Raw genomic sequence first — 230,686 nt, 5'->3', positions numbered from 1 at the left:
GGCTCACCCGGGACCCGGAGTCCCTGCACACCCGGCGCTTCGACCTGATCCCGGCGGCCGAGCGGACGCTGCGCCGCAAGGTCAACGACACTGCCGGGCAGATCCCGTACACCACCCTGCACGAGCTGTTCGCCCGGCAGGCCGAGGCCACGCCCGAGGCCGAGGCCGTGGTGGACGCCTCCGGGCGGCGCCTGAGCTACGCCGAACTGGCCTCGTACGCCTGGCGGATCGGCCACACGCTGCGGGACCACGGGGCGGCTCCGGGCGAGCTGGTCGCCGTCGTGATGGAGAAGGGGTGGGAGCAGTACGCCGCGGTGTACGGGATCCTCGCCTCCGGCGCCGCCTATCTGCCGCTGGACCCGTCCGTGCCGGCGGAGCGGCTGCGCCGGCTGCTCACCGAGGCCAAGGTGGACCGGATCCTCACCCAGTCCCGGCTGGACTCCCGGATCAGCTGGCCCCCCACGGCCCGCCGCTACCGGGTGGACAAGGACTTCGAGTCCGCCGCCGTCACCCGGCCCGACACCGCGCAGACCCCGGCGGACCTCGCGTACACGATCTTCACTTCGGGCTCGACGGGTGAGCCCAAGGGCGTGATGGTCGACCACATCGGTGTGGTCAACCTGATCCGCGATGTCGCCGAGCGCTTCGAGGTCGGCGCCCGGGACCGGCTGCTGGCCATCTCCGGGCTGCACTTCGACGCCTCGATCTACGACGTGTTCGGGGTGCTGACGCAGGGCGGAACCGTGGTACTGCCACCGCCGTTCGAGCACGCCGAGCCCGATGTGTGGGCCGATCTGGTGCAGGCGGAGCAGGTCACGCTGTGGAACTCCGTGCCCGTCCTGATGGAACTGCTCGTCGGCGAGGCCGAGGTGCGCGAGCGCCGCGGCGGCGGCCGGCCGCTGGAGTCCCTGCGGCTGTCCGTGCTCTCCGGCGACTGGATCCCGCTGACGCTGCCGGACCGGCTGCGGGCGCAGAGCCCGCGGATCCAGGTGGTGGGTTCGGGCGGTCCGACCGAGACGATCTGCTGGTCGCTGTTCCAGCCGATCGGCGAGGTCGATCCGTCCTGGACGAGCATCCCGTACGGCAAGCCGATCACCAACCAGCGCTACTACATCGTCGACCCGGCCGGCTACGAGCGCCCGCTCGGGGTGGTCGGCGAGATGGCCGTGGCCAGCGACGTCGGGCTCGCCCTGGGGTACTGGAACGACGCGGAGCGCACCGCGAACCGCTTCGTGCACCTCCCGGAGAGCGGCGAACGCGCCTATCTGACCGGTGACCTGGGGCGGTACCTGCCCGACGGCAGCATCGAGATCCTCGGCCGGGACGACTTCCAGGTGAAGATCCAGGGCCACCGGATCGAGCTGGGCGAGATCGAGGCCGTACTGCGCCAGGACGCCGAGGTCGAGGCGGCCGTGGTGGTGGCCCCGGCCAGCGCCCACGGGGTGCGGCGGCTGCACGCCTTCGTCGTGGCCGCCGCCGACGCGGCCGGGCCGGTCCTGGAGCGGCTCGCCGCGCAGCTCCCCGGTTACATGGTGCCGGCCGCGCTGACCGTGCTGGAGGAGCTGCCGCTGACCCGCAACGGCAAGGTCGACCGGCTGCTGCTGGCCTCCTCCGCGGGACGCCAGCAGTCCGCCGACGAGGAGGCCGTGCGGGACGCCGCGGACGGTCCGGGCAGCGCGCTGGAGCTGGTGCTGTGCGCGGCGGTCGCCGACATCCTCGGTCTGGACGCGGTGGCGCCCGGGGACAACTTCTTCAGCCTGGGCGGCGATTCGCTCAGCGGTACCCGGCTGGCGGGCCTGCTCAAGGAGCTGCTGGGGGTGCCGGTGCCCGTCAAGACCGTGTTCCAGAACCCGCTGCTCTCCGACCTGGCCGAGAAGATCGCCGCGGACGAGCAGCACGGCGCGGAGGCGGTCGCCGCCGCGGAGGCCTTCGGCGAGCTGGAGGCCGACGGGGCGGAAGGGCCTGACGCGGCGGACCCCGAGGACGCGGTCCGCCGCAGCACGGCCGGCACGGCCGGCACGGCCGGCACCGTCATCACGGACGATTCCGAGAGGGGACAGTCATGAGTCTCACCCTGCCCGCGCCCGTCACCGAGCCGGAGCTGCCCGCGGCACCCGGCAGCGGTCCCGCGCCCGATCCCGACCTGGTCGATTTCGCCGGGCACGCCGCGACGCGGCTCAGAGAGCGCGACGGCGCCCTGTACTCCTTGCTGGCCCGGGAGTCGGCGCGCCAGCGCGACACCCTGATGATGGTCGCGGCGTCCAGCGTCGCGGACCCCTCCGTGCTGGCCTGCGAGGGCAGCACGCTCGGCAATCTGACCGCCGAGGGCTTCCCCGGGAACCGCTACCACGCGGGCTGCGGGGTCGCCGACGAGATCGAGCGCCTCGCGATCGACCGGGCGTGCGCGGCGTTCGGGGCCGAGGACGCGATCGTGCAGCCGCACTCCGGCTCCTCGGCGAACCTCGCCGTGATCACGGCGCTGCTGAGCCCGGGCGACAGCCTGCTCGGGCTGGACCTGGACTGCGGCGGGCACCTCACCCACGGCTCCCCCGCCTCGGTGACCGGCCGGTACTACCGGGCCCACGGCTACCGGGTGACTCCGGAGGGGCTGCTCGACTACGACCAGATCCGCGAGCTGGCCCTGGAGCACCGTCCGAAGCTGATCGTCTGCGGGGCGAGCGCCTACCCCCGCAGCATCGACTTCGCCCGCTTCCGGGAGATCGCGGACGAGGCCAACGCCTACCTGCTGGCCGACATCTCGCACATCGCGGGGCTGGTCGCGGCCGGCCTCCACCAGAGCCCCGTCGACCACGCCCATGTGACCACCACCAGCACCTACAAGCAGCTGTACGGCCCGCGCGGCGGGCTGATCCTGCTCGGCCGCGAGGCCCGCAAGGCCGGACCGGAGCGCGGCACGCTGGCCGCGACCCTGCGCCGCGCCGTGTTCCCCTTCACCCAGGGCACCCCCGACCTGGCGTCGGTGGCGGCCAAGGCGCGGGCCCTGGACTTCGTGGCGAGCCCCGACTTCGCCGAGCTCGCCAAACGGCTCGCCGACGGCGCGCAGGCGATCGCCGGGCGCCTTTCGGACCGCGGCTTCCGGCTGGTCACCGGCGGTACGGACACCCACATGGTGCTGCTCGACCTGCGCGGCACCGGGGTCACCGGGGACGTCGCCGAGCAGGCCCTGGAGTCCTGCGGGATCGTCGTCAACCGCAACCGGGTCCCGGGCGACACCACACCGGTCCGGGTGACCGGCGGGCTCCGGCTCGGCACCAACACGCTGGCCGCGCGCGGGATGGACCACGCGGTGGCCGCCGAGTGCGCCGACCTGGTCGCCGACGTCCTCGTGGCGCTGCGCGCGCAGGGCGGCGTACTGCCGGACGCGCTGCGCGACCGGGTGCGCACCCGGGTCTCCGAGCTGTGCGCCGCCCACCCCCTGCCGGGGTATCTGCCGTGACCTTCAGCGGCTTCCCGCCCTCGGCACTGCGCCTGTACGAGGACCTCGCGGCCGACAACAGCAAGGAGGCGTGGCGACTGCGCCACCGCGAGCGGTACGAGCGTGACGTACGCGCGCCGATGGACGAGCTGGCCGCTGAACTGACCGGGCACTTCCGGGAGTCGACCGGATCGGGCGAGGTGCAGGTGCTCGGCCCGGTCCGGGACACCCGGATGTCCCACGACAAGTCGCCCTACAAGACCTACCAGGGCGCCTATCTGGATCTGCTGCCCTGTCTGGGCCTGTGGGTGCACCTGGACCGGCACGGGCTGTACGCCTCCGGCCGCTGGTACCCGTACGCCGGGGCCGAGGTCGCCCGGTACCGCGCGGCCGTCGAGCAGGAGGACGGCGGCGCGGAGCTGGCCGCGATCACGGCGCGGCTGGAGGACCAGGGGTTCGTCCTGGGCGGCGACCGGCTCCGGTCCCGGCCGCGCGGGGTCCCCGCGGACCACCCGCGGCTGGGGCTGCTGCGCCACCGCAAGATCGACGCAGGACGCCGCTACGGGCCGGACGCGGGCCTGCACACGGCGCGGGCCGGGGAACTGGTGCGGGAGACCTGGCAGTCGGTACGTCCCCTGCTGGACTGGATGGCGGCCCGCGAACTCACCCCACAGCCCCGCGAGCGAGGAGTTGACGTACCGTCATGACCATCGGGAGTTTCGAGACCGCCGACCTGCGCAGCGACACGGTGACCCGGCCGGGGCCCGGGATGCGGGCGGCGATGGCCGCCGCGGAGGTCGGCGACGACCTGTTCGGGGAGGATCCGACCGTCCGTGCGCTGGAGGACCGGCTCGCCGGGCTCTTCGGCTTCTCCGCGGCCCTGTTCACCCCGTCCGGGGTGATGGCCAACCAGATCGCCCTCCAGCTCCTCGTCGGTCCCGGCGAGGAGCTGGTGTGCGAGGCCGAGGCGCACGTCCTGGCGCACGAGGAGGCCTCGCCGGCCCGCTACGGCGGGATCCAGACGCGCACGGTGTCGGCCGAGCGGGGGGTGATCACCGCGGAGCTGCTGGCCGGGGTGGTCCGGCGGGGGAACCCGTACACGCTCGGCACCCGCGCCGTGGAGGTGGAACAGACCCATACCAGGGCCGGCGGTACGGTCCACCCCCTGGGGACGCTGCGCGCCGTACGGGAGCTGACGGCCGGCGCGGGCCTGTCGGTGCACATGGACGGGGCCCGGATCTGGAACGCGATGGCCGCGACGGGAACGTCGGCCCGGGAGTACGGGGAGACGGCCGATTCGCTGTCCGTGTGCCTGTCCAAGGGGCTGGGCGCGCCCGTCGGGTCGGTGCTCCTGCTGCCGGTCGAACAGCTGTCGCGGGCACGGAAGTTGCGGCACGGTCTGGGCGGCGGCATGCGGCAGTCGGGCATCCTGGCGGCTGCGGGACTGTACGCGCTGGACCACCACGTGGAGCGGATCGCCGAGGACCACGCCCATGCCGGGCTGCTGGCGGCGGGCCTCACGGACGCGGGTTTCACCGTGCGCCCGCCGGAGACCAACATCCTCATCGTCGAGGTCGCCCGCGCGGACGAGGTCGTCGCACGGGCCGCGCAGGAAGGAGTACTGGTGACCGCGCCGGGTCCGGAGACGGTCCGGCTGGTCACTCATCTGGACGCAGGACACAAGGCGTGCCGGCGCGCCCTCGACGTGCTGGCCGCCGTGATGACCGATGTCGTCACCGGGGTGCGGAACACCGCGCCCGCGGGACACCTGTAAGCAGCGGAAGAGAGCGAAGTAGCAGCATGAGCTTAGAAGTACGGCCCGCCACGGCGGATCTGTGGGACGACATCCAGCAGGTGCTCCAGCCCAGGAAGAGCGCGCACACGTGCTGGTGCATGGCGTGGCGGCTGTCCACGGGCGACTACGGGCGGCTCACCGCCGACGAGCGCGGCGAGCACCTGCGCGGCCTCATGGAGAAGGCCGATCCGCCGCCCGGGGTCCTCGGGTTCCTGGACGGCGAGGTGGCCGGCTGGTGCAACGTGGCGCCGCGCCGCCAGCTCGACCGGCTGACCTCCTCGAAGACGATCACACCGGTGGACGATCTGCCCGTGTGGTCGGTGACCTGCTTCGTCGTGCGCAAGGAGTACCGCGGCAAGGGGGTCGCCTCGGGCCTGCTGGAGGGGGCCGTCGAGCACGCGCGGTCCCATGGCGCGCCCGCCGTCGAGGGGTATCCGGTGGACCCGGAGGGCGGCCGGGTGAACCCGACCCTCGCCTATGTCGGGACGATGGACATGTTCGAGCGGGCCGGCTTCCGCCGGGTCCACCGCACCGAGGCCAAGAGCGACAAGCGCCACCGCTGGGTCATGCGCCGCGACCTGGTCTGACGGTCCCGGCCGAAACGCAGAAGGGGCTCCCGCGGTGCGGGGGCCCCTTCCCTCGTGCGGTGCCGGTCAGGGCGTGTGCGCCGCGGTGTCCCACAGCTGGGCCGGACGCCCGCAGCGCATGGCCTCCCAGGCCGCGCGCCGGTAGCAGCCCGCCACCAGGGCGTCCCGTACCAGACCCGAGGCGCCGTGCAGATGGACCGCGTCACGTGTCACGTCGAGGGTGGTCTCCGCCGTGAGGGCGATCAGTCCGGCGGCCTCCCCCACGGTGAGCCGGCCCTCGTCGAGGTCCCGGGCGGCATCGCCCACGGCCCAGCGCACGGCGTCGAGGCGGGCCAGCAGGCCGGCCACGCGCAGCCGGGGGCCCTGGTGTTTGACCAGGGCCTGGCCGAACTGCTGACGGCCGCGGATCCGGGAGACGACCGCGGTCAGGGCGGCCGCCGTGATCCCGGCCAGCAGCGAGGCCTGGTGGACGGCGGCGCGCAGCCCCACCCGGGCGAGGGCCCGTTCGGCGGCGAGGCCGCGCAGCAGCACCGCCCCGGCCGGCAGCCGCACCTCGTCGAAGACGGCGCCGGCGACGGCGCCGCCGCCGTGGTCGCGCAGCGGGCGTACCTCCACTCCCTCGGTGGGCAGCCCCACGAGTGCCACGCAGGGGCCGTCGGGACCGCCGGCCAGGACCAGCAGGGCGCCCGGCCCGACGCCGGCGGCGAAGGGGCCGCCGGTGCCGGTGAGGACGACCGCGCCGGTGTCCCCGTCCGGTTTCCAGGTGAGGCCGGGCGGTACGGTGCCGCGCGGATCGGGCAGGCGGCCCGGCACGGCGATCTCCAGCTCCCCGGTCCGTACCCGGTCAAGGAGGCCGTCGGTGGCCTCGGCGGCCAGGGGGCCGAGGCCGGATACCAGGTCCAGGGCGAGGAGGGTGTCGGTCAGCGGGACGGGCTGCATCGCGTTGCCCGCCTCCTCGCAGACCATGGCGATGACGGCCTGGCCGAGGTCGAGGCCGTCCTTGCCGATGGGCAGGGCGAACTCCCAGGCGCCCACCTGGGTCAGGGCCTCCCAGGCACCGGCGGGGGTGTCCCCGTCGACCTCCAGGCCCTGGCGGACGGTGAGCCGGAGCTGCCGGAACAGCGAGTCCTCGTCCTCCCGCTCCCGCCACCTTTCGGGCACCGCCGGCGCGCCCCGGCCGCCCGTGCCGTTCCCGCCTACCGCCTGTGATGTCACGGCCGTACCTCCGCACCTGAGTCGAGACGCAGCCGGGCCAGCGTCTCCAGCATCATTTCGGCGGTGCCGCCCGATATCCGCATTCCCGGGGCTTCGCGCAACGCCGCGTCGAGTGGGTGTGCCACCCCGTCGACCTCGGGGTCGTCGAGGGTCATGCTGCGGTCGCCGTCGAGTTCCGCGGCCCACCAGGCCACCTCGGCCGCGAGCTCGGTGGTGTACCACTTCGCGGCGGCGGCCTCGTCCTCGTTGAGTTCGCCCCGGTCGAGGCGGGTGAGGACGCGGCGGACCAGCGTGCCGGCCGCGAGCAGCCGGGCGTTGAGTTTGGCCAGGCCGATCTGGTCGTGCTGGCCGGCCTCCAGCCGGTCGGTGTGGACCTCCAGCCGTTCCACGGCCGCCCGGTACCAGCGCAGCGCCTTGACGTAGTAGTCGAGTCCGGTGCGCTCGAAGGCGAGGGTCTTGACGACGATCGCCCAACCCTGGCCGGTCTCGCCGACCACGTCCTCGGCGGTCACGGCCACGCCGTCGAGGGTGACCTCGTGGAAGGCGTCGTCGCCCATGCCCGGGATCTGCCGGATGGTGACGCCCGGCTGGGCCAGGGGGACGAGGAACAGGCTGAAGGCGTCGTCCTCGCCGCGGGCCAGGCACAGCCCGTAGTCGGCGAGCCGGGCGAAGAGTGAGTGGACCTTGGTGCCGTACAGCTTGTAGCCGCCCCTGCCGTCCGAAACGGCTCGGGTGGAGAGGATGTTGAGGTCCGAGCCGGCCTGGGGTTCGCTGAACAGGACGCAGCCGAAGGCTGTACCGGCCGCGAAGCCCGGCAGGTGCCGGGCCTTCATCGCCGGGCTCGCGACGTTGAGCAGGGTGGATCCGACGATCTGCACGGTGAGGGTGTGCAGCAGGTCGGGCACGTCGTGCATGGCCAGTTCCTCGACCAGGACGGCGGCCGCGACCTGGCTGATGCCGCGCCCTCCGTACTCCTCGGGCCACTGGGGCGCGAGGAGGCCCTGTTCGCCCAGGGCCCGGTGGATGGGGCGGGGGTCGCGGGTGCGCCGGGCCTCGGCCACGGGGGCGGAGACCAGGATGTCGTGGATGTCCTCGCGCAGGGCCCGCATGGGGGTGCGGGGCACGTCGGCTCCGCTCCGTACGAGCCCGCAGTCCGCGGGCGCGCGGTAGAACTCGGTGGTGAGCACGGGCAACTCCCTAGGTGGTGAGCGGGGATGCGGGCGCGGCGGTGGCCCGGTCCAGCACGTCCTCGATTCCGGTGAGCAGTCCTCGCACGTCCTCGGGCGTGGCCGCGTGGCGGTTGTACTCGGCGGTGCCGCCGATCTCGCCGTCCCGTTCCACGAGGCCGATGCAGGCGAGGGCGGCGGCCGGGTCGGGGCTGTAGAGCTCCAGGTGCCGGGCGGGCGGCCCGGGCAGCTGGCCGACCTCGATGCCCGGGAGGTCCAGGGGGACCGCCGGGTAGTTGTGGAGGGCGAACAGGACGTTGTACGGCGGGGGCGTCCCCTCACCGAACAGAACGTCGACGGGAAGGCGTTGGTGGGCCAGGGCGTCGGCCACCGCGGCCCGGGTGCGGTGCAGCAGTTCCCGGAAGGTGGGGCCGCCCGTGAGGTCGAGCCGGATCGGCACCACGGTGGTGAACTGTCCGACGGCGCCCTCGAGGGGCCCGGCGAAGCGGCCGGCCGCCGGGGTGCCGATCACCAGGGAGGGGCGGCCCTCCCTGCGGGCCAGTACGACGGCCAGCGCGGCGAGGAGCGTCATGAACGGGGTGGCCCCCTCGGCAGCGCCGAGTTCGAGGCCTGCGTCGACCGGCCTGCGGGCCAGCCGTACGGGCACGTGGCCGCGTTCGAACCCGCCGGGCGCCCGGGGTGCGGGCGGGTCGGCGGCGAACACGGCCCGCCGGCGGGCGAGTTCGGCGGTGCCGTCGGGTCCGGCGAGCCACCGGTGCTGCCAGTCGGCGTAGTCGGGGAACTGGAGTTCGGGCGGGGCCGACCCGCTGGGGCCCGCCGGGCCCTCGCGGTAGCCGGCGGCCAGGTCCGTGAGGAAGACCCCCGAGGACCAGCCGTCGAAGACCGCGAGGTGGGAGGCGAGGATCAGGACGTGCTCGTCGGGGGCGAGCCGCAGCAGCCGGAACGCGCTGGTGCGGCCGCTCTCCAGGTCGAGGACGGTGGAGGCGCTCTCGGTGCTCTGCAGGGCCACGCGTTCGGCCGCGGCCTGCGGGGTGAAACCCGAGAGGTCGGCCCGGGTGAGCCGCAGAACCGGTTCCTCGTCCACGTGCAGCCGGGGCCGGCCGCCGGTGGAGACGGTGAGCCGGGTGCGCAGGGCCTCGTGGCGGCGCAGCACCCCGGTGAGGGCCGCCACGAGCCGCTGCGGGTCGAGCGGGCCGGTCAGCCGCAGGGCGTGCGAACCGGTGGCGACGGCCGGGTGGGTGCGCTCGCGCCGCCACAGCCGGGACTGGAGCGCGGTGGGCGGGACCGGCCCCGCGCCGGAGCGCGGGGCCGGGTGGGCGGGTACGGGCTGCCGGGCGGCCAGCATCAGCCGGGCGAGTTCGCGCTTCGCCTCGGGGAGCGCGGCGAGCGCTCCTTCGAACCCGGCCGGGTCGGCCATCAGGGGCCGTCCGGGTGCTGGAGGGAGCCGAGGAGGGCGGCGGCCTCGTCGTCGCTCATGTTCTCGATCTGCTCGAAGACCGCGAGCAGCCGGTCCTGTTCGCCGGCGGCCTCGGCCTTGGCGGCGCGCACCAGTTCGGCGAGTCCGGAGACGGTCGGGCGGCCGAAGAAGTCGGCGAGGGCGATGTCGATGCCGAAGAGGGCGCGGACCCGGGAGACCACGATGGTGGCCTGCAGGGAGCTGCCGCCCAGGGCGAAGAAGTCGCCCTCCACGTCCGGGTTCTGCCATTCCAGCAGCGGGGTGAGGATGTCCCGGCAGATCTGCTCCTCGATGGCGTCGCGGGGTGCGGTGCCGCCCTCTGCCGACAGCTCGGTGGGCTGGGGCAGTGCGCCGGTGTCGACCTTGCCGTGCGGGGTGAGGGGCAGCTCGTCCAGGACCACGACGACCGGCACCATGTAGCCGGGCAGCCGGCCGGCCGCGTAGGCGCGCAGGCCCTCGGCGTCGGCGACCTCGGATGCGTACGATCCCACCTGTTCCACGGTGACGTAGGCGGCCAGCATGCGCTCGCCGCCCGCGGCGGGCTGGGCCACCACCACGGCCTGCTGCACCGACGGGTGGCCGGTGAGCACGGACTCGACCTCGCCGGGCTCGATGCGGTGGCCGCGCACCTTGAGCTGGCGGTCGGTGCGGCCGAGGAAGTCCAGGTTGCCGCCGGGCAGCCAGCGGACCAGGTCGCCGGTGCGGTAGAGGCGCTCGGTCTCGGGGCCGTCCGCGAAGGGGTTGTCGGCGAAGCGCTCGGCGGTGAGGTCGGGGCGGCCGAGGTAGCCGCGGGCCACGCCGGGTCCGGCGACGCAGAGTTCACCGGGCACGCCGGGCGGTACCGGGCGCAGCCGCTCGTCGAGGACGAAGGCCTGGTGGCCGGGCATGGGGCGGCCGATCGGCGGGTTGCGGTCGTAGCTGCCGGTGCAGTCCATCAGGGTGACGGCGACGGTCGCCTCGGTGGGGCCGTAGCCGTTGACGAACCTGCGCTCCCCCGAAGTCCATTCGGCGACGAGCCTGCCGGGGAAGGCCTCGCCGCCCACGGAGACCAGCCGCAGGTCGGGCAGGGCTGCCTGGTCGAGCAACGGCAGCAGTGCGGGCGGGAGTTCCGCGACGGTGACCGCGTCCTCGCGCATCCGGGTCTGCAGCAGAGCCGGGTCGCGGCGCTCGTCGTCGGTGGCGATGACGAGCGAGCCGCCGGCGAGCAGCGTGGTGAAGATCTCGAAGACGGAGACGTCGAAGGTGAGCGGGGCGAACTGCAGGACCCGGTCCTCGGCCCGGATCTCGTAGGCCTTGGCGATGGTGCGGGAGAAGTGGGTGACCGAGCGGTGCTCGATCATGACCCCCTTGGGGGTTCCGCTGCTGCCCGAGGTGTAGAGCACGTAGGCCAGGTCGCCGGGGTGGGAGGTCGGCGCGAGGGAGGGAACCTCCCGGACGGGGGCCGCGGTTCCGGTGGTCACCAGCTCCAGCGGGACCGGCAGCTGCGCGGATTCGTCGACGAGGGCGTGCCTGACCTTGGCGTCGGACAGGACCGTACGGGTCCGCTCGGCCGGGGCAGCCGGGTCGACCGGGATGTAGTGGGCGCCCGCCTTGAGCACGCCGAGGACCCCCGCGACCGCGGCCGGGCCGCGGGACACGCACACGGCGACGGGATCGCCGTGCCGCACCCCGCGGTCGCGCAGCCGGTGGGCGATGGCCTCGGACCAGCGGTCGAGCGCGGCGTAGTCGAGGCGGGTGGAGCCGTGGTGGACGGCGACGGCGTCGGGGTGGATGGTGGCCCGCTCGCGGAAGGCGCGGTCCAGGGTGGTGGTCCAGGCGGCCTCGTCGACCGGGCCGCCGCGGGACAGCTCGCGGGCGTGCCGGGAGGCGGCCGGCTCCTCGACCAGGCTGATGTCGCCGACCTGGAGGTCGGGGTTCTCGGCGACCTGCTCCAGCACCCGGCGGAAGGCGGCGAGCAGGGCGCCGGCCGTGCCGTGCCGGTAGAGGGAGGTGTTGTATTCGAGGGAGAGTTCCAGGCCGTCGTTCTCGCCGACGAGGAAGCTCATGTCGAACTTGGCGGCGCCGTCGTGCAGTTGGTCCATGGTGAACTCGACGTCGGCGGCCTGCGCCCGGTGGGTGCCCCAGCGGCCGAGCGAGGTGAACTCGATCTGGAAGAGCGGGTGGCGCAGCGGGTCGCGCACCGGGCGGACGGCCTCGACCACCTGCTCGAAGGGCAGCTCACTGTTGGTGAAGGAGTCCATGACGGAGGCCGCGGTACGGGCGACCAGCTCGCGGAAGGTGAGCCGGTCGGTGACCTCGGTCCGCAGGGTGATCATCTGGACGAAGCAGCCGATGACCTGCTCCAGGTCGGGGTGCGGCCGGGAGGCACTGGCCGTGCCGACGACGACGTCCTCGGTACGGGTCCAGTGCCGCAGCAGCGCGTTGAACGCGGCGAGCAGGGTGGTGAAGACGGTGGTGCTGTTGGCGTCGGCGAGCTCGGTGAGGCGGTCCAGCAGCTTCTGGTCGAGGGTCAGTTTCAGACCGCGGCCGTCCCCGCGGGTCTCCGGGCCGCGCGGGTGGTCGGGCAGCACCTCGGTGGCCACGGCGCCGGCCAGGATCTGGCGCCACTTGCCCGCCAGCGCCCGGCCGTGCTCGTCGTTCTCCAGCTTGGCGCGCTGCCAGGCCGCGAAGTCGGCGTACTCGACGGCGAGCCGGGGGGCCTCGGGGCGCTTGCCCGCGGCGGCCGCCGCGTAGCTGGAGGTCAGCTCCTCGGTGAAGATCCGGGTCGAACCGGGGTCCCAGGCGATGTGGTGGACGACCCAGAGCAGGACGTGCCGGTCCGCGGCGAGCCGTACCAGGTGGGCGCGGACGGGCGGGGCGGCGGCCAGGTCGAACGGGGCGGCGGCGCAGGTGGCCGTGAGCTCGGACAGTTCGCGGTCCGCGTCCTCGCTGCCGGACAGGTCGGTGCTCTGGACGCCGAGCACGAAGGAGGGGACGGGCTCCTGCCAGGGGACTCCGTCGATCTCGACGAGTTTGCTGTGCAGCACCTGGTGGCGGGCGACGACGGCGTTGAGCGCCTCGTGCAGGGCGGCCCGGTCGAGGGGGCCGCCCAGGCCTATGGCCAGGGCTATGTTGTTGCGGGCCTTGCCGGCGCCGAGCTTGTCGACGAACCACATCTGCTCCTGCTGGAAGGAGGAGCGGGAGCGGGGTCCGTGGTCGGCGCGCGTGAGCTCGATGCGGCGGCCCACACCGGCCGTCATCTGGTTGCGCATCCGTCCCAGCAGCCGGGAGCGCTGTCCCTGGGGCAGACGGCCGAGCCGTTCGGCGAGATCAGACATGGGTTCCTCCGTTGCGGTGCAGGTCGGCGAGGAGAGCGGCGAGCCGGTCGGGCAGGTGCTTGGCGAAGTAGTGGCGGCCACCGGGGATCACGGCGAGGCGCACGTCGGCCGCGTACCGGCCCCAGGCGCGGTAGCCGTTCTCGTAGCCCTCGGTCGCGTCGTCGGCGTCGCCGATGATGCAGGTGAGGGGGGTGGTCAGGGGCCGGTCGTAGCCGGCCGGGGTGCGGGCGAAGAAGCGGGCGGCCTCGGTCATGTCGTGGCGGACCATCCGCAGGACCGCGGTGAGGTCGCTGTCGTCGAGGACGCCGTCGAAGCCGTCCATCGTGGTGAGGTACGCGACGAGGTCGTCGTCGCCGGAGACGCGTTCCATCTCCAGGGCGTACTCGGGGTCCTCCTCCGGGAGGGCCGCGGCGAGGTCAAGGGCGATCGGCCGCTGCCCCAGCCGTTCCAGTACGTGGGTGGTCTCCAGCGCGGTGACGACTCCGGCGCAGTGGCCGTAGACCGCGTACGGTCCCTGCACGGTGCGGGCGATCTCCTCGGCCGCGCGTTCCGCGAACTCGGGCACCGGCAGCATCGGGCCGGGGCGCAGCGGGTCGTGTCCGGGCGGGGAGACGGCCAGGAGCTCGATGTGCGGCGGGAGCTGGGCCGCGAGCGGCTGGTAGGCGATGGCGTCGCCGCCGCCGTGCGGGAAGCAGACGAGGGTCAGCGAGGTGGTGCCGGCGGGGCGTTCGGGGGTGAGCCGGTGCAGCAGCCGGTGGTGCTGCGCCCCCGCACCCGCGCCCGTTCCCGCGAGTTCGGCGATCCGGGCGGCCAGCCCGGCCGGGGTCGGGTTGCTGAAGAGGTCGACGACGCGCAGGGCGGCGGCTCCGCCGTCCGCCACGGCGGTGGCGACGGCTCGGACCGCGCGCACGGCGGCGAAGGAGTCCCCGCCGAGGGCGAAGAAGTCGTCGTCGGGCGCGACGTCCGCCGCGCCGAGCACCTCGGCCCAGACGGCGGCGATCCGCAGGGCGACGGGGTCCCCGTCCGCGGGCGCGGCGGTGGTCCGGTCGGGCGCGGGTGCGGGGGCGGTGGGGCGCGGGTCGGGCAGTGCGCCCCGGTCCACCTTGCCGTTGGGGCTCAGCGGCAGCCGCTCCAGCAGGACCAGCTCGGCGGGGACGCAGTGCGGCGGCAGGACGGCGGCGAGGGCGGTGCGCAGGGCCGCGGGGTCGAGGTCCGCGCCCCCCTCGGGCACCACGTAGCCGACGAGCCGGTCGGAGCCTGCGGTGCGGCGGGCCGCGACGACGGCCTCACGGACCCCGGGGCGCTCGCGCAGCGCGCTCTCGACCTCGCCGGGCTCGATGCGGAGGCCGTTGAGCTTGATCCGGAAGTCGGTGCGGCCGAGGAGTTCGATGGTGCCGTCGGCGCCGTAGCGGGCCAGGTCGCCGGTCCGGTAGAGCCGTTCGGTGCGACCGGGCTCCAGTTCGACCCGGACGAACTTCTCCTCGGTCAGTTCGGGCCGGCCCAGGTAGCCGCGGGCCAGGCCGACGCCGCCGAGGTGGAGTTCACCGGGGACGCCGACGGGGACGAGGCGGTCGTGCGGGTCGAGGACGTAGGTGAGCTGGTTGGCCATGGGCCGCCCGTACGGGAGTTTCGTCCACTGCGGATCGACCCGGCCGACGGGGAACTCCACCGAGTGGATGGAGGCCTCGGTCGCCCCGCCGAGCGCGACGAAGGACAGGCCGGGCGCGAAGGCGCGGATCCGGTCGGGCTGGGTGACGGGGATCCAGTCGCCGCCGAGGAACGCGGTGCGCAGCTTCGGCAGGCGGGGCCCGTCGGCGTGTTCGAGCTGGTCGGTGAGGAGGCCGAGGAGGGCCGGGGCCGAGTTCCATACGGTGACGCCGTGCCGGTCGACGAGGTCGGCCCAGTGGGCCGGGTCCTTGGCGGCGGCCGGGTCGGGCAGGACGAGCGTGCCGCCCGCGGCCAGGATGCCGAGGGTTTCGTAGACGCTCATGTCGAAGCTGGGCGAGGACAGGGCGAGGACCGAGTCGCCGGGCCCGATGCCGTAGGAGCGGTTGAGGTCGAGGATGTTGTTGACCACGCCGCGGTGTTCCAGGGCAATGCCCTTGGGGGTGCCGGTGGAGCCCGAGGTGAAGATGACGTAGGCCAGGTCCCGGGAGGTGACGGGTACGGCCGGCCGGGTCGCGGGCAGTTCGGCGAGTGCGGCCCGATCGGCGTCGAGCAGCACCCGGTCGGTGCCGTCGGGGACGGGCAGCCGGCCGATCAGCTCCGCGTCGGAGACGACGATGGGCGGCGCGGAGTCCCGCAGCAGCAGCGCCAGGCGCTCGGCCGGGTAGTCCGGGTCGAGGGGGACGTATGCCCCGCCGGCCTTGAGGACGGCGAGGATCGCGGTGACCAGTGCGGGGCCCCGGCGCAGGCACAGGGCCACGGTCCGGTCGGGGCCGGCGCCGGCCAGGGCGAGCCGGTGCGCGAGCCGGTTGGCGCGCTCCTCCAGCTCCCGGTAGGTGATGTTCCAGCCGCCGAGTCCGCCGAGGATCACGGCGGGCGCGTCGGGCCGCCGGTCGGCGTGCTGCTCGAACAGTTCGTGCAGGCAGGCGTCCTGGGGGAAGGGGGCGCGGGTGGCGTTCCAGTCGTCCAGGGCGGCCCGGCGCTCGCCCTCGGTGAGCAGCGGCAGCGCCGACAGCGGGGCGTCCGGGCGGTCGACGGCCCCTTCCAGGGTGGTGAGGAAGTGGCCGAGGAGCCGGTCCACGGTCGCGGCGTCGAACAGGGCGGTGGGGTACTCCACGAGGGCGCGGACCGCGGTGCCGGTGTCGTGGACGCTGATCATCAGGTCGTACTTGGTGGCGTGCGAGGAGAAGTCGATGGGCTCGGTGGCGACGCCCGCGAGGCCCGGCGCGGTGTCCGGGGTCTCGTCGAGGAGGAACATCACGGAGGTGAGCGGCGGCCGGCTGGGGTCGCGGGGCAGTCCGAGGGCGTCGACGATCAGGTCGAAGGGCAGTTCCTGGTGCGCGTACGCCTGGAGCGTGGTGTGGCGGGTGGCGCGGACCAGTTCGGCGAAGCCGGGGTCGCCGCCGGTTCGGATGCGCAGCGGCAGGGTGTTGACGAAGAAGCCGATGAGCTCGCCGAAGGCCGGGTGGTCACGGCCGGAGACCGAGGTGCCGACGACGATGTCCTCCTGGCCGGTCCAGCGGCGCAGGGTGGCGGCGAAGCCGGCCAGCATCGTCATGTAGAGGGTGGCGCCCTCGGACTTGCCGAACTCCCGCAGCCGGGCGATGAGCCGGGGCGGGAGGTCGATGTAGCGGGAGGCGCCCGCGTGGCCGAAGACGGGTGGTCTGGGCCGGTCGGTGGGCAGGTCCACCGGGGTGGCGCCGCCCAGCTCCTCCCGCCAGAAGGAGGTGAGGCTCTCCAGCCGGTCCCCGCTGACGCGGCGCCGCTGCCAGGTGGCGAAGTCGGCGTACTGGAGGACGAGCGGGGGCGCCGCCTCGTCCGGTGCCCCGGTGCGGGCGGCGTAGGCGCGCTCCAGTTCGGAGTAGAGGACGCGCATGGACCAGCCGTCGGTGACGATGTGGTGCAGGTTGAGGACGAGGACGTGGTCCTCGGCGCCGATCCGGCCGAGCCGGGCCCGCAGCGGGACGGCGCCGGCCAGGTCGAAGGGGGCGCCCGCGTCGGCGTCGTAGAACGGCCGGGCGGCCGCCTCGTCGGGGAGTTCGGTCAGCGGCAGGGGCAGCCGGTAGCCGTCCACCACGCGGGGCACGGCCTCGGTGGCGCCCTCCTGGTAGGTGTAGACGGTCCGCAGCACCTCGTGGCGGTCCACGATGTCCTGGAGGGCCGCGTGCAGGGCGGGGACGTCGAGCGGGCCGCGGATGCGGGTGGCCACCGGCACGTTGTAGGCGGGGCTCCCGGGCTGCAGCTGGTCGATGAACCAGAGCCGGCGCTGTGCGAAGGAGAGCACGGGCGGCTCGGCGGGGTTACGGGGTGCCGGATCGGGGTCCTCCCGTACGGCGGCGCGCCCGCCGCCCCGGCCGGTCAGGGCCTGGAACAGTGCCCGGCGGGACTTCGGCAGTGCGGCTATGCGTTCGGCGAGGGACTCGCTCACCTTGAGCCTCCGTGCGTCTTCGGGAGTCGGGAGAGGGATACGGCGACGTGGCGCCGCGGGGTGCGCGGCGCTGGGTGTGCGGGTGGGTACGGGTGTGCGTCCGGGTGCGGGTGTACGTGCGGGTCCCGGCGCGGACGTACGGGGTGGGGCGCGGTGCGGAGTGGGTGCCGTTCGGCAGGCACCCACTCCCGCTCCCCCTGGTGTGCCGGTCAGGCAGTGATCCTGGCCTCGTCCGCGGCCGGGGCCTCCTCGCCGGCGCTGTCGCCGACGGGCATTTCCTTGATCTTGGACACCGGGCCGCCCAGCAGGGTCAGGCCGCCGACGATGGTGACGGCGCCGGCCACCGCGAGGCCGCCGGTCAGTCCGATGCCCTCGCCGAGCGCCCCGCCTGCGAAGTAGCCGAGGGACAGGGCGCCGTAGACCGCGGAGAGCGCGGTGCCGCTGACGCGCCCCATCTGCTCGTTCGGGGTGACCCCCTGGACGAGGCTGAGGACGTGGATGTCGAACATCGGAGAGACGAAGCCGATGACGGCCTGGACCACGATCAGTCCGAGGAAGCCGCCGACCGCGCCGCCCGTCGGGATCAGGATGTAGCCGGCGCCGAGGACGACTGCGGTGATCACCAGGAGGCGGCCCACGGAGAGGCTCTTGGAGACCACCTCGGAGAGCACCGCGCCGACGATGACGAAGACCGACATGACGGCGAAGGCGATGCCGACCTGGCCGGGGCTGAGGTCCAGCACCTTGTAGGCGTAGACGATCAGGAGGGCGTCACCCATCGCGGCACCGAGGTTGACCACGACGTTGGCGGTGAACAGGCCGCGCAGGACCGGGTTGCCGAAGAGGGTCTTCATGCCCTCCTTCATCTCCGCCTTGGCGGAGGCCTTGCGCTCCTCGGTCCGCTCGCGCACGTCCCGGTGACGGATGACGAGGAGGGCGAGCAGCGAGATGAGGAAGGTGAACGCGTCGGCGGTGATGGCGCGGGCGGCGCCGAGGACCTGGATGAGCGCGCCACCGGCGCCGGCCCCGACCGCTTCCGCGACGCTTCGGCTGATCTGGAGTTTCGTATTGCCTTCGATGAGGTTCTCGGTGCCGATGAGCTGGGGCAGCCAGGACTGGTAGGAGACCTCGAAGAAGGTGGTGAGGATACCGGTGAGGGCGGCCACGATGTAGACGTGGGTCATGCTGACGGAATCGAGGGCGAACGCCAGCGGAATCGTGCCGAGGGCCAGGAAGCGGCCCAGGTCGGCGACGATCATGACGGTGCGCCGCGAGACCCGGTCGGCCACGAGCCCCGCGAACGGGGCGAGCAGCAGGAACGGGAGGAAGCGCAGCGCGCCGAGCACGCCGACCTCCAAGGCTCCACCGTCCAGCACCACGACCGCGAGGGTCGGCAGTGCGAGAAGGGAGATCTTGTCGCCGAAGTTGCTGACGGTCTGCCCGAACCACAGGCGATTGAAATCGGAATGCCGACCGAGTGCCATGTCGACGCCCTTTTCTGATTGGGTACGGAATTGTCGGACGGCACTCAAGCTAGGGACCCGGAGTTAGGGGCCGGTTATGAATTCCGGGACTATAGACCGCTTGTAGACAGGCGATGAGTTCCGCTGGAGAACCGTGCGATGTCGGCGCTCTCGCGGGCGATTCCGGCGGCCACGGCGGGGCTGTGGGGCTCGGCCCCCGGGAAGGGTTCGACCGTCACCGGTGCTCCGCGGCGCCCGCCCGCCCAGGTGCCGACGGCCAGGCCGTCGACCAGCACGGTGGCCCGGATCTGCCCGCCGCCGGGCCACACCCGGCGTTCGTGCTCGGCGGGCACGGACAGGTCCCGGCTGCGGTATCCGACGAGGTAGTTGTCATAGGCCGGCAGCAGGCGTACGTCGGGGTCCGCGGGGGCGGGTACCGGATCGGGCCCGGTGTCCCGTACGGCGGCCCACGCGTTCTTGCCCGTGGTGGCCTTCAGCCCCGACCAGTGGACGAAGTCCAGGGCGTCGGAGGGCCCGTATGCGGCGCGGTAGCGGCGCGCGAGTTCGCGTTCGGCGGCGGCTCCGGTGAAGGGCGCCGGGCCGGTGGCGGGCAGCCAGTCGTCGAGGAGGACGAAGGTGGCCTCGCCGCCCCGCTGCGGTCCGTGGCAGATGCGGCCGGCCAGTGCGGCACGGCGGATCAGGTGGAAGGCGGACTGCCCCTTGGGTTCCACCCCGAGGGTCGTGAGCCGGTCGGTGAGCTGGGCGCGCGTCAACGGCCCCTCACCGTCGATCGCTTCGGTGATGAGCCGCTCGGAGCGCGTGCACAGGGATTCGTCGAGGCCGAGTTCGCGCAGCCGCCGGGCGGCGAGCGCGAGATAGACCGGGCCGAAGAGGGCGAGCAGCCACCGGGCGTCGGCGGCCGGCACCAGCTGGAGGGTGCCGCGCATGAACCAGCCGCGTACGGCGGTGCGTTCGGTGTCGGTGGCCCGGCGCACCGCCTCCTGGGTCAGCCCTCGGGCCCGCGCCCGGAGCCCGAGCTCCGCCGCGGGCAGGTCCTGGGCCTGCACGGCCAGCACCCGGTCGAGGACGGCGGCGACCGAATCCTCCCGGACCTCGCCCCCGATCGCCTGTGCGCGCGCCCTGAGCAGTCGGTCGGTCGTACGTCGTTCCACGTGTCCAGTCTTTCAGCCGAGCAGCCGCAGCCGCATCTCCTCGCGGGCCGCCACGCATCCGACAGCCCGCTCACCGCCCCAGTCCAGCAGCCGCCAGCCGCGCCAGCGCGGCGGCTCCTGCCCGTACACGGGAAGGTCGAGGCCGGCCGCCGTGTCGAGCGTGGCCGCCCCGACCTTGACCAGGGACTCCTTTCGTACCCACTGGCGCAGGAAGGCGCGCTGCGGGTCGTCGTCCGCCCGTACGGCGGCCAGTTCCTTCTCGCTGCAGACGGCCTCGGCCACCCGCTGGTCCAGCGGGTGGCCGTCGAGCGTCTCCACATCCACACCGACGGGGCCGTGGGCCGCGGCGGCCGCGACCCAGCCCCGGGCGTGGGCGAGGCTGACGCCGGTACCGGGTGCCTCGACGAGCCGCGGCCTGCCGTGCGGCCGGTCGCAGCTGCCACAGCTCTGAACGACGGTGAGGCTCTGCGCCGGGCGGCCCAGGAGCCGCCCGGCGCAGAGCCGGACCAGTGCGTGTGCGGCCAGGAAGTCGTCCCGGTCGCCGGCCGACCGGAGGGTACCGGCCCGGTCCAGTTCGGTACGGGTCAGCAGCTCCCGTACGTCCCCGGCCGCGGCCAGCACCGCTCCGGTCGGCCCGGCCAGCGCGAGACCGGCCGGTGCGGCAGCGGCCATCAGTGCCTGCGGCGCAGCACCGCGTAGTAGCCGGGCAGCCGCAGGGCGTCGGAGTCCGACTGGGGGTCGATCGCGTGCAGTTCTATCGCCTCGTCCTCCACGACCTCCCAGGCGTCCGCGCCGAACGCCTCGGCCAGTTCGGGCCGGGTGAAGCGGTGCGAGTGCCGGACACCGGCCGCCTCCAGCGGGCCGACCAGGTCCTCGGCGCGGCCGCGCTTGCCGCCGACGAAGCCGAGGTAGCCGAAGGAGTTGCTGGAGTAGTCGGGCTCGTGGACGATCAGCGTGCCCTCGCTGCCGAGCAGGCGGTCGGCGACGGCGGCGAGGCGGGCCCGGGCGTCGCTGTCCAGGACGTGGAAGACACCACGGACGAAGATGTTGTACGGCCCCTCCCCCAGGACGGCGGCCTGCTCGGCGTCGGTCATGTCGATCGCCAGGTAGTCGACGTTCGGCACGCCCTCGGCCTCGCGCCTGGCGTGCTCGATGGCGCTGGCCGAGACGTCGACACCGATGACCGAGGGGTAGTGCGGGGCGAGTTCGCGGCTGTAGCGGCCGTTGCCGCAGCCCAGGTCGATGACCGGCAGGCCGCTGCGGAAGTGGCGCTGCGCCTGGCCCAGGAGCCAGTGGAACTCCTCGCCGCTGTCGGCGTCCCAGATGACGTCGCCGCCACGGCCCGTGCGCCGGATCCCGGCCCAGTACCGCTCCCAGGCGTCACCGGTGTCGCGCTCCTCCGCCTTTCCGGCGGCGGCGCTCTCGTCGCCGGGCGGCGGGGAGTGGCGCTCCCAGACCTCGTCCTCGCCGAGGGCCTCCAGCAGGCCGGTGAACTCCTCGAACATGGCGTCGATGAGTCCGTCGGGGTAGACGGCGGGCAGGAAGTCCCAGTTGAAGGTGAGGCCGTCGGGCTTCTCGAAGACCTGGAAGTCGAGGGAGACCTGCGGGGTCTGGGAGATGCCGTAGACGGGCGCGCCCAGTTCGGTCTCCTCGTACTGCGGCGGGTGGCCGGCCAGGCTGGTCATCACCACGGGCATGGCCGGGGCGAGGGAGCCGCGCAGCTTGGTCAGCTCGCGCAGCACCTGCACACCGCTGAAGTAGCGGTGCTCCAGGTCGGCCCAGAGCCGGCGCTGGACGGCCTGGGCCCGTCCGGCGAAGGTGCTGTCCGTCTGTTCGACGGCGAGCAGCAGGGTGGTCGTGGTGTCCGCGAGCAGCGCGTTGACCTGCGGGTGCAGCGGAAGGCGGTTGAACAGCGGGAAGTTGATGGTGAACCGGGCCTGTCCGGCGGCCCTGCCGAGTACCTCGGCGTAGGCGGCGGCCAGCACCCCGGACGGGGTGACCTCGCGGGCGTGCGCCCGCTCCTGGATCCGGGTCCACAGCTCCGGGGCGACGACATGGCTGCGGCGCTCGAAGCGGACCGGGAGCTCGGGGGCGTCGGCCGGGCGCTCCGGCAGCTCGGGGGCGGGCGGGAGGGTGGCGAGGCGGTCGCGCCAGTACCACTCGGAGCGTCGGTAGAGCTCGCTGTCGCGCAGCGAGTTCCCGACGGCGAGGACGTAGTCGCGGAAGGTCAGCTCCAGCGGGGCGAGTTCCGCGCCGGGTTCCACGTAGTAGGTGACCAGGTCCGGGATGAGGACCTGGAAGTAGCTCCAGGCGTCGGCGACGAGGAAGTCCAGGCAGAGGTGGATCCGGGCCCGGCCGCCGCCGAGGAGGCTGATCCGTACGTCGAACAGCGGCCAGCTGTCGGCGTCGAGGACCTGGTGGGACAGCCGCTCGCGCAGCGCGGCCAGCTCGGCCCCCCGGGTCTCCTCGTCGAGGCCGCCGAAGTCGGTGACGGGGATCTCGTACGCCGGGACCTCCTCGAACACCTGCTGCGTGCCGTCGGGCAGGACGCGGGTGCGCAGCGCGTCGTGGCGTTCGACGAGCCGGCGCCAGGCGCCCTCGAAGCGGGCCACGTCGAGCTGCTCGCTCTCCCACTCGAAGTAGCCGTGGCAGCCGACGTTGCCGAGTTCGACGAGCCCGCCGCGGCCGATCCACAGCGCCTGCTGGCTCTCGGTGAGCGGGAAGGGCTCGAAGCGGGCGGCGGGGTCGGGGACGATCGCGGGGAGTCCGCCGAAGGAGCCGCGGCCGCCGGTGCGTTCGGTGGTGACGAGGGTGGCGAGCTCGGCGACCGTGGGGCAGGTGGAGAGGTCGGAGAGGCTGAGCTCGACGCTGTAGCGGCGGCGGATCTCGTCGATCAGCTGGAAGGCCAGCAGCGAATGCCCGCCCAGCTCGAAGAAGTTGTCGTGGATACCGACGCCGTCGGTGCGGAAGGCCTCGGCCCACAGCCGGCTCAGGCCGTCCTCGACCTCGTTGCGGGGGGCCTCGTAGCCGGCTCCGACCGCGTCGCGGCCCTCGGGGGGCTCGGGCAGGCTGCGCCGGTCGACCTTGCCGTTGGGCAGCCGCGGGAGTACGGGCAGCACGACGACGGTGGCGGGGACCATGTAGTAGGGCAGGGTGCGGGCCACGTCGGCGCGTACCGCGGCGGAGTCCGGTTCGGCCGCGCCGGCCGGGGACACGTAGGCGATGAGCCGCTTGTCGCCCGGTCCGCGCTCCTGGGTGACGACGACGGCCTCGGCGATGTCGTCGAGCCGTGCGATGTGCGTCTCCACCTCGCCGAGCTCCACGCGGAAGCCGCGGATCTTCACCTGGGAGTCGGAGCGGCCGAGGAGTTCCACGGCGCCGTCCTCGCGGCGGCGGGCGAGGTCGCCGGTGTCGTAGAGCACCGGGTGCGGGTCGTCGGCGACGAAGTTGGGGTGGAACTTCGCGCCGGTGAGCTCGGGGCGGCCGTGGTAGCCGGCGGCGACGCCGGCGCCGGAGACGTGCAGTCGGCCGACCTCGCCCTCGGGCACCGGGCTGCCGTCCTCGTCCAGGAGGTGCACGCGCAGGTTGGCGATGGGCACGCCGACCGGGACCTGGCGGGTGGCGCGGACCTCGTCGGAGGTGGCCTGGCTGGTGAAGTCGATACCGGCGCCGAGGTCCAGGCAGGACAGGACGTTGGTGGTCTCGGTGGTGCCGTAGGTCATCACGACGCGGAACGGGGTGTCGACGGGCGGCCAGCTGTGGACGCGCTCGGCCGTGGTCACCAGGATCCGCAGCGCGGTGTCCGCGGGCCAGTCCAGGCCCCACGCGGGCTCGGCCAGGGCCGCCACCAGCATGGTGTGGGTGATGCCCTCGCCGGCCAGCCAGTCGCGGATCTGCTCGGGGGTCTGCGCCTGTCCGGCCTCGGGGATGTGGATCGCCGCCCCGGCGGGCAGGTAGGCCAGCCACTCCATGATCTGGACGGCGAAGCCGGGGGTGGACATCCAGGAGGCGCGGTCGCCGGGGCGGACCCCGTACGCGCGGGTGGTCCAGTGCACGAGGTTGGTGAGCGCGCCGTGCCGCTCCAGTACGGCCTTGGGGGTGCCGGTGGAGCCGGAGGTGTAGATGAGGTGGCTGACGGTGTCGGGTCCGGTGACGACCGCGGGCGCGGTGTCCGGCTGCCCCTGCCCGGCCGTGGCGACCTCGGCCCGGGGGACGTCCTCGGGTATCCGGCGGCCGAGGTCTGCGGGGGTGAGGACCAGCAGCGGGGCGGCGTCGGAGATCATCGCCGCGAGCCGGTCGTCGGGGTTGACCGGGTCGAGGGCGACGATCGCGGCGCCCGTCTTGAGGATGGCGAGGGAGCCGATGACGTATTCGGCGCTGCGCGGGTAGCAGAGGCCCACGCGGGTGCCGGCGGCGGCTCCGCGGGCGATCAGCGCGTGCGCCAGCCGGTTGGTGGCGGCCTCCAGTTCGGCGTAGGTCCAGTGGCGGTCGCCCTGTGCGAGGGCGGTGGCCCGGGGGGTGCGGGCAGCCTGTTCGGCGAGGAGCTCCGGATACCCGGTGGTGGGGAACGCGGCGTCCGAACGGTTGAAGTCGACGAGTGCGGTGGTCACAGTGCGGGCCCTTTCTTACTTCGCGAAGGCTCGGCTGCGCAGCAGCCGCACGGGGAGACTGTTGATCCCCCAGGTGAAGTTGGAGGAGTTGAAGGTGACGGGTCCGGTCAGTTCGAAGCCGTCGAGCACGCCGAGCATCTCGGTGAGCAGGGCGCCGAGTTCGAACCGGGCCAGACGCGCGCCGAGGCACAGGTGGCGGCCGTGCCCGAAGGCGACGTGCCGGTTGGGGCGGCGGTCGACCCGGAAGGAGTGCGGGTCGGCGAAGACGTCCTCGTCGCGGTTGGCCGAGACGTTCCACAGCGTCACCCGGGCGCCCTCGGCCACCGGGATCCCGTTGATCTCGGTGTCGCGGACGGCGGTGCGCAGGGCGTGCACCCCGGGGGTGGTCCAGCGCAGGATCTCCTCGACCGCCGGGGCGATGCCGCCTGGGCCGAGGCCTCGCAGCAGCCGCCACTGGTCGGGGTGTTCGGCGAACATGTGGACCGCGCCGGCCGCCGAGTAGCGGGTGGTCTCGTTGGCCCCGGAGAGCACCCCGTTGAGGTTGAAGACGATCTCGTGGTCGCTGAGCGGCCGTTCGACGCCGTCGCCCTCGTCCACCAGGGTGTCGTGGGCTATCTGGCTGACCAGGTCGTCGCCGGGGCGTGCCCGGCGCTCGGCGAGCAGTTCGATGAAGTAGAGGAAGATCTCCGAGTGCGCGTTGGTGCGTACCTCGTCGTCCGGGGAGTCGAAGGCGTCGGTGGTCAGGGCGCCGATCCAGGCCCAGTCGGCGCGCGGGATGCCCATCATGGCGCAGACGACCCGGTTGGGGAGCTGCTTGGCGAGGTCGATGAAGTTCAGTTCGTCGTCCTCGGCGGCCTCGGTCACCAGCTCGCCGACCACCTTCTCGACCATCGCCTCCAGGCGCGGCATCTGCTGCGGCCCGAAGGCCTGGTGGAGGGCTCGCTTGAGGCGGGTGTGGTGGGGGACGTCGGAGACGATGAGCATGCGCTGGGCGACGGCGGCGACGGCCGCCGGGTCGCTGCCGAGGCGCATCCCGCGGGCCGAGCTGAAGGTGTCGCTGTCGGCGTAGACCTCTTTGATGTCGCGGTGCCGGCTCAGCACCCAGAAGCCGCCGTCGTCGCTGCCGGGCTCGGGGTGCCAGTGGACGGGCGAGTTGGCGCGCAGCCAGGTGAAGGTGGGCCAGAAGTCGTTGCGGCCGAAGGGGCCCGGGTCGAGCAGGTCGATCTCCATCTCAGGCTCCTCGCAGGCTGAGCGGGCGGGTGTCGGGCCATTGGGCGTCCACGAAGCCGGCGCACTCGTCCTCGGTGCCGTCGAACCCGGCGGGCGTCCAGCCGTCGGGGGTCTCGCGTGTGGCGGGGTACAGCGCGTACTGCCCCTCGTGGTTCACGAGAACCTGGTGGGTGGTGGGCACGGTGTCCTCCGGACTCGGGCGGGTGTGGGCGGTTCGGACGGGCGGCGGGACGGGCGGTCGGGCGGGCGGTCAGGAGTCGGTCGTGGTGGGGGCGGTCGTGGTGGGGGTGGTCGTGGTGGGGGTGGGCGCGGGGGAATCGGCGCCCGCGCCGCGCAGCAGGGCGGTCAGCTGGTCCAGTACGGGCTGCGGGCGGCGCAGTACGGCGTGGTGGCCGCCCGTGGTGGTGTGCCGGGTGAAGGCGGAGGTGGTGACCGCGGCCCAGCCGTCCAGCTCCCGGGAGCTGACGGTCTCGTCGCCGTCGGCCCCCCAGGCGTGGACGGGCATGCCGAGGCGCACGCCCGGCTTGTGGACGTAGCTCAGGGAGAGTTGGGCGTCCTTGCGGAGCATCGCGACCATCAGGGCGCGGGTGTCCTCGTCGAGGAGCCGGGGGTCGAGGTCGGCCGTGTCGAAGAGCTTGTCCAGCTCCTCGCCGTTGTCGACGATGCCGCGGCCGGCGCCGTCCCAGTGACCGGGGGCCCGGCAGCCGCTGACCACCAGGGCCCGCGGGGGGACCCGGCGGGAGACCTCGTAGCCGAGGAGGCCGCCGAAGCTGTGACCGAAGACGATCAGCGGCCGGCCGTCGGCGACGATGTCCCGCAACTGCGCGGCGATGGCTTCGACGGCCTCGTCGAAGGTCTCCGGCATCGGCTCCCGCCAGCGGTTCTCCCGGCCCGGCAGCTGTACGCCGTACACCTGGGCGGTGCCCGCCAGCGCGGGCTGCCAGGAGCGGAACTGCTGGCAGCCGGCCCCGGCGGGCGGCAGGCAGAGCAGGACGGGCAGGGACCCGTCCGCGGGGTCGTTCGTCCAGGTGGAGATCCAGGCGCCCATGGCTCAGGCCCCTTCGGCGGCGTCTTCGGCCGTCTCGGCGGCGGACGCCTCCCGCTCGGCGGCGAGCCGGTCGAGTTCGGCGGCGACGTGCGCGGCCGTCGGCTCGGCCAGCAGCGCGCCGAGGCCGACGCGCAGTCCGGTCACGCGGCGCAGCTCCGACACGGCGCGGGCGGCGGCCAGGGAGTGGCCGCCCAGATCGAAGAAGTCCGCGTCGGGTCCGGGGATCTCGGTGGCGAGCACGTCGGCCCAGACGGCCATCACGATGCGCTCGCTGGTGCTCGCGCCGGCGCCCGGGGCCACCGGCTGCGCGGTGGCGGCCGATTCGGGCGCCGCCAGGGCCTTGGCCAGCGCCTCGCGGTCCGCCTTTCCGGTGCTCAGGGTCGGGATCCGGTCGAGCACCCGGACCGTACCGGGCACGGCGGCGGCGGGCAGCTGCTTGCGGCAGCGTTCCACGACCAGGGCGGCGAGGCCCGCCGGGTCGGCGCCGGGGGCCGCGACCACGGCGAGGCCGAGGGTCTGCCCGGAGGCGAGCGGGCAGCAGGCCGCGGCGACGACCTCGGGAAGTTCGGCGGCGATCCGCTCCACCTCGCCCAGTTCGATGCGGTGGCCGCGGATCTTCACCTGGTCGTCGCGGCGGCCCCGGTACTCCAGTTCGCCGCTCGGGCGGCGGACGACCACGTCCCCGGTGCGGTACATACGTGTGCCGCCGCCCTGGAACGGATCGGGCAGGAAGCGGCTCGCGGTGAGTCCGGGACGGCCCCGGTAGCCGCGGGCGACGGCGGGGCCGCCGAGATAGAGCTCGCCCTCGGCCCCGGCGGGCACCGGGCGGAGCTCCTCGTCCAGCACGTAGGCCCGGTAGCCGGGCAGCGGTCGTCCGATGGTGGTCACGTCGTCCCCTCGTCGGCTGTCGGCCCAGGTCGCGGCGATGGTCACCTCGGTCGGCCCGTAGACGTTGAGCAGCCGGCGGCCACGGGAGAACCGTTCGGCGAGTGCGGCCGGGCATGCCTCCCCTGCAACCACGACCACCTCGGCGGTGTCGATGCCGCCGCCGTGGGCCGCGAGCAGCGACGGGGTGAGGGACACGGTGCGCAGGCCTGCGGGCAGGGGGTCGCGGCCCTCTGCGGCGGCCTGGCGCAGCCCGTCCAGGGAGAGGTCGGCGAGGGCCACGCCCTGGCCGTGCGTCAGGTAGAGCAGGGTGCACCAGAGCCAGCCGTCGAAGGCGGGCGAGACGGCGTTGAGGCCGAGCCCGCCGGGCGGCAGGCCGAGGCCGCCGAGGGCGTCGACGAAGGTGTCCAGGCCCCGGTAGGTGACCTCGACCCCCTTGGGGCGGCCGGTGGTTCCGGAGGTGTAGATGAGGTACGCGCAGCTGTCGGGGGCGGGTACGGACACCGCGAGCGCGCCGGGGGCGCTGCGGCGGATGTCGGCGGGGGCCAGCAGGGTGATCCCGCCGGGCTCCAGCCCGGTGGGCAGTTCGGGGGCGACCAGTACGCCGGCTCCGGCGTCGCGCAGGACGCGGCCGAGGCGCTCGACGGGATGCGCGGGGTCCAGGGGGACGGCGGTCGCGCCGAGGCTCCAGACGGCGAGCAGGGCGGGCACGCTCTCCCGGGACCGGCCGAGCAGCAGCCCGACGGAGGTCTCGGGGCCGACTCCGGCTGCGGCGAGCGCGGTGGCGTACCGGGCGGTGCGGGCGGTGAGCGCCGCGTAGGTGAGGGTGCCGTCGAGGGCCTTGACGGCGGTCTCGTTCGGCTGTTCGCGGGTCCACCGTTCCAGGCGGGCGAACAGCGGCGGGAGTGCGCCGTCGGCCGGTCCGGCGGGGGCGGGTTCCGCCCGGGCCGCGCGGGGCGGTGCGTCGTCGGCCGGTACGCGCGGGGCGGTGGCCCCGGCGGACTCGGCGTGCCGGTCGGTCATCCGTCGTTCCTCTCGGTGTCCGCGGGGCGGGCGGCCGCGGTGGCCCGCAGCCGCGGGCCGACCACCTGGCTCCCCGCGCCCTGCGGGAGCTGCATCGACTTGGTCTCCAGGAAGGCCTCCAGTCCGGCGGCGCCGCACTCGCGCCCGATCCCGGACTGCTTGAACCCGCCGAACGGGGCGGCCGGGTTGAACTGGCCGCCGTTCACGTCCACCAGGCCGGAGCGGAAGCGCCGGGCGACGCGTTCGGCGCGGGCGCCGTCGCCGGACCAGACCGCGCCGTGCAGCCCGTAGCGGGTGCCGTTGACGATCCGGACCGCCTGGTCCTCGTCGTCGTAGGGAATGACGGAGAGCACCGGCCCGAAGATCTCCTCCTGACCGATGGTGCTCAGCGGGTCCACGTCGGCGAAGATCGTCGGCTGCACGTAGTAGCCGGTGTCCAGGCCGGCGGGCCGGTCGGGTCCGCCGCGGACCAGGCGGCCGGCGCCCTCGTCGATGCCGCGCCGGATGTGGCCGGTGACGCGGGCGTGCGCGGCCGCGGACACCAGCGGGCCGAGGTCGGTGGCGGGGTCGCGCGGGTCCCCGGTCACGTACCCGGCCATGGCCTCGCCGGCGAGCCGCACGGCCTCGTCCTGCCGGTCCCGGGGCACCAGCAGACGGCTCCACTGCAGGCAGGTCTGGCCGGTGTTGAAGAGCATCTGGTCGACGGTGGCGGCCACGGCCGCGGCGAGGTCGGCGTCGTCGAGGACCAGGCTGGCGTTCTTCCCGCCGAGTTCGAGGTGGACGCGCTTGACGCCGTCGGCGCCGAGTGCGGAGACCTCGCGGCCGGCCCGGGTGGAACCGGTCAGGGAGACCACGTCGACCAGCGGGTGGGTGACGAGTGCCGTGCCGACGGCGGCGCCGGTGCCGACCACCATGTTGAAGACGCCGGGCGGCAGATCGGCCTCGGCGATCGCCTCGGCGAGCAGCCGGGCGTGCAGCGGGGTGATCTCGCTCGGCTTGTGCACGACGGTGCAGCCGGCGGCGAGCGCGGGAAGGATCTTCTGCACGGTGAGCAGCAGGGGGGTGTTCCACGGGGTGACGCACGCGGCCACTCCGGCGGCCTCGCGCACGACGAGGGAATGGCCGACGCGCTCCTCGAAGGTGTAGGAGGCGGCGGTCTCGACGCAGTGCGCCGCCATGCCGAGGGAGAGCCCGACATGGGTCTGGCGGGCCATCCGGGCGGGCGCCCCCACCTCGGCCGTGATGATCGCGGCGAAGCGGTCGGCCCGGACCTCCATGGCCTCGACGACCCGGCGCAGCAGTGCGGTGCGCTCGCGCAGCGGGGTGCCGGCCCAGCGCGGGAACGCGGCCGCGGCGGCGCGCGCGGCGAGGTCGGCGTCCCGGGCGGTGCCCGCGGGCACGGTGGCCAGGGCGCGCTCGGTGGCGGGGTCGGTGACGACCAGGCGGCCGTCGGCGTCGGAGGCGACCCAGGCGCCGCCGATCCACTGGTCGGTGTAACGGGGCGGCAGGGCCGCCGCATCGGGCTCGACCCCGGTCGGTCTGGAGTCCTGTGGCTCGGTCGGCACGGTCAGCACGGTCACGGTGGGGTCCTCACTCGGTCACGGAATCACGGGCTCGCTGAACAGCTGGGTCGGTGTCACGCGGTCGCCTGGTCGGCCGCGCGGGCCAGGGCGGCCGCGGCCCGGTTGTCGGGCCTGGCCCGCCGTACGGGGCGGGCCAGGACGGTCGTACGGGCGTCCGGGCTCCACGCGGGGGTCCCGGCCCGGCGGGCCGCGGGCCGCAGCGCACGGACGGTGGCGGGCGGGGCTCCGGTCCCGGCGGAGGCGGTGGGAGCGACGGCGCGGGCGGCGGCCGGGAGCAGGGTGGCGAGCAGCCGCTGGGTCTCCGGTTCGGGTGCCACGGCCAGCTCGTCGCGCATCCGGCGGGCGCACAGCTCGTACCAGCGTCGTACGCAGGCCAGTTCACCGCGTCGGCCGTGCGCGGTCATCAGTGCGCGGTAGGTCTCCTCGTGGTGGCGGTCGATCTCCAGCGTGCGCCTGCAGACCTCGATGAGCTCGACGAAGTCCTCGCGGGCCTCGGCGTCGGCGCGCAGTACGCCCAGGGCCCGCAGGGCGAGCGCCCTGAGGTACTCGCGCTGTTCGACGACCCAGTCGGCGCTCTCGCCGCGCAGGAACTCGCCGCCGTAGAGGGCGAGTGCCGCCCGCAGCCGGGTGCGGGCGAGCGGGGCGTCGCCGGCCGCGGCGGCCCGGAGCCCGGTGTGCACCAGTTCCTGGAAGCGGTCGAGGTCGGACCAGAGCCCCGTGATGTGCAGGACGTAGCCGAAGTCGCGGTAGACCAGCCGGATCCCGGAGTCGCCGGGGCGGTCGGGGTGGGCGTCGAGCACCCGGCGCAGTGCGTGGGCGGCGACCTTGAGGGAGCTGCCCGCGGCGGCGTCGGCGCCGGGCCACAGGGAGGCGTAGAGCCGGTCGCGGGTGAGCATCTGGCCGCGGTGGACCACGAGGTACTGGAACAGGCCACGGGCCTTGCCGGCCCGCCAGCGCTGGACGGGAGTGCCGTTGACGGTCAGCTCGAAGTCGCCCAGGAAGCGGACCCGTACCGCCGGCCCCGCTGTCCCGTTCGCTGCGGTGGTCATCGCGTCCTCCCGGTGGTTTTCAGCCTGCCGCTCTGCCTGCGAGGAGTGTGTCCGGGGGGTCTACGACGGCCCTACAACGGCCGGATCGCATCGGTGTAGAGCGGTGATAGGGCGGCTTTCGACACTGATGAGCACGACCACCCGAACCGCCGAATCCGAAATGAGGGCTGTTTCATGACCAGCAGCGACACCCGGCTTCAGAAGGTCGTCATCCTGGGCGGCGGCACGGCCGGCTGGATGACGGCCGCATACCTCGGAAAGGCGCTGCAGGGAACGGTCGACATCACCGTGCTCGAAGCGCCGTCGATCCCGCGCATCGGTGTCGGCGAGGCCACCGTGCCCAATCTGCAGCGCTCCTTCTTCGACTACCTGGGCATCGCCGAGGACGAGTGGATGCGGGAGTGCAACGCGAGCTTCAAGATGGCCGTGCGCTTCGTCAACTGGCGGACCGACGGGCAGGGCGAGTCGACGGCGCGCGAGCTGCCGGGCGGCGGCCCCGACCACTTCTACCACCCCTTCGGGCTGCTGCCCGACTACGACCAGACCCCGCTGTCGCACTACTGGTTCAAGCGCAAGTACGAGGGCCGCACCACCGAGCCGTTCGACTACGCCTGCTTCCGCGAGCCCCCCGTGATGGACGCCATGAAGGCCCCGCGCTGGCTCGACGGCCGTCCGGCCACCCGGTACGCCTGGCACTTCGACGCCCAGCTCGTGGCCGACTTCCTGCGCCGCTTCAGCACCGAGAAGCAGGGCGTGAACCACGTTCAGGACGAGATGGTGCGCGTCGAGCAGGACGACCGCGGCTACGTGACCACGCTGCACACCAAGGGCGGACTGGCGCTGGACGCCGATCTGTTCGTGGACTGCTCGGGCTTCCGCGGCCTGCTGATCAACCAGGCGATGGAGGAGCCCTTCATCGACATGAGCGACCACCTGCTGTGCGACAGCGCGGTGGCGACGGCGGTCCCGCACGACGACGAGGCGAACGGTGTGGAGCCGTACACCTCGGCGATCGCCATGTCGTCCGGCTGGGCCTGGAAGATCCCCATGCTGGGTCGCTTCGGCACCGGCTACGTGTACTCCAGCAAGTTCACCGACCAGGACACCGCCACCCGCGAGTTCGCGGACATGTGGGGCCTGGACGTGGAGGAGACGAAGTTCAACCACATCCGCTTCCGCGTGGGCCGCAACCGCCGGGCGTGGGTGAAGAACGTCGTGAGCATCGGCCTGTCCTCCTGCTTCCTGGAGCCCCTGGAGTCGACCGGCATCTACTTCATCACCGCCGCCATCTACCAGCTGGCCAAGCACTTCCCGGACAAGACCTTCAACGAGGGTCTGGTCAACAGCTTCAACCACGAGATCGAGGTGATGTTCGACGACACCCGCGACTTCATCCAGGCGCACTTCTTCTACGCGCCGCGCAACGACACGCCGTTCTGGCAGGCCAACAAGAAGCTGACCCTCCCCGACAACATCCAGCAGAAGATCTCCGCCTACAAGGCCGGCCTGCCCATCAACTCGCCGATCACCGACGAGTCGACGTACTACGGCAACTTCGAGGCCGAGTTCCGCAACTTCTGGACCAACGGCAGCTACTACTGCATCTTCGCGGGCCTCGGCCTGGAGCCGGACGCCCCGCTGCCCTCCCTGGCGCACCGCCCGGACTCGGTGGCCGGTGCCGAACCACTCTTCGACACGGTCAAGCGCCAGCAGCAGAATCTGCTGGAGACCCTGCCGAGTGCCTACGACTACCTGCGCCAACTGCACGGCGCGTAAGGCCCACCGCTCCAACGGCCCGGCAGCACGGCTCTTTCGCCGGCTGCCGGGCCGCAGTTGCTTCAGCCACCTCAGGAGTCAGACATGCCCCAACGCTCCGTGCCCCACCCCGCCGCACCGGACGAGTCGGCCGGGGGCCTGCCTGCGGACATCCGTCCCTTCATGGCCGCCTTCCCCACCGGGGTGTCCGTCGTCACCACCCTGGATTCCGATTCCGTGCCGCACGGCCTGACCTGCACCTCCCTCGCGAGCGTCGCCCTCGCACCGGCGACCCTCGTGGTGTGCATACGAGCCGCGAGCCCGACCCTCGCTGTGCTGCTCGCCGAGGGCCACTTCGCGCTCAACCTGCTGCACGAGCGGGCCCGCGGCACCTCGGACCTGTTCGCCTCCGGGGCGCCCGACCGCTTCGACCGCATCGAGTGGCGGCTGCCGCTGGGGGCGGGCGGACCGCACCTGACGGCGGACGCCCACGCCGTCGCGGACTGCGCCGTGGTCAGAACCGTCGGCTTCGGGGACCACACGGCCGTCTTCGCCGAGGTCCGGCGGGTGACCGTGCGCGACGACCGGCAGCCGCTGCTCTACGGGCTGCGCCGCTACGCCCCCTGGTCCGCGGCGGCCGCCGCCCCCCAGCCGGCCGCGCAGCCGGCCCCGCACCGCGGCCTGCCCGGCACCCTGCGACCCGCCGCGCCCGAAGGAGGTACCCGTGTCGTCCGCTGACCCGCTGCCCGCCCTGCTGGTCGCCGTTCCGGTGGTGATCCTGGCGAGCCAGGTGGGGGCCGCCGTCTGCCGCCGGTTCGGGCAGCCCCCGGTGGTGGGCGAGATCGCCACCGGCATCCTGCTGGGCCCCTCGCTGCTGGGCTGGCTCTGGCCGCAGGCCCAGCACGCGCTCTTCCCGCCGTCCGTGCTGCCGTACACCTCGGTGCTCGGGCAGCTCGGGCTGCTCGCCTTCATGTTCCTGGTCGGGCTGGAGCTGGACCTGGGGAGCCTGCGCGGTCACACCCGGGTCGCGGTGGCGGTGAGCCAGGCGGGCATGCTGCTGCCGCTGACCCTGGGCGCACTGCTCGCCCTCGCGATGTACGACGGGTTCGCCCCCGAGGGGGTGGGCCGGATGCCGTTCACCCTGTTCATGGCGGTGGCCATGAGCATCACCGCGTTCCCGGTCCTCGCCCGGATCCTCATCGACCGGGGCCTGTACGGGACCCCGCTCGGCGCCCTCGCCATGGCCTGCGCGGCCGTGGACGATGTCGTCGCGTGGTGCCTGCTGGCGCTGGTGGTGGCCCTCTCGACGGCCGGGTCCCCGATGGAGGCGGCCACCACGGCCGGGCTCGCCGTGGCCTTCACCCTGGTGATGCTGTACGCGGTGCGACCGCTCCTGGCCCGCTGGGCGGCCCGTGTGGACCGCGGCGGGGACGCGGCGGTCCTCGTGGCGATCTTCAGCGGGCTGAGCCTGTCCGCGCTGGCCACGGACCTGATCGGCGTGCACGCGCTGTTCGGGGCGTTCCTGTTCGGGGTGATCACCCCGCGCACCGGGCAGCGCATCGAGGCTTCGGCGGCCCGGCTGCGCGCGTTCACGGTGCCCGTGCTGCTGCCCCTGTTCTTCGTGCACACGGGGCTGCGTACGGACATCGGGGGCCTGACGGCCTCGCCGGAACTGTGGCTGTGGACGGCCGCCATCCTCTTCGTCGCCTTCCTCGGAAAGTGGGGCGGCGCGACGGGTGCGGCGCGCGCCTGTGGAAGACCGTGGCGGGAGGCCCTGTCGATCGGCGCCCTCATGAACTGCCGGGGGCTGACCGAGCTGGTCGTGCTCAACGTCGGGCTGGAACTCGGTGTCATCGGGCCGCAGCTGTTCACCATGCTGGTGCTGATGGCCCTGGTGACGACGGCCGTCACCAGCCCGGCCCTGACCCGGCTGCGCGCGGGGAAGGAGGTGGACCCCCGGGCCCCGGTGAAGGCAGAGCCCGAGAACGCCCTCTCCGGTCCCTGACGGCCGGCGACCGGTACCGGGCCGGAGGGGAGTCGTCCGACGCGGCCGCACCACGGCTGTTCGGGCGTTCAGGCGTCCTCCGGCCCGGTCGGTACGCACAGCACCGGGATCGGCGACAGGTGCAGGAGCTTGTGCGGGGTGGAGCCGAGCAGGGCTCCGCGCATCGGGCTGTCGCCCCAGCTGCCGACGATGATGACCCTGGCGTGGTGGCGCTCGGCCGCGTCCAGCAGCGCCTGGGCGGGCTTTTCGTCGGCCACTTCGACCGCGGTCGGCACGCCCGCCGCGTCGGCCTCCTCGACGGCGTGCGCCAGGGCGCTGCGGCCGGCCTGGCGCACGGCCTCGTGATGGGCCCGGTACTCCTCTCCCGTGGGGCCCGGAGCGGCCGCGCCGTACACGAGGACGAGGGGCTCGCCGAAGGCGGTGGCCACCTCCAGTGCCACCTGCAGGGCCCGTTCCGCGCCCGGTGACTCGTCGTACCCGAGGACCACGGACATCAGGACACCCCCTCGCCCTTCCCGGCGTGGACGAGGGCCGGGTCGGCGACCGAGCGCCGCTCCTGCCAGAACCTGCCGTCCCGTACCCGCCAGAAGCACATGACGGCCACGCCCACGAGCGCGATGGCGATGCCGATGACCAGGGGCGGGCCGAGGCCGAACCAGGAGACGCCGCTGGCCGAGTTGTCCGGGTTGGACATGTCGCCGATCGACTCCACCAGCAGCCAGACCAGCAGGCCGGCGCCGAGCACCGGACCGAGTCCGATCAGCAGGAAGTTGTGCAGGTTCTCGAACAGGTGGCGGCGGTAGTAGATGGCGCAGGCCAGGCCGGTGAGCGCGTAGTAGAAGGCGATGAGCAGGGAGAGCGCGGTGAGCGAGTCCAGGAGCGCGTTCTCGCTGATCTGGTTGACGATCAGGTACCAGCCGATGGCGATGCCGGCCACCCACCACGTGCTCACGTCCGGGGTCCGGAACCGCGGGTGGATGTGCGCCAGCTTGTGCGGCAGGGCGTGCCGGCGGGCCATGGACAGGGCGGTGCGGGAGGCGGGGATGATCGTGGTCTGGGTGGAGGCGAGCGCGGACGTGGAGACGGCGAGGAGCACCACCCAGTCCCAGCCGCCCATGACCTCGTGGGCGAGCACCGCGAAGATGGCCTCCTCCTCGCCCGCGTTCTCGGCGAGATAGGCGGTACCGGCGTAGGCGACGACCGCGAAGCCCACGGACAGGTAGGTGACCAGGAGGATGACCGTCGACCAGATGCCTGCCTTGCCGGGCGCGGTGGCGGAGTTCTCGACCTCCTCGGTGAGGTTGACCGCGGACTCCCAGCCCCAGTAGATGAACACGCCGAGCAGCAGCCCTCCGGTGAGGGCGGCGCCGCCGGCGCCGAAGGGGTTGAGCCAGGAGAGGGAGGGCTCGATCTCCTCCAGGGTGCTGGTGCCGGCGTAGACGCGGTAGATGGCGACCACGGCGAAGGCCAGCAGGAAGAAGACCTGGGCGAGGATGAGGATGTCCTGGAGGTGGGCCGAGAGTTCGGTGCCGATGACGCAGATCCCGGTCATGACCAGGATCACCACGACGGTGAGGATCTGCCGGATCCATGCGTTGGCGGCCCAGCTGTCGAGTCCGACGGCGAGCAGGCCGAAGTGCACGGCGACGTCCGCGAGCGAGCCGATGACCAGGACGCCGGTCATGGCGATGGCCCAGCCGCCGAGCCAGCCCGCCCAGGGGCCCATGGCCCGGGTGACCCACGAGAAGGTCGTCCCGCAGTCCTGGTCGACCTTGTTGAGGTAGTAGAAGGCCGCGGCGATGAGCAGCATCGGGACGAAGGAGGCCAGCATCACGCCCGGTGCGTAGATCCCTACCAGCGCCACGATCGGTCCGAGGACGGCGGCCAGGGAGTAGGCGGGCGAGGTCGAGTTCAGGCCGATGACGAGCGCGTCGAGGAATCCGATCGCGTTGGCCTTGAGCCCCGGTTCCTGCCGGCCCTCCGGCTCCGGTCCGCCGCCCGCACCGCCCCGGTCCTTGTACGAGTCGTGACGCATGTACGAATGGTCACGCACACGGCACCGCCGCGCGAGGCGAGGCGGACGGGGTCAGGGGCGGGTGTTCCAGCCCGCGATCACCGGGAGTGCGTGCTCCGTGGAGAGCACGCTGACGGTTCCGGTGCGCAGCAGGAAGAGCCGGCCGTGCTCGGGCTCCAGGCGCAGGTAGCGGGCGGTGAGGACGCGCAGGAAGTGGCCGTGGGCCACCAGGACCACGTCGCCGCCGTCCGCGCGGAGCACGGGGGCGATGCGGGCCAGGGCACGGTCGGCCCGGACCCCCACCTGGGCGGCGCTCTCGCCGGGGTGCTCGGCGTCACCGGGTGGAACGCCGTGGGTCCACAGGGACCAGTCCGGGGTCGTCCGCCGGATCTCCGCGGTGGTGATTCCCTCGTAGCCGCCGTAGTCCCACTCGTACAGGTCGGGGTCGGGCTCGCCGCCGGTGAGCCCCGCGAGCTGTGCGGTGGCGACGGCCCGCCGCAGCGGGCTGGTCAGCACCAGTGCGGGCCGCTGGTCCCCGAAGAAGGGGGCCAGCGAGATGGCCTCCTCGACTCCGCGTGCGGTCAGCGGGATGTCGGTGCGTCCCGTGTGCCGCCCGTTCGCGCTCCATGCGGTCTCGCCGTGCCTCACCAGCAACAGGTCACTCATCCTCCGGACCCTATGCGTTCCGGCATGTCGGCGCGGGGGGACCCGGGTGGGCGTGTCACTGTCGGGCGTCATGGACGAAAGCCGTGGAACCGGGGCCGCAGGGGGTGCGCGCCGGGCCTGGCCGGCGTTGCCGACGCTGCTGCTCGTACTGACGGTGGTGACCGGGCTGGTGGAGGCCGTGAGCCTGCTCGCGCTCGGGCCCGTGTTCACGGCGATGCAGACGGGCAATGTGCTGTTCCTGGCGTTCGGGACCGCCCGGGCGGGCGAGCTGCCGGCCCTGCCGTCCGCGGTCTCGCTGGTCGCTTTCGTCGTGGGGGTGGCGTGCGGGGCCCGGATGGAGCTGACGGAGGAGGTCCGCGGGCGGCGGTGGTTCGTCTACGGCCTCGCCGTGGAAGCCGGACTGATCCTGCTCGCGGCGGGCCTCGGATGGGGTCTCGCCCCGCACTACGGATCCCCGACCCACCGGCACCTGATCGTCACGGCGGTCCTCTCGCTGGCGATGGGGATGCGGACCCTCACGATCATGCGCTCGAAGGTCCCGGGGGTGCCGACCACCCTGATCACCCGGTCGATGACGGCCTTCCTCGGCGGCTCCACCCTGGGGCCGGGCGACGCCGCGTACGGATCGGCCACCTGGGTGCGTCGCGGCCTCTCCATCGTGGCGATGTTCCTCGGCGGCCTGTGCGGGGCCCTGCTGGTGGGGGCCGGCTGGACCGTGGGATGGCTGCTGCTGCCGCCCGCCGTGATCGTGGTGGCGGTGGGCCTGGCGGCGTATCCGGGGCATGTCGCCCTGCACACGCGGCCGCCGTCGGCCCCTGGCCGGGAACGACCGGGGTGAACGGGGCCATTGGTACAGTCGGGGCGTGGCGGTGGACGAGCTCGACACCAGAATCCTGCGCCTGCTGATCGAGCAGCCGCGCACCAGCGTCCGCGAGTACGCCCGCATCCTCGGCGTCGCGCGCGGCACCCTGCAGGCACGGCTGGACCGGCTGGAGCGCACGGGCGTGATCACCGGTACCGGACCGGTGCTCTCCCCCGCCGCGCTGGGCCACCCGGTGCTGGCGTTCGTGCACATCGAGGTCACCCAGGGCCACCTGGACGACGTGGGTGACGCGCTGGCCGCCGTGCCGGAGATCATCGAGGCCTTCTCGATCACCGGCGGCGGGGACCTGCTGACCCGCGTGGCCGCCCGGGACAACGGGCACCTGGAGGATGTGATCCAGCGGCTGATCCAGCTCCCGGGCGTGGTCCGCACCCGCACGGAGGTGGCCCTGCGCGAGCGGGTGGCGCACCGGCTGCTGCCGCTGGTCGAATCCGTGGGCAGGAGCGCCGGCAAAGCCTGACAGGATGAGCAGGGCAGGACACAACGGGCAGGACGGGCGCAACGGATGATTTCCGTCATATTCGATCTCGACGGCACCCTCGTGGACAGCGAGCCGAACTACTACGAGTCCGGACGCCGCACCCTGGAACGGCACGGGGTCCCCGATTTCACGTGGGAGCAGCACTCCCGCTTCATCGGCATCGGCACGAGGGAGACCCTGGAGATCCTGCGGGAGCGGTACGGGATCCAGGCGCCGGTCGACCGGCTGCTCGCCGAGCAGAACGCCGCCTACCTGGAGCTGGCCCGTACCCGGACCGAGGTCTTCCCGCAGATGCGGCGGCTCGTCGAGCGGCTGCACACGGACGGCGCGCAGATGGCCGTGGCCTCCGGCTCCTCGCGCGAGGCGATCGACGCCGTCCTGGCCGGCACCGGGCTGGACGCGCTGCTGATCACGGCGGTCTCCGCCGAGGAGGTCGCGCACGGCAAGCCAGCTCCGGACGTATTCCTGGAAGCGGCCCGCCGGCTGGGCGCCGAGCCCGCCGACTGCGTGGTCGTCGAGGACGCGGCGCCCGGGGTACGCGCCGCCCGGGCCGCGGGCATGGCCTGCGTGGCGGTCCCGTACGCGCCGGACATCGCGGATGACCCCGCATTCGCGTCCGCCGGGCTCCTCTTCCCGGGCGGGCAGCCGCAGTTCACCGCGGACGCGGCGTACGGCTGGCTGACCGCGCCGACCGCGCGCCGCAGCCGATTGGGGTGCACACCCTGACTGTCGAGCCACCAGGTGCAGGCGAGCAGCACGAACTGCACCCGGGTGAGATCGAGCCGGGTCAGGGCCGCGGCGATGTCGCGCTGCCGACGCAGGGTGGCGTGCCACAGCAGGAATCCGGGGCTTTCGCCGGGGCTCAGGGGCATCGGCGAAGCGCCGGCCCGGCCGGCGCAGCCATCGTGCCGGGCCGGTCGGCGGTGATGCCCGAGCCGATCTGCGGGCCGACCTCGTCAAGGGTGCGAGGCCCCACCGAGGAGACCCGGTCCGCTCTCTGGCGCCCTGCGGGGGCGGCTGTCACCATGCCTGCGTGACCGCGACCCTGACCCCGGGCGCCCGCAGCGGCGGACCGCGCCGATGGCCGCTGCTCGGCAACCTGCCCGCATTCGCCCGCGATCCGCTGGCCTTCTTCGAGTCGCTGCGCGACGGCTACGGGGACTGGGTGCCCTGGGCGCTCGGCCCGCAGCGCAACATCCTCGTCTCCCGGCCCGAGCACGCCGGCGAACTGCTCGGAGCCGTCGAGTCCACCTTCCGGCCGACCGAACTGGGCTGGGCGTTCCGCCAGTTGCTGGGGAACGGGGTGGTCGTCGCCACCGGGGACGACTGGCGGCGCAAACGGGCCCTGGTGCAGCCCGCCGTCCGGCCGCGCCAGGTGCGCTCGTACGCCGCCACGATGGTGGAGTGCGCGGACGCCCTGGCGAGCGGATGGCGCGCGGGCGAACGGATCGACGTGCACCGGGAGATGGCCGGACTCACCCAGCGGATCGCGGTGCGCACCCTGTTCGGGAGCGACGCCGCCGGCCGGGAGGCGCCCATCAGCGCGGCCATGGCCACGGCGCAGCGTGAACTGGGCGCGGAGTTCCGGGGGCTGACGCTGTTCCTGCCGCCGTGGGTGCGCACGCCCGGGCGGCGCCGGATGCGGGAGGCCGTGGCGGTGCTCGACCGGGAGATCGAGCACGTCATACGGGAGCACGAGGCGGCATCGCGCGCCGGCGTAGAGCGGGACGACCTGCTGAGCCGGCTGCTCGCGGCCCGCGACGAGCACGGCGGCCCGCTCTCCCGCACGGAGCTGCGGGACGAGTCGATCACCCTCTACATCGGCGGCCACGAGACCACCTCGACCACCCTGACCTGGGCCTGGCAGCTCCTGTCGGGGGCGCCCCGGGCGCGGGCCCGGCTGACGGAGGAGCTGGACCGGGTGCTCGGCGGACGGCTGCCGACCTACGACGACTACGTGCGGCTGCCCTGGACCCAGCAGGTGGTCAAGGAGGCCCTGCGGATCTATCCGCCGATCTGGCTGATCTCGGCGGTGGCCACGGAGGGGGCGACCCTCGGCGGGCGCCCGGTACCGGCCGGGACCTCGGTGTGGACCAGCCCCTGGTCGGTGCACCGGGACGCCCGGTGGTTCCCGGACCCGGAGGCCTTCCTTCCGGAGCGGTGGGACGCGGACGCCCCGCACCCGGTGCCCGAACACGCCTGGTTCCCCTTCGGCGGCGGCCCGCGGGCCTGTCTGGGGGCGCGGTTCGCGCTGGTGGAGGCCGCGCTCGTACTGGCCGTGCTGGCCCAGCGGTTCCACCTGGACAGCGGGAGCGAAAGGGTCGGGGTCTTCCCCGGGCTCACCCTGCAGCCGACCGGTCCGGTCCTGGCGACGCTGCGCCGCAGCGGCACCGGTGACACCCGCACCGGCACCGGCACCGGCACCGGCACCCGATGACGCGAACGCCCGCCGAGGCCCCGGGTGATCCCGGTCTCCGAGACGGCACGTCCAATACACGAGACGCCCATTGACCCCGGCCCGGCCGGGTGGCTAGGTTTCGCCGCATGTTGCGTTCAGCCATGCTCACCACGCGCGGTCACATCGACCTGCTGCGGGTGGCCTCCGCCGCGTGTCGCCGCGGCTGCTGACGCCCTCTTCCTGATCTGTCACGAGCGCTCCGCGCCCTCCCCCGGCGTGCCCGCACACCCCTGAACCCCCCTTCCTCCCGGCCCCGTTCGGCCGTGCCGGTCCGAGGGCGGTCGGTGTGCGCGCTCCCGCCCGCCTCGCCGCCCTCCTTTCGTGGAGCCCCCATGAGCATCAGCATCAGCCATGCCCCGCCCGACATATCCCCCGTAGCCGGATCCGCGCAGCTCGCCGCCCCCGAGCTCGTGGCCGTCGTGGCGACCTCCGCGCGGCGCCGTCCCGTACCCCGCTGGATCCGCCGTACCGCCGGACCGCTCCTGCTGCTCGCGCTGTGGCAACTGGCGAGCAGTCTGGGGTGGTTGCCGGCCGACACGCTCGCGCCGCCGTCGACCATCGCCGCCGCCGGGGCGGACCTGATCGAGGACGGCACGCTGCCGGGAGCGATGGCCGTTTCCCTGCAGCGCGTCGCGATCGGGCTGGTGATCGGCGGGACGGCGGGGACGGTGCTGGCGCTGTTGTCCGGGCTGTCGCGGCTCGGCGAGGACCTGATCGACGCGAGCGTCCAGATGCTCCGCACGGTGCCCTGGGTGGGCCTCATCCCGCTGTTCATCATCTGGATGGGCATCGGCGAGGCACCGAAGGTGGCACTGATCGCCCTCGGGACCGCCTTCCACCTGTACCTGAACGTGTACGCCGGGATCCGCGGGGTGGACGAGCAACTCATCGAGGCGGGCGGGGCGTTGGGGCTCGGACGCTGGGGCCTGGTGCGGCACGTGGTGCTGCCCGGCGCGCTGCCCGGCTTCATGACCGGCCTGCGGTACTCCCTCGCGACCGCCTGGCTGGCCCTGGTCTTCGGGGAGTCCATCAACGCCGACGCCGGAATCGGCTTCCTGATGAACCAGGCGCGCGAGTTCTTCCGTACCGACGTGATCGTCGTCTGCCTCGTCGTCTACGCCTTCCTCGGCCTGACCGCCGATCTCGTCGTCCGCACTCTCGAAAGGCTGCTGCTGCAATGGCGACCGACGTTCACGGGGCAGTAGCCACCGCCGCCGCCGTCGAAGTGACCGGACTGACCCGGTCCTTCGACGGGCGGGCCGTCATCGACGGGCTCGATCTGACCGTGCGCGCCGGGGAGTTCACCGTCCTGCTCGGGCGCAGCGGCTGCGGCAAGTCCACCCTGCTGCGGATCCTGGCGGGCCTGGACCGCGAGATCGAGGGCGAGGTGCTCGTACCGGAGCGCCGGGCGGTGGCCTTCCAGGCGCCGCGGCTGATGCCCTGGAAGCGGGTCTGGCGCAATGTCCTCCTCGGGCTGCCGGGCCGGCCGGATCGTGAGCGCGCCGAGCGGGCACTGGCCGAGGTCGGCCTGGAGCACCGTACGGACGCCTGGCCCAAGACCCTGTCCGGCGGCGAGGCCCAGCGGGCCTCACTGGCCCGGGCGTTGGTGCGCGAACCGGATCTGCTGCTGCTGGACGAGCCGTTCGGCGCGCTCGACGCGCTGACCCGGATCAAGGCCCAGGAACTGGTGGCCCGGCTGTGGCAGCGGCGCGGCTGCGCGGTGCTGCTGGTGACGCACGACGTCGACGAGGCGGTGCTGCTGGCCGACCGGATCCTGGTGATGAGCGAGGGGCGGATCGCCCACGACACCCAGGTGCCGCTGGAGCGGCCGCGCACGGTCGGTGACCCGGGATTCGCGGCTCTCCGCGCCCGGCTGCTCGCCGAACTCGGCGTCTTCTGAAGACCTTTCACCCCGTCAAGAGAACGAAGAGAAGCGACATGAGACGCCATTCCCTGCCCCTGCTCGCCACCCTGATCCCGCTGTCCCTGGCCCTCACCGCCTGCGGCGGCAGCTCCGCCGCGAAGAGCGGCGCGGCGGCGACCGCCGGGAGCGGTGCGAAGGTCACGCTCAGCATCGGGGACCAGAAGGGCGGCAACGAGTCGCTGCTGAAGGCCGCCGGCGAACTGGAGAACCTCGACTACACCATCAAGTGGTCCACCTTCACCTCCGGTCCGCCACTGCTGGAGGCGATCAACGCCAAGGCCGTGGACATCGGCGGCGTCGGCAACACGCCGCCGGTGTTCGCCGCGGCCGCCAAGTCGAAGATCACCGTGGTGGCCGCCACGCACGGCTCCTCGGCGGGCGAGGCCGTCCTCGTACCGAAGGACTCCGCCCTCCGCTCCCCCGCCGACCTGCGCGGCAAGAAGATCGCGGTGGCGCAGGGCAGTTCGGCGCACTTCCAGCTCATCGCGAGCCTGGAACAGGCCGGTCTGAAGCCCACCGACGTGACGATCGGCTTCCTCCAGCCCGCCGACGCACTGGCCGCCTTCAACAGCGGCTCGGTCGACGCGTGGGCGGTCTGGGACCCGTACACCTCCCAGGTGCTGCGCACCGGTGCCCGGGTCCTGACCTCCGGCGAGGGACTCGTCAACGGCCTCGGCTTCCAGGTCGCGGCGCCCGCCGCCCTGGCGGATGCGGGCAGGAGCAAGGCCATCGGCGACTACCTGCAGCGGCTCCAGCGCGCCCAGGACTGGGTGTTCAAGCACCCGGAGGAGTGGGCGAAGGTCTGGGCGAAGGAGACGGGGCTGCCGTACGAGGTCGCCCTCGACGCGGTGAAGCGCAGCAACGGCACCCGGGTCCCGGTCGCCGTCGACGACGCGGCCGTCGTCTCCGAGCAGAAGGTGGCCGACACCTTCGCCGAGCTGAAGCTCATCCCAGGCAAGGTCGTCTTCAAGGACTTCGTCGACACCCGTTTCAACGGGAACCTGCCGCCGTCCACCACCGCCCCGCGCAGCTACGGGAAGGACTCCTGACGACCGTCCGCCTGCACTGGTTCCTGCCCACCGGCGGCGACGGCCGCACCCCGGTCGACCGGCACGCCTACGCGCACGAGCGGCTGTACGCGGTGCCTGGCGCGGGGAGCCGTACGAGTTCCACGGCGAGCACTACCGGACCGACGGCGGGCTGACCGGACCTGGAGGAGGCCTACTGCTTCGGCGAGGGGGTGACCCCGGAGCCGGCGGCCCGGAGGCTGCTCGCGCCGTAGCACGGGAAGATCCGGCGCCCACCGCAAGTTGGTAGAACCGTGAACGAAATGGTGCGGTACGCGGCGGAGCCGGGAGAACCGGCGGAACCGGTCGGGCCCGGGGATGTCGACGTGGTGGTCATAGGCGCCGGACAGGCCGGCCTGTCCGGCGCCTACCACCTGACGCGGGCGGGGATCGACCACGTGGTCCTGGACCACGCTCCCCGGCCGGGCGGCGCCTGGCAGTTCCGCTGGCCCTCGCTGACCTACGGCAAGGTCCACGGCATGCACGCGCTGCCCGGCATGGAGCTGACGGGCGCCGACCCGCTGCGGCCGTCGTCCGAGGTGATCGGGGAGTACTTCGCCGCCTACGAGGACCGCTTCGACCTGCGCGTTCGCCGCCCCGTGGAGGTGTCCGCCGTACGCGAGGGGGACGCGGGGCGGCTGCGGGTGGAGACCTCGGCCGGGGTCTGGTCGCCGCGCGCCCTGATCAACGCCACGGGAACCTGGGACCGCCCGTTCTGGCCCCGCTACCCGGGCCAGGAAACCTTTCGCGGCCGCCAGCTGCACACCGCGAACTATCCGGGGCCGCAGGGGTTCGCCGGGGCCCGGGTGATCGTCGTGGGCGGCGGCACCTCGGCGGTGCAGCACCTGCTGGAGATCTCCCGGGTCGCGGCGGGGACCACGTGGGTGACCCGGCGGCCCCCGGTCTTCCGCGACGGGAGCTTCGGCGAGGCCGAGGGCCGGGCCGCGGTGGCCCGGGTGGACGAACGGGTGCGCCGCGGTCTGCCGCCGCAGAGCGTGGTGAGCGTGACCGGGCTCCCGCTGAACGAAGCCGTCCGGGCCGGCCTGGCCTCGGGCGTGCTCGACCGGCGGCCCGTCTTCGACCGGATCACCCCCACCGGCGTCGCCTGGGCGGACGGGACCCGGGTCGACGCGGACGTCATCCTGTGGGCCACCGGGTTCCGCGCGGCCGTCGACCACCTCGCCCCGCTGCGCCTGCGCGAACCGGGCGGCGGCATCCGGGTCGAGGGGACCCGGGCCGTCCGCGACGAGCGGATCCACCTGGTGGGGTACGGCCCGTCGGCGTCCACCATCGGCGCCAACCGCGCGGGCGGCGCTGCGGTCCGCGAGATCCGCCGGCTCCTGGCCCGCGAAGGGGCGGCGGTGCCGGCAACGCGGTGACCCGCGCCCCTGCGAGCCGGTGACCTGATGGCCCACCTGCACCCATTTGAGGGAAAAAGCCACCGAAACCCTGCTCATCGCGCCTCGGCGCGGGCCATGGTCTCTCCGGAGACAGTGTCCGACGGCCTGACGGCTCGACGAAAAGGAATGAGACCTTGCACCTGAGGCGTACCGGAACGGTCCTGGGCGCAGCCGCGCTGACCCTGCTGACGATCCCGGCCCCCGCGCACGCCGCGGCGGTCGCGTGCGGCGGGGGTACGTCGACCGGCCGGGTGGCCGTCAACGGCTGCATCAGTGCCCAGCGGGGCTCGGCAGGAAGATTCCCCACCCGGGACATCACCGCGCACATCAGGGCGCGCAACACCGCGACGAAGGGACTCAACGTCTCCTACGAGGCGTACTTCCGCGTGGTCGACGGCGGCCACTGGGAGAAGATCGGCAGCGGGCGCACCTACGTCGGAGCCGGCCAGACCGTCGGCCCGCTCGAGGTGGGCAGCACCACCCGGGTCTGCGGCCCCGTGAAGGTGGAGATCCGGGTCCACGCCCGGGCCGACGGCGCCGCCTGGAGCGGCTGGTCCCCCGCGACCACGAAGCAGTGCCAGACCTGAGAGCCGGGATCCGCGGTGCCCGGGCGGGATGCCGCCCCCGTCACGGGGACGGCGGGGGCTGCCAGCCCGGGTCACGCCCGCTCAGCCCGACGGCCCGGTCCAACAGCGGGGCCTCGTCCGGCACCGGCACGACGGGGCCGAAGATGCCCCCGCCGCGGTCGCCCTCCTCGGCGGCTGCCAGCAGGAACGCGTGCGAGGCGGTCAGCGCGGCCGGGTCGGGTGCGTACTCCTGGCCGGTGGCCCGGGCCAGGTCCCAGCCGTGCACCACCAGTTCGTCGGCGGCCACCGCACCGGCGATGTCCCCGGGCAGGTCCACACCGCCGGCGCGGGTCATGCCGGTCCAGGCGGCCGGATCCGTCCAGGCCTCGGCGAGTTCACCGAGGACCGCGGGCAGTTCCTCGCGCCAGCGCGCGGGCAGCACGGGCGCAGCCGAGCCGGGGTCCGTGTCCGTCGTGGAGCCCAGGTTCTTGCGGGCGGCGTCGCGGAAGGCGACGGCGAGTCCCGTCAGGTGAGCCAGCAGGTCACCGACCGTGTACGCGGGACAGGGCGTCCGGTCGGCGAGCGCGGTGTCCGGGACGGCCGCCGCGAGACGGGCCACGATCCGGGCCTGGGGCCCCAGGTCGAACGTTCTCATATCGGTCATCCGCCGCTCCTCCCGGGCAATGGGTCTGCAGGGTAGACCGGCCACGGAGCCCGTACTCATCGCAACACGGCCCGGAGATTCGATTCCGGCGCGCGGCCCGGCGCCCCGCTCGACGGGCGCACGGCCACCACGGAGAATGAGGCACTGTGATGACGGTGCTGGTGGTCGGCGTACCGGAGGGCGCGGAGCTGGAGCTCCTGCGGTCGCGAATTCAGCGCAACCCGCACTTCCGTGTCATCTCCCACGCCCACACGCCCGACATTGCCCTGGCGCACGCCCGGATCCTGCTCCCCGACATCACGGTGCTCACCCTGTCCGGCAGCTTCGGCGACGACCCGGCCGCGCTGGGCGTCTTCCAGGGGGTGCGCGCGCTCGATCCGCCGAGCGGCGTGGTGCTCCGTACGAGGGCCGAACGGGCCCCCGGCGACCTGGACGTCGTCACCGCCGACGGGGCCGTGCACCTCGTCCGCGCGAGCGACGAGGAGGGGCTGATGCGGGCCCTGCGCACGATCGGCCTGCGCCGCGCGACGTGCGACCCGGACGAGATGCCCTGACCGCTCGGGCCGGCCGCCCGGCCCCGGGACGGTCAGGCCGCCCGGCAGAGCTCCGCGGGGCGGACCGCGGTCGTGGGCACGGGCAGGGCGGCGCGGACGCCGGACGGGGCCTGCGCGCGGCCGCGGGCGAAGACGACGAGGCGGAGCACCGCGAACCGTGCGACACCGGCGAGCGCGGAGGCCGACAGGTAGACGACCTGGGTGAGCACCGCGCCGGGCGCTGCCACCAGTTGCTGGAGGAGGAGCATCGCCACGCAGGTCACGCCGTACGCCGCCACCGCGGACCCGGCCGACTGGACGTGCTGGTGCCAGGTCGCGCGCCCGCCCGCACCGAAGGTGAAGCGGGCGTGCAGCTCGGTGGCGAGGAGCGTGGAGAGCGCGGTGATCAGGGCATTGGCCAGGACCCAGGGAACCCAGGAGGCGAGGGCGGCCACGGCGAAGCTGGAGGCGAGCCCCACCCCTCCGCCGCAGAGCGCGAACCGGGCGAAGGCCGTGAACGCGCCGGGCGCCGCCTGCCGCCGACTCTGTGCTGTCTCCATGATCCGACCCCCTCGACGACCCACCCCACGCAACGCGCCCCACGGCCTGCGAGGCCGATGAGCGCGTCACTCATGGCACCATGATGGCGCATCGATGGCGCCATGGCGAGCCATTTGGCGCCATGGGTGGAACAGGGGGTCCAGCTCTATATGAAACCGGCAGGTCAGATGCGGTTCTACGTTGGCACCAGCACGGGCCGGATTCCTGTGCGACCACTGATCGACAGGGGCTCGGCCCGTCACGAGCTCCGCTCGGGGGCCTTCCGGGGCAGGGAGCAGCACCCCGACGCGAGACAGCCGGCCGCCGCCGCTCATTGCGCGGCGGGACCCGCCTGCCCCGTCCGGGCGCCGGTGCTCGCGCGGAGCCGGTTGAACTCGGCCACGTGCCGCTTGTGCTCCTCGTAGGTCGCCGAGAAGCGGGTGTCGCCCGGCTTCACGGTGACGAAGAACAGCCAGTCCCCGGGGGTCGGGGCGACCGCGGCCGCCATCGCCTCCAGCCCCGGGCTGTCGATCGGCGTGGGCGGCAGGCCCTGGCGTTCGTAGGTGTTGAAGGGGCTGTCGATCCGCGTGTCGCTCAGTTTGGTGTCCACGGTGCTGCGGTTCAGCGCGTAGTTGATCGTGGAGTCCATCTGAAGGGGCATCGACTTCGCCAGCCGGTTGTGCACGACCCGGGCGACCCTGCCCATGTCGGCGCGACCCTCCGCCTCCGCCTCGATGATGCTGGCCAGGGTGGCCGTCTGGTACGGGGTCATCCCGTGGGCCTTGCCGCCGTCGGCGACGGCCTTGGTGGCGAGCTTCTCGTTCGCCGTTCGCACCATGTGCGCCAGGAGCAGGGCCGGGGTGGACTTCGAGGTCACCGGGTACGTCGCCGGGAAGAGGTACCCCTCCGGGTTCCCCTTGGCCTCCGCGGGCAGAGCCAGCCCGGCGGTGGCCACCGCCGCCTTCGTGGAGCCCGGCGGGAGCTTCAGCTGGCGGTCGACCGCGGCGTACACCTGCGGGGCCCGCCATCCCTCGGGGATCAGCAGCCGGCGTGGCGTCTCCGGCACTTCGCCACCGCGCAGCATGGGGATCAGGACGGCCGCACCGATCGCCAGCAGCGTGCCGAGGAAGAGCGCCAGCCGACCCCGGCGGGTCAGCCGGGAACGGCGCTGCGGCAGCAGATACTCATGACGCATACGGTAACGCTAACCCGCAATACGTCATATTTCCGGCATCCATCCCGTGCGCCGGTCATACGGTCACACATTCACCGGAGCCAGTTGGAGCCCCTCGGGCGGCTCGGGCGCCAGCGCGGCGTCGCGGTCCCGGCGGACCAGGGCCGCGTACCGGCCGTCCGCCTTCAGCAGCTCCTCGTGGGTGCCGCGCTCGGCGATGCGCCCGGCATCCAGGACCACGATCTGGTCGGCATCGCGGACGGTGGAGAGGCGGTGCGCGATGGTGATGGTGGTGCGGCCCGCCGAGAGGTTGTCGATGGCCTGCTGGACGGCATGCTCGGTGCGGGTGTCCAGGGCGCTGGTGGCCTCGTCCAGGATCAGCACCGGCGGGTCCCGCAGGATGGTGCGGGCGATGGCCAGGCGCTGCTTCTCACCCCCGGAGAACCGGTAGCCGCGCTCGCCGACGAGGGTGTCGTACCCGTCGGGCAGGGACACGATGTGGTCGTGGATCTGGGCCGCCCGGGCCGCGTCGGCGATCTCTTCATCGGTGGCGTCCGGCTTGGCGAAGCGCAGGTTGTCGGCGACCGAGGCGTGGAAGAGGTAGGTCTCCTGGGAGACCACGCCGATCGAGCGGGCCAGCGAGTCGAAGTCGAGGTCGCGCACGTCCACCCCGTCGAGGGCGACCCGGCCGCCGGTGACGTCGTAGAGCCGGGGCACCAGGTAGCTGAGCGTGCTCTTGCCCGAGCCGGTCGGACCGACCACGGCGAGGGAACCGCCGGCCGGAACGGTGATGTCGATCCCGGAGAGGGTCGGACCGTTCTTCGCGTCGTAGGTGAAGTGCACGTCCTCCAGGGTGACCTCGCCCTTGGCCCGGTCCAGCCGCACCGGGTCCGCGCGCTCGGTGATGTCCACCGGCAGGTCGAGGTACTCGAAGATCCGGGCGAACAGGGCGAGCGAGGTCTGTATCTGCACACCGGTCGACAGCAGGCTCACCGCGGGCCGGAACAGGCCCTGCTGGAGGGTGACGAAGGCGACGAGGGTGCCGACGGAGAGCGAGGGGGTGCCCCTCTGGAGGGCTATGCCGGCCGCCCAGTAGATGAGGGCGGGCATCGCGGCCATGACGATGCCGATGGTGGACATCCGCCAGCGCCCGGCCATGCTGGAGCGCACCTCCAGGCCGACGAGCTTCTCCGACTCCGCGGAGAAGGCCGAGGTCAGGGACTCGGAGCGACCCATGGTCCGGCCGAGCAGAATGCCGCTCACCGAGAGCGACTCGGTGACGGTCGCGGCCATGGCGGCCATCTGCTTCTGCCGCTTCGTGGTGATCCTCTTGCGCTCGCGGCCGACCCGCCGGCTGATCCACACGAAGACGGGGAGCAGGAGCAGCGAGACCAGGGTGAGCCGCCAGTCGAGCGCGAGCATGGCGACCACGGAGGCGATGACGGCCGTCAGGTTCGAGACGAGCGAGGTCGCGGTGGAGGTGACGGTGGCCTGCATGCCGCCGATGTCATTGGCGATGCGGGACTGCACCTCTCCGGTGCGGGTCCGGGTGAAGAAGGCCAGCGGCATCCGCTGGAGCTGCGCGTAGACGGCGGTGCGCAGGTCGTGCATGACGCGCTGACCGACAGTGGTGGAGATGAAGGTCTGGAGCACGCCGAACACGCTGGTGACGACGGCGGTCAGGATCATGCCGAGCGCCAGCAGGCTGAGCAGCCCGGTGCGGCCCTGCGGTATCGCGACGTCGAGTATCTCGCGGAGCATGAACGGCGAGGCGACGCCGACCAGCGAGGAGGCGCCGACCAGCAGGCCGACGACGGCGAGCCGGCCGCGGTAGGGCCGGAAGAGCCCCACGATGCGGCGCAGCTCGCGCGGCTGCTCTGCCGGGGCGGGGCGGGTGGGGTCGAGGGGGTCTTTCGATGGGATCCACTTCGGTTCGTCGCGCATGGGCGCCCTCTCGGGGGTCGGGAGTCAGAGGTCAGGAATCAGTCGTCGGAGGTCGGGCATCGGGTCGGTCTGCGTCTGTGTCTGTGTCTGTGTCTGTGTCTGTGTCTGCACGGAGGTCCCCTTCGGCACGGCCGGGCCATTGGAGCATAGGTCATTGTTACCTATGCTCACAATGAACCGCATCCTGATATTGTTCCCGCATGAGCTCCGCCTCCGACAGCGACCGCCTCCTCGCCGAACAGCTTCTACGCCTGACGCGCAGGCTCCACCGGATCCAGAAGCGCCACATGGTGCCGCTCGGAATCACTCCCGCCCAGAGTCGTTTGCTGCGCCTCGTCTCGCACTACGAGGGCGAGCAGGCACCCCGGATGGCGGATCTGGCCACCCGCCTCGAAGTCGTCCCCCGCGCGGTGACCACCCTCGTGGACGGCCTGGAGGCGGCCGGGTGCGTACGGCGCGCGCCCGACCCGGCGAACCGCCGCGTGATCCGGATCGAGCTCACCGACACCGGCCGCGCCACGCTGCGCCGTCTGCGCAACGCGCGGACCGACGCGGCGGAGGAGATCCTGGCTCCGTTGACCCCCGACCAGCGCGAGGTGCTCGGCGGTCTGCTGAACGCCCTGTCGGACGCCCCGGCGGAGCACACCTGCTGAAACGGTCCGCCCGTGGGCCGGGACGATGCGAGGGGTCGCACATGCCGCTGCTGGAACCGAAGCCGGGCGCCCTGCGCCCCCGCAGCATCGGCGGCCCCGCCCCCGACCGGGTCCCCGGGCACCGGGCCGCCGGCACGCCGGAGCCGCTGCGCACCGAGCTGGCCGGGCTGCTCGGCCCGCAGAAGGTGCTGTGGAAGGTCTCCGACCTGGTCCGCTACGCCTCCGACGCCTCCCCCTACCGCTTCGTGCCCCAGGTCGTGGTGATCGCCGAGGACGTCGACGACGTCTCCGCGGTGCTCTCGTACGCCCACGGCCGGCAGCGCGAGGTCGTCTTCCGTGCCGCGGGGACCTCCCTCAACGGCCAGGCCCAGGGAGAGGACATCCTGGTCGACGTACGCCGCCACTGGGCCGGGATCGAGGTGCTGGAGGAGGGCCGGCGGGCCCGGATCAGGCCCGGTACCACCGTGGCCCGGGCCAACGCCGCCCTCGCCCGCCACGGCCGGATCCTCGGCCCCGATCCGGCGAGCGCCATCGCGTGCACCCTCGGCGGGGTCGTCGCCAACAACGCCTCCGGAATGACGGCCGGCACCACCCGGAACTCCTACCGCACGCTCTCCTCCCTCACCTTCGTCCTGCCCGGCGGCACCGTCGTGGACACCGCCGACCCGCTCGCCGACGAGGAGCTGGCGCGCGCCGAACCGGCTCTGTGCCACGGGCTGATGGAGATCAAGCAGGAGATCGAGGCGAACCCGGCGCTGGTCGCGCGGATCCGGGCCAAGTACGAGATCAAGAACACCACCGGCTACCGCCTCGACGCCTATCTGGACGGCAACACGCCCGTCGAGATCCTGCGGGGACTCATGGTCGGCTCGGAAGGCACCCTCGGCTTCATCTCCGAGGTCGTCTTCGACACCCTCCCGCTGGACCGCGAAGTCTGCACCGCCCTGCTGTTCTTCCCCTCACTGCCCGCGGCGGCCGCCGCGGTGCCCCTGTTCAACGCGGCGGGAGCCGTCGCCGTCGAGCTGATGGACGGCAACACCCTGCGCGCCTCGGTCAGCGTCCCGGGGGTGCCCGCAGACTGGGCGGACCTGCCCCGGGCGACCACGGCCCTGCTCGTGGAGTTCCGGGCACCGGACCCGGCCGGCCGGGACGCCTGCGCGGAGCGGGCCGCCCGGGTCCTCGACGGGCTCGACCTGGTCGCCCCGGTGCCCTCGGTCACCAACACCTTCACCGACGACCCGAGGACCGTCGGCGGCTACTGGCAGGCCCGCAGGGCCTTCGTCACCGCCGTCGGCGGCGCCCGCGCCCGGGGCACCACCCTGATCACCGAGGACTTCGCGGTGCCGCCGTCCCGGCTGGCCGAAGCCTGCGAGGCGCTCCTCGCCCTCCAGGCGGAGCACGGCTTCGACGCGGCCGTCGCCGGTCACGCGGCCCACGGCAACCTGCATTTCATGCTCGCCTTCGACGCCGCGGACCCGGCCGACGTCGAGCGGTACGGGGCCTTCATGGAGGCCTTCTGCCGGCTCACCGTGGAGCGGTTCGACGGCTCCCTGAAGGCCGAGCACTCCACGGGCCGGAACATGGCCCCCTTCCTGGAACTCGAATGGGGGCCCGTCGCCACCCGGCTGATGTGGCGGACCAAGCGGCTCGTCGACCCGGAGGGGGTACTCGCCCCGCGCGTGCTCCTCGACCGCGACCCTCGGGCCCATCTACGCGGACTGAAGACGATTCCGCAGGTGGAAGCGGTGGTCGACCCCTGCATCGAGTGCGGCTTCTGCGAACCGACGTGCCCCAGCGAGGACCTGACGACCACTCCGCGCCAGCGGATCGTGCTGCGCCGCGAGATGCTGCGCCAGCAGCCCGGATCCGCCGTACTGGACGGACTGCTCGCGGCCTACGGCTACGACGCGGTGGACACCTGCGCGGCCGACTCCACCTGCCGGCTCGCCTGCCCCGTCGGCATCGACACCGGGGCGCTGATGAAGGACTTCCGCCACCGCCGGCACGGCCCGCGCGAGGAGGCCGTCGCCGCGCTGGCCGCGCGGCGGTTCGGGGCCGCCGCGTCCGCCGCCCGGCTGGCCGTTGCCGCCGCCGACCGGATCCCCTCCCGGGTCGGCGACCGGCTGCTGGAGGCGCTGACCGGGGCCGCGCGCAGGGCCGTACGTCCCGACCTGGTTCCGCAGTGGCCGGCGCGGCTCCCGGGCGCCGCCGCGCGGCGCCTGCCGCCGACCCGGCGGGTGGGCGCCGCCGCCGTGTACTACCCGGCCTGCGTGAACCGGATCTTCGGCGGCCCCGAGGGCCGGTCCGGACCCTCCCTGCCGGAGGCCGTGGTGGCCGTGTCGGAGCGGGCCGGACGGCCCGTCTGGATCCCCGGCGACCTCGGCGGCACCTGCTGCGCGACGATCTGGCACTCCAAGGGCTACGAGGCCGGCGCCCGGGTGATGGCCGACCGGATCGTCGAGGCGGCCTGGGGCTGGACGGCCGGCGGGCGGCTGCCGCTGGTCGTCGACGCCTCCTCCTGCACGCTGGGCATCGCGCGCGAGGTGGTCCCGTACCTGACCCGGGAGAACCGGGCCCTCCACGGGGAGCTGCGGATCCTCGATTCGATCGTGTGGGCCGCCGAGGAGCTGCTGCCGCGCCTGGAGGTCCGGCGCACGGTGGGGTCGGCCGTGCTTCACCCCACCTGTTCGATGCGGCACCTGGGCGACGAGGACCGGCTGCGCACGGTCGCCGAGGCGTGCGCCGAGGAGGTGGTCGTCCCCGAGGAGGCGGGCTGCTGCGCCTTCGCGGGCGACCGGGGCATGCTGCACCCGGAGCTGACGGCCTCGGCGACGGCGCGCGAGGCGGCGGAGGTGACCGCGCGGTCCTTCGACGCGCATCTGTCGGCGAACCGGATGTGCGAGGTGGGCATGGACCGGGCGACAGGGCGCAGTTACTATTCGGCCCTGCTCGAACTGGAGCGCGCCACCCGCCCGTGAGCGCCGGGGCGCGCAACCCCCGTGACCAGGCACCGCGTTGCCGCCCCGCGCCGCAAACCTGCTGGCCCGAACACTCGGTCCCCGGAAAACCGATTGCCCGGCACCGGTCCGGAAGGCGAACCTTGCACGGTTTGGACCACTCGACCAGTCATGGGGCGTCATGCAGATCAGCGATCTTCCGTATCCGGATCCAGGGGTACCCGACGCTCGTTCCGGCCCCCGGTTCCTGCTGTGGCTGGGGCGCGGTCAACTCGGCGGACAGCTCAAGAGCCTGTGCTGGGGGATGCTGCACTTCTCCGGCATCGCCGGACTGCCCTACGCCGTGGGCCTCGGGGTCGACGCGGTCGTCGACCGCGAGCCGAACCGGCTGCTGCTCGTCGGCGCACTGCTCCTGGTCATCGGCGTCGCCATCTCGGTCGGCGACGCCATGCTCCACCGCACGGCCGTCACCAACTGGATCACCGCCGCGGCGCGTGTGCAGCAGCTCCTCGCCCGCAAGACGGCGGAGCTGGGCTCCGCCCTCACCCGGCGGGTCGCGGCGGGCGAAGTGGTCGCGGTGTCCACGGGCGACGTGGAGAAGATCGGATGGTTCGTCGAGGCGGTCTCGCGCTTCCTCGCGGCCGTCTTCTCCGTCGTCCTGGTCTGCGTGGGCCTGCTGTTCTTCGCCCCCGACCTCGGTGTGGTCGTGGCCGTCGGCGTCCCGCTGATCGCCCTTGCCTCGCTGCCGCTGCTGCCGCGTGCGACCAAGCGCGCCGACATCCAGCGGGAGAAGGCGGGCAAAGCCACGGAGCTGGCCTCCGACACCGTCGCGGGCCTGCGCGTGCTGCGCGGCATCGGCGGTGAGGAGCTGTTCCTCGGGCGCTACCGCGAGGCTTCGCAGGAGGTCCGCAAGGCTGCCGTGCGCAGTGCGCGGATGTGGGCGCTGATCTCCGCGATCCAGGTGGTGCTCCCGGGCGCGCTGATGATCACGGTGGTCTGGTACGGCGCCGCGCTCGTCTCCGACGGACGCATCGCGGTGGGTGAACTCGTCGCCGCGTTCAGCGCGGTGGCCACTCTGCTCTATCCCCTCCGGCACTTCGAGGAGATCGCCATGGCGTACTCCTTCTCGCGTCCCTCCGCCAAACGGGCCGCCCGGGTGCTGTCGCTGACCCGGACGGACGCCGCCGAGCGTCCTGCGCGGGCCGAACCGGTGAAGGCACCGGCTCCGGGCGGGGACCTGTACGACCCGCAGACCGGGCTGCTGGCCCCCGCGGGCCGGTTCACCGCCGTCGTGTGCGGGGACCCGGACCTCGCGGGGCGGCTCGCCGAACGCCTCGGCGGCCACCCGATGGACGTGGCTCCGGCGGCGGACGCCGGGGCCGATGGTGCGGCCGGGGCAGGGGCCGAGGCAGGAGCCGAAGCGGAAGCAGCGGTGGGGGCGGGGGCCGGCACGGCTGCGGCGCCGTCCGTACTCCTCGGCGGGGTCGCGCTGGACGAGCTCGAACTGGACACCGCGCGCACCCTGGTGCTCGTACAGGACAAGGATCCGGTCCTGCTGTCCGGGACCCTGCGGGAGCTGTTCGACGTACCGGCCTCCGGAACGGTCGACTCGGCCGCCGCGTTGGGCGCGGCCCAGTGCGCGGATGTTCTGGACGCGCTGCTGCAGTCGGCGCCGGACGGGGTCGAGGACCCGATGGAGGCCCGGATCACCGAGCGCGGCCGGTCCCTGTCGGGCGGCCAGCGCCAGCGTCTGGCGCTGGCCCGGTCCCTGGTCACCGACCCGGAAGTCCTGGTGCTCGACGAGCCGACCTCCGCGGTCGACTCGCACACCGAGGCACGGATCGCGGACGGGATCGCGGCCCTGCGTGCCGGACGGACCACGGTGGTACTGGCGTCCTCGCCGCTGCTGCTGGACCGGGCGGACCGGGTCGTGCTCATCGACGGGGACACGGTGGCGGCGGTCGGTACCCACCGGGAGCTGCTGCACGGCGAACCGCGCTACCGGGCCGTGGTCACCCGCGAGACCGACGAGGAGCAGCGGCTCGGCGGGCTGGAACTGACAGAGCTGGCAGAAGCACTCACAGAGATCGAGGAATCCGCATGATCGGCGTGGCGCCGCCGGAGTACGATCCGGCCGCCCCGGAGTCGGCCGCGACCCTGCCCGTGGGCACGTCGGCGACCGTACAGGGCTATGTGCGCGGCCTGTTCCGGCGCCACCGGCGGGCCTTCGTGGTGCTGGTGAGTGTGAACGCGGCCGCGGTGATCGCCTCCATGGTCGGCCCCTACCTGCTGGGCCGGATCGTGGACGATCTCTCGGCGGGGGCGCGCGAGCTGCATCTGGGGCGCGTGGCACTGCTGTTCGCGGTGGCGCTGGCCGTCCAGACGTTCTTCGTCCGGCTGGTCCGGCTGCGCGGGGCGATGCTGGGCGAGGAGATGCTGGCCGATCTGCGCGAGGACTTCCTGGTGCGGTCGGTCGGCCTGCCGCCGGGCGTGCTGGAACGGGCCGGTACCGGTGATCTGCTGTCGCGGATCACCACCGACATCGACCGGCTGGCGAACGCGATGCGCCAGGCCGTGCCGCAGCTGGCCATCGGCGTGGTGTGGGCGGGACTGCTGTTCGGGGCGCTCGCGGTGACCGCGCCGCCGCTGGCGCTGGCCGCGCTGGTGGCGCTGCCGGTGCTGGTGATCGGCTGCCGCTGGTACTTCCGGCGGGCGCCGTCGGCGTACCGCTCGGAGGCGGCCGGCTACGCGGCGGTCTCGGCCGTGCTCACCGAGACGGTGGACGCGGGCCGCACGGTCGAGGCGCACCGCCTCGGGCCGGAGCGGATCGCGCTGTCGGAGCGGCGGATCTCGCAGTGGGTCGCGTGGGAGCGGTACACGCTCTTCCTGCGGACGGTCCTCTTCCCCGTCATCAACGTCACCTTCGTGACCATCCTCGGGTCGGTGCTGCTCATCGGCGGCTTCTGCGTGCTGCAGGGCTGGATGTCGGTCGGGCAGCTGACCACGGGTGCGCTGCTGGCCCAGATGCTGGTCGACCCGATCGGTCTGATCCTGCGCTGGTACGACGAACTGCAGGTCGCCCAGGTCTCGCTGGGCCGCCTGGTGGGCGTACGGGAGATCGAACCGGACGCGGGGGACGCGAAGGTGGCGCCCGAGGGCCGGGACGTACGGGCGCAGGAGGTCCACTTCGGCTACCGGGAGGGCATGGACGTCCTGCACCAGGTGTCCATGTCCGTGCCGCCGGGCACCCGGATGGCGCTGGTCGGGCCCTCGGGCGCGGGCAAGTCCACTCTGGGCCGGCTGCTCGCGGGGATCTACGCCCCGCGTACCGGCGAGGTCACCCTCGGCGGGGCGCGGCTGTCGCGGATGCCCGCGGAGCGGGTGCGCGAGCACGTGGCCCTGGTCAATCAGGAGCACCACGTGTTCGTGGGCACGCTGCGGGACAACCTCCGCCTCGCGCGGACGGGCGCCGGCGACGCCGAGCTGTGGGCGGCACTGGGCGCGGTGGACGCCGACGGCTGGGCCCGGGCCATGGGGGCCGGGCTGGACACGGAGGTCGGTTCCGGCGGCACGGCGCTGACCCCGGCGCAGGCCCAGCAGATCGCGCTGGCCCGACTGGTGCTGGCGGACCCGCACACGCTGGTACTGGACGAGGCCACCTCGCTGCTGGACCCGCGCGCGGCCCGGCACCTGGAGCGCTCGCTGGCCCGGGTGCTGGACGGCCGAACGGTCATCGCCATCGCCCACCGGCTGCACACCGCGCACGACGCGGATGTGATCGCGGTGGTCGAGGCCGGCCGGATCAGCGAACTCGGCTCGCACGACGAGCTGGTCGCGGCCGACGGGGCGTACGCGGCCCTGTGGCGGTCCTGGCACGGCTGAGCCGGACCACGCGTGTCGGCGAGCGCCGGGTGAAGGGCGGCGGGCGGGACCAGGTCCCGCCCGCCGCCCTTCACCGTCCGGCCCCTGCGTCTTGTCTCTGCATCCGGTATCGGCGTCCGATATCTGCCTCCGGTCAGATCATGGACTCCCGGGGAGGGCCTGAGCAGACGGCCTCGGACGCGGCGGCCCGGCGGTGTTTCAGATGAAGCCGAGGGCCGAGGCGCCCCCGAAGCCTCCCAGCAGGATGAAGACCGGCATCAGGACCTTGAGCTCCACCCAGCTGCCGGCCCGGAAGCGCAGCGCCTTGGGCGGGCCGATCGGGTACCAGCGCTTGCCGGCGATCGGCAGCGGCCACAGGACCGGGCAGCCGGATACCGTGAGCGCGTCGCCGATGTCGTGGACCAGGGCCCCGAGAACGATCGGCAGGCCGAGCCAGAGGTACTCCTGGCCCGGTCCGGTGAACAGCCAGTTCGCTCCGTTGCCGGGCTGGTCCAGCACCCCGGCCAGGATCCACGCGCTGGTCGCGCCGAGCAGCCAGACCAGGACGTCGCTCGACATCCGGGCCGCCCGCCACAGCAGGCCCTCGACCGCCAGCACCAGGTGCACGAAGAGCAGTGCGAGCACGCCCCAGCGCTCGGCGGTGACGGCGAGAGCGGAGGCGCCGCCGCCGATCAGCACGGCCCAGAGCCAGGTGTGCGTCAGGGTGCGGTGACCGCCGGTGCGGCGGGCGTCCTTCTTGGAGCGGGTGCCCTTGTAGACGGCGTAGGAGATCTTGTCGACCACCTCGCACAGCCCCTTGGAGAGGGGGCCGAAGGCGCGGGAGATCGTCGCCGACTTGTGATCCAGGTCGGGGGCGAGGGCCGCCCCTGCGCAGATCAGCGCGCCGACGACGAGGACGGGCCAGGGCATGGGGTGTCCGGCGGCCGCGGTGGCCGCGCCCACCCCCAGCCAGGCCGCTGCCCCGGACAGTGAGTGCGCCGGACCCATCATGGTCGTTTCCCGCCCCGCTGGTGTGTGGTCGGGCCCGGTCGACTGTTTCTTTCGGGCCGCATCGACGGCACAGCGTACCGTCGGTGATCTTCATCCCGTCCGCCGGTTCCCTGATCCGGGGGGAAGCCAGGCAAGATGGGGGGTGTGACCCTCATTGATCAGCTCCCGCCGAACGCCGACCCCGACGCACTCTTCGAGGCTTTCTCCTCGTGGGCGGAGGACCAGGGCATCACCCTGTACCCGGCTCAGGAGGAGGCGCTGATCGAGGTCGTCTCCGGGGCGAACGTGATCCTTTCCACCCCGACCGGCTCCGGCAAGAGCCTGGTCGCGGCCGGTGCGCACTTCACCGCCCTGGCCCAGGACAAGGTCACCTTCTACACCGCCCCGATCAAGGCGCTGGTGTCGGAGAAGTTCTTCGACCTGTGCAAGCTCTTCGGCACCGAGAACGTCGGCATGCTGACCGGCGACGCCTCCGTGAACGCGGACGCCCCGGTGATCTGCTGCACCGCCGAGGTGCTGGCCTCCATCGCCCTGCGTGACGGCAAGCACGCCGACATCGGCCAGGTCGTGATGGACGAGTTCCACTTCTATGCCGAGCCGGACCGCGGCTGGGCCTGGCAGATCCCGCTGCTGGAGCTGCCGCAGGCACAGTTCATCCTGATGTCGGCGACCCTCGGCGACATGAAGCGGTTCGAGGAGGACCTGACCCGGCGCACCGGCCGGCCCACTTCGGTGGTCCGTTCCGCGACCCGGCCCGTCCCGCTCTCGTACGAGTACGTCACGACGCCGATCACCGACACGATCACCGAGCTGCTGGAGACCCGGCAGGCCCCGGTCTACATCGTGCACTTCACCCAGGCCCAGGCGGTCGAGCGGGCGCAGTCGCTGATGAGCATCAACATGTGCACGCGCGAGGAGAAGGACAAGATCGCCGAGCTGATCGGCAACTTCCGCTTCACCACCAAGTTCGGCCAGAACCTCTCCCGCTACGTCCGGCACGGCATCGGTGTGCACCACGCCGGCATGCTGCCCAAGTACCGCCGCCTGGTCGAGAAGCTCGCGCAGGCCGGTCTGCTGAAGGTCATCTGCGGTACGGACACCCTCGGGGTCGGCGTCAACGTCCCGATCCGCACGGTGCTGTTCACCGCCCTCACCAAGTACGACGGCAACCGGGTGCGCACGTTGCGCGCCCGCGAGTTCCACCAGATCGCCGGACGCGCCGGACGGGCCGGCTTCGACACCGCGGGCTACGTGGTCGCGCAGGCACCCGAGCACGTCATCGAGAACGAGAAGGCCCTCGCGAAGGCGGGCGACGACCCGAAGAAGCGCCGCAAGGTGGTGCGCAAGAAGGCTCCCGAGGGCTTCGTCGCCTGGTCGGACACCACCTTCGAGAAGCTCATCGCCGCCGACCCGGAGGCGCTGACCTCGCGCTTCAAGGTCACCAACATCATGCTGCTGTCGGTGATCGCCCGGCCGGGCGACGCCTTCAAGGCGATGCGCCACCTCCTGGAGGACAACCACGAGCCGCGCAAGGCCCAGCTGCGGCACATCCGCCGGGCCATCGCGATCTACCGCTCGCTGCTGGACGGCGGCGTGGTCGAGAAGCTCGACACCCCGGACGCGGAGGGCCGCACCATCCGGCTCACCGTCGACCTCCAGCAGGACTTCGCGCTCAACCAGCCGCTGTCCACCTTCGCCCTGGCCTCCTTCGACCTGCTGGACCCGGAGTCCCCTTCCTACGCGCTGGACATGGTGTCCGTCGTGGAGTCCACCCTGGACGACCCGCGCCAGATCCTGGCCGCCCAGCAGAACAAGGAACGCGGTATCCAGGTCGGCCAGATGAAGGCCGACGGGATCGAGTACGAGGAGCGGATGGAGCGGCTCCAGGACGTCACCTATCCCAAGCCGCTCGAAGAGCTGCTCTTCCACGCCTACGACGTGTACGCCAAGAGCCACCCGTGGGTGCGCGACCACCCGGTCTCCCCGAAGTCGATCATCCGCGACATGTACGAACGCGCGATGACCTTCACCGAGTTCACCTCCTTCTACGAGCTGGCCCGCACCGAGGGCATCGTGCTGCGCTACCTGGCCGGCGCGTTCAAGGCGCTGGACCACACCATCCCCGACGACCTCAAGTCCGAGGACCTCCAGGACCTGATCGCCTGGCTCGGCGAACTGGTCCGCCAGGTCGACTCCAGCCTGCTCGACGAGTGGGAGCAGCTGGCGAACCCGGAGGTGGAGACGGCGGAGCAGGCCCAGGAGAAGGCCGACCAGGTCAAGCCGGTCACCGCGAACGCCCGCGCCTTCCGGGTCCTGGTCCGCAACGCCATGTTCCGCCGGGTGGAGCTGGCCGCCCTGGACCACGTCAACGTGCTGGGCGAGCTGGACTCCGAGTCCGGCTGGGACGCGGACGCCTGGGGCGAGGCAATGGACGGGTACTGGGACGAGTACGACGACCTGGGCACGGGCCCCGACGCGCGCGGCCCCAAGCTGCTGCAGATCGAGGAGGACCCGGCGCACGGCCTGTGGCGCGTCCGGCAGACCTTCGCCGACCCCAACGGGGACCATGGCTGGGGCGTCAGCGCCGAGGTGGACCTGGCCGCCTCCGACGAGGAGGGCCGGGCGGTCATCCGGGTCACCTCGGTCGGCGAGCTCGGGGCACTCTGACCGCCTGCCGCCGCCCGCCGTAACCGCCCGCCCTGCCCGACCCGCCCGACCCGCCGGACCCGACAGTGGAGATCCTCTGATGACGAACCCCGCCGAGAGACTGGTCGATCTGCTCGATCTGGAGCAGATCGAGGTCAACATCTTCCGCGGTGCCAGCCCGCAGGAGTCCCTCCAGCGCGTCTTCGGCGGCCAGGTCGCCGGCCAGGCGCTGGTGGCCGCGGGGCGCACCGTCGAGAGCGACCGCCCGGTCCACTCGCTGCACGCGTACTTCCTGCGCCCCGGCATCCCCGGGGTGCCGATCGTGTACCAGGTGGAGCGGGTGCGCGACGGGCGGTCCTTCACCACGCGCCGGGTCACCGCGGTCCAGCAGGGCAAGACGATCTTCAATCTCACCGCCTCCTTCCATCATCCGGAGGAGGGCGGCATCGAGCACCAGTTGCCTCCTCACCACGTCCCTCACCCGGACACGCTCCCCAAGCTCGCGGACGAGATCCGCGAGCACCTCGGGGCGCTGCCGGAGGCACTGGAGCGGATGGCCCGCCGCCAGCCCTTCGACATCCGGTACGTCAACCGGCTCCGCTGGACTCCCGAGGAGCTCAAGGGGTCCGATCCCCGCAGCGCGGTGTGGATGCGTGCCGTCGGCCCGCTGGGCGACGACCCGCTCATCCACACCTGCGCCCTCACCTACGCCAGTGACATGACCCTCCTCGATGCCGTGCGCATCCCGGTGGAACCCCTGTGGGGCATGCGCGGTTTCGACATGGCCTCGCTGGACCACGCCATGTGGTTCCACCGGCCCTTCCGGGCGGACGAGTGGTTCCTGTACGACCAGGAGTCGCCCATCGCGCACGGCGGCCGGGGGCTGGCCCGGGGCCGCATCTACGACGTGGAGGGCAGGTTGCTGGTGTCCGTGGTCCAGGAGGGGCTCTTCCGTCCCTACGCCGCCAAGCCGTCCCGGTCGGCAAAGCCGGTCCAGCAGTCCGAGCCCACTCCGGAGAACTGAGCACACCCATGTCCACCCCTGCCCTCCCCTGCCCCTGCGGGCTGCCCGCCGCCTACCCGGAGTGCTGCGGCCGCTTCCACTCCGGTGCCGGGTCGGCCCCCACCGCCGAGCTGCTGATGCGCTCCCGGTTCAGCGCGTTCGCCGTGGGCGACACCGCCTACCTGCTGCGTTCCTGGCACCCCACCACCCGTCCGGCCCGCCTCGATCTGGATCCCGAACAGCGCTGGGAGCGGCTGGAGATCCTCGCCACCGAGCGCGGCGGCATGTTCGAGACCGAGGGCTCGGTGGAGTTCCGCGCCCACTACCGCGAGGGCCGGCACACCGGCTCCCTGCACGAGCACAGCAGCTTCTCCCGCGAGGCGGGGGCCTGGGTCTACGTCGGCCCCCTCTCCCCCGTCGACTTCGACTGATCCCGCGCCCCCGTGAGGGCGAAGTCCAGGCTGGTGCGGTACCAGTGGATCTCGTCCGGGGTCCCGGCCTCCAGCAGGCGCAGCGCCACCGCCGCGGCCGCCGGTACCTGCGGATGCCCGTACGGCGGGGGCGGGGCGAGGGCGGCCAGCACGATCCGCTCCGCGGGGTCGGGCACGGCCTCGCGCAGCTCGTCCTCGGGAAGCACGGAGGCCAGTACGGCGGCGCGCTCCCAGGGGTCTGCGGTTCGTCCCAGCAACAGCCCGACGTGCCGCCCGCGCCACTTGCGCGGGCGCAGGTCCGCCCCGGCCGCCATCAACTCGCGGTCCTCCGGGGGCGCGACCCCGCGCAGCATCCCTGGCTCCCGCGCGGCGAAGCCCCGTAGCTCCGCGGTCAGATAGAGCCACACCACCGCCCGGTACCGGTTGATGCGGTAGCCCACCGGGGTCACGTGGCCGCAGCGCGCGAGCCGTGTGAAGCGGCTCGGGCCGACCCCCACCACCTCGGCCGCGGCCTGCGCCCCGGCCACCGTCTCGACCCGCTCGCGCAGCGCCTCCGGCGGGCCTGCCGCCGACCTGACGCGGTCCAGCTCGGCCCGTGCGTAGCGCGCGGCCCCGCCGAGCGTCCGCGGCCCGGCCCGTACGATCCCCAATTGGACGGCCCTGGCGAACTCGCTTCGGCTCAGGCCCAGTTCACCGGCGGCCTGCACGCCGCCCACCAGTACGTCCGCAGCCGCCTCGGCCACGCCGTCCCGCAGCACGGTTCCCGTCTGCATCGTCATCACGGTCTCCCCCACGAGCAGTAATTACTCTGTGTGAAGACCGTAACCGTGAGCGACGACATCGCGCGAGGCCTGTGGACAACCTCCCTCGAACGTCGCCCGGATCAGCCGCCGGTGATACGGCGCTCCGCCACTCCCAGGTGCTCGCCCACCCGGTTGACCAGCAGCGTCATCTCGTACGCGACCTGACCGATGTCCGCCTCGGCGGCGCTCAGCACGCACAGGCTGCTGCCGGCGCCCGCCGCCATGACGAAGAGCACCCCCTCGTCGTACTCGACCATCGTCTGGCGCACCTCACCGGCCCTGAAGTGCCGGCCCGACCCCTTCGCGAGGCTCTGCAGGCCGGCCGCCACGGCCGCCAGGTGTTCCGCGTCCTCCCGCGCCAGCCCCGCGCTCGCCCCCGTGACCAGGCCGTCGTTGGACAGCACCACCGCGTGCCGCACCTGCTGGACCCTGCGCGTCAGGTCGTCCAGCAGCCAGTCCAGTTGCTTGTCCAGTGCCATTCCCAGCCCCTCCCCGTCGACGCCGGCCGGTTGGCCGTCGCGCCCCACCCCGCGTACTCGTGCCGCAAGCCTTCCCCACCAGCGCCTTTCGGGCAAGGAGGATGTCCCCATGGCGAAGAAGATGACTCAAGAGGAATGGCGGGCTTTCGTCTCCCACTCCACCCGCACCGGAAAACTCTCCACCGTGTCCGCGGACGGGAGCCCGCACGTCGCTCCCATCTGGTTCGTACTCGATGGCGATTCCTTCGTTTTCAACACCGGAAAGGACACCGTCAAGGGGCGCAACCTCGCCCGCGACGGCCGGGTCGCGCTCTGCGTGGACGACGACCGGCCGCCCTTCTCCTTCGTCGTCCTCCAGGGCCGCGCCGAGATCAGCGGGTACAGCGACGACACGGACGAAATGCTCACCTGGGCCACCCGGATCGGCGCCCGCTACATGGGCGAGGAGCACGGCGAAGCCTTCGGCCGCCGCAACGCCGTCCCGACCGAGCTCCTCGTCAGGGTCCCGATCGACAAGGTGATCGCGCTCGCCGGCCTCACCGACTGACACCCGCCCCGTCGCACCGGGCCGGTTCACACGGAATCGGCCTGCGGCTCCACCGAGTCCAACAGCCGGGCGGTGTGCACCCGCCCGGCGTACTCGACCAGCCTGATCAGCACTTCCTTCCCCGAGTCCCGGTCCCTCGCATCACACAGCACCACGGGCGTCCCCTGCTCCAGGTCCAGTGCCCGCGACACGTCGTGCGCCCCGTACCGCCGCGCGTCCGCGAAGCAGTTGACGGCCACGACGAACGGGATGCGCCGGTGCTCGAAGTAGTCCACCGCCGGAAAGCAGTCCTCCAGCCGCCGCGTGTCGGCGAGCACGACCGCGCCCAGTGCACCCTGCGACAGCTCGTCCCACAGGAACCAGAACCGGTCCTGCCCCGGCGTGCCGAACAGGTACAGCGACAGACCGGACCGGATGGTGATCCGGCCGAAGTCCATGGCCACGGTCGTGGTCGTCTTCTGGGCCACGCCGCCCGTGTCGTCGACCAGTTCGCCGGCCTCGCTCAGAGCCTCCTCCGTCCGCAGCGGCCGGATCTCGCTGACCGCGCCCACCAGCGTGGTCTTGCCCACCCCGAACCCGCCCGCCACCAGGATCTTCAGCGCGAGCGCGGCCAGTTCGGGGTCCTCCCCGGGACCGGGATCCACATCCGGCGCAGCTCCGGCAGTTCGGTCGTCATGCTGTCCCATCAAAGCGCTCGCAATCCCTCGATGACTTCACGCAAAATCCGCTCGTCCGGCAGTTGTGCGGGCGGTACGGGCCGGCTGACCTTCACATGTCCGCCCTCCAGCAGGTCGCCGAGCAGCACCCGCACCACCCCCACGGGCAGGTCGGCGTCCGCGGCGAGTTCGGCCACCGACTGGGTCTCGGCCCGGCAGAGCCCGAGCAGGGCCCGGTGCTCGGGTCCCATCAGTGACTCGGCCGCCGCGTCCGCGCCCTCCGGGTCGACCGCGACCAGCGCGATCAGGTCGAAGCGGACCCCGTGGGGTCCCGGCTTCGTACGGCCGCCGGTCATCGCGTACGGACGGACGAGCGGGCCCGCGTCGGCGTCGTACCACTGGCCATTCATGTGCCGGACCGCCGCGCTCAGCCGGCGGCCGGCGGGCGCGCCGCGAACCGGGGCGGGGTGTAGAGGTGCTCGCCGACCCGCTTCACCAGCCGGGCCATCTCGTAGGCGATCAGGCCGATGTCGGCGCTGGCGGCGCTGAGCACGGCCAGGCAGGAGCCGTCGCCGGCGGCCGCGACGAAGAGGAGGCCCTCGTCCATCTCGACCATCGTCTGGCGCACGCCCCCGGCGTGGAAGTGCCGGCCCGCGCCCTTGGCCAGGCTGTGAAAGCCCGAGGCCACCGCCGCCAGGTGCTCGGCGTCCTCCCTGCTGAGTGCGCTGGAGGCGCCCACCGCCAGGCCGTCGTTGGAGAGGACCACGGCGTGCCGGACCTCGCGGACCCGGTGCACCAGGTCGTCGAGCAGCCAGTCCAGTTCACCGGACCTGCGGCCGCCGTCGAGGTCGATTCTTTGGTGTTCGATCATCACACTTCTCCTTCGCTGCCTGCATGAGGGGAGTTCTCCTGCTCACCGCGGACCCAGCCGGCCCGGTAGGCCGCCATCCGGTCCCGGGCCTGCTCCGGGCTGCGGCCCGGCGGCTCGGGGAGGCGGGAAGCGGCCGGGTCCTCGGCGGCGGGCGCCTCCCGGAGCTGGGGTACGAGGCTGGCCTGACGCACCCGGCGCGGCAGTTCCGTCACCGAGGCCGGGGGCGCCACGGCGGACTGGGGACGACCGGCCGCGCCACCGGGGGCACGCGGCCGCAGCGAGGCCACCGGAGCCGGGCGCGGTTCCTCGCGTACGGGGTCCGGTGTCCGGGCCGCGGTCGGTACGGGGGCGTGCGCGTTCTCCCGTACGACGGTCATGGCGGGTGGTTGCTCGGCCATGATGACCACCTTCGGAGCCGCCTTGGGGGCCGCCGTCGGGGCTGCCTTCGGTGCTTCCTTCGATGCTGCGGCCGGGGCCTCGACGGGCGTCTGCGGCACGGGCGCCGCCCCGGGTTCGCAAGCCGTCGCGGAGGCTGCGGCCCGGGCGGACCGCGGGGCAGCCTGGGCGGACCGCCCCGGGGCGGCGCCGGCCGTGATCGCGCCCTGGAGCACGGAGTTCGGCAGGAGCACCACCGCAGTGGTGCCTCCGTAGGGCGAGGTGCGCAGGTGCACCTTCACTCCGTGGCGGGCCGAGAGGCGGCTGACCACGAAGAGCCCGAGCCGGTCGCTGTCGAAGAGGTCGAGGGACTCGGACTGCTCGATGCGCCGGTTGGCGTCGCTCAGGGATTCGCGGCCCATGCCGAGTCCGCGGTCCTCGACCTCCAGGACGTAGCCGGTCCCGACGGGTTCGCCGCTGACCCGGACCTTGGTGTGCGGCGGGGAGAACTGCGCCGCGTTCTCGATGAGTTCGGCGAGCAGGTGGGTGAGGTCGGCCACGGCGCCCCCGACCACGGCGGCCTCGGCGAGCTGGCGGACCTCGACCCGCGGGTAGTCCTCGATCTCGGAGACCGCGGCCCGCACGACGTTCGTGAGGGGGACCGGCATCCGCCAGGCCCGGCCGGGAGCGGCGCCCGACAGGATGATCAGACTTTCCGCGTGCCGGCGCATCCGCGTGGTCAGGTGGTCGAGGCGGAAGAGGTCGCCGAGCTCGTTCGGATCGTCGGCGCGTCGTTCCATCGAGTCGAGCAGGGTGAGCTGCTTGTGCACGAGGACCTGGCTGCGGCGGGCGAGGTTGACGAAGACTCCGGAGATCCCGCTGGCGAGTTCCGCGCGCTCCACGGCGGCGCTGAGCGCGGCCCGGTGGACGGTGCCCAGTGCCTCGCCGACCTGGGTGATCTCGTCCTCGGCCGGCGGTCCGGGCGGGGTCTCGGCGGCCACGTCGATCTCCTCGCCGGCGCGCAGCCGTTCCATCGCCTGCGGCAGTTTGCGGTGGGCGATCTCCAGGGCGGTGTTGCGCAGCGAGACGAGTTCGACGACCAGGGCCCGGCCGATCCGCACCGAGATGACGAGGGACGCGGCGACGGCCACCAGCCCCAGCAGTACCGCGGCCCCCGCCGGGGTGAGCGCGCCCTCGGCGAAGGGGTCGGCGCGGTCGGCGGCCTCGGCGTGCGCGGTCTCCTCGATCTCGCGCATCGAGGAGGCGATGGCGTTGTGGGCGCCCTCCCAACCGGCGGGCGCCCCGCGGCTCTCCTTGGAGGTGCCGGCGGCCAGCGCCCGGTCCTCGGCACCGGTGAGGTCGGCGTAGGCGGCGCTCTTGCCGGCGGACTCCCAGGCGGCCTGCTGGGCGGCGGGAAGGTCGCGGGCCGCGGCGTCGGTGAGCGCGCGGCGGGACTCGATGGCGCCGGTCAGCTGCCGAAGCGATTCGGCGGTGCGCGGGCCCGGGGCGGCGAGCAGCGCGTCCTCGCGGGACAGCAGTTCCGCGGCGCGGCCGAATTCGAGCAGGACGCGGGCCTCGGGGCCCAGTTCGGCATCCTCCCCGCCGGTCAGGGCGCCGCCGACGGCGAAGGCGGAGTCGACGACGCGGGTGTAGATCGCGTAGGCCGCCTCGGGGGTGGCGCGGCGGTCGGTGATGTCCTTGCGCGAGGATCCCAGGCCTTCGGCGGCGACGACGAACGCCTCCAGCCGGACCACGATGTCGGAGCGGTAGTCGCCGGAGTCCGCGACGGTGTGGCGGTCGCCGAGCCGCAGCCGCTGGACGGCGGCGTCGGTGCGGCGGGCCTGCTGGTCCAGGGTGCCCGGGTCGGCGGCGGGGTCGGCCAGAAGGCGGACGGCGGCGCGGCGTTCGGCCTGCAACTCGGTGACGGCGGCGGTGACCGGGGTGCGTATCTCGGCGTCGACCTGGTGGATACGGCCGATCCGGGCCATGTCCTGGGCGGCGTTGACGGTCGCGAAGGCCCAGAGGGCCAGGAGCGAGACGACCGGGACCATCAGCAGCGAGACGATCTTGGCGCGGACGGTGGCGGGGCGCAGCCGCAGTCGTACCCGGGGTCCGCCCCCGCGCGGGGCGGGCGGCTGGGGCGGGTCGGGCCGGAGTTCCGCCGGTTCCTCGGCGGGCGGCCCGGCGTGGGCCCGGCGGCCGCGTGCCGGGGGCGCGGGCAGCCGCGGCGCCGCTGCTTCCGGTTTTCTGCGGGGTGTTCGCATGGGCTCCTCGTTCCGGGGCGGTGCCTACGGGTGCGGTACGGCGGTGATGTGGGGGGCGGTCGTGCGGGGGGGGGGAGTGCGGGGGCTGGGCGGGGGTGCGCGGAGGCGGGGGCGCGCCGGTGCGATGCCGCTCGGACCGGGCCGCTCAGTGGGCGGTCACGGTGGGCTCCCGCAGGTGCCGGGCGGAAGCGGAGGCGTCGCGCTCGCCGACCGTCGGGGAGAGCGCGACGAAGGCGGCGGTGATGAAGAGGTAGGAGCCCAGCCCGACGGCGAGCGGGAAGATGAACTGCATGGCCGTGGCTCCGGGCAGGGCCGTGTCCGCGGGACTGACGCTGACGGCGACGGCCGTCATCCCCGTGTAGTGCATGCTGCTGACGGCAGCCCCCATGACGAGCGAGGCCACGGCGACCGCCACCGGCGACTTGATGTTGAGCGCGGCCCACAGGGCGGCCGTCGCCGCGATCACGGCGATCGCCACGGAGAGTCCGACGGCGAGCGGGTCGTAGGAGATCTCACCGTGCAACCGCAGGGCCGCCATCCCCAGGTAGTGCATGCTGGCGACGCCGAGCCCGGTGGTGAGACCGCCCAGTACGAGGGACCGCCTGCGGTCCTTGCCGTAGCCGACCGCGAAGACTCCGGCGCCGACGACCAGCACGGCGACGAGCAGGCTGAGGATCGTGAGCGGCACGTTGTAGTGGATTTCGGTGCCCGTGACCTCGAAGCCGAGCATCGCGACGAAGTGCATGGTCCAGATGCCGGTGCCGATGGCGGAGGCCGCGGCGAGGAGCCAGTTGCGGCGGGAGGCTCCGGTCGCGGCGAGGGCGCGGACGGTGCAGCGCAGCCCGAGGGCGGCGCCGATCGATGCCATCACATATGACAGTGCGGGTGTCAGCCACCCATAGGCGGCGTGGTCCAGATGTCCCAGGTGTCCCATGGCCACGGGACGCTAGTCCGGGTGAGGGCGCGAACAGGGGGCGCATTTCGAAAGCCGCTGGAACTGCTGGAATATGACAGAGCTACGTTCATCTCCGATCACACCACATGCCAGCTTGCGCACGGTCCGCAGGAGCACCGGCGAGCGCCGGTGAGGGATCATGGGCGCATGAGCGAAGACCAGACACACGTGCAGGAGTTCTTCGGGGCGCGCGCTGCCGACTGGGACCGCAAGTTTCCCGGGGACGGGCCCGCCTTCGCGACCGCCGTGACGGAGTTCGGACTCCGGCCCGGGGACCGCGTGCTCGACGCGGGGTGCGGCACCGGGCGGGCCATGACCGCGCTGCGGACCGCCGTCGGACCGACCGGGACGGTGGTCGGCGCGGACCTCACCCCGCAGATGCTGGCCGCCGCCCGGCGGGCCGGGCGGGACGCCGAGGGCGCTCTGCTGCTGGCCGACGTGGCCCGGCTGCCGCTGCGTGACGGGGTGCTCGACGCGGTGTTCGCCGCCGGGCTCATCGCCCACCTGCCCGACCCGGGGGCGAACCTGCGCGAGCTCGCCCGGGTGGTCCGTCCCGGTGGCGGGCTCGCGCTCTTCCACCCGATCGGGCGAGCGGCCCTCGCCGCGCGCCACGGTCGTGAGCTGACCCCGGACGACATGCGGGCCGAGCACAACCTCGGCCCGCTGCTGTCCGGTTCGGGCTGGCACATGACCTCGTACGCCGACGAGGACGACCGTTTCCTGGTACTGGCCGTACGTCCCCGTCACCCGTGACATACGCCTGTACGTCGGCCCCGCGCCCGGGGTCCGCGGAGGTGCCCGGGATCAGGCCGGAGGCTGGGCCTCGGCTCCGGCGGGCCGGCGCGGATGCGGAACGGGGCAGCCGCCCGAGCCGGGCACGGGGAACGTACCGAGCTCACCCACGTCATAGCCGTGGGGGTATCCCTTGATCTCCGGGTTCTGCCGGGCGTAGTGCGGGGCCCGGCGCGGCGGCAGGAGGCGTACCGCGCGACCGCGCAGCCACAGCGCACCCTGCACCAGCCTCCGGACCGGCGCGTGCGGGGGCTCGTACCGGAAGGTGCTCAGCAGCGATTCGTCGAGGAGGGCGAGACTCGCGCGCCGCACGGCGGGGGCGACGGGCGCCGGGTACCAGGAGGCCATGAGGTCGAGGGTGGAGTCGGCGACGCTGCGCGCACCCTCGTCCCAGCCGAAGTGGGCCTCCTCGTAGGCGTTCATGGCGGCTTCGAACTCCTCGTAGGAGCCCGGGATGTCCGTGATGCCCAGGTGGCGGCCGAGGGTGGCGTAGTAGTTCGCACAGGCCCGGCGCTCGTGGTGGGTCAGCGGACGCCAGCCGTAGGCGTCCAGCCAGCGTGCCGGAATCACCACGAACGTGCACAGGACGTAGCGCATGTCCTCGTTCGAGATGTCGTAGCTGCGGTGCATCTGGTTGACGCGGCGGATCGCGGTGCGTGCGGTGTCGTTCTCGAAGCCGTGCTCGACGACCGCGTCCAGGAGCAGCGCCGTGTCGTCGTAGCGCTTCTGGGCCCGGTCGGTGAACTCGGCCGTCTCGGCCAGCAGGCCACCGATGCTCGGGACGGCATAGGTCCGGAACAGGGCGAGTTCCAGGGCCCGGGTGAAGTCCCAGGGGAACTCATAGGTGGCGGTGAGCCGGTAGATGGCGAGGAAATCCTTGTCGGGGTCGAGACGGAGGATCTCCCTCAGCCGGTCGTAACGCTGCACCGGGTGCACCTTTCTGTGGCGGGTTCCCAACTCTACGTGCAGGTAGCAGCCTTGGAAATCGTCGCCCGCAAGCTCTCGACGTGCGGGTTACCCGCTGGTTAAGGTGCGCCGACGAGAGAGCTACCAGGAGGCCAGGTGTCCGACGACGAGGGTGGCGGCTCGCTGTATGTGCTGACCGCTGTGCTGCTGACCCCGGCACAGTTCCCGAGCATCCTGGGTGACGACTTCCCCGAGGCATGTTCCCTGCTGGGAGTGGCGCCGGGCGGGGAGGGGTACGGGCTGGTGCTCGGCCAGGACGAGGAGGGCGCGCGCTGGACGGTCGTCGTGGACGACGTCTCGCTCGTCGCCGCGGCCATCGCCTCCTGGGACTGCGGGATGGAGTACGACCTGTCCCCCGACGAGCGGACCATCGTGGTCTCGCTGGCGGGCTGGCCGCTGGAGCTGTCGGTCGCCGCGTCGGGGATCCCCGAGCCGCACGATCCCGAGCAGGGCGCCGACGGTACGGGGCGCGTCCCGCTCGCGCCGCCCTCGGCGGAGGCGTGGGGCCCGGTGCAGCGGCGGATGGGCGCGGACCAGATCGCACGGGAGTGGGCCGACTGGCGCGAGCGCGAGGCCACGGACGGTGGAGCGGCGGCCGCCGCGCACCCCGGGCTCGCGCGGGCGCTGGAGGACGCCGTGGGGTACACGAAGACCCCGCCGCCGCCGGGCCGGGTACGGTCCTCGTTCGCCGGCGAGGGGGCCCGGACGCTGCGGGTGGACGGTCCGGGCTGGTCGCTGGTGGCCCGTACCGGCGAGGCGGCCTTCGTACTGCTGGACGAGGAACCGGGCGAGGTGCTCACGGTCCCTCATGAAGGGGATCCGGACCTGCCGCACCTGCTGGCGGAACTGGACCGCATCGCGGTCCGTCCGTCGTGAGCGCGGGGACGGCACAACGAAGGGGGATGCAGTGGTGGAGTGCGAACCGGTGGGTGTGGTCGTGGGAGGCCGCAGCGAGGTGGCCGATGACGACTGGGGGCGGGAGACGGCGGTGATCCGGCTCGACGACCGCCTGTTCGGCCCGGAGGCGCTGTACGGGCTGGAGGACTTCTCGCACGTCGAGGTCGTCTACCACTTCGACCGGGTGCCGGTGGAGAAGATCGAGACGGGCGCCCGCCGCCCGCGCGGCAACCCGGACTGGCCGCTGGTCGGCATCTTCGCCCAGCGCGGCAAGAACCGGCCCAACCGGCTGGGCGTCTCGCGCTGCCGGGTGGTGAAGGTGGACGGCCTGGACGTGCACGTGGCGGGCCTCGACGCCGTCGACGGCACTCCGGTGCTCGATCTGAAGCCGTACATGGACGAGTTCGGGCCTCGGGGTGAACGGCGGCAGCCGGAGTGGGCGACGGCCCTGATGCGCGACTACTACTGATCGGTCCGGCGGCGCCCGGCCTCCGGGCGCCGCGCAGTTCCGACCCCCGCGACCGAAAAGAACCGGCCGATCAGGCTGGAAATCGCTCTGGATCCCCTTCCTCCGGAATGATCGAATCGGCCAGTCACGCGGCTCAAAGGGTGCGTACCTCGCCCCGGCGGCCCATTCCACGACGGAGGCCATTCTTGAATTCCATGTCCTACCTGGACCTGCACCGGGAAGTCGCGCAGGACATCGACACGGAGATCGAAACCGCGCTGGAGCGGCTCGGCCCGCTGGCGAGCACGACCCGAAGCTCGGTGGCCAAGCTCTTGGAGCACCGCAAACTGAGACATCCCCTCTCAGTGCTGCCCCTGCTCGCCCACGCCATAGAGACCGGAAATCCAAAGCCGGCCATTCCGCTTTCCGCCGTCCACCTGCTGTGGTGGACCTCGGCCTGCTACCTCGACGACCTGGCGGACGCCAACGGCGCCTCCATCTCCGGCGAGCTCACCGAGAACGAAGCACTGCTCGCGTCCGTCATCACGGGAAATGCACTCCCCATTCAGATCCTCCTGGAGCAGGATCTCCCGGCACCGGCACGCAGCGCGCTCATTACCGAGATCCTGAACGGCTGGATCATCGGCGTCGACGGCCAGATCGACGACATGCGCGGGGACGTCCGCAGCGCTTCGCGGAAATCGGTGATCGAGACCTATCGTGGCAAATCCGGCGCGCCTTTCGGAATGATCACCGCTATGGCCGCGATATTCTCGGGCACGACGGCCGAGAAGGTGGAGCTGTGGCGTGAATTCGGCTTCGTCTTCGGCATCCTGTGGCAGATCTTCAACGACCAGGAAGACATTCTGTCCGGCCGCGACGAGGACCTGCTCAACGGCACCGTCACCTATCTTCTGGCCTCGGTGATCGAGGACGCATCGCCCGGTTCGAGGGAGCACATCCTGGGCCTGTGCGCCGCCGCCGGACGCTCGCATCACGCCAGATCGGAGCTCGCGGGCCTGCTGCGGACGCCCACCGCCCTGGACCGGTACCGGGCGGAGATCGACGCGTTCCGCGCCGAGGGATACCGCATCCTGGACGAACTGGGCGGCGACGAGACCTATTTGCCGGTGCTCCGGCACCTCGTGGACCACGCGTCCCAGATGCTGCTCGAACCGGACCTCGCCCCGGACCTCAGCCCGGACCTCGCCCCTGCCGTCGTGAGCGGCGCCGCCTGACCCGGCCGCCCGGGCGGGCCACGGCCCTGCCGCGCCACCGCCACGCGGCGGCCGTGCCCGGCAGGCCGGCCCCGCAGCCATGCCTGCCGGGCTCCGCATCGGAACCGGAGCCCGGACAGGATCTACGTCTGCGCCGCGATCAGCGGCCGATCTGCTTCCTGGACATACCCCGCAGGCGACGCCGCTGGGAGGAGTCCAGCAGGAGGTAGGCAGCGGCCGGCACGCCGATCAGGACCAGCAGCCCCGCCCAGAACCCCACCGCCCAGAACAACACGATGGCTGCCACGACTCCGGCAACCGCGACCTTTCCGCTCGTGGACATCTGCGGACACCTCCTCCTGCCGTCGACCACTACCCCCTCAACGCGCCGCCGCGACCGCGCGTTCCCCGGCACCCGAACGGTCTTGGAAGTGACCCGGGTCACGGCCGCGCCCCCATCGCCGGGAACCCTCGGTGAGGTACTGTCGGCCGCCCTGTACCCGGTAGTCAAGTTTGAGGAATGCGTGCTCTCCGAGATCTCCGGCCTCATCCACCACTGCGCCGTCTTTCTTCCCGCCGACCCGGCCCGCAGCGGCCGAATCGCCCTCTGGCAGACCGACGGCAAGGCACCCCGCGCCGACACCTATACCCACACGGACACCGGTGCCGGCGCCGGTGCCGGCACCGGCGCTGCGGACCCCAAGGCCCGTACCGGAACCGGCCGTTACGAAGAGCTCGCGGTCATCACCCCCGACCTGCGCCGAGCCACCGTGGCCGCGCTCGTGCTGTCCGTGGACGAGGCCCTGCCCCTGCTCACCCGCGCCCGCTCCGCCGCGGCCGAAGCCGAGGCCGACGCCGGAACCAGCGGCGGAAACGAGGCCACCGGCAGCAGCGCCACGGCGTTCTGGGGCGCCGCCGCGCTGCTCGCCCTGCGCTTCGCCGCGCGCGGGCAGCTCCTGCCCGGGGTGAGCCCCGCAGGCCACGACGCCTGGCGGATCGGCCCGCTGGAGGCCTCCGACCTCGACGAGGTCCGGGAACTGGCCGCAGCGATGCCGCCCACCGCGCACTGTGTACCGCTGACCGCCGACGGTCCGGTCCGGCTGCCCGCGCCGGAGCCGCTGCTGCGGGCTTTCCTCGACGCCGTCGCCGACACGCTCCCGCGCTCCCCCGCCGCTCCCGCGGCCGCCGGTGGGCCGGCCTACGCCGCTCATCCCCCGCGCCTCCACCCCGAGCTGCGCGGCTGGGCCGCGGAGGTGGCCGCCGGCCATGACGCGGGCGTACGGATCTCCGTGCGGATCGTGCTCGACCGGGACCCCGAGGCCGAGCACGAAGCCGAGGCGGGGGCCGAGCCCGGAGCCGGAGCCAGGGCGCCCGGGGACGGCCCCGAGGCCGCTCCCGCCTTCCGGGCCGTCCTCCAGATGCACAGCCTGGCCGACGCCGCCCTCGTCGCCGACGCCGCCGATGTGTGGGCCGGATCCGGAGCCGCCGCGGCCGCCTTTCCGCCCGGCGCCCGGATGGACGCCCTCCGCGCACTGCGCCGTGCCGCCCGGCTGTGGCCCCCGCTCGCCCCGCTGCTGGGCGCGGCCGTCCCGGACGCCGTCGAGCTCGCCGACGAGGAGGTCACGGAGCTGCTCGGCGAAGCCGCTGCCGCCCTGGCCGCCGACGGGGTCCAGGTGCACTGGCCGCGCGGTCTCCTGCGCGACCTGAGCGCCCGCGCCGTCCTCGGCTCCCCCGACGACACCGCCGCGAGCACCCGGCCCTCCGGCCTGCTGTCCCCCGGCGCCCTGCTCTCCTTCAGCTGGCGCCATGCCCTCGGCGACCAAGGCGATCTGACCCGCGCCGAGCTCGACCGCCTCGCCGAGGCCAAGCGCCCCCTGGTCCGGCTGCGCGACCGGTGGGTCCTGGTCGATCCGGCCGAGGCCCGCCGGGCCCGCGCCCGCCAGGACCGTAGGATCGCGGCCGCGGACGCGCTGGCCGCCGTACTCACCGGGTCGGCGGAGATCGACGGCAAGCGGGTCGGCGTAGAGGCCTCCGGTCCGCTGGAAGGACTGCGTGCGCGCCTGGCCGCCGACCCGCAGGAGGAGGCCGACGCCCTCGGCGCGCCGCCGGAACTGCGCGCCACCCTGCGCGACTACCAGCTCCGGGGCCTGCGCTGGCTGGCCCGGATGACCTCGCTCGGCCTCGGCGCCTGCCTTGCCGACGACATGGGGCTCGGCAAGACGGTCACCCTCATCGCACTCCACCTGCACCGCAACCGACCGCAAGACACAGGCACCGACCCCGGCACCGATCCCGACGCCAACGCCAACGCCAACGCTGATCCCGACACCGCCGGGCCCACCCTGGTGGTGTGCCCGGCCTCGCTGCTGGGCAACTGGCAGCGGGAGATCGAGAGGTTCGCGCCGGGCACGCCCGTACGCCGCTTCCACGGGCCGGGCCGCAGCCTCGCCGGCCTCACCGGGGGGTTCGTCCTCACCACCTACGGCACCATGCGCCTGGACGCGCCCGAACTCGCCGCCACCCGCTGGGGCATGGTCGTGGCCGACGAGGCCCAGCACGTCAAGAACCCGCGTTCCTCCACCGCCAAGGCTCTGCGCACCATCCCGGCCCCGGCCCGCGTGGCCCTGACCGGTACACCCGTCGAGAACGACCTCTCCGAGCTGTGGGCCGTCCTCGACTGGACCACACCCGGGATCCTGGGCCGCCTCGGCACCTTCCGCTCCCGCTTCGCGGACCCGATCGAGAGCGGCCGCGACCCGCAGGCCGCCGCCCGGCTGTCCGCGCTCGTGCGGCCGTTCCTCCTGCGCCGCAAGAAGTCCGACCCGGGCATCGCGCCCGAGCTGCCGCCCAAGACCGAGACCGACCACACCGTCGCCCTCAGCCGCGAACAGACCTCCCTCTACGAGGCCGTCGTACGCGAGACCCTCGCCGCGATCTCGGAGGCGGACGGGATGGAGCGGCGCGGTCTGGTGGTCAAGCTGCTGACCTCCCTCAAACAGATCTGCAACCACCCGGCCCACTACCTGCGGGAACACGCCCCGGCGGAACGCGGCGCCAAGGACACCGGAAGCAGCAGCAGCGGCAGCGACGCCGCCGCCGCCCGCTCCGGAAAGCTGGAGCTTCTCGACGAACTCCTCGACACGATCCTGGCGGAGGGTGGTTCCGCCCTGGTCTTCACCCAGTACGTGGCCATGGCCAGGATCCTGGAGAAGCACCTCGCCGGGCGCGGGATCGCTTCGCAGCTGCTGCACGGCGGGACGCCGGTGCCGCGCCGGGAGGAGCTGGTCGACCGCTTCCAGGCGGGCGAGGTCCCCGTGTTCCTGCTGTCCCTGAAGGCGGCGGGCACCGGGCTGAACCTCACCCGGGCCGGGCACGTCATCCACTTCGACCGCTGGTGGAACCCGGCCGTCGAGGAACAGGCCACCGACCGCGCCTACCGCATCGGCCAGACCCAGCCCGTCCAGGTCCACCGGATCATCGCCGAGGGCACCGTCGAGGACCGCATCGCACAGCTCCTGGAGCGCAAGCGAGCCCTCGCCGACGCCGTTCTGGCGGGCGGCGAGAGCGCGTTGACCGAACTGACCGATGCCGAACTGGCCGAGCTCGTGGCATTGCGCCCGACGCGCGCGGGGAGTGAGCGATGAACACCCGGGACCGGGACCGAGACCCGTACGAGAAGACCTTCCCCGCCCTGCCGCCGGCCCCCGGCGGCCGCGGTTTCGCCCGCACCTGGTGGGGTCACGCCTGGCTGCGCGCTCTGGAGGACAGCGCGCTCGACGGGACGCAGGTCAAGCAGGGCCGCCGGTACGCGCGCTCGGGCGCGGTCGGCGCGGTCTCGGTACGCCCCGGCGGGCTCACCGCGGTGGTGCGCGACCCGGACGGGACGGCGCACCGGACGGACGTGCTGGTGCAGGAGTTCACGCAGGCGCACTGGGACCGCCTGCTGGGTCTGGCGGCCGCCGAGGCGGGGTACATCGCGGCGCTCCTGGACCGGGAGGTGCCGCCGAAGCTGGCCGAGGACGCGGCGGCCGCCGGGGTGGAGCTGCTGCCGGGCATCGGGGACCTCGATCCGCGCTGCGACTGCGGCGAGTGGGACCACTGCCCGCACACGGCCGCGCTCTGTTACCAGGTGGCCCGGCTGCTGGACCAGGACCCCTTCGTGCTGCTCCTGCTGCGGGGCCGCGGCGAGCGGGAGCTGGTGGACGAGCTGGAGGAGCGGAGCATTGCGGAAGCGCAGGCTCCGCAGGCACCCGCCGACGAGGGGATCCCGGCGGCGGAGGCCTTCGCGGCGGGGTCCCTCAGGCCCGCGCTGCCGCCGCTTCCGGGGCTGCCGCAGGCGCCGGGCCAGCCGCCGACGCTGGACACGGAGACCGAACCGGAACCGGACCTCGATGTGGACGCGGTGGAGTTCCTGGCGCAGGCGGCCGCGGCCGAAGCCCATCGGCGGCTCGCGGAGGCCCTGGCTCCGGGCCACGCCGATCGCGCCCCGGCGGCCCCGCTCACGCTCTCCGAGGACGCCGTACGACTCACGGCCGAGGCCGGTGACTTCCGGGTCAGGTCCCGCCTGGCGGCGGCTACCGGGCGCAGCCGGGCCGACATGGAACTGGCCGTCCGCGCCTGGGGCTTCGGCGCGGCCCCGGGCCTCGCGGCGCTGGAGGACGACTGGACGCCGGACCGGAGCACACTGGCCCGCGCCCGTGCGGCCCTGGTCGAGGCGTGGGCGGACGGGGAGGCGCCGGTGCTCCGCCGGGTCCGCGCCCGCTGGACCGAGGCGGGCACAGGTCGCCAGCTCCGGCTGGGCCGGGAGGGACGCTGGTGGCCGTACCACCGCGAGGCCGGGCGGTGGATCCCGTCGGGCCCCTGCGCCCCGGACCCGGGCGCCGCGCTGGAGGCCGATCCCGCCGGGTGAGGCGACCCGTGCGGTTTCGGCCCGCGCGGGGCGACATACCGCCGGCGCCCTGGCCGACGTACCGCTTGCCGGGACCGGGTGCCGGGACGACGATGGGGGCGCTCGGGTACCGCGGCACCACGGGAGGGTGACATGGGCGATCCGTCGGTGGCGCTGCCGGGCGGGGCCGATCCGGCCGCGCGCACGCGCGAACTACGGCGGGCCCATGCCGCTTTCACCCGGGACGGGCGGGTCGAGGGACCCGTCCGGGCGGTGATCGCGCGGTCCTGGCGGCGGTGCGCGCGGGCCCGGCTGAGCCCGGAGTGCGCGCCGCGGGTGGACCTCGCGGAGGCGGAGCTGCGCGCGTACCGCGAGGAGCATCCGCTGGCCCGGGTGATGCCGCTGTTCCGGGATCTTGTCGGGGCGTTCGCCGCGCACGGGGCGCATCTGCTGGCGGTGTGCGACGCGCGGGGCAGCCTGCTGTGGGTGGAGGGCGAACCGGGCACCCTGCGGCGGGCCGAGGGCCTCGGCTTCGTCCCGGGTGCGCGCTGGGCGGAGACGGAGATGGGGACCAACGCTCCCGGGACCGCCGTCGCGACGGGCCGACCGGTGCAGGTCTTCGGGGCCGAGCACTTCAGCCGCCGGGTGCACCCGTGGACCTGCGCGGCGGCTCCCGTGCGGGATCCGCGGACGGGCAGGGTGCTGGGTGCGGTGGACATCACCGGCGGCGACGGCCTCGCCCACCCCCAATCCCTTGCCTTCGTGCAGGCGGTGGCGCGGGCGGCGGAGGACCGGTTGACGCTGCTCGCGCCCGACCCGCCGACCGCACGGGACACCCTCGCCGCGCTCGGCCAGGACGAGGCGCTGCTGGTCACCGCCGGTCGCACGGTCCGCCTGGGACGTCGGCACAGCGAGATCATGGCGTTGCTCGCGCACCACCCCGAGGGACTCTCGGGCGAGGAGCTGGCGATCGCCTTGTACGAGGACGAGTCGGTGTCACCGGTGACACTGCGCGCCGAGATCTCCCGGCTGCGCGCCCTGCTGGGGCCGTCGGCGCCGCTCTCGCGCCCGTACCGCACGGCCGCTCCGCTGGACGCGGATTTCACGGCCCTGACGCGGCAGTTGGCCGCCGGGGCCGTGTCCGCCGCCCTCCACCGCTACCCCGGGCCGCTGCTGCCGGCCTCCACGGCGCCCGGCATCGTCCGGTTGCGGCGCCGGATCGAGGACCAGGCGCGGGCGGCCGTGATCGCGCGGGCCGATGCCGGGCTGCTGACCGACTGGGTGTGCGGCCCGTGGGGCGCGGACGACCCGGAGGCGTGGCGGGCGCTGGCGGCGGCGCTGCCGCCGGAGCGCAGGCCGGCCGCACTGGCCCGCGTACGCGCCCTGGACCGTGAACTCGGCGCGCGCCCGGATGCTCGCGGTCGGCGGCGTGCAACGTATCCGCAACCTGCCCGCTCCTAGCCTCCACCCGAGCGCTGTCCGACGGCGGCCGGCGCCCGGCAAGGGGAGGACTCCATGGCCCGTTACGCTGCGCCCGGTACCGAGGGGGCGCTCATGAAGTACGCGCCCCGCTACGACCACTTCATCGGCGGCGCGTACGCCCCGCCCGCCCGCGGCCGGTACTTCGAGAACCCCTCCCCCGTCGACGGCCGGGTCTTCACGGAGGTCGCGCGGGGCACCGCCGAGGACGTGGAGCGGGCGCTGGACGCGGCCCACGCGGCGGCGCCCGCGTGGGGGCGTACCTCGGTCACCGAGCGGTCGTCGGTCCTGCTGCGCATCGCGGACCGGATGGAGCAGCACCTGGAGGCCCTCGCGGTCGCGGAGACCTGGGAGAACGGCAAGCCGGTACGGGAGACCCTGGCGGCCGATCTGCCGCTGGCCATCGACCAGTTCCGGTACTTCGCGGGGGCGCTGCGCGCGCAGGAGGGCGCGCTGAGCCAGCTCGACGACGACACCGTCGCCTACCACTTCCACGAACCGCTGGGGGTGGTCGGGCAGATCATCCCCTGGAACTTCCCGATCCTGATGGCGGTGTGGAAGCTGGCCCCGGCGCTGGCGGCGGGGAACACGGTGGTGCTGAAGCCCGCCGAGCAGACCCCGGTGTCGGTGCACTACTGGCTGAGCCTGGTGGCGGACCTGCTTCCGCCGGGCGTGGTCAACATCGTCAACGGCTTCGGGGAGGAGGCGGGCAAGCCGCTCGCGTCCAGCCCGCGGGTGGCGAAGATCGCCTTCACCGGGGAGACCGCCACCGGTCGGCTGATCATGCAGTACGCGGCCGAGCACCTGAAGCCGGTCACCCTGGAACTCGGCGGCAAGAGCCCGAACCTCTTCTTCGACGACATCTGGTCCACGGACGACGACCTGCGCGACAAGGCTCTGGAGGGCTTCACGATGTTCGCCCTCAACCAGGGCGAGGTGTGCACGAGCCCGTCGCGCGCCCTGATCGAACGGGGCCGGTACGGGGACTTCCTCGACGCGGCCGTGGCCCGCACGGAACTGATCGTCCCGGGTCACCCGTTGGACACGGACACGATGATCGGGGCGCAGGCCTCCGAGGAGCAGCTGAAGAAGGTCCTGGCGTACGTGGAGATCGGCCGGCGGGAGGGCGCGAAGGTCCTCACGGGCGGCGAGCGCCAGGAACTGGAGGGCGACCTCGCGGGCGGCTTCTACGTACAGCCGACCATCTTCGAGGGCGACAACCGGATGCGGATCTTCCAGGAGGAGATCTTCGGCCCGGTGGTGTCCGTGACCTCCTTCCAGGACTTCGAGGACGCCGTCCGGATCGCGAACGACACGGCGTACGGCCTGGGCGCGGGCGTCTGGACCCGGGACATCAACACCGCGTACCGCGCGGGCCGCGCGATCCAGGCGGGCCGCGTCTGGACGAACTGCTACCACGCCTACCCGGCCCACGCCGCCTTCGGCGGCTACAAACAGTCGGGCATCGGCCGCGAGACCCACAAGATGATGCTGGAGCACCACCAGCAGACGAAGAACTTATTAGTAAGCTACTCCCCCAAAAAGCTCGGCTTCTTCTAAGAAGTTGAGCACGGTGCCTGACCTGCACAAACGGCCGGTCAGGCACCGTTGCCCTGGTCTCGAGACGGCTACCGAAGTCGGGTGATTGCAGAGTGCACTTGCCTCCGATATCTCACTTCATAGAGAAGATCCGGGCCATGCACGGTCCAGCGCGATCGCCGGTCCACCGCACATACCAGCAGACGCTGAGCCTTTTCCAAGCTGATGGGTTCAGTTTCCTCTGATGTTCCACCCACAGGTCCGCGTGGCGCACCCGCGCTTCGGCAGCGGCTCGGCATAGTGCTGTCAGGCTGCCCGGTGCTCCGCTCACATCGCCGAGGCGAACCGCGAGCGCTACGGGTCCGACGAACTACCCGTCCTGGATGCGGACTCCGAGATACCCGCCCTCATCCAGGGCACGGTCAACGCTTCGTCCCCGGCATGGGAACGACTCGACTCTCGCTCATCCGCTCCCAACTGGTCGCATGACATGAGCACCCTGGAGCGACCTGCGAGGTGTGCCTCATCTCGGACCGTCGTAATTCCCGCGGCTGCGGCGTGGGGTGGGGTGGGGTGGGCGAGAGCACCATCTTTTTCCAGGTCGACCGCAGGGCACGGCCAGGGGCCTGTTCGCCGTCCAGTACGGCGCCGTGGACGCGATCGACGCAGGCGGGCACCCCAACTGTGGCGGACGACCTTGGACGGCCTCACTCGTCACTGGCTGCCGGTCACGCGTCCCACCTCGACCCGTAAATGTCCGCCGTCTCGCGGCGCAGGACAAGCTCCTCGGCCGGTACGGCCATGCGCAGCCCGGGAACGCGCTTGAGCAGCACGGAGCGCGCGACCCGCATCCCGACACGGCCCGGCTGCACACCCAGGCACCGGTTCTCGCCGTGACCGAAGGCCAGATGCCCGCCGGACTCCCTCCGGAGATCGAGCACGTGGGGAACGGCGCCTCGACGGCAGCGGCGCGGATCGCAGAGCCCGATCCCTGTTCGCCGATCGCTGACATCCTCCACTACTCGGTGATACCGTATAGCTGTACTCGGTACTACGCAGTACCGATAGTGCTGAGGAGGACTCGCGATGGACGACCTGACGGAGATGCTGAAGGGCACGCTCGAAGGGTGCGTGCTCGAAATCATCGGCAGCGAGGAAACCTACGGGTACGCCATCACCCGTCAGCTGAACGAGCTGGGCTTCGCCGACGTCGTCGAGGGGACGGTGTACACCATCTTGCTGCGACTGGAGAAGAACGGACTCGTCCAGGTGACGAAACGACCATCCGGGGTCGGCCCCCCACGCAAGTTCTACGCACTCAACGACGCCGGCCGCGAGGAGCTCGCGAATTTCTGGGCGAAATGGCAGTACGTCTCATCACGCATCGACAAGCTCAAGGAGGGCGGGAGATGAACTTCTGGGAGACCATCACGGGCAGCGATCTCACCAAGGAATGGAAGGCGTTCGAAGCCCGGGCCGCCGCCCTGCCGGGCGACTACCGGGCGGCGTGGGAACAGATCAAGGGCGGCCTCTTCCCCCATGGGGACTTCACCGGCCGCAACCTGATGCCGATCCTCGACGCCGCCCTGGGCCTGCTCGAAGAAACAGCGGCGGACGGGCAGAGCATCCAGGAGGTACTCGGCGACGACATCCGAGGCTTCTGCACGGCACTGGCCGGCGGCGAAGGGGCCCGAACCTATCGCGATCGGTGGCGCGAGCAGTTGAACAGGAACGTCGCAAGGAAATTGAGCCGGCTGGGAGGCTGACGTGGGCATCCAGGACATCATCGAGGGCAAGAAGCAGTGGCGGGCGCACATGGCCCGGGTCAAGGCGCTCCCGCCGGACTACCAGATCGTCTACAAGGAGATGCAGAAGTACCTGTTCAAGGTCGGACCGATCGACCTGCCTGACGGCCCCCTGCTCCCCGGGATCGTCGACTTCTTCGAGGAAGGCGTCGCCTCGGGCAAGGGAGTCTTGGAACTCATCGGCAACGACGTCGCCGCGTTCTGCGACGACCTGATCAAGGACTCACGCACCTACGCGGACGCCTACCAGGAGTCCATCAGCAGGGAACCCGGTACGGCCGAGAAGTAACACCCGTCGCCTCATGCCAGTGGGCGTAGTAGCCCGCACGCACGGTTCGTTCGCCTCGGCGCAGCGCGAACAGGCGCGAGCCGACCGGCCACCGGAAGCCGCCGCAGATCCTGTCCACCGAGGTGGTCGAGCAGACTGGCGATACCTGGCTCAGTCCTGCCCATGCCCCCGGCGAGCAGGTCTCCGGCGGCGGGCCGCTCGACACCATTCCCCAGGACGACACGACTGAAGTGCAGTACGGACGGTCACTCAATCCGGGTTCCGAGAGCCTCCACTCCCCTGCGTCTCCAGCCTCCGAAAGGAAGCCATCATGCCTTCATCTGTCATGCGCACATCCAGGCAAGATGACGGTCATTCGTCGCCGACCGCCGTCTCCGCCGTCGGGCTACGCAAGTCATACGGCGAAAAGCTCGTCCTCGACGGGATCGATCTGCACATCCCGGCCGGGTCCGTGTTCGCGCTGCTCGGCCCGAACGGCGCTGGCAAGACCACCGCCGTCAAGATCCTGTCCACGCTCATCACCGCCGACGCCGGTGACCTGCACGTCGGCGGGCACAACCTGGCCGCAGACCCACAGGCGGTCCGTGCCGCGATCGGTGTCACCGGTCAGTTCTCCGCCGTTGACGGCCTGATCACCGGCGAGGAGAACATGTTCCTCATGGCGAACCTGCACCACCTGTCCAAGAGCGAGGGACGGCGGGTCGCCGCCGAACTCCTGGAGCGCTTCGACCTGGTAGAGGCCGCGAAGAAGCCCGCCTCGACCTACTCCGGCGGTATGAAGCGCCGCCTCGACCTCGCTATGACGCTGGTCGGCAGCCCGCGGATCATCTTCCTCGACGAGCCGACGACAGGGCTCGACCCACGCTCCCGCCACAACATGTGGGGCATCAACCGCGGCCTCGTCTCCGACGGCGCCACCGTCTTCCTCACCACCCAGTACCTGGATGAGGCCGACGAACTGGCCGACCGCATTGCTGTGTTGAACGACGGAAAGATCGTCGCCGAGGGCACCGCCGAGGAGCTCAAGCGGCTCGTCCCGGGCGGGCACGTCCGGCTCCGCTTCACCAACCCGGTCGCGTACCAGTCCGCCACTGACGCCCTGCGCGAGGTCACCCGCGACGACGAGACACTGTCACTGTCCATCCCCAGCGACGGCAGCCAGCGCGAACTGCGCTCCATTCTCGACCGGCTCGACTCCGCCGGCATCGAGGCGGACGAACTGACCGTCCATACCCCCGACCTCGACGACGTGTTCTTCGCCCTGACCGGCCCAGCCAACGTCCCCGACCAGCCCAAGGAGACCGTCCGATGAGCTCCCTCTCCCTCGCTGTACGCGACTCGAACACGATGCTGCGCCGCAACCTCCTGCACGCATGGCGCTACCCGTCAGGGACCCTGAACCTGCTGCTCACGCCGATCATGATGCTGCTGCTCTTCGTCTACATCTTCGGCGACGTGATGAGCGCCGGCATCGGCGGCGGCGGCGCGGATCGCTCCGACTACATCGCCTACATCGTCCCCGGCCTGCTGCTGATGACCGTCGGCAGCACCGTGATCGAGGCCGCGGTGTCCGTCTGCGTGGACATGACCCAGGGCCTCACCGCCCGCTTCCGCACGATGGCGATCTACCGGGGCTCTCTGCTCGTCGGTCATGTCGTCGGCGGCGTGCTGCAGTGCGTGATGAGCGTGGTCCTCGTCGGCGCCGTCGGGGTGGCGATGGGCTTCCGGTCCACGGACGCCACGGCACTGGAGTGGATCGCGGCGTTCGGGCTGATCACGCTGTTCGCCCTGGCACTCACCTGGATCGCGGTCGGCATGGGCGCGGCCAGTCCGAACCCCGAGGCGGCCGGCAATATGGCCATGCCGCTGATCCTCCTGCCGCTCATCTCCAGCGCATTCATCCCGGCCGGTACGATGCCGGGCTGGTTCCGGCCGATCGCTGAGTACCAGCCCTTCACCCCCGCCATCGAGACCCTCCGCGGCCTCCTCCTCGGCACCGAAATCGGCAACAACGGCTGGATCGCGATCGCCTGGTGCGTCGGCCTGATCACGCTCGGCTACAGCTGGTCGACGGCGCAGTTCAACCGCGACCCGAAGTAACCGAGACGACCGCGCTGGCCGCCTCCAGCCCCGTCCGCGCGCAGATCTGCAGCCGTATGCCCGGCCGGTGGCAGGGCTGATCGCCACCAGCCAACGTGGACCGTGCGGCTCTCAACGCATACCCCCGCACCCCTGCTCCAGGACATCACCTTCGAACTCGCCTACGGCCAGGGGCACCGGCAGCACCGGACCAGCATCGCCCGACCCGCGTCCCGCCTGACTACGTCGCTCCACCCCCCTCCGGGTCCTCGGACACCGCGCGCAGGATCTCCCTGAACGTGATGTTGTAGACCAACAGGTGGTAGGTACCGTCGGCTTCCCCGCGCAGGGTGTCACCGCCCGTCTTCACTACGTACTCGCTGCCAAGGCCGGCGAGCACCTCGTGCAGGTCGGGCGCGTAGGCGGCCAGGGCCTTGGCGACGGGAACACGCAGCGCCGGGCCAAGGTCCAGCTTCTTCTATGCCCCGAGGCCGAGCGCGACGAGGACGTCTCTCATCGCGTGCGCCTGTGCTTGGGTGTGACGGCCGGGTTCGCGGCCCGTGGTCGCTTCTACGATGGCCTGTGCCGCTCCCACCGACGTCTGGACTTGCGCGTGTCCTCGGCCAGACCGTTGCAGGGCGGGGACGTCTCCCGCCCGTGGAAGAACGATGCCGCTACGGCGCCCAGCAGTCCCAGGCGTACTCCGGCGGCGGTCCCTTCACCGGCACGGCACGGCTCATGGCTGGTCGACCCCGAGGGGGGCGACGCACCCGTGTCGCGTGGCCGACTCCGCGGCGAATGCGCGGAAGGCCTGACGTACCTGGTCGGAGGCGGGGGTGCGCGGGTCGAGTGCCTCCATCGTGTACAGCGCCTGTCCCGCAGCGCAGCTGGCCGTCGTCCAGGACTTGGACTCGGTGGTGCCCGAGGGGCCGACGTAGTCGTACGGGCCTCGGAGCGGGTCTCGGCGCGGGGCGGTGGGGTACGGTCCGTAGTAGGCGGCGAGACGGAAGGTGCGCTCCCCACCGTCACCGGCGAGGACGCACTGCTCGATGGGAGCGTTGCCGTCCGCCTCCGTTTCATAACTCGGCAGACCCGCTTCCCGGCAGGTGCCGGTCGCTTCGCCGGACTTCTGCAGATCCGCGAAGGCTCCAGTACGTACGTGAGGCTTGTCCCTGTCCGCCGACTCACAGCCCTCTGCCGCGGCGGCCCGCTCAAGTGCACGGGTCACCAACGCAGCCAGAGCCTCGCGTCGCTCCTGAACTCCCCCGCCGCTCCCGGATCGCACTGCGGTCATGCCGAGGACGAGATCGTCCTCGGACGTCTCTTCGCCGCAGGGCAGCAGGGCCGTAGCGTACGATTCCGCGCCGCCGCCGATCGACACCATGGCGGGCCAGCCGCCGCCGACCGGCACGAGGAGCGACTGCTGGTCCCTGGCGAGGATCTGCTGGGCGTGCAGCACGACCGAGTCGGGGCTGGAGCCGCGTTCCACCGTCACCGTCAACGATGCCTTGCCACCGGGATCAAAAGCGCGGCAGCCGAGGCTGCCCATGCTTCTGCCGCTTACCCGGTCGGCGCCCAGAAATCGTTCCATCTGGGACGCGTCCACCATCTCACCGCAGGCGTCGGCCAGTGCCCGGCCGTCCCGCCAGCTGTCGAACGCTCCCGTCGCGTACACGATGCCGCCTCCTGCTGCCAGGACGGCGACGGCCGCGGCAGCCGCGATGGACTTCTTCATCAGGACAGTCCCCTGTGCAGGTCGGCGAGGGCTTGGTTGCGGGAGGCGCTGTAGTGGAGGTCCGACTGGTCACGGAGGTGGTTGACGACGCTGTCCGTCATGGGGTCCCTTCCGCGGCCGTTGGCCCATTGGTTGATCAGGTCGTGGGAGCCCTGCGATTTGGCGCCCATCTCCTTGGCCACGCCGACGTTTGCCACCTGGTCCGCCTCCGCCTTGACGTCCTTCGACCATTCGTAGGTGGTCGCGTCCACCATGCGCTGAGCGGTGTCGCCGATCCCGGGGATGAGGGTCAGGGGTGCGCCCACGCCGTGGTAGGAGTAACGGGCCACGTCATCGATCCATGCTTTCTTGGCGTCCCGGTCGTCAAGGATGACGTCGACGCCGATCGCGTTGAACACGCCCGCGCCCATGCCGACGTCGGCGGTCCGGTTCTCCCAGTCCTTGTTGTTGCTGTAGGCGGGGTCCGCTCCGGCGAGAGAGCGGGCGGCCTGAGCCCGTTCGGCATCGTAGAGGTGCGCGAAGTTCTCCGGATTGTCGGAGACGCCCCGCAGGACCCGGGTGAGCGAGTCCTGGGCGACGTTCAGGTGGCCTCCGTCGCCGTCCTGGAGTACCTGTCCACCCGACACGTGGGCGTACCGGGGGTCGTGGGTGAGGGTGTTGTGGGTGTCGGGGGCGTAGTCGACAAGGGAGCGTGCCAGCGGGTCACGGAGGTTGGCTTCGATGCTGTCGCCCTTCGTGTCCTGGTCGAGCAGTTGCACCGTGCTCTGCATGACGCGGGCCTCGCTCACGCTGTGCTTACCGTCACTGGGCTGCGTCGTGTCTCCGGCCGGATGCCCGGTGGTACCGGCTTCGATGACGGCACCCAGCCCGATCCGGTTGTCTCCGTCCACCTTGTCGGTGCCGTCCAATTCGATGTTGCCGCGCCAGTTGGTCGTGTTCGTGATGTCCCAGTCCCGGTCCTTCAGCAGGTACTGGAGGTTGTCGTTCTTGCCGTCGGCGCCCGGGTCGAGGTAGGAGGTGGAGGTGGCGGGGTCGCGACCCATGATGCCGAGGACTCCGTCGAGCGGGTCGTTGGCGAACCACCCCCTGTCCTTGCCGTTGTAGTCGCCATAGAGGTCCCAGACGTCCGGGTTGCCGCCCTGCTTCTTGTCTTCGGCCTTGCGGATATCGGTCGCGAGGTCCTGGAGGAAGGGAGCGGAGTAGCCGTCGCCCTGCTGCATCAGGGTGACCAGGCTCTGGTAGCCGCGGACCTCCTGACCGTGGCCCTTGGCCACCGTGTTGACCGCCTCGCCGGCGACCTTGAGGTCGTACGTGTCCAGGCCCGCCGTCTTCAGCTCGGCGCGGAAGTCCTTGTAGAACTGCGACTTCGGGTCCTGCATGGCGTTCGACAAGGAGTTGGCGAGGCCCTTCTGCAGGTCCAGGTAGCGCTGCTTGTTGCCCTTGTCGTCGCCGTACGCGTGATCGTTGAGCTTGTTCGTGAACTTCAGCGTGTTCTCGGCGCCCATGCCGTTCAGGAAGGTCTGGGTGAACTCGGGACGCGAGGAGTTGTCACGGAAGGAACGGTTCAGCTCGGCGTAGTCGGCGGCGGAGACCTTCTCGCCGCTGTTGATGCGGGTGGCGATGTCCTCGGCGTTGCGGGCCTCGTAGACCTCGATGTCGCCCTGCGCGCCAGCGTTGAAGCCGTTGAGCTGGTCGTCGGCACCCTTACCGAAGGCGTCCTTGTTGCTGTCGACACCGACGGCTTCGAGGGCCACCTTGACGCCCTGATCGGCGTCGGCGAAGGCCTGAACGAGGTCCTTGATCCGCTGGGCCCAGGCCTCGATCGTCTTGTTCAGCGCGGCCACGGCCTCCGGGTGATCCCGCAGGTACATGCGATCCTGACCGGTGAGCTTGCTCTCGTCCTGCCGCACGCTCCCCCGGGAATCGACGACCAATCCCTCCTTGACGGCATCCGCGCAGACGGAATCGAGCCTCCTCTTGAGGTCGACGAACTGGGTGTGGGCGTCACGCAGCAGAGAGGCCACGGCTTTCGCCTGGGTCTGGGCAGCAGCGTATTCGTAGCGTGTGCCGGCGAAGTTGGTGTGGGCGACGCCAGCGCTGACGCCGGTCCAGTCCGGGCCCATCGTGATCTTCTGAACCGTGTCCTTGTATCGGTCCTCGACCTTCTTGATCTCGCCGGCCATGGATTCCCACTTGTCGGCCGCCGTCGTCAGCAGGCCCAGATCCGTCGTCATCACTTCGTTGTACGTCAGCACCTACTACCCCTATATCCCGTGGAGCTTCGAGTGGCCGATCGGCCGGAACTGGTCACCCAGCCCGATGTCATTGCGCACGAACAGACCCGATGCACCCCGCAGGGCAATCTTTTCCGAACCAAGTCGGCCCATCAGAACCGCGACCTGCTTGTCCCAGGTATCCGCGACCTTCTTCAGGCCCGCCGCGGTGTCCCACCCGTCAAAGCCCTTGACCGTGGTGTTCGTCGCCTCGTCCGCGTGCTCCGTGGACGACTTCGTCTTATCCTCGAGCTCATTCTCGATCGTGTACGCAGCCGCCGTCTTCTCCGCCGGCGTGGACCCGAAGGTCCCCGATCCCCCAGGTGCGAGTGGCCCCGCCGGAGCACCTGTTCCGTTCAACCGCATATCGACCTGCTGACCCGATGCGTCAGCGCGCGACTGGCCCCACTCCCGCTCGAAATCCCCCATGCTGGTCCCTCCCCCATCGATCTCTCGTGACAATAGGCATAGCAACTGCACACATCCCAAGCCCACAGCGCCGGTGGTTGTCGAGGTCATCGGCCCCTCGCGAGAACCTCTGCGGCTCATCGTGGCTCGCCGCCTGCACGGAGATCGATGGCGCCGAAGAGGCACATTCCGCGCGGCGTGCACGGCGATGGACATGGGGGCGGGCAGGCTGGCCGCCTGCGCGGTTGTAGAAGCCGGCGAGCCGCCACCTCATGTCATCGGCGTGCAAGGGTCGAACCGCCGCAACACCAGGACGAAACCTCATGGCAGAGCTCGTCGCCCGCCGGGTGTAGGCGGGTCGGCCAGGCCGCGCAGGAAGCTCGTCAGCCTGGCCGTGGGAATTATCGATAGCAACGACCTGTCGCGAGTACCTGCGGCGCTGGGGCATCCGGCACGCCATCACCACAACCGCCTTGTCCCTCGTCATCCGCCTCCGGGCATGACCGCCCGGACAAGTCTTGGGGATTGGAGCAGCAGCGCCTGGTCGCCCGGTGCCACGCCTCGGCGATCCGCCTGTCAGCGACTTCCTCAAGGTGTGCCACTGCCCGCCCGGCCACCTCCCGCAAGCTGGCCCACCAGCATCACGACGAGGCCGGCGACGAGAAGCGCGCCACCGGTCAGGGTGCCCCAGTGCCGGGTGCCCGCGCCGCTGATCACCAGCCCGAAGACCACCTGCCAGCACAGCGCGAGGGCCGCCACCAGCTGGCCCAGGCCGTAGAGGCGGGGGCTGCGGACGTGGCGCCGGTTCATGGGGAGCGCCCAGCCACGGGTGAGCGCCGCCATCCCGGATGCGGCGATGAGCAAAGCGATGAGAACCAGAGGTGCGGCGAGGTACAGCTTCAAGTTCTCTCTCCTTCGCGGCGGACCCGCGCCGCACGCGAGCGTGATCATGGCACTTGGCACACCTCGCCTCCACGGGCTTCACCGCGGGCCCCGTGATCGGCCGGACAAGTCCTGAACGATCAGGCAGCCGCCGGCCCCGGAATCCCCACCCCGGGAGCCGGACGGCTCATGTGCTGTGCGACGGGTGAGCGGCACGCGGTGCGTCGGCCCGGCCCCCCACGGCCCGGACCTTGCGTCCTTCGGCGGTGTTCAGGTCACACGCCTCCAGCCGCGCGCCACTGACCGTCATCCCGGTCCGTCGCCGCATCAGTCTCTCCCGTCGGCCCAGCCCTGGCAGCACTCCTTGACGCCTTCCTTCCGCGCAGGGATCGATCTTGACGTACTCCTAATGACGCGCATAAAGGGGGCGTCAAAGGCCCGTTCGGAAACTTGTCTCGGCAGGTCGGATGCGCTGGGATGGGTTCATGAACAGCGGTCCGCGCTATGACGACCGGCCACCGAATCAGGTGCCGCCGGCAGCGCCCGCTGCCCGCCCGGCCGTCTGAAATCGGTCGCGCGTCGTCTGCGTACCTGCCACCACCGCCTGAAGGGCGTTGTTCGGGGCGCCGTACGCATCCCCTCCTTCACCGCATGAACTGAACCCGTGCCCCGCGTCCCGCCGGGGCGACAGGCACGTCAGCCATGCCCGTTTCCAGGAATCCGACATGCCTTCATCCCTGTCCGGACGTACCGTCCTCGTCACCGGCGCCACCTCCGGCATCGGCTACGAGACCGCCCGCCAGCTCGCCGAGCGCGGCGCCACCGTCCTCCTGCACGGCCGCACTCCCGATGAGGCGCAGGCCGCCGCCGACCGGCTGATCACCACTGCCGGCATCAACGGCTCGTACCTGCGGCCGTTCGCCGCCGACTTCGCCCACCTCGACGAGGTCGAAAGCCTGGCCTACGCGCTCGTACGCGAGCACCCGCGCCTCGACGTGCTCGTCAACAACGCCGCCATCGCCGCGCCTGAGCGCCACACCGTCACGGCCGACGGCAACGAGATCGCCTTCCAGGTCAACTTCCTCGCCCACTACCTGCTGACAAACCTGCTCGAGTCGGCGCTCACCACCGACCCGGGCGGCCGCGTCGTCAACGTCTCCTCCGCGCTTCACCGCACGGCCACCATCCAGTGGAACGACCCGCAGCGACTGCGCCGTTACTCCCGCCTCGCCGCCTACGCCCAGTCCCAGCTGGCACTCACCGTCTTCGCCGCGGACCCGCGCGTCACCGCCGTCTCCGTCAACCCCGGGATCTGCGACACCGGGCTCCTCCCGCTGTACGGGAACGAGGGCGCGCCCGCCTCCGAGGGGGCACAGCACGTCGTACGCCTCTGCGACCCGGCCACCGAAATCGTCAACGGCGCCTACTACGACCGCTCCGAGCACGTCACACCGGCCGCAGCCGCCACCGACGACCGGACCGTCAAGCGCCTCAACAAGCTCGCCGACCTCCTCGTCGGCCACACCGCCTGAAGGGGTCCACAGACATGTCCAAGCGCGCACGCAAGAAGAGGGCCCGCCGCAAGAAGGGCTCCAACCACGGCAGCAAGCCCTCCTGCTAGCCATCAGCCCACCCCGTGGGGCGGCCCTCCGGCAGGGCCGCCCCACCTCCATGCCCCCGCAAGGAAGCACCGTGATCAACCTGCCCTCCCACCGGCTTCCGGGCCTCGTCCGCTGGTTCCCTGTCGGCGCGCCGGGCTCGGGCGCCCTGACCGAGCACGTCCTGACCACCGATGCCGGCCGCTGGTGGGTGGACCGCGTCATCCAGCCACGCGTCATCGCCGCCGAATGCGGGGACCACGTACTGCTGCTCGGGGAGCCGCAAGCGCTGACACCCCAGGACCTGGCGCACTTCGCCCACCGGTACATCGAGGCACCCGGCCACTTCCGGCCGCTGATCGGGGCCGCGTTCGACCGCGTCGTGCCCTGGCAGCGCACGGTGTACGTCAAGCGCACCACGGCACCTGCCGCACCGCGCCCGAGGGGGATCACGCTACGACGGCTGACCGCTCAGGACGCCCGGGCGCTCAGCGCCCTGCCGCCCGCGATGCACCGGATCCACCGCACCTGGGGCGGACCCGACGCGCTCGCCCGTTCCGGTTACGCCTGGGCTGCGTTCCGTAACGGCCGCATCGTGGCCGTGGCCTGCACGTATTTCCTCGGCACCGCCTACGAGGACATCGCCTGCATCTCCGTGCCCGACCCCCGCCTTCAGCACCTCGCACTCGCCTGTGTCGACGCACTGTGCTCGGACATAGCCACCCGCCGCCGCACCCCCAGCTGGACCTGCTCCGCGGGCAACCGGGCGGGTCGCCTGCTCGCCTCGAGTGCGGGATTCCGCGCCGAACGCGAGTACGGCCACTTCGCGGTCGGTGCTCCTGCCGCCACCGGAAGAGTGGCAGCGGGATGAGGGGCCATACTCGCCCGATGGACTCCATCTACCGCAGTGCGGCGGGCCGGGAGCACATCCGCCGCTGGTGCACCGACCGGCTCGACGCATGGCCGGTGCCGCACGAGCGTACGACGGTGACCGCCAACGGAGTGCTGACCCACCTGGTGACCACCGGCTCCGACCCGACCACGGTCGTCTTCGTACCGGGGACGAACTTCAACGCCGCCGCGTCACTGCCGCTGGCCACTGCCCTGGTAGCGGCCGGACACCGGCTCGTCCTGCCGGACGTCCCCGGGCAGCCCGGCCTCAGCTCCGAGAAGCGCACGGTCTCCGGCGGCCGCCTGTCCTGGTACGGCACCTGGCTGAGTGAGGTGCTCGAGACGGTCACGGCGGGGCCCGCGGTGGTGATCGGCCACTCCTTCGGCGCCGCCATCGCGCTCTCCAGCCCGTCACCGCGCATCGACCGGCTCGTCCTCGTCTCCCCCGGGGGGTTGGGCAAGCTGTGCCTGGCCCCCGGCCTGCCGGCCGCCTCAGCCACCTGGTTCATGCGGCCGACCCCCGCCCGCAGCACCCGGCTCCTGCACGCCATGCTCGCGCCCGGCCACCAGCCCCGCGCGGAACTGGTGGAGTGGATGACGCTGGTCGCGCGCCACTCCCGCTCCAGCGGAGCCCCGGGCAGGGCCGACCTGCCCCGGCACGCCGTTCCCCGACTGGTCGCCAGCGGAGCACACGACGCGTTCCTGCCACCGCGACGACTCGCCCCTGTCGTCCGCGCAACGCTCGGCACCGGCCTGCACGTCATCCCCGACGCCGGCCACCTCGTCGTCGAGGAACACCCAGACCGTCTGGCGGCCCTCGTATGAGCCGAAACGCCGGCCACGACGGCCTGCCCGCCATCGCCATCCTCGGCGGGCGGCATGAGCTCGCCGTCCAGGGACTCGCTCTGCAAGCGGATTCGTTCACCATCAGCTACACCGTCACCCCGGCGCTGCCGCAGTCCGTACTGCTCACCCTCGATGGGGAGGACGACCTCGGCAATACGTACGTGGACTGGGGCGGCGCCTACGGCACGAGCCCGGCCCGCCGCCTCACCCAAGGCACCATCACCGCCCGTCCTGCGCCCCCGCCCACCGCACGCCACCTCCAGGCACAGCTCACCTTCCTCCGGGACGGCGAGGCGTTCCCGTACGACCTGTCCCTGGACCTGTCCTGAACCGGAGCCCTAGCTGAACTCGGCCAGTCGGGGTCGCAGGCCGAGGACGGTCAGCCCGGCCACAAGCAGCAGCGCCGCGCCGGCCGCCGGGGCCAGCGTGGTCAGCGCCTCGCGTCCCTTGTGGACGGCCCGGGCTGCGCCGTCTGGTTCCAGCCGGCGGCCGCTCCAGTCGCCGCGACCACGAGCAGGATCAGCAGCCCGGTGACGAGGAGTACGCACGCAGCGCGGGCGAGGCGCAGCCGGCCGGGCCGGGTGCCCCAGTACCGATCGGCGAGCCGACGGGTCGGCCGGGCGATCCACACAGTGAGGGGAGTCCGTCGCCGCGACCTTCCTCCCTCCGGTTCGTCTCCTTCACCCGATCCAGCGGCCATCCAGCCTGGAACGTCCGGTACGGGGATCTCCGCAGAAGATTCCGGGGCCCCCGCTCCCTGACTGGTCTCGGTACCGGCGGTGATCGTCACACGCCCCTCCAGCCTCACACCCGGGCGCTCGTACGCCCCGCGTACAGGCCAGCATCAGGCTCAACTGTTCGAAACACCCGGCACGTTGACGACACTCATACGCAGAAAGATCGGCATTTTGACGGACCCTTGACGGCACCCCGATTCCGCACTCCGGCGGCGTCGGCACCTCGCCGCCAGGGGCCCGTCAAAAAGCCGCGCCACGGCGTCAGTAGTTCGTCAGGGTTCGGCTTGGACGGCTCCGGCCGTCGTAGCGTCACCCTCATGGGACGACGCTTCACACTGTCTGCGACCGGTGCGCGTGCCGAGCGCGCGAACCCTGCTGGACCGTGCGCATACGACATCCACTGGGCAGGTGAGAGACGTGCGGCGATCCGCGCCGCCTCCCTGCTGTTGGCGACCCTGCTCGTGGTGGACACGGGCGTCGGCTACCTCAGCTTTCCCCGCGCCGCCCTGTGGACCGGCTTGGCCGCCCTCTTCTTCGTGATCCTGCTGCCGCCCAAGGTCTTCGCGCGTCCAGGCCTGCTGACCGTCCGCGGAGTGCTGGTCGAGCACAGTGTCCGTACCGATTTCCTCGCCTCGGTCCACTGGTTCGATGGCGTGGCCCAGCGCATGGTCCTGCGGGACGTGGATGGCAGTGTGGTCGAGATCGACCCCACCGTCCTCGCCCGCAATCCTGCGCTGTGGCGGCGTCTCGACGCGGACACCGTCGCGTCGCTCCAGCGCGGCACGCTGGCGTGTGGCGCGACCGCGCTGCACCAGCTTGCAGAGCGCATCGACCGCGAAACGGCGCGTACGGTCTTCAAGGTCTCCGGCTTGCACTGACCAGCGCTCGCGCACCGGGTCCGCCAGAGCCATTTGCAGGCCTGTTCTCCTTCCATCCGGGATCATTCGGCGGCGTCCTCATGCCGCGCGTGCACAGGCCGGGCTTTCTGCGCCTACGCTCCGGCCGTGTTCAACGTGACGGGTCTGCTGAAGCGTCTTGTGATCGGCCGGGCGATGCGCAGCGAGGAGCTGGGCGAGACCCTCCTGCCCAAACGCATCGCGCTCCCGATCTTCGCCTCCGACCCGCTGTCCTCGGTGGCGTACGCCACGCAGGAGATCCTGCTGGTGCTGACGCTGGGCGGCCTCGCCTATCTGCACTTCACTCCGTGGATCGCGCTGGCGGTCGTGTTGCTGATGACCGTAGTGGTGCTCTCGTACCGGCAGGTCGTGCACGCGTACCCCAGCGGCGGCGGATCGTACGAGGTCGCCTCCACGAACCTGGGGCCCTCCACCGGTCTCGTGGTGGCCGCCTCGCTGCTCGTCGACTACGTGATGACGGTGGCCGTGTCGGTCGCCTCGGGCGTGGACAACATCATCTCGGCGCTGCCGAGCCTGGCCGCGCACCGGGTGGGACTCGCGGTCGGCTTCGTCGCGCTCCTGACCGCGATGAATCTGCGCGGCGTCCGCGAGTCGGGGCGGGCCTTCGCCACGCCGACGTACCTCTTCATCGGCGGCGTGCTGATCATGGTGGGGACGGGACTCTTCCGCTACCTGCTGGGCGACGCCCCGGTCGCGGAGAGCGCCGCGTACGGCATCGAGCCGGACCCCGCCGACGCGGGCCTGGCCGGGTTCGCCCTGCTGATGCTCGTGCTGCGGGCCTTCTCCAGCGGCTGTACGGCCCTGACCGGCGTCGAGGCGATCTCCAACGGCGTGCCGGCCTTCCGCAAGCCCAAGTCCGTCAACGCGGCGAAGACCATGCTGGCCATGGGCGCCATCGCCATCACCATGTTCGTGGGCGTCACCACCCTTGCGATGGTGGCCAAGGTGCACATCGTCGAGGACCCCTGCCGGCTGACCGGGCTGGCGGACTGCGAGACGTACACCCAGCGCACCGTGATCGCCCAGCTGGCGGCCTCCGTCTTCGGCGGCTCGGACAGCTTCGGCTTCTACTTCATGCAGGCGGCAACCGCGCTCATCCTGATCCTGGCGGCCAACACCGCCTACAACGGCTTCCCGCTGCTCGCCTCGATCCTCGCCCAGCACCGCTATCTGCCCCGGCAGCTGCACAACCGCGGCGACCGGCTGGCGTTCTCCAACGGCATCCTGGCGCTCGCGACCGTCGCCGCAGTGCTGCTGTGGGTCTACAAGGCCAACGTCACAGACCTCATCCACCTGTACATCCTGGGCGTGTTCACCTCCTTCACGCTCTCCCAGCTCGGCATGGTCCGTCACTGGAACCGCGAGTTGCGCACCGAGACCGACCCGGCGGTGCGCCGGCGCCATCAGGTCGCCCGGTCCGTCAACGGCCTGGGCGCGTGCGTGACCGGCCTGGTCCTGGTGATCGTGCTGGCCACCAAGTTCACCCAGGGCGCCTGGCTCGCCGTACTCGCGGCGCTCGTGCTGTGGGTGATGATGCGTGGTATCCGGCGCCACTACGACCGTACGGCGGCCGAGCTGACCGTCACCGATCCGCGAAGCGAGCTGGCACCACCGCCTCGCGTCTTCGCGATCGTGCTCGTCTCCACCATCCACAAGCCGACCCTGCGGGCCTTGTCCTACGCGCGGGCCTTCCGCCCGGACCGCCTGGAAGCGCTCACCATCTCCGTGGACCGCGAGGCGGCGGAGTCACTGAAGCGGCAGTGGGAGGAGTACGGGATCGAGATCCCGCTGAAGATCCTCGACTCCCCGTACCGCGAGATCACCCGTCCCGTCGTCGAGTACGTCCGCTCGATCCGGCGGGAGAGCCCGCGTGATGTGGTGGGCATCTTCATCCCCGAGTACGTCGTCGGCCACTGGTGGGAGAACCTCCTCCACAACCAGTCCGCCCTGTGGCTGAAGAGCCGACTGCTCTTCACCCCGGGCGTCATGGTCACCAGCGTCCCGTGGCAGCTGACCTCCTCCTCGCACGCCGACCACCCCGCGGCCCGCGCCCCGGGCTCCGTCCGCCGCGGAGAACCCACCCGGAACTCCGAGACCCCGCGGTGACTGCCTCGTGCCCTCACGTCACCCGGTCTGGACTCCCGTACGAGCTCACGCGGCCTCTCCCCTGGCGAGCGTCAGACGGCGAGCGGGGCCGGCCGCGTAGTGGACGTATTCGCGGGTCAGGCGGAAGCCCGCCGACCAGGCGAGGAGGCGGCTCGGGCGGTTGTCGCGCGAGCACGTCCAGCTCGGCGTACGGCCGCGGGCGGCGATGTCCTGGCACAGGGCCGTGACGCAGGCGAGCGCGAGGTGCTGCCGACGGTGGCCGGGGTCAGCAAGAGCGGCGACGTCCTCATACCCACTGCCGAGGAAGTACGTGCAGGCCACCGAGAGGGCGCGGCCCCGGTGGAAGGCTCCCCAGCCGAGTCCCGAGGCGGCGAGCTGCTCCGGGCCGCCCCAAGTCCTGTGGATCCAGGCCGCCTCGGGGCCGAGAGCGACGAGTGCCGACGCGTCCTGCGGGGTCAGCCGGCGCACCATGATCCCGGGTGCCGGGCGGGCGGCCAGGGCGGGCGCCTGGTGTACGTAGACCATGCGCTCCCACGGATCGACGCGCGCGAACGCGCCCCCGAAGGCGGGGAGGAAGCGAGCCGGGGCCTCGATGTAACTGCCCGCGAAGGGAGCGAGGGCCTCGGGAGACAGCGCGTCCGGGTCCCCTCGCAGCAGGACGTGATCCCCGCTGGAGACCGCCACGACCCGCGGGTCCACGGCGCGGTCCGCCCACCACTGACCGGCTCCGGTCGCGAGGACGTGCTCGGGGAGGGCCGCGACGCCCGGGGCCCCGCCGGGGAACCAGCGGGCGAAGGCGGGGAGACGGGTGGGAAGGAGCTGGATCACGACGGATGCCGCCTAGGCGGAAGGTAAGAGGTGCGGGGGCGGCCCGGGACGGTGGGCCGCCCCCGCGGGGGAACCAGCGCGGGCGGGAAGGCGACGCTGGCCGGCCTTGCGGCCGTGGTTGGCTTTGTTCGCGCGTCGGGCTTGCGCCCTCAGGCAGAGTGGCCGACGAGCACGTCGGCGAGCTTGTTCAGCCGCTTGACCGTGCGCTCCTCGGTCGCGCCGGAGGCAGGCTCCATCCGCTCGCTCCGGTCGTAGTAGGCCCCGTTGACGATCTCGACGGCCGGGTCGCACAGCCGCGCGACGTGGGCGGCCCCCTCGGACGGCGTCGCGCCTTCGTGTCCGTACAGCGGCCTCAGGGCGGTCTCGCACACGCCCGGGTTCACGGAGACGGCGGTCACACGCGGGTCGGCGGCGAAGACCGTGAGTGCGAGCTGCGACTGCGCGTACGCGGCGAGGCGGGAGTAACGGCGGGTCCGGTTGGGGTCGTTCCACATGATGGAACCGGTGCGGTGCATCGAGGAGGAGACGTTGACGACGCGGCCGCCCGGGTCGGTGGTCAGGACCGGTTCCAGCAGGTTCGTCAGCAGGTAGTGGGCGAGGAAGTTGACCTGGAAGGAGAGCTCGTTGCCGTCCGGGGTGACGGTGTGGCGCTCCGGCGCCGCGACGGCGGCGTTGTTGACCAGGACGTCGAGGTGCGGGTACCCGGCGGTGATCCGGTTCGCGAGTCGCTCCACCTCGTCGAGGTGCGCGAAGTCCGCCGCACACGGGCGCAGCATGTCCGCGTCGACGTCGGCGGTGGCGATGAGGCGGTCCACAGCTGCCCGGGCCTCCGCAGGGGTACGGCCGTGGAGGAGCACCGTCGCACCGCACTCGGCGAGCCGGCGGGCGGTCTCGTAGCCGATGCCGGAGGTGGCGCCGGTGACCAGGATGGTACGGCCGGACAGGAAGGAAGACATGAGTAGTTCCTGGGGAAGGGCACGGCCACCCGTTGCGGGAAGCGGCCATACGGTGAAGGTGAATGAGTACCGCGTACGGACGTCAGCACGCCCGGCGGTACGCGGTGATCACGGCCGGGCCACACATGGACGGGCCGGGAATCAACGGGGGCTAGCGCACCGGAAGGTGAGAAGGGCACTTCGCCGGCGGCACCGACGCGATCCCTGCACGGCTCCGCCATGGCGGTGGCCGGTCATCGTGACGCTGACCGATGTTCACGTCATCCATCCAACTGGCGTGCGGCTGTGGGCTCAAGAGCCCTGACGGCCCTCTTACGAGCCCTTGACGGAGTTCAGCCGAGGCCGGGGACGGTGGACACCACCAGGTCGATGAGCTTGATCCCGACGAAGGGCAGGACGAGGCCGCCGAGCCCGTAGACCGCCAGGTTGCGACGCAGCAGGTCGTGGGCTGAGGCGGGCTTGTAGCGGACGCCGCGCAGGGCGAGCGGGATGAGGGCGACGATGATCAGGGCGTTGAAGATGATCGCCGAGGTGATGGCGGACTGCGGGCTGTGCAGGCCCATGATGTTGAGGGCTCCGAGGCCGGGATAAGCCGACGCGAACATGGCGGGGATGATCGCGAAGTACTTCGCGACGTCATTCGTGATGGAGAACGAGGTGAGCGCGCCTCGGGTGATGAGGAGCTGTTTGCCGATCTCGACGATGTCGATGAGCTTGGTGGGGTTGGAGTCCAGGTCGACCATGTTCCCGGCTTCCTTGGCGGCCGAGGTCCCGGTGTTCATCGCCACGCCCACATCGGCCTGCGCGAGCGCCGGGGCGTCGTTCGTACCGTCGCCGGTCATCGCGACGAGCTTCCCGCCCGCCTGCTCCCGCTTGATCAGTTCGAGCTTGTCCTCGGGGGTGGCCTCGGCCAGGTATTCGTCGACGCCTGCCTCGGCGGCGATTGCCCTGGCCGTCAGCTCGTTGTCACCGGTCACCATGACCGTACGGATCCCCATGGCGCGCAGCTCCGCGAAGCGCTCCCGGATGCCGTCCTTGACCACATCCTTGAGGTGGATGATGCCGAGGACGCGCGGCCCGTCCCAGTCGTGCACGGCGACCAGCAGGGGCGTGCCCCCGGACCCGGACACGGTGGCCGACCACGCTACGGCTTCCGCCTGCACGGTCCCACCGCGCATCGCCACCCAGTCGCAGACTGTTCCGGCTCCGCGACCGCGTCGCCTTGGTGGCGGCCCTCGTGGCCCCCTTCTTGGTGGCGCTGGTACTCGTGCCATTCCGTGCGGGTCTTTCGGCGACGAACGAGGCGCTGATCCTGGTCGTCGCGGTGGTCGCGGTCGCCGCCATGGGCAGCCGCGCAGCGGGTGCACTCGCCGCACTCTCGGCGGCCGCGTGGTTCGACTTCTTCCTGACCGAGCCCTACCAGCAGTTCGCCATCTCTGACCGTGCGGACATCGAGACGGCTGTCCTGCTGCTCGTCGTCGGCTTGATCGTCTCGCAGCTGGCCGCGCGTGCACGCCGTCTCCAGGCGGTCGTGGTGACCGACGCCGCGCATCTGTCGAGTCTCCAGGGAACCGCTCGGCTGGTCGAGGACGGCGGCACACCGGAAGCGGTGGTCGAGTACGTGCGCCGGGAGCTCGTCGGCCTGCTGGGTCTGCGCGGCTGCCGCTTCGAGTACGGGACCCTCATGGGGAACCTTCCACGGCTGGAGCACGACGGTGGCTTGTGGCTGCGCAGCGGTAGCCGGATCACCGAGTACGCCGACTGGCCGGACGGAGAGACCGAGCTGCGGGTCGTCGGCGGCGGGCACTACTACGGCCGCTTCCTCCTCGATCCACTCCCGGACCGTCCCCTGCCTCCCGAAGAGGACCGCTCGGTGGCTGTCGCGCTGGCCGCGCAGGCCGGTGCCGCGCTGGACACGGCGGGCCTGTCCCAGCAGGGCTGAGCGGCGGATCGCGGCCTTTCGCGTATGCGTGGCGTTAAGAGTTCCCCTGCGTCCGTATGGACCCCATCAAGGTGTCTTAACGCCGGGATGAAGACACGGTTATCTCGACATCGGCCATCTGGCCGATTCATTTCCTCCCTCTTCATCCAGGAGCTCACGGTGGCCGATCTGGCCTTCGTCGTCACCACGATCGCGGTATTCGCGCTGGTGGCTCTCATCGCCCGGGGGGTGACCAAGCTGTGAACGCCGAAAACATCGTCGGCCTCGTCGTGGCCGTCTCCCTGCTCGGATACCTCGTCCTCGCCCTCGTGTACCCGGAGAGGTTCTAGCCACCGATGAGTCCCGTTCTCGCTGGTGTGCTCCAGCTCCTCGCACTGATCGCCGCGCTCGCGCTGGCCTACCGCCCACTGGGCGACTACATGGCCCGCGTCTACTCCTCCGAAAAGCACTACAAGCCGGAGAAGTGGATCTACAAGGCCATCGGCGCCAACCCCTCGGCCGAGATGCGCTGGCCCGCCTACCTGCGCGCCGTCCTCGCCTTCTCCGCCGTGAGCGTCCTGTTCCTCTACGGCCTCCAGCGCGCCCAGGGCATCCTGCCCGGCTCGCTCGGCTTCGTGGCGATCGACCCGGACCAGGCCTTCAACACCGCCGCGTCCTTCGTGTCGAACACGAACTGGCAGTCGTACTACGGCGAGCAGGCCATGGGCCACGTCGTACAGACCGGCGGCCTCGCCGTGCAGAACTTCGTCTCCGCCGCCGTCGGCATGGCCGTCGCGGTGGCCCTCGTACGGGGCTTCGCGCGCTCCCGCACCGGGGAGCTGGGCAATTTCTGGGCCGACCTGGTCCGCGGTGTCTTCCGTATCCTGCTGCCGATCTCGGTGCTCGGCGCGATCGTCCTGGTCGCGTGCGGTGCGATCCAGAACTTCGCCGGGATCCACGAGGTCGGCCAGTTCATGGGCGGCTCGCAGCAGTGGAACGGCGGGGCGGTGGCCTCGCAGGAGGCCATCAAGGAGCTGGGCACCAACGGCGGCGGCTACTTCAACGCCAACTCCTCGCACCCCTTCGAGAACCCCAACCCGTTCTCGAACCTCTTCGAGATCTTCCTGATCCTGCTCATCCCGTTCGCGCTGACCCGGACCTTCGGCCGGATGGTCGGAAACCTGCGCCAGGGCTACGCGATCCTCGCGACCATGGCCACCATCTGGCTCGGCTTCGTCGCACTGATGATGTGGACCGAGTTCGCCGGTAACGGCCCGGCCTTCGACATCGCCGGCGGGGCGATGGAGGGCAAGGAGACCCGCTTCGGTATCGCCGCGTCCTCGATCTTCTCCGTGTCCACGACCCTGACGTCCACGGGTGCCGTCAACTCCTTCCACTCCTCCTTCACCGGTCTCGGCGGCGGCATCCAGCTGCTGGGCATGCAGCTCGGTGAGATCGCGCCCGGCGGTGTCGGCTCCGGCCTCTACGGCATGCTGATCATGGCGATCATCGCCGTGTTCATCGCCGGCCTGATGGTCGGCCGGACCCCCGAGTACCTGGGCAAGAAGATCGGCACCCGCGAGATCAAGTTCGCGGCCTGCTACATCCTCATCACCCCGGCGCTGGTGCTGGGCTTCACGGCCGCGGCGATGGCGCTGGACACCCCGGCCAACTCGATGACCAACACCGGGGCGCACGGCTTCTCGGAGATCCTCTACGCCTACACCTCGGGCGCCAACAACAACGGCTCCGCCTTCGCCGGCCTGAACGCCGACACGCAGTGGTTCAACAGCACCATCGGCATCGCGATGCTGCTGGGCCGTTTCCTGCCCATGGTGTTCGTCCTGGCCCTGGCCGGCTCGCTGGCCGAGCAGAAGCCCGTTCCCGAGACCGCGGGCACGCTGCGCACCGACAAGCCGCTCTACACGGGCCTGCTCGTCGGCACGATCCTCATCGTCACCGGTCTGACCTACTTCCCGGCCCTGGCGCTGGGTCCGCTCGCCGAAGGGCTCGCGTCATGAGCACCACCACCCCCACTCGCGCACCACACGAAGACATCCCGACAGGTCACAAGCCGGCCGGGCGGGTCGGCGGCGGTCTCTTCGACCCGAAGCAGCTGCTGAGGTCCTTCCCCGACGCGGTGCGCAAGCTCGACCCCCGGATCATGATCAAGTCGCCGGTCATGTTCGTCGTCCTGATCGGCTCGGTGGTCACCACCGTGCTCGCGATCAAGGACCCGACGGACTGGTTCGGCTGGGCGATCACCGTCTGGCTGTGGCTGACGACGATCTTCGCGAACCTGGCCGAGGCCGTCGCCGAGGGCCGCGGCAAGGCCCAGGCCGACACCCTGCGCAAGGCCAAGACCGACTCCGTCGCCCGCCGCCTGACCAAGGACGGCAAGGGCGAGGAGCAGGTGCCGGGCGCGGAGCTGCGCATCGGCGACCTGGTGGTCTGCGAGGCCGGCGACATCATCCCCGGCGACGGTGACGTCGTCGAAGGCGTCGCCTCGGTGGACGAGTCCGCCATCACGGGTGAGTCCGCCCCTGTTATCCGGGAGTCCGGCGGCGACCGCTCGGCCGTCACCGGCGGCACGAAGGTGCTGTCGGACCGGATCGTCATCAAGATCACGACGAAGCCCGGCGAGACCTTCATCGACCGCATGATCGCCCTCGTCGAGGGCGCGGCCCGGCAGAAGACGCCCAACGAGATCGCGCTGAACATCCTTCTCGCGTCCCTCACCATCGTCTTCCTGCTCGCAGTGGTCACTCTGCAACCGTTCGCGATCTACGCAGACGCCAAGCAGTCCATGATCGTGCTCACCGCCCTGCTGGTCTGCCTGATCCCGACCACGATCGGCGCCCTGCTCTCCGCGATCGGCATCGCCGGCATGGACCGACTGGTCCAGCGTAACGTCCTGGCCATGTCCGGCCGGGCCGTCGAGGCCGCGGGCGACGTCTCGACCCTCCTGCTCGACAAGACCGGCACCATCACCCTCGGCAACCGCCAGGCCTCCGAGTTCGTCCCCGTCAAGGGCACCACGGCGGCGGAGCTCGCCGACGCCGCCCAGTTGTCGTCCCTCGCGGACGAGACCCCCGAGGGCCGGTCCATCGTCGTCCTGGCGAAGGAGAAGTACGGCCTGCGCGAACGCCACCAGGGCGAACTCGCCCACGCCGACTGGATCGCCTTCACCGCCCAGACTCGTATGTCGGGCGTGGACGTCGATGGCAAGCAGACCCGCAAGGGCGCGACCGGCTCGGTCATCACCTGGGTCAAGGAGCAGGGCGGCCAGGTCGCCGAGGACGCGCAAGCGCTCACGGACCAGATCTCCCAGGCCGGCGGCACCCCGCTGCTGGTGGCGGTGAAGGACGACAAGGGCGCCCGCGTCCTCGGTGTCATCCACCTCAAGGACGTGGTCAAGGAGGGCATGCGCGAGCGGTTCGACGAACTGCGCCGCATGGGCATCAAGACCGTCATGATCACGGGCGACAACCCGCTCACCGCGAAGGCCATCGCCGAGGAGGCGGGTGTCGACGACTTCCTCGCCGAGGCCACCCCTGAGGACAAGATGGCCCTCATCAAGCGGGAGCAGGCAGGCGGCAAGCTCGTCGCGATGACCGGTGACGGTACGAACGACGCCCCGGCGCTCGCCCAGGCCGATGTCGGTGTCGCGATGAACACGGGCACCTCGGCCGCCAAGGAGGCCGGGAACATGGTGGACCTGGACTCCAACCCCACCAAACTCATCGAGATCGTCGAGATCGGCAAGCAGCTCCTGATCACGCGTGGCGCGCTGACCACCTTCTCCATCGCCAACGACGTCGCAAAGTACTTCGCGATCATCCCGGCCATGTTCGCGGTGGTCTACCCGGGCCTGGACAAGCTCAACATCATGGGCCTGTCCTCCCCGAACTCCGCGATCCTCTCCGCCGTCATCTTCAACGCGCTGATCATCATCGCGCTCGTACCACTCGCCCTCAAGGGCGTCCAGTACAAGCCGACCAGCGCCGACAAGATGCTCCGCCGCAACATCGGGATCTACGGACTCGGCGGCCTGATCGCCCCGTTCATCGGCATCAAGATCATCGACATGCTCATCACCCTCATCCCCGGAATCGGCTGATCACGCGATGAACAACTCCGTATCCAGCACCCTCCGCCTGATCGGCGCCGGCCTGCGCGCCCTGCTCGTCCTCACGGTCATCTGCGGGGTCATCTACCCGCTGGCCGTAACCGGCATCGCCCAGGCCCTCTTCAACGACAAGGCCAACGGCTCCGAGATCAAGGACAAGAGCGGCCAGGTCGTCGGCTCCTCCCTCATCGGCCAGACCTACAACCTGCCCAAGCAGAACCCCGACGACGCCGAAGAAGCCTCCAAGCCGGACCTCAAGTGGTTCCAGCCCCGCCCCTCCAACGGTCTGGGCAGCAACAGCGTCAACATGCAGTACTCGCTGATCCTGTCCGGCGCCACCAACCGGTCCGCCGACAACGGCGCGGTCAACGGCAAGTGCACCAAGGGCGCTGAAGAGGGCACCCTCTGCGCCCAGGTCATCGCCGCCAAAGACGCCGTCGTCACCGACAACTCCACTGCGGACTACAAGGTCGAGCCCGAGGACGTGCCGGCCGACGCCGTCACCTCCTCCGGCTCCGGCCTCGACCCGAACATCTCCCCCGAGTACGCGAAGATCCAGGTCCACCGCGTCGCCGAGCAGAACCACATCGACGTCAAGCAGGTCGAGAAGCTCGTCGCCGACCACACCACGGGCCGGACGCTCGGCTTCATGGGCGAGCCTCGCGTCAACGTCCTCGAGCTCAACACCGCCCTCAAGGCACTGACCAAGAGCTGATGTTTCCCGTAGCAGGGGTCCGGAGTCGGCGGGACGTGGCTCGTTCGCGTCCCGCCGACTCCGCCCCGTATCCATTGAAAGAGGAAGGCCCCACACCGATGATCAAGGTGCTGGTGGTGGAAGACGACGCCCAGCTCGTCCGCGCACTCAAGATCAACCTGCAGGCGCGGAAGTTCGAGGTGCAGACGGCTTCCGACGGAGGCAGTGCCCTCAGACTTGCCGCTTCCCGCAAGCCGGACGTCATCCTCCTGGATCTCGGCCTGCCGGACATGGACGGCATCGATGTGATCAAGCGTGTCAGGGAGTCCAGCAGCCTACCGATCCTCGTCCTCTCCGCCCGCCACACCTCCGAGGAGAAGATCCTCGCCCTGGACGCGGGGGCCGACGACTACGTCACCAAGCCGTTCAGCATGGACGAGCTCCTCGCGCGGCTGCGGGCCGCTGTCCGCCGCCGGGAGATCCCGGCACCCGCCGACGAGGTCTCCGTGGTCACCACCGACGACTTCACCGTCGACCTGATCGCGAAGAAGGTCCGCCGGGGCGATCGCAGCGTGCGGCTCACCCCCACCGAGTGGCACCTCCTGGAGATCCTCATCAGCAACCCCGGCCGGCTGATCAGCCAGCAGCAGCTGCTGCTCGACGTGTGGGGGCCGACGTACTCCGAGCACACCAACTACCTGCGGGTCTACATGGCCCAGCTGCGCCGCAAACTGGAAGCGGACCCCTCGCACCCGAGGTACCTGATCACCGAGCCCGGCATGGGCTACCGCTTCGAGGGATGACGTCATGGGACGCGGCAAGTTTCGGATCTACCTGGGCTCGGCCCCCGGCGTCGGCAAGACGTACGCGATGCTCTCGGAGGGCCACCGACGGGTGGAGCGCGGCACCGATGTAGTCGTCGCCTTCGTCGAGCATCACAACCGTCCGCGCACCGAGGTGATGCTGCACGGCCTGGAACAGATCGCACGGCGCGAGCTGGAGTACCGGGACTCCACGTTCACCGAGATGGACGTCGACGCGATCCTCGCCCGGCGCCCCGCCGTCGCGCTGGTGGACGAGCTCGCCCACACCAACATCCCGGGCTCGCGCAACGCCAAACGCTGGCAGGACGTCGAGGAACTCCTCCAGGCGGGCATCGACGTCGTCTCGACCGTCAACATCCAGCACCTGGAGTCCCTGGGCGACGTCGTCGAGACCATCACCGGCGTCCGGCAGCGCGAGACGGTCCCCGACGAGGTGGTCCGGCGGGCCGACCAGATCGAGCTGGTCGACATGTCCCCGCAGGCGCTGCGCCGCCGCATGGCCCACGGCAACATCTACAAGCCCGACAAGGTCGACGCGGCCCTCTCCAACTACTTCCGCCCCGGCAACCTGACCGCCCTGCGCGAGCTCGCGCTGCTGTGGGTCGCCGACCGCGTGGACGAGTACCTCCAGGAGTACCGGGGCGAGCACAACATCCGCTCCACCTGGCAGGCCCGCGAACGCATCGTCGTCGGCCTCACCGGCGGACCGGAGGGCCGCACCCTCATCCGCCGTGCCGCCCGCCTCGCCGAGAAGGGCGCCGGCGGCGAGGTCCTCGCCGTCTACATCGCCCGAAGCGACGGACTGACGGCCGCCTCGCCGAAGGAGCTCGCGCTCCAGAGGACCCTGGTCGAGGACCTCGGCGGCACGTTCCACCACGTCATAGGCGACAGCATCCCCGACGCGCTGCTCGAGTTCGCCCGCGGGGTCAACGCCACCCAGATCGTGCTCGGCGTCAGCCGCCGCCGCTCCTGGCAGTACGCCTTCAGCCCCGGCGTCAGCGCCACCGTCGCACGCGAATCCGGACCCGACCTCGACGTCCACATCGTCACCCACGACGAGGCCGCCAAGGGCCGCCGCAGCCTGCCCGTCGCCCGCAGCGGACGGCTCGGCCGCTCCCGCCTCATCTGGGGCTGGATCGTCGGCATCGCCGGTCCCGCGCTCCTCGCGCTGCTCCTGAGCCAGGTCGTCCCCGACCTCGGGCTCGCCAACGACATGCTGCTCTTCCTCACCTTCACCGTGGCGGCAGCACTCCTGGGCGGTCTGCTCCCCGCCCTGGCCTCGGCAGCCTTCGGGTCGCTGCTCCTGAACTACTTCTTCACGCCGCCGGTCCACAAACTCACCATCGCCGACCCCAAGAACATCGTCGCCATCGCGATCTTCGTCGGCGTCGCCGTCTCCGTGGCGTCGGTGGTCGACCTGGCCGCCCGCCGGACCCACCAGGCCGCCCGGCTGCGTGCCGAATCCGAGATCCTCTCCTTCCTGGCCGGCAGCATCCTGCGCGGCGAGACCGCTCTCGACGCCCTGCTGGAGCGGGTGCGCGAGACGTTCGCCATGGATTCCGTGGCACTGCTGGAGCGCGGTAGCGAGGTCGACCCGTGGACCTGCGCGGGCAGTAAGGGCACTGGCCCGGTCAGCCGCCCTGAGGATGCCGATGTCGACATGCCGATCGGCGAGAACATGGCGCTGGCCCTGACCGGCCGGGTGCTGCCCGCCGAGGACCGCCGCGTGCTCGGCGCCTTCGCCGCCCAGGCCGCCGTCGTACTCGACCGCCAGCGACTGGTCGGCGAGGCCGAGGAGGCCCGTCGTCTGATCGAGGGCAATCAGATCCGCACCGCGCTCCTGGCCGCTGTCAGCCATGACCTGCGTACTCCGCTGGCCGGGATCAAGGTCTCCGTCACCTCGTTGCGCTCCACCGACGTCGACTGGTCCGAGGAGGACCGGGCCGAGCTCCTGAAGGGCATCGAGGACGGCGCCGACCGCCTCGACCATCTGGTCGGCAACCTCCTCGACATGTCCCGCCTCCAGACCGGCACCGTCACCCCGATCATCCGGGAGACCGACCTCGACGAGGTCGTCCCGATGGCCCTGGCCGGCGTACCCGATGACAGCGTCGACCTCGACATCCCCGAGACGCTCCCGATGGTCGCCGTCGACCGCGGCCTGCTGGAACGCGCCGTCGCCAACATCGTCGAGAACGCCGTCAAGTACAGTCCCGGCGGCCAACCCGTCCTCGTATCCGCGAGCGCCCTCGCCTACCGCCTCGAACTACGCGTCGTCGACCGCGGACCCGGCGTCCCCGACGAGGCCAAGAACCGCATATTCGAGCCTTTCCAGCGTTACGGAGACGCGCCCGCAGGCGCCGGTGTCGGGCTCGGCCTCGCGGTCGCCCGGGGCTTCCTGGAAGCGATGGACGGCACCTTGACCGCAGAGGACACCCCCGGTGGCGGCCTGACGATGGTCATCACCCTGCCCGTCAAGGACGGGGTGCAGCCGGGACTCCCCCATCTCCCGGCCGACGCCACGACCTGACCCGGCCGCCCCGCGCCTTCGGGGACGGACTCACCATCCGGGGTCGGGAGTGGCCGGGTCGGCCCGACGTGCCGGGTGGGGCTGGACGCCGGTCATCAGGACGTCCAGGCCCCGCCGGGTCGTCGCGAGCACCACCCGGTCGCCTGCCCGCAGGACGCGGCCATGCGGCGGGCGCCAGTCGAAGCCGGTCGCTCGCGGCACGTACAGACCGCCCAGCGTGTCCGAAGAGGAAGTCGGACGGTACGCCGCCGAGCCCTCCGACGAACCCACCGCCAGCACGCGCCATTCGTTCCGCTTGAACGCCTCGTGAATCGAGAACCCCTCCAGCTCGGGGTGCCCGCCCACGTCCACCACAGTGAACAGCAGCACCCCGCGCTCGACCGGCATCACGCCCAGGACGTGGCGGCCCATCATCGCCGCGCGAACGAGGGCGCCGCCAGCGCCGACACACTGCGGCTGCGCGTCGGCGCGTGCGGATACGAGGCGCGCAGCGTGTGCGAGACGGTGGCCGCGAAGTCGTCGTCGTAGAGCCGCATCACCACCCGGATGTCCGGATTGGCCTCGCGGGCGGCCATCACGATGTCCAGGTTGGCGCTGTCGTCCTTGCTGAGCACGAGGAGCGACTTCGCCCGCCCGATCCTCGCCAGGTCGAGGACGCGCGGGTCCGTGGCGTCGTCCAGGAGCAGAGGCACGCCGAGTTCACCGGCACGGGCGACGCCGCGTGCCAGCGGGTCGCGTTCGATGACGACCACCTTGTGGTGGGTGGTCCGCAAGCGGCCCAGAACCCGGGTGCCGATCTTGCCGAGGCCGACGAGGACGATGTGGTCGCCGAGGGTCTCGGTGGGCGGGTGGGCGGCGGCAGCGGTCCGGAACGCCTCGCTGGCGTTCATCGTCGCGGCCACGACGAGGGGCAGTACTGCCAGCCCGACGAAGCCGGCGATGAGTTGGAGCACCCGGCGTGTCGGTTCCTCGTCCGTCGCGGGGTCTCCCATGGTGAAGATGTCCAGCATCGGCAGATAGACCGCCTTCCACAGCGGTATCCCGTCGACCAGCGTGAGCGTGGCGAGCGACAGCAGCACCACGACGGCGGCGAGGAGTCCGAAGACGGACATGACCTCGCGCGAGACGAAGACCTTCCAGGGCAGTTGCGTGAGCCGGTCACGGAGCCAGCCGCCCGGCCTGCGCGCGTCGGCCGGTGCCTCCGGGACCTGGTCGTGGGTGACCTCCTCCAGCATCAGCCGGCCGTGAGTGAACTGCCGGTGGTACGAGGTGACCGTGTCCGGGAGGAGCTGCGTGCCGTCGGCACCGGGAGTCTCGGCGCTGTCCTGGCTGCGCGGATCGTCTCGGTCCGTCCCGGAGAAAACCGCCAGCGTGGCGAGGTCCGAGGCGTGCGGCGCCTCGCCCGCCGGACGCACCACACCGCGGAACACCTTGCCGTCGACCTGGAGGGTGTGCCCCTGGCCGAGCGCGGCGGCGGCCACCAGCTCGGGCACGGCGGTGTCGGCGTCGGAGAGCACGGTGGTGGAGGCGTCGACGAATCCTTCCTCCAGGTCCGGCGTCCGAGCGGCAACGGCACGGTCCAGGAGTTGTTCCAGGTGACGGCCGCGCTCACGGTGGTACATCCGGATGACCAGCCGGATCGACGGGTTGATGCTGCGGGCGAGCAGCGCGGCCATCATGTTGGTCTGGTCGTCGCCGTAGGTGAGGGCGAGCGCGGCGGCCCGCTCGACTCCTGCCGCCCGCAGTGTCTGGTCATCGGGGCGGGCCGAAATGATCAGTTCCACGGGCGAGTGGGGGTTGTGGTGCAGTGCGTCGATCTCCCCACCGTGCTCATCACGACGGGACGGCAGCACCACCGTGACGGTCTCACCGCACACGGCGTCGAGCTCGACCGCGAGGCGACGGGCCAGGCCGTCGTCCCCGCAGATCACCATGTGCTGAGAGCGTGGAGCAACATACGGCAGTAGAGTGAGAGTTGAGGTCACATCTGATCAGAATGGATCGGCGGCGCCACGGTTGCACTCGCACGCGAGTTCGCCGTCAATGTTGCGTATGGACCGACGCCGGGACGGAACGGCGGGCCAGCCGGGCGATGGCGAATGAAAACCATCGCCACGGCTGTAGTCGGCGCCCGTCAGCCAGGCCCCACGGCACGCCGTGCCGCGAGGGGCGCGGGAACGCCAGGCAGGGACAGCGTCATGGTCAGGCCGCCTCCGGGGGTGTCCTCGGGTGTCAGCGTGCCGCCCATCGCCTCGGCGAGTCCCCGGGAGAGTGCGAGCCCGAGCCCGACGCCCGTCGTGTTGTCGGTGTCGCCGAGGCGCTGGAACGGCACGAACGCGTTCTCGCGGTCCGCCTCGGGGATTCCGGGCCCACGGTCTACGACCCGGAACTCCACCCGGTCGTCGAGCGCGCTGGCCGTCAGCAGAACGCGCTGTCCGGGCGGGGTGTGCCGGGCGGCGTTGCTGAGCAGGTTGGCGACCACCCGCTCGAGCAGTGGCGGGTCGGCCAGCACCGCAGGGGCCTCTTCCACGCTCCGGATGTCGATGACGGGCGCATCTGCGGGCATTCCGTCCAGTGCGGCGGGCAGCACTTCCATCAGGTCCGTGGCTCGTAGGTCCAGCTTCAAGGCCCCCGCCTGCAGTCGGCTCATGTCGAGGAGGTTCTCGACGAGGCGGTTGAGCCGGGCCATCGACTCGTCGGCGGTGGCGAGGAGTTCGTCCCGGTCCTCCTCGCTCCACGCCACGTCCCGGGCGCGCAGGGAGGCAATGGCGGCCCAGCCGGCCGCGAGGGGGGTCCGTAGATCGTGGCTGACCGCCGCGAGGAGGGCGGTACGCATTCGGTCAGCCGCCTTGACGGGTTCGACCTCGGCGGCCGCCTCGGCCAGCCGGGCCCGTTCGACCGCGACCGTGACGTGCGCGGCGAAGGCTGCCAGGACACGCCGGTCGGAGGCGGACAGCGGACGCCCCCGCAGTACGAGATACCCGCCCTGGCCCACCGGGACTGCCACGGACGAGGTGTTCTCCGTGGCCGGTTCGGCGGTGAGCTCGACGGAGTCCATCCCGAAGGTCTCCCTGGTCCGTTCGAGGAGCGCGGGAACGGCCTGGTCCCCCCGCACGATGGAGCCGGCGAGCGAGGAGAGCGTCTCCGCCTCGGCCGTCGCCCTGGCGGCTCTGCGCGACAGCCGCAGCGACCGGTCGATCGTGGCGGCGACGGTCCCCGCGACCACCCCGAACACCACCAGCGCGAGGATGTTGTTGGGCTCGGCGATGGTGAACTCGCCGACCGGCGGAATGAACCAGTAGTTCAGCAGGAGCGAGGCCGTCACGGACGCGACGAGGGCCGACACCACTCCGCCCACGCACGCCACTCCGACCACCGTCACCAGGAACAGCAGCGCCTCACTGGTGAGGTTGAGGCTGCCCCGGGTCCGGTCGAGCAGAAAGGTGAGCGCGAGCGGGAGCACGAGACCCAGTACCGGTCCGGCGATCAGGCGGGAGTTCGGCAGAGTCCGCCGTCGCGAGGGCAGCAGTCTTCCGTGTCCCGCCCGTTCGTGCGTGACCATGTGAACGTCGATGTCCTCGGACAGTGCGACGATCGTCTCACCCGTACCCCGCCCGGTGAGGAAGCGCTCTACGCGACCGCGTCGGCTCGTACCGATCACCAGCTGGGTGGCGTTCTCCGCGCGGGCGAACTCGGTGAGCGCCGTGGGCACATCCTCACCGATCAGGGAGTGGTAGGTGCCGCCGAGGCTTTCGACAAGGGCGCGCTGGCGGACCAGCGCTGAAGCCGACGCTCCCGCTGCCAGGCCGTCGCTGCGCGCTATGTGCACGGCGAGGAGGTCGCCGCCCGCCGAGCGGGCGGCGATCCTGGCAGCCCGCCGGATGATCGTTTCTCCCTCGGGTCCGCCGGTGATGGCGACCACCACCCGCTCCCGGGTCTCCCACACTCCCCCTATGCCGTGCTCGACGCGGTACTTCTGCAGTGCCTCGTCCACGCGCCCGGCCACCCACAGCAGCGCCAGCTCCCGCAGCGCGGTGAGGTTTCCGACCCGGAAGTAGTGGGACAGGGCCGCGTCGACCTTCTCCGGGGCGTAGATGTTCCCGTGCGCCATGCGCCGTCGCAGCGCCTCGGGTGGCAGGTCCACCAACTCTATCTCGGTGGCCCGGCGCACCACTGCGTCCGGAACGGTCTCGTGCTGCGGGACCCGGGTGATCTTCTCGACGACGTCGCCCAGGGACTCCAAATGCTGGATGTTGACGGCCGTCACCACGTCGATCCCCGCCGCGAGGAGCGCCTCCACTTCCTGCCAGCGCTTGGCGTGGCTTCCGCCGGGAACGACGGAGTGGGCCAGTTCGTCGACGAGCGCCACCTCGGGCCGCCGTTCCAGGACGGCCGCCAGGTCCATCTCGGCGTACGAGCCTCCCCGGTACGTACGTTCCACGCGTGGCAGGACCTCCAGGCCGGCCAGCTTCTCCTCGGTCAGGCGGCGTCCGTGACACTCGACGAAGGCCACCACCACGTCCGTCCCCCGGTCCGCCCGCCGCCGCCCTTCATCCAGCATCCGGTACGTCTTGCCCACGCCGGGGGCCGCCCCGACAAAGACCTTCAGTCTTCCGGGCCGGACAACCGCCTCCGCCACGTCACGTGCCTCCTCACGCCGAAGAACGCCCCGGTCCACGAAGGGGCTCCCCTGGGTGGCAGAGGCACACAAGTCCTGCTCACGCACATCATCGGGCGAAATTCCGCCGGATCGCGGTTGAGCGCGGGCACATTGACGCTGTCCTGACACAGTCCATGCGGATATGGTGAAGGCGGTGTGCCGGGAAGTCTGGTCGGCGTGACGGGCCACGTGGCCCCGATCTCGATTCCAGGGGCCCAAGGGGCGGCATGCGCAGCGTTGGTACGGTCTTGTTTCTCGTTGTCCTCGCCACCCTCGTCGCGACCGGTGCCCGCCGCTGGCGCATACCGGCTCCCTCCTTGCTCGTCGTCGCGGGCCTCGCCGTCGCCCTGCTTCCCGGGGCCCCCGAGATACACATCACCCCCGAGATCATCGGCCTCGTCGTCCTGCCACCCCTGCTGTACGCCAGCGCCGAAGAGCTGTCGTGGCGCGAGCTGCGTGCCGTGTGGAAGCCGGTGTCCGTACTCGCCGTGGGTCTCGTACTGGCCTCGGCCGCGGTGGTGGGATTCGTGGCCTCCGCGCTGACTCCCCTGTCCTGGCGGATGGCACTGGTCCTCGGGGCCGTGCTCGCGAGCACCGACCCCGTGGCGGTCACCGCGCTCGGCCGGCGCCTCGCACTGCCGCCCAGGGTCCAGGTCATGGTCCAGGCCGAGAGCCTGTTCAACGACGCCACCTCCCTCGTCCTCTTCCGGGTCGCGGCGAGCATCGCGATCGCCTCCTCCGCTGTCTCCTGGGGCAGCGCCGGCAGTGAGTTCGCCCTGCTCGCCGGAGGCGGCACCCTGATCGGGGCCGCGATCGCCGGAGTCGTGATGCTGATCCGGCGCCGCATCGAGGACCCGGTCCTGGAAACGGTGGTCGCGCTCGTCACCCCGTACGCCGCCTACGTCCTGGCCGAGACCGCCCACACGTCCGGCGTCACGTCCGTGGTCGTGGCCGGCGTCCTCGTGGGCGGCAGCGGCGATCGCCTGACCAGCGCACCCATCCGCCTCCAACTGCACGCCGTCTACGGCACGGTGATCTTCCTGCTCGAAAGCGTCGTGTTCAGCCTGATCGGTCTCTCCCTACCGGGTCTGATCCGCGAGCTGGGCGACGAAAACCGGCTCTGGCCGGTCTACGCACTGGCCCTGGCAGGCACCCTCATCACGGTACGGATCCTGTGGATCTTCCCGCTCTCCGCCCTGCTCCAGTGGAAGAACAGGAAGGCCAAAACCAACTGGCGGATCCCCGCCGTCCTGTCGTGGGCGGGAACCCGCGGTGTCATGCCCCTCGCCGCAGCCCTGTCCATCCCCATCGCCGCTGCGGACGGATCTCCGCTGGCTCAGCGCCCTTTGGTGCTGGTCCTGACCTCGTCCGTCGTGGTCGTCACCCTCGTCGTCCAGGGCTTCACCCTCGCCGCGGTCGTCCGCCGCTCGGGGATCGGCCTCGAACCGGATCACACCGAACGCGAGGAGACCGGCGCGCGACTGCGTCTGGCCGAAGCGGGTCTGCGCCGGCTGGACGAACTGTCCGGACTCGAGGCCGCACCCGGGGCAGTACTCGATCGACTCCGTCGTGCCCTGCAAGCCCGTCGCGACCATGCCCACGACAGGCTCGGCGACGACGAGGGGCCGTACGAGTCCGCCGACCAGGTCTACCGACACCTGCGCCGCGACCTGATCAATGTCGAGGCCGCCGAACTCCGGCGCCTCTACGACGACCACCACATCAGCGACACCACCCGCCGACAGCTCCAGCGCACGCTCGACCTCGAGGAGGCACGGCTCTCCGACCTGTGAGCGCCGCCCTGGGGCTACCCGGACATCGGGCTTGCGCCGGCACACCGCCTGGCCGTCAATTCATCGTCAGCGTCGCGCCCAAGAAGCGTCAGAAGTTCGTCAGGACCCCTATCGCCCACGACCTCGCTCCCGTTCGCTGGTGAGGTTGAAATCCAAGCGAGGGGTCGGGTCGAGTACGAGTGAGTACGGAGACTGTCGTAGGCATCGTCATCGCGGTGAGCCTGGTCGGATATCTCGTCCTGGCGTTCTTCTACCCGGAGAAGTTCTGAGCAGGAGGTCGCGGACCAGGTGCTTGTGGTCGAGCACCGGGCACACTGCCCGCCCTGGAGATCGCACCGGCTGTACGGCTTGCCCCTGCCCCAAGTGGTTGCCGTCGGCCGTGATGTCGAGGGTCGGGCTACGGCTCCAGCGGTGGAGGCTCCGTTGAAGTCCAGCGGCTGCCCGCCCTCGGCGGCCGGCCACCTCCGGACCCCCACCCGCCGGCTCGCGCGGCACGCCTGCCTACGGAACCGTCAGGCTGCGCGACAGAGTTCCGCAGGGCCGGCCGGGGCCGCGGTGCGGGCCACCGTCCCGTGCGCGGGCCGGGCGGTGCGGACGGCGGCCGTGGCCTGACGGTTCCGCGCGAAGACGACGAGGCGCAGCACCGCGAACCGTGCGACACCGGCGAGTGCGGAGGCGAACAGGTAGACGACCTGTTCGAGTACCGCACCGGGCGCGGCCACCAGCTGCTGCAGGACGACCATCGCCGCGCAGGTCACCGCGTACGCGGCCGCCGCGGACCCGGCCGACTGTGCGTGCTGGTGCCAGGTCGCGCACGCGCACGCGCCGAAGGTGAAGCGGGCGTGCAGCTCGGTGGCGAGGAGCGTGGAGCCCACGGAGATCAGGGCGTTGGCCAGGAACCAGGGAATCCAGGAGGCGAGGGCCATCACGGCGAAGCTGGAGGCGGCCCCCACCCCGCCGCCGCACAGCACGAAGCGGGCGAAGGCGGTGAAGGCGCCGGGTGCCGCCTGCTCCTGGCTCTGAGCCGTCTCCATGATCCGTTCCCTTTCGACGGCTCACGGCGCGTAACGCGCACCGCTCGGCTTCGGTACGTGCCGGAATCGTGGTGCATGCCGTGGCACCCCGCCGCAGATGCCTCTGTCTGCCCTGACGCCGGCTGATGCCGCCCCGGGGCGCGTGAGAGGTTCGTTTCGGCCGGACCGCGACCATGCTGATCATCCGGGGCCCTGGCACCGTCCGCCGGGCGGGCGGAAGGCGGTACCAGGGCCCGGATACCGCCCTGCCGCGCTACTTGGTTTCGAGGTCGCGGCGGGCCAGGCCCCGGAGGGCTGCCCACACGAGGGCGGCGGCGATCAGTGTGAGGATCACCAGGGGCGTCCAGCGCATGTCCGCGGCGGGCAGCCGGGGGACGTGGCCGAACGGGGAGAGGTTGTTCAGCCAGCCGGGGAACTGCAGAAGTTGTCCCAGGTAGCCGATGGCGAAAGCGCTGACCGGGACGACCCAGGCCGCCGTGGCAGCCCGCGGGAACCAGCCGTAGAGGGCCGCGGTGATGCCCACGGTGACCCAGAGCGCCGGTGCGTAGGCGAGGGCTGCGCCCACGAGCTTGAGGAACAGACCGCCGTCACCGGTGGAGGCGGCACCGGAAATGCCGAGCCCGAGTCCGGCCACGAACAGCAGCACAGTGCCACCGATCAGTGCGACGGCCAGATGGCTCCCGAGCCAGCCGGCGCGGGAAAGCCCGGTGGACAGTACGGATTCGGCGCGCCCCGCGCTCTCTTCCGCTCGTGGGCGCAGCGCCGCGATGACGACGTACACGGAGGCGACCACGGCCACGATCGACATGATCATCGCGGCGAAGGACTCGACGACGGTGGCCCCGCCGAGCCGTTTCAGGGCCTCCTGAATCTGATCGATGTCCTTGAGCATGTCCTCGGCGTCCCCGAGGATCGAGCCGTACATCGATCCGAGGAGGAAGAGGCCGGCGCCGAAACCGATGAGCAGGCCGCGGTGCAGGCGCACGGCGAAGCCGAACGGGCGGACCAGCGCCTCGGAGGCCGTGGGACGGCCGAGCCTGGCGGCGCGCAGGCCCGCGCCCACGTCCCGGCGGGTGCTGAGGGCGAATCCGGTGGCGGCGCAGGCCGCCGCGAGGGCGAGGGACAGGAGCAGCGGCCACCAGCGGTTGTCGACGAAGACATAGGTGCGCTGGGCCCAGCCGATCGGGGAGAGCCAGGACAGTGTGTCGTTGCCGACGTCCCCCGAGGCGCGCAGGGCGTAGGCGGCTCCGATGACGGCGAGCGCCATCCCGGAGGCCGCCCGGGAGTGCGCGGTGATCTGCACGGTGATCGCCGCCACGCAGGCGAAGACGATGCCGACGCCGGCGTGCGCGAGGCCGTAGAGCAGGGATCCACCGGTGTCGATTCCCTCGATGCCCATCCGGCTCAGGCCGACGGTGAGGAGCAGGGCCAGGCCGAGGTTGGCGATGGCGGCCACGGCGAGCGCCGCTGCCAGATGCGCGTGGCGGCCGACCACGGTGGAGCGTACGAGCTCCGCGCGGCCGGTCTCCTCCTCGGTCCGGGTGTGCCGCGTGACGATGAGTACGCTCATCAGCGCGACCAGCACAGCGGCGAAACCGAGCATCCGGTGTCCGAGCATGGCGCCGAAGGTGTAGTCGTCCAGGTAGTGCTGAGGCCCTGTCATAGCCATGGCGGCCGGGGTGTCCGAGCTCCGGGCGATCGCGGCGCGGTCGGCCGCGGTGGGGTAGAGCGTCTTGACGTTGTTCGCGGTTCCGGCAGACGCGACGAACAGGGCGAACACCCATACCGGGATGCGGATGCGGTCCCGACGCAGGTTGAACCGGACGAGGGTGGCGGTGCCGGCGAAGGTACCGCCCCCTGCCGGGGCGTGAACCGGGGCAGAGGCCAGGGAGGCCGTTGTGGTGCTCATCGGGCCGCACCGTCCGCGATGGCGGAGTGCCCGTTCGCGGCGAGTTCGTCGCCGTAATGCCGCAGCATCAGCTCCTCCAGGGTCGGCGGGTGGCTGACGAGGCTGCGGAGTCCTGACTGGCTGAGCGCGCGGACCGCCTGGTCGAGGTGCTCGCCGTCCACGGCGAAGCGCACCCGGGCACCCTCGCTGCGCAGCTCGTGCACGCCCGGCAGACCCGCCAGACCTGTCGCGGGGAACGAGGTCTCGGCCTCGATCGTCGTACGTGTCAGGTGCCGCATCCCGCTCAGCGTGCCGGACTGGACGACCCGGCCCTGGCGGATGATGCTGACCCGGTCGCAGAGCTTCTCCACCTGGGCCAGGATGTGGCTGGACAGCAGGATGGTCCGGCCGGCGGCCTTGGCCTGGAGGATCACGTCCTGGAACACGACCTCCATCAGGGGGTCGAGTCCGGCGGTGGGCTCGTCGAGGAGCAGGAGTTCGGCGTCGGAGGCGAGAGCGGCGACGATGGCGACCTTCTGCCGGTTGCCCTTGGAGTAGGTGCGTCCCTTCTTCGTGGGGTCGAGGTCGAAGCGTTCGATCAACTCGTTCCGGTGTCGCTTGTCGAGTTTTCCGCGCAGCCGGGAGAGCAGGTCGATCGCCTCGCCGCCGGTCAGGTTCGGCCAGAGCTCCACGTCGCCCGGTACGTAGGCGAGCCGCCGGTGGAGTTCGACCGAATGGTTCCAGGGATCCTTGCCGAGCAGCTGCGCCGTGCCGGCGTCGGCGCGCAGGAGTCCGAGCAGGACCCGGATGGTGGTGGACTTCCCCGCACCGTTCGGCCCGAGGAAGCCGTGAACCTCGCCCGTCTCGACACCGAGGTCGAGTCCGTCGAGGGCGTGGGTCCGACCGAAGGACTTCCGCAGGTCGGACAGCATGATCGCCTTCGTCATGATTAAAAAGGTACGATACATTCACAAGATTGTGAATATAAGGAACCGTTAAAATTGTGGGACCTGTCGAGTCGGAGGAGGACACAGCGTGTCGGTGGAAAAGACCCCGCAGGAAGCGGAGGCGGTCTCGGAGTTCGTTGAACGGTTCGCCTCCGAACTCGCCGAGGCGGGCATGCAGATGATGCCGGCGCGGATCTTCTCATGTCTCATGGCAGAGGACAGCGGCGTCCTCACCTCGGCCGAACTCTCCGAACGGCTGCATGTCAGCCCGGCGGCCGTCTCCGGAGCCATCGGCTATCTCGCCCGCGTCGGACTGGTGAGCAGGGAGCGCGAACCCGGCTCGCGGCGGGACCGCTACCGGGTCCGCAACAACGCCTGGTTCGAATCGATGGCCCAGCGGGACGAGCTCATGCTGCGCTGGATCCGCGTTCTGAACGAGGGTGTCGACACCATCGGCGGGGGGACCCCGGCAGGCCGACGGCTGGCGGACAGCAGCGAGTTCTTCGAGTTCCTGATGACCGAACTGACCGGCGTACTCGCACGGTGGCGTGCACTCCAGAGCGAGCAGGCGGCCCGGACTCCGTAGCGCCTCCATGCCTGTTCTGGGGTCGGCGCTGGGGGGTGCCCCGGTGCGGTACCACCGGACTCACCGTCACGCTGCGGCTGGCTGAACCAGCCCGATTGTCCGGTGAGAAAGGTGATGGGGTGTCCAAGCTCGACGTGACTGCGATTCCGCCGCAGCCGAACGTGAACGACCCGGCCGTCTACGAGTGGTACCACGCGATGCGGGACGAACACCCGGTCCATCAGGACCCCGTGACGGGGTGGTGGGTGGCCTACCGGTATGCGGACGCCCGGCATGTCCTCACCCACCCCGAGATCTTCTCCTCGCAGATGCACCGGATGGGCTTCCCCGAGACGGGGCTGGAGAGCCTCCCCCAGATGGACCCGCCGCGGCACACGCGTGTGCGCCAGATCCTGAGTACGGCCTTCACGCCGCACTCGATATCCGGCTTCGAGCCGCAGATCATCCGCACCACGAACGAGATCATCGACGGGTTCATCGGCAAGGACAGCGTGGACCTGGTGGCGGAGCTCGCGTACACGGTTCCGATCGCGGTCATCCTGGAGATCCTGGGGCTGCCGGCCGAAGACCGGCACCTCTTCTACCACTGGGCCCGCAAGGTCATGAACGTCACCCCCGAGGAAATGGCCCAGGAGGGCTTCGCGGAGGCGCTGGGCGAGCTCCAGCAGGAGGCCGTGTCATACCTGCGCGAGAAGGTGCGCGAGCGCCGCAACAAGCCGGGCGACGAAATGCTCACCCGGCTCTCCAACGCCGAGCTCGACGGCGACCGGCTCACCGAGGACGAGACGGTGAACTTCGCGAACGTCATGTTCGCGGGCGGCCACATCAGCACGACGATGACGATCGCCAACTCGGTCGACCTGCTCGACCTGAACCCGCGGGCGATGGCCGAGGTCGAGGGCCTCCAGGAACTCCTCGTCCGGCAGCCGGTGCAACGGCGCACGGCGCGGACCCGCGCCCGTGGGGCGTGGGAGGCGGCCGACGGCCGGTCCACGCCACCGGTGAGCGTCAACTACGTCCGCGTTCCCGGGTTCGTCTCCGGTGTCCTGCTGCTGGTCTGGTGGCCGCTGATCCTGGAACGGGTCGGGCACTACACCGCCGCGACCGCCCTCCCGGCGGACGGCTTCCTGGCCCGGTGGCTGCTGATCACCGCCGCGCTGTTCGCCGCCTCGGCCATGGTCCTGATCGTACGGACATGGGGCCGGAGCCGGGCTCAGCGGCAGGCCCGCAGCGCGACGAAATGACGGCCTCCAGTACTGGTCCACCGCTCGGCCTCGGTCCATCCCTCCGACGCTGCCTGGCGGTTCAGCGCCGCGGCGCCGACCACGGCCCATGGGAAGACGGTACTCACGGGCCATTGCCCGGCATGGATACGGACGCGGCGGCGCTCGTCCACATCAGTGGCGGCAACCTCCACCAGGAGGAGGCCTTCCCGGTGCACGAGGGCTCGGACGCGGCGGAGCAACCGCCGGGGGTCACCGCCGATGCCGATGTTCCCGTCGATCAGCAGCGCCGTCCCCCACCGGCCCTCGTCGGGGAGCGGATCGAAGACGGACCTGCTCATCGCGGACCCGCCCCGGCACACCGTCGTGATCACGGCGGAGGGACAGACGTCGATGCCGAGGACCGGGCGGCCCCGCCCCGTCAACGCCTCGACCAGCCGGCCAGCGCCGCATCCGATGTCCAGCACCCGGCCGGCGCACCGGCCGAGCACAGTCCGGTCGGCCTCGTCCGCCCGGCCACACCACCGCTCCAGATCCAGGGGGAAGTGCCAGCCCTCCGCATCGCGCAGGGACAGGGCGCGCTGCGGGGTGTGCATCGCCTGCGCGTATGCGCTGCTGCTCCAGGCCCGGTGTTCATGAGCGGTCATCCCCCATGTCTCGCCGCACAGCCCGACCGCAGTGCGCTCCGGGCCACCGATTCCCCCGGATGGGCTCGCATCGCGCACTACCGGAACGGGTGCGCGGCCGAGGCTGATACGGCTTCGTGATCAAGGCATCCTTGGGCAGTGTCTTCGATATCGGTACAGCCTCAACAGCCCGCCCCTGATGGGCGGATGGTCGTATGCGGCGACGACGGGCTGGCCCGTCGGCTGGCCTCCGAACTGCGGGAGGTCTACAAGGAGCGGGTGACGCTCGTAGCGCCCGCCGCCCACAACACCCGGCCCAGCGTCGGCCGTGCTCCCGGGGCACCCGGGCGCGGGCTGCTGGGCCGGGTGCCCCTGCCCCGGGCACGGACCGCGGGCGGCGGGCCGCCGGCCGAGCGGGAGCTGGAGATCCTGGACGCGGCGGAGCCGGACGAGGCGGTACTGGCCGCTGCGGGGGTGGCCGGGGCCGCCGCCCTGGCGCTCGTCTACGAGGACGACGACACCAACGTCCGGGCCGCCCTGGTGGCACGCCGGCTCAACCCGAGGCTGCGGCTGGTGATCCGGCTCTACAACCGCAAGCTCGGCCAGCACCTGGAGGAGCTCCTGGACCAGGCCGCGATGGTGGCGGAGCCGGGTATCGACCTGCGGGAGCTGGACTCCTCGACCACCGTGCTCTCCGACGCCGATACGGCCGCGCCCGCGCTGGCCGCAAGCGCCGTCGCGGGTACGAGCAAGGTGGTCCAGGCCGACGGTCTCCTGCTGCGCGCGGTGGAGCGTACGCCTCCGGGGAGAGGCGAGGTGGCCGACCCCGGCCTGTGCACCCTGGCGCTCCTGTCCGCGACGACGAGTGACCCGGCAGGCGCCGAGGGCGCGGAATCCAGCGGGGACCGCGGCCCGCAGCTGCTGCCGGACGACCGGGCCGTCGCCGCCGCGACGGGGCGAGGCATCCTGGCCCTCGAAACGGTCACGCACACGGACCCGACCCGGAGGAGACAAAGACTCGGCGCCGGGGCGCTCCCGGTGGCCTCCTTGTTCTCCCGGCGGCTGCGCTGGTCCATGGCCGGGATGGTCGCCGCGGTGGCAGCCCTCGCTGTGGCGTCGTGGGTGACGACCGGCGACCATCCCCTGCACGCCGCGTACATCACCCTGCTCGACATCTTCGCGATCAACGACCCCGCGGTGGGAGACGCCACTCAGCGCCAGGTCCTGCAGATCCTGGGCGGGTTCGTGGGCCTGCTCCTGCTCCCGGTGCTGGTGGCCGCCGCCCTGGAGGCGCTCGGGGCGTTCCGTACGGCAACCGTGCTGCGTCAGCCCCCGAGGGGACTGTCGGGCCACGTGGTCCTGCTCGGGCTCGGCAAGATCGGCACGAGGGTGCTGGCCCGGCTGCGGGAACTGGAGATCCCGGTCGTGTGCGTGGAATCCGACCCGCAGGCACGCGGCCTCGCGCTCGCCCGCAGCCTGCGCGTGCCCGTGATCATCGGCGATGTGACCGACGAGGGCGTACTGGAGTCGGCCCGTGTCCACCGGGCCCACTCGCTGCTCGCCCTGACGAGCTCGGACACCACCAACCTCGAGGCCGCCCTGTACGCCCGCACCGTCAAGCCGAACCTGCGGGCCGTACTGCGCCTGTACGAGGACGACTTCGCCACCGCCGTCTACCGCACGCTACGGGCCGCGCACCCCGCCGCCCTGACCCGCAGCCGCAGCGTGACGCACCTCGCCGCCCCCGCCTTCGCCGGAGCGATGATGGGCCGGCAGATCCTCGGTGCCATCCCGGTCGAACGGCGGGTCCTGCTCTTCGCCGCCGTGGACGTGGCCGGCCATCCGTACCTGGAGGGCCGCACCATCGCGGAGTCGTTCCGCCCGGGCGCATGGCGGGTCCTCGCCCTCGACACCGCCTCCCCGGAGGACCGCCGGCCCGACCTCGCCTCCGCCCCCGCCGAGGAGCCGGCGCGGCAGTCGGGCCTGGTCTGGGACCTGCACCCCGGGTACGTCCTCAAGCCGGAGGACCGCGTCGTCCTGGCCGCCACCCGTCGCGGGCTGGCCGAACTCCTCGGACGCGGGGAAGCCGTCCCCCGCCGACCGGATGGCCGGATCTGAGACAACCTCGTCATTGGTGGACACGAGGGCGAGCCGACAAGGATCGACCACGTAGTCACTGCCGTGTCGACCGGTTCATCGTTCGCGCAGCGTGCGCACAACGGCGGCCGGTGAAGGGTGCAGGACCTTCATTCGTGCTGGTGGTGACGACGAGCTTGGCGGCGATGTCGCGGCCGAGGCGCTCGGGTTCGTGGACTACGAGGATGACGGGCATGCCGGAGGCGCGGCCGTCACTGACGAGAGCCACCGCCTTGTCCAACTCGGGGCGCGGGGCGGCGCGGGCAGACGTCTTCTCGGAGAAGATCCGTTCATCGCAGCGCGGGTGCCGAGGCCTGGCCGCGGTGGGCGTCGGGTCACCACTGGGCGATGAGCGGCGTGTCCGGTTCGCGCTGTCGCCAGGCTTCGGTGATGCGGACGAGGCGGGCGGGGGCGGCGATGCCATGCACGATTGCGATCTTGTCTTCGGTGACGTCGAACGTCACGGCGCCCATGACCTGGTCGCCGAGGACAAAGAGGATGGCGGGGGCGCCGTTGACGACCGCGTAGTGGAGGGCGGGCGTGCCGCCGACGAGCCGCCGCTTTGCGGGCGTGGGCTTGAAGCCGCCACTCATGAGGGCGGCGGCGCGCGGCGGTTATGCGGGTCCGGGCGCGGTGGAGGTGCTGCTGGCTCGCGGACTCGGTGATGTCGAGGATCTCGGCGATCTCGGCGTGGCCGTAGGCGAACGCTTCGCGCAGGATGTAGACGGCCCGCTCGACGGGCGACAGTCGCTCCATGACGGTCAGCATGGCCAGGGAGACCGATTCGCGCTGCTCGAAGGTGTCGGCCGGGCCGAGCATCGGGTCGCCGTCGAGGAGCAGTTCGGGGAGCCAGGCGCCGACGGTGCCTTCGCGGCGGGCCTGGGCCGAGCGGAGCCGGTCGAGGCACAGGTTGGTGACGACCTTGGTCAGCCATGCCTCCGGTACCTTGATCCGCTGCCGGTCGGCGGCCCGCCAGTGCAAGAACGCATCCTGCACGGCGTCTTGGGCGTCGGCGGCGGAACCCAGCAGCCGGTACGCCAGCGAGGCCAGCCGGTTCCGGCTGGCCTCGAACCGGCTGGTGTCGAAGCGATCAGTTGCGGTGCTGTCCACGCGGATCACCCTATAGGCGGTTACGCGACCGCCTTCTGGGCGGAGGCATTCAGACCGGCCATGGCCAGGTGGTGCTTGCGCTTGGGCACGCAGAAGGTCGGGTGCGCGGTAGCCCACAGCGACATCCTGACGATGCCCGCCTTGATCCGCGCGGCTTTCCAGCCACCCATGTACTTCGGCTTTGCCTGCCCTTCGTCGTCGACCATCTGCAGAATTCCGTCCTGCCGCCCGAGGCTGATGTGGTTGCCCGCGTACTCCAGCTTGGTGTTCGGAATCTTGCAGCTGGTCAGGCGTCCCACGATCGCGTCCGTGGCCTGCCGGCCGGTGTATCCGGCCGAGGCGCAGGACATCGGCAGCGGCCGGCCGTTGTCCCCGATGGCGTAGACACTGTCGCCGGCGGCGTAGACGTTCGGGTGCGATAGCGACCGCATGGTGCGATCGACGACAATCCGACCGTTCTCGGTGACCTCCAGCCCGCCGGCGGCGGCGATAGTGTTGACCGCGAACCCGGCCGTCCACACGGTTGCGTCAGACGCCAAGGCGACGCCGTCGGCGCACAACACCCGCGCCGCTTCGACGGCTTCGACCTCGGTGTGCTCCAGGACGGTGATGCCCAGCCGGTCGCAAACCTGACGCAGGTGGCCGCGGGCTCCGGCAGAGAGCTGGGCGCCCAGCTCTCCGCGGGCGACCAACGTCACCGACAGGCCGGGCCGGGATTCGGCGATCTCAGTGGCGGTCTCGATGCCTGTCAGCCCGTCGCCGACGACCAGTACATTCTCGCCTTCCCCGCCTTCCCCGCCTTCCCCGCCTTCCCGCAGGCTGTCCAGGCGCTCGCGCAGGCGCAGCGCGGAGGGCCGGGTGGCGACGTCGAAGGCGTGCTCGGCCACGCCGGGGACGCCGCGGTCGCTACCGTGGCTGCCGAGCGCGTAGAGGAGCGTGTCGTAGCCGAGCTCGTCGCCGCCGGCCACGGCGACGATCTGGCGTTCCGGGTCGACGGCGGTGACACGGGCCAGGCGCAGCCGTATCCCTGTGCCCACGAAGACGTCGGCGAGCTTCGGAGCCGCGATCTCCTGGCCGGCCGCGAGCTGGTGCAGCCGCAGCCGCTGGACGAAGTCCGGCACGGCGTTGACCACGGTGATTTCGGTGTCCGCCGGGGACAGCCGACGCGCCAGGGTCCCGGCCACGTAGGCCCCGGCATAGCCGGCGCCGAGGACGACGATGCGGTGCTTCATCTGATGCTCCTGTCGGTTCGCTTGGCTTTCGGTGACTTGAGCGGAACAGCGCCCCGATTCCTGACAGGAATCGCATGTGGCGTGGGTCACGTATCGAAAGGAATGCCACCGACGGCCCTCACCCTCACCCTCGGCGACAAGGTCGCCCATCAGGTCTTCACCGCCAGGCACAGCCTGCGGCGTGAGCGGTGAGGTGGGGTCATTTACCCCCGCCTCACGATATGGGAGCCTGAGGCCATCACCTGTTCCTCCCCTCCAGGAGACACACCATGCCCCGACCTTCGTCCGGCGGGCCGGTGTCACCCCTGCTCGTCTTCGGCGCGGTCCTCACCGCCGCCGGCGCCGTCCTGTACCTGTATCCCGGCCCCGGCCTGCCGCTGCTCGCCCTCGGTGCCCTCGCCCTGGCGGCCTCGGCCGCGGTGTGGCTCTCTTCCCGACAGCACTGACTTCCTGGAGCCCACCGACGACGTAGTCGTGTCACCGGGAGGTATCCGGCCCGGGCATACGGGTCACCTTGAATGCGGAATCGATTCCGTCCGGAGAGGGACCCGGAGGTGCAGAAACGACGCGGCGTCGGAAGAAATTCACAACCTCGCCGGCGTCACCTTCTGGCGCGACCGCTTCGGCGTCTCTTTCGGTGCGGCCATCTTCGGAGGAGTGTGACCCACCGCCGCCCGGATACCGCCCCCCATTTCCATGGTTCGGCATCCGGGCTGCGGCGCGTTCCCCCGTGCACTGATCATGCCGTCCTCCTCGTCCGAAGCACACTGCCGATAACCGGCAGTCTTTACGCGCTCCTGATGCCGGTGCCAGTGGCCCCCGCAACGCGTGGCACTCTGGTGCCCGCGTCAAGAAGGCGTCATGGGCGCGTCAGGACTGGGGGAAGAGCGTGACGGACCGAACGGCAACGGCGGATTATTTGATGGGGTATGCCGACATCCTGACCGCGGCCTGTGCCACCGGACGCCGTCTCAACCGGGACGAGCTGGAATCCCGCCGGACAGAGGGAGAGCGTGCCGCAGACAGCGGACTCCCGCTGCGCGGCCTGATACGCGACCACTTGGCGGCGGCACAGACCGTGCAGCCCGTCCCTTCGCGGCCCGGGCCGCTCCTGGCTGTAGTGGAGCAGGCCGTCGACGCTTTCGTGGAGGGGTACGAGCGCGCCCAGCACCAGGCCGTCCGCCAGGAGGAGGCCGCGCGCCGCGAGTTCATCGACGACCTGCTGTACGGCGGCAGCGATCTCGGCCGCCTCGCCGAGCGGGCCGAACGCTTCGGCCTGCGCCTGTCACAGGCCCACGCCGTGGCCGTAGCGGCCGGACCCGAACCGTACGGAGACGGCTTCCGCGTCGCCCGGGGCATCGAGACGGCGGTCCTGGCCCGCTTCCCCGGGCGGCAGATCCTGCTGACCACGAAGGAGGGCCGGCTGATCTGCTTGGCCCCCGGGGACCAGCCCGACGTACTGGCCTTCTTCGCCAAGCAGGCCTACGCGGCCACCGACGGCGGCAAGGTCGCCATCGGCCGCTCCCACCCCGGCGCCGGCGGGGTCGTCCACTCCTACGAGGAAGCCCTCGGCGCCCTGGACCTCGCCGAGCGCATGGGCTTCGACGGGCCCGTACTGCACGCCGCCGACCTGCTCGTCTACCCGGTCCTGACCCGCGACCGGCAGGCCATGGCCGACCTGGTGGAGAGCACGCTCGGCCCCCTGCGCTCGGCGCGCGGCGGCGCCCAGCCCCTCATCGACACGCTCACCGCCTATTTCGACAGCAGCTGTGTGGCGACGGAGGCCGCACGCCGCCTGTCGCTGAGCGTGCGGGCCTTCACCTACCGCCTGGAGCGCATCCACTCCCTCACGGCAGCCGACCCGGCCGACCCGCTGAACCGCTACACCCTCCAGACCGCGGTGATCGGCGCACGTCTCCTCGGCTGGCCCGGAGACACGGCCTGACCTACGCGAGGGCGAAGTAGCGCAGCCAGAGGTAGAGGGCGGATACGGCGACGGTCACCACGGTCACGACGAGTCCGTACTTGGTGAACTCCCAGAAGCTGATGGGGTGGCGGTTGCGTTCGGCGATGCCGAGGACGACGACGTTGGCAGAGGCGCCGATGGCGGTGGCGTTGCCTCCCAGGTCGGCGCCCAGGGCAAGGGCCCACCACATCACGTGGTCGGGGTCGCCACCCATGTCGGTGACCAGTTCGCTGGTGATGGGGGCCATGGTGGCCACGTAGGGAATGTTGTCGACGACCCCGGAGAGCACCGCCGAGCCGCCCAGCAGGAGCATGGAGCCGCCGAGTTCGTCCCCTCCGATCGCGTCCGCGAGCGACCCGGCGAGCCCGCTGATCACACCGGTCTCGATGAGGGCGCCGACCATGACGAACAGGCCCGCGAAGAAGGCGAGGGTGGGCCATTCCACCTCACCGAGGACCTCTCCGGTCTCCACCTTCGAGATCGCGATGAGCAGGCCGGCTCCGAGGAGCGCGACGACGCTCGGCTCGTAGTGGAGGACCGGGTGCAGCACGAAGCCGGCGACGACCAGCGCGAGTACGCCCAGCCCTTGTACCAGGAGCCGGGGTTCGGTGATCGCTTCCCGCTCGCGCAGCTCCATGATCTCCGCGGCCCGCTTCTCGTCGTAGACGAAGTGCTTGGCGAACATGACCCGGCAGAGCAGCACGAGGATCGCCACCAGCACGACACACAACGGGGCGAGGTGGACCAGGAAGTCGTTGAAGGTGAGCCCTGCCCGGCTGGCGATGATGATGTTCGGCGGATCACCGACGAGCGTGGCCGTGCCGCCGATGTTCGAGGCCAGCACCTCCGCGATCAGGAAGGGCACGGGGGAGAGCCGCAGCCGGTCGCAGACCAGCAGTGTCACCGGTGCGACGAGCAGCACGGTGGTGACGTTGTCGAGCAGGGCCGAGGCCATCGCCGTGATGACGACCAGCATGGCCATCACCCGGAAGGGCCGGGCCCTTGCCTTCTTCACCGACCAGATCGCCAGGTACTCGAAGAGCCCGGTCCGTCTGAGCACGCCGACGATCATCATCATGCCCATGAGCAGGAAGATGACGTTCCAGTCGATGCCCGTCTCGTCGGAGTGGAAGGCGGCACCGTCGTCGGTGGCGCCGATCGCCAGCATCAACCCCGCTCCGCCCAGCGCTGCGGCGACGCGGTGCACCTTCTCGCTGATGATCAGGGCGTACGCGCCGGCGAAGACGGCGACGGCGGCCCAGCTCTGCCAGTCGCTCACACCTGGCCGCCCGCCGCGAGGAAGTGCCGCATCAGGGCCGCGGCCGTCACCACCCCGACGAGGCGTACCCGGTCCGCCCCGCCGCCGTGCTCGACAACGGCGACGAGCGGGACGTGCGTGCGGGCCATGACCGCGGCGATCTGGAGCACTCCCGCGTCCGGGCCGACGTAGGGAGGCTTGAAGGTCCGGCGCGGGAGCCACTCCGAGACCGTCAGGCCCGCCAGTTCCTCGGCAAGGTCGTCCGCGTGCCGGTCGTCGATCACGGCGGCGAGCAGCGGGTCTTCCATCACGTACTCGGGCACCAGCTGCCCCACCAGCTGGGAGCCGGGCACGACGGCGTACGGAACACCGTCGGTGTCGAGCACCAGCAGGGCGGGCAGGTTCCGCTCCGCCAGCAACCGCACCGCGTCGGCTGCGGGCGCGTCGGTGGTCACGTGGGGGTAGGGCTCGGCGAGATCACGGGCTGGCATGGTGCTTCTCCTGATCGGGTGTGTCGCGCGGAACGGGGACGCGGATCCGGTCCCGGTGGTCGTCGTCGGACGGGATGCCCGCGAGGTCGTCGACGTGGAAGAGCCGGGCGATGGGGACGTCGGTGCTGCTGTGGGCGATGATCGAGAAGGCGATGCAGACGGCGATGAGGGTGTACGCCGCCTCGCCCTGCGGGATGCCGGCCTGGAGGACGAGGAGGCCGTAGACGACGGAGGCGAAGCCCTTGGGCCCGAACCAGGCTGCGACGAGCTTTTCGCGCCTCTCGATGCGCGCGCCCAGGAGCGATACGAGCAGCGACGCCGGTCGGATCAGCACGATGGCCAGCACGACGGCTGAGTAGCCGCCCGCCGAAAGGTCTCCGAAGAGGGCCGGGGTCAGCAGGGCGCCGAAGACCAGCAGCGCCGCGAACTTCGCGAGCTCCGCCAGCGCTTCGCCGAGCGGTTCGAAGGCCGTCTTCGACTCGGGCGAGACCGAGGCGAGCACCGCTCCGGCCGAGAACGCAGCCAGGTAGGGGTTGGCGTGGGTCAGGTGGCAGGCCGCGTAGAGGATGATCCCGGTCGCCAGCGGCAGCAGCGGCTGGAGCTTCGGTTCGGCTCCGAGGAGGCGCAGGCGCACCAGTCCCGCGACCGCGAGCGGCAACACGATGCCGAGGACGAGGCCCAGGGCGAGTTCGAGGGCTATCTCGCCCACCGACGACCGCGCCTGCCCGGCGGTGGGGCCGGCGGCGGCGATCAGGATCAGGACGACGGGCAGGGCGAGGCCGTCGTTGATCCCGCTCTCGACATTGAGCAGCTGACGCAGCTTCGCCGGCACTTCCTTGCGCCCCACGATCGCCGAGGCGAAAACGGGGTCGGTGGGGGCCAGCACCGCGCCGACCAGGAACGACGTCGTCCAGTCCAGCCCGACCAGGTAGTGGGTGATCAGCGCCATGCCGGCCATGGCGAGGGGCATCCCCAGCCCCAGCGCCCGGGCGGGGTTCTTCCAGTTCCGGCGCAATGCGGGGAAGGCGACGTGCATGCCGTCCGTGAAGAGGACGGCGAACAGCGCCAGGTCGGCCGTTACGCCCACGATCTCGCTGTCGGAGGTGATGTGGACGATCCCGAGGAATCCGTCACTGACCAGAGCCCCGCCGAGAAGGAAGAGGAGGGAGGTCGACAGCACGGTTCGGGCGGCGAGGCCGGACAGCAACACGGCGACGAGGAGAGCAATACCGAATACAACGACGAGCACCATGGCGTGCAGCCCCGATCTACGAAGAGAGTCGTCCCCTGTTCGCCGACCAGACTTCCCGGCACGCCGTCAGGTACTTTATACGTTCCTTACGGCTCGTTAACGGGTCCCTGACAGCAAAGTGACCTCCAGCTGCCTGCCGGGCTCCGGCAGGTCGGCGCGGCACACCGCACTTCCCAGGAACGAAGGCTGATCCCACATGCCGGACGCCAACACCCTCGCCCGTCTCAGCAAGCACGTCACCGAGTTCCGTATGGCCGTCTTCGCCCTCGGCGTCGGTTCGGCGTTCACCGTGGCCGGCGGAACCTTGTACGCCGTCCAGGCCTACGGATTCCGGGAATTGGCAATCGGCCTGTCCCTCCTCATCACGGGCCTCGTCATGCTGGGGTCGGGCACCGTGAAGCGTTGAGAACGTCGCCCCTGAAGTTGCCCGCACGGGCTACTCGGCGGCGGACGCTACGCCGGACGCAGGGCGCGGAAGGCCTCGTCGGCCAAGGACGGCAGGTCGCAGGCGCCGTCGCTCTCGACCCAGGCCGCGAGCGCGCTGGTGACGGCGGCGAGGCCCGCCCCCGCGATCACGCGGGTGCTCAGTTCGCTCTCCGCCGGGGTGCGTGCGCGCAGGGCTCCGGCCAGCATCAGCTGGGTGGCGTACTGGTTGTCCCAGGTCCGTGCGCGCAGGGCGGGCGTCTCGAACACCAGGCGGGTGCGGGCGAGGAGGGCCTCGCGGTCGCTCGCGTAGACGGCCTCCAGGCCGTGCACCAAGGCATTGCGGAGCGCGGTGAGGCTGTCCTCGCCCTCCGGCCGCTCCTCGACGAGGCGGACGATCAGCGGATCGTAGTCGTCGTTCTCGACCACGGCTTCCTTCGTCGGGAAGTGCCGGAAGAAGGTCATGTGGGAGACCCCAGCCGCGGCGGCGATCTCCTCGACGGTGGTGTTCTGGTACCCCTGGGTCAGGAAGAGGCGCAGCGCCTGTTCCTGGATCGTCCGGCGGGTGTGGGCCTTCTTGCGCTCGCGCAGTCCGGGGGGCGGTGCGGGGTGGGACGTCATGGATCTGCGGCCTCCGGGGCGCCTGTCGTGGTCACTGCCTGCCGCTCACGAGTATGCGCGTGAGTGCCTCGTCGAGGGCTGATGGGGAAGCTCCCCGCCAGGCGAGATGGCCGTCGGGCCGTACCAGGGCTGCGTTGCCCCGGTGGGCGTCGGGCACCCGGAAGATGGCGACGGATCCTGCTCCGAGGTGGCGGTCTGCGACGGCCTCCCACTCCCCCGTCGTCCCGCCGCTCGGAGTCAGCAGGCCCCAGCGGGCGGGCAGTTCCCCGTAGAGCCGGGTGGCCGTGCCGTCCGCCCGGGTGCAGGTGAGGTCGGGAACGCGGTCTCCCGGGCGGAGGCCGCGACTGTACGGTGCGCCGCCGCCGAGGGGACCGGTCCGGTAGGTCAGGGTCAGCTGGGAGGACTTCTCCCAGAGCAGCCGCTGCACGAGAGGCCGGCCGAGCAGCGGCACGAAGGCGTGGTCGCGCAGCACCCTCGCCCACCAGGTCCGTCCCAGGATCATGCCGGTCATGGCGCTGGTGGACTTCAGTACCTCGGCAGCCACCGGCCTGCGCTCCGCCTCGTAGGTGTCGAGCAGGCTCCCGCCGGCGCGGCCGGTCGCGACCAGCGCCAACTTCCATGCCAGGTTCTCGGCGTCGCCGAGGCCCGTGTTCATACCCTGCCCTCCGAACGGGCTGTGGATGTGGGCCGCGTCGCCCGCGAGCAGCATCCGGCCCTGCCGGTAGGTGGAGGCCAGGCAGCGGTGGATCTTGAAGGTGGACGTCCAGTGGGCGTTGCGGACGACCGAGGAGGGGATGTCGGCCTCCTGGGCGAGCAGGTCGCACAGGACAGGCAGTGGATCGTCGGCGGCTCCGTCGGGTGCGGGGGCCATCAGCCGCCACAGGTCCTCGCCGGGAAGCGGGAAGGCCCCGAGCATGCGGTCGCCGCGCAGCCAGACCGCCACCGTGTCCCTGGGCACGGGCAACCGGGCCGTCACGTCGGCCAGGAGGAAGCGCTCGACCACGGGCACCCCCGGGAACGCGATTCCGGCGGCCCTGCGGACACGGCTGTGCGCGCCGTCGCAGCCCACCAGCCAGTCGGCGTGGATCTCCCGGTCCGCGAGGCGGAGCAACACCCGTTCACCGTTCTGGCTCGCGTCGAGGAGCTCGCAGCCCCATTCGACGTCGACGCCGAGGGCGGCGAGGCGTGCGCGGAGCCGGGCCTCGACGTCGGACTGCGACATGAGCAGGCCGGGCCGCGTCACCCGCTTCGTCGGCTGCCCCACCCGGAGGCGCGCGAGCGGTTTGCCGTCGACGTACGTGAGGACCTGCCCGATCCGTACCGACTGCTCGGGGAGATCCGCGAGGGCCCCGAGGCGGTCGAGCACCTCCGCTCCGCGCGGCTGCAAACCCAGGGCCCGTGAGGTCACCGCCGGTCGGGGAGCCTTGTCCAGCAGCCGCACGGAGACTCCTGCGAGCCGGAGCCCTACCGCCGTCGCGAGTCCGGTCGGCCCGGCCCCGACCACCACGACCGTCGGAGAGTTCATCCCACCACCCCTTCAGTTAGTGACTAACATTAGTTACACACTAACTCCAAATGCTCCGGGCGTACAGCCACACCGACACCTGTGCGCCCGGCGAGATCCGCTCGGCATCAAGAACGCGTAAAGACTGCCGGGCTACGGCAATGCGGACGCGCCCGCAAGCCCGGCAGGATCGGGCAGGGGGAATCCGGAGGAACGGCTCAGATGCCGGGATCCGGAAGCGGAACGTATTCACGCACCGCCGCCCCCCGTGCCGCAGACGCCTACCACGGGAGGGGACAGGATGAGCGAGTTCACCGCCGCAGCGCTCGGCTTCCCCACGGGCATCTTCACGATCGCCCTGGCCGTGGTCCTCGTCTTCTGGCTGCTCGTACTGTGCGGCGGCGTCGAGCACGACGCGCTGGATTCGGCCGTCGGAGCCTCGGCACTCGGGGCTCCCGGTGTCCCTCTGACCGTCCCGGCCTCGCTGTTCGTCGCGGTGGCCTGGTTCGCCGGTCTCGCCGGCACCGTCCTGCTCGACCGCCTCGGTCTCGGCGGCGGCAGTTCCCTGGTCCTGCTGGCCGTGTCGCTCCTCGTGGCCCGCTCCGTCACCGGCGCCCTCGCCCGCCCGCTGCGCCTGCTGTTCCAACCCGACGATCCGCAGCCGTCCCGGCAGGACTTCATCGGCCGCGTCGCGACGATCCGAACCGGCCGCGTGGACGCACGGTTCGGACAGGCCGAGGTGACCGCGGACGACGGCTCGACCGCCGTGGTCCAGGTCCGCCAAGCCGGCTCCGACCCCATGCCGCTGGGCAGCCCGGGGCTGCTCTACGCCTACGACGAACCCGGCGAGTTCTTCTGGGTCGCCCCGTACGACAGCGCACTCGATCCGCGCACCGTCGGCTGAGCCCCGCCGCCACGCTCCTCATCTCACCTTCTTCGCAAGGACTTCACCATGGATGCCATATCCCTGGGCCTCGGCGTGCTCGTCGCCGTTGTCCTGCTCATCGCCCTCGCCCTGCTCCTCATCGTCAGCCGCCTGTTCCGCAAGGTCGAACAGGGCAAGGCGCTGATCGTCTCGAAGATGCGGAAGGTCGACGTGACCTTCACCGGGCAGGTCGTCCTGCCCGTCCTGCACAAGGCCGAGGTCATGGACATCTCGGTGAAGACCATCGACATCACCCGCACCGGCCGCGACGGTCTCATCTGTCAGGACAACATCCGCGCGGACATCCGCATCTCCTTCTTCGTCCGCGTCAACAAGACGGTCGAGGACGTCATCAAGGTCGCCCAGGCCATCGGCACCCAGCGGGCGAGCGACAAAGACACGCTCCAGGAGCTGTTCAACGCGAAGTTCTCCGAGGCGCTGAAGACCGTCGGCAAGCAGCTCGACTTCGCCGATCTCTACACCAAGCGCGACGAGTTCCGCGACCGGATCATCGCCGTCATCGGGACCGACCTCAACGGCTACAGCCTGGAGGACGCGGCGATCGACTACCTGGAGCAGACGCCGCTGAGCCAGCTCGACAGCGCGAACATCCTCGACGCCCAGGGCATCCGGAAGATCACCGAGCTGACCGCCATCGAGCACGTGCGGACGAACGAGTTCCAGCGCACGGAGGAGAAAGAGATCACGCGGCAGAACGTCGACGCCCGCGAGGCGATCCTGGAGCTGGAGCGTCGCCAGGCCGACGCCGAGATCAGGCAGCGGCGCGAAATCGAAACCGTACGAGCAAAGGAGGAGGCGGAGACCGCCAAGGTCATCGAGGAGGAGCGGCTGCGCGCCCAGAGTGCCTTCCTGCGTACGGAGGAGCAGCTCGGCGTCCAGCGCGAGAACCAGGCGCGTGAGGTGGCGGTCGCCGCGAAGAACCGCGAACGGGTCATCGCCGTCGAGAGCGAGCGCATCGAGAAGGACCGGCAGCTGGAGGTCATCGCCCGGGAGCGGGAGACGCAGCTGACGCGCATCGCCGCCGACAAGGAGGTCGAGACCGAGAAGCGGGACATCGCCGAGGTCGTGCGCGAGCGGGTCGCGGTGGACCGTACGGTCGCCGAGCAGGAGGAGTCGATCAAGAAGCTGCGTGCCGTGGAGGAGGCCGAACGCCACCGCCAGACAGTTGTCATCGCCGCCGAGGCGGAGGCCCAGGAGCGCCTGGTCAAGGACATCAAGGCCGCCGAGGCGGCGGAGGCCGCGGCCGTACACCGGGCCGCCGAGCAGCTCACCCTGGCCGAAGCCCGGGTGAAGACCGCCGACCTCGACGCCCGGGCCAAACTCCGCCTCGCGGAGGGCGTCCAGGCGGAGACGGCGGCACCCGGACTGGCCGCCGTACAGGTCCGGGAGAAGGAAGCGGACGCGATCGAGAAGACCGGGCTGGCGGAAGCACACGCCACCGAGGCCCGGCTGAAGGCGCAGGCCGAAGGCACCCGGGCGCAGGCGAGCGCCGACGCGGCGATGATCGGGGAGAAGCTGAAGGCGGAGGCCGCGGGTCTGACGGAGAAGGCCGCTGCGATGGCCGCGCTGGACGAGGCTTCCCGCGGGCACGAGGAGTACCGGCTGCGGCTGGCGGCCGAGAAGGAGGTCCGGCTGGCCGGTCTCGACGTCCAGCGGCAGGTCGCCGAGGCCCAGGCCATGGTGGTCGCGGCCGGGCTGGAGAAGGCCGACATCAACATCGTCGGCGGCGACTCCGTCTTCTTCGACCGTCTCGTCTCCTCGATCTCGCTCGGCAAGGGCATCGACGCCTTCGTCCAGCACTCCGACACCGCCCAGGCGCTCGCGAAGCCCTGGCTGGACGGCACGTCCGACTTCACGGAGGACGTCACGCGGGTCCTCGGCTCGGTCTCGACCTCCGACGTGCAGAACCTGACCGTGTCCGCGCTGCTCATGAAGCTGATGCGGGGCGGCGGCGCCCAGTCCAAGCAGCTCGGCGAGCTGCTGGACAAGGCGGGGCAGTTGGGCCTGGCCGACATGCCCCTCGCGAAGTTGAGCGCCGGCCTCAACGGCTCGGCCAACGCCAAGTCCTGATCCGGATCTCTCGGACCCCCGCACGTCCGGGGCCGCCGTGCACCCCTCGGCGGTCCCGGCACGCTCCACCACCCGAGCACGCCGAAGACCCCGTACGCACCCGCAGGGAGCCACATCATGACCAGCACGTCCTCCATGGACGCGGGCACCTACGAGGTGCTGCGCGACCGGCTCGCCGCGCAGGCCGGTGAGCTGGCCCGGCGGGCCGAGGCGCTCAACACCCGCCGTGCCGAGGAGTTCGGCTCCACCGGGCTGAGCCTCGAAGCCACCGAGCGCATCCGCACCGCGCACAACTGCACCCCGCGCGACATCGTGGCCGTCGGGGACCGCCTGCTCTTCGGCTACCACGCTTCCCTCCCCGGCCTGAAGCCCGAGACCGATGTGGCCGATGTGTTCGCCCTGCACGGCCGCGACCTGGAACGACTGCCCGAGGACGCGGTACCCGGCCTGCTCGACGACCCCGGCTTCCTCAGGGAGTTCGCGGCCCTCCACCGCTACTACCGTGCGACCCGCCTGCTCCGGCTCCGCCTCGTCGACGGGAAGCTGCTGGCCGTCTTCCGGACCGGCGAGGCGAGCGAGGACATCCGGGTCCTGCGCTGGGCCCTGGAGGACGACGGGTCGGCGACGTTCCTGGACGGCCGGGGCGAGCGCGATCACATCCTTCCGCCCTCCCATGACTTCGAGTGGACCGCGACGACCCGCGAGGACCACGTCCTGGGCCGCCACCCGCACGTGTCGGTCGAGGGCGAGGTCTTCGTCGCCACGGTCGGCGGCACGCTCACCGTCAAGACCGAGGACGACACCGAGACGGGCGAGGGGATCCACTCCGAGCCCGTCGACGAACCGCTCCAGTCCCTCGCCGACGCGGACATCGAGTACACGCGCCTCGGGCCGCTGATCCTGCTGCGCGTACGCCCGTACAAGGAGGAAGCCCGGCGCCACCTGGTCTTCAACACCGTGACCAGGACCGTCGTACGCCTCGACGGTATCGGCCGGGCCGCCCGCCGGCTGCCCGAGGACCAGGGAATCGTCTTCCCCGGCGGCTACTGCCTGGCCTCCGGCGTCTCCAAGACCTTCGACACCCCCACCGAAGGGCTGGAGTACGAGCGGACGGTGCGCTCCCCCAACGGCGAGGACGTGCTGTACGCCTTCCACTCACGGGCCGACGGCCGCAGCCTGCTGCTCCCGTACAACGTCATCCGCAAGGAGATCGCCGCCCCCATCTCCTGCAACGGCCACGCCCTCTTCGACGACGGCGGACTGCTGGTGCTGCGCACCGACTCCGACGAGCCGGCTCGCGTGCACCCGGTCCAGCGCTGGAGTTCCCCCTTCGTCTCCGACACCTACGCCGCGTCCCGGCCCGTCGGCGCCGGCGCGCTGGCCCGTGTGGGGAACGCCGACCTCGTCCGCGGCATCTCGGACTGCCTCTCCGTCGCCGCCACGGCTTCCGGGACGACCCGGACCACCGCCGGGTACGAGACCCTCGTCGCCGCCTGCATCCGGGCCGCCGACCAGTACCACTGGCTGGAGGACCCGGACCTCGGTGACCTGCTCACGCCCTTGGGCGAGGTCCGTGTCACCGCCGAACAGGTGCTGGCCGAGTTCGAGACCGTACAGGCCCTGACCCGGCAGGCCGCCGACGCCTTGGCCGAGGCAGCGGAGGGGACCGTCTCGCTCGTACGGCGCCTGCGCGGCGAGGCGCCCCGCAGCACCGGCGACTGGGTGGACCGCCTGACCGAACTGCGCCGTGCGCACGGGCACCTGCTCACCCTCAAGGAGCTGCGGTACGCGGACACGGACCGGATCGACGAACTGGCTGCCGAGACCGAGGGTGACATCGCTTCCTTCGCCGGCCGGGCCGTGGCCTTCCTCGCGCGCGAGGACGCCTTCGCCGACTACCACGAGGAGACCGGACGGCTCACCGCCGAGGCCACCGCAATCGCCACCACCGCCGAGGCGGCTCCCCTCGCCGCCCTCCTCGACGGACAGAGCGGAAGCCTGGAAACCGTCACCGAGGTCGTCGCCGGACTCGACATCGCGGACGCCACCGTCCGCACGTCGATCCTGGAGCGGATCGCCGAGGTCCTCGGCGGCGTCAACCGGGCCCGCGCCACCCTCGACGCCCGCCGCCGGGAACTGCGCGCGCACGAGGGGCGGGCCGAGTTCGCCGCCGAGTCCGCCCTGCTGGGCCAGGCGGTCACCGGGGCGCTCGCCGTCGCGGACAGCCCGGAGGCGTGCGACGATCAGCTGTCCCGGCTCCTGCTACGGCTGGAGAACCTGGAGTCGCGGTTCGCGGAGAGCGACGGATTCCTCGCCGAACTGGCGGCCAAGCGCACCGAGGTCTACGACGCGTTCTCCGCCCGCAAGCAGACCCTGCAGGACGCCCGGGCCCGGCGCGCCGAGCAGCTGGCCGACTCCGCCGCCCGGGTCCTGAAGACCGTCGCCCGCCGGGCGGCCACGCTCGCCGACACCGACGCGGTCAGCACTTTCTTCGCCTCCGACCCGATGGTCGCCAAGGTCCGCCGCACGGCCGACGAACTGCGGGAACTGGGCGAGGGGACCCGCGCCGAAGAGATCGACGGACGGATCAAGGCCGCGCGGCAGGAGGCCGGCCGCGCGCTGCGCGACCGCACCGAGCTCTACGCGGACGGTGGCAGGACGGTCCGGCTCGGCCGCCACCGCTTCGCGGTCAACACCCAGCCGCTGGACCTCACCCTGGTCCCGCAGGGCGACACCCTGGCCTTCGCCCTCACCGGCACCGACTACCGCTCCCCGGTCACCGATCCGGAGTTCGCGGCCACCCGCGCCTACTGGGGTCAGTCGCTGCCCTCCGAGAACGCCGATGTCTACCGCGCCGAGTACCTCGCCGCACGCCTGCTCACCGAGCACGGACCGGCCGCCCTCGCGGAGACCGACCTCCCGGACCTCGTCCGCCGCGCCGCCGAAGCCGCGTACGACGAGGGCTACGAGCGCGGGGTCCACGACCACGACGCCACCGCCATCCTGACCGTACTGCTGCGCCTGCACGAAGCGGCGGGCCTGCTGCGCTACCCGCCCGCGGCCCGCGCCGAGGCCCAGCTGTTCTGGGCCCACCACACGACCGTCGAGGAGCGGGCCACCTGGACCCGCCGTGCCACCTCGCTCGCCCGTATCCGGGACGCGTTCGGAGCGCCGCCCGCGATCGCCGAGTTCCGGGCCGAACTGGCAGCCGCCATCGAAGGCCCCGGCAGCGCCTCGGCCGCCGAGTACCTCTTCGAGGAACTGGCCGACGGCCGGGGCGACTTCGTCACGAGCACGGGCGCCCGCACCCTGCTGGAGAAGTTCCGGCGGGCGGTCGGCACAGCCGCCTTCGACGAGGACCTCGCCGCACTGCCCGCCCTGGCTGACCGGCTCCAGCTCGCCGAGGCCTGGCTCACCTCGTACGCCGCCGCGACCGGAGAACCCCTCGCCCCCGGGGACCTCGCGGAGGCCGTGGCCGTCGAGCTCTGCCCGCACCTCGACCGCTACGAGTCGGACGCCCCCTTGGCCGGGACCGCCGAGGGCCTCCTCGGCCGTCACCCGCGCATCACCGGCCGGTCCCTCACCATACGGATCGACGAACTACTCGCTCGTACAAGGGAGTTCTCCACCGCAGCCATGCCCGGCTTCCGCGACTACCAGCGCCGGCGCGCGGCTCTGGTCGCCGCCGAACGCGCACGGCTCCGGCTGGAGGACTACCGGCCCCGAGTCATGTCCTCCTTCGTCCGGGGCCGCCTGCTCGACGAGGTGTTCCTGCCCCTCATCGGCGACAACCTCGCCAAGCAGCTCGGCACCACCAGGGAGACCAAGCGGACGGACAGCAACGGCCTGTTGCTGCTCATCTCCCCGCCCGGCTACGGCAAGACGACCCTCATGGAGTACGTGGCCGACCGCCTCGGCCTGGTCCTGGTCAAGGTGGACGGCCCAGCGCTCGGACACACGGTCACCTCGCTCGACCCGGCCGAAGCGCCGAACGCCACCGCCCGCCGGGAAGTCGAAAAGATCAACTTCGCGCTGGAGGCAGGGAACAACACCCTGCTGTACCTCGACGACATCCAGCACACCTCGCCGGAACTGCTCCAGAAGTTCATCTCACTGTGCGACGCCACCCGCCGCATGGAGGGTGTCCGGAACGGTGAGGCGCGCACCTACGACCTGCGTGGCAAGCGGTTCGCCGTCTGCATGGCCGGCAACCCGTACACCGAGTCCGGCCACCGCTTCCGCATTCCCGACATGCTCGCCAACCGCGCCGACGTCTGGAACCTCGGCGACGTCCTGACCGGCAAGGAGGATGCCTTCGCCACCAGCTTCGCCGAGAACGCCCTCACCTCCAACCCTGTCCTCGCCCCGCTCGCCGGCCGCGACCGCGCCGACCTCGACCTGCTGCTGCGCCTCGCCACAGCCGACCCGACGGCCAGCGCCGACCGATTGACCCACCCGTACGCCCCGGCCGAGCTGGAGCGGATCCTCGCCGTGCTGCGGCACCTGCTGATCGCCCGGGACACCGTCCTCGCGGTGAACGCCGCCTACATCACCTCGGCCGCCCAGAGCGAGGAAGCCCGCACCGAGCCGCCCTTCCTGCTCCAGGGCTCGTACCGGAACATGAACAAGATCGCCGCCCGGATCGATCCCGTCATGAACGACGCCGAGCTGGCAGCGGTGATCGAGGACCACTACACCGGCGAGGCCCAGACCCTCACCACCGGCGCCGAGGCCAACCTCCTGAAGCTCGCCGAACTCCGCTCCGCCCTCACACCGGAGCAGGCCGCACGCTGGACCGCGATCAAGACCGCCCACGTACGCGCGCAGACCCTCGGCGGCCCCGACGGCGACCCGCTCACCCGCGCGGTCGCAGCCCTCGGCCTCCTGGCGGACCGCGTGGCCTCCGTCGAATCCGCGATCACCCGGGCCACCGACCCCCGCCACGCCCTCGCCCATCCGGCGGCGCGGCACGCGGCTCCTCAGCAGCGGAGGTCGGAGAGGGACTGACCGCTCACCTCGACCCTCATGCCTCGCGTTCGCGCGCCGGCATCCCGGTGACGGGCCCGGCGTGCGGGCGACCGATCGGCGCAGGACAGTGAATCCGTGACCTACGACGAAGGGCTGGCCCAGCGGATCCGCGAGCGGCTCGGGGAGCGGCCCGACCTCACCGAGAAGCGGATGTTCGGCGGCCTCACCTTTCTGCTGCACGGCAATATGACGGTGGGCGTGGGCGGCGACGAGCTCATCGTCCGCGTGGGCCCCGAGGGAACCGAGCAGGCCCTCGCCCGCCCCGAGGCGCGCCCCATGGACTTCACCGGGCGTCCGATGCGGGGCTGGGTGACGGTGAGCGGCCCCGCTCTGGCTGAGGATGCCGTCCTGGAGCACTGGATCACGACGGCCACAGCCTTCGCCGCAACCCTTCCGCCCAAGTGAGGTCGGCGTTCAGCGGCGCGCCTCCAGGAGCGCCTTGAGGGCTGCCAGGTCCTTGCGCTGCGCGCGCCGTATGGCCGCCGCCATCACGGCGGCGCCGATCGAGGCGAACCCGCTGGGCTCTCCCCGATTGCGGAGGGGTCATGCGCGTGCGGTCCGCGTCCTCCCCGTACGGCTCCCAGGTGTAGGTCGTCTCCATGGGGAACGGGCCCTGCGCCGTACGCATCACCATCCGGCGCCCGGGCTCGTACGCGGTGATCTCGTACGTGTACGCCAGCCGCCTGCCGAGGAAGCGGGCGACGAACGCGACCTTGGAGCCGACCGCTACCGGGGGCGGGGTCAGCCAGTCGACGGACGTGATGTTGGAGTACCACTCGGGTGCGTTCGCGGGGTCGGCCGCGCAGGCGGCGACATGGCCGCACGAGGCGGCGATCACGGCTTCGGCCAGTACGTCGACCTTCATCGAGTCCTCCCGGACGGCGAAGCCGCCACCGCACATTTACGCTTCGCCAGGCCGTGCTCCAGGCTATCGGCGGAGCTCCTGGCCCGCTGGCACGGGCCGCGATGGGTGCATCGCGATCAGTCGGCAACCACCCGCGTTCGCTCAGCGGAACCTCAGATCCGGATAACGATCGGGTTACCGAACCTGCTGAAATGCGGCAAACCGACCAGCGATGTGATGTGGATCACTAAAGACTGCGTAAAGGCCGTGCTAAGAATGCGCAACTCCGCTTCCGGCCCACCCCTCGCCGTGCAGCGGATGGCCGGCACGCACCGGCTTTGCACGGCCAGGGAAGTCACGGTCCGAGTCCACAGACCGGGACGCCCTGGTTCGCCGATCGGACAACGGCGTTCGCTCCATGCCCGCCCGCACTCATACCGTCGCACCGCACTGCGCCGGTTCTGCGCCATCGAGGTAAAGCCTGATGTCACTCGACACCATCACCACCTCCGTAGACGAAGCCGTCAGCGGATTCTTCGAACCCATCGCCAAATGGCTCGGAGACATCGTCTTCTACTCGGTCCCCGTGGCCGGGACACAGCTTCCGCTGATCGTCGCCTGGCTGGTCGTGGCCGGCCTGGTCTTCTCCGGCTGGTTCGGGCTGGTGCAGATACGCAAGTTCCGCCTCGCGGTGAACGTGGTGCGCGGCAAGTACGACGAGAAGGGTTCGGCCGGCGAGGTCAACCACTTCCAGGCCCTGACCGCGGCCGTCTCCGGCACCGTCGGCCTCGGCAACATCGCGGGTGTGGCGGTGGCCGTCTCCATCGGTGGCCCGGGTGCCACCTTCTGGATGATCCTCTGCGGCCTGCTCGGAATGGCGACGAAGTTCGTCGAGGTCACCCTCGGCGTGAAGTACCGCGAGGTGCACGCCGACGGCACCGTCTCCGGCGGCCCGATGCACTACCTGCCCAAGGGCCTGGCCGACCGCTTCGGCGCCAAGGGCCTGAAGCTGGGCAAGGTGCTGGGTGTCCTCGCCTCCGCGATGATCCTCTTCTTCGGTCTCTTCGGCGGCAACCTCTTCCAGGTCAACCAGTCCTACGCCCAGCTCGTGTCCGTCACCGGCGGCGAGAGCGGCATGATGGGTTCCTCGGCGGGCGCGCTGTTCTTCGGCATTCTGATCGCCGCGATCGTCGGCGTCGTACTCCTCGGCGGCATCCGCTCGATCGCCTCCGTGACCAGCAAGCTCGTCCCGGCGATGGCGGGCATCTACATCGCCGCCTGCCTCGTGGTCATCCTGGTCAACGTCTCCGCGGTGCCGTCCGCGATCTCCTCGATCATCGAGGGCGCCTTCAATCCCGAGGGTGTCGCCGGTGGTGTCCTCGGTGCGCTGATCGTCGGCTTCAAGCGGGCCGCGTTCTCCAACGAGGCCGGTCTCGGCTCCGCGCCGATCGCGCACTCCGCGGTCAAGACCAAGCACCCCGCCAGCGAGGGCCTGGTCGCGCTGCTGGAGCCGTTCATCGACACCGTGGTCATCTGCACGATGACCGCCCTGACGATCGTCATCGCCAACCCGGCCAGCTGGGGCGAGGCCCGCAAGGGCGAAGGCGTCGGCGGCGTGACGATCACCTCGGACGCCTTCGGCACGGTCCTGCCCTGGTTCCCGTACATCCTCACCATCGCGGTGATGCTGTTCGCCATCTCCACCGTGCTGACCTGGGGCTACTACTGCATGAAGGCGTGGACGCACCTCTTCGGCCGCAGCAGGGCCAGCGAGCTGACCTTCAAGGTCTTCTACACGCTGTTCGCGGTCGCCGGTTCGCTGCTCACCCTGCAGACCCTGATCGACATGGCTGACGCGGTGCTGTTCATGCTCGCGGTCATCAACATCATCGGCCTGTACCTCCTGGCCCCCGTGGTCAAGCGGGAGCTGAACAACTTCCTCGAGTTCGTCCGCCGCCGCGACGCCGGCCTCGACACGGACACCGCAGCAAACGAGGACGAAGACCAGGAGCCGGTGAAGACCACCGTCTGACCGCCCCCGCGGCCCGGCTCCTGAGCGGGCTCGTACACACCTCGCACCTTGGTGTGTACGAGCCCGCTCGCATGCGTTCTTGCAGGTGAGAAGCCCTCTAGCGGGATCCGGACATCTCCCATAGGGTGTAAAGAACGCGTCAATCGGGGTGTCTGAGCCGCCCGGGACGCGCGGTGTGCCGGGAAGTCTGGTCGGCGTCCCAGGGGCCGTATGCCCATCTCCAGTCGACGCCCCGGAAGGCCCGTCATCATGAGCAGCCCGCGCCCCCGCATCGTCTTCGGTCTCATGCCGTGGCCGGAACGCCAGGCCATCGCCTCCGCCCTGCGCACCGAGACCGTCGGCGGCCTGGTCCTCCTCGCCGCAGCAGTCATCGCACTGATCTGGGCGAACAGCCCACTCAGCGGGACGTACGAGGCGATACGCGACTTCCACTTCGGCATACCCGCCCTCGGCCTGGAACTCTCCATCGGCCACTGGACCGCCGACGGCCTCCTCGCGGTCTTCTTCCTCGTCGCGGGCATCGAGCTGAAGCGGGAACTGGTCGTCGGCGAGCTGTGCACCCCCGCCACCGCCGCCCTCCCGGTCATCGCCGCGGTGTGCGGCATGGCGGTACCGGCCGCCCTGTACGCCATGACCGCGGGCCCCGGCGGCGGCAGCCTCGACGGCTGGGCCGTCCCCATGGCCACCGACATCGCCTTCGCGCTGGCCGTCCTCGCCGTCATCTCCACGCACCTGCCCGCCGCGCTGCGCGCCTTCCTCCTCACTCTCGCCGTGGTCGACGACCTCGGCGCCATCCTCATCATCGCGATCTTCTTCACCTCGGACCTGAACCTCTGGGCCCTCGGCGGAGCCTTCGCCGGTCTCGCCCTCTTCTACCTCCTCCAGCGACTCCGCGTGCGCGGCTGGTGGTGGTACGTGCCGCTCGGCATCGCGATCTGGGCCCTCATGTACAACGGCGGGGTCCACGCCACCGTCGCCGGCGTGGCCATGGGCCTGATCCTGCGCACCACCCGCGACAAGGGCGAGGAGACCTCCCCCGCGGCTCGCGTCTCGCACCTGCTGCACCCCTTCTCCGCGGGAATCGCGGTCCCCCTCTTCGCCCTCTTCGCAGCCGGCGTCAGCATCTCCGGTCCCGCCCTGGCGCAGGTGTTCACCAGCCCCGAACCGCTCGGCGTCGTCGTCGGCCTCGTCGTCGGCAAGGTCATCGGCATCTTCCTCGGCACGTACCTGGCCGCCCGCTTCACCAAGGCGGAACTCAACCCCGACCTGGCCTGGGCCGACGTGCTGGGCCTGTCCGTCCTCGCGGGCATCGGCTTCACCGTGGCCCTCCTCATCGGCGAACTCGCCTTCCCCGGCCAAGCAGTCGGCGAGCACGTCAAGGCAGCCGTCCTGATCGCCTCGGTCACCGCCGCGGTCCTGGCAGCCGTACTGCTGCGCCGCCGCAACGCCCTCTACAAGCGCCTGTACGAGGAAGAGAACGTCGACGCGGACGCCGACGGCATCCCCGACATCTACCAGCGCGACGAGGCAGACCAGCCCGCCGCTCAGCACAACTGACCGCACCGGAGACACCATGGCGATCACCCTGCTCGGCATCGTCATGGTGATGGCTGCCCTCGTCATCAGGACGGCAATCGCCGAAATCCGCCACCCCGGCAGTGGACGCAGCCAGTGGAAGTTCCTCACCGGCCCACGGGCCCTCGCTGCCGGAGCCCTCACCGCCCTGCTGCTCGGGCTCCTCGGCTGGGCAACCGCCGGACCCGTCGCAGCGGCCTGGGCCGTACTAGCAGGCGCACTTGTCGCCTACGTAGCCGGCAGTGGCGAGAAGGACGACTGATGGCGGCCGCCGCGCGTGGCCCAGGCCGGGGCGGCCCGGCATACGCGTCGGCCATGCCGACGAGCCGATCTTGTGGCCAGAGGCCGAACCGTGGCCGGTCTGCCACCCGTAGCCAACGCTCACAATGCTGCCCTGCCGGCGGCCATGCCGGCGCGCGCCACAGGCGCCTCGGACGTGGGGCAGGGGTAACACTGCTGGGCACCTGCACCTGATTCGTCCATGACAATCAAGCTGCATCGCCCATCTGTCGTTGGCGGGCCGCTGGTGGTGGGCTGGTGTGATCGCTGCATTCTGGATGGCTGGGGTGTTCACTGCCAACTGACTTCGTCCTGCCCGACCGGTCGCACCGCGAAAGCCTGATCCGCCCTGCTCCGACGCCGGGGACAACAGACTCCTCTCCCTGGACGAGGAACAGCAGCTGGGCCCGGCTTGCGGCCCCACGACCTAACGCCGTTCCTGCGCGGCTGGAGTCCGTGCGGCCCTGACCTCCGCCGACCACCCCGCTCCCGATCGCCCCCACAACACCCCACCGCTCCCGCAGCCTGCCTCTCCCGAGCGCCAGAACACCAAGATCCGGACCATGTCCGGACCAGCACCCTCCAAGGATTCGCAGACATCGCCGTTTTCGCTGGTCAGCATGGATACAGATGCTGTACCACCAGGAGACGAAGAACTTTTATATCAGCTATTCCCCGAAAGCAGTTGGGTTCTTCTAGAGCGCCAAGTCGAGCTCCCGGAAGGGAAATTGCACTCCTGAAATCAGTTCCGAAGCGTCACTCATCGACACAGGAGCATCACGCTAAGTGCGGAATGGGGTCGCTCAGTCACGCCTCCCGGACCAGTCACGGACCAGACTCCCGCCCGGGGGCGAGGCAGGCGACGCCCTCCGACACGCGTGGTGGCACGGCGTAGCGGGACGGCTCAGGCTCTGCAACTCGCTCCGCGGGGCACGCACAACGTCCTGGAAGCCGCCAGGTGCAACGGAATCGGGCGGGTGGTGCCGGCCGGCAGCAACCTCATGACCGGCTTCTACCCGACGCAGCACCTCACCGGGCCACAGGAGCCCGTACACCCGGACGGCCTGTACGGGGTGAACAAGGTCGCGGTCGAGGCTCTGGGGCGCCTGTACGCGGACAAGTGCGGGCCGTCCGCCGCCTTCCTGCGCATCGGCAGCTTCGAGCAGGCACCCACCGAGCCCCGCCACCTGGCGACGTGGCCGAGTCCCCGCGACACCGTCGGCTACGTCAAAGCCGTGCTCACAGCGACTGCGTCGATCCGGGCTTCACCCTGAAGACTGTGGTCGATTGCCGGTCGGATCCGGTCCGCCAGGTAGGCGATGTGCGGCGGTCACCGAGAACGTCCGCCGGGTCCGGGCACGCCTCGCCGCGAGCCGGACCTCGCCGCCGAGCCGGACCTCGCCGCCCGGGTCGACGATGGCTGCCTGGCCGCAGTCGGCGCCCGCTACGAGCTGACCCGCCAGATGGTACGCAAGGTGCCCTGATCATCCACGGCCGGTGAACATCCCAACGGTCCCAGGCTAGACTTGCAGAGTTATGCAATTTACTAGTTCTAGATATGATGGACGGGGGTCGCGGTGTGGCCGGGTTCGAGGAAGCGGCGCTGGAACGGGTCCGTGTGGCGCGGGCTCGTCTCCAGGCTGCACAGGAAGCTGACGATGCCTTCGAGGAGGCACAGGCCGCGGAGGAGCTGGAGGACGCATTGCGCGTGGCCCACGATCACGGCGTTGCCACCGAAGCCGGAGACAGCCGGTGAACCAGACAGTGCCACTGGCGTGTCCGAGGCGTCGGTGACGGCCCGGCACCCCAGCGGGCAGCCGGCCGTCGAGGCGCTCAAGCACGTGTGGACGGTGCCGCTGGTGCCGGGTTCCGTGCGGGCCGCGCGCGAACGCAGCGAACGGTCCCTGGTCCTCTTCGGCCTGGAGAGCTCCAGCGCGCTCTTCGGCGCCGTGCTCCTGGTGGTCAGCGAGCTGGTGGCCAACGCCGTCCGGCACGCTCAGGACTCCCCGGATGCGGAGGTAACTCTCCACATGGCCGAGCACCTGCTCGTGGTCTCGGTCGAGGACCTGGACCCGCGCCCGATCACGCCGGCCGATGCTGGTCGGACCTCCGGGCAGGGGCTGCGCACGGTGGCTGACCTGGCGCGCATGTTCGGCGGCGACGTCCGTATCGAGCCTTCCTCCGACGGGCACGGCAAGACGGTGGTCGTCCGCTTCATCCTGCCGGAAGGCACACCGTGACCAGCAGGAACCAAAGGGATGTACAGCTGTACGAGATCACCTACCTCGGAACCGGCCACGAGCCGGAGGTTCGCACGGTAGAGGCCTGCGAAGTCGCGGCCGTCATCGAGTACGCCGGCGAACACGGCACGCAGGTCCGCGTCCGCCCGTGCCGCCGCCCGGTCGAGGAGCCGAGCACCAGGAAGGAAGACGCGTCATGACGGTCAACCCGCCCGAGAGAGACATGGCGGCGGAGCACGAGAAGTGGAAGGAGAAGGGCGTTGCGATGCGGGCCTTCTTCTACATCTTCGGCACGCACGTGTTCGCCGGGTTCATCTGGTTGCTGTTCTACCTGGGGCAGCACGCCCAGAAGTGAGGCCGGGACCGAAATGGGGCCCGCACGCCTGCGGCGCAGGTTCGGCATATGTAGGGAGCGGCCGTCTTCCGGTGTCAGAAGCGCGTTGAACCCGCACTGACGGAAGACGGCCGCCGTATGTGGGGTGCGGGTCCCGCAGGGCCGGCACCGTTCAGGCGTGGCGGCTGGCCTTGAGGTCGGCCAGTAGTTCGGCCTGGCCCTCCAGAACGCCGGAGAGGATGCTTCGGGCGACCCGCAGGAGCTCGACGATCTCGGGGTCGGTGAGCGCGTAGTACACGCTCGAGCCCTCCCGGCGGGTCACGACCAGGTTGGACTTGCGCAGCACGGCCAGCTGCTGGGAGAGGCTCGCGGCCTCCACCCCGACCTCGGGCAGCATCTCGGCGACCGCGTGCTCGCGCTCGGCCAGAAGTTCCAGGACGCGGATGCGGACCGGGTGCCCCAGCGTTTTGAAGAACTCCGCCTTCAGCTGGTACAGCGGTGTGCTCACCTGGGTACCTCTGTCGTGACTGCCCATCTCATCCACCCGGAACCGTTCCTTCGCAGAGGCATCCGTTCGCCCCTCTTCACACCTTGCGACCTCCACAATTGCAGACCCTTGCAACTCGCGGGACCCGGCGGGGCACCTTCGTGACGTTCGCCTCCCGCAGTGGGACCTTCGCCGGTCAGGCCTTCTTCAGGAACTCGGTCTTCAGGACCAGGCCCTTGACCTTCCTCGTGTTGCACTCGACCTCGCCCGGGCGGGAGGTGAGGCGGATGTTCTTGACCAGGGCGCCGCGCTTGAGGGTCTCGGAGGTCCCCTTGACCTTCAGGTCCTTGGTCAGGGTGACCGAGTCCCCGTCCTCCAGGACGGTGCCGTTGGAGTCCTTGAAGATGATGTCGCTCATGGTGCCGATGTCCTTCGTCTCTGATCTTGCGGATGGTGTGCCGGGTTCAGGTGAGGGCGGGTGCCTCGGGGGACTGCGGAGTGGGCCAGTCATCGGTGGTCCACTGCTTGACCGTCCCGTGGGCTCCGTGAGCGGCCAGAGCGGCGGCGAGGTCGCAGTGGACCGGGACGGGCGGGCAGGTCGCGTCCGGGACAAGGGAGCCGTCCGCCGGTATCGCGGCGAGCTCGAGCCGGCGCCCGCTCTCGGCGAGGCGGCGGGCGGCCCGGGCAACGGCGATCTGCCCGCCGGCCGACCAGCCCAGCAGGCCGGTCAGGTCCAGGATGACCGGGCCGGTGCCCCTCGCGATCGCCCAGCCGATGGCACCAGCGAACCGGTCGGTGGCGTCCGCGCCGAGATACCCGGCCAGGGACAGCACGCCCAGGTCCTGGCGGGTGGTGTAGCGCCATTCGATCGTCATCGTCAGCTCCTCGGCTTCACAGGGGAAGGGTGATCCAGATGGCCTTGCCGCGCCCGTCCGCGTCCGCCCGTACGACGGCGGTGCCGCCGAGTTCCATCGTCATTTCGACCACCATGGCCAGGCCGCTGCCCGGGGCGGTGGCGAGCGCCCCGAACAGGGCGGGCTGGTAGGGGTGGCGGTCGCGGACGGCGAACGCGAATGCACCCGGCCCGTGTGCGTAGGTGACCGTGATGATCGGGGACAGGACTGCAGCGTGGCGGACGGCGTTGGTGACCAGCTCGGCCAGGATCAGGAGAGTCGGCCCGACACTCGGGTGACGAAGACCCACCCCGCACTCGACGAGGACAAGCTCGGTGGTCTCGCGGGCGATGCGAACGGCGGCCCCCATGGCCGGCACGTCCAGCACGTGCCGGTAGGGCATCGCCTCGACCTGGACGGTCACCGGCCCACCCCGTTCACGGTGCGGGCCAGGCGGAACCCGGACACGGACTGCGGGTGCAGGCGCAGCAGGGTGTCATGAGGGCCGTGGGCCCAGCCGGGCAGGGTGCGCCGGTAGTGGGCGGCCTCGTCGGGGTCGGCGATGACATCGGCCGGGCCGTGGGCGCTGACCGTCCAGCCGGTCCCGGCCGGGCTGCGGATCTCGTCGACCTGGTAGGTCAGCAGCGCCCGGCCGGGGATGGTGGCGGCTTGTACGGGGGCCCGGACGACGAGGCGTCCGTACTCCATCACGTGTGCGGCGGGGCGGACGACGGCCACCTCCCGCCGGATGTAGACGAGTCGGCCCTGGGCGGAGCCCTCGAGGAGCCAGAGAGCCTCGGTGCCGGAGACCTCGATCATGCGGAGGTCGGCGGGGACGGTCATCGTGCGGCCTTCCGGATGCGGTGCGGTCGGTGGTGCGGACGGGGCAGCAGTCCTACCCACTCCAAGTGCTTGCGGGCGCCGGCGATCGCCTCGGGGGTGGTGGCGAACTCCCGGCCCTCCAGACGCAGCAGCTCCAAGGCTCCAACGGCGTCCAGGGCCTGGCGCTGGCGGGGCCGGATACCGGAGGTCATCACGGCGATGCCGCGCCGGTTCAGCTTCTCCACGGCGTCCTTCAGGACGAGGGCGCCGGTGGCGTCCAGGGTGGTCACTCTCGCCATGCGCAGGATGACCACCTTTACGTCGGAGACCTCGGAGAGTTCGAGGAGGAAGCGGTGGGCGCCGGCGAAGAAGAGGGGTCCGTCGATGCGGTAGGCCACGATGTGCTCCGCCAGCAGGGCGTGTTCCTCGTCGCTGTGCTCGCCGGGCAGGTCCGGTCGGAAGTCGACCTGCTCCATCCGGGCCTGGCTCGCCACCGCCTTCAACGCGAGTGCGCCCGCGACGACGAGGCCGGTGATCACCGCGTACACGAGGTCAAGGATCAGGGTGGCGGCGGCGGTCAGGACGAGCACGACGGCATCCGAGCGGGTCGCCCTCACCATCGCTCTCAGCGAGCCGACCTCGACCATCCGGATCGCCGTCGCCAGCAGCACCCCCGCGAGCGCCGCGAGGGGGATCTTTGATACGAGCGGGGCCGCGGCGAACACGATCACCGCCAACACAGCGGCGTGGGTCAGCGCGGCCAGCCGGGAGGAAGCGCCGGTGCGGACGTTGACCGCGGTCCGCGCGATGGCAGCGGTGGCGGGGACGCCGCCGAAGAGCGGAGCCGCCAGGTTCGCGATGCCCTGACCGAACAGCTCCTTGTCCGGATCGTGCCGCTGCCCCACCGTCATCCCGTCCGCCACGGTCGCCGACAGCAGCGATTCGAGGGCGGCCAGAGCGGCGACGGCCACGGCGGGGGCGAGCAGCGAGCCGAACGCCGAGGCGTCGAGGAAGCCGAGGGAGGGGGCGGGGAGCCCGGAGGGCAGGTCACCGATGGGGGCCGCCGCGTCGAGGCGGAAGAGCTGCGCGATCACGGTGGCGGCGATCACCGCGACGATCGAGAACGGGATCCCCGGCTTCCACCGCGCCCCGGCCAGCATCACCGCCGCGACACCCGCGGAGAGGCCGATCGCCGTCCAGTTCGGGAAGGCAACGAACTCCACGAGTGCCTGCCAGGCTACGAGCAGGACCTTCTCGCCCTCCGGCTTGTCGACGCCCAGTGCATTGGGTATCTGCTGGAGGCCGATCACGCACGCGATGCCGAGGGTGAACCCCTCCACCACCGGGGCCGGCACGTACCGCATGTACTGCCCGGCCCGCAGCAGGGCGAGGCCGATCAGGAGGACACCGGCCATGAGGCCCACGGTGAGGACGCCGCCGGGCCCGTACTGGGCGACGATCGGCACCAGGACCACGGTCATCGCACCGGTCGGTCCGGACACCTGAAGATTCGAACCGCCGAACAAGGCGGCGAGCGCGCCCGCGACCACGGCGGTGGCCAGCCCCGCCGCCGCGCCCAAGCCGGAGGAGATCCCGAATCCGAGGGCGAGAGGAAGGGCGACGATCGCCACGGTGAGACCGGCCAGCAGGTCCCGGCGGGGGCTGCGGGCCATGACCACGTAGTCGGCCCGGGCGGGTAGGACGGAGCGGACCCGGCCCAGCACGGCCGTCACCGCAGTATTCACGGTCACGGGGCCGGGACCTCGGACTCGCGCAGTTCCTCCAGCAGCTCGCTCTGCCCGGTCAGCACCTCGGTCAGGATCCGCCGCGCCGCCAGCATCAGCTGCGCGACGTCCCCGCCCGCCAGTGCGTAGACCACGGTCGATCCGTCGCGGGTCGAGGTGACGATCCCCGAGCGCCGAAGGACCGCGAGCTGCTGGGACAGGGCAGAGGGCTCGACCTCAATCGCGGCCAGCAGGTCCCGTACCGGCATCGGCCCGTCCTGCAACAGCTCCAGAACCCTTATCCGCACCGGGTGCCCGAGCATCCGGAAGAACTCGGCCTTGGCCTGATACAGCGGAACCGGCATGGCCTCGCACCCTTCTCACCACCCCGATCGGGGCAAGTGCCTGGTGCCGTGCCCGCGGCTACCTACGAACACAACAATCACAGCATCTATGAAATTGCAGACTTCTGCAATTCGCAGATACTGCGACCCGACCCCGGATGTGGGGGTAGCGTTCGGCCGGGACCTCGCCGCCACCCCCGTCGGCGAGGTCACCCTCCGGCGGACGACCCGCCTCCATGGCGCTGACCACCACCCTCTCGTCGGTGCACCTCCCGCAAGAGAGCTGGGCTTCGGCTCGGGCATCACGTGCTGGCGCCGTCTGGCGGGAACCAAGGTCGAACACCTGCCGCAGAGCGGGAGAACGCCTGGCTCCCCCAAGGCGGACGCAGCGGTGCGTGCCGCCATCTGTCGCTTCCACCGGTGGACCGTCCTCGCTCAGCGGGACGGCCGGCAGGTGCCCGGCGTAGTCCGCGAGCATTCGCACGAGGTCGACGTCCGCTTCGTACAGGGGTCGGTCGCCGCGCCCGGTTCGCTACACGACCCCGGTTGGCACCACCGCCGACGGCCCACCGCTGCTCCGCGCCGGGATGCGGATACCGGGGATCGGTCAGGTACGCAGGACGCCGCCGAGCCCAAGCCGCGCCTCGGTGACGCCGAACGGGGGCGCTGCCCGGGCTCCGGACGCAAGAGCACCCAGGCATACCCGGAGGCGGATTTTTGTGGGCTGGAGCTGGCCTGACCGTCACAGTGCGGGCGGACCCGTTTGCACGGAGGCGTCGGTGTGCCGGAGTTCGGCGAGCAGCTCGCTCTGTCCGGCGATCAGTGAGGTGAGGATGCGCCGTGCGGCGCGCAGGAGTTCTGCCACGTCGCCGCCGGCGAGAGCGTAGCTGACGGTGGAGCCTTCACGAATGGAGACCACAATGCCGGAGCGGCGCAGTACCGCGAGCTGCTGGGAGAGGTTGGACGGTTCGATCTCGATCTCGTTCAGGAGTGCGCGTACAGGTACGGGGCCGTTCTGGAGCAGTTCCAGTACTCGGATCCGGACGGGGTGTCCGAGCATGCGGAAGAACTCCGCCTTGGCCTGGTACAGCGGTACCTGCACGACAACACTCCCACCCGGGTTCGACCGTTCCGAGGCCCGTCGGCCCAAACTGCCGGATCTTCGATCCGCTGCTCCCGCCATCCTCCCGCCTCCCGGCTCCGGCCTGCCCTTGGCTGGTCACATTCAAATGTGCCGAGTTGAAGATTCTTTCAACTTCTGGGCATACGGGAGCCGGGAAACAGGAGGCCCTTACAGCTCCAGCTCCGCCTCGATACGCCTGAGCTGGTGCCGGGCCATCGCGAGGTTCGCCCGGCCCTTGTCCAGCACGATGTACAGGAACAGGCCGTTGCCCCCGCGGCCCCTGATCAGCCGGAGGAGGTGGTACTGGCTGCCGAGGGTGATCAGCACATCCTCGATGTCGTCCTTGAGGCCCAGCATCTCCATGGTGCGGACCTTCGCCCGGATCACGTCGGTGTTCCCCGCCGCCGCCACCGTCAGATCGAGGTCCTTGCCCCCGCCCAGCGTTCCCAGTGCCATGCCACTCGTGTAGTCGACCAGTGCGGCCGCCACGCTCCCCTCGATCGAGGTCATCGCCTCCTTCAGAGACGTCTCAACAGTCAGCATTAGTGCTCGCTCCCTCTGTTCTCGACGACCCCGGCCGGCTTCATGATCCGGCCTTGGGATGACCGCAGACGCTACCCACCGGCCGCCAGGAGTACGGGAACATCGGGAATCCCCGCCGGAATCGATCCGCCGTCCCCTAGGATTCAGCCCTTCGAAGTCCGGGCTGCAAGGCTGAGAGCACGGTGACGAAGGCGCACGGACGCCCGCGCCCGGCGGCAAGAACATGACTGGACGGCCGCTCGGACCGTGGACAGCAGGCTGCCCGGCCCGCACGCGCCTCCGCTCCCCGCTCACCCGCATGCCACTTCCGGCACCAATGTGCCCAGCAGCCCTGCCCGCCCGCCGATCGGGTCCATCGGCCGACCGCCTGCGATCCTCGAATGACGGACCGCGAAGCCATGCGGTCAGCCTCACGCGAGCGTGTCGGACGCGATCTCGCCCCCTGCCATGCCAATGTTGACGCTCCGGCTCCGCCTGCTGGCATGGCGGGTCCGCCCGGAGGTACGCGACGCGCCGGCAAGGAGTCGTGGTTGCACCGCTGGGCAAAGCAAGATCCGGGCCAGCTGCGGGCCAGCACCGGACGATCGACTACGCATCGCGCTATTTCTCCTGTTCAGGAGCAGTGCGGCGTCTGTACCAGCAGCACTCGAAGAATCTCCTCGTGTCGTACTCGCCGAAGAAGCTCGGCTTCTTCTACTCGGCTTCTTCTAGAGGCACGGAAAAGGGCGCCTGCCCTGGGCTTTCGCCTGGCAGGCGCCCTGTAGCCGCCGATCAGCGCAGGAGGTGTCATGCGCTGTAACCCCCAGTTCATCCCTCAGCCATCCCACTCCTGACCGGCCCTTCCGGTCCATCTCCGGTCCAAGTCGGGTCCGACTGAGGGGGTGGCACCCCGACTGACGCGGTCCCACTCCTCCGGCCGGGATCACGGGCCGGGCGACCCGGGTCCACACTCCAGCGGCGCGTCGATCAGGATCTCGCGTCCGATCCGGTCCTCCCTCATGAGGGAATCCTCTCCACCTGGGGTGGGCCGCCGGCGACTGGGCCGATGAGTGGAGCAACTCCCGGGCCGCGCTTCGGTCGACGAGGAACAACCAGACGGTTGCGTATCGCTGCGTGCGGGCACAGCGCACCCGGCCCTCGCCGACGGCTCCGTCCCCACCGCGTCGGCGCACGAACACCCTGACCGGTGATGACCGACGCTTCGACATGCGCTTCACCACACGCAGGTGAACCATGGAGAGAGGTCGCGCGTGCGGCAGCCGCAGACGAGGGAAAAGTCAGGCAGCTGTTCCGGCTCCGATCTCCAGAGGTGGCGAGCGTGGACGTTTTCGATGCCGTCGTCGTCGGTTCGGGTTTCGGCGGGTCCGTGACGGCGTTTCGCCTGGCCGACGCCGACCTGAGCGTATGCGTCCTCGAAAGAGGGAAGCCGTTCCCGCCCGGGTCCTTTCCCCGCAGCCCCCACGAGGCGGCCAAGAACTTCTGGGACCCCGATTCCCGGTTGTACGGGATGTACGACATGTGGAGCTTCTCGAAGATGGACGCGCTCGTGTCCAGTGGGCTGGGCGGGGGGTCGTTGATCTACGCGAACGTGCTGATCCGCAAGCCGGAGAGCTGGTTCGTGCACGAGTCGTTCGACGGCGGCTACGAGAACTGGCCCGTCACCCGTGAGGACCTCGATCCGCACTACCGATCCGTCGAGACCACGCTGGGCGCGCGGAAATACCCCTTCGACGTGGAGCCCTATCGGAGCACACCCAAGACCCTCGCCATGCGCCAGGCGGCCGAGCGGCTGGGTCTTCCGTGGGAACTTCCGCTGCTGGCCGTCTCCTTCGGGGACCCCCCGGTGCCCGGCGCCCCTCTCGACGGCGGCGAGGACAATCTGCACCACAGCCCGCGCTATGCGTGCCGGCTCGTCGGCGAATGCGACCTGGGCTGCAACTTCGGCAGCAAGAACAGTCTGGACTTCACCTACCTCAGCGCCGCGCACCGGCTCGGGGCTGACATCCGGACCCTCTGCGAGGTCCGCTCGTTCGAACCGGTCCGAGAGGGCTTCCAGGTCTCGTACATCGAGCACCGCGCAGCCAGGGACGAGGATCCGTCGGCTCCTCCCGTACCGCGGACCGTCAGGGCCAGGCGGCTGGTCCTCTCCGCCGGCACGCTCGGCACGACCTATCTGCTGTTGCGGAACCGCAGCGCCTTCCCCGCGCTCAGCCCGGCGCTGGGCACACATTTCTCCGGGAACGGGGACTTCCTCGGGCTGGTGATCAAAGCCCGGGAGATGAGTCAGGACCGGCCCGGGGAAACGATGCCGCACCTGATGGAGCCGAGTTTCGGACCAGTCATCACGAGTGCGATGCGGGTGGACCGCAAGGGAACCGGCGAGAGGGACCGGGGGTTCTACATCGAGGACGCCGGGTACCCGGAATTCCTCAACTGGCTCGTCGAACACAACGTCCTCACGATGTCCAACCGGGTCGCGAGATTCCTACTGCGCCGAGGGTGGTCGCAGCTGACCAGTACCGCACGCAGCCGTGTGGGACGACAGCTTGGTGATGCCATGGGCAAGGGGCTGTTCACCGCGACGTCCCTGCCGCTGCTCGGCATGGGAAGAGACGTCCCCAACGGCCGGATGTTCCTCCGGGACGGGCATCTGGACCTCGACTGGAGACTGGCCGCGTCCGATCAGTACTTCGACCAGATGAACGCGACCATGGAGCGCGTGTCCCGCAGTCTCGGCGGACGCTACGCGGCGAATCCCCTGTGGTTGCTCAACCGCCTCATCACCGTGCATCCCGTGGGCGGCGCTCCGATGGGGCACACCGCGAGGGAAGGCGTGGTGGACTCCTTCGGCCGCGTGTACGGCTACCCGGGACTGTCGATCGCCGACGGCTCGGTGCTGCCCGGCCCCGTCGGCCCGAACCCCTCGCTCACCATCGCCGCGCTGGCCGACCGGTCGGCCATTCGCATCGTCGAGGACCACCGGCAGAACTCTGAGAGCCCCTCATGACGACCGGACAGGGCACCACGCCCCGCAGCGGATCCCCGCGCAGGTCTCTCCTCCTCGCCGGCGGCGGGCTGAAGGTGGCCTACCAGGCCGGCGTCCTGCAGGTCCTGCTCGACGAGGCCGAGTTGACATTCGACCACGCCGACGGCGCCAGTGGAGGCGTGTTCAACCTCGCGATGTACTGCCAGGGGATGTCCGGGCGCGAGATCGCGGACAATTGGCGCACGCTCTCTCCGCTGAAAGGCGTCACCCCGAACTGGCGCGAGCTGGCGAAGGGGCCCTACGCCCGTTCCCTCTTCACCCTGGACGGCTATCGGCGTCGCGTCTTCCCGGTCTGGGGACTGGACTGGGAGCGGATACGGGCCACCGACCGTGAAGCCACCTTCAACCTCTACAACTTCAGCGCCAACGAACTGGAGCCGGTGACCGCCGACCGCATGGACGAGGACCGGTTCTGTGCCGGGGTGGCCCTGCCCATGTGGTTCCCTCCGGTCGTCATCGACGGGCAGACGTACATCGACCCGGTCTATCTGACCGACGCGAACGTCGAGGAGGCGATCCGGCGGGGCTGCGACGAACTGTGGATCATCTGGACGGTCAGCCGAAGGCACCGCTGGCGCAACGGCTTCGTGGCCAACTACTTCCACATCGTCGAGACGACGGCCAACGGCCGGCTTCAACACTGGCTGCGCCGGGTCGAGGCCAGCAACGCCGCCATCCGCAACGGGGAGGAGGGAGAGTTCGGGCGCCCGATCGAGGTCCGGCTGCTGAGCGGCGAGGTCCCCTTGAACTACCTCATCAACTTCAGCCGGGACCGTTTCGCCCAGGCCGTGGAACTCGGAGTCCAGCATGCGCGCCGCTGGTGCACGGACCAGGGGATCTCCTGGAAGCCTGGAGTACCTCCCGGCCGCCCCGACGACCCGACCCGCATGCGCTTCACCGAACGCATGGTCGGCCGTGTCGTCCTCGGGGAGGACGACGCCCGGCAGGCGGCCTCGTCGGCGGGCGGAACCGCCGCTGACATCGCCCTGCACCTGACCGTCGACATCAAGGGAATGGACCGCTTCCTCTCCGGTCCCGAGCACGAGGCCGAGTTGCGCGGAGAGATCCTCTGCCAAGAGCTGGGCGGGCGCCTTCCGGTCGAGCGCGGAACCTTCCAACTGTTCGTGGAGCACTCCGACCCTCAGCACCTGCGGATGCGCTACCGTCTGTTCTTCAGCGACCGGGCCGGTCACCGGCTCACCCTCAGCGGGTACAAGGATGTCAGCGAGGACTCCCGTCGGGGGATCTGGAAGGACACGTCCGTCCTCCACACGCACGTTTTGCGTGGTCACGTCGACGCCGACGAGGAGTCCGGAGCCCAGTCGGTGGCCGTGGGCAGCGTTCACATCCGCCCCGCCGACTTCTTGAAGCAACTCACCACCTTCCGGGTCGAGGCGCCGACGCTGCGCGGCAGGGTGACCACCCTGGGACGGTTCGGGCAGTTCTTCCTCGGCAAGCTGTGGGACGTGTACGCGCAGAACGTGCTGCCCTGGTCTCCACTGTGACCGAGGAGGAGCCGAAGTGGACTTCCATGAGCTGCGCAGACACGCGGATGACCTCCGATTCACTCCGCAGGAGCCGGTGCGCTGGCTCGCGCCGAAGGAGCTGGCGCGTACAGCGGTCAAGGTCTGCCTGGCCGCCGTCTTCGCCGACTACTCGGACAAGCGAGAGATCCAAGGCTCGCTGGAGGCCGGTCTCCTGCGGGCGCCGTTGGCGGATCCCGGCGCCGAGGAGATCTGGATCGATTTCGTCGCGGACCTCGGCGACGGATTCGAGGCGACGGCCTCGGTGGCATCCGCCCTGGGGGCGGACCGACTCGCCTTCGACGGGCCCGGCTCGCTCCCCCGTGGCTCGCTGCTCGTCCTCGGCGGGGACCAGGTGTACCCGGTGGCGTCGGCGACCGCCTACGAGGACCGGATGAAAGGGCCCTACCGCGCGGCGCTCCCATCGGCTCCGAACGAGCCGCTCATGGTCGCGCTGCCGGGCAACCACGACTGGTACGACGGACTCACCGCGTTCCTGCGGATGTTCGCCCAGGAAAGCGTGATCGGCGGCTGGCAGACCCGGCAGACCCGGAGCTACTTCGCCGTGGAACTGCCGCAGCGCTGGTGGCTCGTCGGGCTGGACAGCCAGCTCGGCACCTACTTCGACGATCCGCAGCGGCGCTACTTCGAGACCCACCTCGCGCCGCGGCTGCGTCCGGGTGACAGCGTCATCGTCTGTTCGGCCGAGCCCACCTGGGTGAGGAGCGACGAGAGGCCCGACGCCTTCAACTCCCTGCACTGGTTCGACCGCAACATCGTGCGGTCCCGCTTCGACCGGACGACCCGGAAGCACGAGGAGACGGGCGCCTCGATCCGGTTGTGGCTGACCGGCGACAAGCACCACTACGCCCGCTACGCGGAGCGGCTGCCCGATGACGGGGCCGGGGCCGACGACGCTCTGCCCCCGGACCCCCGGCGGCGCCAGATGGTGACGTGCGGCCTGGGCGGCGCGTTCCTCTCGTCCACCCACAGGCTCCCCAAGGCCCTGCCCCTGCCGCCTGCCACCTCACGCATGCAGAAGAAGGACCACCCGCCGACGGCGTTCGCCCTCGCCCAGCACACGTACCCGGACGCGGCGGAGTCCCGCTCGCTCGCCCGCGCGATCGCCAAGCCCTGGTCACGGTACTGGCTCCCGCGGCGCAACCCCGGATTCGCCGTCCTGGCCGGGGCGGTACAGATGGCGCTCGTCCTGATCACGAGCGCCGCGTTCGCGCTGGCCGAGGGCCGACACAATCCCGTCGGGGCCCTGCGGAGCGCCGACGCCGACGACCTGCTCGGCCTGCTCTGCGCGAGTGCCGCCCTCTTCGTCCTGCCGTTCGTGATCGGCTGGTGGAGGGGGCTGCTGCGCGAACGGCGCCCCAGAGCGCCGTCCGGTCCGGTCGTGGCCGTGCTGTTCCAGACGGCGGTCGCCGCCGCGGCCCTGACCGTCACCGTCGCCATCGCCCGGTCGATCCCGTCCTCCTCGAACGGCTTCGCGTTCCTGGCGATCCTGCTGGTCGTCGCCGCCGTGATGGGCGCTTCCCTCGGCTCCCAGCTCTTCGCCCTGTGGGTGCTGTGGACGAACCGGGGCCTGGTCGCCGACTGGCAGATGTCCGGGCAGTCCATCGACGACCACAAGGGCTTCCTCCGGATGCACCTCGCGCGGGACGGCACGCTCACCCTCTACCCGCTGGCACTCGACGGGCCCTGCCGTAACTGGGAGTTGGACGAGGTCGCGGACGCAGAGGGCGCGTGGAAGCGTCCGGTGCCCGAGCCGACTCCGACCGTACGGCTCATCGAGGATCCCGTCGTGATCGCGCGGCACGGTCAGGGGTGACCGCGCGGAGGCACCGGACCGGGCTCGGGTGGCGTCCTGACGGGCCGTGCTCTGACAGGCCGGGCGCTCCCACGGGGTCGGTGGGACCGGTGCTGCCGACGAGGACGACGCCGGGGCCTCGTCGTTGTTCGGGGGCCACACCTCGCGGCGGCGGTTCCGCTGGTGGCCCGCCGGCGACCTCAACGGCACTGATGGTGCTCCTGGGCGCGACCGCCCTCTCGGTGTAGCCGCAGGGCAGGACCAGGCACGGGCAGCGGGTACAGCAGCGCCATGCTCCGGACACGCGGTCGGGCGCCGGTGTCGGGCCCTCAGTCCGCCCGCCCCCTCTCGCAGCACCTGGCGCTCGCAGCCTCCCTGATGTTCGGCATCGGCTGCGCCGCGGCGGTCACCCGGTTCGTCCAGCGGGTCTCCACACTGCGCACGAACCGTCGCGCCGACTCACTCAGAACAGCGATCCGGTGATCCGGTGGGCGCTTCGGGCCGGGCGGCGTGCCGACGGGCGGTGCCCGGGGGGCGATCGGCGTACCCATGTGTCGATGCCGACGGGCGGTGCCCGGGGACGATCGGCGTACCCATGTGTCGGCGTACCCGTCGGTCGGGCTAGTCCGGCGTGCGGATCGCGGTGGCCAGCGCTTGTCTGGAGGAGTCTCGTGCCACCCCATGAGACGTACGCGACCAGGAGGCGCCACGACATGCAGCCCCAGTTCAGGACGCAGAACATCGCGTCGACCGGTGGATTCCTTTCGGTCGACGAATGCGCCGACGTCATCCGGGCCATGGCGCAGGCGCCCCGGGAGCCGGCCCAGATCGTGCGCGCCGGCGAATCGATCCTGGACGAGTCGCTGCGCCTGTGCTTCGACCACCACTTCCCGGAGGACTTCAAGCGCCGCATCGGCGAACGCATGGCGTCCTATTTCGTCGACCACCGCGCGGAGTTCGACTCGGATGCGGACTACTTGTACGGCCCGTACTTCATGTCGTACGAGAAGGGCAGCTACTTCCGCGCGCACCGGGACGTGGCCAATCACAAGGACGATCCGCCCCGGCTGGCCGCCCACCGGTGGTCGCTGCTGCTCTACCTCAATGGGCGCGACGGCAACGAGGCCCTGCCGACGTTCGACGGCGGCGCGCTCACCGTCTACGAGACCGACCCGGGCCTGCGCGACCGCCGGGTGGTCGTGGTGCCGGAGCCCGGCATGCTGCTGTTGTTCCGGTCCTCCTTGATGCACGAGGTGGCGGCCGTGCGCGACGGCACGCGGTACGCGGTCGCGGGGTGGATGTCCAGTGCAGACTCCCCCGCCCTCGGAGGCCCGCGATGACCCAGCACTCCCCCGCGAACGAGTCGGTCCGGATTTCGGTGACGAAGGAGACCGATGTCGAGACGCGGACCGCGCTCGCCGCGTTCTGTCGCCGCAACCGGTATCCGTACCTCTATTCCGAGGTCCTCGAACCGCTGTTGTCCCGGAGCGGCCTGGTGCTGGCACTGGCCACGACGGAGCGGCCGTGGCCGCCCAAGGGCATCGGGTCGCAGACCGTCGAGGCCGTGGGCATCGTCTTGATCGGCAGCGAGAACCGGGCCCATCTCACCCCCGTCCTGACGGACCGGCGGAACGCCACCAACATCGGCCTCGTCGGTGCCGTGACGAAGCAACTGCTGGAGCACCTGCGCGCGGCGAACGTGCCGTCGGCCGGCTATCTGGTCCGCCAGGGCGACCGGGCTCTCGAGCGCGCGCTCGAGCAGGCCGGTTTCGCCGAGGCCGACTTCCAGTCGTCCACCGACTTCGCCGACTACCTGGAATTCTCCGCGGCGCCGCAGAAGGTGCTCGACGCGCTGAGCCTGGGCCGGCTGAGGCTCGGCGACCTGCTGGCACTCGGCCTGGACGGCGGCGAGCTCGACCGGCTGAGCTCCTACCACTTCGCGCTGAGCGCCGGGCTCACGGCCTACCTGCAGGACTCGATCCGGTACGCGGCCATGCTGCCGGGGCTGATCGACCTGGCCGCCACGTCTCCTCCCGGGGGAGTTCCGCCCGGCACGCCCGGCCCCCCGGTGGAATGACCAGCACGGCGTCCGGGGCGGATCGGGGGCCTCTTGGGCGGTCGGTGACCGTTTCGCTGGTGATCGCGAGCCTGGACGAGGGCGCGGAGCTGCACGAGACCCTGAGGTCCGTGTTCGCCGGGTCGGACGTCGCCGACGAGACCATCGTCGTCGACGACGGCGGCACCGACGGCAGTTGTGCCGCCTTGGAGGTGGAGGAGTGGCGCGCGCGAGGGGTCGTGGTACGCCGCATTCCGCGCAGCGGCGTCGCAGCGGCCCGCAACGCGGGCGCCCGGCTCGCCCGGGGCACGCACCTGCTGTTCCTGGACGCGCACTGCCGGCTGGAGCGGGACTGCCTCGGCCGGCTGCGGGCCGCGCTGGCCGCCGGACCCGATGCCGTCCTCGCACCCGCCCTGCGCGACTTCGGCGGCACGGCGCTGGGCTGCGGCGCCCGCCTGATCGACGCCGACCTGCGGGTGCGCTGGCTGCCGCCGGGGCCGGACGGCGCCCCGTACCCGGTGCCCATCGCGCCGGGCGGCTGCCTGGCGGTGCGGCGGGCGGTGTTCGAGCGGCTGGGCGGCTTCGGGGCCTTTCGCGAGCTGGGGCTTGAGGACGTCGACTTCAGCCTGCGGGCGTGGCGCGCCGGGATCGACGTGCTGGCAGTCCCGTCGGCACGGCTGGAGCACCGGTTCCGCCCGTACCCGCCCTACCGTCTGAGCTCCGCGAGCCGCGCGTACAACGTGGCACGGGTGGCCCTCGTCCATTTCGACGGCTCGCGCCGCGAGGAGTGCCTACGCAAGGTGATCGGTACGCCCAGGGCTGCGGAGGTGCTGATCGAGGCGTTCGCCGGCGACTGGGAGGTGCAACGGGGCGCCGTCGCGGCAGCGAGTGTGCGCTCCGCGGAGGCGTTCTTCGAGAGGTTCGGCGACTGGCGGTGAGCCTTGTCCAGCGTGCGCAGCGCCGCCCCGTGGGCGCACCGGGTCGGATCCGGCGTGAGGACCCGCCCACGCAGTGACCTGCCCGGCATCAGGCTGGGGTGCACGGCAATGGGGCAACCCGCTCTCACTGGCCTCATCGAGGGGCACCAGTTCTCAATCACCCGTTCAATCCCCCCACACACACAACATCCCATCGCACCCGCTCCCCCAGGGACCACGAGCACCCAGATCCGGACCATTTCCGGACCAGCCCCCTCCGAGGGGCCGCGCGAGCTGCCGTTTTCGCCGGTCAGCATGGGTGTGACTGCTGTACCACCAGCAGCCGAAGAACATGCTGGTCTCCTACTCCCCGAAGAAGCTCGGCTACTTCTGAGCGAGCAGCAAAGGTGCGCCCAACATCGGAGTTGAGGTCCGAGCCCGTCCCGCACCAGCAAGGCATGAGCATGCCGCTTGGCCCATTGAGATGCTGTAACCCGTGCGTGCGGGGTCGCGTTCATCGGCTGCGTGAAAGATCATCACGCGTGGCCGCCGGATTTGGTGTGCTCCGGGGATCGGCATTGTCGGTAGCGTGACCATCTGCTGCACGGGGTGTCCATGGGTCCGGCCGGTCCGTGCGGGGACTTTCGACGGAGAGTGATGAGGGTGCAATGAGTGAACCGACGAAGCCCAAGGTCGACGTTCCGAAGGGTGACGCTCCTACCGAGCTGACCACCCGGGACCTGATCGTCGGGGACGGGGCCGAGGTGAAGCCGGGCATGGTGGTCAGGGTCCACTATGTCGGGGTGACCTTCGAGTCCGGGAAGGAGTTCGACGCCTCCTGGGACCGCGGCGAGCCGTTCAAGTTCGCCCTGGGCAGCGGCAGGGTCATCAAGGGCTGGGACCGGGGGGTGAAGGGGATGAAGGTCGGCGGTCGGCGCGAGATCATCGTTCCCCCGCGTCTCGGCTACGGCAATCAGTCGCCCTCGCCGTTGATCCCGGCGGGCTCGACCCTGGTCTTCGTGGTGGACCTGCTCGACTCGTATTCCGGCACAACCGGGTGGAGCAGCGCCCAGTAACCCTGGCCGGTCCTCCCCTTCGGCACGCTGCGCAGCGTCCGAACGGTTCCCCTGCGACTCGTCGACCGCCGAAGACCACGAGGCGGCCGAGTTCCTCAATGGCATGCTCAGCGCCGCCGCCCGGACGCCTGAACCCGGCGGCCGCGCTCGGCGGACGGGGACGTCCTCGCCGGAATCCAGCTCGCCAGCGCCAGTCTGCATCCCGTTGAAGCGATGGCATTGCCGGCCAGGCCACAAAGCCCGACAGCCCTTGGGCAGAGCGGGGCGCAGTTGCGCCCGGGCCGGAAGGGACCGGCGGCGGACTCTGTCGCCGAGCACCGCACGCACGCACGCACGCACCAAGATCCGGACCATTTTCGGACCCGCCCCGCCAGAAGGCCGCACGTCGGATCTACGACCCATGACGGGGTACACCCCACCGGCTTTACAACCGAGTGCAACACCTACGGGCAGGACTCATCCGCCTTGGCGACGGTGAACGCGACCGGCTGCCCGGTCAGCGCGGTGCCCTGCTTCGGGTCCTGCGAGCAGACCTTCCAGTTCGACTCCTGAAGGACCATGCGGCCCTGCAGCGCGTCCTTCACCGTGATGCTCGCGTTGGAGGGCAGCGCGCCGCGGACGGCCTTCATGCCCTGCCCGACGAAGTCCGGCATCGTGCTGCCGGCCGGCTTCGGGGCGGGCGCTTCGGCGGCCGGGCAGGACTCCTCCAACTTCACGGCGCCGAAGTCCACGGTGCTGCTCGTGTCGACCTTCGCACCGGCGGCGGGTGTCTGGCTGCAGACCTTCCAGTTCCGGTCGAGGGCCTGGAGCCGGTCGCGGCCGAGGGCGTCGTGGGACTTGAGGAGGGCGAACCCGGCGGCCTGCGCTTCGTCCTGGGCGGTCTGGAGGCCCTTGCCGACGAAGTCGGGAAGGGTGGCGGTCTTCGCGGTGGGCGCGGAGCCGGCCGGCGCCGGGGCGGCGGGCGCGGGCGTGCTGGGCGCGGCAGGCTTGTTGGTGTCGGCGGACTGCGGGTTGCATGCGGTGAGGGCGAGGAGTGCGGCGACCGTGGCGGCGAGGGCGGCGGTGTGGTGTGTGCGCATCGCGCCATGGTGGCTGATGCGCAGAGAGTGTGTGGTGGCTGTCATGTCCTTGTGACGCGCGAAAGCCGCGCGCGGTGGCGGGTCTTCGCAACTCGGCTGCTGGGCTGGCACCGGTCCCGTCCCCGTGATCCTCAGTGCCCCGGCCACCCCGTTGAGGCTCGGAACCACGAACGCCTGCCCCGTGCGCCCGTCCGACATGCACTCCTTGGACAGCGCCCATGAGGACTGCCACGAACCCCACACATCAGCGCGGGGGCACGTAACTGTGTGCGAGGAAACGGCAGAAGTGCCTGTTACGTGAGCCTGAACCCATTTGGCGCACCGCACACGGCCTGGCGCGAATGAACTGCTTATGTGGCCGAAACCCCCTGGCTTCGGCATCCCGCGGGCTGCCACCCCGTCCGGCCCCGTTCGCGTCAACCGGGCCCTGACGTCTGCCTCTTACAAGGGAGGGTTACGGACATGTCCGCATTGAGAAACACACATCACAGGTTGTGGCGGTTGGCTGCGGTGCGGGCCAGAGTGTCGCTTCCCGGCAGGTCGCCGGGAACCGCACGAAGCCCGGACGGCCTGCACAGGCCGGACGGGGCCGACTGTTCAAGGAGCCATCTGCATGTCTGCTTCTCCCGCCACCCGCCCGCGCCGCCTTCTCGCCGCGGCTCTGGCCGCCGGCGCCCTGGTCGGCGCTGCCGCCGTCCCGGCCGCCGCTCACGACGACGACCGGCACGGCCACCGCGGCCGGCACTCCTCGATCGTCATCGGCGACATCCAGCACGACAGCCGGGGCCGCGACAACCGCGCCCTGAACCGCGAATGGGTCGAGGTGAAGAACACCGGCCGCAACGCCGTCAACCTGCGCGGCTTCACCCTCACCGACCGGCAGGGCAACCGCTACCGCTTCGACCACCTGTACCTGGACGGCCGTTCCAGCGTCAAGGTCCACACCGGCAACGGACACGACACCCACCGCGACGTCTACCAGGACCGCCACCACAAGATCTGGGACGAGCGCGACACCGCCACCCTCCGCGACAACCGGGGCAACGTCATCGACACCGAGTCCTGGGGCCGCCGCGGACACCACGACGATCACCGTCGCTGACCCGGACCGGCAGCCACTCCATCGGGGGCAGTGAACTGCCGACAACCGCGTGCCGCGGCAACCAGCCGCGGCACGCTCCCTCGACACAAACCGGCGCCGGATCCACCCCGACACCGTCAGGCCCGCACCCACAGCTGCGGCGTACGCCGCAGCGCCGGCAGAGTCACCTCCGGTGCGGCATGACCCGTTTCGGCGCGTACCGACTGCCCTGTGCCCACCTCCACTGCAGGAGGGCGGGCCCCGATCACCCCGGAAACAGCAGCGGCACATCCAACCCAGGAGGTTCTTGTGGAGCCCTGGCACTGTTCCCCATCAGCGGCCACGATCCCCCAGCTGGCCCTCGACCCCTACCGCTTCCCCGGCGCCGACATCATGGAGCCCACACCCTGCGATGTCCCGCCCCGCGATGTCCCGCCGCAGAAGCCAGGCGAAGAGCACAAGGCCCCTCTCCTCGGCGAAGAGAATCCGCGCGCGCATCAGCAGCCGTCGGACCCGCGCCACCCCCGATCCCTGCACGCCTCCGACCGCCGCCGCCTGGACCTCCACGCAGCGCTGACCACCGTCGGCATTCCGCCACTCCCCGGTGACCTGGCAGCCATCCACACCCTGTCCGCACTCGACGACACGACCAACGCAGCCCTCGTCCGATGGATCACCGCCCGCCGCTGAACCCGAAACGGATATTCATGCCGGACGGGTCCGTCGCCAGGGATCAGCCGCGTTTGGTCTTGCGCCAGCCGAAGGGGCCGGGCAGGTCTACCGAGGTGGTGCGGCGTCCGGTGCTGCTGTGGGTGCGGCGGGGGCCGTGCTTGCCGCCACCGGTGGTGATCGACCACGACTTGCGGTTGATGTTGAGCCGGACGCCCGGAAGAATCCTGAAGCTCTTGCGGAATGTCAGCGGCATGACGTCTCACTCCTCGGCGCTCGTAGGGTTCGTGGCCCGACCGATCCTGCGGTAGGGCCGGTTGGTGTTCGTGTGTCCAGCGCTGCCCGTTCCATGCGCCCGCAGCCGGCCCGGAAGCGCGGTGGCACGGTGGCACGGTGGCAGCTCCAGCCGGTCGATACCGCGCTCGTGGTGGCGGGCTCGCCCGTCAGCAGGTCTTCGCGTTGTCAACGGCGCGTCGCGATGAGTGCGCAGGTGCGGCACTCATCGGCAGTCAGGGTGTGGTCGGCGGGGACGGGCCGGCCCCCGCGGAGGTGAGGAGGTCGGAGATGACCGTACGCAAGCGGATGGCATCGATCCGCTCAGCGTGCCGGGCCGCTTCCCGCAGCGTCTGTCGGGCTGCGTCGTAACGGCTCGCCTCGACGAGCATGCTGCTGTGAGTGACAAGTGCGGAGACGAGTTCGGGGGTGGTGTCGACGGTGCCCAAGAGGTCGACGGACTGCTCGACGGTCGTCAGACCGACCCGGCCTCCGGTGGCGGCGCCCCACGCGCGCATCGCCCGGCCGATGCAGCGGGGCGTGCCCCAGTGGCGAGCCGCCTCCAGTTCCTCGGCGGCGAGTGCAACGGCCTCGCGAGGCCGGCCGAGCAGCAGCTGGCAGTCGGCGGCCGCCGACCGCCACGGGGTGACGATCGGGCTGATGACGTGCCGTTCGCCCTGCCGGCGACCGCATTCCAGCAGGTCGTCGAGGGCGGCCGCAGGTGCGCCTTCGGCGAGGTGCAGAAGCCCTCGGGCGTAGAGTAATTCGTTCCACTCCCAGGAACCCCGTGGGCCGTCCAATGCGACGGAGTCGGCCAGTTGGCGGGCCTCGACCGTGCGGCCCGTCTCGGTGAGGGCGATGACGGCCTGAGCGACGAGGTGCGCGTTGTCCGATGCGGTAGCCGAGGGGCGCACCGCCGGCCGGGTGAGGATGCCCCAGCCGTGGCACGCCTCCAGCAGTTCCCCGTAGCGGCCGCGCATGGCCAGGCTCTCGGCGTGGACGCTCAGCAGGTTCTGGTACCCGGGGTCGGCCGAGGGGCCCCGGTGTCCGGTCAGGCCGGCCGTCACCAAGCGGTCGGCGAGTGGCAGGTCGTCCGCCCACTGGGCGAGAGTGGCGGCCGAGGCCAGTACGTACGTGCGGGCGTACGGATCGAGCGGTTGGGCTGTCACTTCGAGGGCGATCGTGAGGGCCTGTGCTGCGGTCAATCGGCCGCTGGTGCAGTCGAATTCGGCGACCAGCGTACGGGCGGCCGGCGCGGGGCGCCGGTGCGCGGCCCCGACCGGCCCGCGCAGCCTGTCCACGGTCTTCAGCCAGCTGTCGCCGTCATGCGAGGCGATCAGTGCCGCGGCGGCCTGAACGGCACGGGACAGTTCGGGTATCTCGGCGAACCGTTCCTCAAGGTCTTCCATGACTGCCAGGGCGGTCGAGGCCTGTCCCCTGGCCGCGAGGGCCGCGCCCAGGGCGTTCGCGGCCCTGAAGACGCCGACGTCGGACCGCAGGTCCAGCCGTACCGGCACGGCCGGGCGCCGCATCCCCGTGGCAGGCCCCGCCGGGCCCGGTGTCACCGGCGGGTGGCCGAGTTCTCGCAGGACCTGGAGGGCGTACGCCGTTCCGGCGTCGTCAGGCTCGTCATGGGACCGCGCCGACAGGTGTCCGCAGACGGCAAACACCTCGGCCGCACGTCCGGCGCGGACCTGGGCCAGGGCGGCGTTGATGGCCGTGGCCGCTTCGGCGGGGCGGTGGCCGAGCTGCCGGGCGAGGGCGATCGCCTCGTCGAAGTGTCCGGCCGCCTCCGTGGGCGAACCGAGGTACTGGGTGAGCAGCCCCAGGTCGTTCAGGGCTTGGCGCAGGATGACGGTGTCGCCCGCTTCCCGGCACACCTCGACGGCCCGTCGCGTGTGTAATGCGGCGTCGGTCAGCCGGGAGGCGGCGAGGGCCGCGCTCCCGCGCAGGAAGTGGCACCGGCCCTCGGCCCGGCGGTCGCCCACGCGCATCGCGGCGTCCAGCAGACCCTGCAGGGTGGCGGCCAGCCGCGGGTCCCGCGGGTCGGGGCCGAACGGGCTGAGGGCGATGAGCAGGTCGACGGCGGCCCTCAGGTCGTCCTGGCCCCGCCTCGCACACGCCGCCCGTGGGTGACCCGGCTCGACGGCTTCGGCCGCCAGGGCAGTGCGGGCGACCTGCGCCGCGAGCGCCACCGCGTTGCCGGTTTCCCGCACCGCCCAGTGGTGGGCACCGGGGTGGTCGGCGAACTCCGGACCGGGGGCGGAGGCGGGGCCCAGCGCGTCACCGATCGGGTCGCCGGGAACAGCGTGGCGAAACGCGGCGCGGGCCGCGCCCAGGAGGAAGTCGAGCAGTCGGGAACGGGCCTCGGCGGCCGGGACCGGCCCTTCGGCCGCGGCCTTGCGACGGCCGAAGGACCGCAGCAGGTCGTGAAAGCGGTAGCGGCCGACGGACGGTGACTCGAGCATCGCGGCGTCCACCAGCGACTCCATCAGACGCTCCGCCTCCGCCTCGGTCGTGCCCAGCAGGGCGGCGGCCGAAGCCGACGTGACGTCCGTCCCGTCCACGGTCGCGACCAGACGGAACGCCTCGGCCTGGCGGCCGTGGAGCTGGCGGTGGCCCAGTTCGAAGACGGCCTCCACCGCCAGGTCACCGACCCGCAGTTCGTCGATGCGCCGCTGCTCGTCGGCGAGCCGTTCGGTGAGGGCGTCCAGGGTCCAGGAGGGCCGGGCGGCCAGTCGGGTGGCGGCGATGCGTATCGCCAGCGGGAGGAAGCCACAGGCGGACACCAGGTCGAGGGCCGCTCGGGGCTCCGCGCCGATTCGTTCACCGCCGATGGTCCGCCCGAGCAGCTCGACCGCCTCCGGCGGCCGCAGGACCGACAGCTCCAGCTGGAGGACGCAGGTCACCCCGGCCGGGCGGGTACGGCCGGTCACGAGCACCGCGCAGCCGGCGGCCCCCGGGAGCAGGGGGCGGAGCTGCCCGCTGTCGCGCACGTTGTCGAGGAGGATCAGCATGCGGCGCTTGGCGAGCAGGGAGCGGAACAGCGCCGATCTGGCGTCGAGGTCCGCCGGGAGGGCCGAGGAGGGAACGCCGAGCGCGTCGAGGAACCCCGCCAGGATCGTCCCCGGACTGGAGCCGGCCTCGTCGCCACCGCGCAGGTCGGCGTACAACTGCCCGTCGGGGAAGTGCTCGCGGGCTTCATGGGCCGCGTGAACGGCCAGAGCCGTCTTGCCGACCCCGCCCATGCCGACCACTGCCGCGACCGAGAGTGCGGACCGCCCGTCGTCGCCCAGGACGGTGAGCAGGGCGTCCAGCTCAGTGCGGCGTCCCGTGAAATCGGCCGTGTCCGGGGGAAGTTGGGCGGGCGAGGGAAATGGGTGGAGGAAGAACGGCGGACGTTGTGCGGGGCACGGGCACGGACACGGAGGTTGGCCGCCGGGGCCCGGCCCGTCGTCGCTTCCGGCCACTCCCCCGGCGGTCACGGCAACTTCCGTGCGGGTATGAGGACTTCGGTCGGCCGGTACGGGGTCCGGCAGCAGTTCCGGGTCACCGACGAGGATGCGCCGATGCAGTTCGGTCAGCTCCGGCCCCGGCTCGACCCCGAGCTCCTCGATCAGCAGGCGGCGGGCGGAGTGGTAGACGGCCAGGGCGTCGGCGCCCCGTGAGGACTGGAACAGTGCCCGCATCAGCAGGCCGTACGACTTCTCGCGCAAGGGGTGTTCGGTCGTCAGGGTGGTCAGCTCCGAGATGCAGCACGAGGAGTCGCCGAAGGCGAGGTCCAGGGCCAGCCGCTCCTCCAGCAGGGTGAGCCGCAGATCGACCAGCCGACGGCGCTGCCGGTCGGCGAACGGACCGGGCAGGCCGGCCAGGGGAACGCCCTGCCACAGGGCCAGGGCCTGGTTCAGCAGGTCGCGGGCCTGCCGGAGGTTGCCGCCCGACCTCGCGCGGTCGGCCCGGCCGGCCAGCTCCTCCGCGTACCGGGCGTCGACCGCCGCCCCGGGCAGCTGGAGCCGGTATCCGTCACCGAGGGACACCAGGACCTCCGGCGCGTCGGGCATCGTCCGGAGCGTCTTCCTGAACTGCCATACGTAGGTACGGATCGTGGTGGCGGCCGCGGGTGGCGGGCAGTCGCCCCACAGGGCGTCCGTCAGCTCCGCCACCCCTGACGACCTGCCCGGCTTCAGGAGCAGAGCGGCGATCGTCGCCTGTTGCTGAGGGCCTCCCAGCCGCAGAACCGTGTCCCCGCGTCGTCCTTCGGTGGCGCCGAGCACCGAGAACCGCAGATCTTCCACGTACGCCCTCCCTGCACCGGACATCCCGCACCGGACATCGTCTTACAAAGTGAACACTAACTCACTTGTGATCAAGACTTATCAGGACAGATCGACCGCCCGGTGCGGGCCGCGCGCACGCGGCGGCGACGGCGTTGACGGCGTACTGACGCTCCGTTGACAGCCGTCCGCGACTGTGGTGCCGGGCTGCCGGTCCGGGCCGCCCGACCTCGAAGAAAGGGGAAGCCTTATGCCTTCCGGCCAGAAGCTGGACCTGAGCGTCGCCGATGTGACACCGACGACCTGGAACGAGCTGTCCGAGAGCCTGTCCGAGGCAGGCAACTGTGACTGCGGTGGTTGCGTGACGTGTTGCACGTCGTGCGGCCACGGCAACTGCGGCTGCTGCATCTGACGCTCCGGCCCGCCGAACGGCATTGACGTCAGATCCGGGCGGGGTCGTGCGGTGCCCTGCACCGCACCGCCCCGCCTTCCGCGACAGACAAGTGAGGCCCTCGCCATGCCTTCCGTGGCAGACCAACAGATGAACGCGCTCGACGCGCTGGTGTCCCCGTACGGCGTGGTCAGCGTGACCCGCCGGTACCGGTCGCAGGGCTGGATGGCCGACCTGCACGGCTGCCACGCCGAGGGTGGCAGCGGGCGCCCCGGCGCCGGTGCGGACCACCACTCCAGCGAGGGCGGCGGACGCTCCTACGGGGACCCGGCGCGAGCCCGGCTGGTGGCGATCGCGGAGGCCGCCGAACGCTACTCCGCGTACGAGCCGCCCACGGCCGAGCACCGGTGGGCGACCGCCTCCGGCCTCGACGGCCCCGTCGCCGACGTGACCCGGCTGCCTCGCTGCTCCGCCGGCGAGCTGGCGAACCCCGACTGTCCGATCGTGCCGTTCGACCCGGACGCGCCGATCCGCTGGGTCCAGGGCCTGGAGCTGGTGTCGAGCGTACGCACGTGGCTGCCCGCGGTGATGTCGACCTACCGGTTGCATCCGGCGGTGCCGGCCGAGCGGTTCTGGTACCAGTTGTCGACCGGCTTCGCGGTGCACCACGACCCGACCGAAGCGCTCGTGCGCGCCGTTCTCGAAGTGGTCGAGCGCGATGCGATCGCGCTCACCTGGTTGCAGCGGATACCGCTGCCCCCGCTTCCCGATATCCCCGTCTCACCGGCGCTGGAGGAGTTGCTCGGGGCCTCGCGCCGCCACTTCCTGCGGACGCTGCTCTTCGATGCGACGACCGACCTCGGAGTGCCGACGGTCTACTGCCTGCAGCTCTCCGAGCACGATCGGCGGGTCCGCCACGTGGTGGGCTGCGCGGCCGGCCGCACCTTGTCGGCGGCCGCCGAGAAGGCGTTGGCCGAGGCCCTCGGGGTGCGGGGCGCGCTCTACGGCGATGCGGCCGAGCCGGCCTCGTTCGCCGCGTTCGCCTCGATCACCGACGGTGCCCGCTACATGGCCGCACCACGGCGTGCCGACGCGTTCGCCTTCCTGCACGCCGCGGCCGAGGGGCCGCCGAGGGCCGAACAGCCCGGGCTGCCCGCCGATCCGCGCGCCGCGCTCGCCGTCCTGCTCGACCGCTTCTCGGCGCTGGGCATGCCGGTGTACGCCGTCGACCGGAGCCACTGCGAGCTGCGCTCCGTCGGTCTGAGCGCGTTCAATGTCGTCATCCCGGACCTGATGCCGATGTCGTTGCTGCCGCTCGCCCAATTCCGCGCCCATCCGCGGCTGTTCCAAGCTCCGGCCGCGATGGGATTCACCGTCCATTCCGAGGAGGGGCTCAACCCATGGCCGCAACCGTTCGCCTGACCGGTGGTCCGCTGCTGGTCGTCGGCGTCGGAGGTTTCGGGGAGCAGGTGGCACAGCTGCTGTCGGCCGGCGACCTCGGCGCCACCCGGGTCCGACCCGATGATCTGGCGGAGGCCTTCGCCGCCCGTCCCGCGGCGGTCGTGCTGGCCGCCCAGCACCCGGTGCCCGAACTGGGCAGCCGGATCGACACCCTGGCATGGCAACACGGCGTGCCCTGGCTGCCGGTGGTCACCGAGGACCTGATGCTGCGCATCGGTCCGTGGGTGGTACCGCACCAGGGCCCCTGCTTCGACTGCTATCAGGCGCGGCTGATTCAGCACGACGACCAGGCCTCGATCACCAGCGCTCTGTGGAAGGCGCACGAGACGGACCCGGGCGGCGCGCCGCGCGGATTCCTTCCGCAGCACGCCCGCACGGCCGTGGGTCTGCTGCGCTGCCTTCTCGACGGACCGGACGGGGTGAGGGCGACGCCGGGCTCCGTCACGGCCGTCAGGCTGCACTACGGGGACATCGACACCCAGCCGGTCCTGCGCTGCCACGGCTGTCGGCGCTGCGCGCCGGAGACCGTTCCCGGACCGGACCGCACGGGAGCACTGGCCGAACTCGTCAGCGGCGCCAGGACCACGCACCAGGGAGTTCCCGCATGACCCCGTACACGAGCACCGGCGCCCCCGCACCCGGCGGCCCCGCACCGGGCGCCCCTGACGGTCACGGCAATGACCACGGCCACGACTGCCGGCCGCGGCTGCGCCGCGCAATCGCCGTCACCGCGGTACCCCGCGGGCTGGTGGTCGAGGCCGTCGGCCGCCGTCACCTCTTCGCCGGCGCGGATGCGGCCGACATCCTGCCCCGGCTGCTCCTCCTGCTCGACGGCACCCGTGACCGGGCCGCCGTCGCCGCCGAACTGGGCCTCGACGTGTCCCAGATCGACCCCGTCATGGCCGCCATCGAGGCCCGCGCCCTGCTCGAACCGGCCTGCCCCGCCGTCGACGCGGCTCCCCCGGGCGGAGCCCCGGTGGCCATCGACGCGGTGGCCGACTTCCTGTCGCGTACGGGACCGCCGGCCGCCGTCGACGGCGGGTCCTCGACCGCGGCGGTCCGGCTGGCGGCGGCCTCGGTCGCCCTGGCCGGCCCGCCCGAGGTGACCCGGCGCGTCGCCGAGGACCTGGCGGCCTGCGGAGTGGGCCGGGTCACGACCGTGCCGCCGGGCGGGCACACCCCGGACGGACCGGTGGACCTGTTCGTGGTCTGCGACGACGCCACGGCGGCACTCGATGAGGCCGCCCGCAGCGGCGCGGCCGGCGGCTTCGAGGTCCTGCGGTACGCGATCCGGGACGCGACGGGCGCGCCGCCCGTGCCGGATGCGACGTTGGCGATGGACACGACGACTGCGACGGACACGCTGCCCGAGACGGAGGTGGCGGACGTGGCGGACGTGATCGACGTGATCGACGTGACGACCGCGATCGAGGTGGGACCGAGGTTCCTGCCCGGTCACACCGCCTGCACCGGGTGCTTCCGGACGGGCCACGAGCGGGCGTTTCCCGCCGACCGAGCGGCCCTCTCGCTGCCACCCGCGACCGCCGGTCTGGTCGCCGGTCTGGTCGCCGAGCAGGTCACCGCGGTGCTCGCCGGCACCGCGCAGCCCCTGTCACGCCGGGAGCTGCGGCGGCTGACGTTGTCGGAGTTCACCAGCCGGTCCCTGACCGTCGTTCCGGAGCCGGGCTGCCCCGACTGCGGGCCCATCGGCGCCGGCGCGGAGCAGGCACTGGACACCGTCGAGTGGCTGCTGCAGGCCGCGCCACCGGAACGGTTCACCGCCGGCGCGGGCACCACCTCCTTCGAGCCGCCCGCCGTCCTGGAACTGGCGACCAGCCCGAGGCGGGCACTGCCGGTCCCGGAGACGGCCGCCTGTCCGCCGGGGCTGCTCGACGAACGGGCGCTCAGCGTGCTGTTGTCGCGCACCGCCGGTTTCCGGGAGGCAGGCGCGGACACCTCCGAGGACACCCCCGGGGGCGCGCCGGGGCAGACCGGAGCCGACGGCGGGCTGCGCCGCCGCTGGGCTCCCAACGGCGGCAACCTCGGCTCCGTACGGCTGTTCCTGCTCACCGAGACGCACCTGCCGGCGCTGCCGGGCACCGTGTTCGCGTACGACGACGAGACCGGCGAACTGATCGCCGTCCGCTCGGACTCGCCACCTCTGAGCGAACTGCTCGCGGGCACGCCGCTGGCCGGCCGGCCGGTTCGGGCGGCCCTGGTGTTCACGGGAGCCCTGCACCGGCTCTGGGGCAAGTACTACGGATTCTCCACCCGCCTGACGCATCTGGACAGCGGCTGCGCCATGGCGCAGGCCGCGCTGGTCGCGGCCGGACTCGGGCTGCACACGGACCTGGTGGCCGGTGACACGGGTGCGCTCGTCGAACATCTGGACCTGGACCCGGCCGACCGGCTGGTGACGGGGATCCTCGGAATCTACGGAAGGGGCGCCGCGGATGCCGCTCGTACAGGAGCGTGACCTGATGGCGGGCCTCGTGGAGCGGCTCGCCGCCGGCCGGGGAACGCCCGCGGCCGGCCCGACGGGATCCACGACGGAGCCGGTGTCGGAGCCCGTGTCGGATTCCGTGGCGGGACTCACGGCGTACGCCGGAGCGCTGTGGGAGGTGCTGGAAGCGCGTCGGTCGCTGCGGTCGTTCGACGCGCGCAGGGTGGCGGCGGCCGAGCTGTCCACCGTCCTCGCCCGTGCGTTCACGACCCATCGCGCGCAGTGGCCCGAACGGCCCGCGGTGGACCTCACCGTGCTGCTGGCGGCCTACCGGGTGGAGGCACTGGCGCCCGGCTGGTACGAGGTCGGGCCCGACGGCGCCTTCCGCGAGGTCGCGGACGCCCCGGAGCTGCCCGATGCGGCGGGGACCTTCGACGACGCCCCCGCGGTGTTGCTGATCGGTGGCGACCTCGCCGGCGCCGTCGGTCGGGCCGGTCACGCGGGATACGCCGACCTCCTGGTCCGGGGCGCGGCGCTCGCGCACACCTGCTGGCTCACGGCGATCGGCGCCGGGTTCGGCGGCTGCCCGCGCGGACGGGCCGAGGCGGTCGCGACCACCGCGTTCCACACCCTTCGGCCCGGCGGGCGCCATCTGCTGAGCCTGACCCTGGGCCGACCCGGGACCGCGCCGCAACCGCTGCCCGTACCGGGCCCGAACGACGCGGCGGCGCCCCGGTGAGCGCGGTCGCGGCCGTGGCGGGGGGCCCGCCGCAGGGAGCCGCCCCCCGGACCGCGGCTCCCGGAGACGCCGCGGGCGGGGAGAAGACGTACTTCACGGGGACGCACCGCGCCTGCCCGCCCGCGCGGACCTGGGAGCGACTGGCACCGCTGCTCCCGGCCGTCGGGGTGACCCGGGTCGCGGACCTGACCTGGCTGGACGACATCGGTATCCCCGTCTACCAGGCGGTCGCCCCCGCCGGCCGCTACCTGTCGGTGTACCAGGGCAAGGGGCTGGATCCGGTGTCGGCCAAGGTGTCCGCCGCCATGGAGGCGATCGAGCGGTGGCACGGCGAACACCTGGACACCCGTCCCGATCACGTGGGCACGGTCGGCGACGTCGAACCCGATCTGGGCTACCGCGTCGACGAGCTGGCGCTGCGGGCACGCCACTGCCTCAATCCGGGGACCCGGCTGGCCTGGCGCTCCGCGGTGCGCTTGAGCGACGGCAGCCCCTCGCTGGTGCCTCTGGACTGCCTCAGCCTGGATCGCCGGGTCCGTCCGCGCTGGCGGCCGCCGCTGTTCGCCCCCACCAGCAACGGCCTGGCCGGCGGCAACACCCGGCACGAGGCGATCGCCCACGGCCTGTACGAGGTGATCGAGCGCGACGCCATCCACCGCGCGTGGACCACGGGGCCGTCGCGCCTGGTGGACCCCGACAGCCTGCCGGGGCCGGCGGCCGGCCTCGTCGAGCGCTACCGTGCCGCCGGGGTGCGGTTCGGGATCGGCCTGCTCGCCACCCCTCTCGGCGTGCCGTGCTTCGGTGTGGCCGTCCACGGCGGCGGATTCCCCCTGCCGATCTACGGCTACGGCTGCCACCTGGACGCCCGGGTCGCCCTGTGCCGTGCCCTCACCGAGGCGGCCCAGGTACGGCTGTCGATCATCGCCGGTGCCCGGGACGACCTCGAGGACGCGACGTACCGACGGCTGCGACGCGCCCTGGCGGCCACCGCGCCGACGCCGCCGCCCGACCGGGGCGCCCCCGAGTCCGTGCCGTTCGACTCCGTCCCGTCCGTGGTGCTCCCCGACCACCGGGACGAGATCGCCCGACTGGTCGACCGCGTCGTCGCCGTCACGGGGCGCGGCCCGCTGGTCGTCGACCACACCCGGGCCGACCTCGGTGTCCCGGTTGTCCATGTCCTCTGCCCCGGCATGACCATGCCCCCCGCCGTGTGAGGCCCACACCATGACCCACCGATACCTCTTCCTCGGCCCCTCGGCCCCAGGACTCCTCGTCCCGCCCGGAGTCACCCTGCTCCCGCCGGTCGCCGCGGGTGACCTGCTGGCACTGCCGCTCGTGGAGGGGGACGCGGTCGGCATCGTCGACGGCTACTTCCACCAGGTGCGGGCGGTGCCGCACAAGGAGATCCTCGCCGTCCTCGACCGGGGCGTCGAGGTGCTCGGGGGCGCCAGCATGGGGGCGCTGCGCGCCGCCGAGCTCGATGCCCTCGGGATGCGCGGGATCGGCCGCGTGTACCGGGACTACCGGGTGGGGACGATCGAGGCGGACGACGAGGTGGCGCTGCTGCACGGCCCACCCGAGAGCGACTACCGCGCCATGTCCGAACCCCTCGTCGTCATACGGGCCACCCTGGACCGGGCGGTGCGGGACGGGGAGTGCGAGGCCGCCACCGCCGGGGCCCTCATCGACGCCCTGCGCGCCACGCCCTATCCGCGACGGGCCTTCGAGCGGTTCCCCGAACTCGCCGAGGCCGTCGGCGTCGACCCCGGCGAGCTGAGGGCGCTCGGTGAGCACTGCGCCCGCCACCGGGTCGATGTGAAACGGACGGACACCCTCGCGGTGGTCGACGCGCTGGTCGGCACCCCGGCCGAGACACTGGCAGACACACTGGACGGCGCACTGGCCGCGACGGGCCCGGACACCGCGCGTCCCGCCGGGGTCCGTCCTGCGGTGCCGCGTACGACGTACCTCGCGTCCTGGGAGGACCGGGCCCGGCAGGCTCCCGGAGTCGGCCCGGACCGCCCCCGGCCCGGCGCCCTGGCCGCGCTGCGCGTGCTGCAACTGTTCTCCGACGCCTTCCCCGAGGCACGGCGGCAAACGGTGCTGGAGTGGATCGCCGGGGAGTGCGCCCGCACGTGCGCGGCGCCACCCGGCCTCCGGGGGACGTCGGCCTCCGCGATCTCCCACGGAGTCCACACGGGGGTGTACCCCGATCCCGGCCACCCCGGCGGGAGCGACGGGTTCGGCTTCCTGCGGTCGTGGCTTACGGGGACGGAACTGGCCCGCCTCAGCCGCCACGAGCAGCTGGAGGCCTTCCTGTCCCGGAGCTTCGAACTCGAACCCGGAGCCGCCGGCGACACCTTCCTCCTCGACGGGTTCCAGCACGCTCCCATGTTCTCCGAAGCCCATGGGACGGCCGCCTCGTGCCTGCGCGACAGCGAGGAACGGCCGCTGAGCAGACCCTGCTCCGCACCGGCCCTGCTGTCCCGCGACTCCCTCACCGCGCGCCTGACCGGGATCTGGGGCTGCACCCCGGCCGAGGCGGACCTGTACGCGCTGGACCGCGGCTTCCCGTCGCTCGACGCGGCCGTCGAGGCCGTCCACACGTACGACCTGCTGTTGCACCCCGCCCTCCGCAGTGCGCGCCCGTGAGAGCTCCGCCGACGCCGGCGACGACGACTCCCCCTCCGCCCCGCACCGCACACACTCCCCGAGGACCAGACGACGCCATGGATGTCCTGCACCGTTTCACGGGCGACGCCGCCGAGTTCATCGACGCGCTGCGCCACCGCACCCCCCGAGTGTTCCGGCCCGCCGACCCGCCTCTCGATCTGCTGGCGCCCGGCGAACTGGACCGGTGGCTCGACAGCGGTCTGCTGCGGCTTCCCTATGTCCAACTGGTCACCGTGGACGGTGAGGTGCCGCTGCCCCGGTACTGTCCGCCGCGTACCGTCCTGGGCCGGATCGAGCACGGATACGTGGACGGCGCTGCCGTACGCGGCTTCCTCGCCGAGGGGACCGCCACCGTCCTGCTGCGCCACATCGACCAGTGGCACCCCGCGATCCGTACATTCTGCGAGGCGATGCGAAGCCGACTCGGGCGACAGGTGGAGGCGTTCCACTTCGTCACCCCGCCCGGGACCCAGGGCAGGCCGGTACACCGCGACGACGCCGATGTGTTCGTCGTCCAGACCGCCGGTACCAAGACGTGGCACCTCTACGACGCCCCGGGCGACGGCCGGTGGGGCCCCGGTGCCGTCGACCTCCCCGGCCGTCCGGAGTTCACCACACGACTGGAACCGGGGCAGGTGCTCTACGTCCCGCGCGGGCAGGCACACAGCGCGGTCGCCGCGGACTCCGGGGTGTGCGCGCATCTGTCGTTCACCGTTCGCGAGGCGGGCGGCGCCCATCTGCGGGCGGGCCTGGCAGCGCTGCTCGCCGAGACCGATCTGCCCGCCCGCCCGCTGGGTGAGGAGGAGTTGCTGGCAGCCGCCGAGCGCCTGTTGGCGGAGTCACGTGCGGCCCTCGCCACGCTGACCGCCGAGGACCTCGTCCACCGGGCCCGCACCGGCATGCGCGCGGTCGCCTCCCCACTCGACTCGAGGAACCCGCGGGCCGAGCGACCGCTCCCGTGACGTCCCCCGTCGACAGGCCCCGCTGACGCCCACCCCCGAGGTCGTGGCCCTGCGGCGCCAGAGCCCCTCGACCCCGATCACCCGGGGAACAGTTTGCCTGGCAGACCCGCGCGGCCGCTCATCTCCGGCCATCCCCCGGCCGTGGCGCGGCTCGTCGTCCGGCCGCCGCCCCGGAGTCGGACTCGGTCAGCCGTACATCGCCAGGCGGTACAGAGTCGCAAGCGCGCCGTCGATGGGGTGGGGTTGCGGCTTGCCTGAGGAGTCGAGCCTGTTCCACCTCTGCATGTTCACCGCGACCGCCAACTGCCGCTGGCCGTCGGCGCGGGTCATGGCCAGCGCTCCACCGCCCCAGACCGTGCCGCCATGGCCCCAGAAGGTGCCCTGGCCGGGTCCCTCCATCGGGTGCAGGCCGAGGCCGTAGTCGATCGTCTTTCCCTCTTGGGAGATGACCGGGACGGTGCGTTGCATCTGCGCCAGCGACGACGGGCCGACGATCTCGCCGGCCAGCAGCATGCCGTAGAAGCGGTTGAGGTCCGCGACGGTTGATATCAGGGAGCCCGCTGGCCCCGCATATGACATGTCGTAGACGCTGTAGTCGCGCGGTGGGTCGATCATGCCGAACCACGCCTCGTAGAGCTGCGAGTGCGGTCCGTCGACGTACGGTCCGGCGGGGAGTTCGGTGTCCCGGAGCCCGGCGCGCTCGATGACGTTGCGGGTGATGTACCGCTCGGCCGCAGTGCCCGTCACCTCTTCCAGGAGTTGGGCGAGGAGCAAGTAGTTGGTGTTGGAGTACACCCCCGGAGCACCGCCCGGGGCGCCGACGGCAGGTGCGGTGACCCCCATCTCTATCAGTTCAACGGGGTCGAACCGTGTGAACCGGTGGTCGTCCAGGCTCTGGGGCCGGGTGTCCGCGGCGACGGGCATCCCCTTGAGGGAGGGGTAGGCGTAAGGGAGGAACTCGGCGAGGCCGCTGGTGTGGTTGATCAGCATCCGGACCGTGATCGCGTCACCGCGTTCCCCGGGAACCAGCTTCGGAAGGTACCGGCCGATCGGTGTGTCGAGACCGACCTCACCGCTCTCGACCTGTTGCAGGACCGCGGCGGCGGTGAAGGTCTTGGTGATGCTGCCGACGCGGTGCCGCATGTCGGCGGTGACGGGGCGGCCGGAGGTGACATCGGCGACCCCGGCGGCGCCGCGCCAGACCCGGTCGCCGTCTCGCACCTCGGCGAACAGTCCCGGCATGCCGGCGCGGTGGACGTTTTCGATGGCTGCGTTCAGCGCCGCGGAATCCAGTGGGTTCTTCACGTCATGCGTCCTTTCGTCATCCCCGGGTGCGCTCCGCATCGGTCGCCTGACCCGGACAACAGGGCACGAGTGGCATGCCGGCCCGCCCGGCATCCTCACGTCCTCATTATGCACGCGGTGCGTGCAACACCAAGTGCACAGATAGGGTGAGAGTCTGCGAGAGGAGCAAGATGGCAGGCCGAAGGCGTTGGTCGACCGAAGAGATCCTGGATGCGGCGGCGGAGCTGCTGCGCACGAGCGACGCGGATTCGTTCAGCGTGCGCAAGCTGGCCGCGGCCCTCGGGACCGATTCCTCCAGCCTGTACCGGCACTTCCGCAGCAAGACCGAACTGCTGCGCGCGGTTGCCGACCGGATCCTCCTGGCCGCGATGGACGGCTACCGCCCCGAGGGCGACTGGAAGCAGCGCATCACGTCCCTGGCCCTGCGCGCGCGAGAAGCCTTCGGGCAGCAGCCCCAGCTCGCCGCGGTCTGGGGACGCTACGCATCCAGCGGCACCGGTTCCCGGCTGGTCATGGAAGAGGTGCTGCAGGCTCTGCGCGCGTCAGGACTGCCCGACGAGGAAATCCCGGCCTGCTACCACCGGATCGCGGTCCTCATCGCCGCGCTGATCGCCTCCGAGGCCGGAGTCAGCACCGTCACCCCCGAGGAGCACGAGCAGGGCATGGAGCTGTTCCGCGTGGCGGTTCTGGGCGCCGACCCCGAACGCTTCCCGGCCCTGGCTCATTTCGCCCGCGACGTCCGGCCCCTCGGGGTGGATCGCCGCGCCGCGTTCGAAGAGATCCTCGCCGCCCAACTCGCCCACGTCGAGGCCGCAATCCGCGCGAGCTAGCGGAGGCGTCGGCGTCCGCCGGCCGGCCGGGCCGAGCACGGCGCCGCGTACCGGCGTGTTCGGCGGGCTCGCGTAGTGCCGCTGTTACAGCTGGGGGACGTACGGGGCGAGGCCGACGATGAGGATGGACCGTTCGCCCGGCCCCGGCTCGGAGCCCGCGCGGACCGGGCCGACGTAGTGGCTGACTCTGTGGTCGTGGACGGCGTAGCCGTCCAGGGGGTCCGTGAGGGTGAAGTCGGCGTGGATGTCCGCCCACGGGTCCTCGGGCTGGAGTCCGGCACTGCCCGGTGTGGCGATGACGTTCTGCCCGCCGGTGACGTTGGTACGGCTGATCAGGTGGGCGAAAGTGAACGTGCTGGCCGAACCTCCGTCCTGGTGCAAGCAGTTCGGGGAAGAGACGGCCTCCTGTCCGGGACGGTCGACGCCGAGCCTGATCAGGTGGACACCGGCCCACAGCGGCCGTCTCCCCAGGTTCTTCAGGGCCAGGACCTGGTCGAAGTCCCAGCGCAGGAGCCGCAACAGCAGAGCGTTGCCGCGCAGCTCCTCGGGAATGTCGGGGAGCACGCGCCGCTTCCGCGGGTACTCAGGGTCGCCCTCGCCCTGGGAGAAATCGGTGACCGTACCGTGGACAGGGTCGGGGGTTCCGGGAATCCAGGACAGTTCGTCCTTCCACGGCAGGTACACGGCATGGGAGTACCGGCGGAACCGATTCGTCCCCGGAGCGTACGGGTCGGGCGGCAGAGCCGCGAAAACCTCCCGGATCCCGGCCAGGTCCCCCGCAACGGAGCCGTCCGGAACGATGCCGAGCTGCTCAGCGCCGTAGCGGACGAACCCGCGCTCGCGCAGATCGTCCATGCCCCCACCCGGAGCCCCCGCACCAGAGTGCGACCGCCGCTGGGGTTCAGCCTTTTCCACGTGTTCCTCCACAGGTCACCACCAGGGCCATGGCGCCTGCGACCCGTGTCGGCCCTGCGCACGCCTCCCCCGTCACGCCCCGCTCTCGACACGGCTCTGCGATGCAAGCCACAGCTTTGCGGCGTGCTCGTCGAACGGGCGGGGCTACGGGCGGTTCGGCTGCTGAGCGTCCTACGGGTCGCGGGAGGAAGCAAATCGGCCGGCGACTTGCTCCGATCCCCTGCGCCTGCCCCGCTGCAGCCCGGCCCAGCGCGAGGCGGCGGCGACGGTGGTGTCGCTGCTCATCCCCTGACGGCGAGACCCGCGCACACCTGAGCCCCCCGAGCGTCGACCGGGCACGGATGACTGCCCGCGAGGAAGCGGCTCGATGAGCAGTGCGTCCATGCGCTGCCCGGCCCCCGGAGGACTCCCTCACAGGTCATCCGCGTCCACGATCCGGACGATGACGTGCGCGGGCGGACGGGCAGAGTCGTGGAGGTCCTCACCGACGTCGGCCATCCAGCGGGGCCTGCGCGCGGGCAGCCCGCCCGCCTCGCCCACGGGGATGCTGCCGTAGAGGCTGATCTCCGTCGCACGGAGCAGGAATCCCCCTTCCTCCCGGATCTCGACGACCAGGCCGGGCAGGCTCACGTCGAAGGGGCACTCGTTCTCGAGCGTCGAGTCCTGGTCCCGCCAGTCGTGCGCGGCAAGGTGGGCGGCGAGCAGCTGCTCGGGAGCGCCGAATACAGCGCTGCCTGCGAGATGCACGCGCAGCCGGCTGTCGTACGGGTCGTGCAGGACATGGGCGCTGCTCGTAGTGACCGTGAGCCGTACTGCGCCGGTCCGTCTCGATTCGTCGATCACCTCGACCGGGAGCACCGAGGCCTTCTCGGGCGCGAGGGCGAAATCGGACTCGATCTCCTCCACGTCCAAGGCGGTGATCCGCAAGGTGATCTCCTCGGGCGTGAGGGGGCTCTCGCACTCCCAGGAGGTGCTCTTCTCGGAGAGGTGCCGGGGACGCTCGGACACCTTCGTCACGGTCTCCATCACCAGCCGCTTGTACTGGGGCGGGACGGGCGAGCCCGTGCGACCGACGGCGAGCAGGAGGGCGGGCGCGTAGGAACCGCCGCCGAAGCGGTCCGACCAGTCCTCCCCGAGGAACCGGACGGTCCCACAGAGCTCGATCTCCTGATGGTGCTCCCACTCCCCGTAGGTCGTGGTGACCAGGTGCGCCTCGATCTCGTCGGCCCGCCAGCCCAGGTGGGACAACGACGGCTCGTCGATCTCCAGGTCCAGCCGCTGCACCGTCCTGTCGTCGTCGCCCACCGCTGCGCCCACCCTCCCCGTGAAACCCGCGTTCCATGACCCGGAACAGGCCCGGCAAAGGGACAATAGCGGCTGGTCAGGGCCTCGCGCCATGGCGGAGCGGGCCGCGGCTGCCCGACACGGACCGGCGTCCGCCGGACGCCCACGAGTGCGCTCTCGCCTTCTGCGCGCACGCTGCGCATCGTCGAGGAAGCATGGAAGGCGGGGATGCCACGCTGCGGCTGATCGTCTTCATTTTTCGGAGTTCGGCGGTCTGAGGATGTCGAGAACGTTCCACGGGCTCCGTCCCAGGGACATCAGCGGCCACCGCCGGCCGCACGAGGAAGAAGGAGAGACCAGCATGGCGATTCAGCGGATGGACAACGTCGGCATCGTCGTCGAGGACACCGTTGCCCGCCTCCGCCCTCACGGCGCCGAACTCGTCGGCGAGATCGCCCGGTTCGAGGACAGCTATCTGCTCTGCTACCTCCGCGGCCCGGAGGGCGTCATCGTCGGACTGGCCCAGCAACTGCACTGAAGGGTCAGGAGGCGGTCAACGTGTTGACGAGCTGGGCGAAGTCGGTACGTTGCCGACCGGTCAGTGTGGCGTAGAGCGGTGCCTGCATCTCGTCCGTGAGCCGCTCGGCACGCTGTCGTCGGGGGACCTGTGTCGCGGCAACGGGATGCGGCTCTTGCCATCCGTAGTGGATTGCCTGTTCGACGCCGAGGTTGATGACCATGGCCGCTCGGGCGCTCAGCCCGCACAGGCGCACTGCCGCCAGATGGCAGGCGCCACGATGTTCCCGCAGAACGTGTACGCGTTGCATGGCCGCGCCGACCGGGTCGTCCTCGGGGCAGGGTTGCGCCCGCCAGCCGGCGAACAGAGGCAGCGCGTCGGCGTCGGCCGCGTCGATCAGCTGCTGCGCCAAGTGGTTGAAGTGCTCCACGTCCACGTCGGCGGGAATGTGGGCGCGTCCCCATGTCCGGACGGCTTGTGCGTAGCAGGCGGCGGCTTCCTCCGCCGGCATCACGGCCCGTCCCGCCAGCCAGCCCGTCGTGACCAGACGGGGGCCGAGGAACCCCTGTACCGCTTGGACCACGGCGACCGGCGCCTCGCCGAGTACTCCGAAGCGTCCGCGGCAGTAGAAGCCGCGCCCTGGGGCGAACCCGGCGCGCAGACCGATGGCGGCGGTCGCTTCGTCGGACATGAACTCGTCACCGAAATCGTGGATGGGCAGGGCAACCGCGGCGATGCAGTCGAGGATTTCCATGCGCCGAAGATCCCTCACCACAACTCAATAGGTCAAGAAGATCATTTCTCATGGGACCCTTTAGGTAATCTATCGAGTCATGCTGGATATCCGCCGTCTGCACATGCTCAAGACCGTCGCCGCCCGCGGCTCCATCACCGCGGCCGCCCAGTCGCTGGGCCTGTCCGCGGGGGCCGTGTCCCAGCAGCTGTCCGCACTGCGGCAGGACGTGGGAGTCGAGCTGCTGCGCCCCGACGGACGAACCGTCGCGCTCACCCAGGAGGGTCGCGTCCTCCTCGAACACGCCGACCGGATCCTCGCCGCCATGGAGGAAGCCGAGTGCGCCATCGCAGCGGTCAGGGGCACGGTCGGCGCCACCGCCACGCTCGCCGCGTTGCCGTCGACCGTCGCCAGGATCGTGGCCCCCGCGCTGACCGCACTGGACGCACAGCATCCGCAGCTCACCCTGACCTGCCTTGTCACCGACCAGGCGCAACTGCGGGAACTCACGCTCGGAACCGTCGATGTGGTGCTGGGACAGCGCTATCACCACCTGCCCGAGGCGACACACCGTGGCATCGAGGTCTCACCGCTGCTCGACGATCCGCTGCTTGTCGTCACGGCGGCCGACCGAGCCGTCGGACGGCCCGTCGCCCTTCGGGAACTGGCCACGCACACCCTCGCCGCACCGCCGGCAACCACGGAGTGCGGACAGGCCATCGTGCACGCCTGCCACCAGGCCGGTTTCACACCCACAACGCGCTACGTCACGGCCGACATCGCCGCGCAGCTCACCCTCGCACGGGCCGGCCTCGCCACCGCGCTCGTCCCCCGTACGGCCATCGACCCGACCACACCCGGAATCCGCACGGCACCCCTCGAGGGCGACCCGATCCTGCGCCTCCTGTTCGCCGCGACCCGCCTCGCCGAGACCGCGAACCCGACGACCACGGCCGTCGTCGCAGCGCTGCGCACAGCCGCGCGACAGGACCGCACCTCGCAGCTCCCGATGGCTTGGGACAGCGCCGCGCATCCGACGGTCGGCCCATCGCGAAGGCCGTCCGATCGACTCGCCCGCACCCTGCGGGCCACATAAAGCGCTCACCGGGCCAGGTAGAACGCTCAGTGGCCAACTATCGGATTCCGGCCGCTCCGCGACGTGAACAGCCCCGGTCAGGAGCCAAGCCGCGTCGCTGTACCGGGCACTACGCAGCAGATCGCCGGTGAGAACGCAGCCCTGGACCTGATGCTCACCCGCCTCACCCTCAACCTGCCGGCCATCGCCTCCGCCACCACGGCCCCACCACCGGAGGGGGCGGTGAACTCTCTCTCCCCCCCGCCTGTCAGTGTTGATCGTCATCATGGGAGACATGACCAACCCGAACCTGACCACCGACAGTGTCTGGCGGCTCTACCACGGTGACCAGGAGATTGCCCGGCTGACCGTGACCGGCGCCGATATGCCCTGGATGCACGCCGAAGTCGAGACACTTCCTGGTTTTGAAGAGGTCCGTTCCCTCTTCAGTGAGCAAGAGCAGGCTCGCGACGAGGAGGACTGGGAGCGGGCCGACACCTGCTGCACCCGGATCCGCAGTGCGCTCACCCTGACGTTTCCCGACGGCGGCCCGGTCGCCGAGTTCATGCTGCACATCCACGAGGACGGAACCGCCGGCTGGCGCTGGCACGACGAGCCCTTCGACACGGTGGACCCGTGACGCGCTGGGTTCGCTGCTTCTGGGACGAGGAGGCCATCTGGTTCTACTTCGAGCTGGATGCCGATGGCTATGTGATCCGGCAAGTCGAGTTGCGGGAGCCCGGAGGCAAGGCTCTGACCGCTGCCTCGCTGACAGAGTGGCAAGAAGCCCAAAGAGAAGGTCGGTCGGCTGAATACGAGAGCATCTACGGTCTGACCGCGGAACCGCCCATCTCCGAGTGGGAGGGGCACGACCCGCAGTGGTTGTCGGCCGATGAGTTCGAAATCGTTTGGTCGACCGCCCGCCGGGAGCTTCAGCGGCGCCCCCGATCGTGACGTCGATGGCCGCCGCGGCCTGGCAGAACACCCGGGCGGGCACACATCCGTATCGTCAGTCGGCAACGCCACAGCACGTGTTCGGGACGGTCAGGACAGCCTGCATGCGTGGAACCGGTTGGAATGGATGTTCCCGAACGACGCGGGGATCCGGGCAATGCCCTGGTCAGGGCGGATGGTCCGACTCTGGCCCCGGTACTCGGTGCTGCTGTACACGGTGACGCACCGGCCCCAGACCTGGCCGTTCCGGCGCCACGTCCTGGCACTGTTCCACACCGACTCGCCGCCGTTGAATCCGACGTATGCGGTCGTCTCCGGATACCGCGGCATGTCCTGCGAGACAAAACTCGCCACGCTCGTGTAGTCGGGGCCGGTCCAGCCGCACACCCAGCCGGACGTGCACGGCTCGGACGGGACGGGTACGACGGCCTGCACCGGCGTGGCGGCGGGGGCGAGAGTGAAAACGACGCAGGCCGCACCGCTGACGACGGCGGCGGCCAGGGCGTGTACGGTCACGGGGATCACCGCCGCTCTGCGAGGCTGCAGGCCGCACGACGGCCTGCAGGGGCTGTTCCATCACACCTCCGTGCCGCCTTGATCGCATCACCGGACGTCCTCCCCGGTGCCGGTCGTAGCCGCCCGGGACCGGCGGTCAGCAACCACACCCCGTGGCTCTGCCGTGTCCCCCGGACGGAAGGCAAGGCGTCCACCTTGCCGATGATTCTGCTGGGGTGGTGTCGGGTGTGATCACCAGGTCGAAGTCGTAGCCCTGATCGCAGAAGATCACTTCGATGGGCCATGGCACGTACTGACGGAATACGCAGTGGATCTCGGCCGCGTCGCGTGGCGGTTACGACGTGTAGACCGAGAAGCGGGCGAGGGCGGCGGGACCCGCTGCGCAGATCGCGCCGGGCGCGCGGACGGACACGTGTTGGTCGGCCCACGACGACCTGCTTGTGAACGCGGACGCTTCAGCCTCATCGCAGACGAGGACTACGCCATGGCCCTGGTCGACGAGATCGAGCACGACGGGCATCCCGAAACGTTCGCCATCGGCTACTGGCCGTGGGGTGCGTTCGGTTCCTCCCCCGCGTACATCCCCGTGAGTTCGGCGGCGATCCGGGCCAGCCACTGTCGTACCTCCGGCGGCTCCAGTACCTCGACCCGCGCTCCCAGCCCGGCCAGATGTCCTGCGAGGGCCTTGGCGGCCGGGCCGTCGACCCACACCTCGGTCCAGCCGTCGGGCAGCGGACCGCCGACGCGCACGCGGCCGCCGAGGAACCGTTGCAGCAGAGCCAGCGCGTCGGGGTGGACGCGGGCCCGGGCGGTCACCGCGTACATGCCGTCCTGGAAGGCTCCGGACAGCGTCCGCCAAGCCGTGGCGAGGTCGAAGTCGGTCGGCCGGGCCACCGGTTCCCCGGTCGGCTCGACGGAGGTGACCCGGCTGAGCCGGAAGGTGCGCAGACCCTTGTCCGTACCGGCGACCAGGTAGTCAACGCCCGCCTTGGCCACGAGCCCGAGGGGGTCGACGGTGCGTTCGCCGGCTGGTTTGCCGACGCCCGCGTACCCGAGGCGGACGCGGATCCCGTCCACGACAGCGCCCTGGAGCGCGGAGCGGTGGGCGGCATCGGCGGTGACGGCGTTGCGGGACCAGTCCGTGGCGTCGACGACCCCCGCCTGGGTCGCGGCTCGGGCCTGCGCCCGCAGGGTCGGCGGCAGGGCCCGGACCAGCTTGCGCAGGGTGGTGCGCAGCTCGGGGGTGGCCGACAGGGGGCCGGTGACGAGGAAGAGCGCCCGGATCTCGTCGGCTGTCAGCCCGGTGAGGTTGGTACGGGCCCCGCCGACGAGGGACCAGCCGCCGCCGCGGCCGCGCTGCGAGTAGACGGGGATGCCGGCCGCGGCCAATGCCTCCAGATCTCGGCGCGCGGTGCGCTCGGAAACCTCCAGTTCGGCGGCCACTTCGGGGACGGTGACGCGGCCCCGTTCTTGGAGGAAGAGCAGGGTCGCCACCAGCCGGTCGGCTCTCATGTGCCCTTTTCCTCCTTCGTGGGTGCCGCGTCGTCGCCTTTCATTCTCTTCGGAAAACTGGCCAGAAGGTGGCCACTTCTGCTTACAGGATGAACCCATGAACAAGACCGAGCAGCTCATCGAGACCCCGTCCGACTCCACCGGTACCGTCGCCGCCCCCTTCTCCTTCGATCCGCGGACCGACCTCGCCGCGGCCGTCGAGCTGGCGGGCCGTACGCTGGCCGCCGTCCGGCCCGAGCAGTACGACGCGCCGACCCCCTGCGAGGAGTTCGATGTACGGCGGCTGTCGAGCCACCTCGTCGCCGTCGTGCGCCGGATCTCGGTGATCGGGCGCGGCGAGGACCCGTTCAGCGTCCCGTCCTTCGCCGACGAGATCGCCGACGGCGCATGGGCGGCGGCCTGGGTGCCGGGTGCCCGTGAGGTCGCCGAGGTGTGGGCGGATCCGGGCATCCTCGGCCTGCAGCTGCGTCTGCCGATGGGCGTCCTGCCGGGCGCGGCCGCCGCGGCCGTCTACACCCACGAACTCACCGTGCACACCTGGGACCTGGCCAGGGCGACCGGGCAGGACCCGGACTGGGACCCGGCCCTCATCGAGCGTGTGATCGGCGTCGTACGCCGCGCGCTGCCGGCCGAAACCCGCGGCGGGCGGATCCCCTTCGCAGAGGTGGTGGCCGTGGACCCCGAGGCCCCGGCCATCGACCGGCTGGTGGCCTGGGCCGGACGCCGGCCCTGAGTGCCCCGGTGCGGGGGACGGCCTCGGCCTGCCTCCTGGGTCGGCTGGAACAGTCGGCCGGAAGGGGCTGCTTGGAGCCGTGGAGCTCGGTCGGCGGGACCATGTGGTCGATGTCGGCCCCGGCCGTTCCCTGCACCAGGAGATCAATCCATCCGCGCCGGCGGCCGGCTCAGACGCCCGAGGAGACCTCGGCCTTCTCGTCGGACCCCGTGGTCTTCGCCTCGGCCTCAGCCAGCCTGCGGTTGCGCCGGACCGAGGAGATGAAGGACCAGGCGATCAGGACGACGCCGACGAGGCCCGTGATGACCTCGTGGATCTCGTACTGGATGGTGACGAGCAGGATCACGGCGAGGGCGCCGATGGCGTAGTGCGCGCCGTGCTCCAGGTAGACGTAGTCGTCGAGGGTGCCCTGGCGGACCAGGTAGACCGTGAGCGAGCGGACGTACATGGCGCCGATGCCGAGGCCGAGCGACATCAGGACGATGTCGTTGGTGATGGCGAAGGCGGCGATGACGCCGTCGAAGGAGAAGGACGCGTCCAGGACCTCCAGGTAGAGGAACAGGAAGAACGCGGCCCTGCCGGCCATCACGATCGCCGGGACCTTCTGACCGCTGGTCCTGGCCGCTTCCTCGGCCTCGTGCTCGCGCTCCTCCTCTTCCTCGAGCTTGTTCTCGAAGTAACCGGAGAGACCGCCGACGACCAGGTAGGTGATCAAGCCCGCGATGCCGGAGATCAGGACGGTCTCCGCCTTGTCCGTGTGGATGCCGCCGTACTGGTGAGCGTTCGTGGCGAAGGTCATCGCGGAGACGAGCAGCACGATGAGCGCGATGCAGACGGAGAGCATGTCGATCTTGCCGAGCTTGGCGAGCGGGCGCTCCAGCCACGCGAGCCACTTGAAGTCGCGGTCCTCGAAGATGAAGTCGAGGAAGATCATCAGGAGGAACATGCCGCCGAAGGCGGCGATCGACGGGTGGGCGTCGGTCACCAGCTGCTGGTACTTGTCCTTGTCGTCCAGCGCGAGCCGTACCGCTTCGATCGGACCGATCTCGGCGCTGACGGCGACGATCACGACGGGGAAGACCAGTCGCATGCCGAAGACCGCGATCAGGACGCCGATGGTGAGGAAGATCTTCTGCCAGAAGGCATTCATCTTCTTCAGGATCCCGGCGTTGACCACGGCGTTGTCGAAGGACACCGAGATTTCGAGGATGGACAGGATCGCCACGATCCCGAAGCCGGCCCACCCCCCCGTATAACACCGCCACGATCAGGCCGAGCGCGGTGACCGCGAACGACCAGCCGAACGTTTTCAGCAGCACTGGCTACCCAATCGTCGCGTACGGGGCTCCCCCGCGCCGTACTTGGCTTTGCGAAACGTTGACCCTGGAGTCTAGAGCGACGCCCCGCAGCCCTGACAGATCCTCCCGGGCCAATGGTTCGGCCGTCGGACGAGTGCCGCCGTTATCCTCCGGGACGTGATCGACAGAGAGACGGTGAGGATGACCGAGAACGTTCCGACAACGGCCCAGGTGCAGGACGCGCTGAACCGGGCCACACGCGTGGTGATCGTCGAGGGATCGCCCGACGAGGTTGATTCCAACGACCTGACGCGGCTCGTGCTGACGGGTGACCAGATCGCCGACCTGGCACGCCACTTGGCCATCGTGGACGGTGGGACCGGAGACAACTGCCGGTGCCGCGGCTGGCCAACGATCACGGTTCACGGTCCGGACGGTGAAACGGCCTGTTGGACGCTGCACCACCAGACCGGGCTGCGCGGGGTCGGCAACTGCGATGCCGACTTGCGTGATGGCCCGGCCCTTACGGAATGGCTGGCACGGCATGGCCTGACCGGGTCACAAAGGGCCCAGGAGAGGCTGGCCGAGGAAGAGGCCGAGGCCGAGGCTCGTCGGATGCGCTGGATCCAGGCCGCACCGGCCGGGCTGGCCGACGCAGCCGCGGATGTATCCCAACCACCGGGCCGTGACGACGAAGCCTGGTCACGGCAGCTGGACGACGCCGAGAACCGGCTCGCCGCTCTCGTCCAGCAGCACTACCCCGATGCGATCGAGCGGATCCGCGCTCTGCTGGCGTGGGCAGGGATCCGCTCCAGGGAGTCCAGTGGTGGTTCGATGTGGTACGACATTGCCGTACTGCGCCAACTCCACGACGAATCTTCCGACCTCGTCCTCGCCGCTTTGGCTGCACACCCCCCGGGCCCGGCCCAACTTGACGGGGCGTCCGAACTGTTCGGCACTCTCGAATGGACCAAGGTGCACGACCGGCAGCTGCCCGAACCGCAGAGGTCGATGCTGATCGGACATATCCAGGCAGAGGGCACCGATGCCATGCGACGCCGGCTGAGTTGGGGCTATTACGGCGCGGAGCGAACTGTCGACTGAGTTTGGAGTCGTGGTGTCGTCAGTATGAAGCCCGTTCCGGTGGCCTCGCGGAACAGCTCGCAGTCCAGAGCCGACGACAGAAGCCGTCGACCAGCGCCCCGCGACCGCGGGAAGCCTCCGAGAAGCCCCGAACTCAGGTCGGCTTGCGCCACACGGAGATGTGCTTCGCGGAGTCCTGGGTGAACGGCGCCCCGTCCCAGTCCGCGACGCGACGTTCCCTCTCGAGCCCGGCGATCCGCGCCATGAGGTCGAGCTCTGCCGGCCAGGCGTAGCGGTGCCGGGAGCTGTCGCGGCGGTAGCGGCCGTCGTCGCCGTCGCGGGTGAAGTGGTGCGAGACGAGAATCTGCTCGACGAGGTCGACGGTGTCGAAGCCGAGATGCTGCTCAGAGACGTCGAACGGCACCGCGACCTGGCCGGGCGGCAGGTGCCGCAGCGGCGGCACGCCCAGCTCGATGACGAAACGGCCGCCGGGCTCCAGATGTCGTGCGGCGTTGCGGAAGCACTCGACCTGCTCGTCCTGCGTGAGCAGGTTCGTGATGGTGTTGTAGACGAGATAGACCAGGGTGAACTCGCCGGGAACGACGGTGGTGGCCATGTCCCCGATGACTACCGGGAGCGTGTCCTCGTCGATCTTGCGTCGCAGCACCGCTGCCATGTGCTCGGACAGTTCGATGCCCACTACCGGCACGCCGCGTTCCCGGAGCGGGACGCCCACTCGTCCGGTCCCGATGGCGAACTCCAGTGCCCGCCCGTCTCCGGCGAGCTCGGCGAGGAAGGCGAGACTCGGTCCGAGAACGGCGGCCGAGGACGTCTCGGTCTCCTCGGTGTCATAGCGGTCGGCGGTCTCACGGGTCCACAGCTCACTGCTCGTCACGGACGGCCACTTTGCCGGGTACCGAGGGCGCTGTCGACGCATTTACCCCCGAGCTTCAGGTCGCGGTCGCCGGCCATCGACTCGGCGCACTTCGCGGTGTCGCTGTCCACGGCGGACCGGAAGCGATGGCGGCCGGTACGACGCAGGGCCACACCGACGAATCCCGCAGAGTTGGGACGTAGGGTCGAGGGATGCGTGGACAGGGGCGGGTGAAGCGGATCGGTGCGGTGGCGGGGGCGGGCGCCCTGGCGCTGGCGTGGGTGCTGGTGGGGTGCGACTCGGTCATGGAGGCGATGGGGGAGACGCTGCCGACGGGTAGGGCGGAGCCCTGCCCGGAGGGCGGGGTGCGGCTGGCCGAGGGTGAGGGGAACGCGGCGATGGGGCTGCGGGTGACCGACTTCCTGCTGGTCAACTGCGGTTCGGCGGCGTACGTACTGGAGGGCTACCCGGAGATCCGCCTGCTGGACGGGGAGGACCGGCCCCTCCAGGTGGACATCGGGCACGGGACGAACGGCGTGACCTCGCCCGCCGCCGACGGGGAAGAGCCGCCGCGTCGGGTGACGCTCCAGCCGGGCCAGGCCGCCAGGACGGGGCTGCTGTGGCGCAACCTGGTCACCGACTCGACCGTGCCCGCCGCCGAGGGGCAGGTGCTGGAGCTCGTCCCCAAGCCGGGGGCGCCCCGGCTGACGCTGCGGCTGAGCGCACCCGTGGATCTGGGCAACACGGGCAGGCTGGGGCTGAGCGCCTGGTCGGCGCTCGCGCGCTGACCGCCGGCCGGGATCTCGGGCCGGACCGGCGGACCGTCAGCGTCCTTGTCCCGCCCCCTTGGTGGGCGCAGCCTGCTGCCGGTGGGCGGGGACGGCCCCGGCCGGGGCCGTACCTGCCCGGTCAGCCTCAGCGGCGGGAGTTGTGGTGGAGCGGGAGCGGGCGGCGCCCTGGGAAGCGCGGCCCCCGTCGCCCGGCACCTGAACCGCCTGACGGCCGACACCTCCTGGAACCCGTCCGGCACAGGTGCACGGCGCGGACTCCCGCCGCCGGGCGCTGTGCGCGGGCGCGTACTCGGGCCCCACCGGGACGCCCGGTGGGGCCTGAGTTGCTGTTCCGGTAGGTGCGGGTCCAGACGGTGGCGGGTGCTGGAGCACGCCCGGGGGCGGGTGGCAGCGATTCGGCGTGGGGACGAGGTTGTCTGTGCGGTCTGCGGGCGGGAATGGAGGGTGGGGTCGAACGGCGGCGGTGGGCGTGTTCGCCGCGGTGCCGCACGCGGCGATTGGCGGGGGCTACTCCTGACTGGCGCAGGGGTCGCAGCAGGAGGGGGCAGGTTCGACGCAGACGCTGACGGTGTCGGTGTTGTTGGTGGTGTCGGGATCCTTTTCGTTGCCGGTGGCGGCGGCGGTGTTGCCGATCAGGCCGGCTTTGGTGGCCTTGGCCCGCAGCACGAGGGTGGCGGTGGCGCCGTCGGCCAGGTCTCCCACGGTCCACTGCCCGGTGGCCGGGCCGTAGCTTCCTGAGCGGTCGGCGGACAGGAAGGTGAGGCCGTCGGGGAGCCGGTCGGTGACGGTGACGCCGGTGGCGTCGTTCGGGCCGGCGTTGTGGACGGTGATGCGGTAGGTCACCGTCTGGCCGACGGTGACGGTGGTGGCGTCGGCCGCCTTCGTCACGGTCAGGTCGGCGGCCGGCTTGACCTGTGTGACCTGCTCGTTGGACGTGGACGTCAGGGGCTCCGGCGTGTCACCGAGCCGGTTCTCGTAAGCGGCGGTTGCGGTGTTGCTGATCTGCTTGCCACCGCTGGCCCGGTCGATGACGGCCCGGTACTCCACCGTGGTACCTGCCGGCAGGGTCTCGGTGCTGGGCAGGCTGCCCCCTTCCACGGCGGAAGCCCCGTTGCCGAGATGGAAGACCACCTTGTTCGCCGCAGCGTCGTAGTACGCCTGGTCGTCTCCTTGCGCGTCGCTCTTCGCTCCGGCGTTCGGGCCGTCGACGATGCGCAGGGAGCCGGGCAGGTACGTCGTGCCCTGCGGGATCACGTCGGTCAGGATGAGGTTCTCGGCCCCGCCGCCGCCCTCGTTCTTCGCGGTGATGCGGTAGGTGACGGCGTCGCCCACCTCCAGCGGCCCGGCGGGAATGGCGGTCTTGGCGAGTTCCACGTAGGGAGCGGTGCCGAAGAAGATGCCGTCCAGGAAGTTGCCGACGCTGCGGTTGCCGCCGGCGGCCGAGATGGAACGGAAGGCGAACCGCGTCAGCGTCTGGCCTGCCGGGACGGTGTAGGTGCCGGTGTAGTAGCCCCAGGCGGTGTTGCCGTCGGTGAAGCGCCTCTGCTCCGCAGTGGAGCCCGGCGCGCCGATGTCCAGTGCCATGGTGTCGTCCCCCTGGCGGCCGCGGTGGTACAGCCGCCAGTACAGCTTCGTACCGGGGGTGGTCGGCAGGTCCTGGTAGAGCGTGGAGACCTCATTGGCGTTGAGCTCGGCGAACTGGGCACCGTCGGCCGCCGGTACACCGTTGAAGCCCGAATGCCAGAGCTCGATCTTGCGGTCGGAGGCAGTGGTGAGCCAGCCAGGGACCCGCTTGGCCGCCTGCGTCTGTGAGGCGTCCGGCAGGATTTCCACATCGGTCACGGCAGGCTGTTCGAAGCTGCCGTTGGCCAGGGCGACACGGAGCGGAGCAGCGGGAGGTGTGGTCATGGTTCTTCCCCTCGAGACGCTTGTGGAATGCGCCGCCGGCCGGCCGCATACTGCGTGCCGTGGCGGAGCCGAAACATCCCGTAGCGCACAGCATCCGAACGAACACGTAAAGTGACGAGTGGAGGGGTTTGGCCAATCCCGCGAGGCACGTTTACGGAAGCCGCCCCCACAACCACTCCCCCACGCCCGTCATGGATGAGGCCAAGGCAACCGCAGCCACCACACATGCCTCCCGGCCCGCTCCCGCCCACTCCGTCATGGCCGAAAGTCCCTGTTGAACCTTTGCGGCCATCCCCTCTCGGGGTGAATTGACCACCGGTGAAGTTGACGCCTCTGGCGCGGTGACTTCGCCGGGCCGTACCCGAGCCGCGCAGATGCCGTTACAGGCCTGGCAGTGGGAGGCGGCCCTGACCGAACCGGGCCCTCTGAACTGCGCTGTTCCTCTGGCCACCCATCGCGCTCGGACCGATGGCCCGGCACTGATACTGCGTCAGCCCAGCGCGCGGTCGAGGTTGAAGGCTGCGCTGATCAGCGAGAGGTGGGTGAAGGCCTGGGGGAAGTTGCCCAGCTGTTCTCCGGTCGGGCCGATCTCCTCCGCGAACAGGCCGAGGTGGTTGGCATAGGTGAGCATCTTCTCGAAGGCGAGCCTGGCTTCCTCCAGCCTGCCTGCGCGAGCCAGCGCCTCCACGTACCAGAAGGAACAGATCGAGAAGGTGCCCTCGGGGCCGCGCAGGCCGTCCGGGCTGGCGGTCGGATCGTAGCGGTACACCAGCGAGTCCGAGACGAGGTCCGTGGTGAGCGCGTCCAGGGTGGAGAGCCACTTGGGGTCGGTGGGCGAGACGAACTTGGCCATCGGCATCATCAGCAGCGAGGCGTCCAGCACGTGGCCGTCCAGTCCCTGGACGAACGTTCCTCGCTCGGCCGACCAGCCGCGCCGCATGATCTGCCGGTAGATCGCGTCCCGTGACTCCCGCCAGCGGGGCAGGTCCGCCGGCAGACCGCGGCGGTTCGCCATACGCATCGCACGCTCCAGCGCCACCCAGCACATCAGCCGCGAGTACACGAAGTTCCGCCGGCCCGCCCTGGTCTCCCACACCCCCTCGTCGGGCTGGTCCCAGTGTTCGCACAGCCAGTCCACCACGGCACCGACCTCGTCCCAGCGGTCACTGCTGATCGGCTGCCCCCACTTGTCGTAGAGGTAGATCGAGTCGATCAGCGCGCCGTAGATGTCCAGCTGGAGCTGACCGGTGGCGGCGTTGCCCACCCGGACAGGTCCGGAACCGAGGTATCCCTCCAGGTGCGGAAGCTCGTACTCGGGCAGGTCGGTGCGTCCGTCGATGCCATACATGATCTGCAACGGACCGGTCTCCCCCGTGCCCCGCAGGATCCCCCGCTCGGAGATGAAGCCCATGAACGCCTCGGCCTCCGAGGTGAACCCAAGGCGCAGCATCGCGTAGACGCAGAAGGCGGCGTCGCGGACCCAGACATAGCGGTAGTCCCAGTTGCGCTCGCCGCCGATCTGCTCCGGCAGGCTGGTGGTGGGTGCGGCGACGATCGCACCGGTCGGCGCGTAGGTGAGCAGCTTCAGCACCAGCGCGGAGCGGTTCACCATCTCCCGCCACCGCCCGTGGTAGCGCGAACCGGCCAGCCAGTGGCGCCAGAACCGGACGGTCGCGTCGGCCTGCTCCTGCGCCTCGGCGCGCGGGCACGCGCGGGCCGGGACGTCGTCGCCTATCCGGTCGAGGGCGAACACGTGGGACTCGCCCTCGAGGAGCTTGAAGTGGGACCACACGTCCAGGCCGTCGCCTTCCAGGGGCGCGGTGGCGGTCAGCGCGAGCGTCAGTGACGGAGAGCGGAAGACCGCCGTACGGCCCTCGAGGTGCGTGGTGTGCGTTTCGGTGCCGTAGCCGAAGCGGGGGGCGATCCGTGCCCTGAACGGGAGGGTTCCGCGGACGCAGATCACCCGCCGGATCAGCCGGTGCCGGGAGGCCTCGCGCGACTCGTCCACCACGGGCATGAAGTCCTGGATCTCCGCCACCCCGTCCGCGGCGAAGAACCGCGTGATCAGCACGTTCGTGTCGGGGAAGTAGAACTGCCTGGTGCGGGTCGGGACCTCGGCCGCCAACTCGAACGACCCGCCCCGGTCGGCGTCGAGGATGGACCCGAAAACGCTGGGCGCATCGAAGCGGGGGCAGCAGTACCAGTCGATGGTGCCGTTCGTGCCGACCAGGGCGGCCGTACGAAGATCGCCGATCAGGCCGTGCTCGGAGATCGGGATGTAACGGCCGCCGTCCGCCTGCGCGAAACCAGTCGTGTCGAACGCCATACCGGCCTCCCTGCCGTGCGGCCGGGCCGGGGTCTGGGCCCGGGCCGGGGCCTGGCGACAAAGCCTTGCTCTCCATGCTAGTGCTGTGACCGGAAAGGTCCACCGGGTCGCGACGCCCGGCACGGCACCTCGCCGCGTTGTCGGACCACGGAAGTACGTCCAGTACGGCCCGCGGCCCTCCGCCTTGCGATACACCGCACCGGACGCCGCGACCCGGCCAACCTTTCCGGTCACAGCACTAGACCGCCACGCGAGGCGGGCATCCGGCCGAGCCCCGCAGCGGCGCCGCAGGGCGTCGGGCTCTCCCTCCACGACCCCGGCTGTCTGCAGCAGGCCGTCACGGCATACGCGCTGGTCATCCCGGGTCTGCGCGCTCATCGGTAGGGCCCTCGGGCGCCGTGCTGCGAGCGGCAGGGCAGGCGCGCGTGCTGCCGTCTTCCGCTCGGCCCGAGCAGACACGGACACGGACCAGGTGCCGTCGCGTGCCGTGCGACCCGCCCTGCACGGCGCCGGCTCAGTCAAGGGCGAGGAGCGGCTGCCTCCCGGTGCGCAGCGCGGCGCGCGTGGCGTCGATCTCGTCCTGCCAGGGGCCCGCGCCGAAGGCGGTCGTGTACAGCCGCAGGCAGGTGTGCAGATGGTCGCGGAAGGCGGCGCGCAGCCGGTTCGCGTAGTGGGCGCACAGCGCGGTCGCGGACCTGCCGGCCGCGGCCGCGTCGATCACCGCTGCGGCGAGGATCGCCGTACGCAAGGCCTGCGCGGTGCCCGTGCCGCTGAGGGGGTCGTAGCGCAGGGCGCCCGACCCGACGACGAGCATCCCGCCACCGCCCGCCGTGGGCGGGACTGCCGGGGCGAGGTGGACCCTGGGCGCTGCGGCCAGGGCAACAGCCGTACGGGGCGGACGGCGCAGCAGGGCCGCGAAGGCGGAATCGGCCAGGAGCCGTGCGAGCAGCTCGGCCGGGGCCTCGGCCGGGCCGGGCACCATCGCCTGCACGAGACAGTCGCCCCGGCCGAGAGGGGTCAGGTGGAGCCAGCCCAGCCCGGTGCAGTCCAGCCGAGCCGTGTCCTGGTCGCGCGCGCTGCGCAGCGGAGCGCTACCGGCCAACAGCTTTCTACGTCCGGCCTGTTCGTGAACGGGCTGCTCGCCGGGGGCAGCCGTCACCGTCCACTCCGGGGGCTCCCCGGACTTGTCTCCGGCGCCGAGCCGCTCCCTCATCCGGGCGGCCAGCAGTACGCCGTCCAGGGCCCGCCCCGGCTGTGGGAACGGGGCCGGTGACGGCCCGGCTCCCCAGCGCGCGTGCCGGTGGGTGATCGGCCAACCGCCCTCGATCAGCCCGTCGCCCCAGAGCGAGCCCACGAGCTCCAGGGTGGGCCCGGTCAACAGGAGGGGCCGCGGCCCCGCTCCGGCCGTCCGACCGGGCGGCCGGAGCGGGGGCAGCCGGACGCGATGCCCCCGGTCGGTGAGCAGCCGCGCGCAGGTGAGTTCCGCGAGACCCGCGCCGGCGATCTCGACGAGAGTCACCCGCCGCCACCGGGGCGGCGGGCGGGGGTGGGTGTGCGCCGTGGTGTGTCTCCGTCGAGCCCCGCCAGGACGGTCAACAGGGAGTCGGTGTCCGTCTGATGGCGGATCACCATCTCCCGGAGGGAACGGTCACCGAGGGCTGCGATCGCCTCGCGTGCCCGGGCCGCCCCGGCGGCCGCCTCCCGGATGAACTGGCCGTCGGCCCCTTGCGCGTCGGCGATCCGTGCGCCGGACGTCGCAGGCATGGCCGGCGGCGTGAACCGGGGGCCCACCCCGCGCGCCGCGAGCCGGTGGTTCAGCTCGTGCATGTTCTGCATCGCGACTCGGCTGCGTTCCATCAGGATGCCGCCGGCCGCGTCGCGCAGGGAGAACGACTTCTGGAGCACCCCGATCAGCATGTCGTACGACTTGTCGCTGTCGTTGAGCAGCTCCAGAGTCAGTTCGTCCGTGGTGCCGGTGGCAAGCGGCCGCAGGTACTGCTGTTCCGTGAGGCCTTCCAAGTGGCCCTGGACTGCGCGGAACCGGTGCCAGTGGTCGCCGCCCTCGTCGATGATGAGCTTGATCAGGTGGGCGAGCCGGTCGGCCTCGGGGAACTGCTCGGGATGTGCCATGACGGCCGCGTGCAGATCGACGTACATGCCGTCGACGCTGTCCGGATCCTCGGGGTCGATCGGGTCAGCGCTCGAGTTCCGGCTGGGAGCCTCCACGTCGACGAACCACTGCAACCGGCCACGCGTGAGCCGCTCCAACGTGACCTCGTGCTCCTCGGACCCCCGCTTGATCTTCTTCGCACGGGCGAGCACCGGCTGTCGGCCGAACATCGCCAGTGCCTCGTTGACCCAGCGCAGGTGCCGCATCTCGTCCACGGCGACGGAGAACACCTCCTGCCCGGCCGCGTAGGCCCGGCGGGTGAGTTCGTCCGCGCTGCGGGGCAGCAGTCTCGGCGCGTTCAGGGAGTAGTGCGCGTACAAGTACTCCACGCACAGGGCGTGTTCCACGCCGGCCAGCTCCGTCAGTTTGTCGGCCACCTGCTCGGGAGTCATCGCGTCGCTCTTGGCGCGCCCCGCACTCCTGCCGGTGCGTCGCAGTCCCGCCGGGTCCGACCCGTCAGGGGTGGGCTCGGGCTGTTCCCGGTCGTCGAGGACCACGGGCAGGACGTTCCAGTCGCGGATGAGGTCCCCGTAGGTGAACTCCAGTGCCGTGCGCTGCCCACCGAGGTCGCTCGACTTGTCGGGAGCGGGCGGAACGCTGCGGTCCCGGCGCAGGAAGTTGACCTCCCGGACGGACCCGTCCGCACTGCTGGTCACGTCCGGTTTGGAGGCCGCCCAGTAGAAGCAGCCGCAGTCACGGAAGTCGTACTGCCAGGGCGCGCACAGGCTGCGTGTGAGCTCGCCGGGCCGGTACGCCGCGGGTTCGATCACCCCGTCGTCGTCCAGGTACGGGGCCCGGTCGGCGACCAGCAGGGCGAATTCGACGTCGCCGTTGTCATAGCGCTGGACGCGGGACTCGCCCTCCATCCGCGTGGCGTTGAGGTCGTTCACTTCATCGGGCACGGAGGCGGGGGCGTAGCGGTCCGGCAGCGGCGCGATCATCACCGCGATCGGGCCGGGGAGCAGATCGTGGACGTGGCGCCACACATCCAGGCCGTCCTTGCCGGCGAAGTCGACCGTGACGGCCCGCTCTTCGGTCTGGTCCACGGCGGTACGCCCGCACAGGGCACGGATGTACAGGGGGCGGCTGTCGGTCAGATCGCCGTTGCCCAGTTTCTCCGGGAACGGGGGGCTGCCGGCGATGGACAGGACCCGGGCCCCGTCGGAGCGGTGGAAATCGACCCGAAGCCCCGGGAAGAACGCCGTGTCCAGGTTGCGCTGGTCGAATTCCAGTCCCGGGAAGCAGTTGTCGACACCGCTCTCGGGACGGCTGCCGGACGGGTTGCCGCGTACCAGGTAGTCGGCACGGGCGGTGAGGTTGCGGGGGAAGAACTTCCCGGCGGGGGGAGGCAGGTCGGGCATGGACGGCTCCTTCAGACGACGCCGGTGGCGCTGGCGGTGGTGGCGGACTCCGCCCGCGGCCGGAAGAACTCGGGTGCGGTCTGTGACAGTTCGACGTACGCCCGCAGGCAGAAGGCCAGCCAGCCCCGGATGTAGTCGCAGCCCGGGCGGCCGCGCCGGCTCACCTCGTGGTAACAGCCGCCCCCGCACAGGTATCGGGCCCAGCAGGAGCGGCACGGCTCCGCCCGGTCGACGTGCCCCGCCGCCAGATGGCGCTGCCGGGCCTCCAGGTCCGGCCCCCCGGCCACCGAACCCATGGCGAAGGCCGGATCGTCCACGAGCCGGTGGCAGGCGTACAGGTCTCCCTCGGCCGAGGCGCTGAGATAGCCGGCGCCGGCGCCGCACGGGTAGGGACGATGTGTGCCACGGTGCAGTTGGTGGAGGGCGGTCTGGAAGTTCCCGAAGGGGTAGCTGCGCCCCGCCGACAGCTCGCGCAGGGCCCGTTCCCCGCACTCCAGCATCTGCTCCAGGAAGCCGCCGAACGTCCGCGCGGTGATCTCGTACGCCGGATCCGGGGCGCTGACGACGGCCGCGAAGCCGACCTCGTCGAACCCCAGGCCGATGCCGTGCTCGAGTACGTCGAGCAGTCGGCCGGTGTGCGGGGTGACGCTGACCCGGGCGGACAGGTGACGCGGACGGCCGTGCCGGGCGAGTACCTCCAGACCGGCCCGCAGCCGGTCGTAGGCGCTGGCCCCGCCCGGCGCGCGCCGCAGCGCGTCGTGTCCGGCCCGGTCCCCGTCCAGGCTGACGGTGACGGTGAAGGGGTACGCGGCGAAGAGCCGGGCATCCTGCGGTCGCACGGTGGTCAGGTTGGTGGTGAGGGAGAACCGGACCGGGTTGCCGGCCTCGGCGCCGGCCCGCGCCGCGTACCGGACCACGTCGTGCACCAGATCGCGGGCGAGGAGCGGTTCCCCGCCCATGAACCCGACCACCACGTCGGCTCCGGGGGCCGCTTCTGCCAGGAGTCGGTCGACCGCCGCGTACGCCGTGTGCCTCGGCATGGAGCGGGCGGACCCGCCGAAGCGCCCCTCGTCGGCGTAGCAGTGCCCGCAGCTCAGGTTGCACGCCTGCATCACGTTGAGCGAGAGCGAGGCCAGCGGGGGCGGCTCGGCGGGGGTGCCGTCGATCCGGGGCTCCGACCACAGCGGAAGACCCAGGTCGCGGGCGAGGTCGGGCAGGGACGCGTCCGGTGTGGCCGTCCACTGTTCGAACCGGGTCGCGAGCGGCTCGGGCAGGTCGTACACCCTGCTGCCGTCCACGACGAACAGATGGGCACCGTGCGCGCTGCGGAAGACCTTGGCCTGCGCGGAGGGTCCCGGCGGACCCGGGGCGGGCGCGGCGTGACCCTGCGGTGGAGGGTCCGGAGGCCGTCGGCCGATCTGGAGCAGTACGGTCATGAGTCCGGCTCCGTGTCCTCGCGCAGCTGGTCCGCCCAGCCCACCAGCAAGTCGTACTGGCGGCGCGTCAGATGCATCGGATAGGCATCGGAGCCGCGCATCCCGCTGGGCATCTGCCGCGTGTAGAACCGTGGGGACGCCAGGGTGACCGCACCGGGTCCCTCGGCCTGCGCGGGAGCGCGGACCTGCTCCTGGATCAGCTCGCGCCTCTCTCGGATCATGTCCTCCAGGACTTCCAGCGCCACGAACCGGCGGTGGCGGCGCCGGCCGAGCTCGGTGAGCCCGAGCAACAGTCCGAGCAGGGGCTGCGGGGGCGGGAAGGCCAGGGCTCGGGCATCTTCCGGGGACAGGCTCAGGTAGTTGGCCAGCCGCACATTGGATGCCGCGGAACGCTCGTTCTGTACGTCCACGTTGACCCCGCTCATGGTCTCCAGCACCCGCTCGAACAGGTCACGGACCTCAAGGGCGGTCTGCTCCTCGTCCTCGAAGTAGGCGCTGTCGTGCACGTCCGCGCGCTGGACCCGGTCGGCCAGCCCGTCGGCCAGGGAGACGAAGGGTCTGCGGTCGGGCGAGAAACGGGGTGGGGCGGAGACGATCCGCGCGGTCGCCGTCGGGCCGCCCGACAGCGAGACCGAGACCGTACCGTCGCAGACGTCGTCGACGAGGCCCAGGCTTCGCCAACTGCGTTCGGCGCCGGCGAAGAGCAGCACGGGAGCCGTCCGGAAATCGTCGTCGGTGGCCTTGAAACCGCTCCATGCCGCCTCGGGGTTGAGGATCAGGCGCTCCGGCGGCAGTTCGTACCCGCTCTCGGGGTCATGGCCCCGCGGGCCGTAGACGAAACCGGCTCCTGGAGTGAAGCGGAGCCGTAGCTCGGGCAGCTCCGCATTGGGAGCGGGCAGCTGTACCGAACCGAGCGGGAGGGAGACCCCGGAGGGGACGAGGGGCTGCCGTGCGTCCCGCGGTGAGCGGCCTTCGAGGACGTGCCTCCGGTGGTCGTCGCCCGCCAGGTCTGCACGGGCCTCGATCCGGTCACCGTCCTGCTGCGTGATGTGGTGCGCCTTGAGGTTCGCGACCGAGACCTCCCACCGGACGTCCGCGAGGCTCAGCCCGGAGTCCGCCAGCACTTGTTCGGTCACGGGGCCCGTTCCGGACTTCCCGTCGACGGTCCACGAGCCGTGCAGCTCGAAGTACGGGCAGATGGGCCGCCAGCCGGCGCCGTCCTTGAACTGCACGTCCTGCGGCATCCGCTCGGAGAGCGTTCCGTCCTCGGCGAGGTCCAGGGTGACGTCCGGTACGACGGTGGTCCTGCCGCTGCCGCGCGGCGTGAGGTCGCTGGGCCCGTAGCGGTAGCTGTCGCACGGGACGGAGGAGGGGCCCAGACGGGCGAAGGCGAGGGGTGGTTGGAGCCAGAGTCGTTCGATCACCGGCATCTCCTTGTGATCGGTACGGAGGGGGTGCACGACGCGAAACGAAAGCGCTGAGTAACCAAAAGTACAGCACTGGTGACTGTAAGTCACTACGCGACGCGGGCGGACTCCCCCGGACCACGTGGCGGGGAACCCCGAACTCGGCTGACGGCCGGGGCGGGCCCTCCCCGCAGACCGATGCACAGGTTGCGGGCCGGGGCGCGGACGTACCAGGGAGGCCTTACGGGGCGATCTCGAATTCGGGTGCCTCGAGGGTCTTCAGGCATTCGGTCTTCGGGGTGGTCGGGGTGTCGAAGAACGAGGCGGTGATGTCCTGGGCGCACTTCGAGGTGGCGAACACCACGTGCGGCTCGTACGGGACCGTGACGGCCTTGGCCCTGCTCAGCGTACTGGCGACGTACGGTCCGTTGTCCGCGCCGGTCTGGGAGTCGAAGCCGCCCGACAGGGCGAGGGTGGGAATGTCGCCGCGGGTGACGTCCCGGATCGAGGGGGGCGCCGCGGGGATGTTCCAGGCGTCACAGTCGGGGCGGAGGAAGGTCAGCTGCGGAGCCTGGGCCTGGACCGAGCGGGGGAAGGTCGGGAAGGCTTCCTGGCCGCCCTTGAGCGCTTCGGCCTGGGTTTCGTACGGCGTCCACTCGCTGCAGAAGACTCCGTACGCCAGACCGTGCGCGACCCTGCCGATGGCCTGCGGGCTGAGCTTGCCGCCCGCCCACTGCCGGGCGATCCGCTGCGGCTTGCCGTGGGCCAGCTCGTCGAGGGCTGCGGGCACCTGCGGTGCGACGTGGGTGGCGGAGGTCATCCAGTTCACCAGGGCTCCGCCGTCCAGGACGACCTTGACCGGCTTGTCGCTGCCGGGGAGGGTGACGGTGGTGGTGACCGGCTCGGCTTCGAGGTCGCGGACGAGTTTGTCGAAGGTGGCGGGCAGGTCCGGATAGCGCTTGTTGCACGCCGGCTGCTGCGCGCAGGCCTTGAACAGGCCGTCGAAGCCCTGCCGGGCGCTGCTCCAGGTCGCGGCCGATCCGGCCTTGGACGGCGGCAGGATGCCGTCGATGCCCACCGAGCGCAGCCCCTCGGGGTGCAGGCGCATGTAGGCGAGCGCGAGGTGGGTGCCGTAGGAGATGCCGAACAGGTTCCACTGCTTGATGCCCAGCGCGGCGCGCAGGTCCTCGTAGTCGGCGGCGCTCTCGATGTCGTTGTAGGCGCCGAGGTCGATCCCGCGGGCCGCGAGCTTGTCGCGGCAGGCCTTCGTGGCCTCGACGTGCAGGCGTTCGGTGGACGGGGCGTCGTAGACGAGGCCGACCGAGCGTGCGTTGAACTCGTCGATGTTCGGGCACAGGAGGTTCGGGTCGGCCGAGTACGTACCGCGCTGGGACATGAAGATCACGTCCCGGTCGCGGTTCAGGCCGCCGTCGATCGCCATCTGCGCCTCGCCGACCGCGTCGTCGCCGGGTCCGCCCGCGAGCCAGACGATGGGGTCGGACTTCGGCTTGTCGGTCGCGGCGGGCACGATCGCGACACCGAGCTTGATCGTCCGGTTGCTCGCGGCGGCGCGGTTCTCGGGGACGGTGAGTGTTCCGCAGCGGGCGTCCTTGAGCGCCTCGATCGGTTCCGGCGTCCTCGGGCAGGGGCCCGGTTCGAAACGGGCGTCGCCCACCGTCCGCGCGACCGTGCCGATCGGAGCTCCGGGGCTGGGGCTCGTGTCGGTGCGGGACTGTGCCCCGGCGGGCGCTGTGAGCAGTCCGGTGGCGAGGAGACCGGTTGCCAGGCCGGCCGAGGTGGCCCGCAGCCTTCGTACGGTGCTGCGGCGACGGGACGGTTGACGGCGTGTCATCTGGCCTCCCGGTCACTTCGGGATGATCGTGAACGGTCCGGGTTCGAGGCCGTCCACGCATGCGGTGTCGGGCGCGGTCGGGCGGGCGAGGAACGAGGCCAGCACGCTTTGCGCGCACGGCGACTGCGGGACCACCCAGTGGCCGATCCCGGGGATCTGTACGGCGGTCGAGCCCGACAGGTCGCGGGCCACGTCCTTCGCCCAGCTGGCACCGGTCTTCACGTCGAACGTGCCGGAGATGACGAGCGCCGGTACCGAGCTGACGGTGGCCACCCGCTGGACGGCCGCGCGGTCCGGGACGTTCCAGACGCGGCACGCCGGGTACTGGAAGGGCAGTTGCGGCACCTGGGCCAGGACCGTGTCCGGCCACCCGGGGAAGGCCTTCCGGCCTGCCTCCAGCACGTCGGCCTCCGAGTACCCCGGCGCCCACTCGCCGCACGCCACCGATTCCGTCAGGCCGTGCGCGAACTCGCCCACGGGCTGTACGGAGCCGGCCGCGCGGGCCTGCGCGAAGCGCTCAGGGTTTCCGCGGCTGAGTTCGTCGAGCGCCGCCGGGAGGTCCTTGGGCCGGGGGGTGAAGGCGACGATCAGGTTCAGCAGTGCGCCCCCGTCGAGGACGACTCTGACCGGCTTCCCGCCGCCCGGCGGCGGGACGTTCAGCGTCAGGGGCTCTGCCTCCAGCTTGCGCACCTGTTCCGTCAGCATGCGGGGCAGGTCCGGGTACCGGCTCTTGCAGGCGGGCTGCGCGGCGCACGCGTCGAAGATGTTGTCGATCCCCTCGGCGGCGCTCCTCCACCCCCACGGCAGGGTCGCGCTCTGGGGAGGAGTGACCGAGTCGAGCGCCACGGCGCGGATGCCCTCGGGGTGCAGGCGCAGGTAGGTGAGGGCCAGGTCGCTGCCGTAGGAGTATCCGTAGACGTTCCACCGGGGGATCTTCAGCGCGCTGCGCAGGTCGGCGAAGTCGGCGGCGTTCTCAGTGGTGTTGTAGGCGCCGAGGTCGACACCGTCGGCCGTCAGACGGTCTCGGCACTCCTTGACCGCCTTCAGCATGAGCTGCTCCGCCCGCTTCGCGTCGTAGCCGAGGCCCACGGCCTGCTCGTTGTACCGGTCGATCTCCGGGCAGGCGAGGTTCGGTTGGTCGTAGAGGTTGCCGCGCTGGGCCATGACGATCAGTTCGCGGTCCTTGTTCAGGCCGGACTCGACGAGGAAGGGAATGTCGTCGAACGTGTCGCCACCGGGGCCGCCCGCCATGAACACCACGGGGTCCTGTGCCGGCTTCGCCGGATGGGCAGCAGGAATGACCGCCACGGCCAGCTCCATGGTCCGGCCGCCGGAACGGGAGCGGTTCTCCGGTACTTCGAGGACGCCGCAGCGCGCGGTGCTCAGCGCTTCGATCGGCTCGGGTGTTTTCGGGCAGGGGCCGGGAACGAACCGTGCCGGAGCGGCCGCACCGGGCTGGCCGGCGGAACGGGTGGGTGGCGCGGCAGCGCTGCTCGGTACGGGGCCGATTGCTGCCAGGCATACCAGAGCGGCCGCGGTGGTCACCGCGTGGATGCTGTGCTGTGGCATGTGATCTCGTGCCTCCGCCGAAATCGGCGGCGGCCCCGCCGGGCCCAGCCGCAACGGTGTGGACGGAACGCTCGCTCTCGACGCTACTCGGCGGAACGTACGCGCGCACGCGGAGCGGAGGCGGGGCCCGGAGGCGGGTGCCCGAGGCGGGGCCCGGAGGCCGGTGCCCGGAGGGGGTCGTCCCTCCGGGCACCCTCACCCGGCGTGGCCGGGCCGCACCCGCGTCAGGACGGGAGCCACGACCGCCAGGTGGTCTCGTTCTCCTTCACCCAGCGGCCCGCGGCCTCCTGGGGGGACAGCTTCTGGTCCGCGATCATCAGGGCGACGTCGTTCTGCATCTCGGTCGTCCACCGGAACTTCTTGAGGAAGGCGGCGGCGTCGCCACCGCCGTCCGCGAAGCGGGTGTTGAGGAACTTCTGCAGCGGGGTGTGCGGGTAGGCGCAGGCCACCTTCTTCGGGTCGGCGTCGCAGCCCTCCTTGTACTCGGGCAGCTTCACCTCCGTCATCGGGACCTTCTCGAAGAGCCACTGGGGCTTGTACCAGTAGCTCAGGAACGGCTTCTTCTCCTTGGCGAACTGCCTGATCTGCGTGATCTGCGCCGCCTCCGAGCCCGCGAACACCACCTGGTAGTCCAGGTCCAGGTTGTCCACGAGGGCCTTGTCGTTCGTCACGTAGGACGGGGAGCCGTCCAGCAGTTGGCCCTTGCCACCGCTCTCCGCGGTGCGGAACTGGTCGGCGTACTTGTTCAGGTTCTTCCAGTCGGTGACGTCCGGGTGTTCCTCGGCGAAGTACGTCGGCACGAACCAGCCGATGTGGCCGGTCACCCCGAGGTCGCCGCCGCGCTCGATGGTCCCCTTGTCGTCGATGTACCGCTTCTCCTGCTCCGGGTGTCCCCAGTCCTCCAGGATGGCGTCCACCCGGCCCTGGCTGAGCGCGTCCCAGGCGGGGATCTCGTCGATCTGGACGGTGTCCACCCGGTAGCCGAGCTCGTGCTCCAGCAGGTACTGGGCGACGGCGACGTTGGCCTGCGCGCCCACCCACGACTGCACGGACAGCGTCACCGTGCGTGAGCCCTTCGCGTCGGCGTACGGGGACGCCTGGCGGGTCATGTCGGCGGCGCCGCAGCCCGTGAGGGCCGTCAGGGCGAGGGCCGCGGCCGCCGCGAGTGCGGCGGAGCGTGTGGTGCGTGTGGTGCGAGCCATGTCAGGCCCCCTTTCCGGCGGCGTCGCGGCGCTGTGTGGGCTGGGTGACGCGGTCGAGCATCAGTCCGAGGCACACGATCGCCGCGCCGGCCACCAGACCGGTCGCGAGGTCGCCCTGGGCGAGTCCGAAGACCGCGTCGTAGCCGAGCGCGCCGCCGCCCACGAGGCCGCCGATGACGACCACGGCGAGGACCAGTACCACGCCCTGATTGACGGCCAGCAGCAGCGCGGGCCGGGCCAGCGGCAGCTGGACCTGGAAGAGCTGCTGGCGCCCGGTGGCGCCCAGCGAGCGCGCGGACTCCAGCGCCGCCGGGTCCACGGCGCGCACGCCCTGGGCCGTGATCCGTACGACCGCGGGCAGTGCGTAGACCACGGCGGCCGCGGCGGCCGGGGCGCGGCCGACACCGAAGAGGGCCACCACCGGGATCAGGTACACGAACTGCGGCATCGTCTGGAAGACGTCGAGGACCGGGCGCAGCGCGCGTCCCAGGCGGGTGCTGCGGGCCGCGGCGACACCGAGGGCGAAGCCGATCAGCAGGGTCACGGCGACGGCGGCCAGGACCTGGGACAGCGTGTCGAGCGCCGGGTCCCAGACGCCGAGGACGCCGATCGCGGCCATCGCGAGGACGGCGGTGGTGGCGGTGCGCCAGGTCCCGATGAGCAGGGCGAGGGCGCCGACGGCCAGCAGGACCGCCCACCAGGGCAGCCATTGGAGGCCGTCGCGCAGGGGACCGAGGACCCACGTGGTGAAGTGGCCGGCCCAGTCGGCGGTGCCACCGACGAGCGGGACGCCGGAGTAGAGGTGGGCGGTCATCCAGTCGACCACCCGGTTGACGGGCTCGGCGACGTCCAGCGTCCACCCGGCGGGCCAGGAGAGCCCGTCGACGAGGCGGCCGCCGACGACGATCGCGGCGGTCAGCAGGGCGGCGACGTTCCGGACGAGGCCGCTCCGGGGGGCCACAGGGGCGCCGATGCGCTCGCCGGCGGCGGCGGTGACCCGGTCCAGGACGATGGCGAGCAGCACGATCGGCACGCCGGCGGCGAGCGCGGCGCCGACGTCGACGGAGGCCAGTGCCTGGTAGACGCGGTCGCCGAGGCCGCCCGCGCCGATAACGGAGGCGATCACGGCCATACCGAGCGCCATCATGATCGACTGGTTGACGCCGAGCAGCAGTTCCTTGCGGGCCAGCGGCAGGCGGGCCGTCAGCAGCCGCTGACGGCCGGTGGCGCCGAGGGAGGTGGCGGCCTCCATCACGCCGGCGTCCGCGTCGCGCAGGCCGAGCGCGGTGAGGCGGGCCATGGGCGGAGCCGCGTAGACGACGGTCGCGAGGACGGCCGCGGGCACGCCGATGCCGAAGACGAGGACGACGGGCAGCAGGTACGCGAAGGCGGGCAGCACCTGCATGGTGTCCAGCACCGGCCGCAGGATCCGGTGCATCCGGTCCGACAGGCCGGCGGCGAGCCCGAGGAGGCCTCCGAGCAGTACGGACGCGGCGACGGCGACCACCATCAGGGCGAGCGTCTGCATGGTGGGCACCCACATGCCGAGCAGTCCGCACACGACGAAGGCGGCGACGGAGGTCAGCGCGAGCCGGACCCCCGCGACGCGCCAGGCCAGCAGACCGGCGGCGGCGGTGACGCCGGCCCAGCCGAGGGCGAGCAGCACCAGGTACACGGCGCGGACGGACACGACCACGACGTTGCTGACGTGCCCGAGGAAGTAGAGGAACAGCGGGTGGCTGTCGCGGTTGTCGATGATCCAGTCGCTGGTCCGGTCGAGCGGTCCCGACAGGTCGACGGCGAGCGCTGCCGGCCAGCCTCCGCCGCCCAGGAGTACGGCGCCGAGGACGAGGGCGAGGGCCGTACAGACACCGATCAGCCGACCGCGGTGGCGCGCGAGCGCGCGCAGCACACCGGGTCCTGCGTCGGTGGAGGTCGTGGTGGGCGCGGTGGGCGCGCTGGTTGCGGTGGTCGAAGCGGCCTCGGTGCTCGCGGAGGCCGCGGAAGTCGCCGAAGTCGTGGAGGACTTGGAGCCCGCGGACTCCGGGGGCACAGGGGTGACGGTGGCGGTCATCGGCCCCACCGCCCGGCGTCGGCGCCGATCGTGCCGCACGGCGGCGGCCAGGTCGTATGGTCGTACATCAGGCCACCGCCTTCCCCGTCGCGGCCGGGACCCCGGCGACGACACCGAGCAGTCCCGCGTGGTCGACCACACCGAGGCACCGGCCGTCCTCGACGACCCGCGCGTTCTCGCCCGTGCGGGCGACGGCCTCGATGGCCTCGTGGACGGTGGCGCCGGGGGCGAGCGCGGGGCCGGCGTCGGACTCGCCGATGAGAGCGGGGCGCATGGCCGAGCGCACGGTCAGCACCTGCTCGCGCGGCACGTCGCGGACGAAGTCCCTGACGTAGTCGTCGGCGGGTGCTCCGACGATTTCCTCCGGCGTGCCGAGCTGCACGATCCGGCCGTCGCGCATCAGCGCGATGCGGTCGCCGAGCTTGAGCGCCTCGTTCAGGTCGTGCGTGATGAAGACCATCGTGCGGCCCTCCTCCCGGTGGAGGCGTACGACCTCCTCCTGCATGTCGCGGCGGATGAGCGGGTCCAGCGCGCTGAACGGCTCGTCGAAGAGCAGGACTTCGGGGTCGACGGCGAGTGCGCGGGCAAGGCCCACGCGCTGCTGCTGGCCGCCGGACAACTGGCTCGGCCTGCGGTGCTCCATGCCGTCCAGGCCGACCTTGGTGACGAACTCGGCCGCGCGGTCACGGCGTTCGCCGCGTCCCACGCCCTGGATCTCCAGCCCGTAGGCGATGTTGTCGAGCACCGTCCGGTGCGGCAGCAGCCCGAAGTGCTGGAAGACCATCGCCGCCCGGTGCCGGCGCAGCTCGCGGAGCCGGCCGGTGTCCATGGACAGCACGTCCTCGCCATCGATGGAGATCGTGCCCGAGGTCGGTTCGATGAGCCGGGTGAGGCAGCGTACGAGCGTCGACTTGCCCGAGCCGGACAGGCCCATGACGACGAAGACCTCGCCCTTGCGGACGTCGAAGGAGACGTCGCGGACCGCGGCGGTGCAGCCGGTGCGCTCGCGCAGCTCGGCGGCGTCGAGGGCGGCGAGTTCCCCGTCGGCGGGCACGCGGTCGGCCTTCGGGCCGAAGACCTTCCACAGGTTGCGTACCGAGAAGACGGCCTCCGCGTCGGCTGCGGGTGTCTGCGGCGGGTTCGTGGTGTGCGTCGGGGTCGTGGTGTGCGGCGGAGTGTTCATCGGGCGGTACCTCCCAGCAGGTCGGCGCATTTCTCGCCGACCATGAGCACGCCGATCATGGGGTTGACGGCGGTCATGGTGGGGAAAACGGACGCGTCGGCGATCCGGATGCCGGTCAGGCCCCGGATCGTCAGATCGGGTGCGACGACAGCGAGTTCGTCGTCGACGGCTCCCATCCGGCAGGTGCCGGCCGGGTGGTAGACGGTGTGCGCGACCTGGCGGGCGTACGCACTGAGTTCCTCGTCGGAGGTCACCTCGGGCCCGGGGCACACCTCGCGCGCCAGCCATCCGGCCAGCGGTTCGCTCGCCGCGATCCGCCGGGCGATGCGGATGCCGTCGACGAGGGTCCGGCCGTCGTAGTCGTCCTCGTCGGTGAAGTACCGGAAGTCGAGCGCGGGCTTGACCTCGGGGTCGGCGCTCGTCAGGTAGAGCCGGCCGCGGCTGCGCGGCTTGGGGATGTTCGGGGTCATCGACACGCCGTGCGCGGGCCGTTCGTACCCCAGGCGCTCCGGATTGTCGGTGAAGGGGATCTGGTAGAAGTGGAACATCAGGTCCGGGCCCTCGGACGCCGGGTCGCGGCGGACGAACAGGCCGGCGTCGGAGTCCATCGCGGAGTTCTCCGGGATCGGACCGTGCGTCTCCCACACGATGACCGACTCGGGGTGGTCGAGCAGGTTCTCCCCGACGCCCGGCAGGTCGTGCACGACGGGGATGCCGAGCTTCTCCAGGTCGGCGCGCGGCCCGATGCCCGAGTGCAGCAGCAGGCGCGGGGTGTCCACGGCACCGGCGCACACCAGGACCTCGCGCCGGGCGCGTACGACGTGCTCCGCACCCTCCTTGGTACGGATGTGCACGCCGGTGGCGCGGGTGCCCTCCAGCTCCAGCCGGTACGCCCAGGTCTCCAGGGCGATGTGCAGGTTCGGCCGGTCCAGGAACGGGTGCAGGTAGGCGACGGAGGCGGACGACCGCTTGTTGGTCTCCGGGTGGTAGGCGAGGTCGAAGAAGCCGGCACCCTCGTGGAAGGGGGCCCTGTTGAAGCCCTCGACGCGCGGCACACCGAGCGCGGCCTGCGCCGCGTCGACGAAGTCCCGGGCGATGGCGTTCCGGTCCGCCTCACCGACGGGGACGACGTTGTTGCGCAGCCGGGCGAAGAACGGATCCATGGCTGCCGCGTCCCACCCCTCGGCGCCGGCCTCGGCCCACTCGTCCCAGTCGGAGGGGAGCGGCTTGAACGCGATGAGGGTGTTGTGCGAGGAACAGCCGCCGAGCACCCGAGCACGGCTGTGGCGGATGTGCGAGTTGCCCCGGGGCTGCTCGGTGGTGGGGTAGTCGTAGTCCAGCTCGCCGCCGAGCAGGCCCATCCAGCGGCGCAGGGTGAGGACGTCGTCACGGCCGACGTCGCTGGGGCCGCCCTCGATGACGGCGACGCTGACGTCGGGGTCCTCGGTCAGCCGGGAGGCGATCACGGAACCCGCGGTGCCGCCGCCGACGACGACGTAGTCGTACACGTGCTGGTCGTTCATGCCCGGTCCTTCGCCGTCGTGCCCGCGAACCAGCGCACGGGGCGCGGAGCGAGGTTCTGGTAGATGTGCTTGGCCTCGCGGTATTCGGCGAGACCGCCGGGGCCCAGTTCGCGGCCGATGCCGGACTTCCCGAAGCCGCCCCACTCGGCCTGCGGCAGGTAGGGGTGGAAGTCGTTGATCCAGACGGTGCCGTGGCGCATCAGGGCGGCGACCCGCCGGGCGCGGTGTTCGTCGGAGGTCCACACCGCGCCGGCGAGGCCGTACTCGGTGTCGTTGGCGAGGGCCACGGCCTCCTCCTCGGTGCGGAAGGTCTCCACGGTGAGGACGGGGCCGAAGACCTCCTCGCGGACGACCCGCATGCCGCGGTGGCACCGGTCCAGGACCGTGGGCCGGAAGAAGTAGCCGGGACCGGCCGGCTTCTCGCCGCCCGCACGCAGCTTCGCGCCCTCGGCGAGGGCGGAGGCCACGTACGCCTCGGTCCGCGCCAGCTGTGCCGCGGAGACGAGCGGGCCGCACTCGACGCCCTCGTCGGTGCCGCGTCCCAGCCGGATCAGTTCGGCCCGGCGGGCGAGCTCGTCGACGAAGCGGTCGCGCAGCGGCTCCTCGATGATGAGGCGGGAGCCGGCGGAGCAGACCTGTCCGCTGTGGATGAAGGCGGCGTTGAGTGCCTGGTCGACGGCGGTGTCGAAGCCCTCGGGCGTCGAACACGCATCGTCGAACACGACGTTGGGGTTCTTGCCGCCCAGTTCGAGGGCGACCTTCTTGACGCTGTCGACGGCCGCCCTGGCGACCTTCGTACCGCTGACGAGACCGCCCGTGAAGGAGACGAGGTCGACGTGGGGGTGCTCGGCGAGCCGGGCGCCGACCGTGTCGCCGGGACCGGTCACGATGTTGGCCGCACCGAGCGGGAGTCCGGCCTCCAGCAGCAACTCGATCAGCACGACGGTGGTCAGCGGGGTGATCTCACTGGGTTTGATCACGAAGGTGTTGCCGGCGGCGAGGGCGGGCGCGATCTTCCAGCTGGCCTGGAGCAGCGGGTAGTTCCACGGCGTGATCAGGGCGCAGACGCCGACCGGCTCGTGCACGACGACGCTGCGGATCTCGTCCGAACCGGCGTCGACGATCCGCCCGCAGTCCTCCTTCTCCACGAGGTCGGCGAAGTAGCGGAAGGCGTCGCGGACGCAGTCGACGTCGACGCGGCCCTCTTCCAGCGTCTTGCCCGCGTCCTGGCTCTCCAGGGCGCCGATCCGCTCGCGGTCGCGCTCCAGCAGGTCGGCGACCCGCCGCAGCAGGGCGGCCCGCTCGGCGACGGGGGTGCGCGGCCAGGCGCCGGCGTCGAAGGCGGCCCGAGCCGCGGCGACCGCGTCGTCGGTGTCCGGTACGCCGCCCTCCGCCACGACCGCGAACGGGCTCGCGTCGACGGGGTCGATGATCTCGCGCGTGGCCCCGGACAGGGCTTCGCGCCACTCTCCGCCCACGTGGATGGTCTGCTGTGGTGCCGTCACGTTGCGTATTGCCTTTCGTTCCTTTGAGTCCCCCTGTCGGTCAGACCGACTTGATCCGGCCGCCTGCCCCGACTCCCGGAATCCATGCGCAATGCATTGCGGAGAGTGGCCTGCTTCACTCGCGAAAACGCACCAAATATGGACATGCGACACAAACTTTCGGCGTGAGGGCCGCCACACGACTCGGCTCGGCGCGGTGGACCTTCCGGGCTCACCCATTCGGAGTACGTCACCCGTAGGGCGACGGGTCACGTGTTTGCGCAGGTCGGGTTCGTCGGCAGCCGGGCGCCAAGGGGGTGGGGCGGATCCGCCCGCAGGCAGCGCACCGGGGATGCCGATTACCTGGCAGCACGCTTCCGGCGGACAGAAGGAGGAGCTCATGGCCAAGCAAGGCAGGACGAAAGCCGCCTCGCCCGCAGCTGCGACGGCGAGGGCGAAACTGGGACAGGCCGTCGCCGATGTCGACCGTGTGCTGGGGCTGCAGGAGATGCAGGCCGACGAGGGTGCCGGGGCTGCGATCGCCGGCTTCCACAGCACCCAATCGGTCGGTTGCAGCACCTACAGCGTGGCCTGCGGCGGCGGCCGAACGGTGCAGATGTGATTCCGGAGGTACAGCTCGTCCGCCGGGGCCGCCTGCGCCGCCCCGGCGGATGAGCACCCGTGGAGCAGCAGGCGGCCATGGCCGCCCACCACCTCTTCGGCCTCGTCGACAACCGGCACTACGAGCCGTTGTCCCGCCGCGCCATCACCCCTCAGTACCGCGACGCTCTTCAGCGGCTGCTGCCGGACACCTGGACTCTGGAACGCGGTGACGTGTGGCTGCACGCCCGGATGGCGGCGGGCTCGGCGGGCGCCTCTCGGCGGACGACCCCACCGCCCACCCAAGGCTTCAAGATCCACGTGTCCTCCGCCCCCGCGCACACCTTGCGACTGTTCGAGCTCGTCGTACCCGCGTGCGTGGAGAACGGCGTCGAGTTCAAGTCCGCCGCCGACCCGGTGATGCTGGGCGTGATCAACTCGAAGACCCAGGAACGCGGTTTCTCGGGCAAGTTCATGACGATCTATCCGCCCGACGAGGATGTCTTCGTCAGCCTGATCGAGACCCTGTACCGGCGGACGGTCGGCGAAAAGGTCGAGGGCCCCTACGTCCTGTCGGACCGCCGCTACCGGGACAGCAAGGTCCTCTTCTACCGGTACGGAGGCTTCCGGCCACCCCGGCGGCTCAACATCGACGGCACGCAGAGCACGTTCCTGGTCTCCCCCGACGGCTCGTACGTGGCCGACGAACGGCTGCCGTACTTCCGGCTGCCCCCTTGGGTACGCGACCCCTTCGCCGAGGAACCGGCGAAGGATTCCGCGGAACGCCCCGCCGGGGAACCGGCCGCCCCCCTCCTGAACGGCCGCTACCGCATCGAGGGCGCCCTGACGTTCTCCAACGCCGGCGGTGTCTACCACGGCACGGACGACGTCACCCGCGAGCCCGTCGTCGTGAAGGAGGCCCGGCGCCTCACCAACTGCTGGACGGCCGGAGACCACACGGTCGACTCGGTCGACATGCTGCGCCACGAGTACGACGTACTGCGCCGGCTGGAAGGCCTGGAGTTCGTTCCGCGGCCGGTCGACCTCTTCCAGGAGTGGGAGCACACCTTTCTGGTCGAGGAGCGCGTGGAAGGCATCGCGTTCCACGACTTCTGGGCGCAGGACGACGTCATCCTCGCGCCGTACATCCGCCGGGAAGGCCGGGTGGAACGGTTCGTCCCGCGCTTCCGCAAGGTCGTCGGCCGCCTGATCCACATGATCGAGGAGGTGCACGCACGCGGAGTGGTCCTCGGCGACCTGTCGCCGAACAACGTCCTGATCGACACCGAGACGCTCCGGATGCGGTTCATCGACTTCGAGAGCGCGGTCCACGAGGACGACGAGGCGGCGCTGCTGACCTACGGCACGCGCTGGGGCACCCCCGGATTCATCCACCCGGACCGCGCCTCCCGAGACAGGCTCCTCCCCTGCGACGACTGGTACGCCGCGGCCATGCTGCTCTACAGCAGCGTCGTACCCGCCACCGCGTTCTTCGCCCTCAACCCCTTTGCACAGGAGCTCTTCCTCGGCGAACTCGTCGCTCTGGGGGTCCCCGCCCAGGTGAGTTCCATCGTGTCGTGCCTGACCGCCGGCCGGGTGGAAGAGGCGAAATCCGTCCTCGCCGACTGGGAGGAGGGGTGACGCCATGACGCCTCTGACGAGCGACACCCTCGCGGCCGAAGGGGGCCTCCCGGCCCACCCGGACGCGGAAGTACGGCGCACCCTCGACGGCATCGCCGACACCCTGCTCCGCACCTACGACGGCCGGCGCACCGACCGTCTCTGGCCCGCGGACTACATGGTGTTCATGACGAACCCGCTCAGCGTGGCCTATGGCGCCTGCGGGCCGGCCCTGTTGCTCCGTTCCGCGACGAGCGCCCGGGAGCCCGCAGCCGCACTGCCCGCCGAAGTGGCCTCCTGGATGCTGGGGCAGCCCCTCGGCACGGACACCTATCCGCCCGGGCTGTACGTCGGGCTGGCCGGCATCGCCTGGGCCTTCCACGATCTCGGCTGGGAGGACAGGGGCGAGGCCGTGATGGCGATGCTCTACGAATCGCCGCTGCTGTACGACGAACCGGGCATGTTCCTCGGAGTCGCCGGGTGGGGGCTGGCCTCCCTGCGCTTTCACGTGAGGACCGGGAAGCAGGTCCACCTCGACCGTGCCGTGCAGGCGGGGGAAGAGCTGCTCAGGACCGCGCAGCAGGAGGGCGACACCTGTTACTGGCGGTCCTCCCACGACGGCAGCGTCCACTACGGATACGGCCACGGTGCGAGCGGCGTCGCCCTCTTCCTCCTCCACCTGCACCTGCTGACCGGCGACGCCCGCTTCCGGGCGTACGCCGTCCGCGCGCTGGAGTTCGATCTGGCCCATGCGAGCGAGAGCGGTCTCGGCCTGCAGTGGCAGCGGGTCCAGGACGACCCCGTCATGTACCCGTACTGGATTCACGGGGGCGCCGGCGTCGGCAGCGTGCTGGTCCGGTTCCACGACCTGCTCGGCATCGAGCGCTACGGCGATCTCGCGCGACGGGTGGCGGACGACACCTTCGTCAAGTACTCCTACAGCCCCGGTCTCTTCGAGGGCCTGGCCGGAATCGGCGAGTTCATGCTGGACATGTACTCCTTCACCGGCGAGCGGGAATACCGGGACAGAGCTCGCGACATCGCCGGAACAATCCTGTGGTTCAGGGTCGAGAACGAGCACGGCATCGCGTTCCCCGGCCGCTGGCTCAACCGGATCGCCCACGACTACGCGACCGGCTCGGCGGGGATCGGCATGTTCCTCTCCCGCCTCGTGTCCCCGAGCGAACGCGCCTTCGTCGACCTCTGACGGCCTTGAGTCCGGGTCCACGGTGCGCAGGCGCCGGCCGCTGTCGCGCCGTGCTCAGCACCCGGATCCGGTTGTAGACGGTGGCCCCGCGGACGGGGGGCGGACCGGGTTGCGGACTGTCTGACCGGACATCCATCCTCTCCCGGACCCCACCGGGACGCTATAAGCTTAGGCTCACCTAACTCCCGCTGTCACTAGGAGACTTCATGCCCCCGGAGAGCGCCTTCGCCGCATACGGGCTGCCCGGCGAGCCGGGGTCCGAGGAGTTCTGGGCGGCGGCCGCAGGGCCCGGGGCGGTGCCTGCCGAGGGCGGCGGCTGGACGACCCTGTTCGTGTGGCGCGGCTCCGCGGCCGCCCTCACCTTCGAGAGCTGGTCGGACGACGTGCCGCTGCGCCGCTGGCACGGTACGGACTGCTGGTACGCCGAGGTACGGATGCCCGCGCGGCTGCGGGTGACGTACCAGTTCCTCGTGGACGGCACGGCGTACGCCGACCCGCTCAACCCGGCCGGCGCGGGCGGCGACCGGTCCGTCGCCGCCACCCCGGACGCCCCGGCCCAGCCGCACTGGCCGCTCTTCGGCGCCGACGACGTGCTGCCCGTCCCGCGGACCCGGGTCCGCTGGGCCGGCGAACGGCTCGACGGGCGCCGGACCGTACGGGTCCACCCGGTGGGCGGCGGCGGACCGGTGGTGCTGCTGCTCGACGGGGACGACTGGCTGTACCTGCACCCGGCCATGACCGCCTTCGACTCCGCCGTCGCCAGTGGCGAGATGCCGCCCGTCACCCTGGTCTTCCTGCCCACCAGGGACCGGGAGGCCGAGTTCGGGTGCCGGCCGGAGCTGTGGCAGGCGGTCCGGGACGAACTGCTGCCGCTGGTCGCGCAATCCGGCGCTCCCGCGGACGTGGACCGCCTGGTGGTCGCCGGGCAGAGCCTCGGCGGACTGAGCGCGGTGTACGCGGCCCTGGAGTTCCCGGATCTGGTGTCCCGCGTCGCCTGCCAGTCGGGCTCGCTGTGGTGGACACCCGACACAGTGAAATCGGCGGATCCGCTCGGCGGACCGGTCGGCGGCGCGATCGCCGCGCGGCTGCGGGACCGGCCCGACCTGTCCGGCCTGCGGGTCGCCTTCGACGTGGGCGAGCACGAGACCCGGATGCTGCCGCACTGCGCACGGGTCGAGACCCTGGCCGAGCGGGCGGGCGCAACCGTACGGATCTCCCGGTCGCCGTCGGGCCACGACCGCGCGGGCTGGCGCCACGCCCTGCTCCGGGACGTCGCCTGGGCGCTCGCCTAGGCCGTCTCTTTCGGATCTTGCCGGCCCAGTGCCCTTCGGGCGGGGTCAACGGGCCACCGCCAGGCAGTAGTTCTCGTCGCCGGCGAGGAGGTTGCGGTGGGTGTCCTCCGCGGTGATCACGCCGTCGTCCAGGACCAGCACCCGGTCGGCGGCGTCCAGCAGGGCCGGGCTGCTGGTGATCACGACGGTGGTGCGGCCCCGCCGCAGCTCGGCGATGTTGCGCGCGACGATCTGCTCGGTGACCGCGTCCACGGCGGTGGTCGGGTCGTGCAGTACGAGGATGTCGCTGTCGGCGGCCAGGGCCCGGGCCAGCGACAGCCGCTGGCGCTGTCCCCCGGAGAGGTTGGCGCCGCGGTCGCGGACTCCGTGGTCGAGGCCCTCGCGGTGGAGGGCGACGACGTCGGTCAGCATGGAGGCCTCGACGGCCGCCTCGACCGTCCGGCTGGTGCCCGACGGGTCGATGTTCGACCGGAGGGTGCCGGCGAAGATCTCCCCGTCGTACGGGTTCACCAGCATGTGCTCGCGGACCGCCTCGATCGACAGCGCGGCAAGTTCCTCCCCGCTGATCCGCACCGCTCCCTCGTACGCGTGCGGCGGCACCCGCACGGCCAGGATCGCGGCGAGGTCGGCCGCGGCGCGCGGCTGGTAGACGGCGATCGCCACGAACTCGCCGGCGGGCACCTGGAACTTCAGGTCGCGCAGGGCCCCGTACCGGACGCAGTCGATCTCCAGGTCCCCGCCGGCGGCCGGCCGCTCGGGCCCGGGCGTCGCCACCGGTGGCGCGGTCAGCACGAGTGCCATCCGCTCGGCCGACGCGCGCGCCATCATCACGTACTTGGGCATGTCCGAGAACAGCTTCAGCGGTTCCATGATGAACTGCGCGAGCCCCACGGCCATGACGAGCTCCCCGACGGTGATCCGGCCCTCGAAGGCCAGCCGGCCCGCGGTCAGGGTCACGGCTGCGGCGAGGGCCGCGTTGAGGGCCATCGCGGTGCCCGCGTACGCGCCGTTCACCCCGGCCACGGTGATCGCCTGGTGCTTGGCCTCCGTGCTGACCCTCCGGTAGGAGCGGAAGGCGGCGTGGTTGCCGCCGAAGCCGTGCAGCGGGCGCAGGCCGGTGATCAGGTCGGCGACCTTGGCACCCGCCCGGGCCACCCGGGCCTGCTGTTCGCGGGTGCTGGATCCGATCCGCTTGGACATCACGCTCAGGACGGACAGGATCAGGGCGGTGCCCACGATCACGAGCAGGCCGAGCCGGATGTCGGCCAGCCCCAGGGCGACCGCCGCGACCAGCACCGCGACCAGTGAGCTGATCAGCAGGGGCACCACCTCGATGATGTCGGCCGTCTGGTCGGCGTCCTCGGTGGCGATGGTCAGCACCTCGCCGGACTTGAGGCCGGCGTCCCGGGCGACGGGCTCGAGCCCGCAGTCCGCGACCCGCACCCGCCAGCGGTGCGCCTCGGTCGTGTTGGCCTTCTGCAGGATGCGCATGCCGAACCGCCACGACAGGGACACGGTCGTGATGATCACGGCGAGTACGCCGATCGAGAGGGCGAGCGCACCGGGGCTGCGGTCCTGCATCGTGTGCTCGACGATCAGGCCGAGCGCGATCGGGAACGCGGTCTCACCGGCCTGGTACAGGCCCATGAGGACGGTGCCCCCGGCCATGGCGCCGATGTTGCGGCGCAGGGCGGTCTTGAGGATGTCGGACCCCGGTCGGGGCCGCTGCGCGTCAGGAGTTTTCATCGAGGTGGCGGGCAATCATTTCCGGGGTTCGCAGGGTGAACAGGTCACGGACCGTGATCACAGGACCGTACTCCCGGCGGAGCAGGCCGATGAGCCGCACCGCCAGCATGGAGTGCCCTCCGAGGGACACGAAATCGCTCAACGCGCTCACCTCGTCGTCGTCCAGGTCGAGTGCTTCGGCGAAGAACTCGCACACCACGGTCTCGGTCCCGGTCCGCGGTCCGCGCTCCCCCGCCGTGGTCAGTGTGCCGAGCGGCCGGGCCTCCGGCAACGCCTTGGTGTCCGCCTTGCCGTTGACGGTCAGCGGAATGCGGTCGACCTCGGCGTAGTGCGTCGGGCGCAGGAAGTCCGGCAGGGCGGCGCCCACCTCGGCGGCGACCGTCGCGAGGTCGGAGCCGTCCAGGACGAGGTAGGCGGCGAGCCGGTGGGCTCCGTCGACCTGCGGGTCGGGCTGGGCGACCGCGGCGGTGAACCGGACCGCCGGGTGCGCGGCGAACGCGGCCTCGACCTCACCTAGTTCGACGCGGTGTCCGCGGATCTTGACCTGCTGGTCGGTGCGGCCCAGGTACATGAGGTTCCCGTCGGACCGCCGGACCACCAGGTCCCCGGTGCGGTACATGCGTGCGCCGGGTGCGCCGAACGGGCAGGCCACGAACCGGTCCGCGGTCTGGGCGGGCTGCCCGAGGTAGCCGCGCGCGATGCCGGTGCCGGCCACGTACAGCTCGCCGGGGACCCCGTCCGGCAGGGGCCGCAGCCACGGGTCCAGGACGTACACGTCCGTGTTGTCGATGGCCACGCCGACCACCGGGTCCTGGCATTCGAAGGTGCCGACGCCCAGGGTGTTGATGGTGTACTCGGTGGGTCCGTACAGGTTGTAGCCGACGGTCCCCTCGGTCTCGGCGAGCCGCTGCCACAGGGTCGGGGTGACCGCCTCGCCGCCCAGCAGGACCAGCGCCGGCCGCCGCCCGGGGTTGTCGAGCAGGCCCTCGGCCACCAGCTGCTGGGCGTAGGTCGGCGTCACGTTGATGACGTCGATGCCGTGCTCCAGGCAGTACTCGACCAACCGGGGGGCGTCGCGGCGCAGTTCCTCGTCGCAGATGTGCACCTCGTGGCCGTCGGCGAGCCAGAGCAGTTCCTCCCACGACATGTCGAAGGCGAAGGACACGGTGTGGGCGATGCGGAAGACCCGGTGGTCGTGCTCGGCCAGCACCGGTTCGAAGATCCGGCGCTGGTGGTTGACGAGCATGTTGGTGAGCCCGGCGTACTCGGTCACCACGCCCTTCGGCCGCCCGGTCGATCCGGAGGTGTAGATCGTGTACGCGGGGTGGCGCAGGCGGTCCGGGTCGTCCGGGGCGAAGGTCACGTACGGTTCGGCCTCGGGCAGGGGCCGGTCCAGCTCGATCAGGTCGCCGGTCAGCCGGGGCGACACGGCGCTGACGGTGAGGATCACGTCCGGGCGGGCGTCGGCCACGATGGCGGCGATCCGCTCGTCCGGGTGGTCCAGCTCCAGGGGTACGTACGCGGCGCCCACGCGCAGTACGGCGAACAGCGCGACGATCGAGTCGAGGGAGCGCGGGATCGCGAGGGCCACCGTCGTCTCGGGTCCGATGCCGCGCGCGGCGAGCACGCCCGCCACCTCCCGGCTGCGGTCCCGGAGCCGGCCGAAGGTCATGGTCCGGCCGTGGGCGACGAGCGCGAGCCGCTGCGGGTCCCGGTCGGCCGCCCGGTCGAACCGGTCGACGACGGTGTCCGTCCCGATGTCCGTGCGGGCGGTGGCCCCGGGCTCCGGCCCCGGGCCGGGCAGCGCGCCCACCGGTCCGGTCCACGTGGTCAGGTCCGCGAGCAGGGTCAGATAGTCGTCGAGCAGGCGCCGGGCGGCCGCGGTGTCGTGGTCGCGGTACTCCAGCTTGACGGTGAGCCGGTCGCCGGGGGTGACGACCCAGGTGAACGGGTAGTGCGTGGAGTCGTCGGCCCGTACGGCGGTGATGCCGTGCCGGGCGTTCATCTCGGCGAACGCATCCATGTCCAGGAAGTTCTGGAGTACGAACAGGTTGTCGAAGAGGGTGTCGTGTCCGCCGGCCCGCTGGATCTCGCCGAGCCCGAGGTGCTCGTGCTCCATCGCCTCGACGCGGGCCGCCTGTACGGCCGTCAGGTAGTCCCGGACCGTGTCGTACGGCCGGGCCCGCGTCCACATCGGCACCGTGTTGAGCAGCACGCCGACGACCTCGGAGAGGTCCTCGCCCTCGCGGCCGGAGACGGTGACGCCGAAGACGGCGTCGGCGCGGCCCGTGTGCGCGCCCAGCAGCAGGCCGAACGCGCCGGTCAGTACCGAGTTCAGGGTGACGCCGTGCGTCCGGGCCACCTCCCGCAGGCGCTCCGAGTGTTCGGCGGGGAGTCTGTGCACGAGGGTCCGCGGCAGGTCGTCGACCAGGGCCGGGGTCGGTCCGGCGAGCAGCGTGGGGCCGGGGAGGCCGGTCAGGTGCTGCGCCCAGAAGCGTTCCGAGACGGCCGGGTCCCTGGCGTCGAGTGCCCGGGCGTGGTCCTCGAAGCTCGGTGTGGCCGGGGCCGGGGGTGTCAGCGCGCCCGCGACGGCGGCCTCGTAGGCGTCGAAGAGGTCCCGCAGCACGATTTCGCGGGACCAGCCGTCCCACAGCAACAGGTGGTAGCTCAGCAGCAGGCCGTCGCGGCCGTCGGGCAGCCGCACCACGGTCAGGCGGATCAGCGGCGGCTCACCCGGGTCGAATCCGGTGTCGCGGTCCCGGGCGAGCAGGGCGTCGACCTCCTCGTCCGTCGCGAGGTCGATCGTCCGGACGCCGACCCGTCGGCCCGCGCCGAGGACCTGGACGGCCCTGCCGTCGTCGTCGGTGGTGAAGCCGGCGCCGACGACCGGGTGGCGGGCGATCACCCAGGCCATCGCCTCGGCGAGCGCGTCGGTGTCCAGGCGCCGGTCGAAGGTGAACCAGCTCTGCGCGACGTAGTGCCCGGCCGGGCCCGCCAGTTGCGCCTGGAAGAACAGGCCGCGCTGGAGCGGGGTGACCGGCGCCGTGCGCTCGGCCGTCGTGGCGGCGTCCGCGATGTGTTCCAGTGCGGCGCGCCAGTGGGCGGTTATCTCGTCGGGTATGCCCTCGGCGAGGGTGAAGACCGCGTGCAGGCTTCCGGTGGCGGCGTCCGTCCACGCGTTGACCTCGACGGCGTAGGGGCTCCCCGGGTCGGCGCCGGTGATGTGGAGCGCCTGCGACTCGCTGCCCCGGCCCAGGTAGTTGAACAGCACCTGGGGCCGGGCGGTGAGCAGCGGGGCCGTCTGCGGGTTGAGGTACCGGAGCCGGCCGTACGCGAGGTGCGCGTGCTCGTCCGGCCGGCGTTCGGCGACCTCGCGGGCCGCCGCGACGGGGTCGGTGTGCGCCGTGAGCCTTACGGGGGCGATGGAGGTGAACCAGCCGACGGTGCGGGTGTAGTCGTGGTGGGGCAGCGCCGGGACCCGGCCGTGCCGCTCCAGCTCGATCGCGAGATCGGTGGGCGAGGTCTGGACGTGGGTCAGTGCGGTGCGCAGGGCTCCGCACAGCAGCTCGGTGAGGCCGACGCCGAGTGCGGCGGGCGCGGTGCGCGTCACGTGGTCGCTGACCGCGGGCGGGAGCACGACCGTGGTGTCCCGCAGCCTTTGGGCCACGGGCAGCAGCGGCGGTGCCTGGAGGGTGGTGATCCAGCGCCCGAGGCCGTCGGTCCCGTGGGCGGACCGGTGGGCCAGTGCCTGCGCGTACGCGGCGTACGAGGTGGTGGGCGGCGGGAGCGGCGTCCCGCGCAGGGCGGTGGTGATGTCGTCCAGCAGGACCAGCCAGGACACGGCGTCGACGGCGAGGTGGTGCACGGTGACCACGAGGGTCCGGCTCGCCTCCAGCCAGGAGAAGGCGATGACGTCCCCGGTCTCGGGGTCGAGCCGGCCGGCGGCCTCGTCGGCGGCGGTCGTCGCGTCGGGCGCCTCGCTCCGTACGACGGTGACAGGGCGGGCGGGTTCGGTGCGCAGGGCCCACACCCCGTGCTCGACCAGCAGTCGCAGCCGCAGGGCCGGGTGGGCGGCGACCACCGCGTCCGCGGCGCGCGCGGCGTCCGCGAAGCCGGTGCCCTCGGCCGTGACCAGGGCCCTGGCCTGGGCGAACCGGGCGAGTGAGCCGCCGAGTTCGCGCTGGCGCAGGATGATCGGGGTCGGCGTCAGGGGGCCGTCCTCGGCGGGTTCGAGTGCGGCTGCGTCGGGCGCCGCGGCCTGCGGGGTGCCGGTCGCCGGGTGCGCGGCGAGCGCGCGCGGTGTCCTGAGCAGGAACACGTCCCGCGGGGCGATCGCGAGGCCCAGCGCCCGGGCCCGGTTGACGACGGTGATGGCGAGGATGCTG

190 protein-coding genes and 7 pseudogenes (2 of these 197 running past the window's edge) are annotated in these 230,686 nt (G+C 71.5%); 104 read left to right on the top strand and 93 right to left on the bottom strand.

Features of this window, described 5'->3' with window-relative positions; translation table 11 throughout:
* The 5 genes in view from OG373_RS34070 to OG373_RS34050 are tightly spaced (at most 26 nt apart) and all read left to right on the top strand, a layout consistent with a single transcriptional unit that may run on beyond the window.
* Positions 1–2,066, top strand: partial view of a non-ribosomal peptide synthetase gene (locus tag OG373_RS34070; RefSeq protein ID WP_405442367.1) — the 3' portion only. Its footprint begins 1,300 nt before the window's first position; the window shows 2,066 of its 3,366 coding nt (coding positions 1,301–3,366); the start codon falls outside the window, past its left edge; the stop codon is at positions 2,064–2,066.
* Complete coding sequence (gene glyA, locus OG373_RS34065) at positions 2,063–3,457, top strand: serine hydroxymethyltransferase (protein ID WP_405442365.1); 1,395 nt, start codon at positions 2,063–2,065, stop codon at positions 3,455–3,457. The genes OG373_RS34070 and glyA overlap by 4 nt, the downstream gene beginning before the upstream one ends.
* Positions 3,454–4,143 carry a DUF2461 domain-containing protein gene (locus OG373_RS34060; protein ID WP_405442363.1) on the top strand — a complete coding sequence of 230 codons (690 nt, stop codon included), beginning with the start codon at positions 3,454–3,456 and terminating at the stop codon, positions 4,141–4,143. The genes glyA and OG373_RS34060 overlap by 4 nt, the downstream gene beginning before the upstream one ends.
* Positions 4,140–5,210 carry a threonine aldolase family protein gene (locus OG373_RS34055; protein WP_405442361.1) on the top strand — a complete coding sequence of 357 codons (1,071 nt, stop codon included), beginning with the start codon at positions 4,140–4,142 and terminating at the stop codon, positions 5,208–5,210. The genes OG373_RS34060 and OG373_RS34055 overlap by 4 nt, the downstream gene beginning before the upstream one ends.
* Positions 5,211–5,236: 26 nt before the next feature.
* Positions 5,237–5,818, top strand: a complete 582-nt coding sequence (locus OG373_RS34050) for a GNAT family N-acetyltransferase (protein WP_189966505.1) — start codon at positions 5,237–5,239, stop codon at positions 5,816–5,818.
* A 66-nt stretch (positions 5,819–5,884) separates the two neighbouring features.
* Here the strand turns inward: OG373_RS34050 and OG373_RS34045 are convergent, their stop codons facing one another.
* The 15 genes and pseudogenes from OG373_RS34045 to OG373_RS33975 form a co-directional block, all read right to left on the bottom strand.
* Positions 5,885–7,033, bottom strand: a complete 1,149-nt coding sequence (locus OG373_RS34045) for an acyl-CoA dehydrogenase family protein (RefSeq protein WP_405442359.1) — start codon at positions 7,031–7,033, stop codon at positions 5,885–5,887.
* Complete coding sequence (locus OG373_RS34040; RefSeq protein ID WP_397734044.1) at positions 7,030–8,220, bottom strand: acyl-CoA dehydrogenase family protein; 1,191 nt, start codon at positions 8,218–8,220, stop codon at positions 7,030–7,032. Before OG373_RS34040 ends, OG373_RS34045 begins: the two co-directional genes overlap by 4 nt.
* Positions 8,221–8,230: 10 nt before the next feature.
* A complete protein-coding gene (locus OG373_RS34035; RefSeq protein ID WP_405442357.1) occupies positions 8,231–9,637 on the bottom strand; it encodes a condensation domain-containing protein in 1,407 nt (468 codons plus the stop codon).
* A complete protein-coding gene (locus OG373_RS34030; RefSeq protein ID WP_405442356.1) occupies positions 9,637–12,993 on the bottom strand; it encodes a non-ribosomal peptide synthetase in 3,357 nt (1,118 codons plus the stop codon). Before OG373_RS34030 ends, OG373_RS34035 begins: the two co-directional genes overlap by 1 nt.
* Positions 12,986–17,086 (bottom strand): non-ribosomal peptide synthetase, encoded by a 4,101-nt coding sequence (locus OG373_RS34025; protein ID WP_405442355.1) that lies wholly within the window; start codon positions 17,084–17,086, stop codon positions 12,986–12,988. The genes OG373_RS34030 and OG373_RS34025 overlap by 8 nt, the downstream gene beginning before the upstream one ends.
* Positions 17,087–17,295: 209 nt before the next feature.
* Positions 17,296–18,570, bottom strand: a complete 1,275-nt coding sequence (locus OG373_RS34020; protein WP_405442353.1) for an MFS transporter — start codon at positions 18,568–18,570, stop codon at positions 17,296–17,298.
* An 89-nt stretch (positions 18,571–18,659) separates the two neighbouring features.
* The gene (locus OG373_RS34015; protein WP_405442352.1) at positions 18,660–19,721 is read right to left on the bottom strand and encodes a winged helix DNA-binding domain-containing protein; all 1,062 of its coding nucleotides are present in this window, start codon (positions 19,719–19,721) and stop codon (positions 18,660–18,662) included.
* A gap of 12 nt (positions 19,722–19,733) precedes the next feature.
* Complete coding sequence (locus OG373_RS34010) at positions 19,734–20,393, bottom strand: 4'-phosphopantetheinyl transferase family protein (RefSeq protein WP_405442350.1); 660 nt, start codon at positions 20,391–20,393, stop codon at positions 19,734–19,736.
* Complete coding sequence (locus OG373_RS34005) at positions 20,393–24,331, bottom strand: amino acid adenylation domain-containing protein (protein WP_405442349.1); 3,939 nt, start codon at positions 24,329–24,331, stop codon at positions 20,393–20,395. The genes OG373_RS34010 and OG373_RS34005 overlap by 1 nt, the downstream gene beginning before the upstream one ends.
* 15 nt (positions 24,332–24,346) lie before the next feature.
* On the bottom strand, positions 24,347–25,561 hold the full coding sequence (locus OG373_RS34000) for a cytochrome P450 (protein ID WP_405442347.1): 1,215 nt from the start codon (positions 25,559–25,561) through the stop codon (positions 24,347–24,349).
* A 1-nt stretch (position 25,562) separates the two neighbouring features.
* A pseudogene (locus OG373_RS33995) lies at positions 25,563–25,745 on the bottom strand (MbtH family protein); the annotation flags it as partial.
* Between the two features lie 66 nt (positions 25,746–25,811).
* The gene (locus OG373_RS33990) at positions 25,812–26,609 is read right to left on the bottom strand and encodes a thioesterase II family protein (RefSeq protein WP_405442345.1); all 798 of its coding nucleotides are present in this window, start codon (positions 26,607–26,609) and stop codon (positions 25,812–25,814) included.
* A 3-nt stretch (positions 26,610–26,612) separates the two neighbouring features.
* On the bottom strand, positions 26,613–28,517 hold the full coding sequence (locus OG373_RS33985; protein ID WP_405442343.1) for a non-ribosomal peptide synthetase: 1,905 nt from the start codon (positions 28,515–28,517) through the stop codon (positions 26,613–26,615).
* Positions 28,514–30,025 carry an aldehyde dehydrogenase family protein gene (locus tag OG373_RS33980; protein WP_405444298.1) on the bottom strand — a complete coding sequence of 504 codons (1,512 nt, stop codon included), beginning with the start codon at positions 30,023–30,025 and terminating at the stop codon, positions 28,514–28,516. Before OG373_RS33980 ends, OG373_RS33985 begins: the two co-directional genes overlap by 4 nt.
* 128 nt (positions 30,026–30,153) lie before the next feature.
* Positions 30,154–31,149, bottom strand: coding sequence for a BTAD domain-containing putative transcriptional regulator (locus OG373_RS33975; RefSeq protein ID WP_405442341.1), 996 nt, complete (start codon positions 31,147–31,149; stop codon positions 30,154–30,156).
* 174 nt (positions 31,150–31,323) lie between these two features.
* On the opposite strand from OG373_RS33975, the gene OG373_RS33970 reads away from it, so the two are divergent.
* The 3 genes from OG373_RS33970 (at position 31,324) to OG373_RS33960 (ending at position 34,909) form a co-directional block, all read left to right on the top strand.
* Entirely contained in the window at positions 31,324–32,925 is a 1,602-nt protein-coding gene (locus OG373_RS33970) for a tryptophan halogenase family protein (protein WP_398673160.1), read from the top strand.
* A gap of 84 nt (positions 32,926–33,009) precedes the next feature.
* Positions 33,010–33,642: a flavin reductase family protein gene (locus OG373_RS33965; RefSeq protein WP_405442340.1), complete on the top strand. Its 633-nt coding sequence runs from the start codon at positions 33,010–33,012 to the stop codon at positions 33,640–33,642.
* Positions 33,629–34,909 (top strand): cation:proton antiporter, encoded by a 1,281-nt coding sequence (locus OG373_RS33960; protein WP_405442338.1) that lies wholly within the window; start codon positions 33,629–33,631, stop codon positions 34,907–34,909. Before OG373_RS33965 ends, OG373_RS33960 begins: the two co-directional genes overlap by 14 nt.
* A 68-nt stretch (positions 34,910–34,977) precedes the next feature.
* On the opposite strand, the gene OG373_RS33955 is transcribed toward OG373_RS33960, so the two are convergent.
* The 3 genes from OG373_RS33955 to OG373_RS33945 are packed head-to-tail and all read right to left on the bottom strand — an operon-like array spanning position 34,978 to position 37,589.
* Complete coding sequence (locus tag OG373_RS33955) at positions 34,978–35,403, bottom strand: universal stress protein (RefSeq protein ID WP_397734069.1); 426 nt, start codon at positions 35,401–35,403, stop codon at positions 34,978–34,980.
* Positions 35,403–36,944 (bottom strand): APC family permease, encoded by a 1,542-nt coding sequence (locus tag OG373_RS33950; RefSeq protein ID WP_405442336.1) that lies wholly within the window; start codon positions 36,942–36,944, stop codon positions 35,403–35,405. The genes OG373_RS33955 and OG373_RS33950 overlap by 1 nt, the downstream gene beginning before the upstream one ends.
* Before the next feature lie 51 nt (positions 36,945–36,995).
* Entirely contained in the window at positions 36,996–37,589 is a 594-nt protein-coding gene (locus tag OG373_RS33945; RefSeq protein ID WP_405442334.1) for a histidine phosphatase family protein, read from the bottom strand.
* 70 nt (positions 37,590–37,659) lie between these two features.
* Here OG373_RS33945 and OG373_RS33940 point away from each other — a divergent pair, with 70 nt between their 5' ends.
* From OG373_RS33940 to OG373_RS33895, 10 genes are all read left to right on the top strand, one after another.
* Positions 37,660–38,427, top strand: a complete 768-nt coding sequence (locus OG373_RS33940; protein ID WP_405442332.1) for a YoaK family protein — start codon at positions 37,660–37,662, stop codon at positions 38,425–38,427.
* 25 nt (positions 38,428–38,452) lie between these two features.
* Positions 38,453–38,932 (top strand): Lrp/AsnC family transcriptional regulator, encoded by a 480-nt coding sequence (locus tag OG373_RS33935; protein ID WP_397734077.1) that lies wholly within the window; start codon positions 38,453–38,455, stop codon positions 38,930–38,932.
* Between the two features lie 45 nt (positions 38,933–38,977).
* Positions 38,978–39,679 carry an HAD family hydrolase gene (locus OG373_RS33930; protein ID WP_405442330.1) on the top strand — a complete coding sequence of 234 codons (702 nt, stop codon included), beginning with the start codon at positions 38,978–38,980 and terminating at the stop codon, positions 39,677–39,679.
* Positions 39,680–39,986: 307 nt separating this feature from the next.
* Positions 39,987–41,390: a cytochrome P450 gene (locus OG373_RS33925; protein WP_405442329.1), complete on the top strand. Its 1,404-nt coding sequence runs from the start codon at positions 39,987–39,989 to the stop codon at positions 41,388–41,390.
* A gap of 107 nt (positions 41,391–41,497) precedes the next feature.
* On the top strand, positions 41,498–41,581 hold the full coding sequence (locus OG373_RS33920) for a putative leader peptide (protein ID WP_351276907.1): 84 nt from the start codon (positions 41,498–41,500) through the stop codon (positions 41,579–41,581).
* A 168-nt stretch (positions 41,582–41,749) separates the two neighbouring features.
* Entirely contained in the window at positions 41,750–42,616 is an 867-nt protein-coding gene (locus OG373_RS33915; RefSeq protein ID WP_405444297.1) for an ABC transporter permease, read from the top strand.
* The gene (locus OG373_RS33910) at positions 42,589–43,311 is read left to right on the top strand and encodes an ABC transporter ATP-binding protein (protein WP_405442327.1); all 723 of its coding nucleotides are present in this window, start codon (positions 42,589–42,591) and stop codon (positions 43,309–43,311) included. The genes OG373_RS33915 and OG373_RS33910 overlap by 28 nt, the downstream gene beginning before the upstream one ends.
* A gap of 38 nt (positions 43,312–43,349) precedes the next feature.
* Positions 43,350–44,384 (top strand): ABC transporter substrate-binding protein, encoded by a 1,035-nt coding sequence (locus tag OG373_RS33905; protein WP_405442325.1) that lies wholly within the window; start codon positions 43,350–43,352, stop codon positions 44,382–44,384.
* A 281-nt stretch (positions 44,385–44,665) separates the two neighbouring features.
* Entirely contained in the window at positions 44,666–45,781 is a 1,116-nt protein-coding gene (locus tag OG373_RS33900; RefSeq protein ID WP_405444295.1) for an FAD-dependent oxidoreductase, read from the top strand.
* A gap of 155 nt (positions 45,782–45,936) precedes the next feature.
* Positions 45,937–46,389 (top strand): hypothetical protein, encoded by a 453-nt coding sequence (locus OG373_RS33895; RefSeq protein ID WP_405442323.1) that lies wholly within the window; start codon positions 45,937–45,939, stop codon positions 46,387–46,389.
* A 40-nt stretch (positions 46,390–46,429) separates the two neighbouring features.
* Here OG373_RS33895 and OG373_RS33890 read toward each other — a convergent pair whose 3' ends face one another.
* Positions 46,430–47,032: a TIGR03086 family metal-binding protein gene (locus OG373_RS33890; protein ID WP_405442321.1), complete on the bottom strand. Its 603-nt coding sequence runs from the start codon at positions 47,030–47,032 to the stop codon at positions 46,430–46,432.
* 149 nt (positions 47,033–47,181) lie between these two features.
* On the opposite strand from OG373_RS33890, the gene OG373_RS33885 reads away from it, so the two are divergent.
* The gene (locus OG373_RS33885; RefSeq protein WP_397734099.1) at positions 47,182–47,586 is read left to right on the top strand and encodes a hypothetical protein; all 405 of its coding nucleotides are present in this window, start codon (positions 47,182–47,184) and stop codon (positions 47,584–47,586) included.
* A gap of 32 nt (positions 47,587–47,618) precedes the next feature.
* Here the strand turns inward: OG373_RS33885 and OG373_RS33880 are convergent, their stop codons facing one another.
* The 3 genes from OG373_RS33880 to OG373_RS33870 all read right to left on the bottom strand — a co-directional run bounded on the left by OG373_RS33880 (position 47,619) and on the right by OG373_RS33870 (position 51,223).
* Positions 47,619–48,125 (bottom strand): hypothetical protein, encoded by a 507-nt coding sequence (locus OG373_RS33880; RefSeq protein ID WP_405442319.1) that lies wholly within the window; start codon positions 48,123–48,125, stop codon positions 47,619–47,621.
* Positions 48,126–48,436: 311 nt separating this feature from the next.
* On the bottom strand, positions 48,437–49,300 hold the full coding sequence (gene mltG, locus OG373_RS33875; RefSeq protein WP_405442318.1) for an endolytic transglycosylase MltG: 864 nt from the start codon (positions 49,298–49,300) through the stop codon (positions 48,437–48,439).
* 63 nt (positions 49,301–49,363) lie between these two features.
* Positions 49,364–51,223 carry an ABC transporter ATP-binding protein gene (locus OG373_RS33870; protein WP_405442316.1) on the bottom strand — a complete coding sequence of 620 codons (1,860 nt, stop codon included), beginning with the start codon at positions 51,221–51,223 and terminating at the stop codon, positions 49,364–49,366.
* A 200-nt stretch (positions 51,224–51,423) separates the two neighbouring features.
* Between OG373_RS33870 and OG373_RS33865 the strand changes: the two genes are divergently transcribed.
* The 4 genes from OG373_RS33865 (at position 51,424) to OG373_RS33850 (ending at position 58,715) form a co-directional block, all read left to right on the top strand.
* A complete protein-coding gene (locus OG373_RS33865; RefSeq protein WP_397734106.1) occupies positions 51,424–51,876 on the top strand; it encodes a MarR family winged helix-turn-helix transcriptional regulator in 453 nt (150 codons plus the stop codon).
* Positions 51,877–51,917: 41 nt separating this feature from the next.
* Positions 51,918–54,854: an FAD-binding and (Fe-S)-binding domain-containing protein gene (locus tag OG373_RS33860; protein ID WP_405442314.1), complete on the top strand. Its 2,937-nt coding sequence runs from the start codon at positions 51,918–51,920 to the stop codon at positions 54,852–54,854.
* 160 nt (positions 54,855–55,014) lie between these two features.
* On the top strand, positions 55,015–56,937 hold the full coding sequence (locus OG373_RS33855) for an ABC transporter transmembrane domain-containing protein (RefSeq protein WP_405442312.1): 1,923 nt from the start codon (positions 55,015–55,017) through the stop codon (positions 56,935–56,937).
* The gene (locus tag OG373_RS33850) at positions 56,934–58,715 is read left to right on the top strand and encodes an ABC transporter ATP-binding protein (RefSeq protein ID WP_405442310.1); all 1,782 of its coding nucleotides are present in this window, start codon (positions 56,934–56,936) and stop codon (positions 58,713–58,715) included. The genes OG373_RS33855 and OG373_RS33850 overlap by 4 nt, the downstream gene beginning before the upstream one ends.
* Positions 58,716–58,913: 198 nt before the next feature.
* Here OG373_RS33850 and OG373_RS33845 read toward each other — a convergent pair whose 3' ends face one another.
* Positions 58,914–59,705, bottom strand: a complete 792-nt coding sequence (locus tag OG373_RS33845) for a metal-dependent hydrolase (RefSeq protein WP_397736828.1) — start codon at positions 59,703–59,705, stop codon at positions 58,914–58,916.
* 144 nt (positions 59,706–59,849) lie between these two features.
* Between OG373_RS33845 and OG373_RS33840 the strand changes: the two genes are divergently transcribed.
* The 3 genes from OG373_RS33840 to OG373_RS33830 all read left to right on the top strand — a co-directional run bounded on the left by OG373_RS33840 (position 59,850) and on the right by OG373_RS33830 (position 63,785).
* Positions 59,850–62,372 (top strand): DEAD/DEAH box helicase, encoded by a 2,523-nt coding sequence (locus tag OG373_RS33840; protein ID WP_405442308.1) that lies wholly within the window; start codon positions 59,850–59,852, stop codon positions 62,370–62,372.
* Between the two features lie 79 nt (positions 62,373–62,451).
* Positions 62,452–63,375 carry an acyl-CoA thioesterase gene (locus OG373_RS33835; protein WP_397736823.1) on the top strand — a complete coding sequence of 308 codons (924 nt, stop codon included), beginning with the start codon at positions 62,452–62,454 and terminating at the stop codon, positions 63,373–63,375.
* Between the two features lie 8 nt (positions 63,376–63,383).
* The gene (locus OG373_RS33830; RefSeq protein ID WP_397736820.1) at positions 63,384–63,785 is read left to right on the top strand and encodes a YchJ family protein; all 402 of its coding nucleotides are present in this window, start codon (positions 63,384–63,386) and stop codon (positions 63,783–63,785) included.
* Here OG373_RS33830 and OG373_RS33825 read toward each other — a convergent pair.
* Together OG373_RS33825 and OG373_RS33820 are read right to left on the bottom strand one after the other, a co-directional pair.
* Positions 63,749–64,564: a DUF6397 family protein gene (locus tag OG373_RS33825; protein WP_405442307.1), complete on the bottom strand. Its 816-nt coding sequence runs from the start codon at positions 64,562–64,564 to the stop codon at positions 63,749–63,751. The two genes, OG373_RS33830 and OG373_RS33825, sit on opposite strands and share 37 nt — an antisense overlap.
* A 104-nt stretch (positions 64,565–64,668) precedes the next feature.
* Positions 64,669–65,067 carry a roadblock/LC7 domain-containing protein gene (locus OG373_RS33820; protein WP_030384197.1) on the bottom strand — a complete coding sequence of 133 codons (399 nt, stop codon included), beginning with the start codon at positions 65,065–65,067 and terminating at the stop codon, positions 64,669–64,671.
* Between the two features lie 109 nt (positions 65,068–65,176).
* Between OG373_RS33820 and OG373_RS33815 the strand changes: the two genes are divergently transcribed.
* On the top strand, positions 65,177–65,614 hold the full coding sequence (locus OG373_RS33815; protein ID WP_405442306.1) for a PPOX class F420-dependent oxidoreductase: 438 nt from the start codon (positions 65,177–65,179) through the stop codon (positions 65,612–65,614).
* 26 nt (positions 65,615–65,640) lie between these two features.
* Here the strand turns inward: OG373_RS33815 and OG373_RS33810 are convergent, their stop codons facing one another.
* The 5 genes from OG373_RS33810 to OG373_RS33790 all read right to left on the bottom strand — a co-directional run bounded on the left by OG373_RS33810 (position 65,641) and on the right by OG373_RS33790 (position 70,705).
* Entirely contained in the window at positions 65,641–66,303 is a 663-nt protein-coding gene (locus tag OG373_RS33810) for a GTP-binding protein (RefSeq protein ID WP_405442305.1), read from the bottom strand.
* Positions 66,300–66,680, bottom strand: coding sequence for a DUF742 domain-containing protein (locus OG373_RS33805; RefSeq protein WP_405442303.1), 381 nt, complete (start codon positions 66,678–66,680; stop codon positions 66,300–66,302). The genes OG373_RS33810 and OG373_RS33805 overlap by 4 nt, the downstream gene beginning before the upstream one ends.
* Positions 66,681–66,697: 17 nt before the next feature.
* On the bottom strand, positions 66,698–67,141 hold the full coding sequence (locus tag OG373_RS33800) for a roadblock/LC7 domain-containing protein (RefSeq protein WP_397736810.1): 444 nt from the start codon (positions 67,139–67,141) through the stop codon (positions 66,698–66,700).
* Positions 67,141–69,780: a nitrate- and nitrite sensing domain-containing protein gene (locus OG373_RS33795; protein WP_405442301.1), complete on the bottom strand. Its 2,640-nt coding sequence runs from the start codon at positions 69,778–69,780 to the stop codon at positions 67,141–67,143. The genes OG373_RS33800 and OG373_RS33795 overlap by 1 nt, the downstream gene beginning before the upstream one ends.
* 145 nt (positions 69,781–69,925) lie before the next feature.
* Positions 69,926–70,705 (bottom strand): MHYT domain-containing protein, encoded by a 780-nt coding sequence (locus OG373_RS33790; RefSeq protein WP_405444294.1) that lies wholly within the window; start codon positions 70,703–70,705, stop codon positions 69,926–69,928.
* Positions 70,706–70,882: 177 nt separating this feature from the next.
* Here OG373_RS33790 and OG373_RS33785 point away from each other — a divergent pair, with 177 nt between their 5' ends.
* The gene (locus OG373_RS33785; protein WP_405442299.1) at positions 70,883–71,488 is read left to right on the top strand and encodes a class I SAM-dependent methyltransferase; all 606 of its coding nucleotides are present in this window, start codon (positions 70,883–70,885) and stop codon (positions 71,486–71,488) included.
* 51 nt (positions 71,489–71,539) lie between these two features.
* Here OG373_RS33785 and OG373_RS33780 read toward each other — a convergent pair whose 3' ends face one another.
* Positions 71,540–72,454 carry an oxygenase MpaB family protein gene (locus tag OG373_RS33780; RefSeq protein ID WP_405442297.1) on the bottom strand — a complete coding sequence of 305 codons (915 nt, stop codon included), beginning with the start codon at positions 72,452–72,454 and terminating at the stop codon, positions 71,540–71,542.
* Positions 72,455–72,589: 135 nt separating this feature from the next.
* Here OG373_RS33780 and OG373_RS33775 point away from each other — a divergent pair, with 135 nt between their 5' ends.
* The 3 genes from OG373_RS33775 to OG373_RS33765 all read left to right on the top strand — a co-directional run bounded on the left by OG373_RS33775 (position 72,590) and on the right by OG373_RS33765 (position 75,076).
* On the top strand, positions 72,590–73,369 hold the full coding sequence (locus OG373_RS33775; protein ID WP_405442295.1) for a hypothetical protein: 780 nt from the start codon (positions 72,590–72,592) through the stop codon (positions 73,367–73,369).
* 34 nt (positions 73,370–73,403) lie between these two features.
* A complete protein-coding gene (locus OG373_RS33770; RefSeq protein ID WP_405444293.1) occupies positions 73,404–73,859 on the top strand; it encodes an SAM-dependent methyltransferase in 456 nt (151 codons plus the stop codon).
* A gap of 194 nt (positions 73,860–74,053) precedes the next feature.
* Complete coding sequence (locus tag OG373_RS33765) at positions 74,054–75,076, top strand: polyprenyl synthetase family protein (protein WP_405442293.1); 1,023 nt, start codon at positions 74,054–74,056, stop codon at positions 75,074–75,076.
* A gap of 139 nt (positions 75,077–75,215) precedes the next feature.
* Here OG373_RS33765 and OG373_RS33760 read toward each other — a convergent pair whose 3' ends face one another.
* The gene (locus tag OG373_RS33760) at positions 75,216–75,398 is read right to left on the bottom strand and encodes a hypothetical protein (protein ID WP_189967292.1); all 183 of its coding nucleotides are present in this window, start codon (positions 75,396–75,398) and stop codon (positions 75,216–75,218) included.
* A 181-nt stretch (positions 75,399–75,579) separates the two neighbouring features.
* Between OG373_RS33760 and OG373_RS33755 the strand changes: the two genes are divergently transcribed.
* The 4 genes from OG373_RS33755 to OG373_RS33740 all read left to right on the top strand — a co-directional run bounded on the left by OG373_RS33755 (position 75,580) and on the right by OG373_RS33740 (position 82,982).
* Positions 75,580–78,699, top strand: coding sequence for a DEAD/DEAH box helicase (locus tag OG373_RS33755; protein ID WP_405442292.1), 3,120 nt, complete (start codon positions 75,580–75,582; stop codon positions 78,697–78,699).
* Positions 78,696–79,964, top strand: coding sequence for an SWF or SNF family helicase (locus tag OG373_RS33750; protein ID WP_405442290.1), 1,269 nt, complete (start codon positions 78,696–78,698; stop codon positions 79,962–79,964). The genes OG373_RS33755 and OG373_RS33750 overlap by 4 nt, the downstream gene beginning before the upstream one ends.
* Before the next feature lie 132 nt (positions 79,965–80,096).
* Entirely contained in the window at positions 80,097–81,404 is a 1,308-nt protein-coding gene (locus tag OG373_RS33745; protein WP_405442288.1) for a GAF domain-containing protein, read from the top strand.
* A 54-nt stretch (positions 81,405–81,458) separates the two neighbouring features.
* Positions 81,459–82,982 carry an aldehyde dehydrogenase family protein gene (locus tag OG373_RS33740; protein ID WP_405442286.1) on the top strand — a complete coding sequence of 508 codons (1,524 nt, stop codon included), beginning with the start codon at positions 81,459–81,461 and terminating at the stop codon, positions 82,980–82,982.
* 707 nt (positions 82,983–83,689) lie between these two features.
* Here OG373_RS33740 and OG373_RS33735 read toward each other — a convergent pair.
* Positions 83,690–83,908, bottom strand: a pseudogene (locus OG373_RS33735) (cytochrome P450); the annotation flags it as partial.
* 139 nt (positions 83,909–84,047) lie between these two features.
* Here OG373_RS33735 and OG373_RS33730 point away from each other — a divergent pair.
* The 6 genes and pseudogenes from OG373_RS33730 to OG373_RS33705 form a co-directional block, all read left to right on the top strand.
* On the top strand, positions 84,048–84,374 hold the full coding sequence (locus OG373_RS33730) for a PadR family transcriptional regulator (RefSeq protein WP_405442284.1): 327 nt from the start codon (positions 84,048–84,050) through the stop codon (positions 84,372–84,374).
* Positions 84,371–84,727, top strand: coding sequence for a DUF1048 domain-containing protein (locus tag OG373_RS33725; protein ID WP_405442283.1), 357 nt, complete (start codon positions 84,371–84,373; stop codon positions 84,725–84,727). Before OG373_RS33730 ends, OG373_RS33725 begins: the two co-directional genes overlap by 4 nt.
* Position 84,728: 1 nt before the next feature.
* Positions 84,729–85,055, top strand: a complete 327-nt coding sequence (locus tag OG373_RS33720) for a DUF1048 domain-containing protein (protein ID WP_266599670.1) — start codon at positions 84,729–84,731, stop codon at positions 85,053–85,055.
* A gap of 310 nt (positions 85,056–85,365) precedes the next feature.
* Positions 85,366–86,367 (top strand): ATP-binding cassette domain-containing protein, encoded by a 1,002-nt coding sequence (locus OG373_RS33715; protein WP_405442282.1) that lies wholly within the window; start codon positions 85,366–85,368, stop codon positions 86,365–86,367.
* A complete protein-coding gene (locus OG373_RS33710) occupies positions 86,364–87,155 on the top strand; it encodes an ABC transporter permease (protein ID WP_405442281.1) in 792 nt (263 codons plus the stop codon). The genes OG373_RS33715 and OG373_RS33710 overlap by 4 nt, the downstream gene beginning before the upstream one ends.
* A gap of 81 nt (positions 87,156–87,236) precedes the next feature.
* Positions 87,237–87,431, top strand: a pseudogene (locus OG373_RS33705) (hypothetical protein); the annotation flags it as partial.
* Here the strand turns inward: OG373_RS33705 and OG373_RS33700 are convergent.
* From OG373_RS33700 to OG373_RS33680, 5 genes are all read right to left on the bottom strand, one after another.
* A complete protein-coding gene (locus OG373_RS33700) occupies positions 87,376–87,534 on the bottom strand; it encodes a hypothetical protein (protein WP_266599664.1) in 159 nt (52 codons plus the stop codon). The pseudogene OG373_RS33705 and the gene OG373_RS33700 overlap by 56 nt on opposite strands.
* Before the next feature lie 336 nt (positions 87,535–87,870).
* Positions 87,871–88,869 (bottom strand): hypothetical protein, encoded by a 999-nt coding sequence (locus tag OG373_RS33695; RefSeq protein ID WP_405442279.1) that lies wholly within the window; start codon positions 88,867–88,869, stop codon positions 87,871–87,873.
* Entirely contained in the window at positions 88,869–91,103 is a 2,235-nt protein-coding gene (locus OG373_RS33690) for a hypothetical protein (protein ID WP_405442278.1), read from the bottom strand. The genes OG373_RS33695 and OG373_RS33690 overlap by 1 nt, the downstream gene beginning before the upstream one ends.
* Before the next feature lie 30 nt (positions 91,104–91,133).
* Positions 91,134–91,571 carry a hypothetical protein gene (locus OG373_RS33685; protein WP_405442276.1) on the bottom strand — a complete coding sequence of 146 codons (438 nt, stop codon included), beginning with the start codon at positions 91,569–91,571 and terminating at the stop codon, positions 91,134–91,136.
* Between the two features lie 567 nt (positions 91,572–92,138).
* The gene (locus OG373_RS33680) at positions 92,139–92,453 is read right to left on the bottom strand and encodes a hypothetical protein (RefSeq protein WP_405442275.1); all 315 of its coding nucleotides are present in this window, start codon (positions 92,451–92,453) and stop codon (positions 92,139–92,141) included.
* A gap of 704 nt (positions 92,454–93,157) precedes the next feature.
* Here OG373_RS33680 and OG373_RS33675 point away from each other — a divergent pair.
* The 4 genes from OG373_RS33675 to OG373_RS33660 all read left to right on the top strand — a co-directional run bounded on the left by OG373_RS33675 (position 93,158) and on the right by OG373_RS33660 (position 96,096).
* A complete protein-coding gene (locus OG373_RS33675) occupies positions 93,158–93,964 on the top strand; it encodes an SDR family NAD(P)-dependent oxidoreductase (RefSeq protein WP_405442274.1) in 807 nt (268 codons plus the stop codon).
* Positions 93,965–94,124: 160 nt separating this feature from the next.
* Positions 94,125–94,901, top strand: coding sequence for a GNAT family N-acetyltransferase (locus OG373_RS33670; RefSeq protein WP_405442273.1), 777 nt, complete (start codon positions 94,125–94,127; stop codon positions 94,899–94,901).
* A 17-nt stretch (positions 94,902–94,918) separates the two neighbouring features.
* Positions 94,919–95,746: an alpha/beta fold hydrolase gene (locus OG373_RS33665; protein WP_405442271.1), complete on the top strand. Its 828-nt coding sequence runs from the start codon at positions 94,919–94,921 to the stop codon at positions 95,744–95,746.
* Complete coding sequence (locus OG373_RS33660; protein WP_405442270.1) at positions 95,743–96,096, top strand: hypothetical protein; 354 nt, start codon at positions 95,743–95,745, stop codon at positions 96,094–96,096. The genes OG373_RS33665 and OG373_RS33660 overlap by 4 nt, the downstream gene beginning before the upstream one ends.
* A gap of 9 nt (positions 96,097–96,105) precedes the next feature.
* Here the strand turns inward: OG373_RS33660 and OG373_RS33655 are convergent, their stop codons facing one another.
* Positions 96,106–96,315, bottom strand: a complete 210-nt coding sequence (locus OG373_RS33655) for a hypothetical protein (RefSeq protein WP_405442269.1) — start codon at positions 96,313–96,315, stop codon at positions 96,106–96,108.
* A 506-nt stretch (positions 96,316–96,821) separates the two neighbouring features.
* Between OG373_RS33655 and OG373_RS33650 the strand changes: the two genes are divergently transcribed.
* Both OG373_RS33650 and OG373_RS33645 read left to right on the top strand, forming a co-directional pair.
* Positions 96,822–97,382, top strand: a complete 561-nt coding sequence (locus OG373_RS33650; RefSeq protein WP_405442268.1) for a hypothetical protein — start codon at positions 96,822–96,824, stop codon at positions 97,380–97,382.
* A 174-nt stretch (positions 97,383–97,556) separates the two neighbouring features.
* Positions 97,557–99,527 carry an APC family permease gene (locus OG373_RS33645; protein WP_405444291.1) on the top strand — a complete coding sequence of 657 codons (1,971 nt, stop codon included), beginning with the start codon at positions 97,557–97,559 and terminating at the stop codon, positions 99,525–99,527.
* Positions 99,528–99,572: 45 nt separating this feature from the next.
* On the opposite strand, the gene OG373_RS33640 is transcribed toward OG373_RS33645, so the two are convergent.
* The 3 genes and pseudogenes from OG373_RS33640 to OG373_RS33630 form a co-directional block, all read right to left on the bottom strand.
* Positions 99,573–100,355 (bottom strand): GNAT family N-acetyltransferase, encoded by a 783-nt coding sequence (locus OG373_RS33640; protein WP_405442266.1) that lies wholly within the window; start codon positions 100,353–100,355, stop codon positions 99,573–99,575.
* A 149-nt stretch (positions 100,356–100,504) separates the two neighbouring features.
* Positions 100,505–101,311, bottom strand: coding sequence for an SDR family NAD(P)-dependent oxidoreductase (locus OG373_RS33635; RefSeq protein WP_405442264.1), 807 nt, complete (start codon positions 101,309–101,311; stop codon positions 100,505–100,507).
* 332 nt (positions 101,312–101,643) lie between these two features.
* Positions 101,644–102,519 (bottom strand): annotated as a pseudogene (locus OG373_RS33630) (HAD-IC family P-type ATPase); the annotation flags it as partial.
* A gap of 17 nt (positions 102,520–102,536) precedes the next feature.
* Here OG373_RS33630 and OG373_RS33625 point away from each other — a divergent pair.
* The 8 genes from OG373_RS33625 (at position 102,537) to OG373_RS33590 (ending at position 111,409) form a co-directional block, all read left to right on the top strand.
* Positions 102,537–103,253 (top strand): DUF4118 domain-containing protein, encoded by a 717-nt coding sequence (locus OG373_RS33625; protein WP_405442263.1) that lies wholly within the window; start codon positions 102,537–102,539, stop codon positions 103,251–103,253.
* A gap of 87 nt (positions 103,254–103,340) precedes the next feature.
* Positions 103,341–103,496, top strand: a complete 156-nt coding sequence (locus tag OG373_RS33620) for a hypothetical protein (RefSeq protein WP_167347250.1) — start codon at positions 103,341–103,343, stop codon at positions 103,494–103,496.
* A complete protein-coding gene (gene kdpF, locus OG373_RS33615; protein ID WP_037789535.1) occupies positions 103,493–103,582 on the top strand; it encodes a K(+)-transporting ATPase subunit F in 90 nt (29 codons plus the stop codon). The genes OG373_RS33620 and kdpF (OG373_RS33615) overlap by 4 nt, the downstream gene beginning before the upstream one ends.
* Before the next feature lie 6 nt (positions 103,583–103,588).
* Positions 103,589–105,253, top strand: coding sequence for a potassium-transporting ATPase subunit KdpA (gene kdpA / locus OG373_RS33610; protein WP_405442260.1), 1,665 nt, complete (start codon positions 103,589–103,591; stop codon positions 105,251–105,253).
* Positions 105,250–107,352 (top strand): potassium-transporting ATPase subunit KdpB, encoded by a 2,103-nt coding sequence (gene kdpB, locus OG373_RS33605; RefSeq protein WP_405442259.1) that lies wholly within the window; start codon positions 105,250–105,252, stop codon positions 107,350–107,352. The genes kdpA and kdpB overlap by 4 nt, the downstream gene beginning before the upstream one ends.
* A gap of 7 nt (positions 107,353–107,359) precedes the next feature.
* Positions 107,360–108,076 carry a potassium-transporting ATPase subunit C gene (locus OG373_RS33600; RefSeq protein WP_405442258.1) on the top strand — a complete coding sequence of 239 codons (717 nt, stop codon included), beginning with the start codon at positions 107,360–107,362 and terminating at the stop codon, positions 108,074–108,076.
* A 98-nt stretch (positions 108,077–108,174) separates the two neighbouring features.
* Positions 108,175–108,858, top strand: coding sequence for a response regulator (locus OG373_RS33595; RefSeq protein WP_405442256.1), 684 nt, complete (start codon positions 108,175–108,177; stop codon positions 108,856–108,858).
* A gap of 4 nt (positions 108,859–108,862) precedes the next feature.
* A complete protein-coding gene (locus tag OG373_RS33590) occupies positions 108,863–111,409 on the top strand; it encodes a DUF4118 domain-containing protein (RefSeq protein WP_405442255.1) in 2,547 nt (848 codons plus the stop codon).
* 30 nt (positions 111,410–111,439) lie between these two features.
* On the opposite strand, the gene OG373_RS33585 is transcribed toward OG373_RS33590, so the two are convergent.
* The 3 genes from OG373_RS33585 to OG373_RS33575 form a co-directional block, all read right to left on the bottom strand.
* A complete protein-coding gene (locus OG373_RS33585) occupies positions 111,440–111,823 on the bottom strand; it encodes a hypothetical protein (RefSeq protein ID WP_405442253.1) in 384 nt (127 codons plus the stop codon).
* On the bottom strand, positions 111,820–113,343 hold the full coding sequence (locus tag OG373_RS33580; RefSeq protein WP_405442252.1) for an NAD-binding protein: 1,524 nt from the start codon (positions 113,341–113,343) through the stop codon (positions 111,820–111,822). Before OG373_RS33580 ends, OG373_RS33585 begins: the two co-directional genes overlap by 4 nt.
* Before the next feature lie 200 nt (positions 113,344–113,543).
* Positions 113,544–116,048, bottom strand: coding sequence for an ATP-binding protein (locus OG373_RS33575; RefSeq protein ID WP_405442251.1), 2,505 nt, complete (start codon positions 116,046–116,048; stop codon positions 113,544–113,546).
* Positions 116,049–116,296: 248 nt separating this feature from the next.
* Between OG373_RS33575 and OG373_RS33570 the strand changes: the two genes are divergently transcribed.
* On the top strand, positions 116,297–117,862 hold the full coding sequence (locus OG373_RS33570) for a Na+/H+ antiporter (protein WP_405442249.1): 1,566 nt from the start codon (positions 116,297–116,299) through the stop codon (positions 117,860–117,862).
* Between the two features lie 179 nt (positions 117,863–118,041).
* Complete coding sequence (gene kdpF / locus OG373_RS33565; protein ID WP_405442248.1) at positions 118,042–118,131, top strand: K(+)-transporting ATPase subunit F; 90 nt, start codon at positions 118,042–118,044, stop codon at positions 118,129–118,131.
* Positions 118,132–118,374: 243 nt separating this feature from the next.
* On the opposite strand, the gene OG373_RS33560 is transcribed toward kdpF (OG373_RS33565), so the two are convergent.
* The 3 genes from OG373_RS33560 to OG373_RS33550 all read right to left on the bottom strand — a co-directional run bounded on the left by OG373_RS33560 (position 118,375) and on the right by OG373_RS33550 (position 121,731).
* Positions 118,375–118,896, bottom strand: coding sequence for a hypothetical protein (locus OG373_RS33560; protein WP_405442246.1), 522 nt, complete (start codon positions 118,894–118,896; stop codon positions 118,375–118,377).
* A 253-nt stretch (positions 118,897–119,149) separates the two neighbouring features.
* Complete coding sequence (locus tag OG373_RS33555; RefSeq protein ID WP_405442244.1) at positions 119,150–120,805, bottom strand: ABC transporter permease; 1,656 nt, start codon at positions 120,803–120,805, stop codon at positions 119,150–119,152.
* Complete coding sequence (locus OG373_RS33550; protein WP_405442242.1) at positions 120,802–121,731, bottom strand: ATP-binding cassette domain-containing protein; 930 nt, start codon at positions 121,729–121,731, stop codon at positions 120,802–120,804. Before OG373_RS33550 ends, OG373_RS33555 begins: the two co-directional genes overlap by 4 nt.
* Positions 121,732–121,819: 88 nt before the next feature.
* Between OG373_RS33550 and OG373_RS33545 the strand changes: the two genes are divergently transcribed.
* Positions 121,820–122,317 carry a GbsR/MarR family transcriptional regulator gene (locus OG373_RS33545; protein WP_405442238.1) on the top strand — a complete coding sequence of 166 codons (498 nt, stop codon included), beginning with the start codon at positions 121,820–121,822 and terminating at the stop codon, positions 122,315–122,317.
* Between the two features lie 119 nt (positions 122,318–122,436).
* A complete protein-coding gene (locus OG373_RS33540) occupies positions 122,437–123,561 on the top strand; it encodes a hypothetical protein (RefSeq protein ID WP_405442237.1) in 1,125 nt (374 codons plus the stop codon).
* On the opposite strand, the gene OG373_RS33535 is transcribed toward OG373_RS33540, so the two are convergent.
* A complete protein-coding gene (locus tag OG373_RS33535) occupies positions 123,531–124,187 on the bottom strand; it encodes a methyltransferase domain-containing protein (RefSeq protein ID WP_405442235.1) in 657 nt (218 codons plus the stop codon). The genes OG373_RS33540 and OG373_RS33535 overlap by 31 nt on opposite strands.
* A gap of 186 nt (positions 124,188–124,373) precedes the next feature.
* Between OG373_RS33535 and OG373_RS33530 the strand changes: the two genes are divergently transcribed.
* Positions 124,374–126,284, top strand: coding sequence for a potassium channel family protein (locus OG373_RS33530; protein WP_405442233.1), 1,911 nt, complete (start codon positions 124,374–124,376; stop codon positions 126,282–126,284).
* Between the two features lie 55 nt (positions 126,285–126,339).
* Here OG373_RS33530 and OG373_RS33525 read toward each other — a convergent pair whose 3' ends face one another.
* The 3 genes and pseudogenes from OG373_RS33525 to OG373_RS33515 all read right to left on the bottom strand — a co-directional run bounded on the left by OG373_RS33525 (position 126,340) and on the right by OG373_RS33515 (position 128,644).
* Positions 126,340–126,726 carry a recombinase family protein gene (locus OG373_RS33525; RefSeq protein ID WP_405442231.1) on the bottom strand — a complete coding sequence of 129 codons (387 nt, stop codon included), beginning with the start codon at positions 126,724–126,726 and terminating at the stop codon, positions 126,340–126,342.
* Positions 126,638–127,412: pseudogene (locus tag OG373_RS33520) on the bottom strand (sigma-70 family RNA polymerase sigma factor). Before OG373_RS33520 ends, OG373_RS33525 begins: the two are co-directional and overlap by 89 nt.
* A 20-nt stretch (positions 127,413–127,432) precedes the next feature.
* The gene (locus tag OG373_RS33515) at positions 127,433–128,644 is read right to left on the bottom strand and encodes an NAD(P)/FAD-dependent oxidoreductase (RefSeq protein WP_405444290.1); all 1,212 of its coding nucleotides are present in this window, start codon (positions 128,642–128,644) and stop codon (positions 127,433–127,435) included.
* Between the two features lie 269 nt (positions 128,645–128,913).
* Between OG373_RS33515 and OG373_RS33510 the strand changes: the two genes are divergently transcribed.
* Entirely contained in the window at positions 128,914–129,090 is a 177-nt protein-coding gene (locus tag OG373_RS33510; protein WP_405442229.1) for a hypothetical protein, read from the top strand.
* A gap of 476 nt (positions 129,091–129,566) precedes the next feature.
* A complete protein-coding gene (locus OG373_RS33505) occupies positions 129,567–130,589 on the top strand; it encodes a PucR family transcriptional regulator (RefSeq protein ID WP_405442228.1) in 1,023 nt (340 codons plus the stop codon).
* Position 130,590: 1 nt separating this feature from the next.
* Here the strand turns inward: OG373_RS33505 and OG373_RS33500 are convergent, their stop codons facing one another.
* The 3 genes from OG373_RS33500 to OG373_RS33490 are packed head-to-tail and all read right to left on the bottom strand — an operon-like array spanning position 130,591 to position 133,611.
* A complete protein-coding gene (locus OG373_RS33500) occupies positions 130,591–131,889 on the bottom strand; it encodes an SLC13 family permease (RefSeq protein WP_405442227.1) in 1,299 nt (432 codons plus the stop codon).
* Positions 131,886–132,359 carry a CBS domain-containing protein gene (locus tag OG373_RS33495; protein ID WP_405442226.1) on the bottom strand — a complete coding sequence of 158 codons (474 nt, stop codon included), beginning with the start codon at positions 132,357–132,359 and terminating at the stop codon, positions 131,886–131,888. Before OG373_RS33495 ends, OG373_RS33500 begins: the two co-directional genes overlap by 4 nt.
* Complete coding sequence (locus tag OG373_RS33490) at positions 132,346–133,611, bottom strand: cation:proton antiporter (RefSeq protein ID WP_405442225.1); 1,266 nt, start codon at positions 133,609–133,611, stop codon at positions 132,346–132,348. The genes OG373_RS33495 and OG373_RS33490 overlap by 14 nt, the downstream gene beginning before the upstream one ends.
* 196 nt (positions 133,612–133,807) lie before the next feature.
* On the opposite strand from OG373_RS33490, the gene OG373_RS33485 reads away from it, so the two are divergent.
* The gene (locus OG373_RS33485) at positions 133,808–134,017 is read left to right on the top strand and encodes a hypothetical protein (RefSeq protein ID WP_405442223.1); all 210 of its coding nucleotides are present in this window, start codon (positions 133,808–133,810) and stop codon (positions 134,015–134,017) included.
* Positions 134,018–134,064: 47 nt separating this feature from the next.
* Here OG373_RS33485 and OG373_RS33480 read toward each other — a convergent pair whose 3' ends face one another.
* Complete coding sequence (locus OG373_RS33480; protein ID WP_405442222.1) at positions 134,065–134,655, bottom strand: TetR/AcrR family transcriptional regulator; 591 nt, start codon at positions 134,653–134,655, stop codon at positions 134,065–134,067.
* 31 nt (positions 134,656–134,686) lie between these two features.
* Positions 134,687–136,180: an FAD-dependent monooxygenase gene (locus OG373_RS33475; protein WP_405442220.1), complete on the bottom strand. Its 1,494-nt coding sequence runs from the start codon at positions 136,178–136,180 to the stop codon at positions 134,687–134,689.
* Positions 136,181–136,460: 280 nt separating this feature from the next.
* Here OG373_RS33475 and OG373_RS33470 point away from each other — a divergent pair, with 280 nt between their 5' ends.
* The 4 genes from OG373_RS33470 (at position 136,461) to OG373_RS33455 (ending at position 144,608) form a co-directional block, all read left to right on the top strand.
* The gene (locus OG373_RS33470; RefSeq protein WP_405442219.1) at positions 136,461–137,063 is read left to right on the top strand and encodes a hypothetical protein; all 603 of its coding nucleotides are present in this window, start codon (positions 136,461–136,463) and stop codon (positions 137,061–137,063) included.
* Positions 137,064–137,111: 48 nt separating this feature from the next.
* Positions 137,112–139,175 carry an SPFH domain-containing protein gene (locus OG373_RS33465; RefSeq protein WP_405442218.1) on the top strand — a complete coding sequence of 688 codons (2,064 nt, stop codon included), beginning with the start codon at positions 137,112–137,114 and terminating at the stop codon, positions 139,173–139,175.
* 117 nt (positions 139,176–139,292) lie between these two features.
* Entirely contained in the window at positions 139,293–144,182 is a 4,890-nt protein-coding gene (locus OG373_RS33460; RefSeq protein WP_405442216.1) for a DNA repair ATPase, read from the top strand.
* A 96-nt stretch (positions 144,183–144,278) separates the two neighbouring features.
* Positions 144,279–144,608, top strand: coding sequence for a TfoX/Sxy family protein (locus OG373_RS33455; RefSeq protein ID WP_405442214.1), 330 nt, complete (start codon positions 144,279–144,281; stop codon positions 144,606–144,608).
* Here the strand turns inward: OG373_RS33455 and OG373_RS33450 are convergent.
* Positions 144,565–145,068 carry an SRPBCC family protein gene (locus tag OG373_RS33450; RefSeq protein WP_405442213.1) on the bottom strand — a complete coding sequence of 168 codons (504 nt, stop codon included), beginning with the start codon at positions 145,066–145,068 and terminating at the stop codon, positions 144,565–144,567. The genes OG373_RS33455 and OG373_RS33450 overlap by 44 nt on opposite strands.
* A gap of 463 nt (positions 145,069–145,531) precedes the next feature.
* Here OG373_RS33450 and OG373_RS33445 point away from each other — a divergent pair, with 463 nt between their 5' ends.
* The 8 genes from OG373_RS33445 (at position 145,532) to OG373_RS33410 (ending at position 151,528) form a co-directional block, all read left to right on the top strand.
* Complete coding sequence (locus OG373_RS33445) at positions 145,532–147,079, top strand: alanine/glycine:cation symporter family protein (RefSeq protein WP_405442211.1); 1,548 nt, start codon at positions 145,532–145,534, stop codon at positions 147,077–147,079.
* Between the two features lie 249 nt (positions 147,080–147,328).
* Positions 147,329–148,636, top strand: a complete 1,308-nt coding sequence (nhaA, locus tag OG373_RS33440) for a Na+/H+ antiporter NhaA (protein ID WP_405442210.1) — start codon at positions 147,329–147,331, stop codon at positions 148,634–148,636.
* A 16-nt stretch (positions 148,637–148,652) separates the two neighbouring features.
* On the top strand, positions 148,653–148,916 hold the full coding sequence (locus tag OG373_RS33435) for a hypothetical protein (RefSeq protein WP_405442209.1): 264 nt from the start codon (positions 148,653–148,655) through the stop codon (positions 148,914–148,916).
* Positions 148,917–149,811: 895 nt separating this feature from the next.
* Positions 149,812–150,207: an NAD-dependent epimerase/dehydratase family protein gene (locus tag OG373_RS33430; RefSeq protein WP_405442207.1), complete on the top strand. Its 396-nt coding sequence runs from the start codon at positions 149,812–149,814 to the stop codon at positions 150,205–150,207.
* Positions 150,208–150,512: 305 nt separating this feature from the next.
* Positions 150,513–150,689 carry a hypothetical protein gene (locus OG373_RS33425; RefSeq protein WP_405442206.1) on the top strand — a complete coding sequence of 59 codons (177 nt, stop codon included), beginning with the start codon at positions 150,513–150,515 and terminating at the stop codon, positions 150,687–150,689.
* A gap of 19 nt (positions 150,690–150,708) precedes the next feature.
* On the top strand, positions 150,709–151,173 hold the full coding sequence (locus tag OG373_RS33420) for an ATP-binding protein (protein ID WP_405442204.1): 465 nt from the start codon (positions 150,709–150,711) through the stop codon (positions 151,171–151,173).
* Complete coding sequence (locus OG373_RS33415) at positions 151,170–151,373, top strand: hypothetical protein (RefSeq protein WP_405442202.1); 204 nt, start codon at positions 151,170–151,172, stop codon at positions 151,371–151,373. Before OG373_RS33420 ends, OG373_RS33415 begins: the two co-directional genes overlap by 4 nt.
* Positions 151,370–151,528, top strand: coding sequence for a DUF6126 family protein (locus OG373_RS33410; protein ID WP_405442200.1), 159 nt, complete (start codon positions 151,370–151,372; stop codon positions 151,526–151,528). Before OG373_RS33415 ends, OG373_RS33410 begins: the two co-directional genes overlap by 4 nt.
* A gap of 151 nt (positions 151,529–151,679) precedes the next feature.
* Here OG373_RS33410 and OG373_RS33405 read toward each other — a convergent pair whose 3' ends face one another.
* From OG373_RS33405 to OG373_RS33365, 9 genes are all read right to left on the bottom strand, one after another.
* Positions 151,680–152,015 carry a helix-turn-helix transcriptional regulator gene (locus OG373_RS33405; RefSeq protein ID WP_190620183.1) on the bottom strand — a complete coding sequence of 112 codons (336 nt, stop codon included), beginning with the start codon at positions 152,013–152,015 and terminating at the stop codon, positions 151,680–151,682.
* 175 nt (positions 152,016–152,190) lie between these two features.
* Positions 152,191–152,412, bottom strand: coding sequence for an alkylphosphonate utilization protein (locus OG373_RS33400; RefSeq protein WP_405442197.1), 222 nt, complete (start codon positions 152,410–152,412; stop codon positions 152,191–152,193).
* Positions 152,413–152,458: 46 nt separating this feature from the next.
* Positions 152,459–152,869: an anti-sigma factor antagonist gene (locus OG373_RS33395; protein WP_405442195.1), complete on the bottom strand. Its 411-nt coding sequence runs from the start codon at positions 152,867–152,869 to the stop codon at positions 152,459–152,461.
* Positions 152,870–152,885: 16 nt separating this feature from the next.
* Positions 152,886–153,290 carry an ATP-binding protein gene (locus OG373_RS33390; RefSeq protein WP_405444288.1) on the bottom strand — a complete coding sequence of 135 codons (405 nt, stop codon included), beginning with the start codon at positions 153,288–153,290 and terminating at the stop codon, positions 152,886–152,888.
* Positions 153,291–153,307: 17 nt separating this feature from the next.
* Entirely contained in the window at positions 153,308–153,730 is a 423-nt protein-coding gene (locus OG373_RS33385) for a pyridoxamine 5'-phosphate oxidase family protein (protein WP_405442193.1), read from the bottom strand.
* Positions 153,727–155,382: a SulP family inorganic anion transporter gene (locus OG373_RS33380; RefSeq protein ID WP_405444287.1), complete on the bottom strand. Its 1,656-nt coding sequence runs from the start codon at positions 155,380–155,382 to the stop codon at positions 153,727–153,729. The genes OG373_RS33385 and OG373_RS33380 overlap by 4 nt, the downstream gene beginning before the upstream one ends.
* Positions 155,383–155,456: 74 nt before the next feature.
* Entirely contained in the window at positions 155,457–155,798 is a 342-nt protein-coding gene (locus OG373_RS33375) for an ArsR/SmtB family transcription factor (RefSeq protein ID WP_374772811.1), read from the bottom strand.
* A 721-nt stretch (positions 155,799–156,519) separates the two neighbouring features.
* Complete coding sequence (locus tag OG373_RS33370) at positions 156,520–156,879, bottom strand: helix-turn-helix transcriptional regulator (protein ID WP_189968603.1); 360 nt, start codon at positions 156,877–156,879, stop codon at positions 156,520–156,522.
* 189 nt (positions 156,880–157,068) lie between these two features.
* Positions 157,069–157,443, bottom strand: coding sequence for a hypothetical protein (locus OG373_RS33365; RefSeq protein WP_189968601.1), 375 nt, complete (start codon positions 157,441–157,443; stop codon positions 157,069–157,071).
* Positions 157,444–158,761: 1,318 nt separating this feature from the next.
* Here OG373_RS33365 and OG373_RS33360 point away from each other — a divergent pair.
* The 8 genes from OG373_RS33360 (at position 158,762) to OG373_RS33325 (ending at position 167,877) form a co-directional block, all read left to right on the top strand.
* Positions 158,762–160,450 carry a GMC oxidoreductase gene (locus OG373_RS33360; RefSeq protein WP_405442191.1) on the top strand — a complete coding sequence of 563 codons (1,689 nt, stop codon included), beginning with the start codon at positions 158,762–158,764 and terminating at the stop codon, positions 160,448–160,450.
* The gene (locus tag OG373_RS33355; RefSeq protein WP_405442189.1) at positions 160,447–161,994 is read left to right on the top strand and encodes a patatin-like phospholipase family protein; all 1,548 of its coding nucleotides are present in this window, start codon (positions 160,447–160,449) and stop codon (positions 161,992–161,994) included. Before OG373_RS33360 ends, OG373_RS33355 begins: the two co-directional genes overlap by 4 nt.
* Before the next feature lie 16 nt (positions 161,995–162,010).
* Complete coding sequence (locus OG373_RS33350; RefSeq protein ID WP_405442187.1) at positions 162,011–163,849, top strand: hypothetical protein; 1,839 nt, start codon at positions 162,011–162,013, stop codon at positions 163,847–163,849.
* A gap of 270 nt (positions 163,850–164,119) precedes the next feature.
* Entirely contained in the window at positions 164,120–164,311 is a 192-nt protein-coding gene (locus OG373_RS33345) for a hypothetical protein (RefSeq protein ID WP_405442186.1), read from the top strand.
* A 230-nt stretch (positions 164,312–164,541) separates the two neighbouring features.
* Positions 164,542–165,168 (top strand): 2OG-Fe(II) oxygenase, encoded by a 627-nt coding sequence (locus OG373_RS33340; RefSeq protein ID WP_405442184.1) that lies wholly within the window; start codon positions 164,542–164,544, stop codon positions 165,166–165,168.
* Positions 165,165–165,905 carry a hypothetical protein gene (locus OG373_RS33335; RefSeq protein ID WP_405442182.1) on the top strand — a complete coding sequence of 247 codons (741 nt, stop codon included), beginning with the start codon at positions 165,165–165,167 and terminating at the stop codon, positions 165,903–165,905. Before OG373_RS33340 ends, OG373_RS33335 begins: the two co-directional genes overlap by 4 nt.
* A gap of 59 nt (positions 165,906–165,964) precedes the next feature.
* Positions 165,965–166,822 carry a glycosyltransferase family 2 protein gene (locus OG373_RS33330; protein WP_405442180.1) on the top strand — a complete coding sequence of 286 codons (858 nt, stop codon included), beginning with the start codon at positions 165,965–165,967 and terminating at the stop codon, positions 166,820–166,822.
* Positions 166,823–167,469: 647 nt separating this feature from the next.
* Entirely contained in the window at positions 167,470–167,877 is a 408-nt protein-coding gene (locus OG373_RS33325) for an FKBP-type peptidyl-prolyl cis-trans isomerase (protein WP_405442178.1), read from the top strand.
* A 443-nt stretch (positions 167,878–168,320) separates the two neighbouring features.
* Here the strand turns inward: OG373_RS33325 and OG373_RS33320 are convergent, their stop codons facing one another.
* Positions 168,321–168,956, bottom strand: a complete 636-nt coding sequence (locus OG373_RS33320) for a PASTA domain-containing protein (RefSeq protein WP_405442177.1) — start codon at positions 168,954–168,956, stop codon at positions 168,321–168,323.
* 613 nt (positions 168,957–169,569) lie between these two features.
* On the opposite strand from OG373_RS33320, the gene OG373_RS33315 reads away from it, so the two are divergent.
* Positions 169,570–170,058, top strand: coding sequence for a lamin tail domain-containing protein (locus OG373_RS33315; protein WP_405442175.1), 489 nt, complete (start codon positions 169,570–169,572; stop codon positions 170,056–170,058).
* A gap of 288 nt (positions 170,059–170,346) precedes the next feature.
* A complete protein-coding gene (locus OG373_RS33310; RefSeq protein WP_405442173.1) occupies positions 170,347–170,727 on the top strand; it encodes a hypothetical protein in 381 nt (126 codons plus the stop codon).
* 43 nt (positions 170,728–170,770) lie between these two features.
* Here the strand turns inward: OG373_RS33310 and OG373_RS33305 are convergent, their stop codons facing one another.
* Both OG373_RS33305 and OG373_RS33300 read right to left on the bottom strand, forming a co-directional pair.
* Positions 170,771–170,962, bottom strand: coding sequence for a DUF4236 domain-containing protein (locus OG373_RS33305; protein WP_397736767.1), 192 nt, complete (start codon positions 170,960–170,962; stop codon positions 170,771–170,773).
* A gap of 253 nt (positions 170,963–171,215) precedes the next feature.
* Positions 171,216–175,274 (bottom strand): AfsR/SARP family transcriptional regulator, encoded by a 4,059-nt coding sequence (locus OG373_RS33300; protein ID WP_405442171.1) that lies wholly within the window; start codon positions 175,272–175,274, stop codon positions 171,216–171,218.
* 505 nt (positions 175,275–175,779) lie between these two features.
* Here OG373_RS33300 and OG373_RS33295 point away from each other — a divergent pair.
* The 7 genes from OG373_RS33295 (at position 175,780) to OG373_RS33265 (ending at position 183,922) form a co-directional block, all read left to right on the top strand.
* On the top strand, positions 175,780–177,066 hold the full coding sequence (locus OG373_RS33295) for a YcaO-like family protein (RefSeq protein WP_405442169.1): 1,287 nt from the start codon (positions 175,780–175,782) through the stop codon (positions 177,064–177,066).
* Positions 177,045–177,713 (top strand): TOMM precursor leader peptide-binding protein, encoded by a 669-nt coding sequence (locus OG373_RS33290; protein ID WP_405442167.1) that lies wholly within the window; start codon positions 177,045–177,047, stop codon positions 177,711–177,713. Before OG373_RS33295 ends, OG373_RS33290 begins: the two co-directional genes overlap by 22 nt.
* On the top strand, positions 177,710–179,581 hold the full coding sequence (locus tag OG373_RS33285) for a hypothetical protein (protein ID WP_405442165.1): 1,872 nt from the start codon (positions 177,710–177,712) through the stop codon (positions 179,579–179,581). The genes OG373_RS33290 and OG373_RS33285 overlap by 4 nt, the downstream gene beginning before the upstream one ends.
* A complete protein-coding gene (locus OG373_RS33280) occupies positions 179,559–180,287 on the top strand; it encodes a nitroreductase family protein (RefSeq protein WP_405442164.1) in 729 nt (242 codons plus the stop codon). The genes OG373_RS33285 and OG373_RS33280 overlap by 23 nt, the downstream gene beginning before the upstream one ends.
* Entirely contained in the window at positions 180,284–181,501 is a 1,218-nt protein-coding gene (locus OG373_RS33275; RefSeq protein WP_405442163.1) for a YcaO-like family protein, read from the top strand. Before OG373_RS33280 ends, OG373_RS33275 begins: the two co-directional genes overlap by 4 nt.
* A gap of 10 nt (positions 181,502–181,511) precedes the next feature.
* Entirely contained in the window at positions 181,512–182,939 is a 1,428-nt protein-coding gene (locus OG373_RS33270) for a TfuA-like protein (protein WP_405442162.1), read from the top strand.
* 77 nt (positions 182,940–183,016) lie between these two features.
* Entirely contained in the window at positions 183,017–183,922 is a 906-nt protein-coding gene (locus tag OG373_RS33265; RefSeq protein ID WP_405442161.1) for a JmjC domain-containing protein, read from the top strand.
* A gap of 186 nt (positions 183,923–184,108) precedes the next feature.
* Here OG373_RS33265 and OG373_RS33260 read toward each other — a convergent pair whose 3' ends face one another.
* Entirely contained in the window at positions 184,109–185,227 is a 1,119-nt protein-coding gene (locus OG373_RS33260; RefSeq protein ID WP_405442159.1) for a serine hydrolase domain-containing protein, read from the bottom strand.
* Positions 185,228–185,397: 170 nt separating this feature from the next.
* Here OG373_RS33260 and OG373_RS33255 point away from each other — a divergent pair, with 170 nt between their 5' ends.
* Positions 185,398–186,057 (top strand): TetR/AcrR family transcriptional regulator, encoded by a 660-nt coding sequence (locus OG373_RS33255; RefSeq protein WP_405442157.1) that lies wholly within the window; start codon positions 185,398–185,400, stop codon positions 186,055–186,057.
* Between the two features lie 84 nt (positions 186,058–186,141).
* Here OG373_RS33255 and OG373_RS33250 read toward each other — a convergent pair whose 3' ends face one another.
* Complete coding sequence (locus tag OG373_RS33250; RefSeq protein WP_405442155.1) at positions 186,142–186,912, bottom strand: 2OG-Fe dioxygenase family protein; 771 nt, start codon at positions 186,910–186,912, stop codon at positions 186,142–186,144.
* Positions 186,913–187,383: 471 nt separating this feature from the next.
* Entirely contained in the window at positions 187,384–188,277 is an 894-nt protein-coding gene (locus OG373_RS33245; protein WP_405442153.1) for a hypothetical protein, read from the bottom strand.
* A 376-nt stretch (positions 188,278–188,653) separates the two neighbouring features.
* On the opposite strand from OG373_RS33245, the pseudogene OG373_RS33240 reads away from it, so the two are divergent.
* Positions 188,654–188,794 (top strand): annotated as a pseudogene (locus OG373_RS33240) (VOC family protein); the annotation flags it as partial.
* A gap of 4 nt (positions 188,795–188,798) precedes the next feature.
* Here the strand turns inward: OG373_RS33240 and OG373_RS33235 are convergent.
* A complete protein-coding gene (locus tag OG373_RS33235) occupies positions 188,799–189,527 on the bottom strand; it encodes an SCO6745 family protein (protein ID WP_405442152.1) in 729 nt (242 codons plus the stop codon).
* 79 nt (positions 189,528–189,606) lie between these two features.
* Here OG373_RS33235 and OG373_RS33230 point away from each other — a divergent pair, with 79 nt between their 5' ends.
* The 3 genes from OG373_RS33230 to OG373_RS33220 all read left to right on the top strand — a co-directional run bounded on the left by OG373_RS33230 (position 189,607) and on the right by OG373_RS33220 (position 191,535).
* Positions 189,607–190,602 (top strand): LysR family transcriptional regulator, encoded by a 996-nt coding sequence (locus OG373_RS33230; RefSeq protein WP_405442151.1) that lies wholly within the window; start codon positions 189,607–189,609, stop codon positions 190,600–190,602.
* Between the two features lie 274 nt (positions 190,603–190,876).
* Positions 190,877–191,221, top strand: coding sequence for a hypothetical protein (locus OG373_RS33225; RefSeq protein ID WP_405442150.1), 345 nt, complete (start codon positions 190,877–190,879; stop codon positions 191,219–191,221).
* Positions 191,218–191,535, top strand: a complete 318-nt coding sequence (locus OG373_RS33220) for a hypothetical protein (RefSeq protein WP_405442148.1) — start codon at positions 191,218–191,220, stop codon at positions 191,533–191,535. The genes OG373_RS33225 and OG373_RS33220 overlap by 4 nt, the downstream gene beginning before the upstream one ends.
* Positions 191,536–191,625: 90 nt before the next feature.
* On the opposite strand, the gene OG373_RS33215 is transcribed toward OG373_RS33220, so the two are convergent.
* Together OG373_RS33215 and OG373_RS33210 are read right to left on the bottom strand one after the other, a co-directional pair.
* Positions 191,626–192,051: a hypothetical protein gene (locus tag OG373_RS33215; protein WP_405442146.1), complete on the bottom strand. Its 426-nt coding sequence runs from the start codon at positions 192,049–192,051 to the stop codon at positions 191,626–191,628.
* Positions 192,052–192,591: 540 nt separating this feature from the next.
* Positions 192,592–193,563, bottom strand: coding sequence for a helix-turn-helix transcriptional regulator (locus OG373_RS33210; RefSeq protein WP_405442144.1), 972 nt, complete (start codon positions 193,561–193,563; stop codon positions 192,592–192,594).
* Positions 193,564–193,660: 97 nt separating this feature from the next.
* On the opposite strand from OG373_RS33210, the gene OG373_RS33205 reads away from it, so the two are divergent.
* Complete coding sequence (locus tag OG373_RS33205; protein ID WP_405442142.1) at positions 193,661–194,296, top strand: TIGR03086 family metal-binding protein; 636 nt, start codon at positions 193,661–193,663, stop codon at positions 194,294–194,296.
* A 169-nt stretch (positions 194,297–194,465) separates the two neighbouring features.
* Here OG373_RS33205 and OG373_RS33200 read toward each other — a convergent pair.
* Positions 194,466–195,615, bottom strand: a pseudogene (locus OG373_RS33200) (DUF475 domain-containing protein).
* 156 nt (positions 195,616–195,771) lie between these two features.
* Between OG373_RS33200 and OG373_RS33195 the strand changes: the two are divergent.
* A complete protein-coding gene (locus OG373_RS33195; RefSeq protein WP_405442140.1) occupies positions 195,772–196,698 on the top strand; it encodes a hypothetical protein in 927 nt (308 codons plus the stop codon).
* Positions 196,699–196,831: 133 nt separating this feature from the next.
* Here OG373_RS33195 and OG373_RS33190 read toward each other — a convergent pair whose 3' ends face one another.
* On the bottom strand, positions 196,832–197,572 hold the full coding sequence (locus OG373_RS33190) for a class I SAM-dependent DNA methyltransferase (RefSeq protein WP_405442139.1): 741 nt from the start codon (positions 197,570–197,572) through the stop codon (positions 196,832–196,834).
* Between the two features lie 191 nt (positions 197,573–197,763).
* Here OG373_RS33190 and OG373_RS33185 point away from each other — a divergent pair, with 191 nt between their 5' ends.
* On the top strand, positions 197,764–198,339 hold the full coding sequence (locus OG373_RS33185) for a DUF4232 domain-containing protein (RefSeq protein WP_405442137.1): 576 nt from the start codon (positions 197,764–197,766) through the stop codon (positions 198,337–198,339).
* Positions 198,340–198,849: 510 nt separating this feature from the next.
* On the opposite strand, the gene OG373_RS33180 is transcribed toward OG373_RS33185, so the two are convergent.
* The 13 genes from OG373_RS33180 to OG373_RS33120 form a co-directional block, all read right to left on the bottom strand.
* Positions 198,850–200,250, bottom strand: a complete 1,401-nt coding sequence (locus tag OG373_RS33180; RefSeq protein ID WP_405442136.1) for an isopeptide-forming domain-containing fimbrial protein — start codon at positions 200,248–200,250, stop codon at positions 198,850–198,852.
* A gap of 490 nt (positions 200,251–200,740) precedes the next feature.
* A complete protein-coding gene (locus tag OG373_RS33175) occupies positions 200,741–202,576 on the bottom strand; it encodes a glycoside hydrolase family 15 protein (RefSeq protein ID WP_405442135.1) in 1,836 nt (611 codons plus the stop codon).
* 514 nt (positions 202,577–203,090) lie between these two features.
* Positions 203,091–204,095, bottom strand: coding sequence for a hypothetical protein (locus OG373_RS33170; protein WP_405442134.1), 1,005 nt, complete (start codon positions 204,093–204,095; stop codon positions 203,091–203,093).
* Positions 204,092–206,107, bottom strand: a complete 2,016-nt coding sequence (locus tag OG373_RS33165) for a ferritin-like domain-containing protein (RefSeq protein ID WP_405442133.1) — start codon at positions 206,105–206,107, stop codon at positions 204,092–204,094. The genes OG373_RS33170 and OG373_RS33165 overlap by 4 nt, the downstream gene beginning before the upstream one ends.
* A gap of 11 nt (positions 206,108–206,118) precedes the next feature.
* A complete protein-coding gene (locus OG373_RS33160) occupies positions 206,119–207,543 on the bottom strand; it encodes a radical SAM protein (RefSeq protein WP_405442132.1) in 1,425 nt (474 codons plus the stop codon).
* Complete coding sequence (locus tag OG373_RS33155; protein ID WP_405442131.1) at positions 207,540–208,967, bottom strand: hypothetical protein; 1,428 nt, start codon at positions 208,965–208,967, stop codon at positions 207,540–207,542. Before OG373_RS33155 ends, OG373_RS33160 begins: the two co-directional genes overlap by 4 nt.
* A gap of 223 nt (positions 208,968–209,190) precedes the next feature.
* Positions 209,191–210,801 carry an alpha/beta fold hydrolase gene (locus OG373_RS33150; protein WP_405442130.1) on the bottom strand — a complete coding sequence of 537 codons (1,611 nt, stop codon included), beginning with the start codon at positions 210,799–210,801 and terminating at the stop codon, positions 209,191–209,193.
* A gap of 12 nt (positions 210,802–210,813) precedes the next feature.
* A complete protein-coding gene (locus OG373_RS33145; RefSeq protein ID WP_405442129.1) occupies positions 210,814–212,370 on the bottom strand; it encodes an alpha/beta fold hydrolase in 1,557 nt (518 codons plus the stop codon).
* A gap of 224 nt (positions 212,371–212,594) precedes the next feature.
* Positions 212,595–213,572 carry an ABC transporter substrate-binding protein gene (locus OG373_RS33140; RefSeq protein ID WP_405442128.1) on the bottom strand — a complete coding sequence of 326 codons (978 nt, stop codon included), beginning with the start codon at positions 213,570–213,572 and terminating at the stop codon, positions 212,595–212,597.
* 1 nt (position 213,573) lies between these two features.
* Positions 213,574–215,646: an ABC transporter permease gene (locus tag OG373_RS33135; RefSeq protein ID WP_405442127.1), complete on the bottom strand. Its 2,073-nt coding sequence runs from the start codon at positions 215,644–215,646 to the stop codon at positions 213,574–213,576.
* Positions 215,647–215,713: 67 nt separating this feature from the next.
* The gene (locus tag OG373_RS33130) at positions 215,714–216,829 is read right to left on the bottom strand and encodes a glycine betaine/L-proline ABC transporter ATP-binding protein (RefSeq protein WP_405442126.1); all 1,116 of its coding nucleotides are present in this window, start codon (positions 216,827–216,829) and stop codon (positions 215,714–215,716) included.
* Entirely contained in the window at positions 216,826–218,352 is a 1,527-nt protein-coding gene (locus OG373_RS33125; protein ID WP_405442125.1) for a GMC family oxidoreductase, read from the bottom strand. The genes OG373_RS33130 and OG373_RS33125 overlap by 4 nt, the downstream gene beginning before the upstream one ends.
* Positions 218,349–219,857 carry an aldehyde dehydrogenase family protein gene (locus OG373_RS33120; protein WP_405442124.1) on the bottom strand — a complete coding sequence of 503 codons (1,509 nt, stop codon included), beginning with the start codon at positions 219,855–219,857 and terminating at the stop codon, positions 218,349–218,351. The genes OG373_RS33125 and OG373_RS33120 overlap by 4 nt, the downstream gene beginning before the upstream one ends.
* Positions 219,858–220,236: 379 nt before the next feature.
* Here OG373_RS33120 and OG373_RS33115 point away from each other — a divergent pair, with 379 nt between their 5' ends.
* The 4 genes from OG373_RS33115 to OG373_RS33100 all read left to right on the top strand — a co-directional run bounded on the left by OG373_RS33115 (position 220,237) and on the right by OG373_RS33100 (position 224,555).
* Positions 220,237–220,458: a hypothetical protein gene (locus OG373_RS33115; protein ID WP_405442122.1), complete on the top strand. Its 222-nt coding sequence runs from the start codon at positions 220,237–220,239 to the stop codon at positions 220,456–220,458.
* 59 nt (positions 220,459–220,517) lie between these two features.
* Complete coding sequence (locus OG373_RS33110) at positions 220,518–222,077, top strand: protein kinase domain-containing protein (protein WP_405442121.1); 1,560 nt, start codon at positions 220,518–220,520, stop codon at positions 222,075–222,077.
* A gap of 4 nt (positions 222,078–222,081) precedes the next feature.
* Positions 222,082–223,263, top strand: coding sequence for a lanthionine synthetase C family protein (locus OG373_RS33105; RefSeq protein ID WP_405442120.1), 1,182 nt, complete (start codon positions 222,082–222,084; stop codon positions 223,261–223,263).
* Between the two features lie 206 nt (positions 223,264–223,469).
* Entirely contained in the window at positions 223,470–224,555 is a 1,086-nt protein-coding gene (locus OG373_RS33100; protein ID WP_405442119.1) for an alpha/beta hydrolase-fold protein, read from the top strand.
* Between the two features lie 45 nt (positions 224,556–224,600).
* Here OG373_RS33100 and OG373_RS33095 read toward each other — a convergent pair whose 3' ends face one another.
* Positions 224,601–226,301, bottom strand: a complete 1,701-nt coding sequence (locus tag OG373_RS33095; protein WP_405442118.1) for an ABC transporter ATP-binding protein — start codon at positions 226,299–226,301, stop codon at positions 224,601–224,603.
* A protein-coding gene (locus OG373_RS33090; protein WP_405442117.1) for an amino acid adenylation domain-containing protein crosses the window boundary here: on the bottom strand, positions 226,288–230,686 show its 3' portion. The gene runs 6,545 nt beyond the window's last position; the window shows 4,399 of its 10,944 coding nt (coding positions 6,546–10,944); its start codon lies off the right edge, out of view; it ends in the stop codon at positions 226,288–226,290. Before OG373_RS33090 ends, OG373_RS33095 begins: the two co-directional genes overlap by 14 nt.

This window comes from Streptomyces avidinii (genome assembly GCF_045161815.1).
Classification (GTDB): Bacteria; Actinomycetota; Actinomycetes; order Streptomycetales; family Streptomycetaceae; genus Streptomyces; species Streptomyces avidinii.
Note: the sequence above shows the minus strand (reverse complement) of the source record. Positions and strands in the feature narration are given on the sequence as shown.

Excerpts from the sequence above, each read along its gene's own strand:
- OG373_RS33465 (WP_405442218.1), top strand. The coding sequence starts at position 137,112 with ATGGATGCCATATCCCTGGGCCTCGGCGTGCTCGTCGCCGTTGTCCTG.
- kdpA (WP_405442260.1), top strand. The coding sequence starts at position 103,589 with ATGAGTCCCGTTCTCGCTGGTGTGCTCCAGCTCCTCGCACTGATCGCC.
- OG373_RS33375 (WP_374772811.1), bottom strand. The coding sequence starts at position 155,798 with ATGCCGGTTCCGCTGTATCAGGCCAAGGCCGAGTTCTTCCGGATGCTC.
- OG373_RS33920 (WP_351276907.1), top strand. The coding sequence starts at position 41,498 with ATGTTGCGTTCAGCCATGCTCACCACGCGCGGTCACATCGACCTGCTG.
- OG373_RS33845 (WP_397736828.1), bottom strand. The coding sequence starts at position 59,705 with ATGATGGGTCCGGCGCACTCACTGTCCGGGGCAGCGGCCTGGCTGGGG.
- OG373_RS33135 (WP_405442127.1), bottom strand. The coding sequence starts at position 215,646 with ATGACCGCCACCGTCACCCCTGTGCCCCCGGAGTCCGCGGGCTCCAAG.
- OG373_RS33095 (WP_405442118.1), bottom strand. The coding sequence starts at position 226,301 with ATGAAAACTCCTGACGCGCAGCGGCCCCGACCGGGGTCCGACATCCTC.
- OG373_RS33175 (WP_405442135.1), bottom strand. The coding sequence starts at position 202,576 with ATGGCGTTCGACACGACTGGTTTCGCGCAGGCGGACGGCGGCCGTTAC.
- OG373_RS33105 (WP_405442120.1), top strand. The coding sequence starts at position 222,082 with ATGACGCCTCTGACGAGCGACACCCTCGCGGCCGAAGGGGGCCTCCCG.
- OG373_RS33650 (WP_405442268.1), top strand. The coding sequence starts at position 96,822 with ATGGGACGACGCTTCACACTGTCTGCGACCGGTGCGCGTGCCGAGCGC.
- OG373_RS33305 (WP_397736767.1), bottom strand. The coding sequence starts at position 170,962 with ATGCCGCTGACATTCCGCAAGAGCTTCAGGATTCTTCCGGGCGTCCGG.
- OG373_RS34050 (WP_189966505.1), top strand. The coding sequence starts at position 5,237 with ATGAGCTTAGAAGTACGGCCCGCCACGGCGGATCTGTGGGACGACATC.
- glyA (WP_405442365.1), top strand. The coding sequence starts at position 2,063 with ATGAGTCTCACCCTGCCCGCGCCCGTCACCGAGCCGGAGCTGCCCGCG.
- OG373_RS33675 (WP_405442274.1), top strand. The coding sequence starts at position 93,158 with ATGCCTTCATCCCTGTCCGGACGTACCGTCCTCGTCACCGGCGCCACC.
- OG373_RS33355 (WP_405442189.1), top strand. The coding sequence starts at position 160,447 with ATGACGACCGGACAGGGCACCACGCCCCGCAGCGGATCCCCGCGCAGG.
- OG373_RS33855 (WP_405442312.1), top strand. The coding sequence starts at position 55,015 with ATGCAGATCAGCGATCTTCCGTATCCGGATCCAGGGGTACCCGACGCT.
- OG373_RS33870 (WP_405442316.1), bottom strand. The coding sequence starts at position 51,223 with ATGCGCGACGAACCGAAGTGGATCCCATCGAAAGACCCCCTCGACCCC.
- OG373_RS33555 (WP_405442244.1), bottom strand. The coding sequence starts at position 120,805 with ATGAGCACCACAACGGCCTCCCTGGCCTCTGCCCCGGTTCACGCCCCG.
- OG373_RS33990 (WP_405442345.1), bottom strand. The coding sequence starts at position 26,609 with ATGGGCGCCTGGATCTCCACCTGGACGAACGACCCCGCGGACGGGTCC.
- OG373_RS34020 (WP_405442353.1), bottom strand. The coding sequence starts at position 18,570 with ATGGCACTCGGTCGGCATTCCGATTTCAATCGCCTGTGGTTCGGGCAG.
- OG373_RS33150 (WP_405442130.1), bottom strand. The coding sequence starts at position 210,801 with ATGACACGCCGTCAACCGTCCCGTCGCCGCAGCACCGTACGAAGGCTG.
- OG373_RS33620 (WP_167347250.1), top strand. The coding sequence starts at position 103,341 with ATGAAGACACGGTTATCTCGACATCGGCCATCTGGCCGATTCATTTCC.
- OG373_RS33510 (WP_405442229.1), top strand. The coding sequence starts at position 128,914 with ATGCCCCGACCTTCGTCCGGCGGGCCGGTGTCACCCCTGCTCGTCTTC.
- OG373_RS33205 (WP_405442142.1), top strand. The coding sequence starts at position 193,661 with ATGAACAAGACCGAGCAGCTCATCGAGACCCCGTCCGACTCCACCGGT.
- OG373_RS33115 (WP_405442122.1), top strand. The coding sequence starts at position 220,237 with ATGGCCAAGCAAGGCAGGACGAAAGCCGCCTCGCCCGCAGCTGCGACG.
- OG373_RS33825 (WP_405442307.1), bottom strand. The coding sequence starts at position 64,564 with ATGACGATGCAGACGGGAACCGTGCTGCGGGACGGCGTGGCCGAGGCG.
- OG373_RS33590 (WP_405442255.1), top strand. The coding sequence starts at position 108,863 with ATGGGACGCGGCAAGTTTCGGATCTACCTGGGCTCGGCCCCCGGCGTC.
- OG373_RS33865 (WP_397734106.1), top strand. The coding sequence starts at position 51,424 with ATGAGCTCCGCCTCCGACAGCGACCGCCTCCTCGCCGAACAGCTTCTA.
- OG373_RS33710 (WP_405442281.1), top strand. The coding sequence starts at position 86,364 with ATGAGCTCCCTCTCCCTCGCTGTACGCGACTCGAACACGATGCTGCGC.
- kdpB (WP_405442259.1), top strand. The coding sequence starts at position 105,250 with ATGAGCACCACCACCCCCACTCGCGCACCACACGAAGACATCCCGACA.
- OG373_RS33850 (WP_405442310.1), top strand. The coding sequence starts at position 56,934 with ATGATCGGCGTGGCGCCGCCGGAGTACGATCCGGCCGCCCCGGAGTCG.
- OG373_RS33950 (WP_405442336.1), bottom strand. The coding sequence starts at position 36,944 with ATGCGTCACGACTCGTACAAGGACCGGGGCGGTGCGGGCGGCGGACCG.
- OG373_RS33280 (WP_405442164.1), top strand. The coding sequence starts at position 179,559 with ATGCCGCTCGTACAGGAGCGTGACCTGATGGCGGGCCTCGTGGAGCGG.
- OG373_RS33805 (WP_405442303.1), bottom strand. The coding sequence starts at position 66,680 with ATGAATGGCCAGTGGTACGACGCCGACGCGGGCCCGCTCGTCCGTCCG.
- OG373_RS33340 (WP_405442184.1), top strand. The coding sequence starts at position 164,542 with ATGCAGCCCCAGTTCAGGACGCAGAACATCGCGTCGACCGGTGGATTC.
- OG373_RS33665 (WP_405442271.1), top strand. The coding sequence starts at position 94,919 with ATGGACTCCATCTACCGCAGTGCGGCGGGCCGGGAGCACATCCGCCGC.
- OG373_RS33335 (WP_405442182.1), top strand. The coding sequence starts at position 165,165 with ATGACCCAGCACTCCCCCGCGAACGAGTCGGTCCGGATTTCGGTGACG.
- OG373_RS33885 (WP_397734099.1), top strand. The coding sequence starts at position 47,182 with ATGACGGTGCTGGTGGTCGGCGTACCGGAGGGCGCGGAGCTGGAGCTC.
- OG373_RS34000 (WP_405442347.1), bottom strand. The coding sequence starts at position 25,561 with ATGGAGATCGACCTGCTCGACCCGGGCCCCTTCGGCCGCAACGACTTC.
- OG373_RS33690 (WP_405442278.1), bottom strand. The coding sequence starts at position 91,103 with ATGACGACGGATCTGGGCCTGCTGACGACGGCGGCCGACAAGTGGGAA.
- OG373_RS33490 (WP_405442225.1), bottom strand. The coding sequence starts at position 133,611 with ATGGTGCTCGTCGTTGTATTCGGTATTGCTCTCCTCGTCGCCGTGTTG.
- OG373_RS33600 (WP_405442258.1), top strand. The coding sequence starts at position 107,360 with ATGAACAACTCCGTATCCAGCACCCTCCGCCTGATCGGCGCCGGCCTG.
- OG373_RS33325 (WP_405442178.1), top strand. The coding sequence starts at position 167,470 with ATGAGTGAACCGACGAAGCCCAAGGTCGACGTTCCGAAGGGTGACGCT.
- nhaA (WP_405442210.1), top strand. The coding sequence starts at position 147,329 with ATGAGCAGCCCGCGCCCCCGCATCGTCTTCGGTCTCATGCCGTGGCCG.
- OG373_RS33970 (WP_398673160.1), top strand. The coding sequence starts at position 31,324 with ATGACCAGCAGCGACACCCGGCTTCAGAAGGTCGTCATCCTGGGCGGC.
- OG373_RS33785 (WP_405442299.1), top strand. The coding sequence starts at position 70,883 with ATGAGCGAAGACCAGACACACGTGCAGGAGTTCTTCGGGGCGCGCGCT.
- OG373_RS33880 (WP_405442319.1), bottom strand. The coding sequence starts at position 48,125 with ATGGAGACAGCACAGAGTCGGCGGCAGGCGGCGCCCGGCGCGTTCACG.
- OG373_RS33160 (WP_405442132.1), bottom strand. The coding sequence starts at position 207,543 with ATGACCGTACTGCTCCAGATCGGCCGACGGCCTCCGGACCCTCCACCG.
- OG373_RS33535 (WP_405442235.1), bottom strand. The coding sequence starts at position 124,187 with ATGACCGCTCATGAACACCGGGCCTGGAGCAGCAGCGCATACGCGCAG.
- OG373_RS33740 (WP_405442286.1), top strand. The coding sequence starts at position 81,459 with ATGGCCCGTTACGCTGCGCCCGGTACCGAGGGGGCGCTCATGAAGTAC.
- OG373_RS33725 (WP_405442283.1), top strand. The coding sequence starts at position 84,371 with ATGAACTTCTGGGAGACCATCACGGGCAGCGATCTCACCAAGGAATGG.
- OG373_RS33515 (WP_405444290.1), bottom strand. The coding sequence starts at position 128,644 with ATGAAGCACCGCATCGTCGTCCTCGGCGCCGGCTATGCCGGGGCCTAC.
- OG373_RS33595 (WP_405442256.1), top strand. The coding sequence starts at position 108,175 with ATGATCAAGGTGCTGGTGGTGGAAGACGACGCCCAGCTCGTCCGCGCA.
- OG373_RS33250 (WP_405442155.1), bottom strand. The coding sequence starts at position 186,912 with ATGGACGATCTGCGCGAGCGCGGGTTCGTCCGCTACGGCGCTGAGCAG.
- OG373_RS33255 (WP_405442157.1), top strand. The coding sequence starts at position 185,398 with ATGGCAGGCCGAAGGCGTTGGTCGACCGAAGAGATCCTGGATGCGGCG.
- OG373_RS33265 (WP_405442161.1), top strand. The coding sequence starts at position 183,017 with ATGGATGTCCTGCACCGTTTCACGGGCGACGCCGCCGAGTTCATCGAC.
- OG373_RS33905 (WP_405442325.1), top strand. The coding sequence starts at position 43,350 with ATGAGACGCCATTCCCTGCCCCTGCTCGCCACCCTGATCCCGCTGTCC.
- OG373_RS33125 (WP_405442125.1), bottom strand. The coding sequence starts at position 218,352 with ATGAACGACCAGCACGTGTACGACTACGTCGTCGTCGGCGGCGGCACC.
- OG373_RS33890 (WP_405442321.1), bottom strand. The coding sequence starts at position 47,032 with ATGACCGATATGAGAACGTTCGACCTGGGGCCCCAGGCCCGGATCGTG.
- OG373_RS33475 (WP_405442220.1), bottom strand. The coding sequence starts at position 136,180 with ATGAACTCTCCGACGGTCGTGGTGGTCGGGGCCGGGCCGACCGGACTC.
- OG373_RS33685 (WP_405442276.1), bottom strand. The coding sequence starts at position 91,571 with ATGGGGGATTTCGAGCGGGAGTGGGGCCAGTCGCGCGCTGACGCATCG.
- OG373_RS33285 (WP_405442165.1), top strand. The coding sequence starts at position 177,710 with ATGACCCCGTACACGAGCACCGGCGCCCCCGCACCCGGCGGCCCCGCA.
- OG373_RS33730 (WP_405442284.1), top strand. The coding sequence starts at position 84,048 with ATGGACGACCTGACGGAGATGCTGAAGGGCACGCTCGAAGGGTGCGTG.
- OG373_RS33760 (WP_189967292.1), bottom strand. The coding sequence starts at position 75,398 with ATGTCCACGAGCGGAAAGGTCGCGGTTGCCGGAGTCGTGGCAGCCATC.
- OG373_RS33180 (WP_405442136.1), bottom strand. The coding sequence starts at position 200,250 with ATGACCACACCTCCCGCTGCTCCGCTCCGTGTCGCCCTGGCCAACGGC.
- mltG (WP_405442318.1), bottom strand. The coding sequence starts at position 49,300 with ATGCGTCATGAGTATCTGCTGCCGCAGCGCCGTTCCCGGCTGACCCGC.
- OG373_RS33795 (WP_405442301.1), bottom strand. The coding sequence starts at position 69,780 with ATGCGAACACCCCGCAGAAAACCGGAAGCAGCGGCGCCGCGGCTGCCC.
- OG373_RS33130 (WP_405442126.1), bottom strand. The coding sequence starts at position 216,829 with ATGAACACTCCGCCGCACACCACGACCCCGACGCACACCACGAACCCG.
- OG373_RS33505 (WP_405442228.1), top strand. The coding sequence starts at position 129,567 with ATGGGGTATGCCGACATCCTGACCGCGGCCTGTGCCACCGGACGCCGT.
- OG373_RS33860 (WP_405442314.1), top strand. The coding sequence starts at position 51,918 with ATGCCGCTGCTGGAACCGAAGCCGGGCGCCCTGCGCCCCCGCAGCATC.
- OG373_RS33165 (WP_405442133.1), bottom strand. The coding sequence starts at position 206,107 with ATGCCCGACCTGCCTCCCCCCGCCGGGAAGTTCTTCCCCCGCAACCTC.
- OG373_RS33830 (WP_397736820.1), top strand. The coding sequence starts at position 63,384 with ATGTCCACCCCTGCCCTCCCCTGCCCCTGCGGGCTGCCCGCCGCCTAC.
- OG373_RS33435 (WP_405442209.1), top strand. The coding sequence starts at position 148,653 with ATGGCGATCACCCTGCTCGGCATCGTCATGGTGATGGCTGCCCTCGTC.
- OG373_RS33140 (WP_405442128.1), bottom strand. The coding sequence starts at position 213,572 with ATGGCTCGCACCACACGCACCACACGCTCCGCCGCACTCGCGGCGGCC.
- OG373_RS33695 (WP_405442279.1), bottom strand. The coding sequence starts at position 88,869 with ATGAAGAAGTCCATCGCGGCTGCCGCGGCCGTCGCCGTCCTGGCAGCA.
- OG373_RS33365 (WP_189968601.1), bottom strand. The coding sequence starts at position 157,443 with ATGCTGACTGTTGAGACGTCTCTGAAGGAGGCGATGACCTCGATCGAG.
- OG373_RS33800 (WP_397736810.1), bottom strand. The coding sequence starts at position 67,141 with ATGATCGAACACCAAAGAATCGACCTCGACGGCGGCCGCAGGTCCGGT.
- OG373_RS33765 (WP_405442293.1), top strand. The coding sequence starts at position 74,054 with ATGTCCTACCTGGACCTGCACCGGGAAGTCGCGCAGGACATCGACACG.
- OG373_RS33965 (WP_405442340.1), top strand. The coding sequence starts at position 33,010 with ATGCCCCAACGCTCCGTGCCCCACCCCGCCGCACCGGACGAGTCGGCC.
- OG373_RS33390 (WP_405444288.1), bottom strand. The coding sequence starts at position 153,290 with ATGCCCTACCGGCACGTGCTGGACGTGCCGGCCATGGGGGCCGCCGTT.
- OG373_RS33185 (WP_405442137.1), top strand. The coding sequence starts at position 197,764 with ATGCGTGGACAGGGGCGGGTGAAGCGGATCGGTGCGGTGGCGGGGGCG.
- OG373_RS33385 (WP_405442193.1), bottom strand. The coding sequence starts at position 153,730 with ATGACCGTCCCCGCCGACCTCCGCATGATCGAGGTCTCCGGCACCGAG.
- OG373_RS33315 (WP_405442175.1), top strand. The coding sequence starts at position 169,570 with ATGTCTGCTTCTCCCGCCACCCGCCCGCGCCGCCTTCTCGCCGCGGCT.
- OG373_RS33400 (WP_405442197.1), bottom strand. The coding sequence starts at position 152,412 with ATGAGCGACATCATCTTCAAGGACTCCAACGGCACCGTCCTGGAGGAC.
- OG373_RS33940 (WP_405442332.1), top strand. The coding sequence starts at position 37,660 with ATGGACGAAAGCCGTGGAACCGGGGCCGCAGGGGGTGCGCGCCGGGCC.
- OG373_RS33460 (WP_405442216.1), top strand. The coding sequence starts at position 139,293 with ATGACCAGCACGTCCTCCATGGACGCGGGCACCTACGAGGTGCTGCGC.
- OG373_RS33270 (WP_405442162.1), top strand. The coding sequence starts at position 181,512 with ATGACCCACCGATACCTCTTCCTCGGCCCCTCGGCCCCAGGACTCCTC.
- OG373_RS33560 (WP_405442246.1), bottom strand. The coding sequence starts at position 118,896 with ATGGAGACGGCTCAGAGCCAGGAGCAGGCGGCACCCGGCGCCTTCACC.
- OG373_RS33975 (WP_405442341.1), bottom strand. The coding sequence starts at position 31,149 with ATGACCACCGCAGCGAACGGGACAGCGGGGCCGGCGGTACGGGTCCGC.
- OG373_RS33820 (WP_030384197.1), bottom strand. The coding sequence starts at position 65,067 with ATGGCACTGGACAAGCAACTGGACTGGCTGCTGGACGACCTGACGCGC.
- OG373_RS33985 (WP_405442343.1), bottom strand. The coding sequence starts at position 28,517 with ATGACCGACCGGCACGCCGAGTCCGCCGGGGCCACCGCCCCGCGCGTA.
- OG373_RS33570 (WP_405442249.1), top strand. The coding sequence starts at position 116,297 with ATGCGCAGCGTTGGTACGGTCTTGTTTCTCGTTGTCCTCGCCACCCTC.
- OG373_RS33320 (WP_405442177.1), bottom strand. The coding sequence starts at position 168,956 with ATGCGCACACACCACACCGCCGCCCTCGCCGCCACGGTCGCCGCACTC.
- OG373_RS33715 (WP_405442282.1), top strand. The coding sequence starts at position 85,366 with ATGCCTTCATCTGTCATGCGCACATCCAGGCAAGATGACGGTCATTCG.
- OG373_RS33290 (WP_405442167.1), top strand. The coding sequence starts at position 177,045 with ATGGCCGCAACCGTTCGCCTGACCGGTGGTCCGCTGCTGGTCGTCGGC.
- OG373_RS33450 (WP_405442213.1), bottom strand. The coding sequence starts at position 145,068 with ATGAAGGTCGACGTACTGGCCGAAGCCGTGATCGCCGCCTCGTGCGGC.
- OG373_RS33410 (WP_405442200.1), top strand. The coding sequence starts at position 151,370 with ATGACGGTCAACCCGCCCGAGAGAGACATGGCGGCGGAGCACGAGAAG.
- OG373_RS33210 (WP_405442144.1), bottom strand. The coding sequence starts at position 193,563 with ATGAGAGCCGACCGGCTGGTGGCGACCCTGCTCTTCCTCCAAGAACGG.
- OG373_RS33470 (WP_405442219.1), top strand. The coding sequence starts at position 136,461 with ATGAGCGAGTTCACCGCCGCAGCGCTCGGCTTCCCCACGGGCATCTTC.
- OG373_RS33910 (WP_405442327.1), top strand. The coding sequence starts at position 42,589 with ATGGCGACCGACGTTCACGGGGCAGTAGCCACCGCCGCCGCCGTCGAA.
- OG373_RS34030 (WP_405442356.1), bottom strand. The coding sequence starts at position 12,993 with ATGTCTGATCTCGCCGAACGGCTCGGCCGTCTGCCCCAGGGACAGCGC.
- OG373_RS33900 (WP_405444295.1), top strand. The coding sequence starts at position 44,666 with ATGGTGCGGTACGCGGCGGAGCCGGGAGAACCGGCGGAACCGGTCGGG.
- OG373_RS34010 (WP_405442350.1), bottom strand. The coding sequence starts at position 20,393 with ATGGCCGCTGCCGCACCGGCCGGTCTCGCGCTGGCCGGGCCGACCGGA.
- OG373_RS33395 (WP_405442195.1), bottom strand. The coding sequence starts at position 152,869 with ATGACGATCGAATGGCGCTACACCACCCGCCAGGACCTGGGCGTGCTG.
- OG373_RS33485 (WP_405442223.1), top strand. The coding sequence starts at position 133,808 with ATGCCGGACGCCAACACCCTCGCCCGTCTCAGCAAGCACGTCACCGAG.
- OG373_RS33750 (WP_405442290.1), top strand. The coding sequence starts at position 78,696 with ATGAACACCCGGGACCGGGACCGAGACCCGTACGAGAAGACCTTCCCC.
- OG373_RS34055 (WP_405442361.1), top strand. The coding sequence starts at position 4,140 with ATGACCATCGGGAGTTTCGAGACCGCCGACCTGCGCAGCGACACGGTG.
- OG373_RS33230 (WP_405442151.1), top strand. The coding sequence starts at position 189,607 with ATGCTGGATATCCGCCGTCTGCACATGCTCAAGACCGTCGCCGCCCGC.
- OG373_RS33955 (WP_397734069.1), bottom strand. The coding sequence starts at position 35,403 with ATGTCCGTGGTCCTCGGGTACGACGAGTCACCGGGCGCGGAACGGGCC.
- OG373_RS33100 (WP_405442119.1), top strand. The coding sequence starts at position 223,470 with ATGCCCCCGGAGAGCGCCTTCGCCGCATACGGGCTGCCCGGCGAGCCG.
- OG373_RS33745 (WP_405442288.1), top strand. The coding sequence starts at position 80,097 with ATGGGCGATCCGTCGGTGGCGCTGCCGGGCGGGGCCGATCCGGCCGCG.
- OG373_RS33635 (WP_405442264.1), bottom strand. The coding sequence starts at position 101,311 with ATGTCTTCCTTCCTGTCCGGCCGTACCATCCTGGTCACCGGCGCCACC.
- OG373_RS33815 (WP_405442306.1), top strand. The coding sequence starts at position 65,177 with ATGGCGAAGAAGATGACTCAAGAGGAATGGCGGGCTTTCGTCTCCCAC.
- OG373_RS33495 (WP_405442226.1), bottom strand. The coding sequence starts at position 132,359 with ATGCCAGCCCGTGATCTCGCCGAGCCCTACCCCCACGTGACCACCGAC.
- OG373_RS33645 (WP_405444291.1), top strand. The coding sequence starts at position 97,557 with ATGCGCAGCGAGGAGCTGGGCGAGACCCTCCTGCCCAAACGCATCGCG.
- OG373_RS33225 (WP_405442150.1), top strand. The coding sequence starts at position 190,877 with ATGACCAACCCGAACCTGACCACCGACAGTGTCTGGCGGCTCTACCAC.
- OG373_RS33550 (WP_405442242.1), bottom strand. The coding sequence starts at position 121,731 with ATGACGAAGGCGATCATGCTGTCCGACCTGCGGAAGTCCTTCGGTCGG.
- OG373_RS33530 (WP_405442233.1), top strand. The coding sequence starts at position 124,374 with ATGGTCGTATGCGGCGACGACGGGCTGGCCCGTCGGCTGGCCTCCGAA.
- OG373_RS33345 (WP_405442186.1), top strand. The coding sequence starts at position 164,120 with ATGCTCCGGACACGCGGTCGGGCGCCGGTGTCGGGCCCTCAGTCCGCC.
- OG373_RS33525 (WP_405442231.1), bottom strand. The coding sequence starts at position 126,726 with ATGGCATCGCCGCCCCCGCCCGCCTCGTCCGCATCACCGAAGCCTGGC.
- OG373_RS33235 (WP_405442152.1), bottom strand. The coding sequence starts at position 189,527 with ATGGAAATCCTCGACTGCATCGCCGCGGTTGCCCTGCCCATCCACGAT.
- OG373_RS33145 (WP_405442129.1), bottom strand. The coding sequence starts at position 212,370 with ATGCCACAGCACAGCATCCACGCGGTGACCACCGCGGCCGCTCTGGTA.
- OG373_RS33930 (WP_405442330.1), top strand. The coding sequence starts at position 38,978 with ATGATTTCCGTCATATTCGATCTCGACGGCACCCTCGTGGACAGCGAG.
- OG373_RS33835 (WP_397736823.1), top strand. The coding sequence starts at position 62,452 with ATGACGAACCCCGCCGAGAGACTGGTCGATCTGCTCGATCTGGAGCAG.
- OG373_RS34035 (WP_405442357.1), bottom strand. The coding sequence starts at position 9,637 with ATGGCCGACCCGGCCGGGTTCGAAGGAGCGCTCGCCGCGCTCCCCGAG.
- OG373_RS33660 (WP_405442270.1), top strand. The coding sequence starts at position 95,743 with ATGAGCCGAAACGCCGGCCACGACGGCCTGCCCGCCATCGCCATCCTC.
- OG373_RS33445 (WP_405442211.1), top strand. The coding sequence starts at position 145,532 with ATGTCACTCGACACCATCACCACCTCCGTAGACGAAGCCGTCAGCGGA.
- OG373_RS33585 (WP_405442253.1), bottom strand. The coding sequence starts at position 111,823 with ATGATGGGCCGCCACGTCCTGGGCGTGATGCCGGTCGAGCGCGGGGTG.
- OG373_RS33945 (WP_405442334.1), bottom strand. The coding sequence starts at position 37,589 with ATGAGTGACCTGTTGCTGGTGAGGCACGGCGAGACCGCATGGAGCGCG.
- OG373_RS33580 (WP_405442252.1), bottom strand. The coding sequence starts at position 113,343 with ATGGTGATCTGCGGGGACGACGGCCTGGCCCGTCGCCTCGCGGTCGAG.
- OG373_RS33380 (WP_405444287.1), bottom strand. The coding sequence starts at position 155,382 with ATGGCCCGCAGCCCCCGCCGGGACCTGCTGGCCGGTCTCACCGTGGCG.
- OG373_RS33480 (WP_405442222.1), bottom strand. The coding sequence starts at position 134,655 with ATGACGTCCCACCCCGCACCGCCCCCCGGACTGCGCGAGCGCAAGAAG.